This window comes from Chitinophaga agri, from assembly GCF_010093065.1.
GTDB lineage: Bacteria > Bacteroidota > Bacteroidia > Chitinophagales > Chitinophagaceae > Chitinophaga > Chitinophaga agri.
Window position 1 is genome coordinate 173,015 of record NZ_CP048113.1, and the last position, 230,686, is coordinate 403,700.

Consider the following 230,686-nt stretch of genomic DNA (forward strand, 5'->3'; position numbering starts at 1 on the left):
CAGGAGGTGTAAATTTTCTGTTCCTGATGCACGCCGTCAATCTGTTGATCGCCCTGATAAATATGATCCCTGCTTTTCCTATGGATGGGGGGCGTATACTCAGGGGAATACTCGAAATATTTACGGCACCAATGAAAGCTACCAGTATCGCTATATGGGTAGGACGTATTGTCGCTCTGCTGTTCATTGTTTCTGGGATGCTGAATATGAATGTCCTGCTGATAGCGACAGGAATATTTTTGTTGTTGCAGGGAACTTTTGAAAAACGTGATGCCCTTATCCGGGCGGGTTTATCCGGGATCGCATTACGGGATATGCTTGTGCATGACTATCGTGTTATCCCGGCGGGCATGTCGCTGAGAGAGGCGCTTGTGCCGTTAACAGATTACCGTCAGCCGTATTTCGTCATCGTTGATGGAAGCAGACCGGTAGGCGTGATCAGTCGTGTAACAATGCTGAATCATATTGACAGGCGTAATATTGACCGGGCTGTTATTGACCTGCTGGAAGAAAGTCATCCGGCACTCGATATCAGTTTATCTGCGGTGGCTGCCTGGGATGAACTGCCGGCAGAAACAGACCTGATTGTTCCGGTCACCTCAAACGGTGAGCTTACAGGTGTGATAAGCCGCGATGCGGTGCTGGAATATCTGATGCTGCATGAGCAGGGCGCTGCCCTGGAAGAAGTATATGGCTAGTAGTCGTGTTGTATGATAATCGCGTATAATTTTTCGAGCAATAGCACAAGCAATGTTTTCAATAAAGGGAACGCGATCGCTGCGATCAGTGTTGCGATAATATAGGAGAACAGCATGATGCTCATCGGTATGTGTCGCTGTTCAGACAGGCGTAATTTGCCCGGAGTAAGTTCGTAATACATAACATGGCAATTTATTGGTATTGAATGTAAACCGGGCTCGGATACAAGGCAATTACTTCCGCTGGCTCCATGATCCGTTTACCGGTTTGGGGATCGACTTTATAGAATAGTTTGAATCCGGTGAACTGTACAGGTTCTCTTGACACAAATCCTTTATAACTGTCTATTTTTTTAGCAGGAGACCCGAAACCATCCATATTGATCACTACCTGCACTTCGGGTACTACCCTGATATTTTTGTAGTTGGTCAGCATTGCCTGTGTGAACCGGTGAACAACCAGTACTTTTGGCGGCAGGTGATATCTTTTGACAATGCCAGCCAGAAATGATATGGCATAATTGATCTCTGCGGCGTCAAAAGTGCCGATAGTAGTACAGGGCACTGCTTTATTTTTCATGGAGTATTCAGGATCTATGCCCAGGTGTACCCCTGGCATTCTCAGGTAAGGCTCGAGTGGCGGCAGTTCTTCCTGTAAGGTACTGAGGCCCACCTGCACGTCAAAGAATAGAAGCAGGTGGTTGTCCGCCGCCATACTAACCGCTTTGTCGAGCTGTGTTACCGGCATCCGCAGCCGGTATTTTCCTGACGTACCAGGTTGACTTTGCGCCGTTACGGCAATGTAATGCAGCGCAGGTAGAACCGGCAGTACCGTATCTGCGCTTTGCCATCTTGCAGCTTCCGCCTTCAGCCTGGTCAGCATTTCCTGTTCCGGTATGCCAAGCACCCCCATAGCCGGCGTATAAAAGTTGCCGTAGTAAGCCAGTATCCTGTTATAGGGAAGGATCGCCCGTGGCAGCGGTTCCTCCTTGTCTACAGGCCATTTGTCGGAAGGTTTGTTATGTACGAGATGCAGCAGCCTTTGCTGATAGACAGTGCTGTCTGCGGTAATACCAATGGGAGTTACCGTATCCGGGTTAATATAATCAGTATAGGATATACCTGCATCGTTCGCATTGCAGGATTGTAGTAGACTCCATAGACATGCACCTGCGGCTGCTTTGTTTAAAACCTGCATCATACACATTTTTATCTGAAATTAACAGATACCTGACAGCTTTCAGATGATATGACGATACTGGCGGGATGATCATTGTCAGGTAAAGGTGGTAGAAAATTACTGGTCATTGTGATCACCATCATTGATGAAGTCCTGGCTTGGATGTTATTTTGAATATCCACAACCAGCTTACCACATGAAACACATCTGTCTATATTTCCAGTTACATCAGCCATTCAGGCTCAGAAAATACTCTTTTTTCAGCATAGGCGGTGACGATCTGTATTTTGATGATGTGCAGAACAGAGAGATCATTCAGCGCGTGGCACGGAACTGCTACCTGCCATTCAATCAGCTGCTCCTGCAACTGATTATCAGTACCGGGTATCAGTTTCGGGTTAGTTTTTCGCTCAGTGGTACTGTTATCAGTCAGCTACAAGTCTATGCACCGGAGGTGCTGGCAAGTTTCAGGGCCCTGGTGGATACGGGCTGTGTAGAGTTGCTGGGAGAAACGTCCGCGCATTCGCTGGCAGGTATTATCAGCGAGAGGGAGTTCCGCAGACAGGTGACAGCGCACAAGCACCTTGTCCGTCAATTATTTGGACAGATGCCGCAAACTTTCCGCAATACGGAACTTATATATGCAGATCAGCTGGCGCCGGTGGTACATGACCTTGGCTTTGATACGATCCTTGCAGAGGGTACATCCGGTATACTGGAGTGGCGGAGTCCCGATTATATGTATGCTGCTGAGAGCTGTCCGGCTGTAAGGTTGTTACTGAAGAACGGGCGGCTAAGTGACGATATTGCATTCCGTTTTTCCGACAGCTCCTGGAGCGGATGGCCGCTTACAGCAGCTACTTATCTGTCCTGGCTGAATGCTATTTCCGGAGATGCGCCGATCATCAATCTGTTTATGGATTATGAAAGTTTTGGGGAACATATCCCGCAGTCATCCGGCATTTCCGGGTTTATGGAAGCGTTTATATCTGGTGCAATATCAGCCGGTTATACCTTTGTTACACCACAGGAAGCGGGCGCTCTGCTGCCGGTCAGTTCCACACTTTCTTTTCCTGCCTATACGTCCTGGGCCGATACCGAAAAGGACCTGAGTGCGTGGCTTGGAAATGATATGCAACGGGAAGCCTTTCATGCACTCTATCAACTTGAAGATCAGGTAATGAAATACGGGCATCAGCAGGATATACTTACCTGCTGGAACAGGCTTCAGAGCAGTGACCATTTTTACTATATGTCCACCAAAGGCATGTCCGATGGTGACGTACATAATTACTTCAGCCCATATGCCTCTCCTTTTAATGCTTTTATCAATTATATGAACGTGCTGACTGATTTTTCTATTCGTGTCAGAAAAAAAACCGCAGCTGGCCCCTCATATGTCAGGCCTTATGTGTGAGGGCCATTATTTCTTAACCATATGCCTAATGACAGGCGAAAATAGTGTAAGTATGAAAGCATTAATGTTTGGATGGGAATTCCCGCCGCAGATCTCCGGGGGACCGGGTACTGCCTGTGAGGGCATTACCCGCGGACTCACGGAGAATGGAGTGGCAGTCATTTTCGTTGCCCCCAGGTTATCAGGAAATGAGGCGCCCGGGAGCACTGTACTATTGTCGGCTGATCAGATCCCTGCCGCTACTGGTGACATACAGCGGGCTGCCACCGAGGGTCTATTATCTTATCTGCATGTAAACAGTGTGCTGATGCCATACACGGCTGATGCTGACCAGTCTTCGGAAATATCTGCGGATGACCTGCTGCAGCACGTCTTGTCAGGGAAGGATACAGCAGCGGCCTATCCGTTTAAAGGTGGGTATGGACCACAGCTGATAGAGGAGGTGTTCAGGTATATGCTGCCGGCGATGGAGATCGCAGGGAAATACCAGTTTGACATTATTCATGCACATGACTGGATGACTTTCCCGGCAGCAATAGCTGCGGCAAAGATCAGTGGGAAGCCACTGGTGGTACATGTGCATGCGACGGAGTTTGACAGGTCAGGTGCTCATATCAATACTGGTATTTATGATATTGAAAAACTGGGTATGGATGAAGCTGATATTGTCATTACCGTCAGTGAGTTTACCAGGAAAAACCTGATCAGTTTATATAACATACCGGCAGATAAGATCGAGGTCGTTCACAATGCTATGCCTGATGCTTCATTCCGGAGAGATGATAAAAAGGCCAGCCCTTTTAGTGAAAAGATCGTATCATTTATCAGCAGGATCACCTATCAGAAAAATCCTGAGAATTTTTTATATGCGGCAAAGCGCATCCTGGATAAAGATCCTGATTTTCGTTTTGTGGTGGCAGGTAACGGCAATCTGCTGGAACCTATGATAGAAAAGGCGGCACAACTTGGCATTGCCGCGAAAGTACACTTTCCCGGTTTTCTGGAGATGCAGGAGCTTGTCCGTCTTTTTGGTGTCACCGATGTGTATGTAATGCCCTCTGTTTCGGAGCCGTTTGGTATTTCTCCCCTGGAGGCTGTAAAGGCAGGCGTGCCTGTGGTGATATCCAGGCAGTCGGGTGTACAGGAAGTCTTACATCATGCACTGAAGGTTGACTGGTGGGATGTAGAAGAGATGGCAGATGCCATTCACGGGCTTGCCAGGTACAGGGGACTTGCCGGTACTTTGAAGCAAGGTGCATCCAGGGAAGTGCAGGGGCTTAGCTGGCATAAACAGACTGTATTGATCAGAAAGATATATGAAACAATAGCGCCGGTATGACCGGCGCTTTCATTATCTGAACTTCTCATATACATCATCAAAAAAACGCACAACGCCATTCACGCCAGGCCATGCTACCTCATATAATATGATAACCGGAGGCTTGGCAGCGACCGCAATATTGATGGGCGCACCGATAGGGGCAATCTTCAACTTTGACAGGCTATCTATGTGAGCGGCGTTTTCCGGAGCGATCAGTGTCGCCAGCGGAATCGCTTCTTCAAGCCTGATACAGCCGTGACTGAAATAACGGCTGTTGAACATAAAGTAGCTTTTTGCCGGTGTGTCATGAAGATAGGTGCTGTAGGGATTGAAGAAATCCAGTTTGATGATGCCCAGTGAGTTATCACAACCGAATACCTGGCGTAATGTATAGGGGAAATAATGTTTATTCAATGCCTGCCAGTTAATGGTCAGCGGATCTACAATCTTTCCGCTTTTATCCAGTACCTGATAATTTCCTGCCTCCAGGAAGATCTTCGGCGCTCCCTTGATGCCAGGCAGCAATTCCTTCACTGCAATGTTATGAGGTACATTCCAGTATGGAAACATAATGACCTCGTTAATACGGCTTGCAAGTGGTGTAGTGGGAGTACGTGCTTTACCGACAATCACTCTGGAATAGAGCAACGTGCTATCAGCCTTGTAAACAAACAGGCCGGCAGCAGGAATATTTACCACGATGACGGGCTGTGTTTTTCTCAGGCAGTTAAGCCACCGGAAAGTGTTCAGCGCATGGTGTAGTTCCACCAGCCTTTTTTCGAGTGAGATGTTAAATTCATCCAGCACTTTGGGGCGTAGCTCCCCATCTTCCAGGAACTCGAACATATATTGCGCCGCTCTTGTCTTCACCAGTAAAGTGTCTTCATGTACGTTATAGGCACATGTATCCAGGAAACCCAGCTGGAATAGTTTGTCTATGAGTGGGTGGTTATTGCTGTCAACGTTTGCTGAAGTGATCTGTACGTTGTGGTAGTCATTCCGTTGTATGCGGTCTGTGTAAACGGCAATCAATCTTTTAAGCGAAACATATTCTGGTGTGGATGGTTCAAGTTTCGTCAGCAATTGACCGAATGACCCTGCTGAAAGGGATTCATACAGTAGCTGTGGAATATCAAGGCAATCAGGTACATATTTAAGTCCGTCGTAATACACGCGTACGGCTTTCGTCCCATATGCCACGTCGCTAAAGAACGATATGGCTGCCTGAGACAGTAGTTTATCTACCGCCAGGGAGTCACCAGGCACATTGCCGGCATTCAGTTGTTTCACCAGCGTAAAGGCATAGTCGTGCGGGTCTAGTCCTAATAAGGGCGCCTGATTGAAATAATTAAACAGCTGTTCTCTGTTTTGCGTGCAGTTCGCCGGCATCCAGTGCATTTCTTCATGAGCACTGCTGACAGCGACTTGTGTCAGCATAAGGATGATCAGACCGCATATTTTTTTCATAAGCGCTTTTTCTAAAGCTACCTGAATACCGGTTTATCAGCGATGACGCCTGTTATGTGTGCAACTGTTTGTAGTCATGACCTTTTTATCCCGCGCATGGACGCTTGCCATCCATTTCCTGATTGATCCATTCGTACAGGTGAAAAGCATCTTCCTTCCGGAAAAGTGCGGTGCCGGGGTTCATGGTGGCAGCTGTGCCACAGGCTACGCCAAATCTTGCGGCAGCAGACAGCGGATTACCCTGTTCCAGCATCCATACCACTCCCGCGACAACGCTGTCACCTGCGCCTACAGCATTTATCTTTCTGACCGGTGGTGCAGGTATACGTTCCGTATAGTCCCGGGTGACCAGCAATGCGCCTGAAGGGCCCATAGAAATAAGCATTGCATGGCACCGGGTTTTCCTGATGAGAGCCCTGGCTTCCACGCTAATACTGTCAAATTCAAGTGTAGGTTTGCCTGCCAGTGCGCACAACTCCGTCATATTGGGTTTTATCAGATACACACCTGCATTCATGGCGTGCTCAAGCGGGATGCCGGACGTGTCGGCGATCAATCTGGAACCCGTATGTTCACATATTTGAGAAAGGCGTGCGAAGAAGTCTTCCGGCGCACCTGAAGGGAGGCTGCCGCTGGCTACGATGAAAGAAGGAGCAGGATATATCGATTCTATTGCGGCTAATGTTAACGCGAGATCATTCTGATCTATTTCCGGACCGGGCATTACAAAACGGTATTGCCGGTTCAGGGAGAGATCCGTTACTGTCATATTTTCTCTTGTCTCTCCCTTTATAGCGATCGCATTTACCGGTATATCTGCCTGTTTGAGCATCTCCTGTAGTCTTGCTCCGGTTAGTCCACCGGCAGGGAAGAGGGCCAGGGTTTGTCCGCCGAGTTCTTTCACTGCTTTGCTAACGTTAATACCCCCGCCCCCCGGCCCGATGAGGGGAACACTACAACGCAATTTCTTTTCTGCGTAGAATTTCTCTGTAGTGGTGCTGATGTCAATGGCCGGGTTCATTGTTACCGTCAGTATCATAGCGGGACTTTTTATCAAGTTAAAGATGCTGTTATGGCCGGCCTATGATCGCCATTAACGTTCTGCCTGTTTGTGATCACCGGCAGCCTGTTTCAGGTAATAGTGTCCCGAACCTCAAAAAATACCTATCTTCCCCTGAATCGTACTCTTTCCCTGGTCGCGGACGGCAGACCTTTGCTTTATTAGATCACATAAAACATAGTAACCAATCGATCCAACACATGAAAGCGATTATTATAAACGAATTCGGCGGTACTGATAAACTGATCCACACGGAAGTACCAACGCCTGAAACAGGAGAAAATGAAGTGCTTGTAAAAGTACGTGCATTGAGTATTAACCCGGTAGATACGAAGACACGTGCAGGGAAGGGAATGGCCGGCAGATTAAAAGACGAGTTCCCGATCACGCTGGGCTGGGATATCTCGGGAGTTGTTGAAAAAGCAGGCAGTGCAGTGACCCGGTTTAAGGCAGGTGATGAAGTATTCGGCATGGTGAATTTTCCAGGACATGGCAGGGCCTACGCGGAATATGTCGCAGCGCCGGCAGGACATCTTGCCCTTAAGCCGGCCAATATCACACATCAGCAGGCAGCGGCCGCTACACTGGCAGCACTGACTGCCTATCAGGCGTTGTATAAACACACCAAACTACAGAAAGGACAACGTATACTCGTGCATGCGGCAGCGGGCGGTGTCGGGCATTTTGTGGTGCAAATGGCGAAACATATCGGTGCGCATGTTATTGGTACTTCGTCTGTTGCTAACAGGGACTTTCTGAAGGGTATCGGTCTTGACGAGCATATCGATTATAAAAGCCAGGACTTTACCAAAGTGGTGAAGGATGTAGACCTGGTATTTGATACGCTGGGACCGGAAAGTGTAGCGCAGTCTATCGGCGTGGTACGATCTGGTGGGACTATCGTAAGCATTCCGACCACTATACCAGCTGACATAGTGGAGAAGGCGAAAGAAAATGGCGTACATGCATTTTTCTTCCTGGTACAGTCGTCCGGTGAAGATATGCAGGCTATCGCTGATCTGCTGGAAAAAGGAATATTGACTCCCTACGTGAATCATTATGATTTCTCTCAGATGGACATTGCCCATCAGCAACAGGAAACAGCTGGTACACGAGGCAAGATCGTCCTGACTATCGCTTAGGAATATCAAGTATCTTTGAAGCACTGAAACCGATAGATATGCAGGTGGAAAATTCGGCACAACCTTTTTTTATTACGAAAGAAACATTGGAGGAATGGACGCGTCGGCCGCACCAGCATAATTTCTTTGAGCTGGTCTACATAGAGAATGGGAGCGGTGAGCAATGTATCAATCATACCGTCATCCCTTACCAGCAGGATAATATCTTTCTGCTGCCTCCATACGATTGTCATTCCTTTAAGATCACTGAGCCGACTACTTTTGTTTTTATCCGCTTCAATGCACTGTTCTTCAGAAAAGACAGTATGCAGATGATGGATTACACCGAATGGTTCCAGCACCTGCATTATATTCTGAGCAGTTACAACCGGCAGCCGGGAGATGTGATCCATAACGCATCAGACAAGAACATGCTGGTGACGCTTATCAAGGGTATTTATGATGAGTATACTGATAAGCGTGAGCAGTCGGACTCGATCATTCGTGCGCATATGTTCGCCTTACTGAACATCCTGCGTCGTAATTTTGAGCAGACTTTCAGAAGCGAACACCAGTCGGGTGGCGATAAACAGGTGGCGGATATGCTACAGTATATTCAGTTTAATCTGTTTGATAACGAGAAGTTGCGGGTAGAGTCGCTGGCCAGCCAGTTTAATCTGTCAGCTACGTACGTGAGCGAATACTTCCGGAAGAAAACAGGGGAGAGCCTGAAGGAATATATCCTGAAAGCCAGGGTGAACGTGGCGCAAAGCCGGTTACTGAACTCTGACCAGCGTGCGAAGGAGATCGCTTACGAACTGGGTTTTACGGATGCCAGTCATATGGCGAAGGTGATCCGCAAGTATAACCCGCCGCAAGAAGCTTGCTCGACGAAATAAGTGTACGCAGTAATACAATAAAGAACGCCGGACTGAAGTGGAATTAGTCCGGCGTTTGTATGTTAGTTTAAACCATTTGTCAGTTATGCATGCGCTGCCGTTTTCTCTTTATTATTGTACATCGTGGAGACATCGGTCCGCTGTGCGAAGTTTTTCAATGCGGGATCTGTTTTGATCGCGTTGAAGGTCTTCTCTGCGTCCAGTGCTTTACCAGGATGAATGATCTTCGTATGCGGAAAGTCAAACGGATCGACATATGCAGCTAATGCCTTCATCAGTTCATCATACGGGATGAAATCATGTGCCCATTCTTTTTTGAACCAGCTACGTTTTTCTCTGGAGATCAGGTAATAATCAGCTTCCGGCAGCAGGCTGGGAACGGATTGTGTCAGGGAAGTTACGGTCACTACCTCCTGGCTGTTATTGGGTTTGAAGTAAAACAGCCGGGGTACGAAATACGCATCTCCCAGTTTCTCCTGCAATACTTTCCGGTGAACGTTATGATACCAGGACTGATTACTTTTTTCCAGCGGCAAGTAGGTACAATGCTCACCGAAATAAGTGCCGGAGAAATCAAGGTTCACATTCCCCCAGGTGTCGTAGAGCGCTTCCACTGTTGGTTGATGCGGCTGTTCCGTTTCCGCTCCCATCTGCGGATTGACGATATATAGTCCCAGGTCATGCATGAATCTTACGACAATCGGAAATGCCTCGCGTCCGAAAAAGTCAGGCCGCATAAAGTTCAGATTGAAGGAAAAGCCAGTGTCATGAAATCCATCGAACGAGTGCTCATCCGATGGATCCGGCTTATCATATTGAAAACTGAAATATACTTCCGTATCCTCATTATCATATGGCCACTGATGAGGTGCGCCGTCAGCAGGTGTTGCTATTCTTTCAGACAGGTAATGCCGTATATCTTTCTCAGATACCGGAGCATCTGCTTTTGTATGGAAGAAGAGATCAAAACTCATGGAAATCAAAATTGGCAATAAATGTAGGCTTTTTTATTGAACGCCTGCATCCGTTCTGAATGGTGAGGCGGGCAGCCCTGCCGTATTATAGAGATTGACATCTGGTACATTGGCCCAGCCATAACGTACGGCGAAAGGTTGTTCCAGTCCTTCACGTGAGACAATCACTTTATTTCCCTGAATGATGGCAGTAGCCGGTTTGAACTGTTTATCAGCGCCGGCAATAGTGAATCCTTTTAAAGCTTCGTTGTTTTTAGTTGTCAGCCCATCGGCGGTATGTTCGAACGAGAGGATAACTGTGTTATCTTTTATTGCGTAGCCGCTGAATACGGGACCGCTATATTCTCCTTTCTGGTGATATACCATGCCGGCGGCAGCGATGGCAAGTCTTTCGCCTACAGGACGTTTATTGGAGGGGTGTATATCCCTGGCATCTCCGCAATCGGTTGTGACGATCAGGGCGGTGTGCTTTACTTTTTTGGTGACAAGTAGCTGTGCGTCTCTTATCTCAGGTCGCATGTCTTTGTAGGGAGCGATCTGCACGATCAGGAAAGGCATCTCCGGCTGATTAAAGTCCCTGCGCCAGTTTTGTATCATGTTAGAGAGGATTGCAGGATAAAGCGTAGGGTGATCGTTATTGGCTTCTCCCTGGTACCAGGCTACGCCTTTTACGGCATACGGCAGGAGCGGATGGACCATGCCGTTATAGAGTCCGTTCATGATCCTGGCCGGGGGCACCCAGCTGTACTTTATCTTGTAGAAGTTCCTGACAAATTCTGCCATCGCCGGGTCTTCTTTCAGTGAAGCTTCGCTGGTCCAGTCTTCCGCCGGTGTACCACCATACGCTGTGAAGATAAAGCCAACAGGAACGTTCAGCTTTTTATACAGTTCACTGGTAAAGAAATAGCCCACGGCTGAGAAATCGGCCACTGTTTGCGGAGAGCAGACCACCCATTGCTGATGCACGTCGCTGATCTTCTCTTTTGAATATTTCAGTGGTACATAATATTCCCGTATCAGGGGAAAGTTCGCATTGTCTCTTTCCTTTTCCCAATTTGTAATGGGGGGCTGTGGTGGTCGGGGGCCCAGTTGTCTTTCCATGTTGGATTGCCCGCTGCAGATCCACACTTCACCTACCAGTACGTCATTGATGGTGACGGTATTGGTGCCGGTGATGGTCAGTGTGGAAGGTGTAGTGATATAAGGCAGTGCTTTTAATTTCACCATCCATTTACCATTACGGGTAATAGCAGAGGCGGTTTGACCATTGAACGATACCGTGACCTTTTCGCCTTCGGCCGCTTCACCCCATACGGGAACAGGCGTACCTTTCTGTAACACCATATGATCGGTGAACAGGCTATGTGGTTTCACGGTGGCGTGGACAGCCAGCGGTAATGCGAGCAGGGTAAAAATATGCAGGAAACGGTTCATTGTATCATAGCGTTTTAGTAGTCTGTATTAACTGTATCAATGGGATAACTTTTTCAATTTAAAACTTATTTGCCGCATATAGACCAGTAAGGTCAGGGAAATCAGGAATTCTGCTGAATCAGGGTTGACGGATGTACCGGTACAATCCGCCATTCCCGGTCCTGATTAATTAACGCCTACCGACTGTATGATATATCATAAAAATAGTCGCTAATTTCCGAAATGCCGTCACTTTTGATCTGCGGAGAAGGACGGAACTGGCTCAGCGGCAGGAGGTTAAATAAATGGCTTACTGTTTGCGATACGGGGCGCTCTGAAACCGGCACGGACCGGATCATAATAACCATTACAAAACCAGTTATCTTATGAAGAAAACCTTTCTCGCCTCGGGGCTGTTACTTGCCCTGTTATCAGGATGTACAAAGAAGGAAAACAGTGAAAATGCCCTTGACAATTCTTCTGTGAAGGCCGGCGTTGTTGTAGCCGGCTCGCCGGTAGGTGACGTAGTTGGAAAAGTAACTGTCGGATACCAGGGATGGTTTACCGCTCCTGGTGATGGATCGGCAGTAGACAGATGGACGCATCAGAACCTGGAGATGTGGCCTTACATGGGTGAATATACCAAAACGTATCAAACGGCATTTCCTGCACTGAGCAATGGCCAGCCTGCCAAGATGTTCTCTTCCTATGATCAGTCCACTGTAGACGTTCATTTCAGGTGGATGCAGGAGAACGGGATCGATTGTGCTGCTTTACAGCGATTTACCGGTGAACTGTCCGATCCGCCGTTTAAGTCCATGCGTGACGGTATGGCGCAGAAAGTAAGAGCCGCCGCCGAAGCCACTGGCCGGAAGTTTTATATCATGTATGATATTTCCGGTGATGCAGATATGCTGAACCGCCTGAAAACTGACTGGACGAATACCATTACCGGTACGATGAACCTGTTGTCTTCTCCTGCATACGCGCGGCAGAATGGCAAACCGGTTGTCTGCATCTTCGGTATGGGTTATCTCGGAGCGAAGATACCAGGCGCCGGCGATTCCGCACAATGCCTGGATGTTATCAGCTGGTTCAAAGCGCAGGGATGCTATGTGATCGGTAGTGTGCCGATGGACTGGCGAACTCCTAAGGGCGTATTTACCCGTGATAATTTCATGAGTGTATATGAATCATTCGATATGCTGTCTCCATGGGCGGTAGCTGCACAGGTAGGACCGACGTATCAGCCATGGATCCAGGGCGATTATGAATATTGCGAAGCGCATGGCATCGATTATCAGCCGATCGCTTACCCGGGTTTCTCTTTCCATAACTCCAATGCAAATAGTCCGCTGAATGAGATCCCGCGTAACCACGGTGACTTCATGTGGGCACAGGTAGCGGTAATGAAGCAGGTAGGTGCAAAGAGCCTGTACGTAGCAATGTTCGATGAGGTGAACGAAGGTACTGCTATCTTCAAGGTAGCAGAAAATGCTGCTCAGGCACCCGCAGGTACTACCTTCGTCCATCTTGATCAGGATGGAGTGGCTGTGTCTTCCGACTTCTATCTGCGCCTCGTGAATGATGCAGGTAAAATGATCAAGGGACAGATCCCTTATCAGGCAACGCATCCGACGCCACACGTGATCGGAGGCAGTGGTCCGCTGGCAAATGGTACGTATAAGATCATCAACCGTAACAGCAATCTGTCACTGGATGCACAGGGACAAGGCACGGTGAATGAAACAGCTATACAGCAGTGGGGTTATAGCGGTGGTGCTAATCAGCGTTGGACCATTACCAGTGTAGGTGGTGATCATTACAAGATCATTGGCGTACAAAGCGGAAGATCGCTGGATATCAAAGGACAGTCGCTGCTGGATGGCGCTGCTTTACAGCTGTACGATTACAACGCCGGTGCTAATCAGGAGTGGGTGATCTCTCCTTCGGCAGGAGGATATTATACTATCCAGAGCGCACAGAGTGGAAAGGTGCTGGAAGTACCAGCATTCTCTACGACCGCAGGTACCGCCATCGTACAGTACGGTGGTAATGGTGGTGTAAATCAGCAATGGACTATCGCCGCACCGTGATATTTTCAGTCATTAAAGCAAACAGTACAATCATGTTACGCAAACTAAGCGGATTTATCATACTATTGCTTGCCTTTGTCTTCAGCGGATGTGCGAAGAAAGAGGATAGTGAAGCAATATTGACAATGAATGCAGATAAAATAGCGGCGTCCGTGCCGGCAGATGGTTATGGCAGTCTGAAAGATCAGAATATACAGTATTTCGGCCGCTGGGACTTCAGCGACAGTACTAAATACAATTCCTGGTGGGGCGGTGCCTATATCCGCGTCAACTTCACCGGTACTACGGTAAAGATCAAAACAGGGAATATCAGTAACTTCTACGCCAGCATAGATGGTGGTCCGTGGATCTCTTACAAGCATACAGGCGGGGTGATCGATCTGACAGCGACACCACTCAGTAACGGAGCACATACATTGAGTGTGGCTCAGGGAAGTGATTATGACTATCTGTTCTCTTTTGAGGGACTGCTACTCGACGAAGGTGCGGTGACCAGTAAACCTGCTGTATCGTCTTACCTGATAGAATATATCGGCGATTCTATTACGGCGGGTTACCTGGATGATCAGGCGAATGTCTCTGACTATGCCTGGATCTGTTCAGAAGCACTGCATACAGAGCATACGCAGATCGCGTATCCGGGTATTGCGCTGGTGAGTAGTCCGCGTCATGGCACTGCTATGGACAAACAGTATTTTAAACTGAAGACCCCGAATTATGCGACGTCCGTCAACTGGGATTTCAGCCGTTATACACCACAGGCCATCGTATTGAACCTGGGTACCAATGACAGCGACTATGAAGACTCGGATAGTGTGTTCCAGGCGGTATATTTTCAATTGCTCCAGGATATCCGTACCAGGTTCCCACAGGCGGAGATCTTTGTACTGCGGACCTTCCTGGGCATCCGTTCCCAGCCCACGGCGGCAGCGGTAGCCGCGCGTATTGTGGCGGGTGATAAGAAAGTTCATTACGTGAACACAGAAGGATGGATCGCCCAGAACACAACCGATTATCTGGCGGATAATCTTCATCCGAGTGAAGCGGGGCATATAAAAATTGCCGGCTTACTGCAGGCAGTGCTCGCGCCTTATGTAAATAACACGCAGCTAATACCCGATGGTACGTACAGTATCGTGAACAGGAACAGCGGGCTGGTAATGGACGCTGCCGGACAGGGAACTGCCAGTGGTACCGCTATACAGCAATGGACTGACAATAACGGCATCAATCAGCGCTGGGTAGTGAAATACCTGGGTGACAACCGTTACCAGATCACCGGTCAGCAGAGTGGGAAGTCGCTGGATATGAAAGGGCAGTCCCTGCAGGACGGAGCAGAGCTGCAACTGTATGACTACAATGGCGGTGAGAACCAGCAATGGACACTGTCATCTGTAAACGGCGGGTATTATTACATCACCGGCGTACAGAGTGGCAAGGTGCTGGAAATTCCCGCACAGTCAACGGCTGCAGGTGCTGCTGTGAAGCAGTATACCAATAATGGCGGTGCCCACCAGCAATGGGAATTCAGGGTAATCAGGAATTAGGCATTCGTCGCCAGCAGGCGTCAGGGCCAAATGACTAAATGTATATAGTAATGGGCGCTTCAGATGAGGCGCCCATTCAATTTAAGACTTACTAAAATAGGCTGTTATCTTTTGCAGCACTGTTCTAATTGCGTATTCCCGATTCCTGTTTTCTACCGATTCTCCGCTGCAGCAACAATGACTTTCACTACACTTTCGGGATCGTTCATAAAAAAGGTGTGTCCACCGGTAACTTCTGTGACGCTTGCTTTTGCACGGTCATACATTTTATGTTCCAGTACGGGATTGACGGTACCGTCATCCGTAGGTAGTATGGCGTAGGTTGGCTTGGTCTTCCAGGCGGCCACACTTACTTTGTCAGTGAAGGCAGTAACGGTTAGCGGTATCTGTGAATCGTACATGAAATCGGATTTGGCGGCAGATTGACCAGTAGCGAATGTTGCATTGAATTTCTCTTTATCCAGGTATACGAGACCTTTTGCATCCGGCGGGAGGATCCCATTCACATCCAGTATCGGTGCAGATTGTACGAGGTCCAGCGTTGACTCTCCTGCATCCGGAGCAAAAGCAGCCACATATACCAGACTTTTTACCTTTTCATGTGTACCAGCCTGCGTAATCACGGTACCGCCCCAGGAATGCCCTACCAGCACCACAGGGCCTTCCTGCCTGTCAAGCGCTGCATTGGTAGCATTCAGATCTGCCTCAAGGGTAGAGGTGGGATTCTGCACTAACGTGACATTGAATCCTTTCTTTTTTAGCAAATGATAGGCTGGTTCCCATCCGGAAGCGTCAGCGAATGCGCCATGCACAATAACGATGTTTTTAACCGAATCCTGTCCCATGTTTGTAATTTTTTATTGTTTTGAAGTGGGTGAACAGTATTGTTACAGCCAAACGATGTGCCCTGGTGCGTCTGGTTGTTAATCAATGCATTATGTAAGAACTCGCATCAATTTTTTTACGGTATTTCGTAGATTTATTTATCTTAATAATGCGGATAACACAAATCGCCAATTTTACAGGATGTCCTATTTTCTGAGTAAGTTTGCCGGGAACAGGGATAATTAGTAATTAACCATTAGTGAAAGGATGGAAGGCGGCTGCGGGGTGTTGAATAGCCTGACATTGCTGTCATAAGGCTCACCAATGCCTGCTGCGTAATTCCTGATTCCTAATGCTTCCTTGTGTGGACAGTGAACTAAATATGTCGTCTATGGAGATGTTTTCGGCGCAATTAGAAAAGAAAGAAAAAGAACAGTCAATATTACTCGAACTGAGTACACGGATCGCCGCTGCCAGGCACCGTGAGGATTTATGGCATGTAATTACAGACCAGTTGCTGGAATTATTTAACAGCAGGTATTACACTATCTGCCTGTTGAACGAAGATGGTGAATCTCATACCCCCTTCCTGCATAGCCAGGCTTCATCTATCAATTGCCGGACGGGTGAGACACCGATCATTGCCGACCTGCACCCCTATAATGACGGGGTTTTTGACGTGGCGATGGCTGCCGAAGGCCCGGTAGTATTTGAACTGCAGAAGGTGATGAGGGGGAATAAAGTGCCACCTTATGTATACCGGTGGTTCAACGTCGGCGTAGCGGAGATGCTGGCCGTGAAGATCTGTAATGGTAGTCAGCCGAAAGGCCTGCTGTACATTTTTTCAGAGAGCAGGAACGCGTTTGCGCATACAGATGACCGCTTCACCCAGGCGATCGCAGATCTGCTGGGGATAGGCATCAGCAATATACTGGCGAATGAGACGATCGAGCGTCAGTTGGTAGAGATAGACAAATTCAAGACCCGGCTGGAAGACGAGAACCGTTATCTGCAGGAGCAGGAGGGCGTACAGCGTACGTTTGCAGATATCATCGGTACCTCCGATGAGATGAAGAAGCGGGTAGCCATATTGTCAAGGGTTGCGCCATCCGAATCTACCGTATTGTTACTGGGGGAGACAGGTACAGGTAAGGAGGTGTTTGCGAGGGCTGTGCATGCGGCTTCTCCCCGTAAGGATCATCTGATGATCAAGGTGAACTGTGCGGCATTACCACCCAACCTGATCGAGAGTGAGTTATTTGGTCATGAGAAAGGGGCGTTTACAGGCGCTATGCAGCGCAGGATAGGCAAGTTTGAGCTGGCGGACAATAGTACGCTGTTCCTTGACGAGATCGGGGAGTTACCGCTGGAATTTCAGTCTAAGTTACTGCGGGTGTTGCAGGAAAAGGAAATAGAGCGCATCGGCGGCAAGGGAACGATCAAAGTGAACGTGCGCATCGTGGCTGCTACCAATCGTAACCTGGAGGAAGAGGTGCGGGCCGGCCGGTTCAGGAGTGACCTGTATTACCGGTTGCATGTATTTCCAATCGCTATTCCTGCATTGCGTAACAGAAAAGAAGATATACCGGCACTGGCCAATTATTTCCTGCGGCGTTTTGCGGACAAGAGCCGGAAGGAAGTACCGACAATCGCTGCGAAAGCAATGGAAAGTCTGATGCACTACGACTGGCCGGGTAATGTCCGTGAGCTGGAGCACCTGATGGAGCGGACATTGCTGCTGAGCACTACCAGAACAATCACTAAGATAGACCTGCCGGGAGGCGTTGTCACGCCCTCAAAAGAGGGTGATCAGACGATCGTCCTGCCACTGGCGATAATGGAAAAAGAGTATATACTGAAAGTACTGAAGTTGTGTAATGGCAGAATTGCCGGGCCTAACGGAGCCGCGGCAAAACTGAAATTACCTTCTACTACCCTGAACTCCCGGATGAAGAAACTGGGAATCAGGAAAGCGCATTATATCAATGAGGAGACCGCCGGGGATGAGCAGGTTACCCTTTAAAAGTCTGTTTGATACCCAGCTTTTTCATGCGGGAATACAGGGTTTGTGCCGGCATGCCGAGTAGTTCTGCGGCGCCACCGGTACCAGATACTTTTCCGTTGCCGGCTTTCAGGGCATTGATAATATGCTCCCTTTCTACTTCTTCCATCGTTTTTAATTTGCCGGAAGAAGCGGGACTGTTATCCCGCAACATACTGGTGGGTATATCGATCCTTTCAATGCTGCTGCCGGTGGAAAGTAATACATGCCGTTCCACAATATGTTCCAGTTCCCTGATATTGCCCGGCCAGTCATACGCCATCAGTTCCTGCATGGCATTTTCACTGAAGCCTGTAATAGAGACGCCATTCTTTTCGGCATATTTTCTGAGGAAATGGTAGGCCAGTGCATGGATATCTTCTTTCCTGGCCCTGAGTGGAGGAAGTTCCATTGGAAAGATGCTCAGGCGGTAGTACAGGTCTAAACGGAAGCGACCTTCGGCGACTTCTTTTTCCAGCTGACGGTTAGTTGCCGCAATCACACGTACATCCACTTTTACCGGGTTCTCACCACCTACACGTTCAATCTCTTTTTCCTGCAGGACCCTTAACAGCTTCACCTGTGCATCGGGAGGCATTTCACCTATCTCATCGAGGAAGATAGTGCCTTTATCGGCCTGTTCGAACCGGCCGGTACGCTTTTGCGTAGCACCGGTAAAGGCACCTTTCTCATGGCCGAATAACTCGGTTTCGATCAGTGAGAGGGGCAGGGCTGCGCAGTTGACAACCACCATCGGTCGGTTGCTGCGGGTGGACAGCTTATGGATACACTGGGCGACAAGTTCTTTACCGGTACCGCTTTCACCGTTGATCAGTACAGATGTATCAGAAGGAGCGACGATCTTGATCTGTTCAATCAGGTCTTTTGTACGCGGACTGGTGCCAATAATACTATCGAGACAGTTGGCATCTGCTTTTACAGCGGCTTCCCGCTGGAGGCGTACGTTTTCCGTCTGATGTTTGTACCGGGCAATGTCCAGCATGACGAAGAGGTCTTTCTCCCGGAAAGGTTTCACGAGGAATCCATAGGGTTGCGTTTGTTTGGCCGCTTCGAGGGTACGGTGGTTGGTATTGGCTGAAATGTAAAGGAAAGGGATCTTTTTCACCATCAGCTCTTTAGCCAGATCTATACCGGAGTAATCACCTTTCAGGATGATATCCAGTAAGATCCAGTCCGGGTTATGTTTTTCGATCAGTGCGCGTGCCTGTATGACCGACGATGCAATGCCACAGATCTGGTATCCGGCTTTTTGCAGCATCAGACGGAGGTCGTTCGCTACGATAAATTCATCTTCAACAATCAGTATATTTCCTTTACTACTCATCAGATTAATAAGTCTGTTTTTTCATTCGATATAAATTCCTTGCAGCTGAAGGTTACGTTGACCGCCACACCAGGTCGGTTGTCTGTCAGTTCAAAACTACCATCCAGCTGATGGCTGAGCCCTGCCATCAGGCTCATACCCAGGGACGCTGTTTCGAGGATGTCTTTTCCCTCTGGCAGTCCCACACCATTGTCACTCACCGTCAGTATACAACATTCCGGCGATACCGCTTTAAAGCAGATATGGATGCTGCCGCTCTTACCATCCGGGAATGCGTATTTCAGCGCATTGCTGACAGCCTCGTTCAGGATCAGTCCCAGTGGAACGGCTTCGACCACATCCAGCTGTATATCATCACAGTCCAGCTGGAAGTGGATACGCTGATCAGCTTCCAGGCTATCCCTGATATAACTGATCATCTCGGGGATGTACCAGTGCATGTCTATCTTGCCGAGGTTCTCCGTCTGATACAGTCGCTGGTGAATGAGCGACATAGAGTACATGCGCTGCTGGCTGTTACGGATAGCAGCCAGTGCATCTTTATTATGGAGGTACTGTGACTGCGTATTGAGCAGGCTGATGATGATCTGCAGGTTGTTTTTTACCCGGTGATGTATTTCCTTCAGCAGCCATTCTTTTTCATCGAGGAGGCTTCTCAGTGTTTCGTTCCTTGTATTAATCTCCGCCTGCTGATGTTCCAGCCTGACGTTCGTCCGCTTGTTATACTGGTAACGGTTGTAGACCAGTATCAGGAAGACGATCAGTATGACCACGCCACCAATGATCACATACCGGACGATAATTTCTTTTTCCAGGGAGGCGGCCTGTAACTGGCTTTTCTGCGTCAGTAACCGGATGTCTTTATCTTTTTCTTCCGTTTCAAACTGTAGTTGCAGCTGGCCTAGCTGCCTGGCCTGGGCCAGACTGGTCAGCGAGTCGGACAGGTCCTTGTATCGCTGGAAATGACCGATAGCGGAAGGGAGTTTACCGAGGGCGGAGTCGGTTTTGAACAGTAATTTTTCAAGCGTGGCATTTGTTGCCATGAATGAAAGATGCTTCTCCGAAAGGCTGGTCAGGTAGACAGCTGCTTCCCGGAAACGGCCGGTTTCCACCAGGTACAAAGATATGTTAGCAGATAATATGGTCCGCTCAAATTCATTGACCTTGTCCTCTTTATAGATGCGCAGTATTTTTTCGTAATAGGGGGTGGCTTTCTGATAATCGCGCATGGCGATATAGAGTCGCAGATACTGGCTCAGGAGGTAGCTATGGTCATTGATATCGGTGATCGGGCGGGTGCGGGTAGCCGCATTCAGGCTGTCCAGGCTTTCTTTATAATGCTTTGTTTTGGTCAGCAGTTCGGCGATGTTGATCTGGTAGTTCTGGATAGCCAGGGTATCTTTCAGCTGGTAGGCGAGGTTCAGTGCTTTCTGATAGAACTCCATTGCCTGCCGGTGATAGTTAATGCTGTAGTAGGTCATGGCCAGACGATGATACACTCTGGACATCAGCAGGCCGGAATCTTTCAGGGCTTCACCTGTTTTCACGGCCAGCATGTTATAACGGAGTCCTTCTACGAAGTTATTCTGGCCGTTATAGACTGAGCCGATGAGGGCATATACTCCCTGAAGATTTTTCGACCCGGCTGCCTGATATAGGGATAGGGATTGGTGCAGCCGTAACAGGGATGTAGGATAATCTTTTTTAACCTGATAGAGGTCGCCGATCAGTTCGAGGAGCGCTGCTTCTCTGACTTTGTCGCCCAGTTGGTGATAAATGCGGGCTCCGTTCTCATATTGCTTAATCTTTTCGGGCAGGTCGGTTTCGTTGTTGCTGTAGCAGCCACCGAGTTCGATATAGGCATTTGCCAGTTGTTTTGCTGTACCGTACTGGCGGAGGATGGCTACGGCTTCTTTCGCATAGGCCATGGCCTCATTACCACGGCCGCTGTGGCGCATGGCTGCGCTTATGAGTTGTTTGCTGAGCCCTGTTCCCTGTTCAAATTGAATGCGTTTACTGGTGGTGGCTATATCAAGGGCGATGCTGACAGCACTGTCCCAGTCGGCGGAAGTTGTATGGGGCTTGTTCAGGATGTCTTCACCTTGCTGCCATAGAGTAAGTACGGAAGAGATGGCGGCGGACCGCTCATCGTCTCCGGCATACCGGCTGTTGGCATAGTCTGTCCGGGAAAATCCAAGGAACAGGCATAAGATGAAAAATATAAGGCGGACACCGCTCATGCTGTTTAAATCGATTTGGTCAGTGTTTCTGAGAATCAGCGAGGTCATGTAGTTGACAAGATCGGTGCCAATTCATTATTGATTGATAATCAGCTGGATGGTGTAAGTGGAGGAAGTGAGTTTATGACGATATATCGTGCTTTTATGTAGATCGTCAGAAAGAAGGCCTGCTTTTTATGAAGCCTGGCGAAAGTCAGGCAAATGTAGGGATTCTCTCTGTTGATGCAAAGTTCTGGTAACGGAATGACATGGATATACATACACCGGGATGATTGCCGGTTAATGTAAATGCTCCGTCCAGCTGTGCGCTGAGTCCATACATGAGGCTCATACCCAGTGACTCGGTCGCCAGGATATCCTTATCGGCTGGTATACCGACACCGTTATCACAGATGATGAGCTCACAGCAGCCCTCTTCTATTTCGGTGAGACTGATCCCGATCTTTCCCTTTCGGCCGTCCGGGAAGGCGTATTTAATGGCGTTGCTGACCGCTTCGTTGAGAATAAGGCCTACAGGAACTGCCTGTACTACATCCAGTTCTATGGGGTCGCAGGCTACCTTAAAACTGATCCGGTTCTCAGTTTCGAAACTGTCTTTCATATAGCCGATCATTTCCGGGATGTACCAGTGCATATCGATCTTACCCAGGTTGTCAGTCTGGTACAGCCGCTGATGGATGAGCGACATGGAGTACATACGTTGCTGGCTGTTACGGATAGCTGTCAGTGCATCCTTGTTATTGAGGTATTGCGACTGTGTATTGAGCAGGCTGATAATGATCTGCAGGTTATTTTTAACACGGTGGTGTATTTCCCTGAGCAGCCATTCTTTTTCATCCAGTAGTCCTTTCAGTGTATCGTTCTGCGCATTGATCTCGTTCTGCTGTTTTTCCAGCTGTATGTTGGTCAGCTTTTTATTGCGGTAGCGGTTGTAGATCAGTGCCAGGAAGATGATCAGGATGATCACACTGGCGATGATCACGTAGCGGAACACTCTTTCCTTTTGCAGGGAGGCTTGCTGGAGCTGGTTTTTCTGAACCAGCAGCTTGATATCTTTATCTTTTTGTTCTGTTTCGAATTGCAGCTGCATCTGGCCCAGTTGTTTAGATTGTGCCAGGTTACTGGCGGAGTCGGACAACTGCTTATATAGCACCATGTTCTTAATAGCGCTGGACAGGTTCCCAAGGGCGGAGTCAGTTTTATACCTGAGCATCACCATATTGGCATACCTGCGTACGGCGGATGGGTAGGTAGGGTGCATTTTCATGAAGGCATCCAGGTATGGTTTTGCAGCCGTATAATTATTCATTTTTACCAGGTAGGAAGATATGGTCAGGCGTAATTCCTGTTTCATCCGTTCATCAACCTGGTCATATATCTTCAGCAGTTTATTGTAACACTTTTCCGCGTTTGCGTAATCCTTCATGCTTAAATAAAGCGGGATGTACCGCATCATGAAAAAGCCCTGGTCATACACATCTGTTACCGGAGGATTGTTATAGGCTGCATTAAAACTGTCAAGGGCCTGCTGATTATGGTTTGTTTTGGCGAGCAGTTCGGCGATATTGAACTGAAAATTCTGTACACCATAAGCATCATTGTTCACGCGGGAGATATGCATTCCTTTCTGATAATACTCCATCGCCGGTTTGAAGTATTCGATGGTGTAATAGGCCATTGCCAGTCTATTATAGATGGATGCCATCAATAAGCTCGAATCACCCAGTTCTTCTCCGGTTTTTACTGCCAGCAGGTTATAGCGCAGTGCATCGATGTAGTTGCTCATTTCACTATAGACGTTGCCGAGTAATGCATATACCCCCTGCAGTTTTTTATAGCCCAGGGACTTGTATAACGCAAGTGCTTCATGGAGATTGGACAAAGAATTAGTATAGTCCTGTTTTACAAGGTAAATATCACCCAGTACTTCGAGGAGTGTGGCCTCTTTCATCTTGTCTCCCAGCCGGTGATAGATACCGATGCCCTGTTTGTACAGAGCGACTTTTGCCGGAATATCTTTATTGTCGTTGCTGTAACTGCCGCCAAGTTCTATAATGGCGTCTGCCTTTTCCCGTAAAGCTCCCAGGCGGTCAAAGATGTCAACTGCTTCCTGTGCGTAAGAGCGGCCTTTTTCCCGCTGTCCGCCGTGTGCAAGTGCCCGGGACATCATTATTTTGCTTAATCCGAGTCCGAAGTCTGATCTTAGCTGCAGACTGAGGGCTTCCATTCGTCGCGAGATACTGATAGCGCTATCAATATCTTTTTGGGCGGTTCCCGGTTTCTGCAGATAGTCATCGGCTCTGTGCATCAGCTGTCTGATAGCTGTGGTATCGTTTTTCGCTGAGGCGAATGACCGTGCGTGACTGTATGTACTGCCACAAATGAAGCAGAATATACATATGATATGAATAAAGTAGCGACTACCGCCCATGCTGGTTTAGAAATTTTTGTTCACCGTCGTCCATTGCGCTCTAAAGTGGAGGACTGATACGGAAGCGGGCGGAAAGATACCAAAAGAAGGCCGATTTTTTACTATAAATACCTAGTTCTTAGTTTTCCAGGTGCTTTTTTCAGTTGCTGAAATGCGGTGGGAGTCATCTTAAATTGTTTGAGGAATGCCTTGCCGAAACTGCTTTGTGAGTTAAATCCTGTCATCATGGCCACTTCATATATTTTATACCCTGCATTCGTTAACAGTTCGGCTGCTTTTGTCAGCCTGGTGGCCATCACCAGTTCATTAGGCGTGAGTGCCGACTGTGCTTTGATCTTTCTGTAGAGGGTGGGCCGGCTTATATTCATTAACCGTGCCAGCAGGTCGATGTCCATCTCTGTGTTTTCAATGTTGTCCATAATGAGTTTATGCAAGGTGCAGAGCAGCGGGTCTTCTGTACCGGGAGGTGTCATGGCAGGGGAATGAGCAGGCGATTGCTGGGTGTAATAAGCCCTGACCTTATTCCGGTTATTCAGCAAGCTACTGATCTGAACTTTCAGCAGTTCGCAGGAGAAAGGCTTTTCAATACAGGCGTCAGCGCCTGCTTTTAATCCGTCGAGTTGTGATTGCAGGCCTTTCCTGCCGGTCAGCAGAATAACCGGGATATGTGCATACTGTGGATTTGTTTTCAGTTGCAGACAGAGGTCATATCCATTGACGACAGGTGTTTGTATCGCAGCGATAATAATGCGGAAAGGGTGATCAGCGATGATCTCAAGCGCGCGTTGCCCGTTCTCTGCGGTGAAGACCAGGTAGTCAGTGGCCAGTTCTCCGTAGAGCAGCTGTAGCATATCCGGGTCGTCGTCTACGATTAATAGTGAGTCTTTCATACGTGGGGGGGTTTGTTCCTAATTCTCTGTTCCTGATTTAAATTTACGCAACCGATTGCGATTTGAGAAATATTAACTAAGTATTGATAAGAGATGACCAAGAAATCTGGTAATTAAATAGGTACTTCACACCTGAAACTAATGGAGAGGCACAGCACCAGCAAGATTCCCGTATGAAATATTGTGTTCACAACGTGAGCATTAAATACTCACTGCTGTACTTAATGCGTGTTAAAATGACAATTTTTTGACCTGTTGATATATTATCATTTAAAAACTATCAATCCCCGCGTTATGAAGCTGTTTTTACGAGCTTTTTTTCGGACATGCCTTGCTTCCGTCAGGCAAACTACGCTGCCGGCATTGCTCACACTCGCTGCCACATTGTTATTTACCAGTACATATGCCCAGGGCGGACAGCCTGTTCGGGGAAAGGTACTGGATGAGACAGGTAACGCCCTGTCGGGAGTGACCGTTGCCATTAAGCGCACCAACCGTGGTACAGTGACTGGTGCCGACGGAGGGTATACGATCAGTGCTGCGGCCGGAGAGGTGCTGCAGTTCAGCTTTATCGGTTATAATACTGCACAGGTGACCGTTGGCAGTGGTGCTAAATATGAGGTCAGTCTTACACCCAATTCTCAGTCACTGGAACAGATGGTGGTGATCGGGTATGGCGCACAGAAGAAAAGCTCGCTGACCGGATCGGTAGCGTCTGTCAGTAGCAAGACCATTAATGAGCTGCCGGTTGCCAGTGTGCAACAGGCCCTGCAGGGTAGGGTAGCTGGTTTGACTGTTACCAACAACGGTACACCAGGTACAGATCCTGTGATCAGGATCAGGGGGATCAGCTCTATCAGCTATGCGTCCGATCCGCTGTATGTGATCGATGGATTTCCGACGTCCAATCTGGCCAGCTTTGACAGCAGGGATGTACAATCCATAGAGGTGCTGAAAGATGCCAGTGCGGCGGCTATTTACGGTTCCCGTGCCACGAACGGGGTGATCATCATCACCACAAAAAAAGGTAGCCGTGATGGTAAACCCCATGTAACCTTCGACTCGTATGTAGGTGTGCAGTCGGCCTGGAAAACGATAGACCTGCTCAACACGCAGCAGTATCTGCAATATGAAAGGGCACTGAATGGCGCTGCCGGTATTGCCAAACCGCCACGCCTGCAGGACGCGGCATTCAATCAGCCGTTGTATGATGGTACATCACAGACGTTCGCGCAGACCAACACCGACTGGCAGGATGCGTATTTCAGGAAAGCCCTCATTACGCAATCCAGTGTGGCCGTGAATGGTGGCAATGATGTATCCCGCTACTTTATGTCTGCCGGCCATCTGAAACAGGATGGTATTGCGCAGGGCGTGAATTATAATCGTGGTAATTTCCGTATCAACTCCGAACATAATATCAGTAAGGTATTCACCGTAGGTGAAAATCTCCTGTTGTCCTATTCCAAACAGCGTTATGATAATACTTCCGGTAACAGGACGCGCCTGGCTAATATTGTGCGGGCGTTACCTTATCTGCCGGTCTACGATCCCACTACGAATGGTGGTTTCCGTAATGCCGAGAACAGCGTGGATGGGGCAGACCCGACCAATCCGGTTGAAGATGCGATATTACTGGGCAATGCACATCGTGAGGTGTTCAAATTGCTCGGAACCGTTTATGCGCAGGTGAATTTAACACCCTGGCTGAACTTCCGTTCTACCTTTGGTGCGGATTATGTCTCTAACTTCCAGCATGAGTTCCTGCCTATCTACAACGATAAAGGCAGAAATGCGACGGTAGCTACCATCAATGATCAGCGGTCCAACAGGACCACCCTGTTGTATACAGAACAGCTCACATTTGATAAGACATTTGGCAATCACCATATCAATGCCGTGGCAGTGTATGAAAGACAGCAGGCAGATAATTTCGGAGAGACACAGTCCGGCAACCAGAGTACCAATGACAGGGAAACACTGGTGGGTGCGACCAACGTGACAGCATTTTCCGCCCGTACAGCTACGCTGATCCAGTCTTACATCGGTCGTATCAGTTATGACTTTGCGGGTAAGTATCTGTTGAGTGGCGCTATCCGCAGGGATGGTCTTTCTGTGTGGGCGCCGGGTCGTAAATTCCAGAGCTTTCCTTCTGTGTCGGCAGGCTGGAAGATCGACCAGGAGCCTTTCCTGAAACCGGTGACAGCCATCTCAGAACTGAAACTGCGAGGTGGATGGGGCATCACCGGGTTGAATGCTATCGGTATTTTCCCCGCCCTGCAAAATTCTATTCTGTCAAACGAATACCCATGGCAGGCAGTAGTGCAGGCTAACGGCGCCAGTTATCCTTTCGGCAACACCATCACTGTAGGGAATGCCTCTTACTATAATCAGCTGGCAAGCAGCGGCCTGGAATGGGAAAAGACGAAACAGTTGAATATTGGAGTGGACCTGGGACTGTTCAATAACCGGGTGACCTTCACAGCAGAGTGGTACCGTCGTCAGACAGATAACCTGATCCTGACTATTCCAACTCCCTACAGCTTCGGTTTTGGCGGTACGGGTTCTCAGCTGAATGCAGCGTCCATGCGTAACACCGGGGTGGACCTCCAGGTAGGTTATAACAAGACAGGTGGTACCTTCAACTGGAACATCACCGGTAATATCGGATTCATTAAAAACAAGATCCTGCATCTGAATACGCCTGGCGCCACCATCGATGCAGGTGCGGATGCGGATTTCGGGAACGGTAACATGACGCGTACAGTGGGCGGACAGCCGATCCAGTCTTTCTATGGCTACGTGGTGGAAGGCATTTTCCAGAGCCAGGATGAAGTGAATAAAAGTCCGGAACAGATCACAGGAACCGATCCTGCAAAGTCTACCTCCGCAGGCGATATTAAATTCAAGGACCTGAATGGAGATGGTAAGATCACTTCGGATGACCGTACCTTCCTGGGTACCTACATTCCTAAGTTCACCTATGCGCTTAACTACAGCGCCAACTATAAAAACTTCGACCTGTCGCTGTTTTTCCAGGGTGTACAGGGGAACAAGATATTCAACGGTACCAGGGTGCTGCGTGAAGGGATGGCCCGTCTGTTCGGTGCAGGCGTGGAAGTACTGGATGCATGGACGCCAACGAATACCAATACCGATATTCCAAGAGCCATCAGTGGAGACCCTAACCAGAATGCCCGTGTGTCGGACCGCTGGATCGAGAACGGTTCTTACCTGAGACTGAAAAACGTCATCCTGGGATATACATTGCCGGCGTCCACGCTGCGTACGGTGACCCGTGGTGCTGTCAGCAGCTTCAGGGTATATGTATCTTCCCAGAACCTGCTCACCTTCACCGGCTATAAGGGCTGGGACCCCGAGATCGGTACTAAAAACACCACCTTGACCAATGGGGTAGATTATGGACAGTATCCTTCCGCAAGGTCCTTCCAGTTTGGCCTGCAGGTAGGTTTTTAAACAGCGCAGTTAAAAAGATCAGACATGAAAAAACAAACAATCTTTACACATATAGTAACAGTGGCACTGCTGACAGCTGCTGTATTTACCACATCCTGCACCAAGGACCTGGATAAAACCAATCCGAGTTATGCCACGCTGGATAATTACTTTAAGAACAGCGAGGAAATGCAGAAGGGTACGAATGCGATCTATTCGGCTTTTCATGCAGGTAACCTTATTGGCAGGGAGTGGTTTTTTGTACATGACCTCAGAAGTGATGATGTATCGTCCGGCGGCGGGCAGTTAGAAGTGCCACGCGCACAGATACTGAATGGGGCGACGTCTTCAGAAAACCCGGTAATGGGTAGCGTGTGGAGAGGGTTATATACGGTCATTCACCGCGCCAATACCGTGATCGGCAGTGCGCCGAATGTGACAGATAACGATGCTGTACGTGACCAGTGTGTTGCAGAGGCAAAATTTTTCCGGGCATGGGCGTACTTTGAATTACTGACACTCTGGGGACCGGTGCCTGTTTATACGACGGTGGTCAGTGCACCCGATCAGTTTCAGCCGAGGGTACCGGAAGAAGGTGTGTATGCGCAGATCATCAAGGACCTGACTGAAGCCGCGGCTGTACTTAAACCATCCTATGGCGCTGCAGACCAGGGACGTATTACATCCGGCGCGGCGAACGCCATGCTGGGCAGGACGCATTTACAGAAGGGAGATTATGCAGCGGCGAAAGAAGCATTGCTAAAGGTTACAGGTGCCGGGTTATATCGTCTCGTCAACAATTACACAGATAATTTCCTTGAGGAGACAGAGTTCAATGCTGAATCCATCTGGGAAGCTGTATACTTCGACAGAGGCGATAATGGTTTTGACTGGAATGGTACCGGCGATGGTGCAGGTACAGCCCAGTCTACCATCCGTAACCAGGAGTATAGTCCGGTGGCATGGAGGAACCTGATACCTTCCAATAAGTACCTCAATGAATTTGAAAACACGGCTACCGGTGCTGCCAAAACAGATCCCCGTTTCAGTGCATCTGTATACCAGACCGGCGATAAGTTCAACAACGATGCAGACGTGCTGACAGATGCGATGCAGAATGGTAATTCATCCGTTGTAAATGGCGTTACTAAAAAGGTGAGCTGGCGGAAATTCATGCTGATCTATAAGCAGAGTCTTTCTAATGCGTCCTATCATCCCGGTGGCAATAATCAGCGTATCATTCGTTATGCAGAAGTGATACTGATGCTGGCGGAGTGTGAGAATGAGCTGGGTAATCCGGCTGGGGCCGTGACGTACCTGAATCAGATCAGGGACAGGGCTTCTGTAGCGATGCCGCATTATCCGACAGCACAGTTCCCGGTGTCCAATAAAGACCAGGTGACCAAAGCACTGATGCATGAAAAAGTCGTTGAAATGGGCGGAGAGGAAATCCGTAACCGTGATATTATGAGATGGAGGAAGAAAGGCTACTTCACCACCGATCCGCTTTCCTACTTCAGGGCTAACAGGGATGAGCTGTTGCCCATCCCTCAGCAGGAAATTGATAATAATCCACAACTCGGTGCCGGTGGTGTAGCAAAGCAGAATCCCGGTTATTAATACACTTGTGTCATAGATCGATAGTTGTTTCAAAAGGGGAGGCCGGCAGGCCTTCCCTGTTATATAGGTTCGGATTGTGGGGATTGTCAGCCCAGGCATAACGCACACGTCGCGGTGCGTTCATACCTTCAACCCATACGACAACGGTATTGTTTTCTATCCGTGCCTGTGCCCATACAAATTTTCCATCTTCTCCAGCCAGTGCAAACTGAGCAGGTGGTTGTCCATCATTGGTAGTTAATCCGCTACCGGTATTAGTGAACCGGATGGTCACTTTATTACCTTCTGCCGACGCTTTTTCCGGCAAAGGTCCTGAAGCTGTCAGTGATTCTTCTCCATAGAGGGCTTTCCTGGCCAGCAATGCGAGTCGGTCGCCCACTTCTTTTTTCCTGTCGGGATGCACATCATTCCATTCACCCAGATCTATTGCGATCGCCATGCCCGTATGCTGTACGGCCAGTGTTTTACGTTGTGCCTCCCGTAGCACGGCCCAGTTGCTTTCAGACGGCAGGTACTGATACTCCATAAAACCTGGCAGCTGTACGAAGAAGAACGGCAGCGTATTCACTTTCCATTGTCTCCGCCAGTCCTGTATCAGTGCAGGAAGTAGCTGCGCATATTCGCCGGCGTTACCGGCGTTACTTTCTCCCTGGTACCATAACGCACCTTTGATGGTGTAGGAGGTGATCGGTGCTATCATGCCATTATACAACGCGGTAGGAGCATTCTGTTCCCTGAAGGTGACAGTTGGTGGTGGAGTCGCATATACGTTACCGACTTTATAAGACCATGTACCTTTGAGGTCAATGGTGTCATGTCCGGAAGTGAGGTAATAGGGTTTATCCGGTATGAAGCCACCTTTGCCTGACTGATTGGTAACACGTATCACGATCAGGTTCTTTCCCGGCTTCAATGTGCCGGCGGGTAGTTGGTATCGTCGTTGTGGATATTGGTACCCGGTATTACCGATCATTTTTCCATTAACATACACTATGTCAGCGTCTACTATCCGGCCCAGGCGTAGCAGGGCCGGCTTACCTGTCATTGCGGGTGGTATCGAGATCTCCCGGCGATACCATACGGTACCATCCAGGTCGCGGATGCCCTGATCTTCCCAATAGCCGGGAATATTGATCGGTCGCCAGTGTAAAGGCTGGTAGGCCGTGTCATACCAGGTGGGCTGATCGTCGAGTCCGGGGTCGGCGGGTTGCAGGAATGCCGGTACACCAGGTCTGGTCATATTTTCGTTACTGCGAATGGTGGACGTCAGTGCCGGAAAAGCCTGTAGACCTTCTTTACTGGTCCATGCTTCAATGGGAGTACCGCCAACAGATGCGTTTATCAATCCGATAGGTACGTGGTATTGTTCGTAGAGTTGCGTGGCAAAGAAGTAGGCGACGGCGGAGAAATCCGCGACATCAGCCTGCGTGGCAGACTTCCATTCGCCACCGGTGAGGTCCTGCGCGGGATCCCGGAGATCGGAAGTCTGTGGAATCTTGAAATGTCTGATAGCGGGGTAGTTAGCTGTGGCAATATCCGCTGCATAGCGTTCACTGTGGAGGATCATCTGGTGTACCATATTCGACTGACCGGCGCAGAGCCATACATCCCCTACGAGTATATCCCGCAGTGTGATATGATTGCTGGCATCGATCTGCAGGGTAAAAGGCCCGCCAGGTTTCAGGGCGGGCATGATCACAGACCAGGTGCCATCGGTGTTGGTCTTTGTGCGGAACTGCTTTCCCTGGAAGCGGATGCGTACGGGTTCACCGGGAGCCGCCCATCCCCATAGTTTCACGGGGGCTTCCCGCTGTAATACCATGCTATCGCGTACCAGCCGGGGGAGTCTTACCTGTGCAGCAGCAGGGCTATGCAGCAGGGACAACAGTAATGCCCCTGCTACATAATAGTTGTTATTTATCATATGGCAGGATTGATCGTTTGTATGGTGCCGTCTTCATTGTAGTGTAGTTCCGTCACCTTTACATTTCGTAACCAGGTCTTGCCGGATAGCTGTACATCATGATAGAACAGGTACCATTTGCCATCTTTTTCTATGATGGAGTGGTGGCTGGTCCAGCCTTCCACCGGCGACAGGATCACACCACGATAGGTGAAAGGCCCGTAGGGACTGTCACCCGTGGCATAGCATAGGTTATGTGTGTCGCCGGTGGAATACGAGAAATAGTATTTGCCTTTGTATTTGTGCATCCAGGAAGCTTCGAAGAAACGTTTGCTATTGTCTTTTTCATGGAAGGGCTGACCGTTCTCGTCCAGCAGTTTCACTTCCAGTACCGGTCCGGAGAAACGTTTCATATCTGGCGCCAGTAAGGCCATTCTGGGTTGAATAGCCAGGTCTTCCGCCTTACGGTTGCCTCTGGCAGAATCGTAGCGGTTATCATCCCAGCGTTGTAGTTGCCCACCCCAGATACCACCGAAGTACATATAGGCTTTCCCATCATCATCGATGAATACGCAGGGATCGATGCTGTAGCTGTTTGGAATAGGGGATCTTTCAGCGGTAAACGGACCTTCAGGCGTGTGACTGGTCGCCACCCCGATACGGAAGATGCCGTGTTTGTCCTTTACCGGGAAATAGAGGTAGTAGGTACCATTTGCAAACGCCGCATCAGGCGCCCATAACTGGCGGTCAGCCCAGGGAATATCTTTGATGTCGAGGGCTACACCATGATCGGTCACTTTTCCGCCGACGGCATCCATGGATAACACGTGGAAGTCTTTCATATCAAAGTGGCTGCCCAGGTCATCTTCCGGAACGCCGGTAGCGGTGTCGTGGGACGGATAGATGTAGATCCTGCCGTTGAACACGTGTGCAGACGGATCGGCGGTGTAGATGTGTCTGACCAGCGGCTGGGAGAGGTAGTGTTTCCCCGTAGTGTCAGCATTGACAGTTGTTCGAGTGCTATCTGCCGTTTGGGAAGAGCTGTTGGACTGACAACCATAACACAGGCCACTCAGGGCTGCGGATAGGAGAAAAGCAAAGGGAGATGAGTGAATATGCATATTGGTAAGTGTGTTGAATGTATTAGTAATGTTCATGATCGTTGACTGTTGCAGGCGGTGGAAGGTAACTGGCGGGTAGTGTACCGTAACTGGCCGTGATCTGTTGCAGAACGATACCGGCGGAGATCATCCAGTACCGGATGGTATGTTTCCCGGGTTGGCGCAACCGGAAGGATGTCGTTCGTGAGATCACATTATCTGCCACCCATTTGTTCCAGTCTCCGTTTTCGTGTAACCCGACGATGACAGGCGCCTCATTATCCACAGAAATGGCATATTTAAGCCCTTTACCGCCTGTAAAGTCGAGCGTAGGTGAGAAGTAGCAGCTAACGGCTATTTTGCCTGTATCTGCGCTGAAAAAGCCATATTCCAGGCAGGGACTGTTTTTATTCAGTGGCAGGGACCTGGTGACCGGAAATGTAGTGATCCCATCGCCTGTTCTGCCGATATCCGGGATGACCTTCCACCGGATGCCGCCACGGTGGAGCGCATTGGTATATGCCGCTGCGGCGAAGGAGAAGTAGGGTAGGGTATCTTTTGGCGTGTCAGGAGTTATTGCTGCCGGCTGGTGCCTGGTGATATATGAGACAGCAGGCATGCTGTTGGACGCAGGCTGTTGCCAGTAGGTGTACCCGATATGGGTCTGGTCCATCATGTGGTTCCATTTGCCACCTGCCAGCTGGTGATATTGTATGGACAGCAGGGAGTCGCTGATGTACAGTTGTTTCGCTTTATCCGCCCAACTGTTGGCCGTAGTGTCGTGTTGTGCGGCATATTGCCTGTTCATGGCCACTGCATGGTAAAGCTGGTGTACGATAGTAAATGCCTTGACAGGGTGCAGTACTAACTGGAAACAGGCGTCTTTATGATCAGCTGGCACCGCTGCATAGACGGCTTCTGCGTCCGCCAGCAGTGTTTCCCATTCCGATAATACACGTGTGGCTTCTTTATATGCCGTCAGACTGTATGTGCCGGCATCCAGCAGCTCGGGTTTTCTCCTGGCAGCATATTGTCCAAACCGGCGGAGGATATCGCCTATACGGGTTGCATAGGCAGTACCGAACTGTTCTCCTGCCCATAGGGTATAATATTTTCGCAGGTTATCTTCGTTCAGGTCATTTGTATTCCAGGCGTAATCTAGAAAGAAGGAAATGGGAAATTCCATGGGCTTCAGGTCGCCGACATTGACTATCCAGATCCTGTCAGCTCCGTAGGCTTTCGCAAGGTGCATCTGTTCCCATACGCGGGCGACATTGTTCGTATTGATCCATTTGTAGTTCCGGGGATCGCCGACGTAGTCAAAGTGGTAGTAGATACCATAGCCGCCACCTCTTGACGGTGCGCCGGCAGGGGGTAGTTTACGTATATTTCCCCAGTTATCATCGCAGAGCAGCAGCGTTACATCATCCGGTACGCGCATGCCTTTGTCGTAGTAGTCCTGTACTTCCTTATACAAGGCCCATAGCTGAGGCGTAGCGGCGGCCGGTTTTCCCGTGACATCCGAAATGATCTGCCGCTGGTCTTTTACAATGCTTTCCAGTAATGCGGTGGCGGTGCCTTCGGTCATGGGTTCATCTCCATCACCCCGCATACCGATCGTAACGATACTCTCGTGTTGCTGCATACGCATAATACCTTTGCGCCAGAAGTCGCGCAGGGAGGAATCATTCCTGACATAGTTCCAGGGACCCTTACCGTAGCGGCGCCATTCGTCATGAGCCCTTAGCATTGGTTCATGATGGGACGAGCCGACCACGATACCCCATTGATGCGCTATTACAGGGTTCAGCGTGTCATCATCACTGAATGCATTGCCCCACATGGCTGGCCAGAGAAAGTTGCCTTTCAGCCGCAGGAGCAGTTCAAACATCTTCTCGTAGACTTTGTGATTGAATCCTCCGAATTTCTCTTTTGTCCAGTTGGCGAAAGCGGGTGCTTCGTCGTTGATGAAGATGCCACGATATTTTACAGTAGGCGGCGTGGACAGCCGGGCAGTGCTGTTTACATGGAGCGTTTCCTGTTTGCGGGCAGGCACGTCTGCCCACCAGTACCAGGGAGACACACCGATCTGTTTGCATAGTTCGAGTGTTCCGTAGGCGGCGCCTCTTTTGTCACTGCCGGCAATGATAAGGGCTTTTTCAATATGGGCAAAGGGTTTCACGAGGGTTTGTATACGGTAGGTTTCCCATTTGCCATTGAGATCGCCGTAACTGATCTTGTTACTGTTGCGGAGCGATTGCAGCATGCGACTCCTGTCGCAGGTACCAATGATAACAACGTTTGCGGGAGCATCGGCAATATTATGTATCAGCGCAGGTTTCTTACCAGTCACTTTTTCAACGTCAGCCTGCAGCAATGTAGCAACTTTATTGACCAGCCAGTCGTCGGTACTGTCTGTGTAAATGGCAGCTGCCGTGCCATTCACCAGGGGGAAACTATTTTTATCGGTCCGGTTGGTCAGCAGTTGCTGGGCATGCAGGTACTGACCGAGAACCATCAGCAAAAGAAGGTGGCTCAGTTTTTTCATAAATGGAATTATTTAAAATCGGCAGGGTACTGATTACAATGGCAGCCAGTTGTGCGCGCCTTTGTATGCCTTACTTACTGCCTTTTTTAAGGGACGAGGCCCTCACGATCAGTTCTGATCGCAGTATGATGGTATTTGTACTGCTAATGAAGGAGACATCCCTTACATGGTTGATCAGGTGTCTGGCGGCTACCTGTCCCATTTCATAACCTGAGTAATTGATGGTCGTCAGGTTGGGTTCTATGACTTTGGTGACAGGGTCGTTATTGAATCCGGCAAAAGCGATGTCCTGCGGGATGCGGATACCCTGTTCTTTCAGGGCCAGCATGCAACCTACTGCGCAACTATCATTGGCTACAAAAATACCGTCGGGCATGGGCTTCATCTGCAGGATGGTCCTGGCGGCTTCGGCGCCTGCTTCCTGACTCAGATTGGTGATCAGCACATAATCTTCCCGGAACTTTATTTTGTGTTCGCTGAGTGCTTCCCGGTAACCTCTAAGCCTGTCTTTGTAGACGTTTTGCACAACAGGCGCTGTAATATGCAGGATCTTCCTGCAGTCCTGTTCTATAAGATGCCTGGTCGCATTATAGGCAGCCTGCCGGTTGTCTATCAGGATGTTGACAGAGCTTTCATGTTGTTGTACACGGTCAAAGAAGATAACCGGTATATTCTTTTTGAAGAAACTATCGAAATGGGTCAGATCAGTGGTGTCTACGGCCAATGATACCAGCAGCCCGTCCACACGACTGTCGAACATTGTTCTGGCGCTGGCGGCTTCCTTTACAGAAGATTCGGACGATTGTGCTATCAGCAGTGAGAAGCCCTGTTCATTCGCAGCATTTTCTATACCAGCGATGATGGAGGACATAAAATGACTGTTCAGCCGTGGAACGATGATACCGAAGGTATTCGTCTTCTGACTCCGTAAGCTGCGCGCAAAGTGATTACTGCGATATCCCATCTGCTCAGCAAGATCAAGGATCTTTCTTTTTGTCTTTTTGCTGATAGTAGGATGATCCTGCAGGCCGCGGCTGACCGTGGTTGCAGAGATATTCAGTTCTCTGGCGATATCATATATGGTAACCTCTCTTTCGTTTGCCATAACGTGGGATTGAGCATTGGGAACTGCGAATTAGGAATTTCAGCTGGTTAAGGGTACGGAATATTTACATAACAGCTTTCAGAATTATTCTTCAGCATCCAGCATAAAACGCCTGATCACCTGATATTTGTCAGACTAACCAATTCCTGATTCTTAATTCCTAATTAAAGATACACAATCGCTTGTGCAGCTTCCGCATACAGCTAATGTAAACTTTTTTGGAAAATAAATAACACAATCGGTTGCAATTTTGGAAAATGTCTTTACTTTAGTTGTGCAAAACGACTGTTGCAGCGAACCCTGACAGGTTCAGTGATATTCCCGTTAGAAGAACAAATTCCGGATTATACATTTTACTGTCGCTACAGACCACTGATCAAAATACATATTATCATGCAGATGGAACAAACGATGCGTTGGTTTGGTCCCCGAGATGCCGTGCCCCTTGCTTATATCAGACAGGCTGGTTGTTCGGGTGTCGTAACAGCGTTGCATCATATCCCTCCGGGCGAAGTGTGGCCCATTGCAGACATTATGCTGCGCCGTGACCTGGTATCCGCAGCAGGTCTTTCCTGGACAGTGGTGGAGAGTCTACCTGTAAGCGAGGATATTAAAAAGCAGTCGGGCGATTATCTACGGCATATTGCAAATTATAAGGAAAGTTTGCGCAACCTTGCCGCTTGTGGAATTAAGATCATCACGTACAACTTCATGCCGGTGCTTGACTGGGTGCGAACAGATATAGACTATCCGATGGCAGATGGTAGCCGGGCACTTTATTTTGAGCGTGCTGCCTTCGCTGCTTTTGACCTGTTTCAGTTACGACGTCCGGATGCGGAAAAAGATTATGAGCCGGCATTGATCGAAGCGGCCCGTGTACGTTTCACTACTATGGCACCTGAAGCACAACAGGCGTTATATCATAATACATTACTGGGGTTACCGGGTACCGGCGAACAATTTACAGCTGCGGAAGTATTAGCAGCGCTCAGTACCTATGCGGATATTAATGCCGATACCTTACGCCGGCATTTGTTTGATTTCCTGTCTGAGATCGTGCCTGTCGCAGAATCGGTGGGACTGAGAATGGCGATTCACCCCGATGACCCGCCGTATCCGGTGTTGGGATTACCACGCATAGTCAGTACGGAGGAAGACCTGCAGCAACTGCTGGCAGCGGTACCTTCAGTGGCTAACGGACTTTGTTTCTGCACAGGTTCTTTAGGGGCCCGGCCGGACAATGACCTGCAGGGGATGATACGGCGACTGGGTCCTCATATTCATTTCCTTCACCTGCGTAATACAAAGCGGGACGGGAATGGGAACTTTTATGAAGCCCCTCATCTTGCAGGAGATACAGACATGTATACGATCGTCAGTGAGATCGTCTTACTGATGCAGCAAAGAAGGGAGTCGATCCCTATGCGTCCTGATCATGGGCATCAGATGCTGGACGATCTGGATAAAAATACGTATCCCGGGTATAGTGCAATTGGCCGGTTAAAAGGGCTGGCAGAGTTAAGAGGACTGGAGACCGGTGTCGTCCGTCATCTGTTTACCTTGCTATTAATCATTTTAACGTAAATCAGGCCATTAATTCCATATAGACCGATCAATGAATACTACTAATAAACTGGCTATTGTCACCGGTGGCGGCTCTGGAATAGGCCTGGCCATCGCAGAAGCCTTTGTGCGCAATGGCATTTATACCATTATCATCGGCAGGGATGAGGAAAAGCTGCGAAGGGCCTGTCAGCAGCTTGGCGCCTGCAGTGATTGTTACACCTGTGATCTCAGTGATCTTCAGGCAATACCTGTCATGGTACAGGAGATCATCCAACAGCACGGTCACATAGATATACTGGTTAATAATGCCGGTATCAACATGAAGAAATCTTTTGTCGATGTCACTGACGAAGATTTCCAGGCGATCCTGCAAACCAATGTGACGGCGGTATTTGCACTTTCGAGAGAAGTGGTGAAACATCAGTTGGAAAATGGTATTAAGGGTGTGATCATCAATATCAGTTCTATGGCATCACAATATGGGATACCTAAAGTGATCGCCTATACAGCCTCCAAATCGGCCATCGAGGGTATGACAAAGGCAATGGCAACAGAGCTGTCGCCTTATGGCATCCGCATCAATTGTGTTGCGCCAGGGTTCATCGCTACGGATATGAGTGCAAAGGCACTTGATGCCGATCCGGACCGGAAATCAAAAGCGCTTGGCAGAACACCCATGGGACACCTGGGTCAGCCGGCAGATATCGGGGCGGCTGTATTATTCCTGGCGTCTGATGCTGCGAAATACGTGACGGGGGTGGTATTGCAGGTTGACGGCGGCAATGCCGTCGGATTTTAATGGCTAAATGGCTTTTATTCCCACGCATGTACTGCAGTAACAGCGGCGTCCGGAGCGTATAATCTTTTGCGTTTCGAACAAAATGATCTTCCAGACTGTAAAATAGTTGTAAACAGGGTAATTTACTATGAGATCATAGTGTGACGATTACTTACTTTTATAGCTGGACGTATGAAGCCGTCCGCCCTACGCTGTTATATTGTTATGATGAGTTCGGAAAAAATGAAGACCCTGCTTGGACTATTTAATTTTAGTCCTGTGCCGATGTGGATATACGATGCCAGAAATCTCCATATACTGGCTGTCAATGATGCCGCATGCCGGTGCTACGGTTACGCCCGTGACAAATTCCTTGCACAGACTGTCGACGCCCTATGGCCCGGAAGAAACGCCGGCCAGGGAAAGGAGCAGTTGCGTCATATCGCCGGAAGTGAACATCGTCACCAGGATATCGTCACGCATGTAACCGCATGCGGCCAGCTGATCACTGTGGAGTTGGCTTCCGAGATCATGCCTGACTGGGGAGCCCACGCGCGCATCATGTCAGCTCTTGACGTGACAGAGCGGGAACGGGCTATTGAAGTGGAAAAACAGCTCAGGCGGAGCAATGAGCGATTCAATTATGCCAGCAAGGCCAGCCATGAAGCCATATATGACTGGGATATCGTTACAGACAATATACACTGGGCCGACGGATTCTGCCGTGTATTTGGTTATCCCCTGGATGGGAGAAAATACCCGGTGAAAAGCTGGATAGCAATGATCCATCCGGATGACAGAGATGCTATAGAACAGCTGCTGGAGTCATCGCTGGCTGACCAGCATTGTGTGTACTGGAATGCGCATTACCGGTTGCGTCATGCGCTCGACGGATATCTTTTTGTAGAGGAAACAGGCTATATCATCCGGGATAATACCGGGAAACCTCTCCGGATCATTGGCGCCCTAAGGGACATTACCGAACAACAGCAGGTAGCGATGGCCCTGGAGGCCTCCGAAAAGCGATATAGTGATCTGTTTCATCTGAGTCCATTGCCTATGTGGGTCTATGATCTGCAAACATACCGGTTCCTGGATGTCAATAAGGCGGCTATTGCTTTGTATGGTTATAGCAGGGAAGAGTTCCTGTCGATGTCAATCACTGATATCAGAAGACCTGAGGACAGGGAAGAGCTGATGGAAATGATGAGAAAGAATGTACGGCCACAGGAATATCATTCCGCGCTCGTGCGGCATCTTGAAAAATCAGGAGAGGAAATTATCGTTAACGTCAATGGTAATTCTATACCTTATGGCGATGCAGCGGCTCGTATTGTAGTCGCTATAGACGTGACAGACAAGATCAGGTCCAGGGAAGCGCTGGCGAATAGTGAGCGACGTTTCCGCAGACTAATACAGGAGGGTTCAGAGCTCATCACTGTGCTGGATGAGTACCGGCGGATCAAATATATCAGTCCTGCGGGAGAACATTTTCTTGGTATGAAAGCAGAGCATCTGCTGGGTACTTATGCTTTTGCATCCGTTCACCCCGAGGATGTGGATGAATTGATGGACAGTTTTGATAAACTCGATCAGGAAAAACGGGTTGAACCTGAGCCGTTCCGCATCATTGATAAAAAGGGCGAGATACATTGGGTGGAAACTATTATTACTGACATGCGGGATGATGAGACCATTCAGGGCATCATTACCAATTCCCGGGACGTGACGCAACGCATGCTGGCGGATGCTGAACGTATGCGTTATATCAGCGAAATAGAAGCTCATAATGCCCGATTAGAAGAAATTACCTGGACGCAGGCCCACCTCGTCCGTGCGCCGCTCGCCAGGATACTGGGAATTGTACAGTTGCTCAGTGATAAAGATACAGAAACCACAACCAGAGACACTTTGATATCTTATTTGCAGGTCTCCGCAACGGAGCTGGATGATATTATCCGGAAGATCATTGAGAAAAGCAGGGCTTCCCAACAGTACCCCTAGATCTTTAGTATAAAGCAGAGATGCATCTGCAAGCCGGCCAGGCATTGCCAGCTTCAGGCGGGTTGTTCGGCCGCAGGTGTTTTTTTTGCCACTATATGTATCAGCGCCAGGACCAGCATAGTGCTTACACCTATAATGACAATTATACCTGTAAGTTCTTTTGTCGCGGCCAGATAGGCCTGCTGTTGTATAAAGGAGAGGTAATCCTGCGGGTGATGACCGGCCTGCCATCGGTTACGGTCGGTTATGTCAATACCGTTGGCCTGCCTGACAAGATGCTTCACACTCCCCGCGTACAGCATATAGTTCAGCACTCCCTGTGCGATACTGCGCGACACGAAGCTGCGCACGATCAGCATCATCCCGGTTGCTTTTATACTGACCTCTTTACCGAAAACTTCCGTAGTGTAGAGTCCCAGTGAGATAAAGATGAGCACCATTCCAAATCCTCTGATGATACCAGGTAGCCAGAAATCCTGTGTACCATTGCTGCTTGTTACCGTTTGATATAACAGGATGTTGTAAAGAATAAATGCCGACATCCCTGCATAGATCAGCACGTGATGGGTGCGCCTGTATTTGTACCACATATGTGCACTGACGGCGCCTGCAATGAAGCCCGGGATCATATAAAGATTGAGTTCATAACTACGCAGCAACTCAAATTTCAATGCTTTTTGTGAGAAGAGGAGCTGGATGGAAGTAGGTATGTAAAGTCCTGCTATCATCAGTAATAACAACCCCGGAATAAACTGTTTTACCCTGAAAAAAGAAAGATCGAATACGGGTCTTTTAACGGTGGCTTCCCGCAGCAGGAAGGCGAAACCTGTAACCGGTATCAGCGAAGTAGCGATACAGATGCTTGAGCTGTTAAACCAGTCTTCTACCTGTCCGTAGGTGCTGACATAACTGATCAGCATAAAAAATCCGGTCATCAGCAGGATACCGGTCCAGTCCATCTGATAGAGCGGTATTTTCCTGCGCAGGGGCTGGTCTTCTACGAAGATCACTACCAGCAGCAGAGACGCGAGTAATCCCATGATGATGTAGACATAAGCGTAGCTCCAGTTGTACATGTATGCCAGACTGGTCATCCACCAGCTGATGAAAAATGAGCCGGACAGGGCGAATGCGAAGACGAACGGATAGGCCACGACGCGGTCGCCTTTGCCGTGCCATACGAGTACCCAGGCAGCAAAGAACTCTTTTACAGCTGCAGCTTTTCCGAAACCGAGGATCAGGCAACTCAGCATAGTGACTTCCGGGTATGGACTGATACCGCAGATGATATTGGTCAACAGCTGTACAATAAATCCCATGAGCAGCATCTCCTTCACACTGAACCTGGCCCCGAGCCTGCCGTGGATCATGAATCCGATGCCCATACCGATGTATATTGCGTTATATGCTGCGAAATAAGGCTCTATATATACGCCAAGGCCGCTGAAGACTTCGGATGTGTTGCCGATGTACACGCCATTGAATCCGAGAGAGACAAAATACAATACGAAAAGCAGCGGTATCCTTAGCCACTCCGGTACCCATTTGAAGAAGATGTGAGGTGCTGTCATATAACCGGGTTTAGTTTTCCCTTGCTCTCCATACCTGTGCATTCATACCTGCCCTTAGCAGGGATAGTGTGGTGCTGTCTGCCGGTGTGGCATCCAGCAGGATACGCACCGGGATACGTTGTCTTACCTTGATGAAATTGCCTGCTGCATTATCAACCGGAATACCAGCATATTTTGAACCGGTCGCTTCTGATATGGAGGTAACATGTCCTGCAAATGTTTTCCCCCGGATGCCATCGACGCGGATCTCCATTTTGTCGCCCGGTTGCAGCTGTGTGACCTGTGTCTCCAGGTAGTTCGCCACGATCCATTTACTGTCATTTCTTACAAAGTCGAGTAGCAGATTGTCTGCCTGCACGAACTGGCCTTCCTGGATATTGCGCCTGCCCGTTACGCCGTCATACGGTGCAGTAATGACCGTGTAGGAAAGATTTAGTTTTGCCAGCTCGAGTGCCGCATGCGTACGTTTGATATCAGCTTCACTGATATCGACCTTCTGTGCGGTTTCGGCAGTCTGTAGTCTGGTAGTCTGCTTTTGTTGGCGGAGGGCGGTCAACTGTGCCTGTAATGACTCATAATCTGTTTTCACCTGATCGTATTGTTGTTGTGTCGTCGCCTCATCTTTCAGGAGGTTAGCGAACCTTTGCAGGTTTTGTCCGGCGTTCCATACCCGCACTTCCAGCGCCCTGATATTCGCATCGTCTGTACTCAGGTTACTATTCACAGTGTTAACGTTGGAGGATGCTACTTTGCGTCCAGCCAGTGCGGATAACCAGGAGGCTTCAGCCTGTTCGACCTGGACGAGATATTCTCTATTGTCCAGCAGGACAAGCGTATCTCCTTTTTTCACCCGCTGGTGATCCGTGAAGCGCACTTCTTTTATATAGCCTGAGATACGCACGTTGACCGGATTGATATATTGTTCTACTGTTGCATCGTTGGTATACAGGTCGGTGTCCAGACGGAAGTAGAAATAGATGCCCCATGCGATGGCTATCAGCAGACTCGCAACGAACAGTAGTTTGAGTATGTTCACCCTTCTTTTTTTACCAGCATCGGGCAGTGTGCGTATTTTGCCCGGGAGATTGGTTGTCTTGTCTGTCATAGTTTACCTGCGGATTTCAACAGTTGATAATACGTGTAGATGGTATCGATCAGTGCATCAGTTACTTTGATCTCTGTATCGATCTTGGTATTAGAGGCATCGATCACATCGGTGATCAGCGCCAGTTGGTTCTGATATTTTTCCATGACGATGCGGTAGTTTTCGTTGGCAGATTCCACGTCTCTTTTGCTTGTTTCCAGTACATCCCAGCTTTCCTGATAGCGATTGTATGCGTTGCGTACCGATACATCTACTTCTTCTTCACGTAACCTGGCTCTGCTCTGTGCGACTGTTTGTGCCAGTTCACCTGCTCTGATCTTCTGTGGAGTTTTATACAGACTATTAATGTTGTAATGTAAGCGGATACCTGCCTGCCAGATGTTATAATAGATATCCTGTGGCGGTGCAGCATTCAGAAAAGGGCGCTGGAATCCTGATCCTGCATATGCGCTGAGTACGGGCAGTCTTTCTGCTTTAATCTCGTTGATCTGCACATGTGAAACAGCCGTTTCAAGATCGCCGATCCTGAGGGAAGGACTATTACCCTGTGCAAGTGCGAGGTAATAGTCCAGTCCTTCAGTATGTCTGGGTGTATGGAGTAAGGAGGAGTCAGGTATCAGCCGCATGCTGTCAGGCAGGGCAAGTGCTACGTTGAAACTGTTGTTCAGCCGTATAATAGCGTTACCCACCCTGCGGGCTGCCAGGTCATAGTCAGAGATCTGTATCTGTGTACGCAGACTATCATTTTTTGTGACCATGCCTTGTTTCCGGAGCGCCATGATATTATGCATCCGTTCTCTTGCGAGGCGGCTGTTATTCAGGTAGACTTCGCGGTGGTTGAGTTGCCGGTAGATCTCTAGGTATCGCGCCGCGATCAGCAGGAGGATGTCCTGCTGTTTCTCTTCCAGGGCGAGTAAAGCTATTTGTTCCTTCAGGTCCGCTTTTCTAACATTGGCATTTACGCGGCCACCAGCATAGATCACTTCGGATGCTTCAACGGATAGTGCAGTCATCTGATGAGGAATGTGCAATGTGCGGTGATCACCCAATCCCGGAGGCTCCCAGATGTCGGCATTACTGAGGTAGCCTTCTGTCAAGCCCGCGGAGGCATCAGGCAGATGTCCGAGTCTGCTGACAGTTGCTTCCTGTCGTGCGAGGTTGCTTTCATGACGGGCAACAGATATGTCAGTATTATTTCTCATTGCAAGGGCAAATGCAGCGGGTAAAGTGAGCGGATGATTACCCAGACTTTCCTGCGCATAAGACGGATCGGACACTGTGATGAATAAGATTAATATGGAGGTTATGCATTTCATTTTCCTGATGTTGCGTTATCTGTTCCGTCGTTGTATGACAATGGGTTGTAATTGGTTGGAAGGGTACATGCTCATTGGTTGACAGACGGTTTGCGATAGTTCATTTCCGTTGTATGAACTGACAGGCTAAAGGTACAATGAGAGAGGGAAAGCGGGAGTAGAAATGAATTGTAGAAATTATGACATCTAATGTCAAATTGCATGCAGATGGGTAGGGCGGAGGTTCGTCCGAAAATGAAGGGTACAAATTGAGAGCAACAGCGCCTTGCTTATAAGCAGTTATATTGATAGGCGTTTACGTTATAGTATTGTTTGGATCTTGTATATGATGTCTAAAATAAAGTGTAAAAAAAGTTTGTCATATTATTTTTAGAATGTAAGTTTGTCTTGTGATGAATCCGCTGCGTTCCCTATACTTTGTCAGTCGGTCATTCACAGACATTTGTTGGCCATTGGAACATTCTATTCAAATGAACTTGTACAGATATGCCCAGATGTTCGTAATGCATTCTTAATAGTAACTGAATTTAAAGGCCATGTAGTTTACCTATGTATTTATCTTCGTAAGCACCACCGCTGAAAATCAGCGTTTGTTTGCCCTGTGCCGCTTTTCTGAGGCAAAGTCGTGGTTTGTTGTTGCATAACAGCACACATGTCATCTTATTGTTATCAGCTGAACGGAAGACACAGTTCTTTTTTAACATACTTTTTACTACGGTGCTCCGTGGTGCGTTTTCGTGTGCGTAGCTGACTCCTAACTATGCTATGAGACGTACTATAGCAACTCACCGTGTAGTATAACAATAAATATATCCCTAGATGGTACTGGAACTCAGTGCAAAGAACAAGAGAGCAGGTGCATACCTGTTGTTAGCTTTGCTGTATTTTGAGACAATTATCCCTTCCTATGCATTGGCGGCAGCGAGATCTCCTGCTGTTTACCATTACGCAAAGGCGGCAAGGCCGGCTAATACCTTTATAAATAATGCACCTGTTAGTGTAGTTGCGCCTGAGCGTTCAGCAGAGCGCGAAAAAAGCGTCCGCAAAGCAGGAGCGTTTATAGGCGGGCCTACGCAGCCGGAGATGCAGGCATTTGCTTCGGTCAATAATGCCAATATGGTGGACCTATTCACAGGGGATTTTTCATATAGCATACCGCTGCTGGATGTAGGCGGATATCCGATTGCAATCGGCTACAACAGCGGTATTTCCATGGATCAGGAGGCGAGTTGGGTAGGACTGGGCTGGAATATCAACCCGGGAACTATTACGCGTAATATGCGTGGATTACCTGATGATTTTAATGGTACAGAAGATACTATTCAGAAGGTGGCTTCTGTAAAAGAGAATCGTACCGTTGGTGGTAGTGTAGGGCTTGACGTGGAACTTGTAGGTTTTCCGAGGCCTGAGACACTGGGCGATTCAGTCAAAGCTGGTTTTGGTGTGGGAGGTACACTGGGTATATTTTATAATAATTACAGGGGCCTGGGAATGGAAACCGGTGTAAATGCGTCGGTAAAAGCTGGTTCAGCCAGTATGGGGGAGCTTTCCGGTGGATTATCCATTACGAATAATTCCCAGCAGGGCGCATCCCTGCATTCTACTCTGTCTTATAGTATGTCTGGTGCATCAGCGCAGAAATATTCCGGTTTTGCAGGTAATGTATCAATAGGATCGACATATAGCTCCCGGTCGGGGCTAAAAGCACTGTCACTTAGTGCGGGTGTACAACAATATAAAATAGACGATAAAAATTTACAGTACGCTGCCAATGGTGGCCTAAACAGAATGACCCCTACTGCGACGATCAGCTTTGCTTATCCGTCTTATCTGCCTGAGATCACTTTACCCTATTCCAGTGCAGCTACGAGTGTGACATTGAAAACCGGCGGCGAAAAGAAAGTACTTCATCCTAATTTTTCCGTTCAGGGGTATGCGTCCATACAAAGCATAGTGGATGCTGACAAACGTATGTCGATTCCTGCCTACGGCTATCTGAATTATCAGCATGCAGGTGCTAATACATCTGTATTACTGGATTTTAACCGCGAGAGGGATATGCCCTATCGGGAGAAACCGGAAATACCCAATATCGGTATTCCCAGTTATACCTATGACGTATTTTCGATGTCTGGAGAAGGGACTGGTGGTATGTTCAGGGCCTATCGTGGAGACATTGGTTATGTATTTGATCATGCTATGCGAACAAAAGATATGTCTCAAAGTGCCAGCCTGGATCTGGGCGCGGGAGATCTGGTGCATGGAGGTATTGATCTGAACTATTTACGGGCAACGACTACTACAGGCCCCTGGCTGGAGCGGAATCCGCTGAAAGACAATGTAAGTTTTAGTTCGCCGGATAAACTTTACGAAGCAGCTTATTTCCGTAATCCCGGAGAGATGACTATCAATGATGCTGCCTTTTACGAGAATATAGGAGGAGACGATGTTGTAGCAGTGAATCTCGAACAGTCAGGTATCAGTAGCCCGGATATTCATACAACTAATATATTTAACCGCTATCGCAATCAGCGTTATGTGGGAAAACAAACGGCCAGCCCACGTAATTTTCGTCGTGGTCCCCGTGATAAAAGAACGCAGGTAATCTCTTACCTCACGGCACAGGAGGCTGATCATGCCGGATTATCGAGGTTTATAGAAAACTATAAGGAAGGCGTTTTTACTATCAACAACTGCGCAGCTTCATTTCCGGATAGTCTGGGAGATATGGGAAGTGGCTGGATCGGGGAATATTATGCAGGAGATCTGGAGCGTTTTTTATTCAGGCGGTCAGATCCCCAGATCGCTTTTAGTTATAAGGAATTGTTTAACGTAAATATTCCTAAAGACGCTAATCTGGACAGATTTGATCATTCCTTTTCAGCCCGCTGGAGGGGCAGGTTAAAAGCACCTGTTACAGGTAAATATACGTTCATTACTAAATCAGATGACGGTGTCAGGTTTTACATGAATGATAGTTTACTGATAGATCACTGGGGAGGTCATCCGCCTACAGACGATTCTGTTAGCGTAAACCTGATTGCAGAGGAGTTATATAACGTTCGCCTGGAGTACAAGCAGGAAAAGGAACGAGCGGTCATGACCTTATCATGGCGTTACGGTGGATTGCCGGTAGCATTGATTCCGACGCGTAATCTCTTTTACATGCCGGAGAAAGATACCTTCGTATCTGCTAATGGTGGATTGGTCCGCGAAAAGAGGATCAACGATTTCCGTAAAAAGACCCATATCTCTGAAATTGATGTGCTCAATGCAGATGGCAGGAGGTATATCTATGGTATTCCGGTGTATAATCTGGAACAGAAAGAGGTCACCTTCGCGGTAAAGAAAACGGATACAAGCAGTGCTACGGGTTTGGTGTCATATGTACCAGGGCAAGACAATACGGTAGAGAACAAAAATGGGATTGATCATTATTTCAGTAGTGAACGGATACCTGCCTATGCACACTCTTTCCTGCTGACGGGCATTCTCTCACCGGATTATCAGGACCTGACTGGTGATGGCATTTCAGCGGATGATCCCGGAGATGCAATTAAGTTTAACTATACAAAGACAGCAAGTATAAGGAACTCCTATAAATGGCGCATACCGGTTGCTGCTAATCAGGCGAACTATAGTGAAGGGCTGAAGACGGACGACCGCGATGACAAAGGCAGTTACGTTTCGGGCGAGAAGGAACTGTGGTATCTCCATACGATTGAGTCAAAGAATATGATCGCTACCTTCAAGCTGTCCACCAGAAAGGATTTGCCTGCTGTAGACGAAAATGGTGTCAGGCTGGCTGATGACAGAACCCGTAAGCTCGACGAGATCAATCTATATACGAAGGCCGAGTTCTCCCGCAGTAAGCATCCAAGACCGGTGAAAACAGTTCATTTTGAATATTCATATGAACTGTGCCAGGGTGCGAGTGGTAATCCGGCTGATACCACTACCGGCAGACTAACATTAAAGAAGATCTGGTTTACCTATAATGGCAATGATAAAGGGGTACGTAATCCTTATATCTTCAGTTATCATCAGAATAACCCTTCTTATAGATCTAACGGCAGTGACCGTTGGGGTACTTATAAAGATCCTTTGCAGAATCCAGGTTCTACGAAAGAGAATGTGCTGACCAATGCAGACTATCCTTATGCATTACAGGATAGTGCGATGGCCGCAAGAAATGCCGCTGCCTGGACGCTGGATTCACTTGTGCTGCCATCCGGCGGACGTATGAAAATAGTGTATGAGAGCGACGACTATGCCTATGTGCAGAATAAACGTGCCGCACAGTTGTTCAATATAGCAGGATTTTCTGCCAGAGCGCCCTCTTCCCTGAACGATCTGAGTCCGGAGTTATATGGCTTAGTAGACTACCTGTATGTGGCAGTAAATGTGCCCTATGCAGTGTCCAGCAATGAAGAAGTATACAATCGCTATCTGCAGGACATGGATAAGCTTTATTGCCGTTTATCAGTGCAGATGCCGGGCGATAAGTTTGGAAAGGGGAATGAATACGTGAGCTGTTACGCTACAGTTGATCCGGGTAACTTTGGTTTCTTCAATAATGGGAAAACCATCTGGCTGCGGCTGAAAGCGATAGACCCTGCTGCCAGGATGAATACGGCGAGAAGCGTATACAGTCCGCTGGCGCAATCAGCACTACAGTTCCTGCGTCTGAATCTTGGTTCGAAAGCATACCCGGGATCAGATATGGGAGACGATATAGACGTGGTAGATGCTGTGAAGGTACTGGTATCACAGGCAGATAACCTGAATAATATGATACTGACGTTTGATGTGGCCGCCCGCACCAAACATTGGGCACGAAAGGTGGACCTCAGCAGGAGTTTTGTGCGATTGAATAATCCCTATTATAAGAAGTATGGGGGAGGTCTGAGGGTAAAGAAAGTACTGATACATGACCATTGGGATAAGATGACCGGACAGCGGGAATCTTTATATGGTCAGGAATACCAATATACAACGGTGAAGGAGATAAATGGAAAGAAAGAACTGATCAGCAGTGGTGTTGCCGCTTATGAGCCTATTATCGGAGGAGAGGAGAACCCGTGGAAAGTGCCCGTGGAATATAATATGCAGGTATCGTCACTTGTACCGGTGGACAGAGGTTATACTGAGCTGCCTTATGGAGAAGGATTTTTCCCTTCAGCATCAGTAGGATACAGCAGGGTAAGGGTAAGAACGATCCATGGGGACAAGAGACGATCTGCGAACGGATATGAGGAGACCTGTTTTTATACTGGCTATGACTTCCCAACGCTGACGGACATTACGAATCTGGGCGACAGTAAAAAGAAATTTAAACCTTTATTATCTAATCTACTGCGTATCAACGCACGCCACTTCCTGGGATTGAGCCAGGGCTTCAAAGTGGAGCTGAATGATATGACGGGTAAGGTGAAGTCACAGGCTTCTTACGGAGAAGCGGACCCTGAGAAACCTATTACCTATCTGGAGTACTTCTACAAGGTGGATGATACGCGTACCTTAAATAAACACCTGAATAACAATGTAAAGGTCATGGCACCAAACGGGCAGGTCAGCCAGTCGGCCATGATAGGAAAAGACATGGAGCTGATGCTGGACATGCGTGAACAGCATTCGACAACGCTCGGCTATAGTCCTAATATAAATGGAGAACTGTTTAAGTTTGCGTGGCCTCCGGTTTTACTGATACCGATGTTGCTGAACCTTATGCAGCGTGAGGAAACCATCTACCGTTCAGTAGCTGCGACGAAGATTATCACCCGCCATGGTATTATTGATAGTGTACTGGCCATTGATAAAGGCAGTCGGGTAACTACAAAGAACCTTTTGTATGATGCAGAAACCGGTGCCGTGCTGCTTACGAGTACACAGAATGAATTTGATGATCCGGTTTACTCGTTCAGTTATCCCGCAGCCTGGGCATATGATGGTATGGGTGGAGCCTATAGGAATATCGGTCTTGTGATGGACCATCTAACATTAAAGGATGGACGTATTACAGCTGGGCTGAAAGATAGTGTCAATTTTTATTTTGCTCCAGGTGATGAGATCATGGTGTATTCGCACCAGAAGACCGGAGGTTCTGGTACGGCACCTGAAATAGCCACCTTCCCTGCGAATACTTTTATGTATACGGTAGATGCGAATGCAGCAGCGGGTGGTACGCCGGACCTGTACTTTGTAGACAGGGATGGTATACCATTTACCGGTAATGACGTGGCGCTGAAAATTGTTCGTTCCGGTAGGAGAAACATCAGCAGCAGTGTAGGAGGAGTGGTATGTCTGAAGAATCCACTCGGCAGTGATAACAAATTCGTGTTGGACAGCACAAAACAGATCATCTCTGCATCAGCCGTAGCCTATAGGCAGTTCTGGAAAGTAAGAGATAAGAAAGACCAGGCGCAGACAGATGTTTGCGTAACCGTGCCGTACAGTGAATATGTGGGCAGGAATGGCGACTGTGGTATCCGTTACTATGGAAATGTCGCGAAGAGCAGGTCTTTCAGAAAGAATGACTGTGGTACCGGTACCGGATCTTTAGTTACCTATAAAGTGGAACCTAACAGATACTCGTCCACCATCAGCCAGCTTGTAGCTGACTCATTGGCACAGGCGGACGTAGACAGTTTCGGACAGGCATACGCGAATTTGCAGGGTACCTGTTCCTATACTTACAGGAACAGCGCAGATAGTGTTACTGTTTTATTACATGCCTGTCAGGGAGACGCTATTCCTTTACCGTATACCTATACAGTTCCCGCAAGAACGTTCGCTTCTACAGTTAGTCAGCAGGCTGCTGATGCACTGGCCAGGCAACGGTTAATAGATAGTGCCCAGGTGGTGGCCAACCGGGAGGGGCGTTGTTATTATTATAATGATACGACAGGATTACTGGCTTATCCGGTTTGTGAGACGGGCATTGCACCTTCAGGTGTGTGGGTACAGATACCGGCTGGCATAGATACCTCTATGATCAGTAAAGCGGCGGCGAACGCGAAAGCAAAGGCCAGATACTGGGCATACGCACAGGCAAAGGCGAATGAACTGGGAGAATGTCCGCCATGTAATGTGTTTTACGGCAAGAAACCGGATGCAGGGGACCTGGGAGTATTTGCTATTTATATTACAGATACCCGTACCGGTCAGATGGTATTTATGAAAAGCTTCAGTGATCCGACTGATGCCGACCTGTCTAAATGTACAGGCTTACCGTCTGGGACTTACAGCGCGCGGATTGCCATTAATCATGGTACTGACAGTCTGTTTGTGACGGTTAATGGTACAGAAAGAAGAGTGCTGGAAGGAGATGGTGAGACCTGGTTGTTTAATCTGGCAGGAGCAGGGTTGACGATGTCTTTCTTATTCTCTGATCAACCTGTGAAGGTATATAGTAATGCAGCTTATACAGGTTCGTATCTGAAAACGGATTGTCCGGAGGGCTACACAGGTACACGTGTTGACTATACCGTAGCAGCGGGGATATATACTTCCACTAAGTCTCAGCTATATGTTGATTCCCTGGCAAAAGCTTATGCAGATGCACATGGACCGGAGCATGCAAATCTGAATGGTTCATGTAATCCAATGGGTACTAACGTAAGCATAAGACAGCAGGAAAATAGTCCGGCGCCTGCAGCATATAACGTTGTTATTCGCAACGTCAGTGATAATTCAGTAGTGCTGACACTTAATTATCTAACGCTTGATGGTAATCTGCCACTTTTCAGAACGATTCCTTTCGGATCTTATATCGTCGAGATAAACGCCCAGACGCCCGGTATGAATGCAACGGTCGGAGGCGTGCAGAAGATGGTGAGTGCCAACAGCCCGCAAACATGGAGAGTTGAGTTGCCAATAGATATTACTGTGTGGGGCTTGTAAAAGATGCGTTTACCGAAGGAATGATTTATTAAAATGAAGAAACTTATGAAATCATATATGCGGATTGTGTCGCTGGCCATCATATTGATGAGTAGCAACATGGATTCACTCCGGGCACAAAACGTCAGTGCCTGTACCTGTGACTGCCTCAAGCCATTTTTTGACTACCTGATATCCTCCCGCCGGTTATTTATTCAGCCGGAGGACGATATCCTGGTATCCTCTTTACTTGAGGATGCCAGGCGTGCGGGATATATGGTGTCATATACACAGTGTCAGATCCTGGCACGTAATACAAACGGATTGTTTTATGCGAAGATGAAGAGTGCGACCAGTGGCTCGTCCTATAAGGCCGTAATCGGTGATTGTACGGTGTCGCTGACTGCTACCGGCGCTGCGGTTACATTTAATAATCTGGTAAGTAATGTCTGCGATACGACCGGGATCGTGTCATACCGGACGACTACCGCCAGCACGCTGGTCGCTAAACTGAAGGTCGACTCCTGTACGACCTGTAATGACGTTACTTCCGCATATTGTTATAGTGCTATTACGGAACATCCGGTGAATCCTTACCGGTTTGGTCTGGCGGGTAACTGGCGTCCTTTCCGTTCATATGCCTATTACGGGGAACGTAAGGAAACAGATCCGCTGGCGCCAGTGTCATTACGTTCCGCTGGTACGATCAATAGTTTTAAGGGTTTCTGGAAATTCACGAATGGACAGTTGAAAGGTATGCCTGAGAATGATAAAGATACTGCTGTCTGGGTATGGAACAGTGAGTTGACTATGGTCAATCGTAAAGGGCTCGAACTGGAGAACCATGATCCACTGGGCCGTTATAATGCGGGACTTTATGGTTATGATGATGCGCTGCCGGTAGCCGCAGCCCAGAATGCCCGTTACCGGGAGATTGCATATGAAGGCTTCGAGGACTATGATTTCGGCGTTACGCCTTGTGATGGCCCTTGTAAGGTGCCACGGAGCTTCGATTTTTCCTATTATAAAAGTAAACTGGATACGGCCGAACAGCATACGGGTTTGTTCAGTCTGCGGGTGGATGCACATACAGATGTGGCTGTGAGCGCACCGGTAGTGGCTACTGCTGACGATAGTTTTGGGCTGACATTTAGCCGGATTGACAGTACAAGGGGATTATTGGCTGTAAATACAGATTCTGCGGCTATACTACCATCATTTTCACCAATAGCGGGTAAGACGATTGTGATCAGTGCCTGGGTGAAGGAATCGGTACCGTGCAGAGGTAATACCTACACCGGTAATCAGCTTGGGATCGTGGTAAAGCAAGCGGCTGAACCTATCGGCAGTACGATTACAGCACAGCCACAGGGAGCGATCATAGAAGGCTGGCAGCGTTATGAGGAAGTCGTAATGGTACCTGAGGACGCGGTGTCTGTATCCATTGTGATGAGTGCATCGGCCGATCATGCCGTATATTTTGATGATGTCAGGATACATCCCTATAACGCCAATATGAAATCATATGTATATGATCGTAATAGTCTTCGTCTTATGGCAGAGTTGGATGAGAACAACTATGCTACATTCTATGAGTATGATGAAGACGGAACAATGATCCGTCTGAAGAAGGAAACAGAACGGGGCATCAAGACGATTTCCGAGACAAGGAGTGCACTATTAAAAGAAAATCCCCGTCCATGAGTCCATTTTTATTATCCCTATATACTTTGATCATGTCAGTAGTTAGAAAGTCCGGCAGTTACAGGGTTGTCGTGCTAATGTGTCTGTTGCTCGTGATGGCGGTGGCCGGGCGTGCACAGTCTGTGATTATGCTGCACGGAGCACTGGATGGCGCAAAGGGGCAGATCGCCAAAGACTCTTCCATCACCGTGGTAGATAGTGTGTATTTTGATGCAGGGAAGATTGCTGTATTAGATAAACCCTACCATGTCAGGAATATTGTTACACTAAAAATTAATGAATACGCCGCTGTATCTCTGCCACCTGCCTTTAGTGCTACCGCTGTAGTCAGGATTATTTATACGCGTCCGGATGACCAGCAGGATTCTATTGAGCGAACGTTAGCTATCAACTATGCTGATTCCAGCAGGTACACCAGCAGAAGTACCTATGTATTTAACAACGCGCATTTTGTAACAGTTAAAGTGGTGAGCCTGACGACGACGGGTGGTAATGATATTTCCTCTGTTCTCTTACTGGACAACGAAATGCAGGTGTCTCCTGTGTATAAGTTGTCCTGTATGGAGGATGTCGTGCGTGGATTTAAAACTGCAGGGCTGAATACATCCGGGGAACTGCATGTTGTCTGGGACCAGCTGACAGGCGCAGATGTCTATGACCTGGAGTGGACATATATTGATTCGGCGGCCTTGAAAGCAAACAGGTATGGCACGCCGCTGAATACTACTTTGCTATTTCGCAACAATGCCTCCCGTGTTACCATTAACACGAACTGGTACGATATTCCTTTGCTGTATGACGATGACGGGGTATTGTATTTCCGGGTAAGAGGTGTACAGGAGCGGGCCAACAATGTACGTAAAGAAACGGAATGGAGTACTGCGTTCGGCGGATTGGGCAGCTATGCGTATAACGGACATCAGGACTCGCTAAACTGGCAGGCAACTACGACATTTGCGGAAGACGGGAAGCGTAAGTCTGTTGTGCAGTACTATGATGGAAGTCTGCGTGGGCGGCAAACGGTGACCAAGGATAACAGTACGAATACGACCATCGTTGGCGAAACACTTTACGACTACCAGGGACGTCCAGTGATTCAGGTAATGCCAGCACCTACATTAAATTCGATCATTAAATATACACCGGGATTCAATAGGGGGATTAATAGTCCGGAATATAATAAGGGAGAATATGACACGTTGCCTACGCCTGCCGGTTTTCTGACGGCAAGCGCTAATCCGATGTCTGCAGTAAGTGGTGCCAATCGGTATTATTCGCCTGCTAACCCCGACACTTCCGGTTTTAACAGGTTTATTCCGGATGCAGAAGGATATGCTTTTACGGAGACATCCTATACACAGGATAATACCGGCAGGATCAGCCGGCAGAGTGGCGTAGGACCTGTTTTCAGGTTAGGCAGTCATCATGAATCGGAGTATTATTATGGTTCTCCGGGTGAGAATGACCTGGATGCATTGTTCGGTACAGATGTAGGAGATAAGAGTCATTATTTTAAAAACATGGTACGCGATGCGAACGGTCAGTACAGCGTGAGCTATGTGGACATGCATGGTCGTACGATTGCCACGGCACTGGCAGGTCGTCCGGATAGCAGTGTATCATTGTCGGATCTGTCTACCTATAAAGAGGAGCGCGTAACAGATACGTTATCAGGACCCGGCCGTAATATAGTTAAAGAGCTTTCTCTGGAACATGCACAAAGTCAGCTGGTGACACTGGATGGTTATCATGATTTCAGGTATAAACTGAAGGCGCCGGTTATCCGGTTTAACGGATGTAGTGGTCCGCTATGTTTTAACGGCGTATACGATCTGGAAATCACTATTACAGATGATGCCTATAACCAGCGTATAGGAGGTGCTCCATTGCGGTTCGTGCTGCGTAATTATGATCTGAATAATATCAGGGCAAACTGTAACATCGCTCCCCGTGACTTTGATACTACATTCCGGGTATGGTTGCCGAAAGGGAATTATGAGATCACAAAACGACTGACGGTGAACCGTCGGGCGCTGGAGTTGTACCGGGATAGTATTTTCATGAAACAGGATACCTGTGTAACAGTGGAACAGTTTATTCAGGAGCAGCGAAATTTACTGGCGCAGGAGCAGTGTGTACCTGATTGCAAGTCCTGTATGGATAGTATTGGTAGCTGGTCTTCTTTCTGGGCGAAATATCCGGACCGTATCGGACAGCCGGTAGCAGATTCCCTTGCATACAAATCACAGGCACTTGCCGATTACAATCTGGCGATAGAGGCATGTAGTTCGCTTTGCAGGGATACTACTGATGCTATGAATATCCGGGATGGCATGCTGGCAGATGTATCTGCACCGTCAGGACAATACGCAACGCTGAGTGATTCTTCCAGTATCTATTCGATATTCTATCGGAAAGATAATACAATGCTACCTGTATATCAGCGGACGGATATTCATTATCTGGACGAAACGGGTTTACCGGATGTAGTGTATAATGATGCGACACAGACGTATGTCCTTCCGCAGCAATTATCGCCGGAAATGTTTGCGGCCAGGTTTAAAACTTCCTGGGCAGCGGCGTTACTGCCTTATCATCCTGAGTACTATAAATACCAGGCGTATCTGGAACGTAAACCGGCCTATGACTGGGACAGGAAGGTGGAAGCGATAGATGATTATATTACCGCCAGAGACGGTGGTTACCTGAATCCAACAGATGATGCCGCATTCCCTTTCACCAGGGTTAGCGCGAACAGGGACCCATTAGTGGGCAGGGATGTACAGATCGCCAGATCGCTTTACGAGGCCTTATACGCCTATAATAAAGAAGGTGATCCCGCGAAGCGGCTCTCAATGTGGAGTGTAGCGACGATCTCTGTTAAATGTGGAGAGGTGTTGTCTGGTTGTGCTGATAACTATCGTACCTATGCCGCTGCATTTAATGAAGCGACGATGTGTCCGGGAGATCTGGATATGGCATGGCGGACATTCAGACAGCTTTATCTGACAACAAGGAAAAATATACTTGATGCGGAGGTGGCTAATATTGGCGCTCCTGCAGGCGTAATAGCTGTTACCAGTGAGCAACTGGTGAAGAATGGTAAGAACCCGCGTTTCAATACAGCGGGAGCTGCATTATCCCAGAATGGACTGGGCTATCTCAACACGAATAATACACAGAAGGAATTAACGGATATTGTTAACCAGGCGTTGGCAAAAAGCTATGAAGATAACTGTCGGTCCTATGTGAAAGCGTGGATGCAACAGCTGGCGCCATGTAAATATGATACTGCAGTATTAAAGGACCTGAGTGAGAAACTGGTACAGGTGTGTAAAGAAGGAGCGGATACTGAGCATCCCTTAGGTGCAAGTTCAGTCAGACCTGCCAGCAGCTACAGGTATAGGAGCTTCCAGGAGGTACTGGATGAGTATAACCGCGCGCATAATATTGACAGTCCGTGGGTATGTAATGCCTACCTGATCACTGCACCAGCGCCATATGACAAACAGCCAGCCTATAGTGACCGACCTTCCTACACCGGGCCTGATGACTGTGAGTGTAATCAACTGCGTACGTTAAAGCAGGAGTTTGATAGTAATAGGCAGACAGGTGATAGTAGCCTTGCTGTTTATCTGAACAGGACAAGGGGGACTTCTCTTCGTCAGGAAGAATTACAGGTATTGCTGGATGCATGTGGCACAAAGGGTTCCTGCACTTATCTGTCCAAGCCGGTGAATATACCGGTGCTTATACAGTGTAATGTCGCGCCGCCCTGTGTATCCTGTACGGAGGTGAATGCAGCCTACACTGCCTTTAAAGGGCAATTCCCGGGAGTAGTACCAGCTATAACTGAGGATTCTTCTGCGCAGCAGTCGAAGAACCAGTTATTTGCAGCTTATATGAATAATAAACTGGGGCTGGCGAAACAGGCCTGGGAGTATCTTACTTTCCTGGACAGCTGTGGACAAAATTATTTACCGGACGAGAACCATTGTGCTAATAACAATCCGACCTATTATTCATATACTGATCCTGCGGGCAGAAGTGTGATCATTTCAGACCTGGTGCGTACGCCGGATAACGGCTTCCTCGTAGGAGGGTTGTTAAAAGGCCGGGGGTATACAGGAGGGATTCCCACCTTCGCAGCAGGAGATGCTGAAAGAGCATCAGTAAGTCCTGCAACCGGAAGACTGGATTCGACCGCTTTTATCATGAAGGTGAACCGCCTGGGCGATGTAGAATGGTCGAAAGATTATCCCGTGGGTATCAGAAGTGCATTCTCCAGGATAAGGAACACCCGGGATGGCGGTATCATCGCCATTGGTTCTGTATGGGGTATCAGTCATGACAGTGCCGAAATCCTGATTACGAAGACGGGGGCTACCGGAGTGGTGGAATGGAGCCGGAAGATCGGGTTTGATACCCGGAATGGGGAAACAGGCGTGGATATTATGGAGCTGAGTGATGGTAACTATGCTTTTGCTGGTAGGTCCAATATTAACCATGTCGATAGCACTGGCGATTGGATTGTTGGTACGCTGGATGCCGCAGGTATGGGCCGTTGGATCAGGCAAATGGGTAGTTCGAGTATAGACGGTACCTATTCTATGCTTGAGGACCATGATACGCTGGTGGTGATGGGTAACCTGCTGATGGAGCATACCGGTGTGTACCACGACTTTGACCTGATCATTGCCAAGATGAACAAGTATAACGGGTCGACATACAGAGTGTTCAGATATGATTTTGGAAGTGCGCCGATCACACACAATGCTTATCCGGGTATTATCCAGAAGACATCGAACGGCTATGTGTTCAGTGCTACGAATGGATTTGGTAAGACGGCGGTTAACTCTATCGCCTATATTGACAATAGTGGTACGGTTTTAACTTCCCGTCAACTGGCGGTGAAGAAGGACACCATTGTGGCAGAAAAAGTGCCGATGGCGTTCACCGCAGATCAGGGAGCGGTGCTGGCTCAGAATGTATTGGTACGGGACAGTATCCCATTACTGGTGCTCAATAAGATCAATACGGATACAACGCTGGCCTGGTCGGATATGATCAGACTGGATAGCACTTCTTTCCTGAACAGCATCGTTGAGAATACGAATGGAGGAATGGTGGCAGCAGGTACTTATGGAAACAGAGGGCTGTTATTAATGACGCCTCCGTCAGGCAGGATAAAGTGCCGTAGCGCTTCCTGGATGAATAGTTTTATCACGATGCGGGTGAATCCGAACAGGAATAGTCCGTTACCAATCAACATCGTGCGTGGTGCGGATACGGCTGTTATTCCTGTAACCATTACACCGGGAAGTGCGGGGATAAACTATTATCCTATTGGCTGCATGGTTGCTGATAGCTGTTATAAGATCCGTCGAGGGCCGCTTTTATGTGGTAATGTGCATCCGATATACGGGCAGGCGATAGATAGTAGTAGCAACTGCTCTGATAATGAATATTTTGCTGTCAGCAAAGGCACCGATCTGTATAATGCTTACAGGGATTCTGTCCGTAACAGTTTTGGGAACGCATATGCGGATAGTTGTTTGCAGGCGGGTGAACGCGAGATCTATACGCTTAGTTATGATATCAGCGAATATCACTACACGCTGTATTATTATGATCAGGCGGGAAATCTGCTAATGACAGTACCACCGGCAGGTGTAGTCGTAGACCGTTCTCCATCGTGGCTTTACCAGGTGAGAAAGGCGAGAGCCGCTAACAAGTCATTGCCTTTCAGGCATTCAATGGCTACCAGATATCATTATAATACACTGGGTGATGTGGTTGCACAGTTGACACCCGACGCAGGTAACAGTAAGTTCTGGTATGACAGGCTTGGTAGGCTGGTATTATCCCAAAACTCGAAGCAGCAGCCCTTAGGGTATTACAGCTATACGCAGTATGACGCATTGGGCAGGACGGTGGAAGTGGGAGAGATCAGTAGTAGCGGAGCTATGAGAAATAGCCTGAGTCGTAGTGCGGATAGTTTACAGGCGTGGTTTGCCAATAGCTATGATAGTCGTAAACAAATCACACGTACTTCTTATGATGTACGTAATATCTTCCCTACCGAGGTAGTTTCTGCGAAGAACCTGAGGAACCGTGTGTCCTGGACGGCGTTATATGATACATCGCCCGAGCAGCAGACGGGTAATTATGCAACGGCTACTTTTTACAGTTATGATATTCATGGGAATGTAGATACGCTGGTACAGGATTATAAGAAGAGTATTATGCGTGACCTACAGCATCGTTGGAAGAAGATTGTTTACAGGTATGATCTTATCAGCGGTAAGGTGAACCATGTGGCTTATCAGCCGGGCAGCACGGATGCGGTCTATCACCGGTATAGTTATGATGCGGAGAACAGGCTGACCGGCGTGGAAACGAGCACGGATAGTATTTACTGGGAGAACGATGCATTTTATCAGTACTATAAGCATGGTCCGCTGGCAAGAACAGTGTTGGGGCAGCAGTCCGTACAGGGAATTGATTACGCATACACATTGCAGGGTTGGTTAAAGGGAGTGAATAGTACGGCTATAGGTGGTAAATTCGACATGGGCGGTGATGGCAACTCCGCCGCTACAGATGTGTATGGTTTTGCTTTGCATTATTATGGTGACAGGGATTATAAACCTATCAGCGCCCGACGTCCGTTTGCGTCGGCGTTGGGTAGTGGATTTAATCCGCTGTACAATGGTAATATTGCGGCGATCAGTCAGTCGATATCTTCGCTCGGAACGCCTTTGCAGTACAGATACAGTTATGATGTATTGAACCGCTTAAAAGGTATGGTGGCATACAAAGGGCTGGATTCGCTTACGAATAAATGGAATGCGGTAGCGTTGCCTGATTTTAAAGAGAGCGTGACGTATGATGCGAACGGGAATATCCTGACGTACAACCGAAAGGGGGATAGTACATTTGCGAAGAAGCGTCTTGAGATGGATGATCTGGCTTATCATTATTATGCGGGTACGAACAGATTGGAATACATTCATGATAGTGTAGATTCGGCGAATTATGATGTGGATATTGATGATCAGTCTCTGAAGAACTACCGATATGATAATATAGGCAATCTTATCAGGGACAGCGCGGCGAAGATCGCTGATATTCAATGGACTATTTATGGTAAGATCAGTAGTATTACAAAGGATGATGGTACGGTGATCAGGTATACGTATGACGCCAGTGGGAACAGGATCAGTAAGCAGGTGGGGGATGTGTATACGTGGTATGTGCGGGATGCTACCGGTAATGTAATGGCTGTTTATACGCAGGGAGATGGTAATGTAAATGGCGGTAAACTGAGTAAGACGGAGTCTCATTTGTATGGTTCGAGCAGGTTAGGGATTAATTTGCTGAAAATCAATGTTGAGGATAGTGCGGTGGTGAATACGGATGTGATTGTAGGGTTGGGTTCTGGATTTTATAGTAATTTCACGAGAGGAGAGAAGGTGTTTGAGCTGACGAATCATCTGGGAAATGTGCTGGCCACAGTAGGGGATAAAAGATGGTTGAAGGATGGGAAGTTTGTAGCGGATGTGGTGAGTGCGCAGGAGTATTATCCGTTTGGTATGCAGATGCCGGGGAGAGGGGTGAGTAGTAGGGGGTATCGCTATGGGTTTAATGGGAAGGAGAACGATAATGAGGTGAAGGGGGAGGGGAATCAGCAGGATTATGGGATGAGGGTGTATGATCCACGAATCGCGAAGTTCTTATCAGTAGACCCGTTAACACCTGAATATCCAGAGTTAACACCATATCAGTTTGCAAGCAATAGTCCAATTGCCGGAATTGACCGTGATGGAGAGGAAATAAAAATTGTTACTGTGGTTCATGGGCAAAAGGGCAATATATTGTATGAAGTACAAAACGAATATGGTGTCAAAGGTATACTGCCTAAGCAAACAATTGTAGTTCACAAATATCCGATTGTAGATAGCAAAAACAACTTTGACTATAGCCATATAACGCCATTCGCCTATGACAAGGAAGATAAGAACAGGGGAGATGCAAAGACTTCGGATCCCGTAAGTTATAAGGCTGGTCAACCTGGGAAGTTTACTGCCGAAGATGCGAAAACAGGTTTAAAAGCCGTATTTGATCAGTATGGGGAAGAAAGAGCCACAATTGTCGAGAAAATGTACAGATTAGAGACAAGTCATTTTAAGTCTGGAGGATATAAGAATACGGGGACGGGGGGAATGGAAGCAAAGGCCGGGCATGAAAATGACGCACCTTATTATGGTTGGGATAAGTCGATTTTTCAAAGTCATCCTGAATTTACCCCTACGGGTATCTGGCTGGCTTTTGAAGGGCCTGGAATGAGTGGGAAAGGAGGAAATGCCCAAGTAACGGATCATCCTAAATCATTTGTTGTGCTACCTTCTGTAACAGCGGGAATGATGTTGAAGGCAGACTATATAGAACGTTACAATGGGCATTATGAGAGATGGGCTGGGCTTACACAATCTGTACAAGATAACTATAAGACAGCGTTGGCCGGAATTCAACCTAAAATTGTTAGACAATTGGCAATTGAATACAATAAACAACAACAACAACAACAACAGCAATCAACGGTAACAATTAAAAAGGATTAAATGTATCGAATTATGAAAAAATGGTTTTTAATCTCTTGTAGCTTGTCTATAGGGCTATTTTCTTGTAGTGAAGGAAACGTTACTAAGACTAGTTCAGACTCGAGTCATTCTGTAGTGGACATTAAGAAAGACACTGTAGAAAAAACAGGAACGCCTCATGAATTAACTCAGTTTACAACAGATGATTGTAATCAGTTGCTTAATCGTCTTTTTCAGGGTAGTTCTTTCAAATCTGCATTTCCTAAAAATGAACTTATTGTATCCGTTGATGGTGTTAAAGACAGTATTGTTTCAATACAGGTGTCGAATAAGGAGAATAATAGTCTCACAACAGGTTGGATAAATTTAGATTTAAGGAAGAAGGAAATGGCGGATATCACAAACGATCCCGATGCGCCGGTTATTTTGAAGTATCAGAAAGATGTGCTTGATTCTTTGCTTACCGGCTGTACTTTTAGAGATACGGAATAGAAGTTGAACCTTTATGAACATAGTTGTGATCGCAATAGATACGGTTCAGTGCCATAGTAATCGAGTTACTTTTTTAAAACAGCTGGATGTTGACGTCCAGCTGTTTTTCTTTTAATCAAGGTAAGTATTGAATATTGGATAAGAAGTTTTGAGTAAATGATATGCAGCGCTACTGGCCTATAATGCTAAGATTGCGCCGGGCGGTTATCGCTATGGGTTTAATGGGAAGGAGAACGATAATGAGGTGAAGGGGGAGGGGAATCAGCAGGATTATGGATTTAGGATTTATGATCCGAGGATTGGGAAGTTCTTGAGTGTGGATCCGCTGACAAAAGAGTATCCATGGAATAGTACTTATGCTTTTGCGGAAAACGATGTTATTAGGAGTATAGATCTTGACGGAGCTGAAAAGGATGTTAAAACGTTTTCTTATTATTTGTCAGACAATAAACCTAGCGTAAAAGTTACGTCTGATAATTATGTACAAGCTGAAGGTACTTTTAATACTCTTACCTTGGCTAGACGGTTAGGATTAACAAATGCAAAACCAGAGACAACAAAGGAAAGAATAGCTAGAGGTTTAGTAGCCTCATATCACTTGCCCCAGAATGGAACATTATCTTTTTTTGAGTTTGCTCCCGGTATGGGAAAGAGAATTATGCAAGATATTAATATACTGGTGATGGTGGGAAGCAATATACTAGATATTTCAATGCTGCGAATATTGCTTTCATGTATGATTATTATGCATTGGAGGATAAAACCGCGGCGAAAATACATAACGTAGCTGCTGCAAGTGCGAACTTAGTTGGGGCAGGAATGCTTGCGAAAGCGGAGCTTACGGCTGCTGCTAGTGAAGGTGCTGCTCAAATGAGGCAAAAGTTTGATCCAACATTACTACAAGCGGCAGAACCAGCACAAACACAATGGTATTAATATAACAAGGAAGCCGTTGGATTCTCTGAGGGGCATAACGGTGGATGGAAAATAGAGCTTAACATACCGGATAAATATCAAAAGTTGGGAATAGGTAGTGAAATTTTTCAACGAGAAGCTTCAGAGTGGGCACTTTCTAACTTTCATGCGATGTTGGTAGAAAGCAAAGACCTGTACCAAAAAGGGCTTTCAGATAATTTGATACAATACCGTGCCGCAAAAGCATCAGGTCTAACAAGTACAGAAGCCGCATGGAAAACCTGGACAGGCAGACAGGCCCTTAAAGCGGGCTATAACCATGTTAATGTTCAGGAATTGAAGAATGGAGATGTTCACGCTGTTTTTAGTAGTAAATGATAATATGAAAATGGATAATACTTGTTGCTTGTCATTTTATGATGAAAGGCATGTTGAATTTAGCTTTAAAGAGTATCCAATTCTGTATGAAAATTGGTATAATCAACATTTTTTTGGTAACATTTTTCACATTTTAGATATGAAAATGTCTGAACAGTTAGCAGATTGTGCATATCAACAACTTGACCTTTATTTAAAGAATTATGAAGCACCTTTGCCTTCAAATAATTCAAGGTTTGGATACGTGAAGAATATTACTCTTGATACAGACGGAACAAAATTAATGATAGACTTATCTGTGTCGGAGCATTTTAAAATTCACATGTTAAACGATATATATGGTAGCTTGAAGGAATCTTTAGTTAAACTGAAAGAATCTTATATAATTCCCCGAAATAGTTTTTTAAATGAATATCATTTGTCTATAATTTACCGTATTAAATATTTAATAGGGAAAGGAGTTGAAAAACGAACTGATATTGAGAAAAGTTTATTAAATGAATTTTTGGGGAATGTTTCTGTAGGGTTTATTAATAGTGTAATTACTAGTTTGAACGACCTTCCAATAGTGAATAATTACGGTGGTAGGCTTTTAGAAGGGAAGTATTTACGGTTTTTTTATTAAAGCGATACTTTTTTGTGAAAAGTTACTAACGGAGTATATGATTGTAGAAGGAAATAGTTGAACAGATAATAGTATTAATGCTTCTAATAAATAAAAAATCCCCGGTCAATTTGACCGGGGATTTTTTATTTATTAGAAAAAGCTTTTTTAGTTCTGGCGTTTTGAAGCAACCCATCAATGGTATAGAGGATACAGTGTTTATCTTCATCTGGCAGTCCGTTAATCTCATTAAGTCGCTGCAACATAATAGGGTCTTTTAAGACGTTGCTGTCGGTAGCTTTCCCCAATAAATATCCCACAGTAGTATCCATGAGTTTAGCTAGTTTTTTAGCGACTTCGATGGACGGCATCATCTCATCACGTTCGTACTTACCAATGACAGTATAAGAAGTCGACATCATTTTAGCCAGTTCCTGCTGGGAGAGACTTTTGGCGTCTCTACACTCTCTCACTCTTTTACCAAAAGTAGCCATTGTTTAAATCGTATTAGGTACTAAAAAGCCCTATAGTACGGAGAATAAGCAAATTATCACCGTGGGGTACGGCTCGTGATGGCGGGCAGGCTTATCGGCCTTTTGGGAAGTATTGTATTGTGTTCGCATTACGGAATAGTGGCGGTGCTATCAGTGGTATGTACTTCCGTAGTACAATCAATGATGATACGCAGCGTCATTATTATCTAAAAGACAGGCGGGGATTATATCTAGGTTACCCGAACTCAGATATTACAAAGCTGATCCTGACAGAATCAGTGATAGATGCAGCGACTTTATTACAGCATAGTAAAATAAGTGAGTCTTATGGTATCCTGGCTTGTTATGGCACTAATGGTCTGACCGCAGAGCATGAAGCGGCGATTGTGGGCCTGAGCCAGTTGCAGGGGATCATTTTTGCTTTTGACGGTGATAATGCAGTGCGTAAGGCGGTAGAGAAATACAGCACTTTGTTAAAACAGCGGTTGCCTAATGTGCAGCTGAGTAACATCGTGTTGCCAGTGGGAGAAGGTATTAATAGTATGGGCGTTAGTCATACGCCGGGCGTGTTTAGGGAGCTATTACAAGGTAGGACTGCCTTATTTTTTCAACTGAGGGTTCATCTGAAAAAAAAGAACCCTAGACTTCAGTAGATTAAAATCTTTCTATAAATTTTTATAGGAGAAGTTGATAGTTATTATTTGATAGGTAGCTAGTTGACAGATGAGTAAAGCGCTATTGGATAGATGAAAACTTATAAAGGGTATGTCTAAAAGGCCTTATTTAATACAATCTTAGGATCTATTTTTATTCCATCGGGTGCCCGAATAAAAGGGTGGTGTAGCATACTATGGCGCACCAATATACCGACGCTCAGGGACAATTAAATACCCGGGATACCTGTAAACAGAATCATACAATGAAAAAATGTAATAATTTTGCGCCATCCGCACAAGCTGCGGTGTTAAAATTATTCCCTATACAGATGTTCACCAGATCCGCTTTTCGTAATTCAGGCGTGTTGATACTCCTAATAATGTGCTCTCTATATGCGTGGGGGCAACAACCAGCGCAATCCACCTGTCAGGTTCAGATAGACGAGTATATCATTCCATTACTGTGGGACTTCACTGGCATAAAACCTAAAATCCCGTTGGAAGAAGATGTGGAGATAGTTGATCCTAACCAATGGAGATACTTTTATAGCGCTAATATCATTGAGGCACCACAATACACTATAACGCCTGAAGTTGACTTTGAAGGTAGTAAGAAGGATGTCCAGAAGATAACTAAGTATTCTTTTAATTATGTGGTGGAGATAGCCAGGAAAGATATGAAAGACGCACCAAAAATTATAACGGAGGTATTTAAAAAGATAGATGCTCAATTGCCCTTTCTGAAAAATACATCTTTAGTAATTGGTGAGCGTAAACGTATATCGTCTGACTGTGGCATTTGTAGTGTTTCAGTTGCAAGACCAAGGTCGGTCGGTGGTACTGCAAATGAAATAGAGATCAATATAGATCTCACGCCGCAAGCCTCCGCAGCCGCCAGCAAAGCCGCAGACAAGCCGAAAAGCTAGGATAGAAACGTATTACACTATGACGCTGACAGCATTGATCAGTTATTTCAGGAAAGGCGGTTCCTATGAAGAATTTTGCCTTTCCTGTGAGCTGGATGCACGATCCGAAGTGATTGAGATCTATATGGAACAACCTTGGGAGATAAACAATGATATCGCCTTGTTCGAAATAGAAAAAACCGAAGGACTGGCTGAATACACCGCTAACAATAAAAAATATTCGAACCTGTTTGATTTTTACTATTTCCTTGATGTGGTTGATGAGTCGAAGAATATGACAATAACAGATGGTGAACTGGCTGAGAGATTATTATCGTATGTCAGAGATGACGCCTGAAAATTTGCCGTATTTTACACCAGAGATTATCAAATAGACATTTCTCTTTTTATATTGTTTATCAGCTGTTTAGCCTGTTAAATCTTATCTCATTTCATGGATTGGTAACTCCTGTTCCATTATATTTATAGGACTATGAAACATCTCCTTATACTCTTACTATTGTCAGGGCTCTCCCCATTCCAATCCCAGGAAGTCTACATCTGCCGGTCGGGCACCAGCTATGCCTACCACCGTAAATTGTGTCAGGGATTACGTAACTGTACTCACCGGATAGATACTGTTACGGTGAAAGATGCGGTCGCATCCGGCCATACAAAGGCATGCGGATATTGTTACAAAAGATAGTATTACGGACGAACGTGTTCTCCCACGAGGATAAAAGACGACATATCCATTTATTGTAGCCAGGACTTACAGCCGCCTGTATCTTTTCATTCAGGATATCATTGCCCCTATATCTTACCTAGCTCATAAGGAGCTTATATAAAACAGAGAGATACAACCTATTCAGTAAGTCTATAGGTAACAGGTATATACATCAGCGTACGCACGGGCTTACCATTCACGCTTCCTGGTTGCCAGGTGGGCATACTGTTAACCAGTTTTGTGTTCACCTGGTCAAAGAAATTCGCGTCTTTTGTAGCTGTTTTGATATTGCTTGGACGTCCATTCTCTTCTATGACAAAAGAGATCAATATTCTTCCTTCGAAACAGATATCCGTGTTCGCCGGCCAGCGTTTGTTTTTGTCGATAAATGATTGCATCGCCTGTTTTCCACCAGGGAATATCGGCGGTTGATCTACCTGTGTATATAACACTGGAGCGGCAGTGTCGCTATGGACGCCTGTATGTAAACACATGGTGAATTGCAGGCATAAAGTTGTTAAAAGCATAAAGCTATGTCTAAAGCGAATTCCTTAATATCAACCTGAACGGATTCTTTACCCTGTCTCTTTTCTTCTCCAGCACCATCTTTGCGGCACTCGCTCCCATCTGCTCATGATCCGTCGATATTACGGTGATCCCATCCAATAATATCTCCTTGAGCAGGGTCTCATTATAAGACACGATCCCGACGTCCTTCCCAATCGTCAGCTGATTATTCCGGCATATCTTCACCAGGTTCACCAGGTCCGTTTCTTCGATGATAATATAAGCCTGCCCTTTAGTTACAGGTGTATGCATCTCAATGCCCTCAATAACAGAAAAGTTAAAATCCTGCATCCGGCAGAAATATCGGAAACCTTTCTCTATTTCTTTCGGATAAGGGGTAAGGCCGGGATTTACGAACACCAGGCTGCTATACTTCTTCAGAGCCGGTAGCGCCTCGTGCAATGCCTCGTATATATCCTTTTCGAAATTCTGGTACACGGTGCCATAGTCGCCGGTTAACTCCTGTACATCCCTGTCAAGTAGGATCAGCTGTTCTGGCGGGATCTTTTTCAGGATCTCAAGGACTTTTTCCGGCTGCTCATAGAAATGTGGCATGATCACATAGTAATCATAGTCGCTTAAATGATTGCTGATCAGGTTCTCAAACAGTGGTACGCTATGGTGGTGGATATGCAGATCTACGAACACATTCTCTCCTAAAGCTTTCACAAAACTGTTGTATACCTGTTTTTTGTAATTGCTTATCTTGTTGAAAATAAGCAATATGCGGAGCGGAATGACCACATCAGTACGGTTGATGAAGTAGCCTTTCCCCTTTACGGAAATGATCACTTTCTTATCCCGTAATTCTTTGTATGCCTTCTCTACCGTGCCTCTTGACAGGAGATATTCTTCACTCAGTTCGTTGATGGAGGGAATTTGCTGGTCTCGGGTTAATATGCCATCGCGGACGGCTGCCATAATGGAATCCGCAATCTGCATGTAAACGGGAATTTTGCTGTTGGTGTCAATCTGCAAGCCTTTCATGACGGGAAAATAGGAAAGAATTGGGAAATGGGAAAGCGGATAGTACTTTTATCAGGAAATAGTATTTTCCTGATAAAGGCTGCTGATCAGCAATGGACATAGAACAGATCATATACAACATATACCGGCTTCCCGTTGGGTCTCTGACTGCATTCAAGGAACATATCACCGAGGTGGAATATGCCAAAGGCAAGATCCTCGTAAGGGCTAATAAGGTTGAAGAAAGCCTGTTTTTCATTAAAACAGGTATCGCCAGAGCCTTCGCCAGAAAAGGTGACCAGGAAGTCACTTTCTGGTTCGGAAAGGAAGGGGATACCCTGCTTTCCATGCGCAGCTATGTAGAGGATCTCCCCGGTTATGAAGATATCGAGCTACTGGAAAACGCCCAGTTGTATGAACTTAAGTCAGCCGATCTGAAACGTCTCTTTGACACAGACATTCACATCGCCAACTGGGGAAGGAAATTCGCTGAGTTCGAATTAATGAAGGCGGAAAAGAGACTCATCTCCCTTCAGTTCAACACCGCTACGCAGCGTTATGAAGAGTTGCTCAGAGAGAATCCCAATCTCATTCAGCGTGTTCAGTTAGGGCATATTGCCTCTTACCTGGGTATCACACAGGTGAGCCTCAGCCGTATTCGCGCAGAGGTGAAATGATCCAATTTTTTATCATTTGTAAAATACAGGTGCCCGATCAGTGACTAACTTTGCCCTGCGTTTTATAAACAGCAGTATATGAACTGGATATTATTGATCATTGGCGGATTATTTGAAGTTGGTTTTACATTTTGTCTCGGCAAGGCGAAAGACGCCACCGGAGATGCGTCATACTGGTGGTACGCGGGATTTGTGGTGAGCCTCTTTGGGAGTATGTATCTGTTGCTCAAAGCAACGCAAACCCTGCCATTAGGAACCGCTTATGCGGTCTGGACAGGTATTGGTGCCGTAGGTACTGTACTTGTAGGCATATTGGTATTTAAAGAGCCGGCTACGTTTCTAAGGATACTGTTTATCACTACGTTAATTGGTTCTATTATCGGACTGAAAGCCGTTTCATCACATTGATCTGAAAGTTTACAGAACAGCTAGAAAGAAGTCGCAGCATTACCAGGCTGCGACTTCTTTTTTTTAACCCCAATGGCGGTATGCTTCCTCACAGGTGTCTTACTATCGTGCATATCCACGTGTGCATTTACGAGCATCTCATATTGACCACTTAAAATCCACATTATGAAGAAAAGTCTATTAATGGCTGGCTTGTGCCTGCTTACATCAGCGGCCTGCAACAAAAGCCCGCTGACTCCATTGGAACAGCCCAAAGGGGAGATTGGCACAGTTTCCTCGGCCGCCCTTACCAATTACATGACTGTTACCATCAAAAACGTAAAGAGTGACAAGTTCCTCGAGGTAGCAGGCAATCCTGTACAAAATGCCAAATTCAAAGACAATGCGCTACTACAACAATGGCAGACTTCCATCTCCGGATCGGACATTGACAGATGGCAGAAATGGCACCTGATCTATCAGACGACCGTCAACGGTACGAAGTATTACCACATCCGTAATCTCCATAGTGGTAAACTGATGGATGTACCCGCCGGTACCGGCACTTCCGGCGCTGTACTACAACAATATGCGGCGTTTCCTTTACTGGCCGACCAGCAACTATGGCGGCTTACTGATCTCGGGAACGGCCAATTCAGGATCGTCAATAAAGGTAATGGTCTGTCTTTGTCTGTCGCTGGTGGTGCTACCGGCAACGGCGCCCAGGTCATCCAGGAAACCACTGCCAGTAATAGCCGGCAATACTGGACAATCACTGAAATTACACCAGACACCTACCGTGATGATGAAGTCGTACGTTTCTTTAACAGGAACAGCGCCAGCCTGGGATCTGCTGCATTTGACCAGGGAAACACGATCCCGCTGACCTGGAGCAGTAACAACGGGAAGGTACTCTGGGTGACCCAGGACGCCTGGGATGGGTCTCAGGTACAGTCTAACGGATTATTCAACTGTGGCGCTTTTCACAGCTATAGTAACTCCGTCTTTATCCAGCCGGCTAAAACCAACTGGAATCCTAACAGCGCACCCAATATGACCATCAATACCAGTACCTCCGGTAAGCCTAAACAGATATTCAACATACAACCAGGCACTACCTGGACATGGTCAGGCCCGGGCATTGAAATAGGAGATAAGGTATATGTACAGTGCGGAGAGGGAAATGGACTGAATGCCACCGGCCAGTCGCTTTACAGGCTCACCCAAAGCACAGGCACCCAGTGGACCGCAGAGCGTACCCTGCCCAATGCACTGAATAGCCAGACGACCATCAACTATTCTACTGGTATGGTGAAACCAGGCGACGGATACGTATACGCCTATGGTAGTGAAGCCGTTTTCTTCGGCTATGGCAGTTACATACACGTGGCCAGATTCCCTGAATCCAACCCTATGCAATGGGAATATTATAATGGCAGTACCTGGACATCAACACCCACTCCCGGTGAGAGCTCCAAGCTCGCAGACGCAAGAGGAAGCAATAGTGTGGCTTACCTGAATGGCAAATATATTCTGATGACGATGGACCAGGGCTTTAACTGTGACCCTGACAGAAACATCTACATCGCAACGGCCACTTCCCCCACCGGACCGTTCACGCCTCAGGTACTGGTGTACACGATCAAAGAATATTTCAAAGAACAATACACCCGCTACTATACGCCTGTTATTCATCCTGAGTTTGTCAACGGCCGGAATGAATTGCTGCTCACCTACAGCGTAAACTTCTCGGCCTGTGGCCTGGACGGATGTGAGGGTTCTTATCTTGATCCTTACTATTACCGCCTGAAAGGAATCAGAGTTCCCTATTCCAAGATCGGATTGTAAGTATCCGGTGTTTATCAGACAGACCCGGTCCGTCGCAGCTGGCGGTGATCACACTGCCAGCTGTTTATGCCTCTCATCGTTCAGTTTCTTATCTGATAATGTTCAGCTCCTGTTCCCCATAATGTAATCATTCGCAGCATTTCAATTCGTAATTCCCGATGCCTGATTTTTATCTGGTGCCTGCACAAGGGCTTTTCCGGTAGTATCGGTATGGAAGTCCCGTATTGCCTAATTTTTCCGGGTACTAAGAAATTTGTGCTAAAACGATTACATTAGCTGGCAGTTAGAATTAGCGATGCGACAAGATTATTCCACGTATACCGATGAAGAGGTATTCCTTCTTGTTAAAAAGGGGGACAACGACGCATTCGGAGAGATATTCAGGCGCTTCTGGCAGGAACTGCTGGATGCAGCATACAGGCGCGTAAAAGTACAGGAAACAGCCATGGAAATGGTACAGAGCTTACTGGTCAACCTGTATATCAAAAGAGATAAGATAGTACTCAGCTCATCTCTCCGTAATTATCTGCATATATCACTGAAAAATAAAGTACTGAACGCAATACGGGCTGAAGTGGTCCGCAACGGCTACCAGCAGCATGCATTGGCGGAGCGTAATGTTTACCAGCCTGATGCCGCGACTGCCCTGCAACTTAAAGAACTGCAGGAACAAATCGATGCGTCCTGTGCGGAAATGCCGGAGAAATGCCGGGAGGTGTTCTACCTGAGCAGGAAGGAACACCTGTCTTATCAGCATATTGCACAACGCCTTGGGATCTCAGTCAATACCGTGGAGAAACACATGGTAAAAGCCCTGAAAATATTGCGTTCACGCCTGAAAGAATACAACTTCACCCTGTTCTGGTTGTTAGTTATCGTGCTGCTTGGATGGGAAATCTTTTCTAAATTTTGAAACACAATGGCGGTAAGACATTTTTCAGGTGTCTAATGTTATAGAAACTATGGACATAAGCAACACCAGATTAAAGGAATTATTAGATAAATATCTAGAAGGAACTGCCTCTGCGGCGGAAATCCGGGAGATAGACGAATGGTATGGCGCTTTCGAATCACATCCCGGGCTGACAGACCAGTTAAATGCAGGTCAGCGTATGGCGCTGGAGCAACTGCTTTTCTCCCGGATCAGCCGGGAGATCGGTCATGCTCCATCCGGATTGAGAACCGTACATGCCCGTGCCCGGTATTGGTGGGCTGCAGCTGCAATCGCCATTTTACTTGCTGCTGGTGGTGGTTTCTGGATGATAGATCGCACACGTCTTCAGCATAACACGCCGGTCATGGTGGAAGATATCGCAGCAAAAGGCACTACCAGGAAGGTCACGTTACCAGATGGTAGCACCATGTGGCTGAATGCGGATAGTAAGGCCCGCTATGACAAAAACGATACCAGGGAAATCTGGTTGGAAGGAGAGGCCTACTTTGAGATCTCACCGCAATCCGAAAAGGTCTTCATGGTGCATGCTGCCAGTGTGGATGTACAGATCCTGGGCACCAGCTTTAACATCTGCGCATACGAGCCGGATGACTCAATTACGGTTACCGTTTCCAGTGGTAAGGTGGCTGTTCAGACATCGTTCAACGCCTCTGTTCCTGTAGCTGCCAACCGGCAGGCCGTATACAATGCAGTCAGCGGGCAGATAAAAACGTCCGTTACACCGGCAAAAGATGCCATCGCCTGGAGAGAGGGATTACTGATCTTTAAAGACATGCGTTTTGAAAGTATTGCCCGTACCCTGGAACGCCGGTATAATGTGCGTATTCGCTTCGACAAACAAAATACAGCGCATGCGGTATTATCAGCCAAATTTGGCAGAGAAGCTACTTTAAATGATATACTCCGCATGTTATGCGACATATATGGTTTCAACTACCGGCAGGAACCAGGGAGTGACGACTACCTGGTATATGATGATCAGTAACATCAGTAGCCGGCAATAATGGCCCGGAAAAGTGATAATGGTAAGTTATGAAAACAGCATACTGGAATGGCTGCACCTGAAGACTGTGCAAATGGTCTGCATGCTATTCCTATGCCTGTACCTCTGCATGACAGGCAGCCAGGCTTCTGCACAGCAGGAAGTTAACTTACAACGGACACTGGTAAACATCCATGTGGTCAATCAACCTTTTGATAAGGTATTTGAACAGATAGAAGCTACCACTGACTTCCGGTTTGTGTTCAACCCGGCGGAGATCGCCCGTAGTGGGAAGGTCTCAGTCAGTAAGAAAAATATCTCCGTGGGGCAGGTACTCCGCCTGCTGCCTGCGCCTTTACAATATGAGCTGAGGGGCAGAAATATACTGATCATGGAAGATAAGACCCTGCTGACAGCTCCGCCGGTAAAAACGCTGCATACAGGCCGTATTTCAGATGCTGAAGGGCATTTCCTGCCAGGTGTCAGCATCTCGGTAAAAGGAACGGTACGCCGTATGATCTCTGATCAGGAAGGTACATTTTCTATCGAGGCTGGTCCGGCAGATACATTACGTTTCTACCTGCTCGGCTTCCAGGAGCAGGAGCTGCCCGCTTCCCTTATCACGGAACACCAGATCATATTACAGCCAGGTTCCGCTGCGCTCAGGGAAGTGGTCGTGATCGGTTATGGTTCTGCCAGTAAGGAAAACCTGACAACGGCAATCGGTACTGTAAAGGGAGAGCAACTGACTGAAAGGGCTACTACTTTCAATGTCATGCAGGGACTTGCCGGGAAAGTGGCCGGCGTAAGTGTCATGCTGAATTCCGGTAAACCCGGTGGTAATCCGATTGTGAAAATAAGAGGTACCGGCTCTATCAATGCTTATAACGGGCCGCTGTATGTGGTGGACGGTATAGTGGGTGCCGATCCGCTGAATATCGATCCGAATATCGTGGAATCGGTAGATGTGCTGAAAGACGCGGCTGCCTCCGCGATCTATGGTGCCAGGGGCTCCAATGGTGTTATTGCTATTACTACCAGGAAGGGCGGTAAAAATACACCTGCGATCTCTTTCCGGAATACGGTCGCTTTTGCCACGCTCGCCAGGAAGATCGACCTGATGGATGCGACCGAAGCTTTGGAAATGTTCAGACGGCAATATGAGTATCTGCCAGGACGTACAGCGCCTCACCTGGATGCGGCAAGACATTTCTCGCGCAGGGACGACCTGTTCAATGCTGATGGTACTCCTAAATACAATACGGATTGGCAGGAGGAAGCCAGCCGGCTGGCGCTGTCCCATGAACATGCGTTGTCATTTTCATTGGGTAAAGACGATATCTCTGCACTGGCTGGTGTTTCCTACAATGATCAGCAGGGCATTCTGATCAATAGTTATTCCCGCCAGGTGAATGGGTTTATCAACCTGGGCTGGAACGTCAAGAAGTGGTTGCATGTGCAGACCGTGATCAACAGTGGCGCCTTCAAACAGAATAATGTTGACATCAATACCTTCGGCCTGAATGCGGTCAGACAGATCTACGAATTCCTGCCATTTTTCCCGGTCAGATATGCCGATGGCACATACTCCCGGAAAGGAGATTATCCGGGTGCAGAGAACTCGGAAAATCCTGTCAGATTAATGAATGAGGTGCAGTCTGTTGCAGGGCGTACCTATACGATGGGAAATCTGCTGGCGACTTTCTATTTTAGTCCAAAACTGCAGTTTACGGCCGGTGTCAGCGGACAAACAGGCGCTTCCTACAATCTGTACTTTTCCGGCAGGGATATTATCGGCTATTCTGATATACAACAGGGTGTCGCCACCAGGGGACATGGGAACTCGGCTTCCTGGACATCGGAAGACTATTTTACCTGGAAAGATCATTTTGGTAAACATGCGCTGACCGGCGTAGCCGGCGCCAGCTGGTATTACTTTGCCAATATGAATACACAGGCGGGAAGTGAAGGTTTCTTCGATAACTTCTTTTCGTATAATAGTCTGCAAACCGGACTGGTGCCACAGCGCCCGCAATCCGGTGCCAGCAATACTGCTATGAATTCATTTTATACGCGGTTTAACTATGATTACGATAACCGCTATCTGTTCGGTATCTCTGTCCGGGCAGATGGTTCGTCCCGCTTCGGTGCCAATAACAGGTATGGCTATTTTCCCAGCTTTTCGGCAGCATGGCGGGTATCATCTGAGCCTTTTATGCGGAATATCCGGAGCATCAGTAGTCTGAAGCTACGTGTCAGCTATGGTATAGTGGGCAATTCGGATATCGGAGATTATGTAACGCAAAGCAGGATCAATAGCGGCCAGACTCCTTTCGGAGGACAGCCGGAACCTTCCGCCACACTTGGCGGATTAGGCAACCGTAACCTGAGATGGGAGAGGGCGCATCAGCTGAATATAGGAATAGACGCTTCGCTGTTTGACAGGAGACTACAGTTGACAGCGGATGTATACAACCGTGTGACAAAAGACCTGCTCTACTTTAAATTATTGCCTTCCACCTCCGGTTATGAAGGTGTCTTTGATAATATTGGTTCCATCCGCAACAGAGGCGTTGAACTATCCCTGGCTACAGACAATATCCGTGGCCGTCATTTTGCCTGGAACACTTCTTTCATCTGGTCGATGAACCGGTCCCGTGTACTGGAACTGAATGGTGATATTATGTATCCATGGGCCGGCAGGATTATGGAAGGAAGGCCGCTGAATGAGTTCTATGGATATCAGCGTTTGGGTACCTGGCGCACCAGCGAGGCTCCGGAAGCTGCTGTTTATGGTAAGAAACCAGGTGATCTTAAATATGCTGATCTCAATCATAATAAAGTGAAAGATGCCGGTGACAGAACCGTGCTGGGTAATGGAATGCCTGACTTTGAAACAAGTCTCGTCAACACATTCAGCTACGGTAATTTGTCACTCGCGGTAGATCTCCAGGTGATCTATGGTCATAGTCTGGCAAACCTGACCCGCCTGATCATGGAAAACGCCGCACCGGCCACTAATAGCTATGCCAGTCTGCTGAATGCCTGGACGCCGGCGCATCAGGGTGTAATGAACGCTGCGCTGCGACTCCCGGGGGATGGGTATGACAGTGAGATCGATAGTTATAATATAGAAAAGGGGTCTTTTCTGCGGGTGAGGAATATATCACTGGGCTACCGCCTGCCAGCTGCGTGGCTGAAGCTTTGTCGTATGAGATCGGCCGTACTGGGCGTCAGTGCAGAAAATTATTTCCTGTTTACAAAATACAAAGGATATGACCCGGAAGCATCTTCATTTGATGGAGACTTTAACCAGGGTGTAGACCTGTATCAGTATCCGAAAGCCAAAACGATGGCTGTCACATTTAACGTAACATTCTGAATAAAGGAATTGAGATGAAAAGAATGCTATTATGGCTGTCAATGGTTGCGGTCTTTACTTCCTGCGCCAACTTCCTGGATGAAGAGCCGTCAGGTGTCATCGGACTGGAAGATTATTACAGGACGGCTGAACAGATCAAAGCGGCAGTGAACGGTACCTATGAAGGATTGTCCATTCCCTTCGCACAGAATATAGGCGTAGCAGTGAGTCCGGTCTATTCGATCGAGTATATCACCGGTTATAGTAAACGTCCACGTCCTTCAGGATCTGAAGATGATCAGTTCCTGAGACTGGACAGACTGGATGCTGCCAACTCCCGGTTGCAGGGATGGTGGAATGCTACCTACTACCCCGTAGAGAACTGTAACAGTGTGATAGCGCATGTGAGTGTCACGAAGCTGATAGATGAAGCAACAAAGCAGCGGTATCTTGGACAGGCCTGTTTCCTGCGTGCCTGGTATTATTTTCAGGGGGTGCAGCTCTTTGGAGATATTCCGTTGAAGCTTACCACTACTAAGGACCCCAATGATATCAGGATACGTCGCTCTCCGAAAGAAGCCGTGTATGAGCAGATTGTGAAAGACCTGATCAGGGCAGAGAACAGCGGATTGCCCTGGGTCGATCCGAGTGGACATATCAGCCTTGGTGCTGTCAAAGCATTACTGTCAAAAGTATACCTGACAATGGCTGGCTATCCGCTACAAAAAGGGATCACCTACTACGAAAAAGCCTATTCCAAGGCGAAGGAAGTGATCAGCAGCGGACAATACGCGCTGGTTGATACCTATAGTGAGCTTCGGAATATGGCGAAGCAGAATACAGGTGAACACCTGTTCATGCTGCAACGCCACCCGACGATGGCGCAGAGTCAGGTGCATGGGGCATTTATGCCTTATCCCAGTCAACCGGTATCTATACAGCCGTCTTATGGTGGCGCGATGGCGCCTACCGCCGCTTTTTATAACGCTTACGCAGCTGATGACAGACGCAGACAGGAACAGGCGTTTTTCTATACGCAGTATCCGCGTTATGATAATCCTTCAGAGATCGTGATACTGCCAATGCCGTACATTTATAAGTTCTGGGATGCTGAGGCGGAAAAGAGCGGCCGGTCAGGCGCCAACTTTCCACTGATCCGTTATGCCGATCTCCTGCTGGTATGTGCAGAAGCGAAGAGCCAGCTGGATGGCGGTACGACGAACGATGCCGATGCAATAGCAGCTTACTATGCAGTACATCATCGTGCTTTTCCTGCGTATGTACGACCAGCGACCGTAACAACAGATGAAATACAGAAGGAAAGATATTGGGAACTCTGCTATGAATTACAAACCTGGTATGACATGCTGCGCACACGAAAGGCATTTGATGTCGAACATGGTCGTATGGTGCCTTTACAAGGTTACAAAGCACCTAACCATCTGAGAGCATTTGATCAGCAGGACCTTGAATTTCCACTGCCACAGGCAGAAGTTCAGAAAAACCCGGATTTAGCACTTTAACGAGATGATGAGACATACTTTTACAGGCCTTACGGTGTTGCTCACCGTAGTGGCCGGGCACTCCTTTGCCCAGCAACAGTACTTTATAGACGGTTATCACGGGGGTAGATACGGACATTACCCGGCAGGGTATACCGGGTATATCGTTGAACAATTACAGGCTAATCCCGACTGGAAGATCAACCTGGAGATAGAGCCGGAAACCTGGGATGTGGTGCGTGTGGAAGAACCTGCGGCCTATGCTTCATTGAAAAAGATCTTCGCTGACCAGTCAGCGGCCGGACGCATTGAATATGTGAATCCCGGTTACGGACAAAGCTACCTCTACACCGGTTCCGGCGAGAGTATGATCCGGCAGTTCACTTATGGCATGCAGAAGATAAGGGCGCATTTTCCGGAAACAGTGTTGACGACTTATTCGAGTGAAGAACCCTGCTTTACCAGCGCGTTACCACAGGTGCTCCGGTCATTGGGATTTAAATACGCATCACTGAAAAATCCTAACACCTGCTGGGGTGGGTATACCCGCGCCTTCGGTGGGGAACTGGTCCAGTGGCTGGGGCCTGATGGTAGTAGTCTGCGGACTGTTCCCCGATATGGTTCAGAAGCATTGCTGGAAAGATCTACCTGGCAAACTACTGCCTGGAATAATAACACGGACTATATACGATCAGCTGTAGCGGCAGGTATCCAACACCCTGTCGGAATGTGTTTACAGGATGCTGGCTGGCGTGTGGGCCCCTGGCTGAAGCAGCATGCGCGTTATGAAACCTGGCGTAACTATATCGGTCATGTGGCAGATACCACAAAGATCACTCCCTGGAAATTAAGCCAGGAAGATATACAGGTCAGTCTCGTATGGGGATCGCAGGCGCTCCAGCGCATCGCACAGCAGGTGAGAAGGGCGGAAAATAAACTGGCTGCGGCGGAGAAGTACGCAGCTATCAATACTATTCGCCAGCATAGTCCATGGCCACAGATATCATTAGACACTGCCTGGAAAGCGTTGCTGCTCGCGCAGCATCATGACTGCTGGATCGTGCCTTACAACGGGCAAAAAGGTGATACCTGGATCGATAAAGTGAAGAACTGGACGGATGTGACACTCGCTGTAAGTGATAGTATGCTGCTACAACAGCAGGCCACCGGCGATCTGATACGTGTAGTGAATACGACGGCACATGTCCGCGAAGAATGGGTGCATCTTTCCCATTACGGCGGACATGCGCCGGAGGTGAAAGACCCTAACGGCAAACCTGCAAAAGCCTGTCTCCGGCAGGATGGTTCACTTGTATTCAAAGCAACCGTTCCTGCTATGGGATATACCGTGTATCGGATCAGCGAAACAGGTAAGCCTGCTACCTTCCCCGCCCATGGCAAAAGGTTGCCGGATGGCCGCTACAGGATAGAAACAGACAAATACCTGATGGTGATCGATCCTGCTAAAGGCGGTGTGATCAGCAGTCTGATAGACCGTGCTGCCGGCAACCGTGAACTGGTAGATACCAAACATCGCCGTGGCTTCAATGAATTGAGAGGCTATTTCTATAATGAGTCCGCATGGCATTCCAGCATGGATACCATAGCGACTGTACGCCTGAAAGAGGATAATCCTGCGGAAGTTGTCGCTGAGATCAAAGGATACATCAGTGGGCATCCCTTTACGCAACTGATCACTCTCACCAATGGAGCTGCCGGAATTGATATGCAGCTAAAAATTGACTGGCAGGGAGCGCCTGGTATTGGTGCACCACCAGCAGTACACTACCGGGCGGAAGACTACCACAAGGCGTTCTATAATGATAGTTTCAAGTTACAGGTGCTCCTGCCTGTGAACCTTGCGCAACAACGGATCAGCAAAGACGCACCCTATGATGTAACAGAAAGCAGGTTGAGTAACACCTTCTTCAATACCTGGGACAGTATCAAAAACAATGTGCTGCTACACTGGGCCGATGTGACCGATGGTAAGACGGGGCTGGCATTATTTACTGACCATACCACCAGTTATGTGCACGGAGAAAACTATCCGCTGGGTTTTACTGTACAGTTTACCGGTACTGCGTTGTGGGGCCGTAACTACACGGTCAGTGGTCCCACGGAAGTACATTATGCGATCCTTCCTCATAGTGGCGCCTGGGATGCAGCAGGTGTCAGTGCTGCGGCTACCCGTTGGTGTGAACCCCTGCTGACAATGCCCACCATCACACAGGACGTGTTTTCACTGCTGACGGTAACAGATAAAAACTGGGAGGTGCCTGCTTTACTGATGGATGGCAACGATCTGCTCATCAGGATATATAACGCTGCAGGTGATGAAGAGGAGCATACGCTATCTGTCACTGGCACAGCGGAAGCGGCTTTACTGGAGCAGTTAAATGGTCAGCTGATCGCCACCCTGCCATCAACGCAAACAAAAGGTAAGACTGCTATCCGGTTGGCCATTCCGCGTTTTGGAATCCGTACTATCCGTCTTAAAAATTTAAACGTACATCAATAATCCACTCCATATGAAGAAACTACTCTGTTCCGTTTCGCTTTGCCTGACGGCAGCCGTATCTACCCTTGCCCAGGTAAAACCTTTCAGGCAGCACGACCGTGTGATTTTCGTTGGTAACAGCATCACAGAAGCGGGTGCTTACGTGTCATACATCTACCTCTACTACATGACGCATTTCCCTAACAGGAAACTGGTGATCATGAATGGGGGGATTGGTGGCGATAAGGCTGCCGATATCTACAGACGTTTAGATTACGACATCCTGGCAAAAAAGCCGGGCGTGCTGGTGCTCACGTTCGGTATGAATGATACCGGTTATTTTGAATTCAATGGCGATGATGCAGAGAAAACTGCTAAAGAGCGGATAGCGGCCTCCCGCCGTAGTTATGAGCAGATAGAGCAGCGTCTCCTGAAACTACCCGGTGTACAAACCATTCTGATGTCTTCTCCGCCCTATGATGAAACCGCAAAGATCAAAGGTAATTACTTTAAAGGTAAACATAAGGCCATGGAGGAGATCGTAGCTTTCCAGGAGGCAGCCGCCAAACAGCATAACTGGCCTTTTGTAGATCTTTTCCGTCCGATGACAGACCTGAATAACCATCTGCAGCAAAAGGATACTGCATTTACCATGATCGGGCCTGACAGGATACATCCAGGTAATGCGGGTCACCTGGTAATGGCTTCGTTATTTCTCAAAAGCCAGGGGCTGAGCGGGCAACCTGTTGCTGACGTACGTATTGATGCGGGCAGTGGTAAACTACAACGGGCGACCAACTGTAAAATAACGGGTCTCTCCGCCGTTGCTGGTAAGGTCACTTTTAATTATCTGGCAGGTTCATTACCTTTCCCCATAGATACTGTTGCCCGTGTCTGGGGTAATGAGCAGAAGCAGGCGGATGCTCTCAGCTGGATCCCTTTTATGGAAGAGTTTAACCGGGAGATGGTCACTGTTGCCGGCCTGCCTGCTGGTGAATACAATCTGCTGATAGACGGTCACCGTATCGGTAAATGGTCTGCCGCGGCACTGGCTGCAGGCGTCAATCTGGCCACGCAGACGGAGACGCCGCAATACAGACAGGCACTGTCCATCATGCAGCTGAATATGCGTCGTGCAGAAACAGAGTCTCGCCTGCGCCGTTACTATTGGGTACAGGGCAACTTCTTTGACAAGAAGCAACTCCTGCTGAAGGATAATGCAGCTGCCCTGGACAGCGTGCGTAAGTATGCACAGACGGATGGGATGCTGCGTTATCATGAAGAGAATTACGAAACAGCCATGTACAAGGAGTTACGTACCGCATGGCTACAGGAGATCGATACAATTGTAGACCTGGTGTATCGCCTCAATAAACCCGTTTCCCATAAAATTGAAATCGTTAAAATTTAACATTGTGAAGATGAGGATGAAGATACTTACGGCCACGGTTCTGCTGACGCCCTTCGTTAGTCAGGCACAGCAACTGGCTGATTATGTCAACCCATTCATTGGTGCAAGCACCAGTACCGGTGCTGCCGGCATTTATCATGGTCTCGGTAAAACATTCCCCGGTGCTGCCACTCCCTTCGGGATGGTGCAGCTGAGTCCCAATACCATTACTGGTGGAGACAACGGTTCCGGCTATAGTTATGAACATACAACTATCGAGGGCTTTGCTTTTACCCAGATGAGTGGGATCGGCTGGTATGGTGATCTGGGCAACTTCCTGGTAATGCCTGCCACAGGTCCGTTACAAACGGCTGCCGGTTCTGCCGATCATCCGGAAGAAGGATATCGTTCCGGTTATGCAAAAGAATCGGAAAAAGCGTCCGCCGGTTACTACGGTGTAAAGCTGACGGAGCACAATATTAAAGCAGAGATGACAGCCGCCCCGCACAGCGGCATTTTGCGTTTTACTTTTCCAGCCAGTAAACAGTCGCGTATACAGGTGGACCTGGCCCGCAGGGTAGGGGGCACTGCTGTATGGCAGGAGGTGAAGGTGATCAATAACAATACGATCGCTGGTTATATGCGCTGTACGCCTGATGGCGGTGGTTGGGGCAATGGTGATGGTCAGGCTGACTATACGGTATACTTCTATGCACAATTCAGTAAACCGTTGTCAAAATATGGAGTGTGGAGTGCTGATATTCCGGAAGGATGGACGCGTAAAAGAGAGGACATTGAAAGTGACCGTTACCAGCAGCAGATCGCCAAGGCAACTATATTACCCGGCGTAAAAGAGAAAGCGGGGAAACACCTCGGCTTTTACACTGAATTTGCTACCCGCGAACAGGAAGTCGTACTCATGAAAGCGGGTATTTCTTTCGTGAGTATCGATGGGGCAAAGGCGAACCTGGAAGCTGAAATAAAGGGCTGGGATTTTAATGCGGTACAGCAGCGCACCACACAGTTATGGAATCAGGCCCTGGGGAAAATAACGGTCAGCGGTGGTACGGAAGAAGAAAAGAAGGTATTTTATAGTGCCTTATATCACACCATGATTGACCCGCGTCAGTGTGCGGACGTTGACGGTAAATACAAAGGGGCTGACGGCAGGATATATACTGATAAGAACTTCCGCAGACGCACCATCTTCAGTGGCTGGGATGTTTTCCGCAGTCAGATGCCTTTGCAATCTATCATCAATCCGGATGTCGTGAATGATGAGATCAATTCGCTGGTCAAACTCGCTGATGAAAGTGGTCGTCACTATCTGGAACGCTGGGAGCTCCTCAATGCTTACAGCGGTTGTATGATCGGCAACCCGGCTGTTTCCGTGATCACAGATGCCTATGCCAAGGGTATCCGCAATTTTGATGTCGGGAAGGCGTATAGTTTTGCGAAGAATACGGTAGAGAAGTTCGGCAATGGCCCCAGGGGTTATGCTACAGGAGGACTGAGCATATCGCTTACCCTGGAGTATGCCTATACGGACTGGTGCCTGGGCCGCCTGGCGGGTATGCTTAATAAGCAGGCAGATGAGCAGACCTACACGGCACGCGGCGGCAATTACCGCAATGTGTTTGACAGCGCAAAGGCCTGGTTCCGTCCCCGTAATGACGACGGCAGCTGGCAGGACTGGCCGGAAGAAGGTCGTATGCGTCAGGGATATGGTACAATTGAAAGCAGCCCTTACCAGCAGGGTTGGTTTGTGCCACAGGATGTTCCGGGTATGATCGCATTGATGGGTGGCAGGGAAAAAGTGCTGGCAGACCTGACCAGCTTCTTTGATAAAGCACCTCGGAACATGATGTGGAATGATTACTATAACCACGCCAATGAGCCGGTACATCATGTGCCTTTCCTGTTCAATTACCTGGGCGCTCCCTGGTTGACGCAGCAATGGACACGTGACATCTGCGCGCGTGCTTACCATAACTCCGTAGAAGGGTTAGTGGGCAATGAGGACGTGGGACAGATGTCTGCGTGGTACGTGCTGGCAGCAAGTGGCATACACCCTGTTTGTCCGGGCAGCACCCGTTACGAGATCACCAGCCCCGTCTTTGATACTATCACCGTAAAGTTAAACCCGCAATATGCCAAAGGGAGGTCTTTTACTATAGCCACCCGTAATAACAGTCCGGTCAACCGTTATATTCAGCGGGCCTGGCTGAACGGTCAGCCTTATTCCCATGCCTGGATAGACCATAGTGATATTACCCGCGGGGGAACGTTGCTGCTGGAAATGGGAAAAGAACCTAATAAAGAATGGGGGATAGAAGCTGTTGAAAATAATGTAGTTAAGTAATAATATCTGCTCCCTGCACAGGCGCAGGAAGGTCATTTTTGATAAAATAATTGTTGGGATGGCGGTAGCGGTTTTCTGAGGTGTCTATAGATAAATGGGGACTTAGATTTTATCACCAAAAACAGAACGCTACCACGTATTACGTTATGAAACTGACCTTCATGTTCGCAGCTTCCCTGGGCCTGTGCATGGGAGTGCTTTCGCTGGTTTCCTGCAGTGAAAAGAATTTCCTGGATCAGACGGAGACAACCAACCTGGACGAAAAAGCCGTCTTTTCCGATAGTGCCAGGACCGTACAATTCCTGACCAACATCTACATTGACATCGGTTTTACCGAGAATGCCACCCGTTTTGGCAACGGCGGACTGGATGCTGCCTGTGATGAAGCAGAGCCACAGCGATCGGCTGCTATCACCACTTCCGTGCAGTTTGCCACCGGAACCGTCAATCCTTCCATCATCAGTGGTGATGCCTGGGCAACCTGTTACGCCAATATCCGCAGGGTGAACCAGCTGCTCCGGAACTTGCCCCGGGCACCGCTGCCTTCCTATATCCGTAATGTGATGGCGGCAGAAGGGCGTTTTCTGCGGGCATGGTATTATGCCTCCCTGCTCAAACATTATGGCGGTATCCCCCTGATCGGAGATACAGTATACAATGTCACCGATAAAATAGCTGCGGTGCGCAACTCATACAAGGAGTGCGTAGACTATATCGTTTCAGAATGTGAAGCCGCCGCAGGTGCTCTTCCGCTGGAGCGTGTACGGGAAGATTATGGACGCGTCAGCGGCGGTGCAGCCATGGCGCTGAAAGCAAGGGTGTTACTCTATGCAGCGAGCCCGTTGTTCAATGGTGGTAACGTCGATCCGCAGAACCCCGTGACAGGCTATACTGATAACGTACCTGACCGCTGGCGGCTGGCGGCAGATGCGGCCATGATAGTGATGTCTTCCGGCGCCTATGCGTTGTATGAAGATAATAGCACCGCGCCGGGTTATGGCTTCTATAAGCTGTTCACCCTGCGCGTGAACCCGGAATATATATTCGCGAAGATGCAGGGACTGAACCGCGACCTGGAAACTGCCTGGCAGCCACCATCCCGTGGCGGCGGACAAGGCGCTTTCCCCTACCAGGAGTTTGTTGATGCTTTCGGTATGGCCAATGGTAAAGCAATCACCGATCCGGCATCAGGATACGTAGCTGCTGATCCGTATAAAGATCGTGATCCCAGACTGGCCTATTCCGTCATCCGTGACCAGACGCTATTAATTCAGAATAACGGTCTTAAAGAGCCTGTCAATATCTACCTCAATGCCAACGGCGCCGGTGCCAGTCAGGATGCTGTCCTGGCGGGTACGCCTACCGGTTACTACACCAATAAAATGCTGGATGAGAACATCAGCGCCAACTTCATTCATGGCAGTCAGCGATGTTTTCCATTGATCCGCTATGCGGAAGTGCTGCTCAATTTTGCGGAGGCCACCAATGAGATAGACGGTCCTGTACAATCGGTGTACGATGCTGTCGCACAAATACGCAGGCGCGCAGGCCTGCTGCCCTCCGAATTGCCAACAGGACTCACCCGTGAAGAAATGCGGGAGCTGATCCATGCCGAACGAAGAATAGAGCTGGCATTTGAAGGTCACCGTTTCTGGGATGTCAGAAGATGGAAGATCGCGGAGCAGACCCAGAATAAGGTCATGAATGGTATGAAAGTCACCCGTACCGGTGGTCAGGTAACCTATACTGTCTTCCCTGTACGCAAACATAACTTCCGTACAGCCATGTACCTGTGGGCCATCCCGCAAAGTGAGACAGCAAAGTCACCCGAGCTGCAACAAAATCCAAACTGGTAAAAACAGCACCCATGAAATCAAGACTGATCCTCTGCTTACTCATACTGCTCGCAGGTCTCCACGCCTGCAAACGTCATGAAATATCTGTACCTGAACAACTGAAAGACATCTCAGGTCAGTGGCGTATCACGAAGGCCGTGAGGAATGGCGTAGACATTACCACATTGGCCGACTTCACAAAGTTCAGGATACGGTTCACCGAAAAACAGGAGTACCGTATAGAAAATCCGATGCCTTTTGTGGTGAACAAAAACGGTCACTACTCCCTGGATGATCCGGCCTATCCATTGCGGATCTCCTTCCTGCAATCGGGCACAGATGCGCCCGTAAGTACCGGGTTCACTTATCCTGTGGTAAATGGCAAACGCAACCTGGTCTTTTCATTCAGTCCTGGCTGTACGGCTAATACTTACCTGTATACACTCGAAAGAATTGCTCCCTGACCTGATTCAATACTACACGATATGAAAAAATATATATGGATGATCTGCGCTATCCTGTGCTTACTGGCAGGCTGCGTATTCCTGGAGAATGTAGAGCAACCTGCAAACGCCAGGCCTGGTGAAGAGATGACCATTAACATCAATACGCGTATAGACGTCGCTGATGGCGGACGCTCCAACGTCAGACTGATCATCGGTTTTCTGGCTCCTAAAAACTGGCAGGCTGCTGCAAATGCGGCGGTCACATTTACGACCAGTACCTATGGCAATGGCAAGATGGTGCCTGTCCCTGCCACGGTAGATGCTGGTGGCGGTAAGAACTGGCCGGCCATTCTGAAGGAGCGCTTCGGTATGGGCGGTAATTTCATGACGGACGACCTGGAATGGGTGGTCTTCTGGACAGAACAGGCCTATAATGTACCTCAGGGTGTAAAAGAGAATATTAAGGTAACGGTGAAGTTGATCCCCGGTACCGACAATGTACAATTCAAAACAGGCTATTTTGTCGGAACAAGTTCAGAAGGACTGAGTGATGTATTCGGTTCCAATAACGTATACAAATGCCGTTTCATGGATTGTTTCACTATCACCGATGGCGTTAGTGACCTGATTGACTACTGTAATCCGCAGATTGCGGCCGTTACGCCTGGTGTGGCTACTGACAATGATCTGCTAACGATTGCTTTTGATCCGGATGTGGTATCAACGGCTCTCAGTGGTGCAGACAGGATCTTCCTCTGTGCAAAGGCATATACTACCACGGGTAAAGTACTCGATGCCTGTATACAAACAGATCAGTCGAAGTTACAACCTTATACGGGTCGTAAATCGGCTATCACGCTCTGGCCCCGTGCTCACTTTAATATGCAGGACGGAGAGCAGCTGGAGAAAATAGCCTACTTCTTTACGGATGAAAGCGGGACAACGAAAGTGGGATACAGTAACACTGACAGCCCCTTTGTGTATACATTCAAATGCCAGTAGCTACCTATCCGCTGTATCCCATTTCTCAATCCAAATTCCTGATTTCAATGGCACACAATTACATTACACCATATATCTCTTCGCTGACCTGTATGCTGTTGCTACTGTGCGGCAGGGCGCAGGCGCAGCAGTCCTTTACGGTGAATGGTCGTCTGGTAGATACCTACGGCCAGCCACTCGCGAAAGCCGCTATTGCTGTAAAAGGTACAAACGATAGTATCATGACCGATGCTTTCGGTAAGTTCACCATCAGGGCAGCACAGAATAACACCCTTGTTATTCGTCAGTCAGGCTATCATCCATTACAATACACCGTACGGGATTCGGTGGTTGTATTAAGAATGGAAGAAGTATTCATTCCGACCCCGGCATCCATACCGGTCTTGTATGGGGACGCTGATAGCCGTAGTAGTGTTGGTGCTATCGGAACGGTGTACACCAGTCAGATCGCCACAACACCTGCTACATTATATGCCTACGCCCTGCCAGGCCGCCTTGCAGGACTGTATTCCCAACAATATAGTGGCTTTCGTAATCCGGGTACCGGTAACAATTTTGACGTAGACGACTTTGTCGGCAACATCCCGCGTCCCGGCGCATCGGAGCCGAATGACAATGCTGAGATAGGATTATGGCTCCGTGGTCAGGTGCCCGTTACCATCATCGATGGTATACAGCGGGATATGTTCTCTATCGATCCGGAAAATATAGCATCTATCTCCGTACTGAAAGATGGGTTGTCGACTATCCTGCTGGGACAACGAAGTTCCCGTGGTGTATTACTGGTCACAACTAAAAGAGCACGTGTTGGTAAACCCCGTTTGTCATTCACGGCGCAAACGGCTATACAACAGTCGTTAAGTATGCCGAAACCTTTGCCTGCCTGGCAATATGCCTATCTGCTCAACGAAGCATTACAGAATGATGGTAAAGCGCCGCTATATAAAGCATCAGATATACACGCATTTCGTGATCACACCAGTCCATACACCCATCCTGATGTGAACTGGTACGATGCCTTGCTGAGAGATAATGCACCGCTGTCACGATATAATCTGAACATTAATGGTGGCGGAGACGTGGCACGTTACTCCGTATCATTGAATTATACCAGTCAGCAGGGGATCTTCAAAACATCGCCTGACAACAGCTATAATACCAACGCTGGTTTAAAACGCTATCTCATCAATACTGATGTAAACATCGATGTGACCAATCACCTCAACGTAGGTATGCAGCTATTCGGCCGTTTGCAGGAAGGAACGCAGCCTGGAGCTGGTGCGGGCAAAGTGCTGAGTGATCTATTGGGTACATCCAATGCGGCTTATCCGGTGAAGAATATCAACGGAAGCTGGGGCGGTACCGGTAACCTGACCACAAACCTGTTATCGTCCACGCTGAACAGCGGTTATATACAGGATAACAGTAAGGATGTGATGGCCAATGTCGATCTGCGTTATGACCTTGGTGACCTGCTGCCGGGGCTATCTCTGAAAGGAAAAGGTAACCTTTCTATACAATCGGCTAATGCTATCAACCGTAGCAAGCAGGACCTGGTGTATAGAATGGCGGTTACTCAGGGTGATACCACCTATGCAAGATATGGTCAGGCGATCACGCAGCGCAATGATTTTATTCCTGTATTCAATGCACAGTATTTCTTCGGGCAGGTATCACTGAACTACGACCGGCATTACGGTGCACATGATGTCAATGCCATCGTACTTGCCGACAGGCGACAGACCATTTTCAACTATGACCTCCCGGGTAAGTCAACGAATATATCTGCAAAGGCATCCTACAACTATGGTAACAGGTATTTCGCAGAGGCAGCTATTAACAGAAGCGGTTACAACCGCTATATGCCCGGCCGGCAGTGTGGTACCTTCTACGCAGGAGGCCTCGGCTGGGATATGGCCAGGGAAGGTTTTTTAGCAGATCAGGCGCACTGGCTGGATCAACTGAAGCTGCGGGCTACCTTCGCACAGACCGGAAATGGTATTGATAATTCAGGGTACTACATCTGGCGGCAGGACTTCAGCGAGAATAACGGTATTGGCGGTGGCATCTACGAACAGGGTACGGCCCGTTCCCCCGCTTCCGGTTTCCAGGAGAACGGACTGGCGAACGTCAATATCTCATGGGAAACTGCCCGGAAGATAGATGTTGGTATCGATATCTCATTATTCAATAACCGCCTGCAACTGACGGGCGATTATTACCATGACCGCTACGCTAACCTGTTACAGATAAGAGGTAAGAGCATTGCATTATCCGGTGCAGCCTATCCCCCGGAAAATATCGGTATCAACCTGTATAAAGGAGGAGAATTGTCTCTTACCTGGCAGTCTTCCCTGAATAACTTCCATTACTTCATTACAGCTAATGGTAGCCTGGAACAAAGTAAGGTGCTCTTCATGGACGAGCAGCGCCGTGACTACGAATGGAATAAAAGAACAGGACAGCCCGTGGGTATGCGGTTCGGCTACATTGCGGATGGCTTTTTACAATCAGCTGAAGAAGCCGCAACCGCTCCTGTCATGACCGGGTTCAAACCATTGCCCGGTGATATAAGGTACAAAGACCTGAACAATGATGGCGCCATTAACCAGTTTGATGAAGCGCCTATTGCCTCAGCTAAGCCACGTATTTATTACGGTGTCAATGCCGGCTTTTCATGGAATGGTCTGGAAGTAAGTGCCTTGGTACAGGGAGTGACCAACAGGATCAACTACGTGGCCAACTTTGCTACCGAAGCCGGTTTCCAGTTCATGAACTTCACTTACGGGCAGGCATATGAGCAGATCACCGGCCGCTGGACGCCTGAGACGGCCACAACGGCCACCTATCCACGTCTGACCGCTGATGCTAACTATAATTATAATAAGGCTGCTTCTTCTTTCTGGGTGCGTAATGGTAACTACTTCCGCCTCAAGAATGTCAGCGTTGCCTATAACCTTCCTTATGTATGGGTACAACGGTTGAAACTGGGTGGTGTCAGGGTGTTTGCAAACGGACTAAACCTGTTCACACATGCGCCGTACGACTTTATTGATCCGGAAGTAGGTGTAGGCGCCTATCCTATACAACGGGTACTGAATACAGGTGTCAATATTAAGTTCTAGTCAGCCATTTAAATAAAGTATGATGAAGCAATTCCCAACTATATATCTCCTGGCCGGCTTCCTGCTCACACTGGCAGCCTGCCGGAAGGATTACGAAGCGATCCCGCTGGAGAAAGTGACCATAGAATACGTGTTTGATAAAGATGACTCCCTTGGTACCTATGCCAATAAATTTCTGAATAGCGTCTATTCAAAGCTGCCGGGTGGCTACAATCGCGTAGGTGGTGATCTGCTGGATGCGGCATCCGATGATGCCATCTCCGGCTTTACTGGTACGACCAGTGTGTCACAGCTGGCGACTGGCGCGTATACCTCTTTTGCAACTATCCCGGAGGAAACGCCCTGGTCAAATGCCTACGCGGCTATCCGTGCAGCCAGCATTTTTGTATCTAACATCAATATCTCTCCGGTGAAAGATAAACTGGCCAATGGCAGTTCTGTACGGCTGGCGTGGAAGGCGGAAGCCCGCTTTATAAGAGCGCTGTTTTATTTCGAATTACTGAAACGCTATGGTGGTATACCCTTGATGGGAGATGAGGTAAGAGAGCTGGGGGATGATGTGCAGCTACCCAGAAGCTCCTTTGCTGACTGTGTACGATACATCGTTGGTGAATGTGACGCTATCAAAGACAGTCTGCGTCCAAACCCCATCGTGGCGCCTGAGCTGAATAGTCATAGAGCGACACGTGGTGCTGCACTGGCCCTGAAGGCAAGGGTGTTACTGTATGCTGCCAGTCCCTTGTTCAATGGTGGAAACATCGAATCAGGTAATACACTGACCGGCTACACGGACTTTAACCGGGAGCGCTGGAAACTGGCGGCTGATGCTGCGCGTGTGTTGATCGAAGAAGGAAAATTTGCCCTGTTGCCCAATAGCAAAGATATCTTCATTACCCAGAATAATAGTGAGATCATCTTCTTCCGACAGGGTGGTAATAACTCGGATATCGAAAGTACAAACGGTCCTGTAGGATTTGCACAGGTCGCGCGTGGCCGTACGAATCCCTCACAGGAACTGATAGATGCCTTTCCTACGGATGCGGGTGTACCGATTACTGATCCGGCAGCTGGTTACAATCCGGATGATCCCTATGCGCATCGTGATCCACGGCTGGCAATGAGCATCATCTACAACGGTACAAGGTGGCTGAACACAGAGATACAAACGTATGATGGTGGGCAGAACAGACCCGGAGGCGCAGAGCCAGGTACCAAAACAGGCTACTACATGCGTAAGTTCATGGGCAATTTTGAGAATGCCACCCAATACAGTAACACGCCGCATGACTGGATCTTCCTGCGCTATACAGAAGTACTGCTCAATTTTGCGGAAGCAGAGAATGAATATAATGGTGCCACCGCCCAAGTATATCAGGTATTGAAAGACCTGCGTGCCCGTGCCGGTATCCCTGCGGGTGATATCGGGCTGTATGGGCTGAAGGCCGACCTGTCGCAGGACGAGATGCGTCAGGTGATCCGTAATGAACGCCGGATAGAGCTGGCCTTCGAAGAGCATCGCTTCTGGGACATTCGTCGCTGGAAGATAGCGCAACAGGTATATGGAAATGCCCTGCACGGGATGAGTATCATAAGGAACGGTGGAGAGCTGACCTTTAATGTGGTAGAAGTGTTCAAACCAGTCTTTATGGCGCCTAAAATGTACCTGTATCCTATACCATACGATGAGGTGGTGAAGAATGACAACATGCGCCAGAATCCCGGATGGTAAGCCTTTTATTCATGATATGAATTTAACTGACTGAAGATGAAATATATTTTACTGTTATTGCTGTCAGCCATGTGCCTGCCACTAATGGCGCAGCAGAAAACACTCAATGGTACTGTAAAAGACCTCAACGGGGTATTACCCGGAGCTGCGGTGGCGGAGAAAGGTGTGCCTGCCAACGGGGCTATTACAGATCCTGACGGCAGGTTTAAACTGACACTGAAAGGTCATTCCAATACGGTGATCGTGAAACTGATCGGGTTCACCAGCCAGGAAATCAATGTAACGGGCCTATCTACACTGGACGTTATACTACAGCCTTCCACGCAGGGACTGGATGAGGTGGTGGTGGTAGGCTTTACACAAGCCAGGCGTATCACCAATACCGGTGCAGTAAGTGGTATTACCGGCGCTGAGATCAGGAATGTGCCTACGGCCAATGTACAGAATACCCTGATGGGAAAGCTGCCCGGATTTGTATCACAGCAACGTTCCGGTCAGCCGGGAAGGGATGCGTCCGATTTCTTTATCCGTGGCGTGAGCTCGCTGAACAGTGAGGGAAACAAACCACTGATCATTGTAGATGATATTGAATATTCCTATGAGCAGCTGCAGCAGATCAATGTCAATGAAATAGAAAGTATCTCTATCCTGAAAGATGCCTCTACCACAGCTATCTATGGCATCAAAGGTGCCAACGGCGTGCTGGTGGTAGCTACCCGCCGTGGTAAGAGCGGACGGCCACAGGTCAATGTGAGAGCGGAAACCGGTGTGCAGGCGCCTGTAAAGACGCCCAGACTATTAGACTCCTATAACACTGCTACACTGGTCAATGAAGCGTACAGGAACGATGGATTGACACCGCTCTTCACGGATGCTGATCTTGAGCTGTTCAGGAACGGGAAAGACCCTTACGGCCATCCCAATATCAACTGGTATGAAACGGTCTTTAAGAAGTTAGCACAGCAGGCCAACAGTAACATTGATATCTCCGGTGGTACTGAAGCGGTGAAGTACTTTATCTCTGGTGGTTTTCTGACGCAGAATGGTTTGGTAAGAGACTTCTCTGATCCCCGTAATGAGGTAAACACTAACTATTTCTTTCGCCGTTATAACTTTCGCTCCAACCTGGATATGCGGGCAAATAAAACATTAACACTGCGCCTTGACCTGACTGCCCGTTTCGGTGATATTAATGAGCCGCATGCGGCGAATGTTGTGTCGGAGGTCTATAACTTTGAAAAGATCCATCCTTATTCAGCGCCGATCATGAACCCGGACGGGAGTTATGCCTTCGCTGCGGATACGAAGGATAAGCTGCCGACTATTAACGCCAGGCTGGCTAACGGTGGGTATACCCGTAGCAAGCGCACTGATTTCAATGCATTATTCGGCGCTACCCAGCAGCTGGACTTTCTTACGAAAGGACTGTCGCTGACTGCCCGTGTGGCCTATGCCGGTGTTGAACTGTATTCCAGGAACCTGTTCCGCCCTGCTGAACCGCCATCATATCACTATAATCCTGAGGATGGCTCCTATACACTGGACCCAAGGGGGAACTACCGTCTGCAGGCATACCGGGTCACCGGCAACACAGACCTGTATAGCCGTAACATCAATACCCAGGCTTTTTTGAATTACGACCGCTCTTTTGGCGATCATACGTTCAACTCACTGGTATTATACAACAAGCAGAGTTATGCCTTTAAATCGGACGTTCCGGCCAATTTCCGGGGACTTTCCTTCAAGGCTGGCTACAACTATAAGCAAAAGTATCTCCTCGATTTTAATGGCGCCTATAACGGCTCCGATCGTTTCCAGGCGAAGAAGCGGAACGGTTTCTTCCCCGCAGTGGGTGCTGGCTGGAACATCTCCCAGGAGTCTTTCTTTAAAGACCATAAATTACCTTTCAGTCTCCTGAAGCTGCGTGCCTCTTATGGCGTGGTGGGTTCTGACGTTACATCGGGTAACCGTTACCTGTACCGGCAGGAGTACTATTACGGAGGCGGGTATTCCTTTGGTGAGAACAACTCCCAGCAACCATCTGTTTACGAAGGCGAACTGGGTAATATGGATGTATCCTGGGAGAAAGCCAGGAAGGCTGATATTGGTATTGACATGAACCTGTTCAAAGATAAGTTGTCTGTTACGGTCGACTACTTCCATGATATCCGCTATGATCAGCTGGTACGCAAAGGGTCTGTGCCAGGAATGATCGGTATCGGGTTTAGTCCGACGAACGTCGCTAAAACGAGTAACAAAGGTTTTGACGGACAGATCAACTACCGTGGCAGTATCCGCCGTGTGAACTTCAATACCAGCCTGGTATTCCAGCACTTTAAGAATAAAGTGTTGTTCAAGGATGAAGCACAGCCGGCCTATCCCTGGTTACGTGAAACCGGCAAGCCGATCGACCAGCCCTTCGGTTACACCTTCATCGGTTACTACACACCGGAAGATGTTCAGAAGATCGCTGCCAATACACACGATAAACCAGCGACACCGCTCACGGAATATCCTATACAGGCCGGTGACCTGAAATACAAAGATCTGAACAACGATGGGGTGATCGATAACAATGACCGGGGGGCCATTGGCCGTCCGAACCTGGCCAATACAGTCCTGGGGCTGACCCTGGGTGCAAACTACAAGGGATTTAGTATCAGTTTGCTGTTCCAGGGCGCTTTCGGATACAGCTTCAGTGTAGTAGGTACAGGTATTGAGACTTTCCAGAGTCAGTTTCAGCCCATTCACCAGGAGCGCTGGACACCTGCGCATGCAGATAATGCGGCATTCCCCCGCCTGACCAGCAATCCTACTACTGTGAACAGCGCCCGCACCTATATGTCCGATTTCTGGCTGATAGATGCCCGCTACGTACGACTGAAAACCATCGACATCGGTTACCAGTTGCCCAGCCGCTGGCTGCCACAGCGACTTAATAATGCGCGTCTCTACCTGAGCGCCTATAATTTCCTGACATGGACAAACTATAACAAATACCAGCAGGACCCTGAAGTGGTCAGCAATTCTGCCGGCGATGCATACATCAATCAGCGGGTCGTGAACCTGGGTGTGCAGATCGGATTTAAATAATACAGTATTAACAGGAAGTTCAGATAATAATGTTTCTATACAAAAGATGGGCGCTGTCAGCGGTCCTGGGTGTGTTATGCCTGACAGCAAGCGGACAGGAGAGGATCATGACCTTAAACAGCGGTAAAGGCGGTGTGGAGTGGAAGATTAAACCAGTAGCGGATGTCAGTCCGGAGCCCGGCATACATACTTCCGGCTATAACGATCATGACTGGGTGAAAGGAGTGGCGCCGGGTACAGTCTTCGGCGCTTATGTGGCAGCCGGGCTGGAACAGGACCCTAACTATGCCGTTCATATTTACAAAGTAGATAAGGCAAAGTATGATCGTGACTTTTGGTATCTTGCTACTTTCCCTTTTGCGCGCCGTAAAGAAGGAGGTACCGTCTATCTTTGCGGCGTGCAAAATCGAAATAACATTAACTGATGCTTTACTAAAAAGAACAACAAATGGGGCATAACATCACTGCTATCATTCTGAAAGGAAAATTTGATTCCGAACAGGTCAGCCATTTTGATCTGGTACCGGTTCCCCTCACTGCTGAGTTGACACTTTTTCATATTGATACCGCCTATGTTGAGTACTGGCAATCACAGTTAGGCATGGAAGGGGAATTACCTGATATCGTTGATCCGGATTTCATGATTCCCCGGGAGATCGTACTGGCGGAGATCATGAAATTTATAACGGGTACGCTTGCACCACAGTATGCCATTATCAGAACGGATTATTTTGGAGGCACAGGATCACAGTATGCGAACGTATTTATAGGCAGTCAAAATGTGGATCCTGGCATGCGGAAGATCAATCAGGCACTCAGGTACCTTGGCGTGGTTGCGGCGCCTGGCATGGATGAATTTGATACAGTGGGGTTATCTGATATCCGTCGTATGCCTTCCTATCTGGAGAAATACTGGGATATGTAACAGGAATAGCCGTTTTGGTGTTATCGGCGCTTACCCGTCAACATGCATCTCTGTAATCTCGTTGTTCCTGAACCTGAAAGTCAGCGTATGATTGCCGTCGTGAATAGTTGTAAAAGATAATGACCAGACATCATCTATTGTATCAAAGGCGGGAATATCCAGGAAGTCAGGTATAAATTCTGCCTTAAAATCCTGCACCGTAAAATGCTGCTTCCATTTGCGGAACTCACTTTCAATCCTTGTCTGCATGTGCGGAACATACCTGTCATACTGCTGCTGAAGGGTTGTGAAGAATTTTTTTTGCGAAAGGGTAGGCGTGGGTGAAAATGATCCGATGAGGATGCCTATCTCACCATTGGCCGGCCCGAAGAACGTATTTCCTTCAAACATATAATAACCGTCTTTCCCTTCATCGACGACGCGCAGTGCACCGAAAAGATCATCCTGTATAACCGGTGGTTTTTTAAACAAAAAGCTGAATAATCCCATATTGATGTCCTTTGTAATACGGGGTAAATATATAACTTATTTTATGTGGAGGCATGCCGCCTATGGCAGATAAAAATAAGGCTGGTATAATGTGCCTGCCAGCCTGACAACTTCACTATGTAACGTCTTCAGGTACATGACATTCTTTGGCAACGTATCTTTCTCCGCACATAAGATCTGTTCTACTCTCTCTTTAAGCTGTGCCGGTACTTTAGCTGCGCCTGTCAGTTCGGTAATAGCACGTTTGTCGCCTATCGGATACCGTTCATTCAGGGCAAATAATGCAGTAATAATATCTTTCACTGCTCTTGTCAGGCATCCGATCGTATTATATACATCACCTTTGATTGCTGCATGGCTTGCATGCCAGATAGTGAATTCCGCTGACCATAGTGATTGGCGGACGACAGTCGCTTTGAGTGCTGACGGATAGTTGGCTACTTCCTTTTTTAATGAGGGTATGATGTTGCTGACATCCCATAGCGGCACGCAACACTGCGTTTCGGCAAGATAGATCACAGAAGAAAATCCATAGGGAGGTTGTTGTTCGAAATTACTTTCCCATTGGCCGGCCTTCGCTTTTTCGATGGTCTGTCTGATCTGTTCGATATTCTTATACAACAGGTCTACTCTGCCGGCACGTGTCTCGATCCAGGCGCCACCATTTACCCAGGGGCCCCATTCATAGAAGCCAGTAACAGTAGGTGGTGCCGCCGCAAATAACATGGCCACTTCACGTATCCGTTCAATATCAAAAGGGGCGTTGGTATAATAATAAATGCCGATATCCATATCAGAGTTGGCTAATGCTGCACGCTGGGCATAGGACCCGCCCAGTACGATCGCTGCTACTCCTTCAATATTGGCCAGTGCTCCTGTGACTGCTTCCAGCAATTGTAGTTTTTGTAATGGTAGCTGGATGCCTGCTGAATCAAGCTGTTCTCTGATCGTTGCCATAATGGTGGTTGTTATTTTTTTCCTAAAGGCTTATTATTGAGTAGTACATTATCAAATGTCACATCTGTATAGCTAGCAATAAGTTTTTCATGTGGTGTCATTTATCCGGATCGTGAATATAAGGTATCATGTGCCGTTAAGCGCACTTTTTCCATCATATCATAAATATCTTTTTTAATTTACTTTGTTTGTAGATTGAGAACTAGCAGGTTATTTTATTAAAGTGCACATTACTGTTAAGTAGACCTCCAACCGGCATGCGCTGCTTGCATTTTCGCGATCTGAACCGCGCTTTCTCATTTTGACTACAAGATGTCTCAATCCGGCTACGTCGAAGAAATAACCCTGCGTTACCTTTGTAGCAAAACTTTCATTTAAATTTGCAGTATGAAGAAGGATAAGCGGTTGCCGCAGCAGTTTGAGTCATTATCGGATGTGCATAGCGCCTTTGGGTTACCCAAACCGCTGCATCCCCTGATCAGTTTCTTTGATCTCAGGGATGTAAATATCCGCAAGGGATCATTGGCGGATAGTTTTGTACTGGATTACTATAATATTTCCTTTAAGATATTTGCGTGCGGGAAGGCCAGGTACGGGCAGCATTACTATGACTTTGGTGAAGGGGGGATGGTATTCTCTGCACCCAGGCAGGTATTGGAAACCCCTCCGGAAAGTGGCGTGGCAGGTCATATGTTGCTGATCCATCCTGATTTCCTGTTATCCTATTCTCTGGCCAGAAAAATTAAGCAATACGGTTTCTTTTCGTATGATACCAATGAAGCCCTGCATCTTTCTGATAAGGAAAAAGAAACCATTTTTTCTATCTTCCGCATCATTGATGAAGAACTGAAAAGCAGAATAGATGAATTCAGTCATGATGTGATCATCTCTCAGATAGAGCTGTTATTGAATTACTGCAGTCGTTTCTACAAAAGACAGTTCCTCACCCGAAAGACTGTCAGCTCTGACCTTTTGCAAAAACTGGAAGCGTTGCTGGAAGATTATTTCAATAACAGTAAGTCATTGCAGCAGGGACTACCTTCTGTGCAATACCTTGCGGGGGAACTGAACATATCCGCCGCTTATTTAAGCGATATGCTTCGCTCGCTTACCGGGCAGAGTGCACAGCAGCACATTCATAATAAGCTCATTGAAAAGGCAAAAGAACGCCTGTCCACTACTGAAGAATCAGTCAGCGAGATCGCCTATGCACTGGGATTTGAGCATCCCCAGTCATTCAGTAAGCTGTTTAAAACCAAGACGAATCTTTCGCCGCTGGAATTTCGGCAGTCCTTTAACTGATCTATGTTATTTATGGGAGCTCCAACATGAGAATAGGGTAGGGCCGCCCGGTGCTATCCAGCTCCGTCCTGCCTGTCACTACAAATCCCAGGTGCTGGTAGAAGCCAAGCGCAGCTTCATTCTGTTCATTTACATCTACCCGCCGGATATGCTTTTCGTCGATGGCATATTGCATCAGCAGTGTACCTAATCCCTTTCCGCTGGCGGCAGGATGGATGAACAGCGCCTGTACCATGCCATCGCCGATGCCCATGAAACCAGCGATGTTGTCATCATGGTTAATACAATAGACCTCCATAGCAGGCAGATAGGTACCCACCATCTTTTTAAAGTAAAGCAGGTCGGAGGGTGTTAAAAAATGGTGGGTGGCACGCACAGCGGCTTCCCATATAGAGATGAGTTGCGGGTAATGGGCCGGAGACGGCTGGTAGATGTCGGGCATACAATTGTTTTCGAACTTTACAGGTATAGATGTATATAAACGGAGGGCAGCTTATTTATCAAACGCCCTGGTGCTGCTTCCGGTATGAACTGGGGTTCATGCCCCGGTGCTTTTTAAAGATCCTGTTCAGATGGCTTTTGTCCGTGAACCCAAATTCGTCTGCTACCTCATTGATGCGCATGTTACTATGCAAAAGTCTGTTCTCGATCAGTTTTAACTTGTAATGCAGGATGTATTGCTGCATGGATTCCCGGGCATGTTTCCGGAAAAAGTTACTCAGGTAACTTTCAGAAAGGCCGACATGTTTACCTATTTCATCCGCTTTTAGTTTGTCGGGTGAATAGATGTTTGACTGAATATATTCAAGGATATCTATCAGCTTCTGATCGGTTGATTCACTGACAGTTTCGGGAAAGCGTTCATGTATGTTCCTTGCCACCAGGATCAATAATGTATTTACCAGGGATGTAATGAGATCTTTATGAAATTCATCCTTTTTTAAATGTTCAGTTATCAGGATCTGTATCAGCTGCCTGGCAGCGGTTTTATCGTCTTCTGTTTTCAGGATACAGCCGGGTTCATGCCGGGCATTTTCAAGTATGGTCTCCAGCCGTTCAGAGAGCTTGTTCCCCGCTTTGGCGCCACTTATAAAACTGGTGTTGAGCCGGATAAAGAAAAACTGCGTAGGCGTCTCTATTTTGAATATATGGGCATCGTTCGGCGCGACCACGAAAAGGTGACCGGGTTTATAAGACACTTCTACCTCGTTGATACATTGTTTGCCGGTGCCGGAGACAACATACACCAGTTCAAAGAAAGTATGCGAATGGGCACCTCTCGGGCATTCATCAGGTACTTCTTTCAGTACCAGTTCAAATGGTTCCCTTAAATGATCTTTCTGCATGTCGTAAAAGTACACCTTTTCAGTGTGAAATGACAACCGTTGATATACCCTATTGTCGGAGCTTTGTATTCGAAAAACAATAAATCTGTACACAATGAAAGCGTTATTATTAGAGCAGTACAATACTCCGTTTAAACTGACAGAAGTAGCGAAACCTGTACCTGGAAAAGGAGAAGTATTGGTAAAGATAGCGGCCAGCGGTGTCAATCCGCTGGACCTGAAGATAAAGGCTGGTGCTGCGGGCCATGCCCAGACGAAGCTACCGGCCATTCTGGGTATAGACCTGGCAGGCACCGTTGAGGCACTGGGCGAGGGGGTAACCGGTTTCAAACCTGGTGATGCCGTATATGGTATGACGGGCGGTATCGCTGGTATTCCTGGTTCACTGGCGGAGTATGCCGCAGTGGATGCCAGGTTGATCGCGCATAAGCCCTCCAATATTTCTTTTAAAGAGGCGGCGGCGTTACCGCTTATTTTTATCACCGCATGGGAAGGATTGGTGGACAAGGCGCACGTGAAGGAGAATGATACCGTGCTGGTACAGGGAGGCGCTGGTGGCGTAGGGCATATTGCCGTGCAGCTGGCGAAGGCATATGGTGCGCAGGTATTTGCCACCGCATCAGCCGGTGATGCAGATTATATAACGCAGCTTGGCGCGACCCCGATAGATTATAAGGTTTACGACGCAGACCGGTGTGTAAGGGAGTATAGTGATGGGAAGGGTTTTGATATTGTTTACGACACTGTTGGTGGCAGCAGTATCGATGAGTCATTTCTGGCGGCAAAGCGATATACAGGGCATGTATTGACGATACTTGGCTGGGGAACGCATAGCCTGGCTCCCCTATCTTTTCGCAGTGGTACCTATTCAGGCGTATTTACGCTTTATCCGCTGATATCCGGTGAGTACCGGGAACATCATGGAGCTATCCTGAAAGAGGCAACAAAGCTGATCGAAGCGGGTAAAATTAAGCCACTGGTTGATCCGGCAGACTATTCACCTGAAACGATCGCTGAGGCCTATAGCGCCATTGAGAACCGTACTAACAGGGGCAAAGTGGTAGTAACGATCAGTTAGTTCGTTTCCCCGCATACATCTATTCCCGACACTACACTCATACCGGTGAGTTTTTCAGACGAAGCGTTACCGCCCGGCCACCGGTCTGATCTCCATACAAACAGGGTGCTTAATGGTCACTTTAAGGGCACCAAAAGGGCACTTCAATATCCCGGGGATATTGAAGTGCCCTTTTGGTGCCCTTAAAGTGACTATAGCGTAAGCCGATCAGACACAGTTGAAACACTGAACAGATGCTATAGACAATACAGGTATTGTACTACTTAACTTAGTATTTTTTAAATCCCGCCATTACTTGCCGGAAGAAACGGATGGACACAAGTTATTACGTATCAATCCATCAAAGCAGAGCCTGCTAATAAATGGTGACAATGCACCTGCTTGGTTGACTTAATCAACTGAATCTAAATATGCTCTACATTACGTATTTAATAAAGCTAAAAATTCACTAATACAATAAAAAGAATATTTGTACCTTTGAAAGGTTGTGTAGAACGACTACACCTATGCCTAACAAATAACATAATCCCTATGAGTTACGTCTTGTTACAGGGCACTTCTAACGATGTGGAACGTATAGAATTGCAGGATTGCCCTAAATGTAAACACGGTGTGCTGGAAGACAGGTTACCCCGTGGTTTCTTCGCTAAATATTTCCTCGGTTTTTTACCCTTGCGTAAGTACATCTGCTACTCTTGTTTAAAGACCAGCTATGTGTTACACAAGCCTAAAAAAGAGAAAGTGCATGTTGAAACACCGTTACCGGTTGTAAGACCCGAACGTGTGGCTATACCGGCACACTAACTGTGGAATAACGTAAAAACATATATTTTTTTTGTAGTAAAGATTACCCGGTGCTGACCCTGGCACCGGGTATTTTTATTTCAGATAATCTGTGTTGTTCATAATTGAAGAAAAATGAATTTGTAGAAATCTTTATTTGTTAATCCTTTTCCTTTAAATATAACGGCTGAGCTTCGTCTTCTGAAAATTCTGAAACAAAGGCATCTATGTTATTGTTATAAAACGCAGTGTGGTTGAAAACCGGGAAGGTCTGACTTTGGTATAGTGTTTGTTTCAACTGTTTCGCAGCATAACTGTTCACAAGCAAAAACTTTAAAGTCTGCTCACAACACCTTTAGAGTATACCAAACGAGTCAACTGACATGCCATGAAAGACTCATTACTTCGTGTTGTTATTACTATGTTTCTGAAGAGCGCCCACGTTAAATGGCCATCGTCACTACGCTATTATAATGCGTTTGGATACATGCGTGTCTGTGATGTTATGAATTATCATTGCGTATAACTACGTAATATTTGATATTGATTATTTTACTATTCCACGATACTGAAAGAAAGGCACTAACACCGAAAGCACGGATATACGCTGTATGGAAAATTTATGTAAATCGATGAGCTTCTAATATGATGGAATATTAATATTAGAGTTAAAAACATTTGGTCAGACTCATCTATAAACCGGGTAAAATTTAATATTATGTATTTATTTTGCACGCAGGTTAAAACATAATCTACTGAAAAACATATTGTTTGAGAGATTCCAGCGGTTGATGAAAAACTATTGATACAAGTTTTAACCTTATCTAATTAAACTGATGACTAAAAGATCATGGATTACCCCGTCCTGGCTGATTTTGTTGTTAGACCTTGGGTGTTCGATTGTTGCAATGAGCCTGGCTTTCCTGCTTAGGCTTAACTTTAACATCGAAGACTTTGGTCGATACCCCATGCAGGATATCGTGCTTGTTGTAGTGAGCGTGAATTTATTGCTGTCGCTCTTGTTTCGTACCTACATGGGTATCGTACGTTATACGAGCATGGCCGACATAGGACGTATATCATGCGTCAGCCTCATAAGCGCCGTCATATACTACAATGTCAATGTCGCAGCTGTCGCATATACCAGAGAGAATATGTTTCCGCTGTCTGTCATTGCTATCAACTTCTTCATTAATACTTTCTTCCTTTTATCCTACAGACTGTTTGTCAAATGGGTCTTCCGCTATTACAGCCGCTATGGTGTCATTAATAAAACAAAGGCCGTCATCTATAATGCCGGACACTCTGGTCTTATGGTGCGTAAGGCTATCCATGAAGACCAGACGGGGAATATCCGCATCGCGGGATTCCTTGATGATAAACTAACGCGCACAGGCAAACGCCTGGACGGTCTCCCCATCTTCAGTACGCGCCGTGACTCGCTGGAAAAGCTGGTCAGACAGGAGAAGATAAAACTTCTCATCGTGGCAGATGAAACGCCCGATACACAATTGCTGAACAATCTTGTAGACAACTGCTTTGCCCTGAATATTAAGGTACAGAAAGTCTTACCCGTGAACAAATGGATCAATGCCGGCTGGAGCCCCGCCAAACTACAGGATATTAAAATTGAAGATCTGCTGGACAGGTCAGTGATTAACATAAATAATGAACAGGTAAGCAGAGAAACAAGAGGTAAGGCCATCCTGGTGACCGGCGCCGCCGGATCAATTGGCAGTGAACTGGTCAGACAACTCGCCAAACTCAGCCCGTCCGTGATCCTGATGTGCGACAAGGCGGAATCTCCGTTGCATGAACTTGAATTGGAAATGGCAGAACTGCACCCGGGTGTCACCGTCGTTCCCTACATCGCTAACATCTGCGACAGGATCCGTATGCAGCAGCTGTTTGAAGTGTATGAACCTGCAGTAGTATATCACGCCGCTGCCTATAAACATGTGCCAATGATGGAGAAGAACCCCTCTGTCGCTGTACTCAATAATGTACTCGGCACAAAGATGTTATCGGAGCTCTCCGTGGAATTTGGTGTGGAGAAATTTGTAATGGTCTCTACTGACAAGGCGGTCAATCCGACTAATGTTATGGGGGCTTCCAAAAGGATCGCAGAGATCTTTACCCAGTCCTACAACACACACGTTAACCGTCAGTTTAAAAAGACCGGCCCTGTATACAGTACGCCTCCCACCAGGTTTATCACCACCAGGTTTGGCAACGTGCTTGGCTCAAACGGATCTGTTATCCCACGCTTTAAACAACAACTGGAAAAAGGTGGTCCGCTCACGGTTACCCACCCCGATATCACCCGTTACTTTATGACCATTCCCGAGGCTTGTCAGCTGGTACTCGAAGCTGGCGCGATGGGACAGGGCGGAGAGATATTCGTCTTTGATATGGGGCAACCAGTGAAGATCGCTGAACTGGCCAGTAAAATGATCCGTATGAGTGGCAGAGAGCCTGGTGTAGATATACAGATCGTCTATACAGGACTAAGGCCCGGTGAAAAACTATATGAAGAACTGCTGAACACTGCTGAAAATACACTGAGTACTTACCATGAAAAGATCATGATAGCAAGAGTGCGGGAGTACGACTTTGTTGAAGTAAATGAAGAAATTGAAAAACTGATCGCTTCTGCCCAGAAGCATTATATCACGCCGACAGTTGCATTGATGAAGCAGCTGGTGCCGGAATTTATCAGCAAGAACTCTACGTACGAGCAGCTAGATAAAGACAAGATCAAGTTATAATATTCCTCTTAATAAAAAACAGATCCAGCCCGCCAGCTCAATTTTGGTGCGCAGGAAGGAAAAGTATTTAAATATTCGTTTTTCTAATGAGAATTATTAACTACGAGAATTATTGCAGTAAACCCTTCAGATCATTACTCCATTTATCGGGAGCCATTCTTTCTTTGTGTCTGTTCGCTTGTTCAACACCGAAGAATATCACCTACTTCCAGGATATGGCTGATACAGCGAGATTAAGATCCGTATCACAGGCAGAATATTATACTCCCACTATTCAGCCGGATGATATCCTGCAGGTTACTATCCAGACATTGGACCCTACCGCTACCGCATTGTTAAACCAGAACGCGACTGCCTCATGGCCGGTAGCAGGTGGCAATACCAACAGTGCAGTACCCGGCGGCACGCCCGTCGGTAACAATGTAACAGGCTATCTCGTCGATAAGAACGGATATGTCATATTACCGCTTATCGGAAAGGTATTAGTAAAGGATAAGACAACGGATAAGGTCCGTGATGAAATAAATACCAAAGCGGCTGAATACTACAAAGACCCGATCGTCAATGTTCGCTTTGCGAATTTTAAAGTGACTGTCTTAGGTGAAGTGAACCGCCCTTCCACTTATGTAATGCCTAATGAAAAAGTCACCTTACTCGATGCAATCGGTATGGCTGGAGACCTCACGATATATGGCAAAAGAGAGAACGTGCTGCTCGTCAGAGAGAACGGAAAGAACAAAGATTTTATCCGTTTTAATCTCAATGACAGCCATACCTTCTCTTCTCCGTATTTCTACCTCCATCAGGGCGATGTGGTATATGTCGAGCCAAACAAATATAAAGTGGCTTCACAGGACATTTCGCAGGTCAGGAAATGGTCGCTCATTACAGCAGGCCTGACACTATTGATTGTAATTGTTTCGAGAGTTAACTTTTAAATGTTACGACATGCAGAACGGTGCGCATATAAATGGAGGCGGACAACTAAACGGATCACCTGTATCTGAAGGGTTGACTGATGGTGGTATCAACCTCCGTAAGATGGTGGATAAATTATTTACTTACTGGAAGTGGTTTGTACTCTGTATCGGCCTGGGCATCTTCTTGTCCTGGCTGTTCATGCGGTACGCCGCACCGGAATATAAAGTGAATGCCAAAATACTGGTGCAGGACGATAAGAAAGGATCTTCGTCCGGTGGAATGGAAGTACTTCAGCAGCTCGAACTGTTTAATACCAAAAGCAGCGTGGATAATGAAATCGAGATCCTTAAATCCCGCTCACTGATGCAGAAGGTCGTACAGGAACTGCAGCTGAACGTAACACTCTTTGCAGAAGGACGCGTGAAAGAAAGTGAGATCTTCAGAGAATCTCCTTTTGTTGTTAAATGGCTGTCAATGGAAGATTCTGTTAAACCTGTACGCTACACCCTGCAACAGGAAGCCGGTAAAATAAGGTTGACAAAAAAGAACTTCAGCCGTACCATCTCCTCCGGCGATACCATGCATCTCACCGAAGGTGTTGTCAAAATTGATCTGAATCCTGCATTCCCCAGCGGAGAGGATAAGTACCACATGAACATCACTTCCGTCGATAAAGCAGTGGCGGCCTTTCAGAAAATGGTCAGCATCAGCATTCCAAATAAACAGGTCAGTACCATTGACCTCACCCTGAATACCCGGGTGCCATCCAAGGGGGAAATGATCCTGAACAAACTTGTGGACGCGTACCTGAGGGCCAGTATTGAGGATAAGAACCGCATTGCTGACAGTACCATTGCTTTTATAGATAACCGACTGGTGATCGTCAGCCAGGAACTGAGTGGTGTCGAAAAGGATATCGAGCACTTCAAACAGGCCAATGAACTGGCCAATATAGACGAACAGGCTAAACAGCTGGTAACCGGAAGCGGCGATTTTAACAGGCAGCTGACCGAACAGCAGGTGAAGCTGAGCGTTGTGGAATCGCTGGCGCAGTACCTTGGAGACGATAAGAACACCAAACGGGTTGTGCCGTCTTCTCTCATTGTGCAGGACCCTACTTTCGTAGGACTGGTAGAAAAGTATAATACCCTACAGATGGAAAGGGAAAGACTGCTGATGTCCAGTACAGAGTCCAATCCACTGGTGAGGAACCTTGACCAGCAGCTGGCCGGATTGCGGGGAGACCTGCGCACGAACATCGGCTCTGTAAAGACCGGTATCCAGATCAGCATCAATGAACTGGAGAACCGCCAGGGAGCACTTAACCAGAAAATACGTGCCGTACCTGCCAAAGAAAGGGTATTCCTGGATTTCTCCCGCCAGCAGGCTATCAAACAGGACCTGTACCTGTTCCTGCTGAAGAAACGTGAGGAATCAGCTATTTCCAAATCATCCAATATGGCAATAGCCAGGGTCATTGATGCGGCGAAAAGTGATGCAGGACCATTTAAGCCTAAAAAATCACTTATCTACCTCGTAGGGATCATTCTGGGTGTTGCGGTGCCCTCCATCGTCATCTACCTTATGGAATTGCTCAATACGCGTATCCGGAACAGAGATGACATCACCAATAATACCAATGTCCCTATCCTGGGTGAGATCGGACACTCCGATGAAAAGAATATGGTGGTGCTCAATTCCAATACCCTCACACCAGTAGCCGAGCAGTTCCGTGCTATTCGTACCAACCTGCAGTTCATCCTTACCGGGCAAAAAGATAAGGTCATCCTGCTGACGTCCAGCATGAGTGGTGAAGGGAAGTCATTCGTTGCCAGTAACCTGTCCATGATCCTGGCAATGTCTGGGAAAAAGGTCGTGCTGATGGAAATGGACCTTCGTAAGCCGAAAATCTCTGAATACCTGGGGCTGACCAATCACACCGGTTTCAGTACCTACGTGATAGGAAAGTCCAGCCTGGAGAGCATCATAAAACCTTCCGGTATCCATGACAACTGCTGGGTGATCAGTTCCGGCCCTATTCCACCGAATCCGGCAGAACTCCTGTTGCAGGAACAGACAAAACGCCTCTTCGATGAACTACGTTCCAGGTTTGATTTTATCCTCGTGGATACGGCGCCTATTGGTCTCGTTACGGATGCGCAGTTACTGGCTAACTATGCAGATGCAACGCTTTACCTGATCAGACAGGGGCACACCTTCAAGGAGCAGCTGAAGATCTCCAAAGAACTGTATGAGCTGCGGAAGATGCCAAAGATCAACATCATTGTCAATGACGTAAAACGAGCTGCCGGAAGTGGTTATGGCTATGGCTACGGCTATGGCTATGGCTATGGATATAACATGTCACCACGTAGAACACTTGTGTCCAGGATTAAGAAGTCCCTTGTCAACAAATAACAGCAAAACATATCGGAGATGGAATTAAAGAACAAAAGAGTGCTGGTAACAGGGGCGGATGGCTTCATAGGAAGTCACCTGGTAGAGCGGTTATTGGAAGAAGGTGCTATCGTCAAGGCCTTTGTCTATTATAATTCATTTAATAGCTGGGGGTGGCTGGATACATTCCCGCCGGAAAAGCTGGACCGTATTCAGGTATTTGCCGGTGACATCCGTGATCCGAATGGTGTGCGCACGGCTATGAAAGACATTGATGTGGTTTTTCACCTGGCTGCACTGATCGCTATTCCATTTAGTTATCATTCCCCTGATTCGTACATCGACACGAATGTGAAAGGGACGCTGAATATCGTACAGGCGGCCAGAGACCTGAACATTGCCCGCGTACTGGTAACCTCTACTTCTGAGGTATATGGTACAGCGCAATACATTCCGATAGATGAGAAACATGCCCGGCAGCCACAGTCGCCCTATTCTGCTTCCAAGATCGGTGCAGACTGTATAGCGGAATCTTTTTACAGAAGTTTTGATCTGCCACTGACCATCGTAAGGCCCTTTAACACCTATGGCCCGAGACAGTCAGCCAGAGCGGTCATTCCTACCATCATCACGCAACTGCTGAACGGAAAGGAAGCCATCAAACTGGGCGATACCACACCAACCCGCGATCTGCTTTTTGTGAAGGACACGGCAAATGGTTTTGTGGAAATAGCGAAGTCAGATGCACTGATTGGACATGATTGCAATATAGCTACACAATCGGAGATCACGATTGCAGAAGTGGCGAATGAACTTATTCAGCAGATCAATCCGGCAGCAATGATCGTTATGGATGATCAGCGGCTGCGTCCTGAAAAGTCTGAAGTGTTCAGACTGTACGGCGCCAATGAAAAGATCCGGACATATACACGATGGGAGCCACAATATACACTGAGTCAGGGTCTTGCGGCGACAATAGGCTGGTTCAGGAAAAAAGAAAATCTGAAACAGTATAAAGCAGAGATATATAACATATGATACATACAGCCAGATTTGACAGGTCGAAAGAATTACAGCAATACTTGAATGCCAATGGTATACAAACCAGACCTTTCTGGGTGCCTATGCACAGATTGCCGGCTTTTGCCAACGATATCTATTATCATTTCAGTGATGTCAGCGAAGATATTTATGCGAACAGTCTGAGTCTGTCGTGTTCAACAAACATCGCAGATGAGGAAATAGAAAAGGTCATATGCAATATTAAAAACTTTTATGACAGGTAAACCTTCGGTCCTGATGGCGGTGTTTGCCCGGCTCACAGAAAAGAATGCTGCTTCTGCAACTGTTATGTCTGCCCACACGCAGGTATCAGCTTATGCGGAGATTGGAGCCGGAAATATCATCGAACCTGTCAGTATCAGGTAAGACATACGCTGGTCAGCCGTGTAAAATCATCAGTAAATGAAGAAAGTTATTATCATAGCAGAAGCAGGTGTCAATCATAACGGCAGCATGGAAAATGCTTTGCGGTTGATCGATGCCGCCGCGGATGCAGGTGCGGATTATGTCAAGTTCCAGACATTTAAGGCGGCACGACTGGTGAGCCGCGAAGCAAAACAGGCGGAATATCAGCAAAGGAACACTGGGCACACGGGAAGCTCGCAGTTCGAGATGCTGCAGAAACTAGAGATCAGTGAAACACAGCACTATGAACTGCAGGCATATGCTACAGAAAGAGGCATTCGCTTTCTTTCCACAGGATTTGACGAAGAAAGCATTGACTTTCTTGATACGCTTGGCATAGACATTTTCAAAGTGCCTTCCGGCGAGATCACCAATTACCCCTATCTGAAGTATATCGCTTCTAAAGGGAAACCAATCATCTTATCGACTGGTATGACCACGCTCGGCGAGATAGAACAGGCCGTTAATGTACTGATAGAGAACGGTATCGCACGCGAAGAGATCCGTATCCTGCATTGTAATACGGAGTATCCCACACCGATGCAGGATGTAAACCTGATGGCTATGCATACAATAAAGACGGCTTTTGGCACTGGTGTTGGCTATTCTGATCATACAACGGGTATTGAAATACCTATAGCTGCCGTGGCACTTGGTGCCGAGATCATAGAAAAGCATTTCACGCTGGATAAAGAAATGGACGGCCCTGATCATAAGGCTTCGCTTGATCCGGTAGAGCTGCGGCAGATGGTGACTGCCATCAGAAATGTTGAACAGGCGATTGCTGGCAGCGGGTTTAAACAACCCAGTCCCTCGGAGAAGAAGAATATGACGGTGGCCAGAAAAAGTATTCACCTTCGGGTCGACATCTCTCAGGGAACCGTCATCACGGAAGGTGACCTCCTGATGATCCGTCCTGGTGACGGCATATCTCCCTTTGACATGGAGAAAGTGGTGGGTATGAGAGCGGGCAAAGATCTTACTGCATATCATAAACTTACCTGGTCGGACTTTATATGAAGATAGCTATACTGACAAGTTCCGGAGCGGACTACGGCATTTATAAACCCAAAGTCTGCACAGGTGAAAAAGAAAAAAACATTCATTAATGGATCTACTTACCCAAGCATGTATGGCAGACTATAAAAGACATTTGATTGATCAGGATGCTACACTCATGGAAGGGTTGGCACGATTAAATGTGCTTGCCGCAGATACCATCCTTTTTGTAGTAGATGGTGATGAACGACTTGTAGGATCGCTTACCGACGGTGATGTACGCCGTGGTCTGCTTAAAGGACTACAACTGGATAGTCATGTAAGAGACTTTATTGCCAAGCCGCCACGTGTGATACAGAAAGGCAATTATACAGTGGAACAGATCATTGAATACCGGGAGAAAAACCTGCGTATCATTCCGGTGATCGACCATGAGAACCGGATGCATAATATTGTCAACTTCCGCTATCATAAGTCTTACCTGCCAGTAGATGCGATCGTGATGGCAGGAGGAAGGGGAGAACGTTTGAAACCATTGACAGATGAAGTGCCAAAGCCATTATTGAAAGTAGGTGACAAACCTATTATAGAACATAATATAGACAGGTTACTGACTTTTGGTATTGATGACATCTGGATATCTGTGAGGTACCTGGGAGATCAGATCTGCGATTATCTGAAGGATGGGTCCGAAAAGGGTGCCTGTATCGACTATCTCTGGGAAGATGAGCCGCTGGGTACTATCGGGGCGGCGGCCAAAGTGAAGAATGTGACGCATGATTATGTCCTCGTCACCAACTCAGATGTATTGACCAATCTGGATTATGAAGATTTCTTTCTTGACTTTCAGGCCAAGGATGCGATGCTATCAGTCGTAACTATTCCCTACAACGTAGAAGTACCTTACGCTGTACTGGAAACAGAAGATGCACAGGTACGCTCCTTCAAGGAAAAGCCGACCTACACATACTATTCCAACGGAGGCATTTATCTCATGAAAAAAGAGTGTCTGGACCTGATCCCCCGCGATGCTTTTTTTAATGCAACAGACCTCATGGAGAAACTGATCTCTAATGGAGAGAAAGTAGCTTCTTATCCGTTGAGAGGTTACTGGCTCGATATCGGCAAGCATGAGGATTATAAAAAAGCACAGGAAGACATCAAATATATAACATTCTAACCGGATACAGTTCATGTCGATTTTCGTTACAATATGCGCCGGAGGATGCTCCAAAGGAATACCGGGATAGAATATAAAGATGTTGGACGGCAGACTTGATTTCAAATTGTTGTAGTCTTTGAGTGCGACAGTTTTTTTACTAACGGATAACTTTAGAAGGTATGAGTGCTTTTCTTATTCTAATTAACAATGCTCCCCAAATGCCGGTGTATCATACAAAACTGGGAGAGGCGCTTGAGCAGAGAGGACATCAGGTATATTATGCATATAGTGATCATCTGCCTTTCCTGACAGACCATATTTCTCCGGAGGGCAAGAAGGTATTTGTGTTTTCATCTTACTTCAGGGAGCATTATAAGACAGCGGTAGTGCCGGAAAAATATAGAGGGATCAATCTGTGGGAAACGTTTTACGCCGACTATGACCGCTTTTTCGTGAACTACAGGTTTAAGCCCAGGGGACATGGGTATTATGAAGCGCTGATGGCGAATATGGTGTCATTCTTTGATGATATTTTTACTACCTGTAGCATTGATTATTTCATTTATGAGAATATCTCTAACAGCTTCGCGCATGTTTGTTACCAGGTAGGCGCTTTGAATAATGTGGGCTTCCTAGGGTATTGTGTGTCCCGTATGCCCGGGCGGTTTGAGATACAGACGGAACGGTTTAATACCGTGCAGCTGTTCAGTCATGCGTATGACAATGTGGAGATGAGCGAAGTGCCGGAATCAGTGATGAAAGATATTGATACCTACCTGGACAGGTATGAGGAGGACAAGATACCTACCTACCATTCCTTCAGTCATCCGTTGAGTTACAAGACCTCTCTGATCAAAAAATATGTGAGTGGAGAGAAGGTAAGGATGTTTACATCGGGATTTAAATATCTGCGTAAATACGGTGCGGACGTTAAGTACAGCTTTCCTGTACACAATCCGGTAAAGATGTATACTCATTTTTTCTTCCGGCAGCTGAACAGGAAGCTCAAGATCTTTCGTTCCAGGTGGATCTTTGACAAGGTGAAGCCTGAAGGGAACTATTTCGTGTTCCCCATGCAAATGAAACCTGAAAGTTCTACATCCGTATGGGCGAGACATTTTGTTGATGAAATATCACTAATAAAGAATATTGCATTCAATCTGCCTTTCGGCACACTGCTGTATGTGAAAGAGCATTTTGTGAACCTGGGCAATCTGCCATTTGAAGTCTACCAGGAACTGAAGCGCATCCCGAATGTCAGGCTGGTACACCCGCTGGAGCCTAATAAGCCATTGTTACAACATAGTCTGGGCATCATTACCCTGACGAGTACGATGGGGTTTGAGGCATTGATGATGGGTAAAATGGTGGTAGCTTTCGGTGATATTTTCTATAAGAAGCATCCGCTGTGTATTAGCGTAAAAAGCTTTGAGGACCTGTATACTATATTCTCAGCCATAAAGAAGGACAATGGGAAGGTAAGAGATATCAACAGGCGTTTCCTGGCTGCATACTATAACTGTACCTACGAGGGGAATGTCAACTATATCGCTTATGGTTCCTTTGATCCGGAACGATTTACCGTGCCCATGGTGCAGGCGATATCCGCTATCACAGCACGGAAGCAGACCGAGGTGGTACGCGAAGAAGATACATTGGATGTGGTAAATGTGTAATCGGCATGTGGGATAAGATCAAGTTCATATCGCAGAAATACCTGATCATCGGAATCAATTTCCTGTTGCAGTTTGTGCTGTTCCGGCGGTTCGATGTACAGACGGCCGGGATGCTGAACTATGGACGTACGTTGTTTCAGTATTTTGAATATTCCAACATAGGATTACGGAATACGATTGACAGGCGTCAGTTCAGGGATGATAATGCCGTGGCTTCTTTTATAGCATCATCTCGCACGATCAATCTGCTCATCGCCCTGGCCATGGCATTGGTGGTCTTTTGTTTTGAGTTTAGTTACTGGACGTTCCTTTTTCTGCTTTGCGGGGTCTTTTACGCCTATCTCTTTTATGAGAAGGTCTATCTGCGGAATATTCATGAAACAGGCAAATATGTCCGCGTAAGCTTCATTTTTGACCTGGTGCCAGTGATCTTCCTGACCATCGGTGTATGTACCGGTAGTTTACTATATGCCGGATTGTTATTTCTGACCGGATACCTGGTGTTGTTTATATGGTTCCTGTTCAGAGGAAGTTTGCGTAGCCGGTTTGTCGTGGATGTAAGGTATATGAAATCCATCTTCAGGAAGAACCTGAACGAGGGATTTTACCTGTTCCTGTCTACCTTCCTTTACTTCATACTCCTGAGTGGGGATCGGTTCTTTCTAAAGCAGTTCTTTGGTTATGAGGTAGTCGCGCAGGTATCATTTGCCATGTTCTTTTTTAATGCGTTTTCTCCGTTACCTGCCGCGCTGATAGAGATCAGGATGAAGCCATTACTGACGACAGCCAGCAGAAAGGAGTTCATACATTTCTTCCGGTATATATTGCTGATGACACTGGCGTTTATTGGGGTGTTGTTTGTAGCCGGTCCATTCGTCATCCATGTGTTCTTTAGTAAATATGCGCCCATCAGTGGTTTTGTGAATTATTATAGTCTGCTGCTGATCCCGCATGTGTTATTCCAGGTCACCTTTCTGGTATTGTTCAGAAGAGGCCTGCAGCGCGTATTGTTTTACCTGTTAAGTGCAGCGGTGGTATTGTATTTATCATTACTGGCCACATTAGGGGCTTTCATTACAGTGTCTCCGCTGATGCTCATATGGACAGCCAAGATAATAGTGAATATATTTCTGGCAGGCAGTATTATCTACGTGCTGGCCAGGAGGGAGAGCTTTCGGATATTAAGCATAATAAGTAAGTAAATCCTATCGTCTTACATGAAGAACTTTTTCTGGCCCATATTGATCCTTTTGCTGTACATCTTGCAGGCATATGACAAGATGATAGGAGAAGAGTTTGATATTAATTTTTATCTCTTTGGTGTCATTATTTTTTATTCGGCCTACAAGGCTTTTAATGATCCGTACATCTATTCGCTGAATATGTTCTTCTGGATCTTCAACCTGATCTTTCTCGGTTATACGGCTTCCTTTCAGTATCTCACAAATGACTTTCCATGGGGAGGCAGTATGCCGAAAGAGGTGGTGTTTGAAACAAATATTTATATCATTATCGGATTGTCGCTGTACGATTTGGTGTATTCGCTCTATAAGCCACGGATAAAGATCAATAGTCTTTTCGCTATTAATTATCCCAAGTTCAATTTTGCCGTGATTGGAACGATCATTTTTGCAGCCGTATGGTTGTATACCTATTTTACCACGGGAATACAGTTCACGCGGTTTGATCTGGTCGCACAGTCTAAAGCAGCGGATGTAAGTCAGGATCAGGGCTTGCTGGTCGGTATTATCTCACGTTCCCTGCTGGCTTTTTACTGCATATTATGCGTGCATTTTATGCGGCAGCAGAAGATCTCGCCTGTATGGGGGCTGCTGGTTTTAGGATTGACCATACTTATATGTTTTCCAACCACTATCTCCCGCAATTATGCAGGTATCCTTTATCTGGGAATCATTTTAAACTACTTCAGGACATTTAAATGGCAGAAGCTGATACCGCTTTCGTTCATTACGATCTTTATATTATTCTTTCCAATTCTTACGCATGCCCGGTACGACTACTTTACGCTGGATTTCGTACTGAAGAATTATACCACGCTGACTGCCACGGCTTATAAGTCTGGCGACTTCGACGCGTATTCTATGTTCTGTCGCTCGGTGAATTATGTGGAGCAGCATGATCTTACCTATGGCAGACAGCTGATGGGGGCGCTGTTGTTCTTTGTGCCAAGAAGCATGTGGCCTGCCAAACCTTTCGGTAGCGGATATTTTGTTGGCGATAGCCATGGGCTGGGCTTCCTCAACGTATCCTGTCCGTTTATGGCGGAAGGGTTTATCAACTTCGGACTGATCGGTACGTTACTATTCATATTATTGCTGGCATTGCTTTCCCGGTATATGGACCAGTTCTACTGGACCAATATTAGCAGGGGGAACCTTCATAATTTCTGGATTGTGTTGTACCCTTCGCTGATCGGGTCGTTCATATTCGTGCTACGCGGAGATCTGCTATCGTCGATGGCGTACACCACCGGATTACTGGCATCCGCGCTGGTATTTCATTGTATACTGAAATTTATGTTAAAAGGCACATGATTTGACTTCATTAACGCAAAACCTCCAGTATGAATAAAAAGCTTGTTGAACGTTTTACTGCTGTGCTTTTGATGATTAGCGGACTGCTTTGGGCGGGTGACCTGCCGGCCAAAAGTATCAGGATCTATGTATCTGTGAATGGCAGTGATAGTAATAACGGCAGTACCGCAGGAAGTGCTATGCAGACAATTCAGGCTGCCATAGATAAAGCGCAGTCCTTGTCGCTGGACAAGCAGGATGCTGTGACGATCTTGCTGCAACAAGGTGTTTATTATATCAGTAAACCGATTGTCATCTCGAAGTCTCTACCTGGAGGAGCTTCACTGACAATTACCAGTGAAGGTGGAGAGGTGCGTATTTCTGGTTTCAGGCGGATTGAGCGCAATAAAATTAAAACAGGCGGGCAGTATTGGGAGATAGATGTCAGTGGTGAATCTTCTTTTGTGAGTCAGCTGAAAGTCAATGAAAGGATTGCTCCACAGTCAGTATATCCGGATAATGACTGGTTGTACTTTAAAGGAGTTACGCAAAAGCTGCTGAAGCAACGGAAGAATGTAAATCTGTTATCAGATTCTGCTGTGCAGACGCTGAGTGTAGATGATAATGTGACAAAGCCACTGAAAGGGCAATATAGTAACCTTGCTGAGATACAAATACTTAACAAATGGCATTTTATAAGGCGCCCTGTTAACAATGTGTCGAACGCGCAATTGTCTGTAGTGGGGCAGGAGATGGTGCCTTATTCTCCCTGGAAAACAGGTACCCGCTATCAGATCGTGAATAGCACAATGGGGATGAGTGCAGGCAGATGGATGTATGATAAGGTGGCGCACAAGATCTATTATAAGCCAGCGCCTGATGAAACTGCTGGCAGCACCGCTTTTTATATACCCGTCACTGATGAATTGCTATTGGTCAGGGGAAGCGGTGCGAATAGTCTGGTCAGCAATGTATATATCAGCAATGTCACTTTTGAAGGCGCCGGATTTGATGTGTCGGATAAGGGATTGCAGCCCCAGCAAGCCGCTTCGACCTATGGTGCAGCCATAGAAGTAGGGTATGCCCGCAATATACAGTTCCTGAACTGTGCATTTACTGCTATCAGCGAGAATGTGTTGTGGCTGAATGAATGTGTCTATAATTCGCTGATAGATGGTTGCTACTTCAACGAGTTTGGTATGGGGGCTATCCGGATCGGGGAACCCAAGCCCAATGGAAACGGCGTGAAATTACCTGTGACAGCTTTTAATACGGTAAGCGACTGTATTATTCAGAATGGTGGTAAACTGAATGCTGCTGGTGCGGGAATAGCGGTTTTTCAGTCGCATGATAATAAGATCATTAACAATGAAGTGTCTGATCTGTATTATACCGGTGTAACTGTAGGGTGGACATGGGGTAAAGGAAAGAGCTATGCGACAGGCAATCTTATTGCCGGTAACATTATACATCATATTGGTAAAGGAGTGCTCGACGATCTGGGTGGTATTTATATGTTGGGTAATAGTTCCGGTACTGTGATAAGAGATAATATCATCCATCATATCTATAGCTACGACTATGGGGGTTGGGGGATATACCTTGATCAGGGATCAGCAAATATTAAAGTAACAGGTAACCTGGTTGTAAATACGAAAAGCGGTGGATACTTTCAGAGCATTTTATCAGACAATATAGAAGTCGCCAATAACATCTTTGCCAATGCAGATATCAATCAGCTGCAGCTGGCCGTTGTCACGGCGCCTGTGCCGGATACATTTCTATCGTTTCATGATAATATCATCGTGAGGAAAACCGGAAAATGGTTCTATGGTAGCTGGGGAGCGAAGATCATTCTTTTTAATAACAACACATTTTACTCGGATGCCAGGGCACCGGAGGATAATTCCGTATACGTGAAGCGGTATTCGTCGCCGGAGTACAGGTCCAAATTTATTAAAGTTCCTGACCTGTCCATTTTTGATAAGGATAATTACGTAATGGCGGATATCAGTCAGATGATGGGGGTACTGAATATAAAGCGATCATTTGCAGCAGGAACAAAGGATAATAAATGGTCCGGTAAGACGAATTCCCGAAATGGTAGTTACTACAGCAGGTTTAATGAGCGCATGAGAAAAACGACCTTATTCAGGGAAAATCAGGTGGGACTATGACAGTTACTGAACGACACAACTTTTCGCAGGAATGAAGATATTTATTAACGCCCATAACCTCCGGTTTGGTGGAGGAAAGACTGTCGGGTTTAACCTGATCAACTATTACATAGCCAATCCTGCTGTGTCTGAAATTATGATTGTCGCTCCGGCTGGGTATGGTTACGAGCGCTTTCAGGGAGTGGATAGCAGGACGAGTATCTATTTTTTGCCAGCCATCTTCAATACATCTGTATTTAAGATCATATCGAATTATGTTGTACTGCCGTTACGAATTGCGCTTTCACGCACGGACTTTGTCCTAAGCCTGGGCAACGTCGCCGTGCCGACATTGAAACCACAGTTCCTGCTGATACATCAGGCCTATCTGGCCTACCCCGAAAGTATTGTATGGGACAGGCTCAGACAGAGCGACCGGAAGTTTTACAGGTATATCAGGAATATGCTCAGATTGGTAAAAGCGAATCTGAAATATCCTACAGTATATGGTGTACAGACAAACACCATGAGAAAGCGGATCAGTAGTATTTACAAGATCCCGAAGGAGGATATTCATGTCATACCCAATGCTGTATCGTTCACCAGTTTTAAAAAGGGACGGGCAGGTAGTACGGCCGTGAAGGGACACCAACAGATCAGACTATTGTTCCTGAGCAAATACTTCCCTCACAAGAATTTCGAGATACTTTTTAAGGTGGGACTGGAGATCGTGAGCAGAGGGTTGCCCATCCGGATATCCGTTACGATCGACGAAGAGGAGAATGAGGGCAGCAAAAGATTCATTGAAACGATCAAGGCGATGGGGTTACATGAGGTGATCATCAACAAAGGGAATGTCCGGCTGGAAGAGATCGCTGCTGCATATGACGAGCATGATGGACTCTTCCTGCCTACTTTGCTCGAATCATTTTCAGGTTCCTACATAGAAGCGATGTATTTCAGTCGACCCATCTTTACAAGTGATATGGACTTTGCCCGTGAAGTATGCAGGGACGCGGCTTATTATTTTAATCCGCTTGACGAAGAGGACATCATTTATTGTATTACCGCTGCGTATGACAACAGGACCGAAATGGCGCGTAAGGTGGAGGCCGGAAGCCGGATCGTGGCACAATCCTATTCCTGGGAGGATATAGGGAGATTTATCGATACCAATGTATTAAAGCTGAAATAATATTCCCGTTCATTATTGAAATTGAAAATTATGTTCAAAGACAAATGTTTACTAATAACAGGAGGGACCGGCTCATTTGGCAATGCCGTGCTAAAGAGGTTCCTCAATACCGATATCGGAGAGATCCGTATATTCAGCAGAGATGAAAAGAAGCAGGATGATATGCGTAATCTTCTTCGCAGCGATAAGGTGAAATTTTACATGGGTGATGTACGCGATTTCAGAAGTATCGATAATGCGATGGATGGTGTTAACTACGTATTCCATGCAGCTGCCCTGAAGCAGGTGCCATCCTGTGAGTTCTATCCTATGGAGGCAGTCAGGACCAATGTCCTGGGAACTGAGAATGTAGTGGAAGCCGCGATCAAACATAAAATAGAAAAACTGATCTGCCTGGGCACAGATAAAGCGGTGTATCCCATCAATGCAATGGGTATTTCCAAGGCGATGATGGAGAAAGTGGCTATCTCTAAAGCCCGTTTACATACACGTCCGTTGATCACCTGTACAAGATACGGGAATGTGATGGCCAGCAGGGGGTCGGTTATTCCGCTGTTCATTTCACAGATCAAAAGTGGAAAGCCCTTAACGATCACTGACCCGGAAATGACGCGATTTATGATGTCGCTGAGTAATGCGGTGGAGCTGGTATTATTCGCTTTTAACAACGCCAACCCGGGTGATATATTTGTACAGAAAGCCCCCGCTTCTACAATAGGTCAGCTGGCAAGGGTATTACTGGATATATTCAATGCCAGCAATGAAATAAAGGTCATAGGTACCAGACATGGAGAGAAACTGTATGAGACCCTGCTGACCCGCGAAGAGTTTGGTAAAGCGGAAGATATGGGAGATTTCTACCGCATTGCCGCAGATGACAGAGACCTGAATTATGCTAAATATTTTTCTGAAGGTAACCAGGAAATAGCAGCGGCACAGGACTATCATTCACACAATACATACCGGCTAAGTGACGAGGAGCTGAAAGATATGCTGCTGAATCTTGATTATGTACAGGAACAACTAAACGTAGATCATGAGCGATACAGTAACGCTTATTAACGGTAATGTCTTTTCAGATGAGAGAGGAACCCTGCGGTTTGTTAATGACTTTTCCTTTCCTGATGTAAAGCGTTTTTATCAGATCATACATCCTTCTACGGCTACCATACGTGCGTGGCAGGGCCATCGGGTAGAGCACAAATATTTCTACGTTGTCAGCGGCACTTTTGCTGTTGCATGGGTGAAGATAGATGACTGGGACCATCCTTCTCCGGCGCTGGAAGCAGCGTATAAAGTACTTACTGCGAACAGCCCGGCGGTATTGAGCGTGCCACCAGGGTATGCAAACGGACTGAAGGCGCTGGAACCGGATTCGGTACTGATGATCTATTCTAATCTGACACTGGAGGGCTCCGCGAATGACCGCTGGTCGTTCAATCCCGCCTGGTGGCTGGACTGGGAAGCGCTCAGCGTAAAGACAGCGACCATTTAAATACTATCAACGATATGAAAAAAGTAGGTATCAGCGGGCAGCAAGGATTTGTGGGGAGTTACTTATATAACAGGCTGAGTCTGTTGAAAGACGACTATCAGCTTGTACCATTTGAGAGAGCATTTTTCGACCATGAAGACCAGCTTTCGGCATGGGCCGGACAGTGTGATGTCATCGTGCATCTGGCAGGAATGAACCGTCATGACGATCAGCAGGTGATCCATGATACGAATATCAGTCTGACGGAACGACTGATCAGCGCTATTAAAAAGGCCGGAAACAGTCCGCACCTATTGTTCTCTTCCTCTACACAGGAAGAACGCGATAACCTGTACGGACGCTCAAAAAAAGCAGCCAGAAATATACTGAAGGAATGGGCTGATGCACATAACGCGCGGTTCACAGGACTCGTGATACCGAATGTATTCGGGCCGTTTGGGAAGCCTTTTTATAATTCGGTGGTGGCGACTTTCTGCTACCAGTTATGCAATGGTGGTGAGCCGAAGGTTGATCAGGATGGCTTGTTAAAACTGATCTATGTAGATGAATTGTGCGATGAGATCATCAGCTGCATCCGCGGAGAGAATAATGATGCGTTAAAAGAGATCAGCGCAACCAAGGAATGTCATGTTTCAGAAATACTGGCATCACTACGGGAATTTAAGGCTTTGTATCTTGACAGGGGGATATTCCCCAAGTTGTCGGACAGGTTCAGCGTACAGCTGTTCAATACCTTCCGCAGTTTCATCGATCATGGTACTTATTTCCCGGTAGCTTTTAAACAGCATACAGATGAAAGAGGAGCCTTTGTGGAGCTGGTAAAACTTGAGCAGGGGGGACAGGTATCTTTTTCAACAACCGTGCCTGGTATTACCCGCGGTAATCATTTCCACACCAGGAAGATTGAGCGCTTTGCAGTGATCAAAGGCAAGGCCACTATTCAGTTACGGAGGTATAATACAGATGAGGTTATGAACTTCGAGCTGGATGGGGCATCACCTGCCTATGTGGACATGCCTGTATGGTATACACACAACATTAAGAACACAGGAGAAGAAGATCTATATACAATATTCTGGATCAATGAATTTTTTGATCCCCAGGATGCAGACACCTATTTCGAAGTTGTTTAAATAAAAACGTAGGACACGTCAATATGAGCCAGACTTTAAAAAAGCTGAAAGTACTCACTGTAGTTGGTACAAGACCGGAAATAATACGCTTGTCAAGAGTATTGGCAAAGCTGGACGAATCAGTTGCGATAGAACATGTGCTCGTGCATACCGGACAGAATTATGACTACGAATTAAATCAGATCTTCTTTGAAGACCTGGGACTGAGAAAGCCGGATCATTTTCTGGAGGCTGCAGGTAAGACAGCGACAGAAACGATTGGCCAGATCCTAATCAAAATAGACCCGATACTGGAGGCTGAGCAGCCGGATGCCTTCCTGGTACTAGGAGATACCAATAGCTGCCTTTGTGCGATCCCTGCCAAGAAAAGACGCATTCCTATTTTCCACATGGAAGCAGGTAACCGCTGTTTTGACCAGCGGGTGCCTGAAGAGACCAACAGGAGAATAGTGGATCATATCAGTGATATCAATCTCACTTACTCTGATATAGCAAGAGAATATCTGCTCAGAGAGGGACTACCACCTGACCGGGTCATCAAGACAGGCAGCCCGATGTATGAAGTACTCCATCATTATATGCCGAAGGTAAAACAGTCAGATATTTTGCAAAGGCTGACACTGACACCACAGCAGTACTTTGTGGTATCCGCGCATCGGGAGGAGAATATCAACTCGGACCGCCATTTCGAAGCCCTGGTAACAACGCTGAATGAAGTGGCGCGGTTGTTTAAGCATCCGGTCATCGTATCAGCACATCCACGTACACGTAAAATGATCGACGCACAGCAGATCACGTTTGATCCGCTGGTGAAGCTGATGAAACCAATGGGGCTGAGTGATTATATCGCTTTACAGATGAACGCAAAGGCGGTGTTGTCAGATAGTGGAACTATTTCGGAAGAGTCTTCCATTCTGAATTTTCCGGCGCTCAACATCAGGGAGGCACACGAAAGGCCGGAAGCGATGGAAGAGGCATCCGTGATGATGGTGGGACTGAATCCCGAAAGGATCCTGCAGGGGCTCGCACAACTGGATGCGACTCACAAAGCGCAACGTTTGTTCCGGGAAGTGGCTGATTACAGCATGCCGAACGTATCGGATAAGGTAGTCAGACTGATCATTTCATATACAGACTATGTAAAGAGAACTGTCTGGAAAAACCTCGATTGATATGAAGGAAAAGACATTGTGGGTATTAACAGAATTATTTTATCCTGAAGAGACATCGACTGCCTACATCATGACGCAGATCAGCCGGCATGTTGCCAACAGCCGGCATGTACACGTCATCTGCGGACCAGCAGCTTATCAGCAGTCACGCATCACAGGAGAAGGAGCTGACCTGAGTCGTCTTCAGATCACGCGTGTCAATGCCGGGAATTTCAATAAGGATAAGCTGATGCAACGCGTCCTGAAGCTGTTGCTGCTAAGTTGTAAGTTGGCATATGCGCTTTTCCGGCGGGCAAAAAGTGGTGATGACGTACTGCTCGTAACAAATCCGGCGCCACTGCTGGTCATGGCTTCCTACATCTGTAAATGGAAAAAGCTCAGATGTTATACCATTGTGCATGATGTTTTTCCCGAAAATCTTGTAGCGGTTAGTCTGATTAAAAAGAAGAGTATCGCTTATAAGCTGCTGAAACGCATATTCGATAAAGCCTATAGCAAGATGTCTGTTTTACTGGTGATTGGCAGGGATATGAAGGCATTGTTTGAGCAGAAGTTAAATGCCTACAGGCGAAAACCTGAGATCTGTATCGTGGAAAACTGGGCAGATATAGACAGTATAATACCAGAAAGCCGGGATAAGAATACACTTGTCCGGCAGCTAGACATTCATAACCGTATTATCTTCCAGTTTGCAGGCAACCTGGGCAGGGTACAGGGATTAGAGGAGTTATTTGCGGTGATCAGAGAGGTACGTAATCCGGTGCTGCATTTTATGTTTATAGGAGAGGGAGCTATGAAGCAGGAGCTGAAGCAATATGTTCAGCAGCATGGCTTGACAAATGTGTCTATCCTGGATTCGTTTCCCAGAACCAAACAAACAGAATTCCTGAATGCTACGGATGTGGGCATTGTCTCATTGCAGGAAGGTATGATTGGATTGGGGGTACCTTCCAAGTCATATAATATCCTGGCGGCAGGCAAGCCTATACTTTATATTGGAGATGTCGCGGGAGAGATAGGACAGATGGTGTCCGATAACCAGGTAGGGTGGTGTTTTCAGCTACGCGATAAACAGGAACTGATCAGTTTCTTTGATGCGTTTACGCTGGCAGATAAAGATCGATTGCTGGCCGCAGGACAGAGGGCAAGAACGCTCGCGGAGGAAGTTTATTCAAGAGAGAAGATGCTGGAGAAGTACGCACAAATACTTGTCTATAATGAAAGATAACGCGCATGCATTGATCACCGGCGCTTCCGGATTTCTCGGAGGCATGATACTGGACAGGTTATCTGATACCTATCACTTTACGACTATTGGCAGAAAGGCCGTTAATGCGCCAGTCCATCTGCAAATGGATCTGGCCAGGGAGATACGGGCCGACATACCAGTACAACAAGTCGTGATTCATTGTGCCGGTAAGGCACATGCGGTGCCGCGCACAGCAGCGGAAGAGAAGGCGTTTTATGAGGTGAATCTGGATGGAACGATCAACCTTTGCAGGTCACTCGAGGCATCCGGAGCAGTTCCTTCATCGATGGTGTTTATCAGTACCGTAGCAGTATATGGACTGGATGAGGGAGAGTTGGTCAGCGAAGCACATTGTTTGAAAGGAAATACTCCCTATGGTAAGAGTAAAATTGCGGCGGAGCAGTTCCTTACACAATGGGCTACTGAGCAGCATGTGCAGCTGCTGGTACTGCGCCTTCCATTAATTGCAGGCATAAACGCACCGGGAAATCTTGGCGCGATGATCAAAGGCATCGCCAGCTCGAGATACATGAGCATAGGAAATGCGACCGCCAGGAAGAGTATTGTGTGGGCAGGAGATGTTGCCGATCTCATTCCACAGGTGCAGGGGAAGGAAGGGGTCTATAACCTCACAGATGGCCGGCATCCCAGTTTCAGAGAACTCGAAACATGCATTGCTTCGGCATTGAAGAAGAAACAACCCGTCGCTATACCCGTACAGCTGGCCAGGTTGATCGGCTATGCGGGTGATATGCTGGGAAGGTATGCGCCGGTGAATAGTGACAAGCTGCGCAAGATTACATCAACATTGACCTTTGACGATACCAAAGCTCGTGAACAACTCGGTTGGAATCCATCAAGCGTCATAGAAAAACTGTCTACAGCCTTATGATTTATCTGATATTGTTTATCTTATTTACAGGCACACTACTGATCTATTTCAGCATAGCGGACCGGTTTAATATCATAGACAAACCAAATGAAAGAAGTTCACATGCGGCCATCACCATTCGTGGCGGTGGAGTCGTATTTATTATTGCAGCGCTGACGGTATGGGTATTAGACCCAAATTTCTGGCTGGTAGTGACTGGACTGCTGATCATTGGCGGCGTTAGTTTTGCGGATGATATATGGACACTGCCGAACCGTATCAGGATCGTGTTCCATATAACGGCAGTTACATTGATGTTTCTGTATCTGCAGGTGTTTGCTTCGCTCCCTGTTTATCTGATATCCGCTTTGTATATACTCGTGATCGGTATTATCAATGCCTATAATTTTATGGATGGGATCAACGGCATCACAGGACTGTATAGCCTGGTTATTTTAGCCGGATTACAGTATGTGAACCTGCGGCAGGTGGCTTTTACAGCGGAGAACCTGATCTGGATCCCGATGCTGGCTACCGGTGCATTTCTGGTATTTAACTTTCGGAAGAAAGCCGTTTGTTTTGCCGGAGATGTAGGGAGTGTCACGATTTCATTCTGGATAGTGACGTTGTTATTGCAGCTTATTTTTGCGACGGGCAACTGGCTGTATATTCTCTTCCTCGCAGTATATGGTGTAGACGCTGTGCTAACGATCATACACCGGCTTATATTGAGACAAAATATCTTTAAAGCACACAGGTTACACTTTTATCAGTTGCTGGCAAATGAATGCAAGGTGCCTCACCTGGTAGTCTCCGTCCTATATGCCATATTGCAGCTGTTGATCATTTGTGTGATTGTGGGCGCTTACCAGGCGGACAGTAGTTTGCTGATCGCTGTTTGTCTGCTCATGCCACTGGCCATGATATATATTATCCTAAAGCCGCGGATGATGCGCGCTCAAATCAGATAGTTATGCGTTCATGTTGTATTTACGGAATAGGGGGACATGCGAAAGTATTATATGAACTGGTATTACTGAATAATATGCATGTGGCTGGTTTTTTCGATGACAACAGCCCGGCAGGTCATCGCTTCAGGGACTTGCCGGTTGAACGTTATAAACAGACGGTCTTTCCAGGTAATGGTGTTATCATTGGGGTTGGGAATAATCAATCCAGAAAGGATATCGCCTCGGGACTTACTCATCCTGTATATCATCTGACACACCCTTCAGCTGTCTGTTCAGCAGATGCAAACATAAATGAAGGTACAGTTATTTTATCCCGGGCAATTATTCAGGCAGATGTGACCATAGGAATGCATTGTATCCTCAATGCAGGATGCGTTGTTGATCATGATGCGATCATTGAAGACTTCGTACATATAGCCCCACAGGCGTATATTGGCGGTGGTGCCATTGTTGGTGAGGGTGCAGTGATCGGGGCAGGCGCAGTGGTGATGAGACACGCCAGCATTCCGGCCTGGACCGTGATACCGCCGAATGTTGTGATTAATTAGGCGTGGAATTTGTTGGCTTGAAGATGCAAAAATTACTTTTATTATCCACGGATATCATTTATCTGTTTATTCCACAATGTGCATCTGCGAATCGAGTGCTGTGATGCGTCGCCTTATCTTTTGTTTAGTTCAATAATTAGTTAACATCCCAAACATTTCCTTATGAAACGATTACTGCTGTATGCTGTCGTATCCTTACAGGTATTAGTGATTGCCTGCAGGAAGGACTACCATCCTGATGAGGATACTCCAATTACTGAAAAATACCCGATATCACTGGATGTAAGCGGGTTTAGCCATGTCGTTACAGACTATGATGGCAGAATAGTGATTAATAACGAGAATGCGAGAGACTCAATAGAACAGTATATACATTACATCTACTATCTGGTATTTAATGAATACGGTGGATTGGTAAAAACGATCAGACAGGATGCGGATGATCCGGATTTTGGCGCTATCAGGGATTCGCTGCCAGCAGGGATTTACAAAATATCTGTTCTTGGTTCTAAAGATCCCGTTGTGATAGGTCCAGAACCGCTCGATTACATTGAAAAGTTTGCCATTTTCTCATTGCCCGGTACAGATGTATTCTTCAAACAGGTGCAACTCAGTGTAAATGGCCCGGTAAGCCAGCTAATGTCGCTTGACCGGATCATGGCAAAGCTGAAGGTTACGATAAAGGATATGATCCCTATGACGGCAGCATCATTGAATATTCTTCCGGGGATCTACCCCAGATTTCCGGCGGATGCAAACCTGCCATTACCAGGAGCCTTAGATCTTGGTCTGGCCGAGATTACATCCGGCGCAAGATATTCATTATCCTATCGTCCATATAGCCTGCCTATCACAGATTCTCTGAGAGGTAAAAGTAATGTAAGCGTAGAGATGTACATTGTTACATTGGACACCACCAGGACTTCAGTAGATATTGCCTGTCTGAGTGCAGGAGGCGATACGCTGGGTGCGAAAACAATAATGACCGCAGATCTTATTGCCAATAAAAAGACAGTGTTGAGCGGCAACCTGTTTGATAATACAGGTGTCGGCGACACAGTAAAAGTTGTGATCAGTAATCCTGAATGGAAACCAGACAGTATATACGTCGAATTTTAAAGTAGTACACAGTATAGTTTAAGCGTTAAGATTGTCTTATTTGTGCCCGGTCCTTCGCAAGGAGTACCGGGCTGTTTATTTATATAACCATATCGTATAACCATATCTTTAACACGTTCGTATTAGAATATGATTAAATATAATCGTATATTGTGTTTATATTTAGCATGTTACCTATTATAACTTAATTATTCATATTCTATGAGAATGAGATAAACGATATCTTATGAATACCTTACTGAGTGCTGTTAACAGGCGTATGTCCTGTTACAGAAGGTACTATCTATGCCTATGTAAACCAATTTTAGCCTTTATCTTATGTTTATGTTATGACGAGTCCTCCGGACAGGACATCCGGATACAGAATCCTTCATTGGAAGGGATCATTAAAGAGAGTGCTGTACCCGAACATTGGCTACTTGTGTCAAGAACACCTGATATACAGCCGGGCATCTATGGCCAGACGTTGCCTGCATCCGACCAGCAAACGTATGTCGGTATGATCTGTGATTCCCGTACGCAGGAGGGAATTGCGCAGGAACTGGTACAAACACTTGATTCTGGTAAGACATATGAAATCACATTCGATCTGGCGACCAGTGCTTATTATGGAAAGAAGATTGCCTATGGTTCACTGGTAGTGCATGGTAGTAATAGGAAAGGTGAGAGAGAAGATACCCTGTGGACTTCCGGCATCATCACCCACAAGACCTGGCAGAGTTATACAGCTCAGATTACGCCAAAGAAACGTTATCGGTATATTTCGTTCAGTCCGTATAAAATGCCGGAAGACACCAGTGCAACCGCGGTTTCGGTACTTATTGATCATCTGTCGGACCTGAGAGAGAGCATCAAATTGCAGACAGTCTCTAAAAATACCTGCCTGGGACTGGCAAACGGATGGGTGTCGGTTAACGTAAAAGCACCTGATAGCTGTACCTATGAATGGCAGCCGGGGTCCTTTAAGACGCGCTCTGTCTCGGGACTTGCCGCCGGCAGATATAGGGTGTCTGTCCGAACGCACCAGGGTGCCACTTCCTATGCAGATGTCGATGTCCATACGTCTGATATACTGGCAGCAGTGCAGGTAGCCGCGCCCACCTGTAACGGAGAGAAGGATGCAGTGATCAGCATAGACGCCGCCGGTGGACAGGCGCCTTACACATTTTACATCAACGAGGAAAAAGTTGGTCGTCAGTCGGGTGTCATAAAGAATCTGGCGGAAGGGAAGTATACAATTGTCGTAAAAGAGAGTGGTGGGTGCACAGAGAAAAAAGATGTAGAGATCAAGTCACCGGAGACACTCTCAATTGCCAGTGCTAAGACCAGGAACACCAGTTGCAGTGCGGTGACTGATGGTATGCTGACAGTGACGCCGCAGGGTGGTACCTATCCCTACACCTATAGTCTGTCAGGCAGGGCTGATCAGCAGGACAGTGTTTTTAACGGACTGGCTCCCGGAGAATATCAGTATACGATCACAGACCAGCATCATTGCCAGATATCCCGGAGTTTTGTTATTGCAAAAGAATACAGAGATTGCGCCGTATGGATGCCGAATGCCTTTAGTCCGAATGGTGATGGGCAGAATGATATATTCCGTGCGAAAGTTCATGATGCGGTAACCGATTTCCGGATGGCTGTTTATGGCAGATGGGGGCAACTGGTGTTTGAGAGTCGTAATCCAGATAATGGCTGGGACGGAAAAGAGAAAGGATCGGTTGTGCCAGCGGGCAGTTATTTATGGGTGGTGACCTATACCGACAGCAAGCAACAGGCGATACAACAAAAGGGCACCCTGGTGCTGGTAAGATAGCTTAAAAGAACAGGGGTTGCAGCTTTCCCGGCTGCAACCCCTGTTCATATACCTTTGTGTCGAATAAGGTAAGAGGTTAACTTATTTTACGTGCTGATTCATGAGTTTAGCCAGCTCGAACATAGATATCTGATCTTTCCCGCCGAATACTTTCTTCAGTTTTTCGTCAGCGTTGATATTACGCTTGTTCTGAGCGTCCTGCAGATTATGCTCTTTAATGTAATCCCAGATCTTTTTAGTGATCTCAGTTCTTGGCAGCGGCTCACTACCAATTACTGCGGCCAGTTCTGCGCTTGGAGTCAGAGGGGCTTTCAGACCTTTACCTGGTTCCTTTTCAGAAGCTGATTTAGTAGTGGTTTTTGCTGCTGGTTTTGCTGTCGTTTGTTTTGAAGTAGGCATTGTAAACCTTTTTTATGATTGTAATACCCACGCAACACCAAATACTATGCCCTAAATGCCAGATGTAAGCTTTTGATAAAGAAAGTGATAAAATAACTTTTATATCTTCGCAATATTGTCAGTGAACATCCCCTTACCAAAGCTATACCTGCATGTCGTCCTTCCATAAACAGTTAATACTGAATGAAGATACTGCCTTCTACCAGCTGGTGCTCTGCGCCGTGTTTGTAGCAGTAGTGCCTCCACAGCACCTCACAGGCGGTGAACGCCTATGTGAATGGCGTGGTGCGGTCTTTTATAGCAGGTACCTGGCAGGGGCCTTCTGCACCTTTCAGGAAGAAGAGGCACTAGTATAATTAAAAGGGAAGCATTATTTTACGGTAACACATTCCCCGTAATTGTATGTTCCGCCGTTACTGCAGAAAAACGCTTTATTACATTCCATTTGTCGTAATACTCTTTGGTTTACAGGCATTTCAACCTGTTGGGCTGTCTACACCCCGCTTCCGTGTGCTGGCACTGGCAGAGAATGGGGGACATCATATTGCCTATTCAAGGGCAGCGAAGGTCTGGCTGGATCAGCTGGCGGGTGACAGCAATTTCGTCATTGACTACATTGATAATACGGAAAAGATAGACAGTACCTACCTCTCACAATATCGCCTGTTCATTCAGCTGGACTATCCGCCCTACGCCTGGAAAGACAAGGCTGTGAAAGCTTTCGAACAGTATGTGAACGAGGGCAGGGGAGGCTGGATCGGTTTCCATCATGCGACATTGCTGGGAGAATTTGATGGATACGGGATCTGGCCCTGGTTTTACGCCTTTATGGGGCAGATCAGGTTTAAAGACTATATAGCGGGTTTGGCGTCCGGCGATGTACATGTAGAGGATGCTGCCCACCCTGTCCTGGAGGGTGTTCCACCGGTGTTTAAAATAAAGACGGAAGAATGGTATACGTATGATAACAGTCCGCGGGCACATGTACATGTCCTGGCCAACGTAGATGAGCATTCTTACCAGCCTGCATCCTCCAAAACAATGGGTGACCATCCGGTTATATGGACCAATCCGGCCTATAAAGCACGCAATGTGTATATTTTTATGGGGCATTCTCCCGACCTTTTTGAAAATAACAGCTACCTGACACTCTTCAAAAACGCGATTTTCTGGGCTTCCGGACAGAAATAGGGTGCAATTTTCGTCATGAAATTGTCACATATTATCTGTTTGACGACTTTTTTTACGGCAAAGCGATTTTCTGAAAAAGGTGAAAAATCATACGAAGAATGTATTGACGGTTGATGTTACCAATCGGTTTCATTTGCCCGAAACGGGCAAAAAAGGGTGAAAATGTGGTAAAAAATTACCATGCATATTCACGCAGACAATTTACTGTATGTTTATACATACAACAAACGTGTCAGCCCGTAGCAACCTATTCCTTCAACAATAAATCTTCGTTAACCAAGGATTAACAACTTTCTAATTAGCAAAGTCTTAATATTGCATTAACAATCCGCTGTAAGGGTAGCCCCAGTTGCCAAATGCGATTCGACAACTGGGGTTAACAAACAATGGATGAAAGACCGGCTTTCCATTCATGGTTGGCCGTTTCCTTTTTATACAAACTCCTCTGCATAAAAAAAGAGCGTTCTATATGAACGCTCTTTTTGTTTTATGTCTTAGGTTCAGACAGCCACAGATAAGGGCTGCCGTAGTTTGCGCGCTTTGCTGTCCCCATAGTCAGTCTTACCAGACGAGATCTGCCAGGTATCAAAACCCGGATATAACTCCGGACCGTATGCCTTACATGCATACAATATCTCCGGCCTTCCTGCAAGTCCTTCCAGCAGCAAATGCTGCATACCCGTTTTCTGACCCAGCATAACAGCTTCGTGCAGGAGCACCCGTAAGGGCGCATCAAACAGGAAATTTTCATGCGTAGCAGCGATGTGAAGTTTCATCAGGTCATTACAGCATGTCAGTAACGCACCAGCAGCTGTTTGCATACCCTGACCCGCTAAGAGCAGACACGCATCAAATCCTCCCGGACGTAGCATTTGTCTGAACCATGCTTTATCATAATGAGCCGCAGCCTGTTGATTCAATGCTCCCAGGTTCCGGCGGAATATCTCTCCGAAAGCATCCACATCATGGATAGCCAGTGCCTGACGCACAGTATATCCTTTACGTTGAAGCAGGGATAACCGATTGCCGAAATCTTCCCCATAATGTTCCGGCTGCATGCCCGTACCCGGTGTGATCTGGATAAGCATGCTCTCAGGGTTTTTCCGGAGTACCCCCAGGCTGATTGGTTTAAAGTTTTTATGTATTAAAGGATGTAGCTGAACAGATACGCTTATAATTGTATGCTGTTCCATGAAAAGCCTGAACATGCGCTCAAAACGCTCCTGCATGCCACTGTTCAGCAATGCGAAATTGGTGCTGCAAAGTGGCCCTGCATAACTGTGAAGGGAGTACTGGCGAACACCGTTCGTCTCACCTTCCGATTTTCTGATAACGGGCAACGCAATGAATTCGTTCTGTTCTTCATAGACAAGCAGCAACGGCTCTCCGTCTGCAGCCGTGCTGTGATAGTGCCAGGAATGATTAAAGTCAGACATATGGGCGTTTCTTACAAAACGGTCCCAACGCCTGTTATCATAAATGGTCACAACGTTAAAGGACATCATTAAAACTGATTTTTCAATAAAGGATCTAAAAGTGTACCGGCAAAATGTCAAGATAATTTTAGTAATGGCAATCGGGCTTAAAAAATATATATTTCTAAACCTTATAGCATGGTCTTTAATAATATGGTTAACTGGGATTTATTAGGACTGCTAATTTCAAAACGATTATGGTATTGTTTTTGTAAAGCTGCCCTTAGTTAATCATGACAATCTGTTACACTATGAAAAGCACACAATAAAGGAGTAAATTTCCTTTTTCTGTCCCATGGTTAATCTCGAAGACGCAACCCCTATGCCATTGGAGTAATTGGCTGTAAACCAACGATATTGGGCGTTTTTCCTATGGAGTTATGCTCCAACATATTGGAGAACTCTAACCGCATACACGAAATACTGGAGTTGTAACCCGAAAGCAACAATGGTTTCCGGGAAATCTATTTATGCAATAGTTAGGAACTATGAATCTGTTAGCATTGATTGAACTGTTATTACCCGAAGGGACATTGCCGGAAATACAGTTAGAGAATGGAAGAGTGGATTGGAAAGAAGCAATAGGATCACTCAGGAACGAAGAGGACCTTTTTGCACTTGTACATTCTTTGTTGAAGCCTTATCTGCATACTGTATCTGTTTTGATAGGCATTGCTGATGTCAATGGTGTCATCAGCCACTGGTGGCATAAGACAGACGGTTTAAAATTGTTACCGCTGCCCGCCAAAGTCAGTGAGCACTTTATTCAGGATAACATTGCGGGCGTTCTGGAAATGTATGCACCAGACAGAAGATCTGCCCTGCAAACGACGTTATTCAACAGCGGCGTCAGGGAAATGCTGATGGTGCCATTGCGTAACCATACCAGTAACTTCGGTTTTCTGTGTATTCTGGCTAAGCAACATAACACCTTTCCCCAGGTGCTGCAGATTGCCGTGAAAAGGCATGCCGGCCTCCTGTCCGCTGCCACGCTGAAGCTCATGCTACTGGAAGCATTGCCCCAATGGCTCCAGGAAGAAGATATGGGCGACATGCAAGGGCAGGAGCTAATGATGTACAATGACCTGCTGCCTGCCAAACTGGTAAGTGGTATCGCATTGAGACCTGTTATTCAGCAGGTCAGACAGGTAGCCCCCACTGATGCAACTGTCCTGCTGACCGGCGAAACTGGTACAGGCAAAGAACTGTTTGCCGAAGCCATTCACCTGGCATCTGAACGGCAGCACAAGTCCTTCGTCAAAGTGAACTGCGCTGCATTACCTCCACAGTTGATAGAGTCCGAACTGTTCGGCCATGAGAAAGGTGCTTTTACCGGTGCTATCAACCGCCGTATCGGCAAGTTTGAAATGGCGGAAGGGGGTACCCTCTTCCTCGATGAAATAGGGGAATTACCGCTTGATATGCAGGCAAAATTACTCCGGGTCATTCAGGAGAAGGAAATAGAACGTATAGGTGGCAGTGACACTATTCCCGTGAATGTGCGCATCATCGCCGCTACCAACAGAACGCTGGAAGATGAAGTGCAGGCGGGTCGTTTCCGGCCTGACCTGTATTACCGGCTGTACGTGTTCCCCATACACCTGCCCGCCTTACGTGAACGGCGTGAAGATATCCCGCTGTTGTTACAGCACTTTGCACGTAATGCCGCCCTCAAATACGGTAAGCAGGTACGCGCTATCGCACCCGCTTCTGTAATGGCTTTAACCGATTACAGCTGGCCGGGAAACATACGGGAGATGGAACATATGGTGGAACGTGCTGTCATCTTAAATGAAGCGCCACAGATCACCATCGATGTCCCGCAGGGGCATAAGTCCTATCAGAAGGATCACAGCCCGTCCATGCCGCTGCTGACATTGGCAGAAACAGAAAGGCAAACCATTATCCGTGCCCTCCGTTATGCCAACGGAAGGATCAGGGGTCCCCAGGGTGCGGCCGATCTACTGGATATAAAACCTACCACCCTGGAGGCCAGGATGAAAAAGTTAGGTATCGTGAAGGAACATATTGTGCGCTGAGCTACTGTTTGCTCAGCGTAATGCCATGACCAAACGCGAACTTTACCAGGGCATTCGGTCCTGAAAGCTGTAGCTTTTTGGTGATGTTATGCCGGTGATTATCTACCGTCCGTACACTGATACACTTGGTGGAAGCAATATCCCTGCTGCTCATTCCCCTGGCGATCATATCCAGGATCTTGGCTTCGGTCTTGCTCAGCCGCTCATTGATCGGATGTGTACCCTCCACGTACAGCTGATGGATCAGTGCCTCCCGCGGCATACCGTTTTCCCGTATATGCTGATACCTGTTCAGGCGCGACTGGATACTCTTGAGCAGTTCTTCGCCGGTAAACGGAAATACCAGGAAATCGTCCGCACCCAGGTTCATTCCCTTCCTGATGTTGGCTGTCACATTCAGCCGGTTGAACAGGACAAAAGGCAGGTGTTTCAGGGTAGGATCATCCCGCAGAGAGATCAGGAACTGGTAGCCGGAGCTGTCGGCTACTAATACGTCACACAGGATAAGGTCTGGCTGCTGGTGATTGGAAAAGTTAATGGCATCGGCAATCGTATTGGCCGTAATAACATCATACATAGGTAACAACAGCTGCCGGAATTTCCGCAAAATAGCAACATCTCCTGTTACCAGCAGGATGCGTGAATGAGGGGCCTCCTGAAGGCCGGAGGTGGCCGGATAAGGTGTATTCATGGTACATGGTTTATCTCCGATACGATCGGAAATGTTTTATTAGGTTAATACTCGCCTTTTAATGGTTAATGAATGTGGCTGGCTCTTTAAGCCATTCATGACAAGGTTAATAGAATAATAACAAGTAGTGAGGCTTTGGAAGAAAGATATGGGATTTTTTGGTCTCTGTATAAAAGCAGCGTACTGTAGTAAAGGTATGGAAATTATTGCAACTAATTGATTTAGTATGTAAAAAAGGCAATATCAGGATGATATTGCCTTTCTGAATATTAGCCGTAGCAGTTACAGTCGCCCGTCTACAATGTCCCTGTCAATGCAGGCCTTTGTATCAAAAATGACAGTATTACTGCTACTATATTTTTTGAAATCGAATGTAAGGAACTCCCGGTGTGCTACCGCAATGACCATGGCATCAAATATTTCATCTCCCGTCAGCCGGGTAATGATATCAATGCCATATTCTCTTTTCACTTCCTCCTGGTCTGCCCAGGGATCATATACGGTCACTGCCAGCCCGTATTGCAGCAGTTCATGGTAAATATCGATCACCCGCGTATTACGTACGTCCGGACAATTTTCCTTAAATGTGATCCCCATGATCAGTGCGCGGGCTCCCTTGATCTTATGGTCCTTGTCGATCATCAGTTTCACCACCTTGTTCGCTACAAAATAGCCCATCTGGTCATTCACCCTTCTGCCGGAGAGGATCACCTGCGGATGGTACCCCAGTGATTCCGCCTTATGGGCCAGGTAATAGGGGTCCACGCCAATGCAGTGCCCTCCGACCAGTCCCGGTTTGTAACGCAGGAAGTTCCATTTGGTGGCCGCTGCCTCTATCACGTCGTTTGTGTCAATACCAATACGGTCAAAGATCAGTGCCAGTTCATTCACGAACGATATATTCACATCCCGCTGGGCGTTTTCGATCGCTTTGGATGCTTCTGCCACCTTGATGCTGGGTGCTTTATGTGTACCGGCCGTGATAATGGACGCATATAGTGCGTCAATGCGGGTAGCAATATCGGGTGTAGAGCCGCTGGTCACCTTTTTGATCCGGGTGAGTGTATTGACCTTATCACCTGGATTGATCCTTTCGGGTGAATAACCCACAAAGAAGTCCTGGTTGTACCGTAAACCGGAGTGTTGCTCCAGTACAGGCACACAATCGTCTTCCGTACATCCAGGGTAAACCGTGGATTCATAGATCACAATATCACCTGGTTTCAGCACACTTCCCAGCATGGCCGTAGCATTCAGGAGGAAGGTGAGGTCGGGCGATTTAAATTCGTCTATGGGAGTGGGTACGGTAACAATAAAGATGCTGTATGCTTTCAGGTCATTGATATCTGAAGAAAAACGCAGACCGGCACCGGCTCCGGGTTGCTTTCCGGTAGCGAGCAGGGTGTGCAGGGCTTCGATATCAGCTTCGCGGGTTTTATCCTGTCCGTTGCATAATTCACCGACACGTGTCTCATTTATATCAAATCCGAGCACGGGATATTTTCTGGCAAATTCAATGGCAAGGGGCAGGCCCACGTAGCCTAAGCCGATAACTGCTATCATGTCTGTTTATTACTTTATCACCTGTGCGGCGGTCGTCAGCGTCTTATTTTTGAATGGGTAGTTCTCGAGTAGTTTCACCAGCTTTTTGTCTTTCGCAATGGCCCTGATCGCCTGGAGATGTTTCTCATGGTGGAGGTCTGTTCCAATAAAGTCCACCAGCTGCTGTTCTATCAGCCACTCCGCTGCTTTCTGAATATGACGGCCATAATAGCCGGCCAGGGAAAGCAGGTTCACCTGCAGGTAACAGCCTCTTTGTTTGAAAGTGCGGTATTCGTCGGTTTGCTGATGGTAATAGTTGTATCGCTCGGGGTGGGCCAATATCGGCCGGTACCCCTGTGCGGACAGGTCAAACAACCACTGATGGAGCTGCGGGGGCGCACACATGAACGAGATCTCTACCAGCAGCAGCTCACCATTCAATGTAAGCAGCCGGGATGATTTCATCAGTTCTTCAAAGTATTCGTCCATATAATATTCCGCAGCATGATGGTAGCTTACCGTAGAGCCCTTTGCTAACAGTGCTTCCTTCACACTTTGGAAAGGAGCACTGATGGTCTCTGCTGAATTCGGATAACGATCAATAATAATATGAGGGGTGGTGATCACCTTCTGTATGCCTAATTCATGCAATGTTTCGATGAAATGGACAGCGGTCTCTACTTCCTGCACACCGTCGTCTATTGCCGGTACAAGATGAGAATGTATATCGGTCTCTATTCCGGCAAGAAACGGAATGTGCGTATTGTTGGTATCGGACTTTTTGCGAAAAAAGAACATCATTGGTTAATGGGTCTGGTATATGAAGTTACGCTTCGAAATCGAGTGAAGCTACTATCTCTTCGAGGTACTTCTGATCAGTTTCATCGAATTGATTCAGTAGTTCACTATCCACGTCCAATACACCAATAACCACGCCATTGCGGATTACAGGGACTACTATTTCCGATTTTGACAGACTGCTGCAGGCAATATGGCCGGGAAAAGCCTCGACGTCAGGCACGATCAGTGTTTTTGCCTCAGCCCAGCTGGCGCCGCACACGCCTCTTCCTTTTTTGATACGGGTACAGGCTACCGGACCCTGGAAGGGGCCTAACACCAGTTCATCACCTTTTACAAGATAAAATCCCACCCAGAACCAGTTGAACTGCTCTTTGAGTGCAGCCACGGTGTTAGCCAGATTGGCTATCAGGTCCCGTTCACCCGTCACCAGTGCATTGATTTGCGGAATAATGGATTGATATTCTGCTGTCTTGTCTCCTTTAACTATGCTTAGATCTTCTGCCATAAATGCAAATATAATGAAACTTGGAGGGAGCTGTGCAAACCGGCTGCAGTGTAGGATAAAATGAACAAAAGCAAAAGATAAAATGAACAAATAATTACGTAATTTGTCTCTGTAAGTTTTAACCCATCGCTGCCGTCAGCAATATCCCTATTGAAAATCCATCAACCATCATTTGTAAACGTTACATTAAAAGACACCTGTTATGATGACTAATCACTCCCCGCCGGGCGACGAACTGTTGCTGCTATAAGGGTGCTTATGCCAGCCGGAATTCGTTTACATAAAATATGAACCATATATTTGTCATTGTATGAAAGCACAGGTAATATTGGTGAATGAGCGGGATGAGGAAACCGGATTGATGGAAAAAATGGAAGCTCACGAAAAGGGGTTACTACACAGGGCCTTTTCAGTGTTTATTATGAATGATAACGGCGAAATGCTGATCCACCAGCGGGCGCTTGATAAGTATCATTCCGGCGGCTTATGGACAAACGCCTGCTGTAGCCATCCGATGCCGGGTGAATCAGTAGAAGCCGCGGCACACCGCCGTCTCACAGAAGAAATGGGATTCGATTGTCCGCTACGCGAACTATTCCAGTTTACTTACCGCACAGAATTTGACAATGGTCTTATAGAGCATGAATACGACCACGTATGGGTAGGTACTTACAACGGTGTTATCAACCCTGACCCGGGAGAAGTGCATGCGTTTCGTTTTTTATCTGTAGATGAATTAACCCGGCAATTACTGGCAACCCCCGGGCAGTTCACCAGCTGGTTCAGGCTGGCCTTTCCTAAAGTAATTGAGCATTTAAGGGAATGATAACCCTTTCACCCTCTTAACCCACTTTTTACTATGCCAACGATCACTTTGCCTCGGATAATTTATCCGTTCCCCTCTCTTATTAACCAATATGTAACAGCTGCGCATGAGCAAAACCGCCAATGGGTGGCCGATTTCGGATTCATTACCACGCCGGAAGCAATGGCGCGTTTTGACAAATCACGCTTCGCCTGGCTTGCTGCCAGGGCATTTCCGCAGGCCGATTACAACGAGCTGTGTATTATTGCCAACTTCAATACCTGGCTCTTTATGCTCGACGACCAATGCGATGAAGCACAACTGGGCAAGAAAGCCATCTACCTGGAACATGTCACCGACGGATTTATGAACATCCTGCGACAGAACATACCTGTGGACACGGTGCTCGGCAGGAGTTTCATGCACATCTGGGAACGTATGCAGGCTATCGGCAATCCTGCCTGGCAGGCGCGTTTCATCAGAAGTATGGAAGAATACTTCACCTCCTGCCACTGGGAAGCCGGCAACAGAGCCGCCGGTATCACACCCACCGTCGCTGAATATGTCACCATGCGTCCTTACACTGGCGCCCTGTTTGCCGATGTAGAGGCAATTGAGATCATAGAAAAAGTGTACCTACCTGCTCATATCCTCCAGCACTTCATCGTACAACGTCTTGTACTGGCCTGCAATAATATTGTATGCTGGGCTAATGATATCTTCTCCTGTGCCAAGGAAGCCAGACAGGGCGACGTGCATAACCTCGTACTGGTACTGCAACACGAACGTAACATCTCTATGCAGGATGCCGTCAATGAGACCGCCCGTATGCACGATGAAGAAGTTAAACTCTTCACCGCCCTCGAAAAACTGCTGCCTTCCTTTGGTGCAGAACTGGACGTAGAACTGGAAAGATTCCTGTCCGTATTACGCTCGTGGATCACGGCCAATTATGACTGGAGCTTCCACGATACCGGACGTTACCAGGTGAGAGAACTGGAAGTGGTGACGAATTGAAAGTAGGAATTGAAATTGCAGCGAAGCTTGTCGCGATGGAACGATCATAGGCTTGCTCCGTCTGATGGTATCAGAAAAAAGGGCGCTTCAGTTATTGAAGCGCCCTTTGTATCACTATTTATTTTGGCTGACCTGAATATTGCCTGAAGACACTTCCGGCTCAATGCCTGATCCCTGATTCCCAATTCCTACTGCTTCTCCGCCTTCTGCCGCTTCAATCTCCTCTCCAGCATCTTGCCCAGCCACCAGAATGACAGTGCCAGTATAGTGAAGAACACGCCCTTGTGTGTCCTGTCCCACAGATATTCGAAGTAACGCGTGTAAAGGTCCAGCAGCAGGAACAATACCGCCATATCCCGCACCATGGTATCATGTGTTTTGATACCCCAGATCAATACGAGTACACACAACACTGTAAATCCCGCCACCCACCACAGCAGGTGTACCTGCCTGACCTGCTGCCATTCTTCAAACGTGGCTGCATTGCCAAAAATAGAGATCATCCAGCCAGATAACAGTAGTAGCAGCCAGCTGCCGATCCAGGTAATATGTTTTACCTGTTTGTATAAACGATTATTCCGGAATATAAGATGGATGCCCACCATGATAAAAGCCAGCAGTATCATCCGGCAGGGTAGGTTCATGCCCCAGAAGAACGACTGACCATCTGAAATAAAGTAAGTGAGCTTGACGTAAGCTGGTATCAGGCATAACAGTGTAGCCGTCCACATCAGCCGGGATGAAAGCAGTATGCCAACTATACCGTACGTGGCGGTAGCCAGCAGCCAGAACACTCCATAATTGCCATGCAGGTATTGTAAGCTCTTGCCCAGGTATACAACGCTGACGCCGACACTTAATATAGGCAGCAGCCAGAAAAGCTCCCTGTTGAGGGAATAGTCCGGGTCTTTCTGTCGACGGCGGTAGCCATGAAAACAAAGGAAGATGGTCAGTCCCGCAAATAGCGTGGCAATAATGCCATCTGTCAGGGAATATTTCAACCGGAACACCTCGATCCACTTCTCATCCAGTACCAGTGAACCGAATGCCATCAACGCACAGGAGATCGCGGCAATAAAGATATAAAGGGTCACCACCTGCCAGTCGCCTTCCCGTATACGCCACGTTTCCTTCATACGGGTGGCCTGTTCAGGGGTAATAAGGTTCCCGGATTCCCATTGGCGTACCGCCTTCTGCAGAAGGTACGCTTCCTTTTTATCTACTTCTAACATACGGAGTAAATATAACGTAAAAACAAAGTGAAGTATTGAAATAATGTTTTATTAAGTATCTTGACCCGCTTTTTTACTTATCAAACTTAATGCTACGGTCTGAAAACAGCTTGTGAGCGGGCCTTTAAATCCCTGATATGAACCAAATAGCTGATGCACATCACTTACGTAACTTGGATTACCTGGTGTTTTTTATCTATTTTATCATAGTAGCCGGCTTCGGTTACTATGTTTTTCAACGCAAGAAAGCGAAGACTGCCAGTACAAAAGATTTCTTCCTGGCTGAAGGCTCTCTGACCTGGTGGGCCATCGGCGCCTCCCTGATAGCGTCCAATATTTCCGCTGAACACTTTATCGGACAGTCCGGTTCCGGTTTTGCATTGGGACTGGCCATCTCTTCCTATGAGTGGATCGCAGCCGCCACCCTGATCATCGTAGCTATTTTCTTCATTCCTATCTATCTGAAGAATAAGATCTACACGATGCCACAGTTCCTGGCGGAACGTTACAATGGGACGGTGAGCACCATCATGGCTATTTTCTGGCTGGTGGTATATGTGCTGGTGAACCTGACATCGATCGTCTACCTGGGTGCACTGGCTATCACGGCCATTTCCGGCATACCGTTCTTCTGGTGTATTATCGGACTGGCCATTTTTGCGCTCCTGGTGACGCTGGGGGGGATGAAAGTGATCGGTTATACCGACGTGATACAGGTGTTCGTGCTGATCGTCGGCGGTCTCGCGACGGCCTACCTGGCCTTGCAGATGGTCTCTTCCCACTTCGGATATGGCAACAACATCCTGAAAGGATTGGCGATTGTCCATGAAAAGGCGGATACGCATTTCCATATGATCTTCTCTTCCGATCATCCTTACTACAAGGACCTGCCAGGCCTGTCGGTCGTGATCGGTGGTATGTGGATCAACAACCTTAATTACTGGGGCTGTAATCAGTATATTATCCAGCGTGCCCTGGGTGCTGATCTGAAGACTGCCCGCAGTGGTATCCTGTTTGCCGCTTTTCTGAAACTGCTGATACCGTTGATCTCGGTAATTCCGGGTATCACGGCCTATGTGCTGTTCAAGGAAGGGGTGTTCAATGACGAACTGAGAAACGCAGCAGGCGAGGTAAAGCCCGACCTGGCCTATCCAACGCTGATGAACCTGTTGCCAGTCGGGCTGAAAGGCCTGGCCTTCGCCGCCCTGACTGCGGCTATCGTGGCGTCGCTGGCAGGTAAACTGAACAGCATCTCTACCATCTTCTCCCTGGACATCTACCATAAATATTTTAAAAAGGACGCCAGTGAGAAGCACCTGGTTAATGTAGGACGCGTAGCTGTGATCATCTCAATGGTCGTGGCCTGTATTGTAGCGCCGGCCCTGACCACGCTCGACCAGGCTTACCAGTTCATCCAGGACTGTGTGGGGTACATCTCACCGGGCATACTGGCCATCTTCCTGCTGGGATTCTTCTGGAAACGTACCACGTCTCTGGCGGCCTTACTGGCAGCTATCCTGACCATTCCGTTGTCCGCGTTGCTGACTTTCCTGCCCGTATGGACCGACGGATCGTTCCCGGAATATCCTTTCCTGGACCGTATGAGTATTGTGTTTGGCTTCCTGGTGGCGCTAATGATCATTGTGACATTATTGGATAAGCGTAGTAAAGACCAGAAACGTGTCATCGAGATCGATCCGGCCTTATTCCGCACCACCCCGGTGTTCATGGTGGGTAGCGTGGTCATTACAGCACTCCTCATAGTGCTGTATGCCGTATTCTGGTAATAAACAACCGGGCCTTCGGGCTGCGTAATAAAAGCGGGTAACCCTTCATCAGGGCTGCCCGCTTTTTTTGCGCTATACCGTCGCCAGAGGAGGCCTTTACGATGTATACGGCTTCGTAAGAACCGTGACCTGCCCCTGCGCTGATGTTCACTAATGTTTGAATACTAGACCGTCACTTCAAGGTACCCTTATAATAGGAAGACCGGACCGGCAAAATAACCCGGAGAATTAAAATTCACTGTTGCGGAAATCGATTGAAATCCGTAAATTAGAGTAGCAGACTAACTATTATTTTTCTCCATTTCAATTTCCACGAATTATGAGCTCGAACACCTTTTCCAACGAAGAATTGAACCCTTTGCAGAGCATAGAGCAATGGGAGGACGACGTACTACTGCGCTATCCGGAACAGGCGGCCGGAGAGCCGGCAAAAGCCAAAGACGAGTACCGGAACTATGATAATCCCGGCCGTGACACGGTCAGGGAATTCTATAGGCTGAACCATCAGTATCAGACGTATGAGTTCGTACAACAGAAGAAAAAGGAGTTTCTGGCCTTTAACCGTAAGGAGACACCGGTATGGGGCGCCATGGAGTTTCTGAATACCCTCGTAGATGATTCAGATCCGGATATTGAGCTGGACCAGCTGCAACACCTGTTACAGACGGCGGAAGCCATCCGTGCGGACGGTCACCCGGACTGGTTCGTACTGACGGGGTTCATTCATGATATGGGAAAAGTACTCTGTCTGTTCGGAGAGCCACAATGGGCTGTAGTAGGAGATACCTTCCCGGTAGGCTGCCAGTTCTCCGACAAGATCGTTTACCCGGAGTTCTTTGCTAACAACCCGGATGCACAGGATGAAAGATACAATACCAAATACGGCATTTATAGTCCGAACTGCGGACTGAATCAGGTAGATCTCTCCTGGGGACATGATGAATACCTTTATCAGATGATGAAGGACTATCTGCCCGAACCAGCGCTGTATATGATCCGGTACCACTCTTTCTATGCACAGCACCGGGAGGAAGCATATGATCATTTGATGAATGATCATGATAGAGAGATGTTTGAGTGGGTAAGGAAATTCAATCCGTATGATCTTTATTCAAAGAGCCCGAAACCTCCGGTTATCAGTGAGCTGAAGCCGTATTATGAAGGACTTATAAAGAAGTATCTGCCAGATACCATCAATTTATAACCTGTAAGGAAGAAGTAGGAATCAGGAATTGAAATGCGTCGAATGATCTATTGGTGGTCATTTCAGTTATCTATCTGATCATATAAAAAAGAGCGTCCTGCTATATGCGGACGCTCTTTTCTTTTGGTCATCTTTATCTGGTAAACAGAAATATAGTCGAAGGAAGTTCCTGATTCTTTATTCCTGATTCGTGGTTTCCTTCAGTGCCTCATACAATACCTCCACCGGATGCTGCGCTTTCTTACCTGTGCCATCCTTCACCTGATGCCTGCAACTGGTACCGGGAGCGGCAATGATCGTTTCTGCGGCCGCATTGCGTACCGCGGGGAATAAGACCATTTCACCGATCTGCATGGACAGGTCATAGTGTTCTTTTTCATAACCGAAAGAACCCGCCATACCACAACATCCGGAAGGGATGATCTCTACTGCATAGTTAGCAGGCAGGGACAGGATGTTTTTGCTGTGCAATGGTGTAGACAATGCTTTCTGCTGACAATGCCCATGCAGTTTCACCTGTCTCTTTTCCGTTGTGAACAGAGAGGAGGAGATATTGCCGGCGGCGGCTTCCCGGCTCAGGAACTCGTCTATCAGTAATACATTTGGTGCAAGTTGTTTGGCCTGTGCCCTGAACTCTTCTCTTACCAGGTCCGGATATTCATCGCGGAAACTCAGGATGGCAGAAGGTTCTACACCCAGTAATGGTGTATCGTTATTGATGATAGCGCTGAAGATGCGCACATTCTCTTCTGCAAAATTGCGTGCTTTACGCAGCAGTCCTTTGGACATCCAGGCACGCGCACTTTCCGGATGTTCTACCATCTGTACGTCGTAACCCAGCCGGTGTAACAGTTTTACCGCTTTGATACCAATATGGGTATCATTGAAGTTGGTAAATTCATCACAGAAAAGATACACCGGTTGCTTCGCCGCAGGTAACGTCGCTTTTTCTTTTGGCCACTGTTTACTGAACCAGTTTCTGAGGGTAGTGGATTGCAGCTCAGGCAGTGAGCGTTTAATCGCAAAACCGGATGTTTTTTTGATCAGATGACTTGTCAGTGGTGTATTGATCATCCAGTTGTAGATGCCCGGAGCGATGGTCGCCAGGCCATTCAGACGCGTAAAATTACTGATCAGCTTTGCCCTGAAAGGAACACCGTTAGCATCATGATAATGCTGCAGGAACTCCATTTTCAGCTTGGCCATATCCACGTTGGATGGGCATTCTGATTTACAACCTTTACAGGCCAGGCAGAGGTCCAGTACCTCGTAGATCTCTTTATGATCGAAGCGGTTCTCTTTATTGGAATGCGTCAGGAACTCACGTAAAATGTTTGCCCTGGCGCGGGTAGTATCTTTCTCATTACGGGTCGCCATGTAGCTTGGACACATGGTACCGCCGCTCTTTTCGGTCTTACGGCAGTCACCCGAGCCGTTACATTGCTCGGCATGTTGCAATAAGGTCTGGTCCGGAAAGTGGAAGACCGTTTTCAGCTCAGGGGCTTTTTGTCCGGGGGTATAACGCAGCATGCTGTTCATGCTCGGCGTATCCACGATCTTATTCGGATTGAAGATATTCTCCGGGTCCCAGGTATATTTCAGCTCACGCAGTAGTGTATAGTTCTTTTCACCGATCATCTGCCGGATGAATTCTCCACGCAAACGGCCATCTCCGTGTTCCCCGCTCAGGGAACCATTATATTTCTTTACAAGTGTCGCAATCTCTTCCGCGATCTTTCTGAATAGCAGGTTACCTTCTTCCGTTTTCAGGTTGATAATAGGACGAAGGTGGATCTCACCGCTACCGGCGTGGGCATAGTGAACGGAATAGAGTCCGTATCCCTTCAGGATCTCATTGAAATCGCGGATGTAAGCCGGGAGGTCTTCAATATCGATCGCGGTATCCTCGATCACCGGCACTGCTTTTTCGTCACCAGGCAGGTTACTGAGCAGACCAAGACCTGCCTTACGCAGCGTCCAGATCTTCTTGGTATCATCTCCGAAGAGTAGTGGGAAATGGTAACCTAATCCGGCTGCCTGCAGTTCGGTGGTCAGCTCATTGGCTATTTCCGAAATTGCTTCCCTGGTATCGCGGCAGAACTCTACCACGAGGATCGCGCCCGGATCGCCCTGTACGAAGAAGCGGTTCTTACTTTGTTCAATATTATCCTTGGTACATTCCAGGATGAAGTGGTCAATAAGCTCACTGGCGCTCGGCTTATACCGCATAGCGATAATATTGGCGCGCAGGGACTCATCGATGCTATTGAAGTGTACACACAGCAGTCCTGTTTCTTTAGGCGGCAGTGGGGAGACATTTAGTTTGATCTCTGTGAGGAAGGCCAGGGTACCTTCCGATCCCGCTATCAGCTTACAGAAGTTGAAATCTTCTTTACCAGCAGTGAAGGGGGCGGTTTCCAGCAGGAGGTCTACTGCATAACCCGTATTACGACGGGTAATGCTTGGTTTGGGGAATTCCCGGCGGATCTCCTCCTGGTTGGAGTGATTGCCCAGTATAGTACGTACCTGACGGTAGACGGTCGTTTCAAGGCTGTTGTCATTTCTTTCACAGCGGGCATGGAACTCATCGGACGAGATGGCGTTGAATACGACATCAGATCCGTCACTGAGGATGGCTTTTACTTCCAGCAGATGGTCGCGGGTGCTGCCGTATACGACAGAGTTGGAGCCGCAGGAGTTGTTCCCCACCATACCACCGATCATGGCCCTGTTGGCTGTTGACGTTTCAGGACCGAAGTAAAATCCGTAGGGCTTCAGGAACATGTTCAGTTCATCCCTGATCACACCCGGCTGTACACGTACCCAATGCTCTTCTGTATTGATTTCCAGTATCTTGGTAAAGGTCCTTGAGACATCCACTATAATGCCGTTTCCTACTACCTGTCCGGCGAGAGAGGTACCGGCGGTGCGAGGTATGAGTGAGGTTTTATTAGCACGCGCGAAGGCGATCAGTGTTTTAATGTCCTGTTCATTTGCCGGGATGGCTACTGCCAGTGGCATTTCCCTGTAGGCGGATGCGTCGGTGGCGTACAGCGTACGCATGGTATCATCATCGTATAGGGTACCCGTCAAGTCACGGGCGAGTTCCCTTAGCTTATCTCGCATAATTTATAAAACTTCCCTGTTCAGGCAGTAAAAGTAACATTTAGATCACCTAAATACAAGCCGGGGCCGGGAAATTAGAAATTGACGAAAGTTGAGGAAGAAGCTTGCCGGAAAGCAATTAAATCATATGATGCTAACGCTTACCTGAATAGTTCGCCGCTTTGTTCGACAAAAATGGGCTTCTGTAATTCAATATCACATATTTCCTTAAACCTGTCCACCATATAGACAGTCAGTTCAGGCGAATAGGCTTCATCATGCATGTGCATGAAAAAGTACAGTTCCTGTAAGCCGCGTTGCAGCCAGTAGTGAATGCGGGAGATCCAGTCGTCAATACGGACATAGTCAGTAGGATGCAGGCTGTTGCCCACATAGCGGATGAATGCCTTGCGAATGGGCATATGCATATGTGCACAGTCCCGGCGACCGGCTGTATCTGTGATCACAGCGCCTACATTAAGTTTACGTAATGTAGTGAACAGCTCATCCCTGATTTTGTTATCACTATACCACTCGGGATGTCTTACTTCCAGGAAGAACTGGAGGTCCTGCGGCAGGCTCTCCAGGTATTTGTAGAGGTTATCTTTTCTTTTAGGGGAGTATTTATCGCTCACCTGCAGGAAGATGGGACCCAGGTGATCACCGAAAGCAAGTACGCCTTCGAGGAACTCAGTCGTCTTTTGAGTGGCATCTACAAGATTGCTGTAGTGGCTGATGCTTTGCGGCACCTTGGGGCAGAACTTAAAATCCCTGCCTTCGGCACGGGCATCCCATCTGGCGATCTCAGTAGGGCCGTAGATCTTATAATGAGTGGCGTTGAGTTCGATACTGTTATAATGGTGAACGTACTGATCGAGGAAATTGGCTTCTTTGGTACCTTTGGGATAGATCTTACCAATCCATTCCTTACGGCCCCACTTGGCGCAGCCCAGAAAGATCTTTGGCTTCTTAACGGCTTTGCCTTTGAGAACAGCTTTATTAAACGAAGGTTCAGCAGGCAGTTTGAAATCTATTTCATCCAGCATTGCCGGATCCACACGACCGAAATCCATAATATAACGTGTATTAAAGGTTTCTCCGAAGGTAATGTATTATGTCATTATTACACCCCTATTCCGCGTTCCGGGGTTTCTGTGCCCCAGTTAGGGGTGTAAAGGAACAGATAAGCTGAGCTATAACAGTAACGCACGCATTAAAAAAGGAATAGAAATATTTGCTGATATATAAGGGGATTGGTTTAAATTACGCTGCACATTAGGGAGTTAGATGGAATAGCCCGTTATGCGGTTTGAGCCTTAAATAAAGTTTGGACAATCCTTTGTAATATGCTTTTTCCAAGGTAATTTGAAAGAACAGTTTTTAATTCTTTAGCATGGAGATTTTACACATTAGCGCGGAATGTTACCCTATAGCGAAAGTAGGAGGTCTGGCAGATGTGGTAGGGGCATTGCCCAAGTACCAGTTTGAAGCAGGACATATAGCCAAGGTCGTGATGCCCGCTTACAACACCCGTTTTTTTCACAAACACGAATTTGAACTCGTACACCAGGGTGGTTGCTGGTTAGGACACAGCTGGCACCATTTTAACGTATGGAGAGAGGTTACCAATGTACTGGGCTTCGATCTCTATATGGTGGACATCCCTGGACTGCTGGATACGGAGCGGGTATATGGTTATTACAATGACACAGATCGTTTCCTGACCTTCCAGATAGCAGTACTGGACTGGCTCAATGAGTGGCAGCATCATCCGGATGTGGTGCATGTACATGATCATCATACGGCCCTTATCCCGTTTATGATGACTCATTCATACAAGTATGAGCGCCTTCGCAACATCGCCACTGTACTGACTATACACAATGCACAGTACCAGGGGCAGTTTGGATGGGACAGGCTGTATCAGCTGCCAGGGTTCGACCTCTGGAAAGCCGGCCTGCTGGGCTGGGACGGTGCTATCAATCCGTTGGCCGCAGGTATTAAATGTGCCTGGAAATTTACAACGGTATCACCTAGTTATCTTGAAGAGATGTATACCAGTGCCGCCGGACTGGAGGCCCTGATGAACTATGAAAAAGGCAAGGCGATCGGTATATTGAATGGTATAGATGTGAATGTATGGGACCCGGCTACGGACCCGATGTTACCAGTGAACTATGACCTGAAGACATTTGTTACAGCAAAACGTGACATAAAGCAACAACTTTGTGAGCAATATAACCTCGATCCGGAACTACCGTTGATCTCCTTTATTGGGCGGTTAGTGGGAGAGAAGGGGGCGGACCTGTTACCTGAAATCATCGGCAGGTCTATATTTGAACAAAAACAACAAGTGAATTTTCTATTGTTGGGAAGCGGAGACCGACATGTGGAATGGTCATTGCAACAGACACGATTATTGACAGCTGATAATTTTAATGTGCAGTTCGGATACGATGAGGCTTTGTCACACAGGATCTATGCAGGAAGCGATTTTCTGCTGATGCCGAGCAGGGTGGAACCCTGTGGGTTGAATCAGATGTATGCGCTCCGCTATGGTACAATTCCTATCGTACGAAGTGTTGGTGGATTAAAAGATACAGTCACAGACTTCGGAGACCCCGGCGGCTTTGGTATCCGGTTCGTTCATGCGGAAGCATGGGACGCCTGCCAGGCAGTTGACCGCGCTGTGAAACTTTATAGTAATACTGCACAATTGCAGGGTATTATTAAAACCATTATGCAGCTTGATCATTCATGGGACAGTGCAGCTGCTGAATATCTGCAATTATACAGCTCAGTTGTAGTCCGCTGACAATAACCCAAAAACTGAAACAAAGAATCGAAATATATGTCTAACGCAGTTATCTCCCTTATCTTAGGAGGCGGATCTGGTACCCGTCTATACCCCCTGACGCGCAAGCGTTCCAAGCCAGCAGTACCCGTTGCCGGTAAATACCGGTTAGTGGATATACCCATTTCAAATTGCCTGAATGCTGACATGAACCGCATTTTTGTGTTGACGCAGTTTAACTCAGCATCGTTAAACAAGCATATCAAAAATACTTATCATTTCAGCCACTTTAGTAAGGCATTCGTAGACATCCTGGCTGCGGAACAGACGCCTGATAACCCGACATGGTACCAGGGTACAGCCGATGCGGTACGCCAGTGTCTGCACCATATCGATAACTTCGACTTTGAATATGTGCTCATCCTTTCCGGTGACCAGCTGTATCAGATGGATTTTCGCGAAATGCTGCAACACCATATAGAAAATCAGGCCGACGTATCCATCGCCACCATTCCGGTGAACGCTAAGGATGCTTCTGACTTTGGTATTCTGAAAACAGACAATAACGCGCTGATCACTTCATTCACCGAAAAACCCAAACAGGACGTACTCGCTCCCTGGGCTTCCCCGGTAAGTGAGGAAATGCAGGCAGAAGGTAGGGTATACCTCGCCAGTATGGGTATCTATATCTTCAGCAGAAAGACCCTGTATGACCTGCTGAACGGACAGGAAGCTGCCACCGACTTCGGTAAGGAACTGATCCCGTATGCGATCAATGCCGACATGAAAGTGGTGAGCTATCAATACACAGGTTACTGGACTGACATTGGAAATATCAGCTCTTTCTGGGAGGCGAACCTTGAACTGACAGATGAAATTCCTAAGTTCAACCTCTTCGACGAGTCTCATATTATCTACTCACGCGCACGTATGCTGCCGCCGGCCAAGATTGCCGGCTCACTGAAGAATACTGTTATTTCTGATGGTAGCATTATTCTGGACAGTCAGCTGGATCGCTGCGTGGTGGGTATCAGGACACGTATCGGCAGAAACTCAGTTATCACCAACAGCTATATCATGGGGGCCGATTACTACCAGACGCTGGAAGACCTGGAAAAGGCGAAAGCCAAAGGCCATCCGCCAATGGGTATCGGCGACAATTGCCGTATCAATAACGCGATCATCGACAAGAACTGTAGCATCGGGAACAATGTACAGATCAATGTAGGCGATCCGTTACCGGATGGTGATCATGAGAAATATGCGGTGAAAGATGGTATTGTGGTGATCAAAAATGGCATGGTGCTGCCAGATGGATTTGTGATCTAAAGCTATAAGAATAATTGACCTTGAATATTGTCAGAGGCGTCTACCACAGGTGGGCGCCTCTTTATTTTTGTATCATCCCCGCCCTCCCGAACACTGTTTTCTTCATTGATTATAACCATTCGTAATTCGTAATTGATCATTCTCGATTCATTCCCTACCTTCGTGCATCTAAAAGAATCAGAGCGTAAGCGTATGGAGCAACCTGTAAGCAGTATCCCGTATTGTAAAACCGGGTATTTTAATCAATTGGTTATAGATTTTCTGGCCGAGCATCCGAGTCTTCGTCCCTTTTATAAATATTCTCCCGTAAAGCCTGATTTTGAGGCCGCTATACAGGCAAAGAAAGCATTTTCACAACAAAGAGATGTACTGGTAGAAGCACTCACGGAGCAATATGAGGGGCTGGAAATTACCGACAGCGTTCGGAATAATATCAACAGCCTGCTGGACCAGCAGACTTTCACCATCACCACGGCACACCAGCCCAATATCTTCACCGGTTATTTATATTTTGCCTATAAAATACTGCAAACCATAAAGTTAGCTGATCAGCTACGTTCGCAGTATCCGCAATATAGCTTCGTGCCTGTATATTATATGGGCAGCGAAGATGCCGATCTTGATGAACTGGGACATGTGTATATTGACGGCAAGACCATCAACTGGCCTACCCAACAGGCCGGCGCGGTTGGCCGTATGCAACCGGAAGGTTTTGACACACTCATTGACCAGGTAAAACAAGCGGTGGGCTACGGCCCTTATGCGGAAGAGCTGATCGCCCTGTTGCGCAAAGCATATCTGGAACATAAGAATATTCAGGACGCGACCCTGTACCTCGTAAACGAGCTGTTTGGTCGTTACGGACTGGTGGTACTGGTGCCGGATTCTCCGAAGCTGAAGAAACTGTTTGTACCCGTTATGCGGGATGAACTGTTCCATCAGCAATCTTTCGGGATCGTGAATGAGACCATTGCGCAGCTCTCACAACATCATAAGGTGCAGGCGAATCCGCGCGAGATCAACCTGTTCTATCTCACGGAAACATCGCGCGAGCGTATCGTACGGGTGGGAGATGTCTGGAAAGTATTACACCTGCCGGTGGAGTTTACGGCGGCCACACTGGAGAAAGAGCTGGAAGAACATCCGGAGCGTTTCAGCCCGAATGTGATACTGAGAGGAATGTTGCAGGAGACGATCCTGCCTAATATCGCCTTTATTGGCGGTGGTGGTGAGATCGCCTACTGGCTGGAGTTACAGCAGTTGTTTATACACTACCGCGTTCCTTATCCGGCACTGATCCTGCGTAATTCCTTCCTGCTCGCAGATGATAACTCCCTGCAACGTTTACAGAAACTGGGACTTACCATCGCAGAGCTGTTTGAAGATCCGGAAGACCTGATTACGCGCTTTGTACAGCAGCATACCAATGCGGCACTGGTGCTGAAGGATGAATATGCGGCTATTGAGAAGCTGTTTGATGATCTGGTATTAAAAGCAGCCAGTATCGATGTGACACTGGAAGCATCTGTAGGCGCGGAACGTACAAGAGCAGTGAAATCTATCGGTAAACTTGAACATAAGTTCCTGCGTGCGGAAAAGAAGAAATTCAACTGGCAGTCGGAGCAGATCCGTACATTGAAAAAGAAATTATTCCCGGCTAATTCCCTGCAGGAGCGGAAGGAGAACTTCATGCCCTGGTATGTGACAATGGGGCCGGCGTTCTTTGATCTGATACTGGAAAATATGGACCCGCTGTCTGACCAGTTTGGGATCATAGCAATCAGGCATTAGGAATTGAGTAGATCAAGCCTCCCTAAGTAAATAGCGCTCCTGACCACTGGCCAGGAGCGCTATTGCGTTATACCGAGACATTTGTTATAAAAAACGCCTGATCCCCAATGCCTAATTTATTGTTTTGTCGATGGTTTTCTTCATGTCTTTTAACAGGGAAAATATGGCATGCATCTGATCGCGCACCATCTTTGTTTCCAGCATATCTTCCCTTACCGGCGTTTCGCCCTGCCCATTATTGATCTCTTCCTGTCTGCGCTGAATCAGCTTTTCCAACTCCGCGTCTAATGCATCCAGGGCATCCAGTCGCTCGGGTAAAGGAGCGGGTGGTGTATCCGGATTGTCTATCAGTTGTACGATACAGTCGAGATATTGCTGTAACAGTTGATTCAGATGCTGATACTCCGGCTTAGGGAACTGTATGCGGTGTAGCAGACCGTAATTGGCCATGGCAGCTGTATGTGACATCATCGAGTGGTTAAGTACCACGAAATGATAGATCTCCGATCCATGTATCTGTTTGCTTTTTGGCTCAGAGAGCATTCGCTGGAACGCCGACATCAGGTTGGCCGCGCTTACATTAGTGTCTTTCCTGGCCAGCTTGTAGTCATTCATTACAAATTCCCCGTTGGTGTAGAGACGCATCACATGATCCAGGTAGCGTGCATTGTCCTTCACCATTTTCGACATATGGCTGGGGAGGTAGTTATGCTCCCAGCTTGGCCATAGCAGCAAACTGGCCACAAATGCTATACTGACACCTATAAAAGTATCCAGCACACGGAGTTCCGCATTCTGGAGGTGTGCGGGATGCAGGAAGTGCAGGAGGAAGATGACAAAGGGGGTAACAAAGAATACACTCAGTGTATACTGCTGGGTCATGAAGCTATAGGCCCCGAGTATACAAAGCAGCATAAGGATGAAGATGATCGTCGTATTAGTGGTGAGGAACAGTACGCCTGCGGCGAATAATGCACCGAGCACCGTTCCGATGATACGCTGATAGCTGCGCGCCTTGCTGATACCGAAGCCCGGCTTCAGGATCACCACGATCGTTAACAAGATCCAGTATACACGGTCCAGGTGTAAGACCTGGCCCAGCAGGTAGCCGGTAACAGCAGCAATACTGACCCGCAGGGCATGCCGGAAAATATGTGAGTCAAAGGAGAGGTTATTCAGCAGGTCTTCCAGGTCGTAGCTGTTACGCGTGGTAAAGCTGGATAGCTGCAATCTTGGATCGATCACCTCATCTTTCACACGTTCCAGTCTGGTGAGACGGTGCAGGTTATAGATGCGCTGCGTCATGTCCTGCAGGTTATGGAGGATGCCGGTCAGCGTCATCAGTTTAGTACGTTCCTTGAGGGTAGGCAGCGAGTCATGAATAGCAGTGAGTGCATGCTGCACCTTGTCTAGTTCGTGTCGCAGATTTGCTTCAGGCAGGGAACGTTGTCCGGCCGCAACTGCGGTGCCGATCAGTTCCAGTTCGCTGGCAAACAGCAGGATCAGCTTGTGGAACTTCTCCAGTATCTCTGTGCCGCCGAAGTCCTGCTGTAAAGCAAGGTAGTCGGTCTGGGAAGCCATGATCTGCTCCTGCAGGTCGGTGATGTCCAGGAAGATCAGTACCATACTTTTATTGATACTGGTAGAACCTTGCTGGGCGCTGCGGCGTTTAAGGAGTAGTTCGCGTACGGCTTCCTGCTTTTCGCTCACGATGACCTGCTGGGCGAGGACGGATTTATATATTTCGTCGAAATGTTTGTCGGCGCCTTTTTCGTAAAAGCCTGCTCTTTCTTCCAGATAGTGAGCCGTTTCGATGATACATTCGGATAGCATCTGCTGTACGCTCAGATAGGGACGGATCTGCCAGAGCAGCAGGGCAAGGAAACCGTACCAGATGCTTCCTCCGAGTATGACCAGGCAATGCAGGAATGCCTCTGCAGGAGGGACCGGGTTCTCTCCCAGAATGGATACCATGACCAGCATACAGGCAATACCGATATTGCCACCACGGTTACCATATACGAGCAGCATACCGTTGCCAAAACAACAGGCCAGTATCCAGGCAGTCATCAGTAAAGGGTAAGGCGCGATCAGCGAAGTACCGAGGGCGGTCAGGAAGATGAAGGCAATAGCCGTCAGGATACCATTGCGTTTGTGCAGGGCAGTGCCGGGAACATCTGACAGGGCAGTGGCCAGGGCGCCCAGTGATGCCACGATCCCCATCGGCAGATCGCCCATCATGGAAAATACGATGGAAGGCACTACTACACTGATGGTTGTACGTAAACCAGTACTGAAATGATAACTATAAATGAAATTCCTGACTTCCTGAATCCAATGCCGCATCTGGAAAATTTGATATATGCAAAGTTATTTAAATCGCTGTTAAGCAAAAAGAATGCTGATTTTCTGTGTGGTAAAGTGCTCATGACGCTATACCGGTCATATTTGCTTTTGTAACAACCGGAAAGCAGCTGAAATGTACCGTAGACAGTTCGTCCTGCAATTTATACACAACTGTGTATAATTAAATTTTTACCGGAACATGGTTGTCTAAAAAATTACTATTTTCTTTGGAAAATTAAAGGTAACAGTCTCTGATTAAAATGCTGATAATCAGAAAAAGGAGATAATTAATCTGGCAAAAATGCATTATTATAGTATGATCAGGTAAATCCGGGCTATAAATCAGAGAAATCATAGTTATCTTTGACGGCTTTAAAAAAACAAAGCGGAGCAATTGTGCGTTTAAAAACATTAGAAATCAAAGGCTTCAAAAGTTTTGCTGACAAAACCGTATTACACTTCGACGAAGGCGTAACGGGGGTTATAGGCCCCAACGGCTGTGGCAAAAGTAATATTATCGACTCCATTCGCTGGGTGATCGGGGAGCATAAGATCAGCAACCTGCGTTCTGAGAACCAGTCTGGCCTGGTCTTCAATGGCTCCAAAACACGCTCGGCAAGTGGTATGGCCGAAGTGAGCCTGACGTTTGAGAACACCCGCAATGTCCTGCCAACTGAGTTTACCACCGTTACCATTACCCGTAAATTTTACAAGAACGGCGATAGTGAATACCGCCTAAATGATGTGGCCTGCCGCCTCAAGGATATCCATAACCTGTTTATGGATACTGGCGTTAGTACGGATTCCTATGCCATCATCGAACTGGGTATGGTGGACGATATCATTAAAGATAAGGAAAACAGCCGCCGGCGTATGCTGGAACAGGCTGCCGGGATTTCCATCTACAAAACCCGTAAAAAGGAGGCTAAATCCAAACTGGAAGCCACTGAAGGAGACCTGAACCGTATTGAGGACCTGCTCTTTGAGATCAATAATAACCTGAAAACCCTGGAAGCGCAGGCCCGTAAGGCAGAACGCTTCTATGAGGTGAAAAAGGAATACCGCGAAGCCAGTATTGAACTGGCGAAAGCAGCCCTGGAAGGTTTTAACGTCACTTTTAAACAGCTGACAGACGAACAACAGGCGGAAGCAGACCGGAAACTGGCGCTGGAAACGGAGATCACCTCCGCAGAAGCCAGTGTGGAAGAAGATAAATTACATTTCGTTGCCAAGGAAAGAGAGCTGCAGGTATTGCAGAAATCCTTCAATGAACTCGTTTCCACCATCCGTACCAAAGAGAACGATAAGAACCTCGCTACCCAGCAGCTCACCTATCTGAAAGAAAGGGAACGCAACATCAGCCACTTCCTGGGTAATGCGGAAGGACAGTTGCAGGGCCTGACAGATTCTATCGCCTTCACCGAAACACAGGTGGCGGAAGAGCAGGACGCATTCGAAAGCCTGCAGGACCAGCTCGAAGGCCTCCAGGACCTGGTAGACGAAAAGAAAGAAGCCTTTAACCAGAAGAAGCTGTCCCTGGAGAACCTGCGCCGCGATCAGCAGCAATGGCAACGCCAGCAGTTTGAAGCAGAAAAGAAGGTGGCCGTAGCAGATACCTCGGTACAGAACCTCCAGCGTAGCATTCAGCAGCTGCAGGAAGAAAAGACCGGCCGCCTCCACCAGATCACGCAGCTGGAAGAAGAAAAGGTCATCCTCCAGGAAACCCTGCAGGACCAGAAAGCCGATCTGGAAGATATGATCGCTTTCCAGGAAGAAACCAAAGGAAAGATCCTGGCCACCCAGGGAGAGATAGAAGGCTTACGCGATAAACTGGTGAACGAGAACCGTACCCTGGACCAGAAGAAGAATGAATACGACCTCCTCAAATCGCTCGTGGACAGCCTGGAAGGCTATCCGGAGAGTATCAAATTCCTGAAAAAGAACACAGAATGGAACAATGAAGCACCCATTCTCAGTGACATCTTTTTTTGTAGGGAAGAATACCGCACCTGCGTAGAGAACCTGCTTGAACCTTATCTCAACTACTATGTTGTAAATAATGCAGCAGAAGCAATTCAGGCTATCCGGTTGCTGGATGAACATAAAAAGGGAAAGGCTAATTTCTTTATCCTTGATCAGTTCCATGAACAGCATGCTATGCCTGCAAGCCCTCCGGGTACTATTCCTGCCCTGGAAGTAGTAGAACTGGAAGAGCGTTATAAAGGATTGGGACACTATCTGCTCGGGAAAGTATTTATTGCGGATGATGTTAGCAGCATTCTGTTTGAGCAACTGACAGATCAGGACGTACTGGTGATTGAGAAAAGTGGCAGAATGAACCGTGGCCGGTACAGTTTTAGTGGTGGTTCTGTCGGATTGTTTGAAGGTAAGAAACTGGGGCGTGCTAAAAACCTGGAGAAACTGGACGAAGAGATCCGGACACTGGAAGATGTGGTGGCATCCCTCCGTCATCAGATCCAGGAAAAACATAACCAGGTACTGGGATATAACAGTCAGCTGAACGAAAACAAGATCAATAGCGCCCGCGAGAAGATCAACCAGTTGAGCAACCAGGTGTTCGGATTGCAGAACCGTATAGAGAACTTCCGCCATCTGGTTGAATCCGGAGATAAGCGTTTGCAGGAAATGCAGGACTCCCTCCAGGCGAACCAGGATAGTATCAAGGGTGTAAGGGAAGAACTCGAAGAGCTGAATGAAAAAGTATATGCGCTGCACGATAGCATCGCAGCAGCTGAAAGGGCCGCTACAGAAGCCGAGCAGCAATTTAACCAGGCAAGTGTACAGTTCAATAACCAGAACCTGCAGCATACACGCCAGCAGAGTAAAGTCCAGTCACTGAGACAGGAGCTGGATTTCAAACGTAAACAATTGTCTGATCTGCATATGCAGATCACCAGTAATAAAGCCCAGCTGGAAGACGCCGTAGCCAATATCGCTGCAGCAGAGGACAAACTGGGGCTTGCGGAAGATGGACTTATAGACTTGTTCCGCAAAAAGGAAGAAGAAGAGAAAGAGCTGAACGAAAAAGACCAGGAATATTACAACTTCCGTAACCAGTTAACAGAAAAGGAAACTACCTTGCGTGCACGTCAGCGTGCCAAGGAACAGCTGGAGCAATCATTGACCGTGATCAAGGATAAGGTGAATGAACTTAAATTGCAACTGGCTTCCATGAAGGAAAGACTGAGCGTGGAGTTTAAAGTGAACCTGGACGAGATCATTGATGAACAACGTAGCTCCGTACTGCCGGTAGAAGAACTACAGGGTAGCGCGGAAAGACTCAAGAAGCGACTGGAAAATATGGGTGAGATCAACCCTACGGCTATCGAAGCCTACCAGGAGATGAAGAAACGTTACGAGTTTATTCTAGAGCAGAAAACAGACCTTGTGACTGCTAAGGAATCACTGATGGCAACTATCCAGGAAGTGGAAGCGACGGCTAACCAGAAATTTCTGGATACGTTCAACCAGGTGAAAGAAAACTTCGTACGTGTATTCAAGGCATTGTTCACCGAAGAAGACCAGTGTGATATGATATTGAATGATCCTGAGAACCTGGCAGATACAGGTATCGAGATCATCGCCAAACCGAAGGGTAAACGTCCGGCTGCCATTACGCAGCTGAGTGGTGGAGAAAAGACACTGACAGCAACAGCGCTGCTGTTTGCTATTTACCTTATCAAACCGGCACCATTCTGTATCCTCGATGAGGTGGATGCGCCGCTGGATGATGCCAACGTAGGTAAATTCACAAACATGATCCGTAAGTTCTCGGATAACTCCCAGTTCATCATCGTTACGCATAACAAGCAGACGATGGCAGCTGTGGACGTGATCTACGGAGTTACCATGCAGGAACCGGGTGTAAGTAAACTCGTGCCTGTGGATTTCAGAAGTCTTAACTAAGTTAATCAATAAAGCAAACCAAAAAATTACATATCATGGGCACATGGGGTACCAGAAACTTCGAAAATGATGGCTCTCAAGACTGGGTATTTGAAATGATGGACAACAAAGATGGCGGTATGGTTGCCGACACGCTTCAGTTCTCCCTTAACAAAGATGGTATACTGGATGCATCTGAGTGCGAAGACGCACTGGCTGCTGCAGAAGTAGTTGCAGCTCTCGCCGGTAAAGCAAGCGAAGACTTTCCTGAAGATCCACTGGAAAACCTGGACGTTCTCAACCTGTTAGCTACGCCTGCTTTACGTAAGCTGGCTGTTGCTGTTGTTGAGAAGATCAGGGTTTCTTCTGAAATGAAAGACCTTAGAACAGAAGAAGGACAGTATGAAAGCTGGGACGCTGTGATGGCTGATCTCGTAAAGAGACTGACTATCTGAGTCGCCGTTTAGCACTGACATTATAAAAGAGCTCCGCCTTATCCTCTGACCGGTACCCGGCAGAAGATAAGGCGGATTCTGTTAGTATATAACGATGTTTACTTAAATGAGTATGCCGGCAATAGTGGCCGACAGGTAAGATGCCAGTGTGCCACAGAAGAGTGCTTTCAGTCCCAGACTGGCCAGATCAGCACGTCTTTCAGGCGCCAGTACGCCGATGCCCCCGATCTGCATACCTACGCTACTGAAGTTAGCGAAACCACAAACAGCGATACTGACGATCAGCAGGCCCTTCTCCGTGAGGACAGGGATGTTCTTGTCTGTCAGGTTCTTGAAAGCGATAAATTCGTTGATGGTGAGCTTTTGGCCCAGCAGGGTCGCCACACTGTTCACATCGCCGGAAGGGACGCCCATTGCCCACGCCACGGGGTAGAAGAGCTTCCCGAAGATCCAGTTCAGGCTCAGGTCAAAGTCAGGATTGAATATATGTCCGATCTTCAGCAGTCCCCAGTCCAGGAAAGCGATCAGGGCGATAAAACCGATGATCATCGCTATTACGTTCATGGCTATTTTAAAACCATCGCCCGCACCATGGGTGATCGCATCTATCACGTTCACATACTGACTTTTCACTTCCAGCTTCACTTTCCCCATCGTCTGCGATTCTTCCGTTTCCGGAAACACGATCTTGGAGATCACCAGTGCGCCCGGCGCCGCCATCAGACTCGCCGTGATCAGCATAGGAGCGAGGTCCATACCCGCTGCCTTACCCATATTAGAATATACTACGAGAATACCTCCCGCAATACAGGCCAGGCTACCACTCATCGATGCCAGCAGTTCACTGCGGGTCATATACGGAAGGTAAGGTCTGATCATCACCTGCGCCTCGATCTGCCCGACAAAAGCACTCGCGACGTTACTCAGCGCTTCTGCACCACTTACCCGCATAATGACATTCATCGCTTTCGCAATAACTGACACGATACGCTGCATGACGCCAAAATGGTAAAGGATGGCTACAAGGCAACATACCAATATGATAGCTGCAGTAATATTGAAGGCAAATACGAACCCCCCTGTCAGGTAGTTACTGAAGCTGGCCGGTGCCCCGGCAGTAGGTGGCTTTGTCTCTACCGCGATACCTCCATATACGAAGGCCGCACCCTGACGGGCGAAGTCCTCCAGTTTACCCATGGCTTTACCCACGCCCTGGAAGAAACGAAAAACGAAACTTACCTTAAAGATGAGGAGGGCTATCAATACCTGTAAACCTATTCCGCTGATCACCAGCCGGAAGTTGATCTTTTTCTTGTTGTTTGAAGCTAAGTAAGCAAGTCCCAGGATAAGGATTATCCCGATGAGTCCTTGGAAACGTCCCATAAGCGCGATAAAAGTGGTTGTAAGCAGCGAAGATAGCGAAGAATTGGGAATTAGGAATTGGGAATTAGGAATTAGAACGCAGCGAAGCCCGGCTTATATTGCGTAGTTTGAATAGCTGATACAGTATAGGACAGTTTTGCTGGAGATTTTCCTCACATTAGTTAATACCGGCCTTTACATATATGCAGCCGTTTATCATCACAATTCCTGATTCTTAATTCCTAATTCCTAATTTCACGTTTATCTTTTTCAATCGATTATCATAATGCGTTACAGGTTTTATTTTCTTGCACTCCTCCTAACGGCGTGTAACAACGGCCAGAACAAACTATCTGACAGATCCTCCGATTCATCCGCTATCCGGGAAAAATATGCGACCTCCGCAGTCCTGGATGCGACCACTGCCATCTCACACATGCAGGTCGAAAAGGGGCTGGAAGTACAGCTGGTAGCTGCTGAGCCACTCGTCACCGTACCTGTTGCGATGACCTTTGATGAGAAAGGTCGTATGTGGGTAGTGGAGATGACCGGCTATATGCCTGATACTGCCGGTACGGGCGAAGAGATCCCCAATGGGAAAGTTGTTATCCTGGAAGATACGGATCATAATGGCGTTGCTGACAAACGCAGCGTGTTTATGGACAGTCTTGTATTACCCAGAGCGATCTGCCTGGTAGGGAATGGGGTGCTGATAGCTGCACCTCCGAGATTATGGTTTGTGGAGAATGATCATGACAAGCCGGGAAAGAAAACGCTGGTGGACGATAAATATACGGAAGGCGGCAACGTAGAACATCAGCCTAACGGCCTGCTGCGCGCTATGGACAACTGGATCTACAATGCTAAATCAGATAAGCGCTACCGTAAGGTGGGCAATAAATGGCTGAAAGAACAAACACACTTCCGCGGTCAGTGGGGCATTTCCCAGGATAATTTCGGCCGCCTGTTCTATAATAATAACTCTGAAAATGTACTGGGCGACTATTTCCCTGCCGGACTAGGTGCTGGTAACAGTCAGCAGAAAAACGTAGCCGGCTACGATGAAAAGATCGTTCCGGATAACAAGGTATATCCTGTCAGAGCCACCACCGGTGTGAACAGGGGATATATGAAAGGCACACTCAATGACAGCCTGCGTCTCGTGAATATGACGGCTGCCTGTAGCCCACTGGTTTATAGGGGCAAACTGCTCGGGAAGGATTATGATAACAATATCTTCGTGGCAGAACCCTCTGGCAACCTGATCAAAAGGAACCTCATCAGGGACAGCGGGTATATCATAAAAGGGCGTCAGGCTTATCAGCACCAGGAGTTCCTGGCCAGCACCGACGAGCGTTTCAGGCCGGTAAGCCTCTACGACGGACCGGATGGCGCCCTTTACATCCTGGACATGTACAGGGGTATTATTCAGCATAAGACCTACCTGACGCCTTATCTGAAAAACGAGATCAAGAGCCGTAATCTGACCAATCCGCTGAACTGCGGACGTATCTACCGGGTTGTACCTGCTGGTCAGCACCCTGCTGCGACTATTATTGAAAACGATCCGGAACACCTGCTTTCATTGTTAGGAAATGCCAATGGCTGGCTACGCGATAAAGCGCAACAGCTGATCGTAGATCACCATTATACTACGCTCGTTCCGGCACTACGCAGCCGCTTACAGCAACCGCTGTATGCACAGGTGCATGCACTCTGGACCCTCGAAGGCCTGGGCGCATTACAACTGGCAGACGTACAGGTGTTACTGCATCAGGCCAATCCATACGTACAGGCGGAAGCATTGGCCGCTTTACCGGCAGTCATGACGCCTGCAAACGGAAAGGCTGTTCTGAACGAGCTGAAGATGATAGAACAGAATGTCTTCCTGGCGCCTTATGTTGCCTTACTACTGCCTTCGCTGCCGGCCTCGCTGCATGCGGAAACTGATTCACTGCGAGGTCGCCTGGTGGATAGATATGCCAATGACCGTTATGTGGCTGATGCGCTCATCAGCGGTATGGCTGGTAAGGAAATCGCATTACAGCAGCTATTGAAAGCCATCCATCCGGATACCACCCTGGTGCTCGCCAAACGCCTGAAAACAGTACTAAAGGATATTGAAAATCATAAGAAAGCCAGCATGGATGAGAGCCTGGGAAAGACCTACCCGAGAGGCGCCATCCTGTTCAAAACTGTTTGCCAGACCTGCCATGGTGCTGATGGTGATGGTATCCAGTCGCTCGCTCCACCATTGAACCAGTCAGAGATCGTGACAGGCGATAAGCATAAGCTGGCGGCCATCGTGCTGTTCGGCTTGACCGGCCCGGTAACTGTTGCCGGTAAACAATATAAAACGCCTGAGATCAGCGGAGATATGCCTGGTATAGGCAGCAATGATGAGTTCTCTGATAAGGATATTGCGGAGGTACTGAGTTACATCCGTGGTGCCTGGAGCAATCATGCAGCCAGGGTCACAGAGAAAGATATCCAGGAGGTGCGGAAGCATTATAAAGGCCGTCAGAAATCATTTACAATGGCAGAATTGAAGTAACGTATACCTGGTATCACGAACAAAGAGCGCTTACCGGCGCTCTTTGTTTATGGATTGGCACTAGTTATGAGTTTTGGCAAAAGAAATAACGGATTACAATACGATATTGAGTGTATGGAGTTTGTTATATAATGTCTTACGGTCGATGTTCATCATTCTGGCCGCTTCCGATTTATTATAATGCACCTGCTGTAATACATCCATGATCTTTTTGTATTCCGCCTGACGGGATACATTCTTCAGGTCCTCTTCAGTGGTTCCGCCAGTGCCCGTGGCTTCGGCTTCTTTCAACGCGGGCAACATTTCTTCCGGCAGGTGCGCAGTCGTAACAGGACCCTCATTCGTTGACAAAAGGCAGATCCTTCTCATGACGTTTTTCAGTTCGCGGATATTGCCCGGCCAGCCATAATGATAAAACGCCTGGTAGACTTCTGCTGATACCTCACCATATTCCCTGTTTAGTTCTGCTTCGATCATTTGTTTGAAAGCGTTGACGAACAGTGGAAGGTCATCCCGTCTGGCCCTGAGTGGGGGGACATTCACACTGAACTCGTTCAGACGGTAATAGAGGTCATCCCGAAAGCGTCCGTTTAACACAGCCTGTTGCAGGTCCTCATTAGAGGCTACAATGATACGTATATCGACAGGGGTCTCGCGCGTACTACCTACTGGTCTGACCACCCTTTCCTGGATAGCGCGGAGCAGGGCCGTCTGCACCTCATAGGACAGGTTACCTATTTCATCAAGGAACAGTGTACCACCATGTGCTTCCTGGAATGCGCCCGTTTTAGCCTGTATGGCGCCGGTAAAGGCACCTTTTTCGTGGCCAAATAGTTCGCTACAGGCCAGCTCCCTGGACAGGCTGCCACAGTCGATGGCAACAAACGGTTTGTTCTTACGCTTACTCTGACTATGGATCAGTTGCGCCACTGATTCTTTCCCTGTACCTGTCTCTCCCAATATCACCACACTATAATCAGTTGGCGCGATCAGTTTGATATGCACATGCAGTTCCTTCGAGGCATTCCCCACACCATACACAAACTGACTGAGCGTACCCCTGTGCGAGACCAGCGTAGATACAGGTGCTTCCGGTGATGCGGGAGCGACTGGCAAAGGGTCCTTAGATGTTAGTGCTTTATGTAACAGGGCCTTCTGTGTAAGCAGAATAACCTGCGCGGCATTCAGTGGCTTGACCACATAGTCATAAATGCCGTTTTTTATCAGTTGAATAGCAACGCGTACGTCAGGATAGCCGGTCATGACGACAATGCCTGTCGGCGGACTTAGTTCACGGATCTTAAGCGAGAGTACGCTGCCATCTATTTCTTTGTCTTTCAGCCGGTAATCACAGAAGACAACATCATACAGCTTTTCCTTCACCATCTTCAGTGCTGTAGTGCCGGATACGCTATGATCTACTTCGTATCCTTCTTTACTGAGTATCTTAGTTAGCAAGGTGCAAATCTGGATCTCATCATCAACGATCAGGATAGTGCTCACATGTTACGATTAAGAGGTGAATAAAATAAGTTTTCTAAAGAGACACGAACATTATGTACTCGAACTTAGTTGTGACTGCCGGCACGGGAACAATAAGAAAAAAGAGTATGGTCTATTCTGATTGCCAGGGGAGAGAGTCAATTCCCGCAGCGGTTTTTCGGGTCGTGCCTAATGTTATGGTTGGCATAAAGGTATCGAAATATTGTATTCGACCAAAAATAAAGATGTGCATGCCTCAACATAGGGATCGTTCAATTTTTGTCAGTTGGCAATTGTTTATACACCCGTCATTTACAACTTTAATCAGTGAAAGAATTAATTGCTTAGATAGACCAGTTTTTCAAGCTGACTCCTGGGCACTCGTCATTGTTACTTTCTGGTGTGCAACCTGCAAGGTGTATAAAGGAACCTATTTTGCTGCGCCGGTAGATATCGGTAGGCCCCGACAGCAGCGAGATAGTATCTAATGAGTGAAAAAAGGTTGTTTTACTTAATGTAACTTTGTAAATAGACGACACTATAAAATGATAATCAGTATTTTAAGTTTATTTGTTATAATATTGCTTTAGCCTCTCAAATAACTATATAAGCATCTTGCTTGCCGCAATTATGGTAACAAACAAAGTGCCCTTTCTTCCTCATTTGCTATCAACCAGCGACTGGTTCAGCCAGACCTTGATACATGTTTCTGAACATGAATAGAAGTCCGCCAGACTGATCATAATCACCGGGAAATATATCCATCCATTTGTTTTGCCGATTGATCACCTGCCGTTTTAACAAGCGGTAGTCAACCAGTACGATGTCATTATCAATTGATCAGATGCACTCAGTGATTATAACGGGAAGGACAGCCAGGTCATAGTAGGGTATCTATGTCAGCGTTAAGAGGAACATTCCTGTTCTTTTCGGGAGGGGGAGGTAAGTAGTACCGCCTCCGCATTATTCCTGCCTGCTTTTGAACACGCATATAGGAGGAAATGCCAGGTAGCTTACTGGTGGGCGCTGTGAGGGTAGAGGTGAAGCAGGATTGGAGAGAACTGATACTATTTTGATATGGGGTGACATCCTAATATGAATGATGGGGAATAATTAAGTGGTTGTTTTACAATGATTTGTATTTTTTCAACAGCTTCTTCCTCCAATATAGAAGGGACGAACAAGCGACCTGCTAGCGACGAACTAGCGACGGCGAAGCATTGAACAGGCGTCAAAATTGTATCAGCCGACAGCATACAAAACGGGCTGTCCGTTATCAGCGGACAGCCCGTTCATTATATTGAATTACCTTATTTAACTGCTTTATAAGCGATCCTGTCTCCGTAGGCGATATGATACTTATCGCAGAACCCTGCATTCACCTCCAGCACATATTGCGCTTTCTTGAACGAAGGAAGACTTTCTTCCGAGAGGGGTGTCGTATACTTCTGTACCGATACGATCTCTTTTTTCTCGTCCAGGTAGATGATGTCAAGTGAGATGTAGGTGTTCTTCATCCAGAAGGATTGTTCCTCCGCCTTCGGAAAGATGAAGAGCATACCCTGTATGTCAGACATTGACTTACGGTCCATCAGGCCCCTTGCTCTTTCCTCGTCGTTATCAGCAAACTCAATGTCGATCTGCCGGAGCGTATCATTATTGACCTTACTGAGGAAATAGAGAACGCCTTCCTTTTTGAAGGGTGGTCCGCTATCAGGTACGGTAGCTACCACTGCATTACCGGAGGACGAATTACTGTTATTGGCCGGAGATGCATTCCTGCTGGAGCATCCGGCTATATAAAGTATAAATCCAACGTTAAAGAGGAGCCATCGGGAAGCTGACATAAAGCGTTGTTTTTAACGTGCCATCAATTCTTCGTCAGAGAATACCACATCCGTATAATCCTTGATCTCATTGTACACCGTATCTCTCTCTATCGGTCTTCTGCCAGCCTGTTTGATGAGCATGGCCAGCTGTGCGGTGTTCATGGATGGATTCTGCTCTTCTGCACCCGCCATGGAGTAGATCTTGGTGGTATCATCAATAGTACCATCGAGGTCATTTACACCAAAGGACAGGGTCAGTTGCGCGGTATTTCTACCCAGCATCGGCCAGTAGGCTTTCAGATGGGGGAAGTTGTCCATATACAGACGGGCGATCGCATACAGTCTGAGGTCTTCTACGACAGAAGTCTCAGGAACATGTGACATCTCATTGTCGCCATTACGGAATTTCAGCGGAATGAAGGTGTTGAAACCTTTCGTCTGATCCTGCAGCTGACGGAGGCGCTCCATGTGGTCTATACGGTGCCAGAATTGTTCTACGTGACCGTACAGCATGGTCGCATTCGTATGCATTCCCAGCAGGTGCGCTGTCTTATGAATATGTAACCAGCCATCAGCATCTACCTTGTCATGGCAGATCTGGGCACGGATGTCGGGATGGAAGATCTCTGCACCGCCGCCTGGCATAGATTGCAGACCCGCATCATGCAGGATGCGCATACCTTCTTCAACACTCACTTTTGCTTTGCGGAACATGTAATCCAGTTCCACTGCCGTAAAGCCTTTCAGATGAAGATCAGGACGGTGTGCCCTTATCTTCTGCAGGAGTTCAACAAAGAAATCCAGGTTCATCTTCGGATGCACACCACCTACGATGTGAACCTCCGTAACTGGCTGACCATCATACTTTTTCACAATATCCAGCATCTGGTCGATGCTCAGTTCCCAACCCTCTTCCCGATTCTTATACAATTTTGAGTAAGCACAGAATCTGCAGGTAAAGATGCAAACGTTCGTCGGCTCTATGTGAAAGTTACGATTGAAATAGGTTTTATCTCCATGCATACGCACGCGTACAGCATTGGCAAGGGCTCCTACATAGGCCAGTTCTCCTTTCTCAAATAAAAGCAGACCGTCGTCCGGCGTCAGCCTTTCTGCTGACATTACCTTTTCTCCAATGGTTTTCAACCCTTTATCCAATCTTGTATCCTGCAATATGGTAGATATGGCAGGATGATCATTTCTGGTCGTCATCTCGCTTAATTCACTTTAGTTATCTTAATAGTCTTGACGTTATTCCTGTATATTAATTTTACAAAATAAATACCATTTGGCTCATTTACCAAATCAAAGATAAAACGGTTGCTGCTATTGATTGACGAGCCGGCTTGCCTGGCGACCAGCTTTCCTAAAGTGTTGTATATCGCGATATGATCCAGGTCATTGGGTACTTCCAGGAAGGTAATGAATAACTGGTTAGCTGTCGGATTAGGTCCGATCACCAGCCCTTTCTCCTTCAGATAAGGAAGTGTATTCTTTGTAACAATGTTGATGTTATCCAGGTAGATGTTGTTCTCCGCATTGCTGATATTCCTGAACACCACCCTGAAACGGCCTTTCTTAATGATTGGTGTCAGGTTGATGGAATCCCTGCGCCATTCTGAAGCTGTTGGAATAAATTCGGAAGTCACAGGCTGTCTGCGCGTCAGAAGTGATTCACCTCCTTTCTTATAGAGACTGTCATACGTTTCCCCACAGTCAGAAGTGGTCAGCACCTGTAAACTATCCCATACCATATTCGATCCGTTCAGGTTAGAATAGGCAGCGGCAGCCACATCGAAGAACAGGAACACCGAGTCCTTGCCTGTAGGGTCAAACATCGGGGTGAGGATATCATCCACTGCATCATTCGTATTATAGGCCAGGTTGTGCATCACGATAGACCGGCTGCCCGTTTTAGCCGCATCAGCTGTCAGTTCCCAGGTAAAGCTGTTATCATAGTTTTTGATCTCCCAGCCGGCAGGCGGGAATAGGTCACTTTCAAATCCTTCACTATAAGGGAACGTGCCGTCGGCATAATACTGGAAGTTAGACCACGCTGTATCATTCGCAGGATCTCCATCCACCGGACTCCCGTTAGGCAACGCCGTATATACTTTTAACAGGTGCGCCCCTATACCGGGAATGCTGTTATCGAGTTCTATCGTATCATTCCTGAGTGCCGAAAGATTCCCCGTCCAGTCATAGGAGATCAGCTGACCATCATCCACCACATAAAAGATCTTCACAGATGTCAGTGCATTCTTGCCCTGGTTCCTCAGCACGACTTTCGGTACGAGGTTATTCTCGCAGATCTGTCCGAACGGAGAAGCAACGGTCAGTATCGACGCATCGTTCTCCTGCAGGTTCAGTGGCAGACAAGCCTCAGAGAACATAAGGGATGACCTGTCATTTTCAAGCGTCAGCCGCATCCTGTCTACCTGATCTGAAGTGAACAACAGCATGCAGGCATCATCTGAATAGTCCATGAAGTTGTTGAACATGATACCTGGAGAATCTACGGTACATCTGTCAGTCAGCGGGAAGCGCGGACAGTTATAGGTATAGGTTCCCTGTAAAGGAGTATCGTCAATTCCATCGTCAGCCGCACAGGCGGATTCATCTCCCCAGATATGACGGAGGGAGAAGAAGTGGCCGATCTCATGGACAGTGGTACGGCCCATATTGAAAGGCGCAACAGCGCTTCCGGTAGTACCAAAGCCGGTATAGGTGATCACAACCCCCTGCTCGTCGGAAGGATAGCCTTCGGGGAAAGTTGCAATACCCAGATAGTTATCAGATAGGTTACATACCCAGATGTTCAGGTAATTGTCACTGTTCCAGGCATCGGCCCCACCAGTATTGGCATGCTTAACAGCAGACGCGGAATTGGACACACTGAAAGAGGTGCGGGTAGTGGTCACCCTGTCTATTCCATTCGTAAAATTGTCATCGGGGGTACGTTGCGCAAGACAAAACTGGATGTTCGCCTGCCCCAGTCGGTCGGCCCATGCCGCCGGCAGACTTGAGATATCCGCTGCGTTGGCAGCATAGTCACGGTTGAGTGCATCGATCTGCGACTGTACCTGCTCGTCCGTTACCTGGTCAGGGTTTCTTAATACGATATGTACAACAACAGGTATTGTGACAACCGGGTAGGTGGTCCGCATGAACGCTCTGGATTGCTTGACTGTCCGGGTCATCTCCTGCAAACGCATCTCTTTCCTGTCACGGACCTTTTGTAAAGCAGGATTTGAAGCAATCAGTTGTAGCATTGCTTCTTCGGTACCACATTTACGCTGTGCAAGCGCGGGTATGACATAGAGGACGGCGAGGATAATAAGGGTAAAATTGCGCAAGGTTCTGATTTGAATAAGTTAAAATACGGCTTGTCCGGCGATTTTTATCAAAAAGTTATAATTGTTAAAGTTATATAGGTGTTATCAATTTGCTGCATGAATACTTAAAGTGTCAAATTAGATTTTTTTAGATGAGTGCTTATTAGTGACTACACATATAATTTGACAACTGCCATCAGATAAACGCATTTTATAAAAATTTCTTATTAACCGTTAGACCCCAGCTCCCTGACCAGGTTTATTTGATCATTAACGATTTCTCAACTTTTATAGGTAGTCACCTGCACAAGTAAATTATATTCAGCGGCAGCTATGTTTACCGGATCAGGCATCCGTTTAAGACACGATATATGGGTCAGCACACGGCGTTATTACCTGGTAAGGTGAGCAATGTATATAATATAATTCAAACAGGTGTTCTGGTAGGTAGAACAGGCTGTAAATCAGCACACAGGAAAAGGGATTTTGCTGGGACATTCGACCCGGATGTGCTAATTTAGCGCGCACACATCCCCATTCGCTGATATCTATGAAGTCAATTGTTTTATCAACCTGTTTGTCTGTTTTATTATTCGCAGGTATACCTGCATTGGCACAGCAAGCCGGTTTTACTGCACCTGATACGGTTTGTATCAATGAACCTGTTCATCTTTTCAATACTTCCGTAGATGGTACTACTTTTTACTGGAACTTCTGTGCAGGCAATCTGTATCAGCCGCCTACCGGTGTCAACTTCGGTGATTTCGGCGGCACCTTACAAACACCGGTATTCCTTGACATGGCACAGGAGGGAGGAAACTATTATGCATTCGTAACAAATAATAATGCCCCTGCGCTGGTAAGATTGTCCTTTGGAAATAGTTTGCTGAATACACCGACGGCTGAGAACCTGGGTGATTTTGGTGGCCAGATCCCTCCGCAGACGGAAGGTCTCAGGATTGTACAGGATGCTGCAGGGTGGCATATAGTCGTCGTAGGTGGTGGTGTGGTCAGTAGTCCCAGTGTCGCCGTGATTGACTTCGGTAGCAGCCTTACAAATACCCCGACATGCACCAACTGGGGGAACATTGGCAACCTTGCCTATCCTACCGACCTGTTTACTTTTCAGGAAGGAGGGAACTGGTACGGTATGGCACTAAACTCAGATAATAACACGGTGACCCGTTTGTCTTTTGGCACCTCTTTCGGGACTGCACCTACTGGCGTGAACCTGGGGAATATCGGTAACCTGGATTTTCCTACCGGTACATTTATTATTAATGTAAATGGTAACTGGCATATGTTTATTACCAATACCAGGGGAAATACCATTACCCGCCTGGACTTTGGTAATTCGCTCTTAAATACGCCTGTGGCCGTAAATATGGGTAATCCCGGCGGATTATTGAATGAACCCCGTGATATATATGTATTCAGTGATTGTGGGGGCACGTTTGCACTGGTAGCGAATGGTAACGGCGATGACCTGTTAAGACTGGATTTTGCCGGCAATGATATTACAGGAAACGTAACAGCATCTTCTTATGGCAATATTGGAGGTTTCCGCTATCCTCATTCACTTTCTACCGTTTTCCGGGTACAGGATAACCTGTATACATTCGTGGCGAATGCCCTGAATAATACATTGACCAGGGTTAGTTTCGGTAGTTGTACCAATAGTTCCATTCCGTCATCGACGTTATATACAGCGCCGGTATACGCTTATTCCCAACCAGGCACGTATACTGTGACACTGCTAATGGATGAAGGATTACCAACCCAGCAGTCTGTGTGCCGGAACATCGTAGTGATGCCTTTACCTACGGTAGATCTCGGGCCGGATCAGATCACCTGCAATAATACACCTGTGCTGCTGGATGCAGGAACAGGTAACTCCCATTATACCTGGTCAGATCTCAGTACCGGTCATACGTTACAGGTCACTCACAGTGCGACCTACAGTGTAACTGTCAGCAATGGTGGCGGCTGCACAACTACTGATGAAGTGGAAGTGGTGATCAGTCCGGCTATCAATGTTGCGGTTGATGCGACCCCTGTTGATTGTGCGCATCCTACCGGTAGCATTGCGGTGGAAGCGTCGGGTGGTATCCCGCCATTTACCTACAGCCTGAATAACGTGGATATGGGTACGCAGGATCACTATACTGGTCTTACGGCAGATATCTATAATATAGATATCCGGGATGCAGTGGGTTGTACCATCACCAGAACAGTTGATCTGACAGCTGGGGGCAACAACAGTTTTAGTTTTACCGCTACACCATCCTGGACTGGCTGTGCCGGAGGAACAGATGGCGCTATCCGTCTGACGGTAACAAGTGGTCAGCCACCCGTTGAATTTGCATTGGGTGACCTGCCTTATCAGAACGTTACCACTTTTGATCACCTCACACCGGGTAACTATACCATCTACGGGCGTGCGGGCAGCTGTGCGGATACTGTCTCCGTAACAGTGACAGCACCTGTACCCATTGATATGACAGTAACACCGAGAAATGAGACCTGTGGTCGTGCAGATGGTGCACTGATCATCAATGCGACCGGTGGTACGCCGCCATACACTTTCGAGATAAACGGTGTAACCGCTACCAATGCCGATATGATAAACCTGGCGGCAGGTGATTATGATGCGAAGGTCATAGATGCGAATGGCTGTGAGGCGAATACTTTTACGACACTGGAAAACCTGGATATTCCACCAGTAAGCATTACAAACAATGATACAACGATCGTCATAGGAGACAGGGTACAGCTGCATGCGATCAATGCGCCCGATTATCTGTGGATGCCGGGAGCAGGCCTGAATTGTCTGAACTGTCCGTCGCCTGTCGCCCAACCTTATCAAACGACCACCTACATCGTGACCACCAGGACAGGGCAGAACTGCATAACTGCAGATACGGTAACGATCTTTGTTGATCTTAAAAATTCAATGTTCATTCCAACAGCTTTTACGCCTAACAAAGATGGCAGCAATGACCTGTTCAGAGTAAAGGCACAGGGCGTCGCTGCATTCCGTATGGTCATCTACAACCGGTGGGGTGAGTTCATCTTCCGGTCGGATGATGTGGCAAAAGGATGGGATGGTTTATATAAGGATCAGCCACAACCTGCAGGAGGGTATGTGTATGTAATAGACTACATCTTCTTTGAAGATCTCGGGAAAGTGCACCGGCAGAAGGGCACGGTCATGTTGGTGAGGTAAGCATAGGAATTGGGAATTGTGTTATCCACCAAACTTGTGGATCTCCCGATAGTATTAAAGGGCATGACCAACAGGATGCGCTTACTCATAAGCAATTGCTGATCCCTCATTAAAATAAAAAAGCCGGCCTATACCAATAGACCGGCTCTTTCTATAAACTTACCTACTAGAGGTTACCTTGAATTTTCTTTTCCAGAACGGATTTAGGAGCAGCACCTACCTGTTTGTCAACTACCTGACCATTCTTAATGAACAGGATAGCAGGGATGCTGGTGATACCGTAGTTGATAGACAACTCAGGGTTCTGGTCTACGTTTACTTTACCAATATTAACCTTACCAGCGTAATCTTTCGACAGCTCCTCAATAACAGGACCTATCGCGCGACAAGGACCACACCATTCTGCCCAGAAATCTATCACACTTAATTTATCTGAGTTCAACACCTCTGTCTGGAAGTTTGAATCTGTGAATTCTAATGCCATGATATTAAATTTATGAATTATAGTAAATCAAAGTTCTGTAATAAATTTATAAATGCAAATATATTCATTCAATTTTCGAACCGGATGCAAATTACTGCTTTTTTGACAGCCGGTATTTTGTTTGTATAAATATACCCTTTGACCATGCAAATTAGCCCATTTTAGCACTGCTACTTATTGATTGTATCTATATACACATCGACGTCAGGCTGTTTCGACAAGAAGTGCGCCAGTTCATCATTCATCTCTATATGCTTGTTGAAAGTATGCAGTTTTACCTGGGTATTATCATCACGATCCGTCAATTGCAGGAACAGCTCACTGGCACCCGGGTATTTGTTGATATTGTCAACAAGGAAGTCTACCAGCTCACGCGTAATGAACTTAGGGGTAGTGGCCATGATCACCTTCTTTGTATGGGTCTTTTTTACCTCCTGGAGCAACTGAATGCTATTCACCTTAAACTCATACTCTGCATCATTGAAACGCTTGGCCTTAAAGCCGCCGTTGATGAATATACATAAGCCCGTTTTCAGATAAGGCGCAAACCGGATAAAGTCCTCACTCCACAGGGCAAATTCGAACTTACCTGAATAGTCCTCGATAGTCATGATGCCAAACTGGCGGTTATTCCTGGAAATACGTTCCTGTGCACCTGTCACATAGACGGCCAGCCTGAAATTACGCTCGCGTCCTGCCCTCGCATTGCCTGGCGCCTGCAGGTCAGCCTGGTATTCTACCAGCTCCTGCACGGTATTCATATTATAATGCTGGCTTTCGAAACGGTAATCGTCCAGTGGGTGACCGGAAATATAGATACCGGTGACCTCCCGTTCATTATTCAGTTTAAGTATGAGCGGCCATGGATCGCACGGTGGGATCTTCGGCGGTTCCACATCCGGCATTTCTTCCGCCCCAAAGAGGCTACCCATGGAAGTGGCAGCACCGGCAGTTACCTGCTGTCCGAATTTCACGATCTTATCCAGACCGGTGGTATTATCATTCTCTGGTTTATGGAAATACTGGGCGCGATGCAGTTCCGGGAAACAGTCGAAGGCACCTGACATCGCCAGGGCTTCCAGTGATTTCTTATTCACCGCACGCTGGTTCACACGTTTGATCATCTCAAAGATGTTCTTGTATGGCCCTTCCTTCTGTCTTTCTTCCAGGATGTTTTCTACGGCAGCTTCACCCACACCTTTCAGACCGGCAAGACCGAAACGGATCTGTCCCTGTTTGTTCACCGCAAAACCTTTGAAAGACTCGTTCACATCGGGTGGCAATACGTCGATACCCATGCGCTTTGCTTCCTCCATAAAGAAGGTGATCTTTTCAATGTTACTGGCGTTGTTCAGTACAGCCGCCATGTATTCCGCCGGATAGTGCGCTTTCAGGTAAGCGGTCTGATACGCCACGAAGGCGTAACAGGTAGAGTGAGATTTATTGAATGCGTAGGATGCGAATGCCTCCCAGTCAGTCCATACTTTATCACAGATCTTCAGGTCATGTCCGTTAGCGGCACAACCTTCCATGAACTGTTTCTTCATTTTGTCCAGTACTGCCTTCTGCTTCTTACCCATCGCTTTACGGAGTACGTCCGCGTCACCTTTGGAGAAGTTAGCCAGCTTCTGGCTCAAAAGCATTACCTGCTCCTGGTACACTGTAATACCATAGGTATCGTTCAGGTATTCCTCCATTTCCGCGAGGTCATACACCGTTTCTTCCAGTCCATGTTTACGGCGGATGAACAACGGAATATACTCCAGTGGTCCCGGACGGTACAGGGCGTTCATCGCGATCAGGTCATCAAATCTGTCCGGTTTCAGTTCGCGAAGGTATTTCTGCATACCCGCGGACTCGAACTGGAACGTGGCGTTGGTTTCCCCTTTCTGATAAAGCTCGTACGTCTTGACGTCATCCAGCGGAATGTCATCAATGCTGATATCTATGCCGTGATTGATCTTTATCAGTTCAAGCGCACCTTTAATAATGGTCAGGGTCTTCAGACCCAGGAAGTCCATTTTGATTACGCCGGCACTTTCAATGATACTACCTTCAAATTGTGTTACCAGCAGGTCAGAGTCTTTGGCTGTTGATACCGGTATCAGGTCGTACAGGTCTTTCGGCGCAATGATGATACCAGCTGCGTGGATACCCGTGTTACGTACGGACCCTTCGAGTACGCAGGCTTCTCTCAGTACTTCCCCCTGAAGGTCCTGTCCTTTGATCAGCTCGCGCAGGCGTTTAACGTTTTCCAGGTCTTCAGGGCCCAGGCCTTCTTTTTCGGCCAGGCTCTTTTCTCCTTCATCAATGGGCGCGTTGAAGATACGGTCCAGCTGTATGCCGGGTTTATCAGGCACCATCTTCGCCAGCATATTGGATTCTGCCAGTGGCAGGTCCATTACACGGGCCACGTCCTTGATACTCATCTTGGCGGCCATGGTACCATAGGTAATGATCTGTGCTACCTGGCTTTTGCCATATTTATTAACAACGTAGTCAATTACTTTCTGTCGGCCTTCATCATCGAAGTCCGTATCGATATCGGGCATGCTCTTACGTTCCGGATTCAGGAAACGCTCAAACAGCAGGTTATACTTGATCGGGTCAATATTCGTGATGCCGATACAGTATGCTACCGCAGAACCAGCTGCAGAACCACGACCCGGACCGATGAATACTCCCAGGTCACGACCCGCCTTAATGAAGTCGGATACGATCAGGAAGTAACCCGCAAATCCCATGTTCTCAATGACATTGAGCTCGAAGTTGAGGCGTTCTTCCACCTCTGCGGTCACTTCTGCATATTTCTTATGTGCCCCCTCCATAGTCAGATGACGCAGGTACTGGTCCTGGGTCAGGAATGGTGCCGGAATAGGGAAGTTGGGCAGCAGGATGTCCTTTTTCAGGTCCAGCAGCTCTACCTTATCTACGATCTCATTGGTATTGTCAATAGCCTGTGGCAGATCATGGAAGAGGGCACTCATCTCTTCTGTGGTCTTGAAGTAGAACTGATCGTTGTAGAAAGCGAAACGTTTGTTCTTCATCGACACATCATCGTCAGAGAAATCCTTCATGGTAGGCGTGCTCTTCTTCTCGCCGGTATTGATACAAAGCAGGATGTCATGCGCATTCGCATCGGCCTGGTCCACGTAATGGGAGTCATTGGAGGCGATCACCTTCACATTATGTTTGGCGGCGAACTTGAGCAGTGACTCGTTCACTTTCTCCTGTTCAGGGATACCATGTCGCTGTAATTCAACATAATAGTCCTCTCCGAATATGTCCAGCCACCATTTGAACTCTTCTTCACCGGCATCTTCTCCTTTTTTAAGGATTGCTCTTGGTACCGAGGCACCGAGGCAGCAGGTAGTGGCTATCAGGCCTTTATGATACTGAAGGATCAGTTCCTTGTCAATACGGGGATACTTACCGTACAGTCCCTCGATATACCCCAGGGAGCACAGCTTGATCAGGTTGCGGTAACCTTCCTCGTTTTTGGCCAGCAGTACCTGGTGGTTACGGATATCTTTCTCCTCACGGGTAAAAGCACGCTTGAAGCGGTTTTCTACTACATAGAATTCACAGCCAACGATAGGCTTTACCTTCAGCCTTTTATCCTTCGGATCATCGGGATTGAGTTTATTATTATAAGCCTCTGCCACGAACTGGAAGACACCGAACATGTTACCATGGTCCGTGATGGCCAGGGCCGGCTGATTGCTGGCCATGGCTTTCTTATACAATGATTTGATATCTGCTGCGCCATCCAGCAGAGAATATTGTGTATGAACGTGTAAGTGGGAAAAGATCATTCCGCAAAAATCCGACACTTCGCCCAATAATTAAACATGGAACTGTTAAATTTATCCACACAGCCTGCGTTTAGGACACGGAGGCAGTCGCCGGCTAACGCCGGGCTATACGACGCATAAGCGCTAAGGCCTGTGGGTAGCCGCTTTCACTCCCTCGAGTGAAAACACTTTAAAAACAATTATTATTAGTAACTTAGCTAAAATTTATTTAATCTGAGAGGCTTATGAAAGTAAGAAAGGAGGTCCTATGGGTAACTGTTGTTTTGTGTGTGCTGGGGGCAGTATCCTGTAAATCTACTAAGAAATCGGCCAGTAAGACGAGCAATACTACTGTATCCCCGTTCATTGACGGAATGTCCTTTTCAAGGGTGGCTTTGTCAAGCAATGTGGCCAACACCGGATCTGCAAAGATTAAGAATTTCACAGCGGGTAGTTCCAACCTGGAAAATGCCGCACTCTGGCAGTTCAAATACGCCCAGCTGCTCGATGTACGGGTGGAAAGTGTCCTGAATATGCAACTCTTCAGGTTCATTGAAGACTGGTGGGGCACACCGTATGTATATGGTGGCAAAAATAAAAATGGGGTAGACTGCTCCGGCTTCGCTAACAGTTTGCTGGCACAGGTCTTCAGTATCCCGTCAGGCGGCAGCTCCGCACAGTTATACGAAAAATCCAAAAAGCTCAGTAACGCCCAGATCCGTGAAGGAGACCTGGTATTCTTCAAAACCAACGGTACCTCTATCTCTCACGTAGGTGTTTATCTTGTCAATGATAAATTTGTCCATGCCTCCACCAGTTCAGGCGTCATGATCAGTGACCTCAATGAAAGTTACTGGAAAAAGTATTATGTAGGCGGCGGCAGGGTAGAATAAATAAATATATCTTCGCCGGAATTATTTCGCGATCGAAAATCTGGTGATTATCCATGAAGATAGGTATTGTATCCATTATTAAAGAGCCATGGGGCGGGAGTGAGGAACTCTGGGCCGATATGGCTGCAGCAGCGCTGAAGGACGGGCACGAAGTATATATATCTGCCCTTAAATGCGGTCCCCCGCATCCGAAAACAGTGAAGCTGCTGCAAAATGGAGCCAGACTTTTTTACCGACGTGGATTTGTAAAGCCAGGGATCCCTTTCCTGCAACGCATCTTCCGGAAAGGCCTTATCATACTGGCCAATAAACTACAGAACCCGTTCCACCGGTTATTTAAGGAGAAACCTGACGTGATCTTTTACGTGGGCACTTCCTATTCCATTGCAGACGATGTCCTGTTGCTGAAGGCACTCGATAAGACGCCCGCTGCATTATTCATCAACTGTAACCTGAACCATGATGTACGTGGTTTCGGCGGGGTACGCTATGATGTGATCAACGCGGCCTATCAACGGGCCAGGAAAGTGCTCTTTGTATCGGAAGGCAACCTGGAGATCGCCCGGAGGCACCTTTGCTCCAACATAGAGAACGCCATGGTGATCAGAAATCCGGTGAATCTCTCCAATATAGGCATACAACCTTTCCCCACAAACGATACTGTGCATTTCGCCATGGTCGGCATACTGGTAACTGACCACAAAGGGCAGGATCTCGTGCTGAGTGCCCTTCATCAGGAACAATGGCGTACGCGTAAATGGCATCTCAACATCTATGGCGCCGGCCTGGATGAAGGATACTTGCGGCAACTGACAGCCTTTTACGGGCTGACCGACCGCGTGACCTTCCACGGTAAAGTGAGTGATATTGGTGAGGTGTGGAAAAAAAACAGCCTCCTCCTGATGCCTTCCCGGCAGGAAGGCATGCCACTTGCTATAGTGGAGGCCATGGTGTGCGGACGCCCTTCTGTCCTGACGGATGTGGGTGGACACCGTGAGTGGGTGAGAGAAGGGATAGAAGGATTTATCAGTCCCGGTGCTACCGTACGTTCTATGGCAGATGCCATGGAACGGGCATGGGAAAGACGCGCGGACTGGGAGCAAATGGGCCTTGCCGCCAACGCAAATGCCATGAAACTGTATAATCCTGCCCCCGGAAAAACAATACTGAACTTATTATTAAACGCATAAAGAGCGACACTTGAAAAAGATATTCTTCCTCTTTGGTACCAGACCTGAAGCCATTAAAATGATCCCCCTGATCAAAGCATGTGAAGCGCAACCCGATAAATGGTTACCCTACGTATGCGTGACTGGTCAGCATAGGCAAATGCTGGCACAGGTGCTGGACTTTTTTGGTGTCACGCCGCATGAGGACCTGGCTTTGATGAAACCCGGTCAGACATTGTTTGATATTACTGCCGACGGTCTGAAGAAACTGGATGAAGTGCTGGAAAGAGAAAAGCCGGACGTACTGGTAGTACAGGGTGATACCACCTCTGCCTTCACAGGTGCCCTCGCTGCGTACTATAAGAAAATTAAAATTGCACATATCGAAGCAGGACTGCGTAGCGGTAATAAATATTCCCCTTTCCCGGAAGAAATGAACAGGAAAATGGCCGGTGATCTGGCGGATTTCCATTTTGCGCCCACAATCACGGCACAGGAGAATCTGTATGCCGAAAACATACGCGAACACGTATACGTAACCGGTAACACGGTCATAGATGCGCTGCTGATGACGGCAGACCTGATCAGTGACGCCGCTGTCTATAAAGAATATTTCAGCTTCCTCGATCCTGCCAGGAGGACTATACTGGTCACCGGTCACCGCCGTGAGAGCTTCGGACAACCATTCGAAGAGATCTGTATGGCCATCCGTGATCTGGCCACCCGCTATGAAGGTAAAGTGCAGATCGTATACCCGGTGCATCTCAATCCGCAGGTACAGGAACCTGTACAGCGCTTGCTGAAAGGCGTACCCGGCATACATCTCATAGAACCGCTGGATTATCCCTATCTGGTATGGCTCATGAAACAGAGTTACCTGGTACTGACGGACTCCGGTGGTATACAGGAAGAAGCACCTGCTTTAGGTAAACCGGTGCTGGTGATGCGGGATGTAACAGAACGTACCGAAGGTATAGATGCAGGTACGGCAAAGCTCGTGGGTACCAGTCGCCCTGTTATCGTAGAGAACTGTATTGCGCTGATGGAAGATGATGCACTGTACCAGCAGATGGCACAGGCCGTAAACCCTTATGGCGACGGTACCAGCTCAGCACAGATCATTGATATTTTACACAAAGTACTTTAATATGAACGGCCCACTGGTCACGATCGTTTTACCTACTTACAACGGCTCCCGTTATCTGAGACAGTCACTCGACAGCTGTCTCGCGCAGACCTACACCAACTTTGAACTGCTCATCGTGAATGACTGTTCAACAGATAATACCGCGGAAATTGCTGCTGAATATGCGGCAAAGGACGCACGTGTCCGGCTGATCAGCAATGCTGTCAACAAACGCCTGCCTGCGTCGCTGAACACCGGCTTTGATGAAGCTAAGGGTACCTACTACACCTGGACTTCCGATGACAACTATTATGCGCCCGATGCACTGGAACGTATGGTAAAGATCCTCGCCGGGAAACCGGAGATAGACCTGGTGTACTGTGACTACATCCAGATTGATGATGATAATAGGGAGGTAGGGATCATGCGATTCAATGATATTAACCAGAGCATCATCACCTGGGAAGGTTGTGGCGCCTGCTTCCTTTATAAAAAAGAAGTGCACCTGCGCAATAAAGGCTACAATTTATCCGCCTTTATGATCGAAGACTATGATTTCTTCCTGCGTGCCTTTATGCATAGTAAGTTCTACTATCTGCCGGAATATAATGTCTACTATTACCGTGTACATGCAGCGTCACTTACCGGTACCATGTCTACCGCTGTACAGGACCTGCAGAAAATAGTGGTGGAGAAGCAATTGCCCACACTCGTACAGCACATCAGCAAACGTGATGAAATGCTGTATTACAGGAAGTTTGCCGTGTACTACGCTATCTTCAAGGAGAATCAGCCGAAGATGAAATTCTACCTGCAGAAGTTGTATCAGATGTCTCCCAAACAGGCATTCATCGCACTGGCCTTTATTACTTTTAAGAAGATAAAAGGTGCCATCGTCATCCCTTTTTCTTTCGCAGTTGCCTTGCTGAAGCTCATGCTGTCAGGCGGCAAAGGAAAGTAACCTTATTCTACCGGCGGTTTCGCCAGTCCCAATCTCTTTTTCACAGTCTGAAACACACCTGTTGCATCTTCCGAGATCTGCAGCAGGAGTGTGGCTGTAATAAACCCAGCGACAAAGAGGGTAGAGCGGAGAATGATGTTCACCAGCGGAATAGAGAAATTGATCAGTGTAGTGGTGAGGAGTATCAGTATAGTTGGTAAGGCAATACCGTAGAGTGTCTTGATATTGAAAGGCTGCAGCTTGTAGTAGTACCACAGATACGCAAAACGGATCCCATTGAATACCACTACCAGGATCAGGTTGGCCGCACCCGCACCCCAGATATCAAATTGCCTGATCATCAGATAGCTCACCGGTACTGCCGCGATCAGCAATAATATGTTACAATATAACTCGAACTTCCATTTGCGGGAAGAGATGATGATTTGTCCGCTGGCGCCTGTACCCAGTTCCACGATCTTCGCGAAAGCCAGCAGTAGCAGGGCCGGTTTCCCCGTTTTGTAGATCTCCGGTAGTTGCAGGAAGGTCATTACATCGTCGAAGTTGATCCAGACCAGTCCGAACAGGAACGTCGATATCAGCAGTAGCGTGATAGACGTCTTTGTATATACATCTGCCAGTTTCGGCATATTCTTCTCTTTCCATGCTCTGGCGATCACCGGGAAGGCAATACTTACCACGCTTCGCTGGGGCACCCCGATTGACGTTACCATGTAGTTCACCAGGGAGAATACTGCGGCAAATTCGAGACCGTGCATACTGGAAATAGCCAGTCCGTCGAAACTGTCTTTGAACACCAGCACAATATTGCCCGCCAGCATAAATATCACATACGGCAGCATCTTCGTCCACAGGCGTCTTGTTAGTTTACTGATCTTGAAGGTGATATTGAGTTCGCCGATAGATATCATATAAATGAGCAGACCGAAGAACGATACGCCATACAGAAAACTAAAGCATATAAAGAACGTCTTCAGGTTGATCCACTCCAGGATGTAAACGACTAATAACAGCAGATTAGCTACGCGGAACGCGACCTCTTTAAAGAAATTGGATACGACTGTTTTAAAAAGGTTCCATGCCTGTGCTTCCAGCACTGTGAGATAGGTCAGGAAGAAAGTAACGGGTATCACCAGGTAATAATAATCCACCAGCAGGGCCGACTTACCTGAAAATTTGCGGCTGATAAACGGCTCCAGGAAATAGGTACCCGCTGCCAGTAACAGGAACCCGATCGTCGTGATCAGCAGGGCCACCGTCAGCAGGTCGGAACTCTTGCGGTCCATCCGGTCACTATAGTAAGGGTAGAATTTCGTTAGGAGGGTGGGTACGCCAAATGTGGCAATAGCCGAAAATAATACGCCCATTTCGAGGAGTACGCGGGTCAGACCATTATGTTCCGGCAGGAGGTATTTTGCAGATAAGAATACGTTAATAGCACCGAAAATAAAACCAACATAAGTCCAGACGATTGAAACAATACTCTTTTTCCGCAGTTCGCTCATATTTCTTTAAAAATAACAGTTGTTGTAAAGCTAAAGGTATTTATTAATTTGCGATTTCAGATGGTGTTTTGCCATTTTTAATCGGCTGCTCCGGCAGCTATATTGTACAGTATCAAGCATGGACCTTTCGATCATCATTGTAAATTATAAGAGTAGCCGCCTCATTCTGGATTGTATCAGCACCATTGTGGCGCAAACGACAAATATCAGTTACGAGGTGATCGTAGTGGACAATGCTTCCGGGGATGACAGTGAACAACAGATCACGTCCGCCTATCCCTTTGTACAGTTCCTGCAAACCGGCTACAATGCAGGCTTTTCCCGCGCCAATAATGTTGGCCTTCGTGCAGCCAAGGGAGATCATCTGTTATTACTGAACCCTGATACACTTATCCTGGACCATGCACTGGACCGTTGTGTACAGCGTTTTGCACAGAGTGACCTGATCGCCTGCGGCGTACAGCAGCTGAATGCTGACCGTACCCTGCAAATATCGGGCAACTATTTCATGAAGGGCGGTCTGAACCACCTCCTGCCTTTACCTTACTGGGGGAAAGTGATCCGCTGGGTAGGGTATAAAATGAAGACCAAAGTGCCTAACGTGCAGGAAGCCAGCACGGAACATCATGTAGACTGGATCAGTGGTGCTTACCTGATGGTGAAACGTAGTTCCATAGAAAAGGCAGGGTATATGGATGAAGACTTCTTCCTGTATGCAGAAGAGGTGGAATGGTGCAGTCGCCTGCGTAAACACGGTGAGCTGGCCATATACGGCGACATCAATATCATTCATTTACAGGGAGAAACAACCGGCGATGCATTTGATTCTGATGAGAAAGGTTACTACGGACTATACGACCGTAAGGGGCTGCAGCTCATGTTGTCCAATCACGTGAGGGTGCGCAAGCAGTTCGGTGTACTATGGTATTTCATCTTATTACTCAATTATACATTTGCCATACCGGTATTCTTTATCGGTAGCCTGTTTGAAAATATCTTCAAGGGCCGCAATCCTTTCCGGTATATGCCGCAGGTCTGGGGACTGACCAAAAATGTCTGCCATTTGTGGGGGCTGACACCTACTATCGTCCGGAATAAACCCTATTTCTATAATGTACTAAGCAGATAGTCCGGCAGCCTTTAAATTTTACAAGCGCTGTTGCTGCCAAATCCGTAGTGCACAGTCCTGGTACTTTTGAATTGTCCAGTTTCAATTGAAGACCTCATCCGTCTTCAGCAATACGACACACCGATGCCGGTTGAAGAACTTGTCCGTCTTCAGCCTCCAGTTCCTGATCCACAATTCCTATTTCCTAATTTTCCCCTACGTGTACCGGCTCCCAGTATCCTTTCAGTACATCGATCCTGAACTGGATAACAGGCCACGTCTTAGCGGGTTTGCCCTGTAGGAGGTAGTATCCTCCGATCACAACGGAGGCGCCCAGTTTGAAGAGATATTCCAGGCTTTTCTTATGTACGGCAGCTGCGCCTTTTGCATGCATACGCACCTTTTCGCCACGGCCGATACCCGAGGCCACACGGTACATATATTCTGAAGTCAGCTTCTTTACTTCCACGACATGATGTACGATCACTGCCGGGTCATAATAGATAACACCGCCTCTTTCGATCAGTTTATAGAAAAACTCCTTGCCTTCGCCACCGACACGGAGTGTGCCTTTTACACCCGGCAGACTGGTATTAAAACCGCCGACAGCGAAGAAATCGTCCCTGCGTACGATCATATTGGATTCCAGCGGATAGCGGCCGTTCTCGAACGGTTTGGCTTCCGGACTATAGTCAAAATTACCTACCAGTGAAGACACATAATGCGACATCCATTTGGGTTCGGAAGGGATGTAACGGGGAATAATGCGTCCTCCGAGGCCGGTTGCATCAGGATGTTGTTCAAAGAATGTGATGATGTTCTGAAGATAACCAGGCATGGCCACGGCATCATCATCCATACAGCAAATCAGTTGTCCGCTGGACTTCTCAGCGCCGGTATTACGGGCAAAGGAAGCACCCTGGCGGGTTTCCAGGTAATAGGCAATTTGCATGTCGGGGTGAGCATCTATATATTCCCGTACCTTGGCAGCCGTATTATCCTTGCTGTTGTTATCTACCACGATCACTTCATAGCGTTGTTTATCAATATCCTGTTTGTACAGACTATCAATTGCCTCGATAATATAGGCTTCTCTGTTATATGAACAAATGACTACTGATATCGCTATTCCCATGATTGTAACTATCCTTTTTGTTTAAAATTCTGATGAGGTAAAGCAAAATAACTGTAATTTATCCGAAATTTCAATAATGGGGCGGTCACGATTCCTTTTAAAGCTGGCATTTATATGCAACCTCTGCTTCCTGATAGCGGAAGCATCTTATTACATTAAATTCGAAGGACAGGCCCCGGAGTTACTTAAGCTGATCCTGCCAGTGGGAATGATCCTCGCATTTCCGCTGAACCTGCTGGTATTGCTGATCACTACTATTGTATTATGGCGGCGGAAGATCACGTGGGCAGAGCTGCCTCCCTATGTTTTTATTGTGAATGTCATAATTTTACTCGTTCAATTTTATTTCCTGTTCAGATGATCAACAACATTCTAAAAGACAGACCAACTAAACTTTTCATCTTCTTCTGCTCGTTCTTCGTGGCCAATGCGCTGATCGCGGAATGTATCGGGGGCAAGATCTTTTCGCTGGAGAAACTGTTCGGGCTTCCCGTACATACCTTCACGGTGTTTGGTCAAAGCGGATTATCCTTCAACCTGACCTGCGGTGTTATATTATGGCCGCTGGAATTTGTATTGACGGATATTGTAAATGAATATTATGGTCCGAAGGCCGTAAAACGTATTTCCTACATTGCTGTATCATTGATCGCCTATGCGTTTGTGATGTTCTATGTAGCAATGGGCGTGCCACCTGCTGATTTCTGGATCACTTCCGGTGTAGCAGACGGGATTCCTGATATGCCGACCGCATTCAATGGCATCTTTGGTCAGGGCATGTGGATCATTATCGGTAGTATAGCAGCCTTCCTGGTCAGCCAGATCGTAGATGTCACCGTATTTCACCGTATTAAAAGGGCGACCGGCGAGAAGCACATGTGGCTCAGGGCAACTGGTTCTACGCTGGTGTCACAGCTGGTAGACAGTTTCATTGTACTGTTCATTGCGTTTAAAGTAGGTAAGGGCTGGAGCTGGCAGCTGGTACTGGCAGTGTGTGTGGTGAACTATATTTATAAGTTTACCGTAGCGATCTTACTGACGCCAGTGATCTACTATGCAGAAATGCTGATTGAAAAATACCTGGGCGCTGATGCTGCACGTATGAAAGCAGCGGCGATGGGTAAAGAGGAGACGATGATCGTGCATGAATAATTAGTAGCGGACCTTCACCAGGTCAGCCACCACTTTATCAATGGGAAGGGTGACTGCTTCGGCGGAAAACTCTTCCCAGTTGATCCATCTGGCGCCTTCCACCTGGAACGCACCTTGGGGTATTTCGAATCCAAAAGGCTTGTCCAATACCGGGAAACCAGGTGTTGACAAGGGTCTAACCAGATAATATATAGAGATGATCTGTGACTGGTCGTCAAAAGCAGATATCTGGAAGAAATCAGTGGTATAGATATGTTCCACCACTTCCACGTCAAGTCCCAGTTCTTCCTGGAATTCTCTCACTACACATTGAAGGGTACCTTCGCCAAATTCAAGTCCGCCACCGGGAAACTTGGTATAATATCCTCCCCGGATATATTCATCACTGACGAGCACCTGTCGTTGCTCATTCATCATTATACCATATACGCGAACATTGAACACTTTCTTCATCAGAGGATCAGGTTATTGAGTCAGCAGGCAAGATACAGCCTAGAACCATTTCTTTTTCATGAAATACCAGCTCATGATAACGGATATCACGATAGACAGTATGACGGGTATGTAGAATGCGTGGGCTGAGTGGGCGAATGGAATTTCTACGTTCATACCATAGATACTCGCGACCAATACGGGAAAGGTGAGGACGATGGTAATGGACGTGAGGCGTTTCATTACTAGGTTAAGGTTATTGGAAATAATGCTGGCAAAGGCATCCATAGAGCTGCTAAGGATGTTGGTATATACATTCGCCATTTCCAGCGCCTGGGAGGTGTCTACGATAAGGTCGTGCAGAAATTCCTTTTCATCTTCGTTCAGTCCGAGGAAGTTGGTACGCTCCAGTTTCATGAGCAGTAGTTCATTACTGCGCAGCGCGGTGAGGAAATATACCAGGCTTTTCTGGATACGCATGATGTATAGCAGTTCCTCGTTACGGTTACTGTCGTACAGCTTTTGCTCGAGGATATTCCTGCGCTGATTGATCTCTTTCAGGTAATCCAGGAAGTTCATGGTCACCTTCTCGAAGATCTTCAGCACCATCATATTCCTTTTCTCCGGATGACGGTTATGGAAGGTGTTCAGGAAGCGGTTGATCGCTGCATTGTCGAAGGAATTGACGGTGAGGATCTGATTATGCGTGAGGATGATCACGATGGGGATGGTAATGTAATAGGCATCGCTCTCATTGATGGAATTGTTTTCCGTCGGTGTCTTGATAACAATGAGTTTTACATTATCCTCCAGCTCATAGCGCGACTTCTCATCAATATCGAGAGAGTCGGTAAGAAAGTCCAGGGGAATGTCCAGCTCTTCGGAGAGCTGGGCAAATTCAGATTGCTTTAACGGAGGGGTAATATTTACCCAGGCTCCGTTCTCTGGTCCTGAAATTTCTACCGTGCGCGAGTCTATATTTTTGAAATATTGAATCATCCGGCCGCAAAGGTAGAATAATTAAAGTTACGGCAATGTGATATTTCCTTCGAACACCAGTGTTGCCGGTCCGCAAAGCCAGATATTGTTATAGGACATTTCACCGGTACGGGTGAATCTTACTTCTAATTTACCGCCCAGGGTCTGTACAGGGACGATGTACTCCTTTGTTTCAGCACCGGCCGTCATGAGTGCAGCAGCGGTTACGCCGGTACCACAGGAGTAGGTTTCGTCTTCTACGCCACGTTCATAGGTACGTACGAAGATGCCTTTCTCGAGTGATTGTACAAAGTTGACATTGGTGCCTTCTTTGGCGAAGCGGTCGTTATAGCGGATGCGTTTTCCTTCATTATATACATCCACTGCTTTTACGTCTTCCACAAATCTTACATAGTGTGGAGAGCCTGTATTCAGGTAGGAGTGGAGAGAATTGATCTCTACGCCACTTACATCCTGCATTTTCAGGTTTACCCAGTCATCAGCGCTCAATGTCGCTTCATGAGGACCGTCCACTGCCAGGAAGGTGAGTTTCTCGTTGGTGAGTCCCATTTTACGGGCAAAGGCTACCAGGCAGCGTCCACCATTTCCGCACATGCTACTTTCACGGCCGTCAGCATTATAGTATTTCATACCGAAGTCATATCCCTCCTGCTTGTTCAGCAGCATCAGACCGTCGGCGCCGATACCGAAACGTCTGTCACACAGGAAATGCACTTGTTGTTCTGTAAGAAAATTGTATTCGCCGTTCCGGTTATCCATGATCACGAAGTCATTGCCGGTGCCCTGGTATTTGTAGAAATGAATTGCTGACATAAGGAACAAATATAAGGAAATTAGGAATTAAGAATTAGCAATTGAGCAGATCAGTCCCTCCTTAAAACCGGGAACCGCCTGACCGATAGTCAGGGGCAGCTTTTACAATACTGCTAACATGTATTATAGATAATTCCTAATTGCTAGTTCCTAATTCCTAATTCCTAATTCCTAATTCCTAGTTATTCATTATTCATTACCAATTATCTCCAGTGACTTCACGATCATCCTTTCCACTGCTGCCGCGCCATCTTTCGTGAACTGTTGCCCGATTCTGTTAGCAACGATCGTACTGATAGATAAACAATCATGTCCCAGCACCCGGCCCAGTCCATAAATGCCGGCAGTTTCCATTTCGAAGTTGGAAATATAGAAACGACCCAGTTTGAAGGCAGTCAGTTGTTCCAGCAGCTGCGGATGGGAGAGAGGCCCTCTCAGTGCACGCCCCTGCGGGGCATAGAAGCCCGGACAGGTAACGGTGATACCTGAGATATAACCGTCTGTAAACTTAGCCGCCAAACCCGGTGCTGCACTGATCAGGTAGGGGCTGGCACTGCCCGGACGCAGCTGCACCTGCTCATGAAATGCTTCTAACAGCGCTTCTTCGTCAGTGGTATTGTCAAATTCATACCATGGCAGCAGGTTGTCCAGTCCCAGACCATGCGAGGATACCACAAAGCTGTCTACTGGTACATTCCCCTGCAAGGCGCCCGAAGTACCCAGCCGGACGATCTTTAACCGGGTAAGGTCCTGTTTTACGGTGCGTGTCGCGAAATCGATATTGACCAGTGCGTCCAGTTCATTCAATACGATGTCAATGTTGTCAGTACCGATCCCGGTCGACACCACGGTAAGTCTTTTCTGACCGATGTAACCGGTGTGACTTACAAATTCCCTATGCTGACGTTTCACCTCAACTTTATCAAAATGCTTGCTCACTTCCTGCACACGATCAGGGTCCCCAACGGTGACAATCGTTCCGGCAAGCTCTTCTGGTTGCAGGTCCAGGTGATATACGGCTCCTCTGCTGTTCAGTATCAGTTCTGATTCTGCGATACGTTTATCCATCTTTTCTGATATTTTTTTAAAATATATTTGGCAAATATCTAAAATTTCCTACTTTTGCAATCCCATCAAACAATGGGGCACGAAAAAAAATGGTTTCGTGGCCGAGTGGCTAGGCTGAGCTCTGCAAAAGCTCCTACAGCGGTTCGAATCCGCTCGAAACCTCAGGAAGGATTACAGCAATGTAATCCTTTTTTGTTTTATGGCTGTTGTTAAGCCAGATAAATGCATCTTTCGATTATCTGTTTGCTTATCTTCGTCCAGGAGGTGTAAAAGTGGAACAATATTCAGATGTTTTATTTTCCACATAAGAACCTCACCTCTGTGGATAATCGTAGTTGTTTGCTACAGTTAAAATTTGCTACATTTGCGATCTCATCTAATGAATGAGACACGAAAAAACAAGTGGTTTCGTGGCCGAGTGGCTAGGCTGAGCTCTGCAAAAGCTCCTACAGCGGTTCGAATCCGCTCGAAACCTCAGGAAGGATTACAGCAATGTAGTCCTTTTTTTGTTTGCAGGTATTGCTTCTTCCCACGGCATACACTGCATTCACCATGCGTCGGCAACAGCAGTCCTCCGGTCACTGATACAGTCCTTTAATGCTCCCAATACACATCTCCATAGCTATTCTCATGTATCCACAATTGATCCTTCTCCGTATATTCGTCCAAGTTGCCAGCACAATGAATATTCGCCATCACTACAGACCGGATACATCACTTTCTGTCTCCGGGGAATAAAGTGCACTGGGAGCCTGCTATCTGCCCGATCACCTGCCGCAATCATCGCATCCCTTGTCGATATACATCCTCTGCCATACCCGGAACCTTATTTTCCCTAACTTGCTGCTATGGCAACAGTCCCCCTTTCCAGTGCGCCCGGCAAATGGATCATGGTGTCCACAATCATGGCCTCTGCCATGGCTTTCATTGATGGCACGGCGTTGAACGTCGTCCTGCCCTCTATTCAGAAAAGCCTGCAAGCCTCCGGTACAGACCTCTTCTGGATGCTTAACGCCTACCTGCTGATGCTGGCGGCCCTGATGCTGATAGGAGGTTCTCTCGGCGACAAACTGGGCCGTAAGAAGATCTTTATTGCAGGCATCCTGATCTTCATCGGTGGCTCTGCCTTATGTGGCATTGCCGGCGATGTGACCTTGCTGATCCTTTTCAGGATGTTACAGGGGATAGGCGGTGCACTCATGATACCCGGCAGTCTTTCACTGATCTCATCTTCCATAGATGAAAATGAGCGGGGAAAAGCGATTGGTACCTGGTCTGCTTTCACCACAGTCGTAACAATTGGCGGACCTATACTGGGTGGCGCCCTGGCTGATGCGGGGTACTGGCGTTACATCTTTTTCATCAATATACCGATCGGCATCGCCGCCATTGCTATCTTATGGACTAAGGTCAAAGAGAGCATCAGCGAAGAGCCTGATCATACACTCGATTACATAGGTGCCTTTGCTATTGCCGGCGGACTGGCCGCCGTGACCTTCGGCTTTTTACGTATTCCCGATATAGGATTTAATAACTGGCAGGTGTATACGTCACTGGGTATTGGCGTTGTACTGCTCTTCGCATTCATCTGGATAGAACAGCATAGCCGGCATCCAATGATGCCGTTGTCTTTATTTACCAATATGACCTTCTCTGGTGCAAACCTGCTGACGTTCTTTCTATACGCCGGACTGGGGGCGGGGATGTTGTTTATTTCTCTTAATCTGGTGCAGGTACAGGGATATGACCAGTTACAATCCGGCATGACCTTTCTACCTTTTACTTTTCTGATGGTGCTGCTGGCCCGCTTTGCCGGTACACTGGCGGATAAATATGGCCCCAGGCTGTTATTAACGATCGGTCCCGCCATTGCCGGCACCGGATTGCTGTTCTTATCTTTCGTCGGACAAACAAAAGGCCCTGCTGCATACTTTACTACCTTCTTCCCCGGATTGGTTATTTTCGGTCTCGGTATGTCGCTGACAGTCGCACCGTTGACCGCCACGGTGATGGGTGCTGTCAGTGATCACTACTCCGGTACCGCTTCCGGTATCAACAATGCCTTATCCCGTATTGCAGGGGTATTTGCCAATGCGATCTTCGGCGCACTGGCCGTTTTATTCTTTACGGGCGCATTGCAAAAGGAGATCCCCGGACTGCCGTTAAGTACATCCGATAAACAGGCGGTAATGCAGCAGGCCGGCGAACTGGGAAACGCCCGTCCGCCTGCCACCCTGACTACGGCTGATCAGGAAAAAGTAACACGGGTATATCATGACAGCTTTATCACTGCCTACCAGCAGATCATGCGCATCTCCGGTGCTCTTGGCTGGCTGGGCGCGCTGATGTCAGTGTTGTTTATCAGGAACAGTGCAGTGTCTTCAAGGAAAAAATGATCACTTCGCTGTCAGTTCTGCAATGATCATTTTAGCGGTTTCATTACCAGGGTCCAGTTCCAGTGAACGTTTGTAGTTCACTAACGCCCTGGCTTTGTCTCCCTTCTTGTAGTAAGCCTCGCCCAGACTGTCAAACACATTACCCGACTGCGGGAAGAGGGTTGTATTATATTCGAAAACGATGATGGCATCGTCTATCCGTCCTTGTCCCATCAGGTGATAACCCAGACGGTTAAGCGTACCTTCTCCGTCGAAATCATACTGTTCACTATACTGCTGTTTAAGCTGATTATACAGGGTGAGTAGCTGTTCGCCTTTCTGGTCTTTGATATTTGCCAGTAGCAGATTGAAACCCGCCTTTTTCGGCTGTGTATAAGGCTTGCCATCCAGTATGTTTTGTATAGCCGTATTGAAGTCATACAGGTTATTCTGCATGTTGTTGGTCAGCAATATAACAGTACGGCCTTTCACCGGATCACTCACCAGCAGCGCCTGGAAGTTCCTGCCGGTGCCATCGTGTACATGGCGTATCATTTTATTGCCTTCCATGCCACCACCACCAAGACCTGCCTGCCTGTTAGGTGCAAACGGATAAAGAATGGTACGTGTGGACGCTGGATGCAGTATCTTAAAATGGTTGATCGCCTCTGACCATAAATAGAGGTCTTGCAGGGTAACGGCTGTTTGTCCGGAGATAGGGATCGTCAACGGGTCCTGCTTTTTGTCATTACTGAAAGACTTCGACATCAGGGGAGTTGTCTCTGTAGGGTCAACGATCGCCGTTTTCATGCCCGCAGGTAATAACAACCGTTGGGTCACAAAGTCTTTGAACGACCTACCGGAGACCTTTTCAATGATCTGCCGCTGGAGGAAGATGTTGTTGTTATTGTATGCATACGTCTGACCTGGTACAGTATTCAGCCTTGTCAGCTGTTGGAGGTCGGCCATGTTATCCGCATCGGTGTTCACCGTCTTCCATTTGACGTCAGGCAAGCCGCTGGTATACTGCAACAGGTGGATGATCTCAATAGAGTCGGCCCAGGATGGCAGGTTCGGAAGATACTTTGATACATGGTCATGTAGCGATAGCCTGCCTTCCTGCTGTAACAGCATAATACCTGCAGCACTGAACTCTTTGGCAATAGAGCCTATATGAAAACGGTGCTGCTCCGTAAGGGGCTGGCTACCAGTAGCATCAGCCTGTCCTATTGCGGTATGATAAACGGTCCTGTTGTTATCTTTTACAAGCACATTACCGTTAAATACGCCCAGCCGGTATGCTCTTTGTATTACGGAATCAATGGCAGCGGCCTTGCTTTGCTGTCCGAAGGCCGCAGGCAGGATAAAAAGGAAGCTCAGCGCGAGAACAATGTTTCTCCTGTTCATGTTTTGCATAAAGGATTATGTTGGTTTTAAAATGGCTAACAGATCAAATATATATTTTTGCAGGTAGTACAGCTTAAAATAATACAAAACGACTGCATGAGCCTAAATAGAATTTTCACCATTCTGGCTGTTTTTACGATTTCCACGGTACAGGCCCAGCATCCTGCAGGTGACAGCATTACTGTCGCCATTTCCCCTGCCTATGACAGCGTGAGCGGTCTTCATCGGACCTTATTCGGTGAAAGTTACCGTAAACTATGGGCCGCCCCGGTAAAAATGAAGGTCTTCCACCTGGAAAAGGAAAAAGGAGGACTGATCATTGAACAGAGAGGCGGCGGACTACAAACCAAATCGCTACGCCTAAAAGACAACGAAGGGAAGGAATGGGTGCTTCGTACCATCCAGAAATATCCGGAAAGAGGGATGCCGCCAAACCTCCGGGCGACTATCGCCAGAGACATCCTGCAGGATCAGGTGGTAACTGCACATCCCTATTCTTCTCTTACCGTGCCACCATTAGCGGCAGCATTGGGTATCCCACATGCGAATCCGCAGATCGTGTATGTTCCTGATGATCCCGCCCTGGGTGAATACCAGCAAGACTTTGCGAACGCAGTGTTCCTCTTTGAAGAACGTGAGCCGATCGAGGCCACCCGCACAGATAACACCGAGAAAACACAGCGTAAGCTGGAAGAAGATAATGACGTACACGTCAATCAGAAAATAGTGCTAAGGGCCCGTTTGCTGGATATGTTGCTGGGCGACTGGGACCGGCACGAAGATCAGTGGCGCTGGGAGCGGGTAAAGGAAGACAAACGTGTAGACTACACTCCCGTTCCCCGTGACCGTGACCAGGTGTATTACAATACGACTGGCCTGTTCCCCTGGATCGTGTCCCACCAATGGCTCAAGTCAAAGTTCCAGGGGTATCATGAACATCTCCGGGATGTGAAGGGATTTAACTTCAATGCCCGTTATTTCGACCGTTATTTCCTGAATGGACTGAGTGAAGATGACTGGCGTGAACAGGTGCATATTGTACAGGCGACCCTCACCGACAGTCTGATCAGGCAGTCCGTTCGCCTGATGCCGGATACGATCTTTGCATTATCCGGAGAAAAGATCATTAACGCTTTTATTGCCCGCCGGAATGAACTGGAAAAGGAGGCGGTCAGCTATTATAAATTCCTGTCTATCTATACGGATATCCCTGCTTCTGACAAACATGAGCTCTTTGATATCCGTCGTCTGGACAGCGGCCGTGTATCGGTGACCATCAGCAAGATGAAGAAGGAGGGAACACTGGATGGTGTCATATATAAGCGCGAATTTGACCCTACTGTCACTAAAGAAGTACGCCTGTATGCACTGGCGGGACATGACGTCTTTACCGTGTCGGGCGCAGCATCCTCGCCTATTCGTATCCGCATGATCGGAGGCGATGGTGTAGATAGTTTTACGGTGGCAGATGATGTGCCCCGCAAAGGAAGACTGTTTATCTATGACCGCGCTGATGAAGTCAATCATATTCCTCCCAGAGGTGACGCCAGGATCCGCACTTCTACAGATACACTCGTCAATAGCTACAACAAGCGCAGCTTCTTATTTGATCGCTTTGGTCCGTTACCTTCCATTCAATATAACCCCGATCAGGGCTTTATGCTACGGGTGAACACCATGCTGGAAAAGCAGGGCTTCCGTAAAGTACCCTATGCACAGCAACATCAGCTGATCGTTAGTTATGTTACGGGACGGCAGGCTTTTATGCTGCAATACCTGGCGGACTATAAGCAGCTCATCGGCAAGAATGATCTGCGTATTAACGTATTGTCCCGCGGACCGCACAACCTGAGTAACTTCTTCGGATTAGGTAACGAATCAATTTTCGTCAATGATGACGATATGGAAATTACGTTTTACCGTAACCGGTATGATCTGATCAACGGCGATGTAAGATTATACCGCAACATTGCGAAGCATGTCACTGTTAGTGGCGGTATCGCCGGACAATATTACACCAGCAGGGAAGCAAACAATACACATAAGTTCCTTGGCGCCTATAATGCAGCAATTCCTGATGCAAGGGTATTTGATGATCGTTTGTATGCAGGACTGATAGCTGGTATAGAAGCAGATACAAGGGTGGGAGGGATGATGCCACATAGAGGAATTAGCTGGCATACAGAGCTGACCGGTATGCAGCAAACTAACCGCGAACATAAACGGTATGGGAAATTCACCACAGATTTCAGCTTCTTTGTTCCATTGATCGGAGATTCTACGCTAGTGATGGCGAATCGTATTGCGGCCGGTACCACAGTAGGGAATCCGCAGTATTTTCAGATGATGGCAATTGGTGGAACACAGATCCTGAGAGGATTTCATACCAACCGCTTTATCGGAAAGACGGCTGTATATCACAATTTTGAGCTACGCCTGAAGCTCTTTGACTTTACCTCTTATCTGTTACCCGGTACAGTGGGACTGATCGGCTTCAATGATCTTGGAAGAGTATGGCTGCCAGGGGAAACCTCTCACAAATGGCATGATGGTTATGGCGGTGGTATTTATGTTGTTCCCGTGGAACTGTTCCTGATACAGGCGGCGGTGGGCTTTTCGGAAGAAGGAGCGTTGCCGTATATAACGGCGGGGTTTAGGTTCTAGGTAATTACATCAGGCCTTCCATAATAAAAAAGATCGCTCCGGTTTCCAGCCACGAGCGATCTTTTTTTATTGTTGAAAATCAATAATTCCTCATTCTGTTTATTCATTTCTTTCTGCTTTCAGCAGCGAATACATTACCATATCATAATGCTGCTCATTCCAATACATCCACTGTCTCAATACCCCTTCCTGTTTGAAGCCTAATTTATGCATCAGGTGCATGGATGGCTCATTTCCTTCCATTACTTCCGCTTCTATCCGGTTGATATTAAGCGCATGAAATCCATAACTGATGATGGCATGGAGGGCTTCCGTTGCAATGCCACGGTTCCAATAGGCGTATTGCAGGTCGTAGCCGATATTGGCCCGGTGTTTCGGTGTGAAATTATTAAAACCCACCGTACCGATGATCCGGTCGCTTTCATTCAGCCGTATGCCCCATCTGATAGCAGCACCCGCTTCAAAGCGTTTGCGGAAGTGATGGATGAGGGGGAGGGAGTCATCCGGACAGGCCAGCGGAACCAGGTTGTAATACCTGGTGACGTTTTGATCGCCGAATAATTTATACAGGTCTTCCGCATGTGCATCTGTTATCTGTACCAGTTCCAGATGAGGAGTACGTATAGTAGGAAATCTACTAAAAATGCCGGCTTTTTTATTTTCAATAACGCGGGACATGATACAACATGTTTTGGGTGTTATGTAGCTTGTAGTAATGAATATAAAGAAAAAGGAGGATAAAACCCAGTGATATTTATATGGAGGCTGTTATACGTAGCTGTACAATACCAGTCCGGTGAGTGCAGCGGCCAGGGTACTCAGAAAGTTAACCATATCGTTACCGATCATGTGCTTCCTTTCCATAGATGCGCCCATTAATGAATCAGCCAGATTACCTGTGACACCCGCAACAAGGATGACCCAGCTTTCTTTACTGAAACCTCCGTGTAACAGTGCGATGATCGCCGCCCCGGCCACGCCGAGCCAAAACCCTTCCCGGCTGATAACACCGTCCAGACCTTTCTGGTCTTTTTTAAAAGTTAGTATGTTGTAGAAATTACGTCCGTAAACCATACCGAGTTCAGATGACCACGTGTCTGATAATGCGGAAGCGAGGCTCGCGCTAAGCATCAGTTCATAGAGTGAATGTCCTGGTCTGTCCATGATAGCAAACGCACCCATGATAGCTGCCATGCCGCCATTGGCAAATACCTGTCCGACGGTTCTTTCCTGAGGATGTTTCCCGTCGGGAGACAAGTTGGCTTTTAGCTGTTTCTTGTGAGATGTGGCCAGTACTGCCAGTGCAAAGAAAACATAAAGGAGGAACAGTGCGCGTGGACCACCTCCCCATCCGATAAGGCCACCCATTGCAATAGCGGCGATAAAAGCAGGGCCAGTCAGCTTCCTGTACATCAGGTACATAATGACGAGACTGAAACCGAGTAAAATGAGTGTGACGGTGAAGAGTCCAGGGCTGGGTGCTAAAAGTCTGTCCATAGGCGGCAAAACTATCAAAATATTCACAATACTTTCCGCTTTGCCAGGTGAGATACGCGGATTTGCCTACATACGAAGGGCACCCTGGTAAAGGTGCCCTGCCGCTTATTGCTGATAATGTTGTTATGCTTCGATACCCAGTTTATTCAACTGGATCAGTCGGACGAAGTCCTGTCTGAAGGTTGCCTGCTTCCCGTTCTTTAGGGCAGCAATCGCTTCCTGCTGCCTGTTCACTTCTTCTTCGAACAGCGGATGTGTTTCAATATCTTCTTCTTCCGGGAAGAAGTCTTCTCCTTTTTCCGCGCTGAACTGTGTGCTGATCAGTATATCAAGTGTATTACGGATAATGTCGGTCGTGTCAAGCGCAGCGCCTACCGGTTCCACAGCAAGTCCGCAGATGGCCAGCCATACTCCGGTTGCTGCGTTCTGGGCACTGGACGCCAGGGTGGTACGCCATGCGGATTCGAAGATACCCATGAAGTTGTCCAGATCAGGGATCTGGTCTTTCGCCATTGTTTCCAGCTCCTCGACAGTTGTATCTTTCAGCTGACCTGATACCAGCAGCCATGCTTTGTCAAATATCTCTGCGGTTTTATTAACGTCGCCGTTAAATTCATCTTCATATACTTTCCTGAAGGTCAGCCACAATGTCTCTGCGCCTGCCAGACTGAAACGGGAAACGTCGTTTGGTGTGAGTTCGGAAAGCAGTTCTTCCAGGTTCTCTGTCATGTGTTCCTGCTATTATTTTAGCAGCCTTTTATATGTCCCGCTGACTTTGTATGCCACCCGGTCAGTATATAAAAGCTGAATAGCAGCTGCAAGATAGTACATTCAGGGGTTACACCTTCATCTCTACCTCAAATGGTGTTGCCGGATTCAGGATGAACAGCTGCCCGGGATTAATACCATTCAGGATCCGCTGGAAGGTCATTTTAACGACTACCCTGTCGTCCGGAAGATTGATCATGCCGCTTTTGGCAATCATATCCTCACTGGCAAACAGGGGGATGAATTCACCGCTTTCCCTTACGTAAGTTGCCAGCATCAGGTCTTTGCTGTTTTCCATCTTATGGGCCAGTGTGAAGACCGGTGTTGTTTTTAGTGTGTCAATCAGCTCAGTATGATACTGCTGCTGGTCAAACCACTGCTTCATGATCTTCTGTTGTAACACAGCCGATCCATCCTGGTGATAGAAAGCAGGGTTGTGTTGTTTGATATAGTCGAGTAATTCCTGGTTCGTGATATTGGATGTGTAGTGAATGTCGGTATCACTCATGAACAGACATTTGATCATCCAGGTCAGGTCCCTTACCGTATCCTCATCTGTCTGATGATCTATCGCCAATACCAGGATATGTTGCCTGGTGGTATTGTTGTACCCAAACCCGAAATAGGCAGCGGTGATGTCCGGGTTGGAACTGAAATAGCTCACCAGGTCGTCCACGAAGTTCCTGTCTGGTGAAAGGGCATCGGGAGCGGTGGCCTCCGGTGTTGGAACTGTATTGTCTTCAGTTGTGGCAGGTTTCTTCCTGAAACGGTCAAATAAACTCATACGGATAGGGATTTTGAATAGTCAGCCGGCATCGACAGCGTCAATAGTCATAGGATGATATATCACATACAAATATAATATTTATATGCGCATTTTGTCGGGTAAGCAAGGCTTTATTTATTCCGGTAGGCGGATGGATTGATCTGGTGGTGACTCCTGACGAATTTACTGAAATGACTGAGGTCGGTGAACCCCAGTTCCTGGCTGATCTCTTTGAGCGATAAAGAGCTGTATGTCAGCCTGTTTTCAATAATATGCAGTTTATAGCGATTGATGTAATCGCGTAACGGGACGCCGGTATGTTCCCGGAAGAACGCTCCCAGGTGTTTTTGGAATATGCATCTATATTAGGGAACTGGATCTGCCACTTCGCCTCCCGGGTAAACCTGGTGCTTACAACAAACTGGTCGGGATGACAAACGCCGGTCTCCTGGCAAAAGCCACCACCTGGACTGCAACGGCAGGAAATGCCGCAAATCAGGCGTTTAATATCAACAGCGGAGACTTATTCCGCTGGAGCGAGATGTAGCCGGCAATAGCCCGGGGATGGCACCAGGGACCGCAGCGCAGGATGCCACGAATACGTGGAAACGAAGGAGATGTTTTTCACCATCTTCGACGATTTCTGGAAACGTGGTGTCATTCCCTGATCTTTTTGTGATCTTTGGGGGGATGAATGTAATCAATCTGCCACAGGACCTCAATCCGGCACAATACCGCGCAGAAGACCGGATCCTGATCCGGCCATATACATCTCCCTGTAACACGAAAAAGAACCGGGTGATCTTACACAGGAACATGATCAATCTACTGGTGGAAGGGCGTAAGACTGTCATTTACGGCGGACAAACAACTACTGTGAATGATAACGCCATCCTGTTCCTGACAGCGGGTAGCTGTCTGACCACAAGCGTATTGTCGGACAATGGCAACTTCCAGGCTTTTCTTCTCTATTACAGTGATGATGCATTGCTGGACTTCTTCATGAAATATGACCACCTCGTAAAGGCGCAGCAACCGTTACCAGTACCGGCGGCTTCTTTTATCACCTTCGAAAAGGACGTGTTTATCCGCAATTATATAGCATCACTCCGGCATCTGCTGGAGGTAAGCCAACCGATCTCGCAGGAGATCTGTGTACTGAAATTCGAAGAGCTGTTATTGTACCTGCTGCAAACATCACCGGAAGCATTACTGCAACTGAAAGTGAACGCTACCGGCAGCATGCAGGACTTCGAGATCAGGAAGGCGGTGGAAGGGAACATCACAAACCGTGTAACGGTAGAAGAACTCGCGTTCCTCTGCAGCATGTCATTGTCTACTTTCAAACGCCGCTTCACGAAAATATACGGCACTACTCCGCAGCGCTGGATACTGGAACAGAAGATGCAGGTGGCTGCGCGTTTGCTCAAAGATCAGCAAGCCAAACCGGGCGATGTGTATGATCAGGTAGGCTATGAAAGTCACTCGAGTTTTACAAAAGCCTTCCGCCAGTTATTTGGTATGACCCCCTCCGCCTACCAGGAACAAAATATGAACGTCCAGGCATAAAAGCTGAACGCGCAGGACAAACATATCACGGTGACGGCGGTCTAACTTTGCAATATAAAATCAATGGTCATGACAGCCGTAACAGAACAGAACAAAGCCGTGGTAAGACGGTTCAACAAAGAAGTGATTGAAGAAAATAATCTGCACAGTTTTAACGAGATCATGCATGCTGCCTTTATCAACCATACCGCAGCCGCAGGCGCAGATAGCGGGGCCGCAGGTATATTGTATACTTTCAATGAAGTGCTCAGACCTGCATTTCCTGATCTCAGGGTAACCATCCATGAACAGGTAGCAGAAGGAGATAAGGTCACAACATTTAAAACGATCTCAGGCACCCATACAGGCACCTTCATGGGTATACCACCAACACATCAGGTTGTGATGATCCGGGTAATGGACATGGTCACCGTGCGCGACGGGCAGTATGTTGAACACTGGGGCGTGAATACGCTGGGAGCGCTTGTAGCGGAATTAAAGACAATACATGCAGCAAAGAAATAGGAGTTAAAGTATTTCTTCCCGCCCTGTTCTTTTTAAACAAATTTTGTTATATTTGTTACCCCCCCTTTCAAAAAAGGGAGGTGAGCAGTAAGGCTGTATTAGTGATGTTGTGAATGCTGACAATGAGTTAATTTATTAATTATATCGTTTACAGTACTGGTCTCCGGACCCTGAATTAAAAGCCTTCTGATGCTCAGGAGGCTTTTGTGTTTTCTATAAATAAAATAACGAGGTATGTTGGAAGTTGTAGAAGTAAAAAAAGATGATGTCAAGCTACTGGAGCAGGTAAAAGGGCTTTTCCGAGAGTATGCCAACTGGTTAAGTGTTGACCTCAGTTTTCAGCGGTTCGAAGAAGAATTAAGCAGTTTACCTGAGCCTTATTACGAGGCGCCGGCAGGAGCGCTATTCCTGGCACTGGTAGATGGACAGCCCGCAGGTTGCGTGGCAGTAAGGTTGTTTGAAAACTCCACCTGCGAAATGAAAAGGCTCTTTGTGCGCGACAGCTTTAAAGGGCATGGTGTCGGAAGGGCACTGGCCACCAGAGCGATCGAAGCGGGCAGAGACCTGGGTTACAAACGTATGTTGCTGGATACCCTTGCACACATGCGCCCTGCTATTGAGTTGTATACCAGCCTGGGCTTCCAGCCGATCGCTGCGTATTACGACAATCCGATCAGTGATGCCGTATATCTTTCCATGATGCTCGAAAAGGAGAGTGCTGGTACGGCGCTGTAAGCACTGATTTAACATTTATTTCGCAGTGCGGCTGGATGGGACCAGCAATAAATATTGATAAATTGTACTGAAGGATGGCTAATCATCCTCTGTACTATTTATGGTAAGAATACGCGGTTTGTTACTCTATTACCGTTCATTTTTCCTCATCCCCGGTTTGCTGCTGACAACTGCTGCCTGTGGCCTGTATTATAAGAACGCCCGGTACGCTGACAGCATTGTTCCTGCTATACTCACATTAAAGGTCATTACTTTCGGACTGACCGCTTACCTTAACTGGCAGCGGAAGGAGCGCTATTACTTTTTTAACCTGGGACTGAGCCCGGTTCAGCTGATAGTGAGCGCCTGCCTTTTTGAGTGGCTGATCTTCTTTACCCTGTTCTATATCACTTCATTTTTCTGCTGATGGATATAATAGAAACGGACAGCGTCACGCTTTCCTATGGAACAAAGACTGTTATCAGTGGCGGTTATATGAAACTGGTAAGTGGCCGGGTCCATGCCCTGGTAGGCCGTAATGGTTACGGTAAGTCAAGTCTGATGCGGGTCATCTTTGGAACGCAGCCAGCAGAATTTAGCTTTACCAGGTATAATGGGAGGAAATTGCAGCAACCTTTTAAGGTACCTGGACTGATCAGGTATCTGCCGCAGTTCTCTTTTATTCCCCGGAATATAAAAGCCGGCGTTTTTGCACGGTCCTATGAGGTGCCATGGCAGAAGATCGTGGCTTGTTTCCCTGATTTTGCAGCCATTGAAAATGCATATGTCAGTTCGCTTTCCGGCGGACAGATACGTATGCTCGCTACAATTGTGCTGATCTGTTCTCCCGTAAAGTTTGTCATGCTTGATGAGCCATTCACCCATATTATGCCATTGCATGTAGAGATCATCAAAGACCTGATACGACGGGAAGCTGCCAATGGCAAAGGGTTCCTTATCACAGACCATATGTATGATCATGTACTGGATCTTGCAGATGCCTACTATTATATGGAATGGGGCGTTGTCATCACCATGACGCGGGAAGCATTACTTGAAAAAGATTACTTTCTCCGGTTAAGATAACCGGACACATACATCTCAAAGATAAGGTAGTGTATAATAAGGTCACCTATCTGTGTAATGGTGCGGTAACTGGTGCGTGGTGGAAAGGTAACAACCGGGAAACCGCTCCGGGATATGGTATGCTTGAATTATTTGCAGATGGCAGTTCACGGAATAGTATGTGAATTATCAATAGTCAACAGGACTACTATTCCCACGGAAGAGTTCACTTTTTCAGTCATTGTATGCACCTGATGCCGCTCATGATGGCATCAATGTTGAATCATTGCGTAGTGGTAAAGAAATATACGATACTAACAAGAGACACATGGAAACTATCATCAGCGATTTCTTTAATGCAGCACGGACAGGAGATCTGACATTCCTGCGGGAGCATATCGACCAGATCAGTGACCTGAATGTACGTGACAACCGTGGATATACGCCACTGATCATTGCTACCTATAATGGTCAGCTTGAAGCAGCCAGGTTATTACTGGACGCAGGCGCAGATGTCAATGCAGGCGACTATGGTGGCAATACTTCCCTGATGGGTGTAAGCTTCAAGGGATATCCTGAAATCGCTACGTTGCTGATAGGTTATGGTGCAGATCTCAATCTGCAGCATGGTAACGGAGGAACCGCACTGATGTTTGCAGCAATGTTCGGACGGAATAATATGGTGAGGCTGCTACTTGATGCAGGGGCGGACAGACATATATGTGAGAACAGGGGATTGACCGCGGCAGACCTGGCAGCGCAGCAGGGGAATGTGGCGGCGATTGAGATGCTGGAAGCAGCCGACGTGATCAGATAAGGCTATAATGTTGGTTGATAAATGGAAAAGGGCGTCCCGCTACAGGCGGGCGCCCTTTCTTTATTTAGACCTTTGGCAGCTTGTACCCGTTGTGGTACTGGGCAGCCAGGTATTTGTTCGCGTCACTGTCATCAAATTTACCATTCGCGCCATTCCAGTTCAGTTTCCTGCCTGTTTTATAGGCGATGTTCCCCAGCTGCGCGATAGTAGCGACATGCGCACCTGCCTGTATGGGAGTATTCAGGTCTTCCAGTTTACGGGACTTGATCACCTCCAGGAAGTTCACGGCATGTTTATCAAGCCCGTTATCTACTGATTTGGTCAGCGGAACGGCTTCCATCTTACCCTTTTCGGGAATTACCTCCCAACCGCCGCGATCGAGTACCAATGTACCGTTATTACCAATGAAGGCGATGCCATGATTACGTCCGTATGGGCCGCCATCGATACCGGTGGCATGTTCCCACTGGATGTTGAATCCGTCGAACTGATAAACAGTGGTCAGTGTATCAGGCGTCTCTGCCGCATCATCCGGGTAGGCGAATTTACCACCAGCCGCCATGACAGATACAGGATGCTGTGCTTTCATCCCCAGAAGGGCATAATCCAGCAGGTGCACGCCCCAGTCAGTCATCAGTCCGCCGGCATAATCCCAGTACCAGCGGAAGTTAAAATGAAATCGGTTGGGATTGAAGGGTCTCTTCTCCGCAGGGCCGAGCCAGGCGGCGTAATCCACACCAGCTGGCGGATTACCATCCGGCGCTTTGGGAATGGAGTGCATCCATCCCATATAAGCCCAGGCTTTCACCAGTCGAACCTGTCCGAGCTTACCGGAATGCACGAAGGAAATGGCATCTTTAAAGTGCTGCTGGCTGCGTTGCCACTGACCTACCTGTACTACGCGTTTAGTGCGTTCCTGTGCAGCCTGCATGGCATTGATCTCCGCGATGGAGTTGCCGATCGGCTTTTCCACGTACACATCTTTTCCGGCGGATACGGCGTCCGTCATCTGGAGGCAGTGCCAGTGGTCAGGCGTACCGATGATCACCGCATCAATGGATTTATCTTCCAGTAGTTTGCGGTAATCGCTATAGACTTTTGGTCGCTGCCCTTTCTTTTCCAGTTCGCCGGCTCTTTTGTCCAGTACGTTCTTATCAACATCACAGAGGGCAACGCATTGGGCATACGGGTTCTTAAGTATGGCAGTGAGGTCAGACCAGCCCATACCATTGATACCGATGGCGGCTATATTGATCTTATCGCTGGGAGCTATTGCGCGCAAAGAAGCTGGCAACGCACCTACTAATCCGGCTCCGGCGACGAGGGAGGAGGCTGAACGGATGAAGTGTCTTCTAGAGTTATTCATAACTGAATTTGATATTGTTGTTTTCAATAAATACGTAGTAAGAAATGCAAAACGCGGAATACTGAAAGATAACTACTCGCGCTGTAAAATGCAACAGCAATCTGAGTAGTTCTCTTTCAATATTCCGCGTTATAAACGGGTGCGGTATATTTTAGAATTCGTCGCTTTCTTCTTCTGTGCTGGTACCGAAGTTCATCATGGTGCCCAGGAGGTCACTGAACCGGGTCTCATTTTCCACTACCTTCTTGCTGATCAGGGAGTAGGAGGCCAGTCCGTGTAAAACAAATTCCATCAGCAGTAACTGTTCCTTGTTATTGGCCTGCGGAAATTTGCCCTTTATCAGTTCTTTCAGGCCCTCAACTTTTGACAGTGCGGTTTCGTACTGTTTATCGTTGACATCCTGTAATAACTGTACGGCATTGCCTTTGTCAAACCACTGGATAACGGCCCTGTAAGGATTCTCGGCAGCGGCGGCATTCTGCTTGCGTTTCTTAAAGGAATCCGGGTTCGGGAAGTATTGAGAGAACACACTGCGGATCGCTTTATCCAGCAGGTTTACGGCTACCTGCAAAGGTCCTTCCTGTTCGCCTTCGTATACCAGTTCTATTTTACCGGTAATGGCGGGAATGATACCCTGCAGGTCGGCGATGCGTACGTAGGTCGATTTCTCTTTATTGATGATCGCCCTGCGTTCACCGGCACTGACAGCATTTTCGTAGGCAGCGATGGTCAGACGGGCGGATACACCGCTTTTCTTATCAACGTACTCACTGTTACGGGCTTCGAAAGCTACCTGCTCAATGAGTCGTTTGATCATATCGCTGATATGTACGTGTTGCTGGTCGGCGTGCACATTCGCTTCCTGTTCAGTGATGAGCAGGGAGTTCTCAATATTCTTCGGATAGTGCGTAATGATCTGGCTTTCTATACGGTCTTTGAGTGGTGTGACGATAGAACCACGGTTGGTATAGTCTTCCGGATTCGCAGTGAACACGAACAGTATATCGAGCGGCATGCGCACTTTGAAACCACGTATCTGGATATCACCTTCCTGGAGGATATTGAACAGGGATACCTGTATACGGGCCTGCAGATCCGGCAGTTCGTTAATGACGAAGATACCCCTGTTGGAACGGGGGATGATACCGAAGTGGATCACGCGTTCATCCGCATAGTTCAGTTTCAGGTTAGCTGCTTTGATCGGATCAATATCACCTACGAGGTCGGCCACAGATACGTCCGGCGTAGCCAGTTTCTCGCTATAGCGCTGGTCACGGTGTACCCAGGCGATCGGCGTGGCATCTCCCAGCTCATGCACGATGTCGCGTGCGTAGCGGGAGAGCGGGTCAAATGGGCTGTCGTTCACTTCAGAGCCTTCCACAATAGGAATGTATTCGTCCAGCAGGGAAACCATCTGACGGGCCATACGGGTTTTTGCCTGTCCGCGGAGACCGAGGAACAGGATATTATGGCGGGAGAGCAGGGCTCTTTCCGTATCGGGTATAACGGTGTCTTCATAACCGATGATGCCGGGGAATGCGTTTTCTTTATGCTGAAGTTTGAGTATCAGGTTCTGTCTGATCTCTTCTTTAACGGATTTAGGTTTATATCCACTCTTCTTTAATTCACCTAACGTACTTATGTTAATATTCATGTTTGTATTAATGGATTATCTATCAATGATAAGGTGACGGCTGTTATGATCAGACCATCTTTCTTTTACCGTTCTCGAAGTCGAAGAAAAGGAATTGTCCCAGTTTATCCAGACCTGAGAAGAAGGCTTTCCCGTTGTTGGTTTCAGTAAACTCAGTTACGAACTTTTGCAACCACGGGTCGGTAGCTACCATGAATGTAGTGATCGGAATTTTCAGTTTCTTACACTGAGCAGCGAGGTTGAGTGTGCGGTTAAGGATCTTACGGTCCAGGCCGAAACTGTTCTTATAGTACTCTTTCCCGTTCTTGAGGCAGGTGGGCTTACCGTCAGTGATCATGAAGATCTGCTTGTTCGGGTTGCGTCTGCGTCTCAGGATGTCCATGGCCAGTTCGAGACCAGCGACGGTATTGGTATGGAAAGGACCGACCTGCAGATAAGGGAGATCTTTGATCTCGATCTGCCAGGCGTCGTTACCAAATACAATGATGTCAAGGGTGTCTTTCGGGTAGCGGGTGGTGATCAGTTCACTCAGGGCCATGGCTACTTTCTTGGCTGGCGTGATACGGTCTTCACCGTAGAGGATCATGGAGTGGGAGATGTCGATCATCAGGGCGGTGGACGTCTGTGTTTTGAAGTCGGTCTCCTGGATCTCCAGGTCATCCTGATGAATGGAAAAGCTGTCGATACCGTGATTGATCTGGGCGTTGCGGATGGAAGCAGTCATGTCGATCTGTTCCAGTGCATCCCCAAACTGATAAGGGCGGCTGTCGGCGTTCAGTTCGTCTCCCTGGCCTGATTTGCGGGTGTTGTGATTACCGACGTTGGTAGACTTTTTCAGTTTGCCGAAGATCTCTTCCAGTGCCCGTTTCCGGATATTCTGTTCGGTTTTGCCGGTGATCTGAATATTACCGCTTTCTTCGTTCTCACGGATATATCCTTTTTCTTTCAGCTCCTGTATAAAGTCTCCGATGCCATATTCATCATTGGTGAGGTGGTACTCTTTGTCCAGTTCGGTCAGCCATTGTAATGCTTCACTTACGTCTCCGCTGGTGTAAGTCAGCAGTTGGGTGAACACATCCAGTAACTTCTCAAAGGGCGATTTTCCCTGCTGCTCATCGGGTTCAAATTTGGAAAAATGTATGCCTCTCATAATATTTAAAATTAGGCAATTTAGTCGTATGATGTATATACCTACTCCATGGCCGGTAATTTCAAAATAATATAACGAAGAATATCGATATTGGTTAGCGGATTATGTATGAGGAGGAATTTAATATATAAGGTGGCGGGAAGGTATAACAGTGTTCGGGAATTAGGAATTGCGTACGTCATGGCGCCTAACCGATAAAACAGCCATGGCTATTAATGGTGACGGTTGTTGAACAGTGCAAGATTATCCTTAAAATAAATTCCTCATTCCTCGTTCTTAATTCCTCATTCATTTCTTGCTTTCTTCCTGTAAAGCTGTTATTTTTCCAACAGAGCTTAAATTAAAACCATAGCAGATGATTAAAAAACTGAGCAGCGTATTGTTGCTGGCTGGTATATTAGCCGGCACTACGATGACATCCACGTTAAGTTTTGCACAGGGTAAGGCTGACAAGCTGGGATGGAAACTGGGGGCGCAGGCATATACATTCAACCGTTTCACATTGGCGCAGGCACTGGACAAAATGGACAGCGTTGGTGTCCAGTATGTTGAATGCTATAATGGTCAGCCTATCGGTAACGGAATTGACGGCAAGTTTGACTGGAGAATGGATGAGACAAAACAGGCTGAGGTAAAGGCCATGCTGAAGGAGAAGAAGAAGAAGCTGGTTGCTTACGGGGTTGTATCGCCGGATAGCGAACTGGAATGGGAACAGGTATTTAAATTTGCGAAGTCAATGGGCATTCAGGTGATCACTGCGGAACCTAAACGTGTGCATTGGGACGTAGTGTCTACATTGTGTAACCGGTATAAGATCAAGGTAGCTATACATGATCATCCTAAACCTAGTCATTACTGGCATCCGGACAGCGTGCTGGTTGCTATTAAAGGAAGGAGCAAATATATGGGCGCCTGCGCCGATATTGGTCACTGGGTACGTTCAGGTATGGAGCCGGTGGAGTGTATCAGGCAGCTGAAGGGACACGTGCTGCATCTGCATTTTAAAGACCTGAATGAGAAGTCGCGTGATGCACATGATGTCATCTGGGGGAATGGTGTTTGCAATATGCCTGCTGTGCTGGCAGAGTTGAAAGCACAGGCATTTAAAGGCATGTTTTCTGTAGAATATGAGTATAACTGGGACAACAGTGTGCCGGACGTGAAAGAGAGTGTGAAGTTCTGGTGGGACCAGGTAGGAAAATTATAATAGTGTTATAATGTTTGATGAAGGAAACTCCTGCAAAAGCGGGAGTTTTTTTTATGGAAGCTGACGGTGGGATATTGTTTTTATGGAAAAAGGGTATCTAAGACTTACCGGGGGCGGGGTACGTTATGAGGTGGCCAGGGATGGTGTTTATATCACCTATGGCCTTAGTAATCAGAGGTATTGGAGGTAATAAAGATTTTTTATAATGAGATGATTTAGGTATATTTAGTATATCCTATTTATGTACAACTATACCCTATGTTTATTTTTCAGATCCTGTTTCAAACGTCCGCGTTGCCGAAGGAGCACATGGATTCATTCCTGGATGATGCCGACTTCTATATCCGTTCCCTTCGTTCCAATGGTCAGTTAATATCTCAGAATGATGTTTTTCTTTTCCAGGAGAACACGGTCTCTCTGCATGTGCAATGTCTGAGAAGAGATTCGCTTGATAAGCGTTATAATAATGATTACGTGAATCAATGGATCTATACATTAATGGATCGCTACGGTGTCGCTGTTACCAGCAGTTATGTAGGAGAGCATCCGGTACCTGTGCCTACGGCCGATCTGGATACATCCAATTCGCTGATCCTCTTTTCAGGTATTTTACCCCCGGTAAGGTCGGGCGACACGTTTGACCCTATTCCGCTATATGCGCTTCCGTATACACATATTCGTAACAAGAGCTTCGAAGATATCCATTCCTGGGCGAATACCTATGATGAGATCTATAATCTATGGTTCCGGGGGAGTCTGGGAGATCAGGCGTTCCATGATTACCTGTCGGGCATTGAAAGTTCATTGACAACAAAAGGCCGGGAGATCTGTACCCGGTTAGAGGAGCTGACAGGTAAACCCAGCTACTATCATCTATTTAATTACAACAACAATGTGATGGAGAATGCCTGTCCTTCCTGTGGCGGTGAATGGCGGCTGGCGGAGAAGAAAATAAGCTCAGTTGACCTGCAATGCGATCCATGCAGGTTAGTGTCCCTGTTGTCTAAAGACTAAAAGCTAACTATGCGAAGGCATCGGTCCTACCATAAAATTAAAGGGCGTCCGCTAACAGCGAACGCCCTTTAATTTTATGTATTGTCAGCAGTGACGATTACTTAACATCAGCGCCGTCAGTTGTTTGTTCAGGACTATCAATGATAGTGCCTGGTTGGTCCAGCGGTTGCTGGCGACGTTCAGGATGAGTGAAATCTTCCTTCATACGTTGCAGCAGGGTGATGAACTGTTCCGCCAGCTGCATGTCACGGTGTAAGCCATTCATTTTGGATGGTGGCAGGCTACGGTAGTATTGTAACTGTTGTGTACAGTCCCTGATGATCTTCTGAGAGATCTCATCTGCTTTCTTAGGATCGCCGGCCAGGTAGTATGCGTATACAGTCTGCATAGAGCTGTAGTTATGCATCTGTCCCGGAGTGGTCATCGCATAAGGGAAGTTACCTTCCAGCAGGTTTTTATCGCTCTTGTTCAGTACAGCCAGTGCGGAGTCTTTATTACCTTCAACTGCCATTGCAGTACCCAGTTTGGTATAAGCGTTACGCAGGTATTGCAGGAGCTTACGGTTAGGCTCATCGAAATAAGTACCTGGAGTGTTAGCACCACCGAAAGCAAATTTCTCCATCAGGTTTTTGTACATCACAGGGATGTTCACGTTATCATCAGCACCCATCGGATCGTTATTATCAGTCTTCTTCAGCGGTACGAGGCGGTAAGTCAGACCATCCGGACGGAGGTAGTCGTTCAGACCGAGATCGGTAGGGCTGGTGAAGTAGATCGGACGTTTCCATTCGTTGGTAGCGATGATGTCATATACAGCCAGGTCATTCTTCAGCAGATAGGTTTTATTGATCTGGAAAGGCACCTGAGGCAGTACACGGGCGCTGTCATGGATATCAACAGTACCGTTTTTGATCACATCGGCTACATTCACAGGTATGAACAGTTTCTTTGCAGGCAGGTAGTTGATCTGTGAGCCATCAGTAGTAGACAGTTTCACACGAGGATCATCAGAACCCATGAATGCGATCACTTCTTTCAGATTATAGAATTTATCCTGCGGGAAGTTACCACCATCATAATACTGGATGTAGTTGCGGTTTTCGCCCTGGTATTTATCAGGAGACCAGGACATTGGAACGCCTGCGCTCTTGTTTACCATATGACGCTGCTGATCGATATACCAGTCAACACCAAGGAGACTGAGGTTGATCACACGTACATCAGGACGGATACCTTCTACTTCCTGAGCATACCACAGTGGGTAAGTATCGTTATCACCGACAGTGAACAGGATGGCATTTTCAGCACAGGAGTTCAGGTAGTCGGCAGCCACATCACGGGCGATTGTTTTAGTAGAACGGTCGTGGTCATCCCATTCCTGGAAGCCCATCAGTACCGGTACAGCGAGCAGGCAGACGATAGCTGCTGCAGGTGCAGAGATCGCGGATTTGGTCTTACTTTTCAGGAATTCGAATAGGGCGAGTACACCCAAACCGATCCAGATAGCGAATGCATAGAAGGAACCTACGTATGCATAGTCACGTTCACGCGGCTGATTGCCAGCCTGGTTCAGGTAAAGCACGATAGCAAAACCAGTGAAGAAGAACAGGAGCGTAGTGACCAGAGTATCCTTACGGTGGTTATTATATTGATAGAAGAAACCAATTACACCCAGTATAAATGGCAGGAGGAACAGGGTATTATGTCCTTTATTGTTCTTCAGACTGTCCGGCATCATAGACTGGTCGCCATAGAACGCATTGTCAATTAAAGGAATACCGGTGATCCAGTTACCGTCACGTTTGTTACCGTAACCTTGTGTGTCATTTTGTTTTCCAGAGAAGTTCCACATGAAGTAGCGGAAATACATGAAGTAAACCTGGTAGCTTACGAAGAAGCTGACGTTATCCTTAAAGCTAGGGCGCTGATTGTCAGTCAGACCCAGCCAGTCCCGGTAGTAGTCCGCATGACCCTGATCGTTGCTGGCATCCCATACACGGGGGAACAGCATCTTATCTTCGGCAGCATATACTGGTACCTGTTTTTTACCGGCGATCACATAACTGTCTTTACCACGGGCGTAGATATTACCTACTTCTTCATAACCGGTAGGGCGGGCGGTAAATACCTGACCGTATACCAGCGGGAAGTCACCGTACTGTTCACGACCGAGGTAACCTACCAGGGAGATCGGGTTATCTACGTTATACATATCTACGGAAGGATTCGCGGTAGAGCGGATCATAGTAGTGATGTAGGTAGAGTAACCGAGTAACAGGAAGATGATAGAGTAAATCGTTACTTTGGTGAAGTGTGCGAAGTTTTGAGAATCAGTCTTTACATCGAACAGCTTCACTAAATAAGGGACCGCTACGATTGCAGCAGCAACGATCAGCTTAAATATTTTCAAACCAGCGCCTGAAGCATCGTTAAAGGCAGGGATGACAATAACTGAAGCTACCAGGATCAGTGGCGCATAGATACCAAATTTCGGATTCTTCAATCCATACAGCAGGATACCTGCCAGCACGATGAAGTAGAAGGCGAAACCACTGTAGAAAGGCAGACCCAGAGAGTTTACAAAGAATACATCCATCAGACCGGAAGCCTTGACAGTATCCTGAATAACAAACTTCTGTACGAGACCGGTGATGGCACAACCAATGATAAACGCCCAGAAAGTACCCATTGGAGTTACTTTATAACGTTTGAAGTAGTACACCATAACGATAGCCGGGATCGTGAGGAGGTTCAGCAGGTGGACACCGATAGAGAGACCCATCATGAAAGCGATGAAAACGATCCAGCGGTCAGCGTAGGCTTCGTCAGATTCGTGTTCCCATTTCAGGATAGCCCAGAATACGATGGCGGTGAAGAGCGAGGACATTGCATATACCTCACCTTCTACTGCAGAGAACCAGAATGAGTCAGAGAAGGTGTACGCTAATGCGCCAACTACACCTGCACCCATAATAGCGATCATTTTTTCACGGGTCATTTCGCTTCCGTTCCTGGTCATAAGGCGACGTGCGAAATGTGTGATTGTCCAGAAGAGGAACAGGATAGTGAATCCACTGGACAGGGCAGACATCAGGTTAACCCCTAAAGCGGCCTGTGAAGGCGCCAGCGGGATCGTAAACAACCTCCCCAACAGCACAAACAAAGGAGCACCTGGAGGGTGGGGAACCTGTACCTTGTAGGCACTTGAAATAAACTCGCCGCAGTCCCATAGACTACCGGTGGCCTCCATAGTCATAATATAGACAGTGCAGGCAATGATACAGACAACCCAACCGACAAGATTGTTGGTCCTTTTAAAATTCATAAGGATGTTTTAGGTCCGACAAAAATAGAAAAAGTGGCAAATTATGATAATTAGAGATAACAGTTTTAACTTTTTCTTTAATAAGAGAAAATTTTTGAAGATGGGATACTGAAGATGCGCTGTAGTAAAGGGATTGATTCACAAAGGAATAAGGAAGTGGCAGGCAATAGGGAAGGGGCTCCGGCTAAATTTAGCCGAAGATAATGCGGATGGTCTGGTAAAAGGCCAGTTTCTGGTATCCGGAAGTGAGCTGATCACGGGTGAAGCCCTGCAAACCAAAGAGGCCGGCAGCATTACCTTTATTGATGGCTATTTCGAGATAGCCAGCTGCGTTAAACAGGGCCAGTTTATGACCTTCCGGCACGTCTGCATAGGTTTCACAGAGTTGGGTGATCACTTCATCTCTGCGGAAGAAGATGGAAAATGGCCGGTTCTGGCGGTGTTCTTCAAATTGCTCGCGGGTGATATTGACCACTACGTTCTCGAAGTTGTCGATATGGATGATCTGACCATCAATATAATCTTCGCCTGTCAGCGGCTGAAGGTTATTCTTGATGACGAATTCACTGGCCAGTTCGCCGATATCTGTGAGCGACTTACCGTTTTGCAACTCTTTGTAGGCATCAGCAAAGCGTTTCAGGATCGTAAAGGTATCCTGCGGGCGTTCCTTGTTCAACTGTAGTTTAACCACTTTGTCAGGAGATCCGCCTGCAATCATTGTTATCAGTCCGTTATCCGCACAGGCAATATATTGTCCATTATGTTCGGCCAGTAGCACATGATCGGCCTTTCTGTCAAAGAGGTTGATCAGCACAATATGGAAGGTACGTGGCGGATAGTAAGAGAAGGCGCTCTTACATATATATGTAGCCTGTGGCAGATTGAAAGGGGAGATCTGGTGAGTAATGTCCATGACGGGGACACCAGGACAGTGTTGCCACAGCTGCCCTTTGATGGCGCCAACCAGGTAGTCCTGAAGGCCGATGTCGGATGTCAGAGTAATAATGGACATTTTATCAATGATAACCCATTTCCCAAAAAGAATGCCATTGGGCTATCGGAGGCATTTTGTCTGCAAAGAAATATAAAATATATATGTTGCTGTGCTGATTTTATAAATAACTTGTTAAGATGTGAATAACTATAAATAGGCTGTTGTCGGGGCTTTGGGGTACGTGATAACTGAGCAAACGGTGGTAATAACTGAAATAGGTACGATAAGCCGTTCACGCTAAATCCTTTGTAATCAATCATTGGCGTTGAACGGCTTAAAGTTAATTATTTAAGTGGAGACCCTGGTTCTTTCCTGAAATGGTTATACACTAAACCGTCTAGCAGTCCGGGGAAAAGTTTACTTAGTAACACTGTCAGTTTGCCCTGACCCGTGAGTACCAATGTGCGTTTCCGTTTTGTCACTGCCTTCATTATTTCATCTGCCACTGTTTCAGCACTCATCAATTTTCCTTCATCGAGTGGTGTTTCAGCCTGCGCGCGTCCCTGTTCATTCAGTGCAGTATTACGAATATTAGAAGCGGTAAAGCCCGGGCTCACCCACATTACGTTAATGCCTGTATGCAGATTTTCAGTGCGCAACGCTTCGAGGAATCCCTGCATAGCGAATTTAGAAGCGGAATAACCGGTACGTCCGGGCAAGCCTCTGTAACCTGCTATAGAAGATACACCGACAATGGTTCCTTTGTTCGCTAGCAATGAAGGTAACGCATATTTTGTACAATATACGGTTCCCCAGAAGTTGATGTCCATCAGCTGCTTTAACACGGTCAGGTCCGCATCCCGGAACAATGCCCGCATGGAGATACCCGCGTTATTAATGAGTATGTCAATTTTACCTAGCCGGGCAATGACCTGCTCAATGAACTGTTTACAATCTTCTTCCTTGCTCACATCGGCAGTAAATGTATAGAGGTTATCCGACGCAACTTCATTTTCCATTGCCTGGAGGACATCGGACTTTCTGCCGCATACGGCAACTTTCGCCCCGGCCTTCAGGTAAGTTATTGCGAGCGCCTTTCCGATACCGGAGGTACCCCCTGTGATCACTACGACCTTATTTTGCATTAGAATTTTTTTTTAGATGCAAAAATAGGGGTAAATGATATATGTTGTTTCTTTTTGTCTGTAGCGGGTTTTGTAAAAATGTTTGAAAAAAAGTTGGTGGGAAGGAATTTTTTTCTACCTTTGCAATCCCAACAAAAAAGGGATGATTCCGTAGCTCAGTTGGTAGAGCAATACACTTTTAATGTATGGGTCCTGGGTTCGAGTCCCAGCGGGATCACGGATAAGAAAGGCGTTCATGACGAGCGCCTTTTTTGCATTTTACCGCTTGCTGGTGGCGGGTTTATGAAATCGAGTAAACTGCAAACCCAGGCAAAAAATAAACAAACGCTAGAGTACCCAGCCAAATTGGTTGCCAAAGAACTTATGTGAAACTATCATCCGCTATCGCTCCAAAACATTGGGATGAACATAGCCAAACCATTAAGACCAATTGCCCAACTATATCACTGTAAAAAAGAAAATGGACACTTTCATAAAAGATATGGAGGCCGCCTTTATCTTGTGTACCCAAAATACAGACAGGATATTTAAAGCAAATCAGGACGGAGACTTGAAGCCGTCAACGGCAAAAGGGCGTACAATCCGCGCGTCCTTAACTGCATTGCATAGAAGCCTTTTGTTTTCTGCTTTCGCGTGATCGAACCACGACTAGTACACCCAACAACGAAACAAGGCCATAGAGCAACCACCAATACATATCACTTCACTTCCGTTACCCGGCTTGCGGAGTGCAAACCGCTCAAACATATTGTTCGAACTCGTGCCAAAATTTCGGGTAACCATTACCGTGATCGACTCAGACTAGCGGGGAGGATAAACATCTTAACACTTCTTCGGTACCTATTATGTTCCCTCTTCCCTTCGGACGTTTCTCAAAAGTGAGAAAGAAGCCGCCGCACCCTACGAAAAGACATAACGTTTCTCTCACCCATCCTGGGAAACGTTAGTGCTGTGAAGCGAAATGCCGCAGACGGAGAAGGAACGGTCAATCCAGTCGATCTCATCAATGTATTATAAACCAATATCTTGTAATAATTACTAAATATTTTAGTAAGTTTGTAAAAAGGGGAACAAATCAACGCAGCATCACCATACAATCCATTTGAACGCGTTACACCAGCGTTCGTAAGCATATTCATCAAAGCCGGGCGACCCTATGTCGTCGCCCAGCGATTCCAATGGCCCGGCCTGCCAGAAGGTAAAGGATTTATGCTGACCGCATACTCCTATGAGCCGCAGGCAACCAGCCACCTCGGCCAGTTGGAACCAGGGGAAGGGAAGGTATTAAACCTGCAAAACGAAGAAACAGTAAAGCACATTAAACAACTGCTCCAGCTCAATTCAGGCTACCAGTTCTTTTATAGTGCCACCAAAGACAAAGACGCCAGGAAAAAGCTCATTACAGAACATAGAGAAAGGATCAAACAATATTCCATTACAAACTACAGGGGCCATTTCGAGTTTGGCGTCAAAGTCGAAGCCGGCCAGTTATACGGCACCTACAGTTATGAAAAGCAGACTATAGGTGTCTTATTTTACGACATCATAAAATAGAAAATCATGTGCAGAATGGTATCGCAGAATGGAGAAATCGACTTAATCACCGATATTTTTCCTGAACTACAAAACGTAAAGCACCTCGAGTTCAGCACCGAACAACTCACACTCATCAACGCCAACGCCTTCCAACTGGCCAACGTCGTCGTGCGCCATCAGGACCGCCTGCTGCTCGGAGAAATGGAATGGGGAATACACCCCGCCTTCGAAACAGACAAAGCCGCCTTTCATAGACGGAGGTTGAACATGGTCAACGCCCGCCAGGAAAACCTGCTCGATCCAAATTCCTATTGGAATAACAAAGGACTTATTAAGAACGCGGTGCTCATACCCGTAAACAAAATTTACGAACACCGGCACATCGACACCTGGGACACAGCAGTGCCCTACGCCATCAGCACCAATCACCAGCCAGAAGAAGAATACTTCTATATACCTGGCATCTACCAGGTATACGATGAACAACTACCAGACGGCCAGAAACGCAAATATTCCGGCTTTGCCATGATTACCACCGAAGCCAACGAAACCATGCGCCACATCCACAACCATGGAGAGAACAAGCACCGCATGCCCCTCTACGTACCGTTAGAGATGGCCAGGCAATGGGTATCGCCCAAACGCACCTTCGGAGATTTCAAAGAAATCATAAACTACCAACTCCCATCAGAAGACCTGAACTATCACACCGTCCATCCGCTCACCGGCAAAAGGCAACGGCCCGATAACAAAGGTAAAGACGCTGCCTGGACTTGGCCCGGACTGCCACCATTAGGCAACGACACACCCTTGAATATCAATAACATCATTGACCCACGACTGCAAAAAGCGTCCTAGAAGGTTACTTTTTCCGTACATACATCTCACCGCCATCATCTTCAATGCTATATTTTGCAGCTATCGCAGGTTGGGCAAGGAACATTTTAACAATATCGCCTGAAAACAGGTATCGAACATTGTCAACAAACTTATCATCTGTTACATACAGCTTCTGTAGATTCAGGCGATTCTTATGTCTTAAGCTGGTTTCAATGTAATTATCAAGAAGTACAAACACCTGGCGGGTCACGTTAGCCTTCACAGTCGAATCCACACAAATAAACAGATTGGCATCACGTATAAACTCATTTGGATAGCGTTCCAAAATATTATTTAGGTCTTCTCTGGTGTACCCTTTACCCAAAAGTCCAACTTCATAATAAAACAAGAACAAGTTTCGCTCATAACGACTTTTTAATCCTAATGCTTTCTGACGAATGCCTTCTTCTTGTTTCTCGCCATACTTTAGCACTATGCCTCCGATGAAAAAAAGAGCAATACAAAAATAGAACACGAAATGATCACTGCTGTGATGAAATTGTTGGAATAAGCGCTTAAGAATTGAAACAGCTTTTTTAAAACGTCCCCCTTCCGTAGAGGCTGGTGGTGGTTCTTTACTCGTTATACGTAAGTATCCGGTAGACAGCACCTATGTAATGATTTTGGAGAGCGTTACTTTTGCTTCGTGATCCAGATATGAGGTAGGAGCTCTTTGATTCTGTTGATGGGATGGTCGTTAATGACCATTAAAACGTCCTTTAGCCAAAGGCTGGGATTAATGTTATGTAGTTTACAGGTTCCGATCAGGCTGTAGAGCATTGCAATTCGCTTTGCTGATTCATGGCTCCCGGCAAAGAGGTAATTCTTTCGGCCTATAACAGTCGCTCTTATAGATCTCTCAGCCGCGTTATTATCTGGATGTAGCTTTCCATCATACACGAAGGCACAGAGTTTATCCCAGCGTTTTATACTATAGGCAAGGGCTTTTCCTATCGGGCTTTGTGGAAGTACCTGCTTGTATTGGTCTTCCATCCAGCTTCCTAATTTCTTCAGTATAGGTAAGGAGTGCTTCTGTCTTGAAGCTGCTCGTTTTTCATTGTCGTGATTTAACGCCCTGCTATCGCGTTCAATCTGATAGACGAGCTGTAACTGTTCCAATACATATTCTGCTCTTTCTCGGTCGCTGTAAATAGCGTCAGAGAAGTACCTTCTTGCATGAGCAAGACAGTGGATCAATGTTATATTATTGGTGTCAACGATGCTATTATATGCAGAGTAAGCGTCTGTTTGCAGCGTACCATAAAAATCTTTCAGCATTTCTGCGGGTCCTTCTCGGCCACGCCCGGGTTGATAATCAAAGACAAGCAGCTTGTTAATACTATCCTGATAGAGCCAGTAATACCCCCGATGAGTGCTCCCTTTCTTATCCTTGTCGAGCACTGGTACCGATGTCTCATCAGCCTGCAAATAGTCAGCGTTGAGTACTTCTGTTACCAGCGCTCTGTATATAGGAGTAATTAACGCAGCTGTCTTAGCAAAACCATCACTCAGCGTTGAGTATGGTAGCTTTATGCCATCTCTTTCCAGACGTTGTTGCTGGCGATGCACGGGGAGATGATCGCAGATCTTCTCAACAACCAGTTGAGCCAGTAAGCCTGGCCCCATCATCGATTTTGCAACTGGTAATGTTGGCAAAGGTCCAACAATAATTTTTGACGACGTCTCATCCGCAGATGGGAGAAGGTACTTGTTACGGATGTAACGGACTACATAAATTTCAGCGGGTTTGTATTCCAGCACTTCAGTTTCAGTGGTGCCAATATGTTTACTACCAGCTGGTATATGGTCTGGATCTATAATTACATCTTCTCTTCGTAAGTGAGATGGTATGGTATGACGGCTATCTCTGGCTTGAGTCGCATCTTGTTTTACAACTTTCACATAAGTCACCTTCTTTGCATCTAACACGTTGCAAACAGCAGCAGATTGTTCTGTTGGAATATCGAGTGCCAGTTGATTCTTATCTGCGGGAATAAATCGCTCCTGACGAACTCCGAAAATCATCTTCTTGAGCTGATTCAATTCATGCTGCAGCTGCTCAACCTTGTTGATGGCAGACTCATAGAGCTGTTTGTAATCATTATCTTCTGCTGACGTACTCATTGCAATTGCAATGTTATCACATGTAAATCAATTATTTGTTAGCGCGATGTTAATGATCGGCAGATTGTCGAAAATACCGCCTGCGGTACTGGACTTTATCCATCTGAATGCCTTGCAGAATAAGCATCAATTGTGTAGAAGTAAGCGAAGACTGTACCCCACCTGGTTTGGGAATCTCAAATGTTCCCTTCTCAAGCCGCTTGTAATAAATCGCAAATCCATCTTGCTGCCATTGAAGTAGCTTGATATGTGTAGCTCTGCGGTTAAAGAAAATATAGACATCCCCGGTTAAAGGATCCAAATGCATCTGTTGATTGACAATAGCCGCCAGTTTGTAAAAGCTACTACTTATCATGATTGGCTGAGTATACAGAAAATACCTGCATGAGGACGAGAGTGCCAGCATTTATTTACTGTTTAGTAGCTCTTTTAGCATGTCTGTATTGACCGCCGAATGAAAAATTATCCTGTTACCTGATAAAGATATCACCTCCGCGAATGGAAGTGCAATATCTGGTATACTCGCCTTAGAAGGTGTCAGCTGAATGAAATGTTTTCGTCTGGGAACTTTTGCAGGAGTGGCAAACTGCTTCCTCCAGTTCTTGAGCATGGAGACCGTGATTCCATGATTATCACAAAACACTTGCATCTTTACGTTTGACTGGCTCCATTGCATCGCGATATTCTTCTTCTCCGATATTGTAAATGAACGTATCGTGGAATTATTGGATGATTGCATACAGGGCATATTTAAACAACGCAAACATAAACCCTCAGACTTACATGCCGAAGATGCTGTCTACCGGAACCTTACCGTTATACCCAAAAATAGCTTTAAAGTGACCCACACTACAGGAAACAAAAGGGAGATTAAGAGAGGATAAGCAAAGGGACTAACTAAGCGGATCAAATCAAAAATTGACTTAGCCTTTTCTACAGGATAATCCATATTAATTTAGTTGTAGCGCCTAAATTATATAGCTTATACCACCAATCAAATACCAACTAGTTTGTATTTTATGCCCGCGAGAGTGGCATTTTAGAACCATCGCATTTAACGATTTGCAGAAGTTGTCATCACAAAATTGGTATTACTAAATACTGGAGTTGTAGAGCTTACCAGCAATGTTGGTAAAGATGATGAGGTAGAATTTACTGGTGAAGTTCCTGTTAATGCTAATGGAAATCCTATCGGGATACGTGCATCTACTGAAATAGTCACCGATCTCATAAAGCATGATGGAACTGATGTATTTATCACAGAGTCAGATGACGTTGACAAGAATGACCCGGTGAATTTCACTGATGGTTCTACGCCAGGAAAAGGTTCCGGGTCCAGTATCAGATATAATCCATATATTAGAAATGATGTAAGTGACAAAACAACTTCAATTGTGAACGTTGATGTTTCTTTTGGGTTTTCCCCGTTTGTCCTTTTAGGACATGAGCTTTTCCATGCATTAGAACTCAAGTATGGTAAAAAATAGTAACGAGATTACTGGAGAAATAGATCCTGACTTGGGTGAAAAGGGAATGACAGTCAGAGTCTCGAGCAAGGAAAAAAGAGAATGAAATTCGAGCCCAGAATAATATAGTACTAAGAAAACTACCATATTTTCCGTTAAATAAATAAAATTTATATGACTAAATATGCTCTTTTGTTATTGATCGGCAGTAAATGTAATATAAGTCTATTGCCTCAGGTGCAACCAGGTGAGTTGTCTGTCATTAGACTTTTTTTCGAATGGAATAAAGCAACATTGAAATCCTTAGCTTCACAGAAAGTGGCATCTGCTGACAGTACACTAATTGCGTCATTGGATAATAGAAGTTGGGGTATTCCGCTTTATTGGGATATTGCCTCACCTGACAGCGTTAACAAGAAATCTGTAAGGTATCGTTTCCTGGATAAGCTATCTTCCGAAGATCTTCCAAAAGATATATATGTTGTTGAAGCCAATAGTAATGGTGCAAAAAGAGTTATACGAAGTTTTGTGATTTATAAAAATAAGGTTGGACATTATCAGGCAAGGCTTTATATGTATTTTGGAAAACAATGGGAGATGAGAAAGATAACCGAATTGGATACATGTTTCTTAAGCCCTAAACTTAATAACTTTATTGCAAAGCGTGGTTTAGGATTTAATTCGGACGATATTATTATCAGCCACATTACGGGAGGCGTTCGAAAGGTACAAGAATCTGAATACTATTTAGGTGGAACTTTAGCTATGGACAGTGGCATTAAAGAATTGATAGACCATGGCTATTAAGATGGAGTTTCAAGATACAGCGTAACAACTGAAAATTAGTTAACAAACGCGTTAAATCTGCATTCTTGTAACGTCGTCAATTAACTTCTTTCCCTTTAATCTGAGTCCATTCTCCTAAGTCAGTGATGCGAAAGGAATTTACCGCTTTTAGGAAACGGGAGTAATTTTCCTTTTTGATATTCAATAGCAGTATTGCCTGACCGTTCCTGAAAAAGAGTTCGGTAATTCGGTCACTTATCAGCGATACATCGATGTCGTCAAAGAAATCGATGTGGCGTATGAGGTTATCAATGTCATCGGCATTAGGTGTACAGTTACTGTCGATTTGTGGGCCTTTGATATAGTTGTTCATTTTGATTGCTATATTTTCATAGTCCGGAAAGTTGAAGGCATAGTTGTAGAAACCGCTGATAAATGTTTCCTGTAAATGGAGCGGAAGCTGCATGGCAAACCTCGTCGCCCGCTTATAAGAGCCATGAGAGCCGAATGAAATACGTTCATGAGGCACACTAAACACGAGGGAATCACGATGAACGCAAAAGTAGTTAGATAGGTAATCTATGGTATAGCCGCGCATACGCTGGCCACAGGAATAGCAGGTATCTTCTTTAACATAGAGATAGCTGCGTTGGGCAATTAGCCGGAGGCCGGTCAGGCATAACAAGGTTAAGACGGTAAGGAATTGGATAATTTTCATTATACCCAATGTTGCAGTCGTCCGATATTCGTAACATCCGCCAACGATAAAACGGCACCTGGCAGCGCGGTTTTATAATGAGGCTTCTTGATCAAGGCCGCCCATTAAGGAAGCAAACTGACACTAGTACAATTACCTGATGTCATATTCCAGCGACTGGGCATGATGCCTCACACGGAAAAAAGGTCAGCCGAAGCTGATCCCCTTATTGTACTACAATGAAAAAGGCATTATTTTCATGATGTGTATGCATCGTGTCTATTTTTGGTTATACTATATGAAATTAGCGTAGTAGCCTGCGGAGAGCATGCGGTATTAGGATTGGCGAGGAATGATTGGGACATCGGGAATTTCTTACCGTTCCCAGCAGGAGAGGAGCATTCCCCTACTCGCTATTCGGTCCCTTACCGCTACTCACTATTTTGTATACCCTAACCGGAGTATGATCGGGCTGGATAGCGGCATTTGCTGCTTGGCCATGAAGTCGTATAGTAGCTGTATGTTGCCTTTCAGTTTTGCGTTGATTTTATATTTTTTGCTGATTCCAAGGAGGGCACTCGGTTTCCAGTTGTTCCAGGCTTTCAGATCATTGCCATTGCGAATGGTGCTGATGTATTTGGCCTCGGCACCACCATATACATAGAAAGAGCCTTTTAGTTTCCAGTCAAGGAAACTGCGCAGGCCGATGCCCTGATGCGAGAAGCGAATGTGATTCCAGCCGGTGCCTATGCCAAGGGTGTAAGATGCGCCTAGGCCTGCGCTACTTTTGCGGTGCAGTTTATAGGCTGCCTGCAGGGCAATCTCTGTGCTGGACGGAAAATACTGGGAGGTCTTTTGAAACTGGATGTTGGCGCCCAATTCCAGCCGATGAAGGAAGGTTTTGCCTTTCATTGGGTTGGGTTTGAAATCTGGTTCGTCAGACATCGTGCTCATGTTGGGCAGTTTATCCTTGTATTTAGAAAACTCCTGTTGGGCGTTGTCCATCAATTGGGAAACTGGCCGCCGCGATTCTGGATTGTTGCCAACGCGCTGCCTGAGGGCTTCTTCTACCATCGAGCGGGTTTGCAGGCCTTCAGTTTGGGCAACCCCACCTGCAGATGGCATTCCAAGTAAGCCGGCAAACTGTGAGTTCCGCTGCATAAAGTCTTTATAAATCTTGCTTTTGGACAATAGTTCCAGCGCTTTCTTTTCAGCTTTCTTTTTATCGCTCAGCAGGCTTTTGTATTCTTTCACTTGCTGATTGTAGTAGTAGGCGTCTTTGCTGATCGCCTGAAGGTTTTTGGATAGTCTGTTAAATTGGGCTAGCTGGGCCTTAAGCGCTCTTTTCTACACTTTGATGTATTGCTCAATCTGTGCAGCATTATCCAGTGATTGCTGTAAGGATTGAATGCCGCTAACAGCGCCTTGTAGCTTTTCTTTGCTGCCTTGCAAAAGAGCGTGGTTATTGCCAAGAAATTTTAGAGAGGTGCCCATACTATCCAGCGCGGTTATATGCTGTTTGATACCTGGTGGCAATTGCAGTTTTCCGAGTTTCATGGCCGTTTTTAGGCCGCGTAAGCTGTCCAATACCTTGCGGAAAATGCCTTCGGCTTGTTCTGGGCTGATTTTTTTCACCTTTCGGTAGAGTTTTTCCTCCTGTCGCAGGAGCTTGCTGACTGCTTTTTCAGCACTGGACAACAAAAAAGCCTAAAGTGGAAACCCTGACCGATGTTAGTCACAGTATGGTAAGGTGAAGGATATAGAAAAGAACCAGGCGGAGGATTTTACAACTATAAATGATTTTACAACTATAAATATTAACAATGAAAATGATTAAGTGGTTTATAATAACCCTATTAATGCTGATAACAGGAGTAAGTATTTATTTTGCTGCACTGGGAAGTAGTTTTTTCCGTAGAGACATTCTGTGCGTATTGATATTGATTTTATGGATGGTGTTGTGGAATAGTAAGTGGACGTTTATACTAGGTATTATACTTTGTGTATATGGGCTGTATAATTTACTATTCGTCAGTGTCACTAAAGCTGAGCCTACCTTTATGCAATTTACCTCACCATTGGTATATCTATTTTTTGGCACGAAAACAAGTTCTTGGCTACATCATCCCATAGTATTAATTCCTTTGTTTTTTTACTTTTTTTATTTGTTATTTCTGCTAAGTAAAAAAGGTAGGATTTATTATAGACTTAAATTTTAGTTATTGCATTGCAATACCTCATTATTTGTAAATAGAAACTATATCCAAAGTAATTTCAATTTCATATTTTGGCGGGCGTAAGCTCAGCCTTCCCTTTTCCCCCGCTAAGTAAAAACCTCCAAAAAAGTAACCTTCCCCAACCAACTATCTTGTAAAAAAATAACCAGCCACCTCTGCCGGGCTAAACATTTGGATATTCCCCACACAGTCCTTAATTTTAACATGCCAGTACAAACTGGGCACTAGCTAAATAAAAGAGATAAGTCAACTCCGCCTACACCAACAAGGAACGCGATTTGTATTATCCTTCAACCAGAAATTCCCTAAATACCAATATCAGCGGCCCGTATTTGCTTTTAGTAGATATACTTTCTACATTAGTACCAAGTAGCCTGGTCGCCGATCAACCGTTAAGACTAAGACGAAGGGATGAATATATACAGTACGCTAACTGATAAAGAACTAACCGACCGGCTCAATAACCGGGATGTCCACGCTTATGAAGAAATTTATAAGCGCTACTGGCGTATTATGTTTGAATTTGCCCGAAAAATGCTTCAGGACAACGAGCAAGCCAAAGACATCGTCCAGGATACCTTCACCACCCTCTACTGCAATATCGGCACAACAGATTTTTCTAAAATCCGGATAGCCCCATATTTATATACCATAGTCAAAAACAACGTCATCAACCTCAGCCTACGCAATAAACGTAGCGCAAGCTATTTAGCCTCCTTAAAAGAATTTGTGGACGCTGGCGAGTACATCACCGACGCTCAGGTCAGGGAAAACGAAGTCCTGCGACAAATTGAAGCTGAGATTGCCAAGCTGCCGCGAAAGATGCGCCAGGTGTTTGAGATGAGCCGCAAAGCCTATATGTCTCGCAGGGAGATTGCAGAAGCCACCAATCTTTCGGAAGAAACTGTTAAAAGCCAGATATCCAGAGCCATAAAAGTTCTCAAGAGCAAACTAGGAGCCCATTCTCTGCTATTTATCATGGCGCTCATTCTATGGCTAAACAAATAGAAATACAGACATAACATATAGTTAACGCTACGTTAATAAAAAAAAATAAAAAAAACTTGTCCAAAATAGCACCCTAAAGACTGAGTTGCTTGTTATACTATTATAACGTGTATGTCATACTGAAATCGGGAACGTATAATGGATGAAAAAGAAGTACTAGCGCTTCTACAGAAGTATCAAACGAACCAATGTACCGCACAAGAGATTGCCATAGTAGAAAGCCATTTTCTACATTTAATAAACGACGGCAAAACTCCTGAGGGCGAAATAGACTATGACCGCATAGAGCGAGAAATATGGGCCAATATATCTCCTACACCTGTCAGGCGAAGATTACCGGCACTTGCGCGTTATGCAGCGATTATTACCGTAGTAGCCTGTGCTGCGGGAGGCATCTACTATGCAAGCCATCAAAAGCCAAACATCCAGCATCAAGCGGTTTCCGCAAAGCAAATCCAGCCAGCTGGCAATAATGCCACGCTTACACTCAGTAATGGGCAAACCATTGCGCTAAATACACAAAGCGGATTAGTGGGTAACCATTCCCTTACTGGCGTAAGCATAACCAATAATGTAAACAGCGGAACCGTTACGTTTAGTCAAGACAGTAAGACAACACAAACCAGCCATATAAAAGAGGCCGAAGGTCCCAACACCATTTCAACACCGCGCGGCGGCCAGTACAGGCTGGTATTATCCGATGGCACCCATGTTTATCTGAATGCGTCCAGCTCACTTACATTTCCTGCGCGTTTTTCAGAAGAAACCAGGGAAGTGGTTATCACCGGAGAAGCCTATTTCGAAGTGGCCAGGGACCCTCGCAAGCCATTCCTCGTTACCACTAAAGGACAACAACTAAAAGTGTTAGGCACGCATTTCAATGTAAGTGCCTATCCCAATGAACAGCTTAAAACTACGCTTGCAGAAGGCAGCGTTGAACTCACATCTTCATCCCTCCAAAAGCAACTGTTAAAACCCGGTCAGCAAGCCTTGCTCTTATCAGCAGGAGATTTTGAGGTACACAACGTAGATGCAGAAGACGCAATAGCCTGGCACAGCGGTTATTTCCTTTTCAGGGAAACACCATTGCCAGAAGCCATACGTCAAATTTGCCGATGGTATAACGTAGACGCAGATATTCAAAATCTGCCTTTGACACCAGTAAATGCGATGTTACCTAACAATCTTACACTGTCTGATTTCATCAATGGTTTAGAATTCAGCAACGGGATCAAAATTACGCTAACAGAAGAAAGGAGGCTAATCGTCAACAAAAAGTAGTCAGGGAAAATCAATTAAAAAGTGGTGTAAACTAATCCGGATTCTGTATTGCAAACAGAACCAGGAAAGCCGGTTCTATACCTAACACCACCGTAAGTAGTATTATTAAAAAACCAACCAAACGCAAAACTATGAATTTAATTCATTACCAAAGGGGCGTGGCTTCTTTTTCTAAAGAAAATAGCCCTTTGAGGACACGAATGTTCAAACGCTTAGCAGTTATGAAGATCATTATCGC

At 47.1% G+C, this 230,686-nt stretch carries 174 protein-coding genes and 3 tRNA genes (2 of these 177 cut by a window edge); 110 read left to right on the top strand and 67 right to left on the bottom strand.

The window, feature by feature from the left end; all coding sequences use genetic code 11:
- Window positions 1-698, top strand: partial view of a site-2 protease family protein gene (locus tag GWR21_RS00705; protein ID WP_162329870.1) — the 3' portion only. Its footprint begins 403 nt before the window's first position; the window shows 698 of its 1,101 coding nt (coding positions 404-1,101); its start codon lies off the left edge, out of view; the stop codon is at window positions 696-698.
- Here GWR21_RS00705 and GWR21_RS00710 read toward each other — a convergent pair.
- Both GWR21_RS00710 and GWR21_RS00715 read right to left on the bottom strand, forming a co-directional pair.
- Complete coding sequence (locus tag GWR21_RS00710) at window positions 695-880, bottom strand: hypothetical protein (protein WP_162329871.1); 186 nt, start codon at window positions 878-880, stop codon at window positions 695-697. The two genes, GWR21_RS00705 and GWR21_RS00710, sit on opposite strands and share 4 nt — an antisense overlap.
- An 11-nt stretch (window positions 881-891) precedes the next feature.
- Complete coding sequence (locus GWR21_RS00715) at window positions 892-1,899, bottom strand: hypothetical protein (RefSeq protein ID WP_238430107.1); 1,008 nt, start codon at window positions 1,897-1,899, stop codon at window positions 892-894.
- A gap of 175 nt (window positions 1,900-2,074) precedes the next feature.
- On the opposite strand from GWR21_RS00715, the gene GWR21_RS00720 reads away from it, so the two are divergent.
- Together GWR21_RS00720 and GWR21_RS00725 are read left to right on the top strand one after the other, a co-directional pair.
- On the top strand, window positions 2,075-3,295 hold the full coding sequence (locus GWR21_RS00720) for a glycoside hydrolase family 57 protein (RefSeq protein ID WP_162329873.1): 1,221 nt from the start codon (window positions 2,075-2,077) through the stop codon (window positions 3,293-3,295).
- A gap of 52 nt (window positions 3,296-3,347) precedes the next feature.
- On the top strand, window positions 3,348-4,634 hold the full coding sequence (locus GWR21_RS00725; RefSeq protein WP_162329874.1) for a glycosyltransferase family 4 protein: 1,287 nt from the start codon (window positions 3,348-3,350) through the stop codon (window positions 4,632-4,634).
- A 12-nt stretch (window positions 4,635-4,646) separates the two neighbouring features.
- Here the strand turns inward: GWR21_RS00725 and GWR21_RS00730 are convergent, their stop codons facing one another.
- Window positions 4,647-6,083, bottom strand: a complete 1,437-nt coding sequence (locus GWR21_RS00730) for a L,D-transpeptidase scaffold domain-containing protein (protein WP_162329875.1) — start codon at window positions 6,081-6,083, stop codon at window positions 4,647-4,649.
- Between the two features lie 85 nt (window positions 6,084-6,168).
- A complete protein-coding gene (locus GWR21_RS00735; protein ID WP_162329876.1) occupies window positions 6,169-7,122 on the bottom strand; it encodes a 1-phosphofructokinase family hexose kinase in 954 nt (317 codons plus the stop codon).
- A 221-nt stretch (window positions 7,123-7,343) separates the two neighbouring features.
- On the opposite strand from GWR21_RS00735, the gene GWR21_RS00740 reads away from it, so the two are divergent.
- Both GWR21_RS00740 and GWR21_RS00745 read left to right on the top strand, forming a co-directional pair.
- Complete coding sequence (locus tag GWR21_RS00740; protein WP_162329877.1) at window positions 7,344-8,285, top strand: NADP-dependent oxidoreductase; 942 nt, start codon at window positions 7,344-7,346, stop codon at window positions 8,283-8,285.
- 38 nt (window positions 8,286-8,323) lie between these two features.
- Entirely contained in the window at window positions 8,324-9,163 is an 840-nt protein-coding gene (locus tag GWR21_RS00745) for a helix-turn-helix transcriptional regulator (protein ID WP_162329878.1), read from the top strand.
- A gap of 83 nt (window positions 9,164-9,246) precedes the next feature.
- Here the strand turns inward: GWR21_RS00745 and GWR21_RS00750 are convergent, their stop codons facing one another.
- Entirely contained in the window at window positions 9,247-10,137 is an 891-nt protein-coding gene (locus GWR21_RS00750) for a hypothetical protein (protein WP_162329879.1), read from the bottom strand.
- A 33-nt stretch (window positions 10,138-10,170) separates the two neighbouring features.
- Window positions 10,171-11,571, bottom strand: coding sequence for a sialate O-acetylesterase (locus GWR21_RS00755; RefSeq protein WP_162329880.1), 1,401 nt, complete (start codon window positions 11,569-11,571; stop codon window positions 10,171-10,173).
- Between the two features lie 365 nt (window positions 11,572-11,936).
- Between GWR21_RS00755 and GWR21_RS00760 the strand changes: the two genes are divergently transcribed.
- Together GWR21_RS00760 and GWR21_RS00765 are read left to right on the top strand one after the other, a co-directional pair.
- On the top strand, window positions 11,937-13,646 hold the full coding sequence (locus tag GWR21_RS00760; RefSeq protein WP_162329881.1) for an RICIN domain-containing protein: 1,710 nt from the start codon (window positions 11,937-11,939) through the stop codon (window positions 13,644-13,646).
- Between the two features lie 32 nt (window positions 13,647-13,678).
- A complete protein-coding gene (locus tag GWR21_RS00765) occupies window positions 13,679-15,193 on the top strand; it encodes an RICIN domain-containing protein (protein WP_162329882.1) in 1,515 nt (504 codons plus the stop codon).
- Window positions 15,194-15,345: 152 nt separating this feature from the next.
- Here GWR21_RS00765 and GWR21_RS00770 read toward each other — a convergent pair whose 3' ends face one another.
- A complete protein-coding gene (locus GWR21_RS00770; protein ID WP_162329883.1) occupies window positions 15,346-16,038 on the bottom strand; it encodes an alpha/beta hydrolase in 693 nt (230 codons plus the stop codon).
- A gap of 371 nt (window positions 16,039-16,409) precedes the next feature.
- Between GWR21_RS00770 and GWR21_RS00775 the strand changes: the two genes are divergently transcribed.
- A complete protein-coding gene (locus GWR21_RS00775; RefSeq protein ID WP_162329884.1) occupies window positions 16,410-18,041 on the top strand; it encodes a sigma 54-interacting transcriptional regulator in 1,632 nt (543 codons plus the stop codon).
- On the opposite strand, the gene GWR21_RS00780 is transcribed toward GWR21_RS00775, so the two are convergent.
- The 4 genes from GWR21_RS00780 to GWR21_RS00795 all read right to left on the bottom strand — a co-directional run bounded on the left by GWR21_RS00780 (window position 18,031) and on the right by GWR21_RS00795 (window position 24,965).
- Window positions 18,031-19,404: a sigma-54-dependent transcriptional regulator gene (locus tag GWR21_RS00780; RefSeq protein WP_162329885.1), complete on the bottom strand. Its 1,374-nt coding sequence runs from the start codon at window positions 19,402-19,404 to the stop codon at window positions 18,031-18,033. The two genes, GWR21_RS00775 and GWR21_RS00780, sit on opposite strands and share 11 nt — an antisense overlap.
- Window positions 19,404-21,644, bottom strand: a complete 2,241-nt coding sequence (locus tag GWR21_RS00785) for a histidine kinase dimerization/phosphoacceptor domain -containing protein (protein WP_162329886.1) — start codon at window positions 21,642-21,644, stop codon at window positions 19,404-19,406. Before GWR21_RS00785 ends, GWR21_RS00780 begins: the two co-directional genes overlap by 1 nt.
- 193 nt (window positions 21,645-21,837) lie before the next feature.
- Entirely contained in the window at window positions 21,838-23,952 is a 2,115-nt protein-coding gene (locus GWR21_RS00790; protein ID WP_238430109.1) for a tetratricopeptide repeat-containing sensor histidine kinase, read from the bottom strand.
- A 224-nt stretch (window positions 23,953-24,176) separates the two neighbouring features.
- Window positions 24,177-24,965 (bottom strand): response regulator transcription factor, encoded by a 789-nt coding sequence (locus tag GWR21_RS00795; protein ID WP_162329888.1) that lies wholly within the window; start codon window positions 24,963-24,965, stop codon window positions 24,177-24,179.
- A 294-nt stretch (window positions 24,966-25,259) separates the two neighbouring features.
- Between GWR21_RS00795 and GWR21_RS00800 the strand changes: the two genes are divergently transcribed.
- Together GWR21_RS00800 and GWR21_RS00805 are read left to right on the top strand one after the other, a co-directional pair.
- Window positions 25,260-28,442, top strand: coding sequence for a SusC/RagA family TonB-linked outer membrane protein (locus GWR21_RS00800; RefSeq protein WP_162329889.1), 3,183 nt, complete (start codon window positions 25,260-25,262; stop codon window positions 28,440-28,442).
- 24 nt (window positions 28,443-28,466) lie between these two features.
- Window positions 28,467-30,041, top strand: coding sequence for a RagB/SusD family nutrient uptake outer membrane protein (locus tag GWR21_RS00805; protein ID WP_162329890.1), 1,575 nt, complete (start codon window positions 28,467-28,469; stop codon window positions 30,039-30,041).
- A gap of 10 nt (window positions 30,042-30,051) precedes the next feature.
- Here the strand turns inward: GWR21_RS00805 and GWR21_RS00810 are convergent, their stop codons facing one another.
- From GWR21_RS00810 to GWR21_RS00825, 4 genes are all read right to left on the bottom strand, one after another.
- A complete protein-coding gene (locus tag GWR21_RS00810) occupies window positions 30,052-31,965 on the bottom strand; it encodes a sialate O-acetylesterase (RefSeq protein ID WP_162329891.1) in 1,914 nt (637 codons plus the stop codon).
- A complete protein-coding gene (locus GWR21_RS00815) occupies window positions 31,962-33,101 on the bottom strand; it encodes a glycoside hydrolase family 43 protein (RefSeq protein WP_238430111.1) in 1,140 nt (379 codons plus the stop codon). The genes GWR21_RS00810 and GWR21_RS00815 overlap by 4 nt, the downstream gene beginning before the upstream one ends.
- Window positions 33,088-35,592, bottom strand: coding sequence for a glycosyl hydrolase 115 family protein (locus tag GWR21_RS00820; protein ID WP_162329892.1), 2,505 nt, complete (start codon window positions 35,590-35,592; stop codon window positions 33,088-33,090). The genes GWR21_RS00815 and GWR21_RS00820 overlap by 14 nt, the downstream gene beginning before the upstream one ends.
- Window positions 35,593-35,662: 70 nt before the next feature.
- Window positions 35,663-36,697 carry a LacI family DNA-binding transcriptional regulator gene (locus GWR21_RS00825; protein ID WP_162329893.1) on the bottom strand — a complete coding sequence of 345 codons (1,035 nt, stop codon included), beginning with the start codon at window positions 36,695-36,697 and terminating at the stop codon, window positions 35,663-35,665.
- 393 nt (window positions 36,698-37,090) lie between these two features.
- Between GWR21_RS00825 and uxuA the strand changes: the two genes are divergently transcribed.
- The 3 genes from uxuA to GWR21_RS00840 all read left to right on the top strand — a co-directional run bounded on the left by uxuA (window position 37,091) and on the right by GWR21_RS00840 (window position 41,045).
- Window positions 37,091-38,281 (top strand): mannonate dehydratase, encoded by a 1,191-nt coding sequence (uxuA, locus tag GWR21_RS00830; RefSeq protein ID WP_317165769.1) that lies wholly within the window; start codon window positions 37,091-37,093, stop codon window positions 38,279-38,281.
- Window positions 38,282-38,312: 31 nt separating this feature from the next.
- Complete coding sequence (locus GWR21_RS00835; protein WP_162329894.1) at window positions 38,313-39,062, top strand: SDR family NAD(P)-dependent oxidoreductase; 750 nt, start codon at window positions 38,313-38,315, stop codon at window positions 39,060-39,062.
- Window positions 39,063-39,284: 222 nt separating this feature from the next.
- Window positions 39,285-41,045 carry a PAS domain-containing protein gene (locus GWR21_RS00840; protein ID WP_162329895.1) on the top strand — a complete coding sequence of 587 codons (1,761 nt, stop codon included), beginning with the start codon at window positions 39,285-39,287 and terminating at the stop codon, window positions 41,043-41,045.
- A gap of 53 nt (window positions 41,046-41,098) precedes the next feature.
- On the opposite strand, the gene GWR21_RS00845 is transcribed toward GWR21_RS00840, so the two are convergent.
- The 3 genes from GWR21_RS00845 to GWR21_RS00855 are packed head-to-tail and all read right to left on the bottom strand — an operon-like array spanning window position 41,099 to window position 45,037.
- Entirely contained in the window at window positions 41,099-42,616 is a 1,518-nt protein-coding gene (locus GWR21_RS00845; RefSeq protein WP_162329896.1) for an MFS transporter, read from the bottom strand.
- 10 nt (window positions 42,617-42,626) lie between these two features.
- Window positions 42,627-43,721 carry an HlyD family secretion protein gene (locus GWR21_RS00850; RefSeq protein ID WP_238430112.1) on the bottom strand — a complete coding sequence of 365 codons (1,095 nt, stop codon included), beginning with the start codon at window positions 43,719-43,721 and terminating at the stop codon, window positions 42,627-42,629.
- Window positions 43,718-45,037: a TolC family protein gene (locus GWR21_RS00855; protein WP_162329897.1), complete on the bottom strand. Its 1,320-nt coding sequence runs from the start codon at window positions 45,035-45,037 to the stop codon at window positions 43,718-43,720. Before GWR21_RS00855 ends, GWR21_RS00850 begins: the two co-directional genes overlap by 4 nt.
- Before the next feature lie 819 nt (window positions 45,038-45,856).
- Here GWR21_RS00855 and GWR21_RS00860 point away from each other — a divergent pair.
- The 8 genes from GWR21_RS00860 (at window position 45,857) to GWR21_RS00895 (ending at window position 65,635) form a co-directional block, all read left to right on the top strand.
- On the top strand, window positions 45,857-52,939 hold the full coding sequence (locus GWR21_RS00860) for a DUF5977 domain-containing protein (RefSeq protein ID WP_162329898.1): 7,083 nt from the start codon (window positions 45,857-45,859) through the stop codon (window positions 52,937-52,939).
- A 45-nt stretch (window positions 52,940-52,984) separates the two neighbouring features.
- Window positions 52,985-54,622 (top strand): hypothetical protein, encoded by a 1,638-nt coding sequence (locus GWR21_RS00865; protein ID WP_162329899.1) that lies wholly within the window; start codon window positions 52,985-52,987, stop codon window positions 54,620-54,622.
- Between the two features lie 32 nt (window positions 54,623-54,654).
- The gene (locus tag GWR21_RS00870) at window positions 54,655-63,246 is read left to right on the top strand and encodes an RHS repeat-associated core domain-containing protein (protein WP_162329900.1); all 8,592 of its coding nucleotides are present in this window, start codon (window positions 54,655-54,657) and stop codon (window positions 63,244-63,246) included.
- A gap of 12 nt (window positions 63,247-63,258) precedes the next feature.
- Window positions 63,259-63,717: a hypothetical protein gene (locus tag GWR21_RS00875; protein ID WP_162329901.1), complete on the top strand. Its 459-nt coding sequence runs from the start codon at window positions 63,259-63,261 to the stop codon at window positions 63,715-63,717.
- A 190-nt stretch (window positions 63,718-63,907) separates the two neighbouring features.
- Complete coding sequence (locus GWR21_RS31805; protein ID WP_394367283.1) at window positions 63,908-64,504, top strand: RHS repeat domain-containing protein; 597 nt, start codon at window positions 63,908-63,910, stop codon at window positions 64,502-64,504.
- Window positions 64,450-64,653, top strand: a complete 204-nt coding sequence (locus GWR21_RS00885; RefSeq protein WP_162329734.1) for a hypothetical protein — start codon at window positions 64,450-64,452, stop codon at window positions 64,651-64,653. The genes GWR21_RS31805 and GWR21_RS00885 overlap by 55 nt, the downstream gene beginning before the upstream one ends.
- An 84-nt stretch (window positions 64,654-64,737) precedes the next feature.
- Window positions 64,738-65,010 (top strand): hypothetical protein, encoded by a 273-nt coding sequence (locus tag GWR21_RS00890; protein WP_162329903.1) that lies wholly within the window; start codon window positions 64,738-64,740, stop codon window positions 65,008-65,010.
- A 4-nt stretch (window positions 65,011-65,014) separates the two neighbouring features.
- Window positions 65,015-65,635 carry a hypothetical protein gene (locus GWR21_RS00895; RefSeq protein ID WP_162329904.1) on the top strand — a complete coding sequence of 207 codons (621 nt, stop codon included), beginning with the start codon at window positions 65,015-65,017 and terminating at the stop codon, window positions 65,633-65,635.
- A 125-nt stretch (window positions 65,636-65,760) separates the two neighbouring features.
- On the opposite strand, the gene GWR21_RS00900 is transcribed toward GWR21_RS00895, so the two are convergent.
- The gene (locus tag GWR21_RS00900) at window positions 65,761-66,108 is read right to left on the bottom strand and encodes a helix-turn-helix domain-containing protein (protein ID WP_162329905.1); all 348 of its coding nucleotides are present in this window, start codon (window positions 66,106-66,108) and stop codon (window positions 65,761-65,763) included.
- Window positions 66,109-66,227: 119 nt separating this feature from the next.
- Here GWR21_RS00900 and GWR21_RS00905 point away from each other — a divergent pair, with 119 nt between their 5' ends.
- From GWR21_RS00905 to GWR21_RS00915, 3 genes are all read left to right on the top strand, one after another.
- On the top strand, window positions 66,228-66,761 hold the full coding sequence (locus GWR21_RS00905) for a toprim domain-containing protein (protein ID WP_162329906.1): 534 nt from the start codon (window positions 66,228-66,230) through the stop codon (window positions 66,759-66,761).
- A 266-nt stretch (window positions 66,762-67,027) separates the two neighbouring features.
- Complete coding sequence (locus GWR21_RS00910; RefSeq protein WP_162329907.1) at window positions 67,028-67,690, top strand: hypothetical protein; 663 nt, start codon at window positions 67,028-67,030, stop codon at window positions 67,688-67,690.
- Between the two features lie 19 nt (window positions 67,691-67,709).
- On the top strand, window positions 67,710-68,027 hold the full coding sequence (locus tag GWR21_RS00915; protein ID WP_162329908.1) for a hypothetical protein: 318 nt from the start codon (window positions 67,710-67,712) through the stop codon (window positions 68,025-68,027).
- Window positions 68,028-68,533: 506 nt separating this feature from the next.
- Here the strand turns inward: GWR21_RS00915 and GWR21_RS00920 are convergent.
- The gene (locus tag GWR21_RS00920) at window positions 68,534-68,923 is read right to left on the bottom strand and encodes an energy transducer TonB (RefSeq protein WP_162329909.1); all 390 of its coding nucleotides are present in this window, start codon (window positions 68,921-68,923) and stop codon (window positions 68,534-68,536) included.
- A gap of 10 nt (window positions 68,924-68,933) precedes the next feature.
- Window positions 68,934-69,905, bottom strand: coding sequence for a GntR family transcriptional regulator (locus tag GWR21_RS00925; RefSeq protein ID WP_238430114.1), 972 nt, complete (start codon window positions 69,903-69,905; stop codon window positions 68,934-68,936).
- A 137-nt stretch (window positions 69,906-70,042) separates the two neighbouring features.
- On the opposite strand from GWR21_RS00925, the gene GWR21_RS00930 reads away from it, so the two are divergent.
- From GWR21_RS00930 to GWR21_RS01015, 18 genes are all read left to right on the top strand, one after another.
- Complete coding sequence (locus GWR21_RS00930; RefSeq protein WP_162329911.1) at window positions 70,043-70,606, top strand: Crp/Fnr family transcriptional regulator; 564 nt, start codon at window positions 70,043-70,045, stop codon at window positions 70,604-70,606.
- A 78-nt stretch (window positions 70,607-70,684) separates the two neighbouring features.
- The gene (locus tag GWR21_RS00935; protein ID WP_162329912.1) at window positions 70,685-71,014 is read left to right on the top strand and encodes a DMT family transporter; all 330 of its coding nucleotides are present in this window, start codon (window positions 70,685-70,687) and stop codon (window positions 71,012-71,014) included.
- Window positions 71,015-71,179: 165 nt separating this feature from the next.
- Window positions 71,180-72,841 (top strand): RICIN domain-containing protein, encoded by a 1,662-nt coding sequence (locus GWR21_RS00940; protein WP_162329913.1) that lies wholly within the window; start codon window positions 71,180-71,182, stop codon window positions 72,839-72,841.
- A gap of 295 nt (window positions 72,842-73,136) precedes the next feature.
- Window positions 73,137-73,754 carry an RNA polymerase sigma-70 factor gene (locus GWR21_RS00945; RefSeq protein WP_162329914.1) on the top strand — a complete coding sequence of 206 codons (618 nt, stop codon included), beginning with the start codon at window positions 73,137-73,139 and terminating at the stop codon, window positions 73,752-73,754.
- Window positions 73,755-73,803: 49 nt separating this feature from the next.
- Entirely contained in the window at window positions 73,804-74,781 is a 978-nt protein-coding gene (locus tag GWR21_RS00950; RefSeq protein ID WP_162329915.1) for a FecR family protein, read from the top strand.
- Between the two features lie 37 nt (window positions 74,782-74,818).
- Complete coding sequence (locus GWR21_RS00955) at window positions 74,819-78,160, top strand: TonB-dependent receptor (RefSeq protein WP_162329916.1); 3,342 nt, start codon at window positions 74,819-74,821, stop codon at window positions 78,158-78,160.
- A 14-nt stretch (window positions 78,161-78,174) separates the two neighbouring features.
- Entirely contained in the window at window positions 78,175-79,662 is a 1,488-nt protein-coding gene (locus tag GWR21_RS00960) for a RagB/SusD family nutrient uptake outer membrane protein (protein WP_162329917.1), read from the top strand.
- A gap of 4 nt (window positions 79,663-79,666) precedes the next feature.
- Window positions 79,667-82,162: a glycoside hydrolase family 38 N-terminal domain-containing protein gene (locus GWR21_RS00965; RefSeq protein WP_238430116.1), complete on the top strand. Its 2,496-nt coding sequence runs from the start codon at window positions 79,667-79,669 to the stop codon at window positions 82,160-82,162.
- Between the two features lie 10 nt (window positions 82,163-82,172).
- Window positions 82,173-83,552 (top strand): SGNH/GDSL hydrolase family protein, encoded by a 1,380-nt coding sequence (locus GWR21_RS00970; protein WP_162329918.1) that lies wholly within the window; start codon window positions 82,173-82,175, stop codon window positions 83,550-83,552.
- A 16-nt stretch (window positions 83,553-83,568) separates the two neighbouring features.
- On the top strand, window positions 83,569-85,893 hold the full coding sequence (locus tag GWR21_RS00975) for a GH92 family glycosyl hydrolase (protein ID WP_202929025.1): 2,325 nt from the start codon (window positions 83,569-83,571) through the stop codon (window positions 85,891-85,893).
- A 146-nt stretch (window positions 85,894-86,039) separates the two neighbouring features.
- Window positions 86,040-87,749 (top strand): RagB/SusD family nutrient uptake outer membrane protein, encoded by a 1,710-nt coding sequence (locus GWR21_RS00980; protein ID WP_238430118.1) that lies wholly within the window; start codon window positions 86,040-86,042, stop codon window positions 87,747-87,749.
- Between the two features lie 11 nt (window positions 87,750-87,760).
- Entirely contained in the window at window positions 87,761-88,192 is a 432-nt protein-coding gene (locus GWR21_RS00985) for a DUF5004 domain-containing protein (protein ID WP_162329920.1), read from the top strand.
- 21 nt (window positions 88,193-88,213) lie between these two features.
- Window positions 88,214-89,176 carry a DUF4961 domain-containing protein gene (locus GWR21_RS00990; protein ID WP_162329921.1) on the top strand — a complete coding sequence of 321 codons (963 nt, stop codon included), beginning with the start codon at window positions 88,214-88,216 and terminating at the stop codon, window positions 89,174-89,176.
- 47 nt (window positions 89,177-89,223) lie between these two features.
- Window positions 89,224-92,301: a SusC/RagA family TonB-linked outer membrane protein gene (locus tag GWR21_RS00995; RefSeq protein ID WP_162329922.1), complete on the top strand. Its 3,078-nt coding sequence runs from the start codon at window positions 89,224-89,226 to the stop codon at window positions 92,299-92,301.
- Between the two features lie 19 nt (window positions 92,302-92,320).
- Entirely contained in the window at window positions 92,321-94,030 is a 1,710-nt protein-coding gene (locus GWR21_RS01000; RefSeq protein ID WP_238430120.1) for a RagB/SusD family nutrient uptake outer membrane protein, read from the top strand.
- Window positions 94,031-94,066: 36 nt separating this feature from the next.
- Complete coding sequence (locus GWR21_RS01005) at window positions 94,067-97,123, top strand: SusC/RagA family TonB-linked outer membrane protein (RefSeq protein WP_162329923.1); 3,057 nt, start codon at window positions 94,067-94,069, stop codon at window positions 97,121-97,123.
- Window positions 97,124-97,152: 29 nt separating this feature from the next.
- Window positions 97,153-97,548: a hypothetical protein gene (locus tag GWR21_RS01010; protein ID WP_162329924.1), complete on the top strand. Its 396-nt coding sequence runs from the start codon at window positions 97,153-97,155 to the stop codon at window positions 97,546-97,548.
- 23 nt (window positions 97,549-97,571) lie between these two features.
- A complete protein-coding gene (locus tag GWR21_RS01015; RefSeq protein ID WP_162329925.1) occupies window positions 97,572-98,048 on the top strand; it encodes a hypothetical protein in 477 nt (158 codons plus the stop codon).
- Window positions 98,049-98,078: 30 nt separating this feature from the next.
- Here the strand turns inward: GWR21_RS01015 and GWR21_RS01020 are convergent, their stop codons facing one another.
- On the bottom strand, window positions 98,079-98,537 hold the full coding sequence (locus GWR21_RS01020; RefSeq protein ID WP_162329926.1) for a hypothetical protein: 459 nt from the start codon (window positions 98,535-98,537) through the stop codon (window positions 98,079-98,081).
- Window positions 98,538-98,597: 60 nt separating this feature from the next.
- The gene (locus GWR21_RS01025) at window positions 98,598-99,494 is read right to left on the bottom strand and encodes a nucleotidyltransferase domain-containing protein (RefSeq protein ID WP_162329927.1); all 897 of its coding nucleotides are present in this window, start codon (window positions 99,492-99,494) and stop codon (window positions 98,598-98,600) included.
- A 387-nt stretch (window positions 99,495-99,881) separates the two neighbouring features.
- On the opposite strand from GWR21_RS01025, the gene GWR21_RS01030 reads away from it, so the two are divergent.
- A complete protein-coding gene (locus GWR21_RS01030) occupies window positions 99,882-100,796 on the top strand; it encodes a helix-turn-helix domain-containing protein (RefSeq protein ID WP_162329928.1) in 915 nt (304 codons plus the stop codon).
- 10 nt (window positions 100,797-100,806) lie between these two features.
- Here GWR21_RS01030 and GWR21_RS01035 read toward each other — a convergent pair whose 3' ends face one another.
- A complete protein-coding gene (locus tag GWR21_RS01035) occupies window positions 100,807-101,238 on the bottom strand; it encodes a GNAT family N-acetyltransferase (protein WP_162329929.1) in 432 nt (143 codons plus the stop codon).
- Window positions 101,239-101,296: 58 nt separating this feature from the next.
- Window positions 101,297-102,142, bottom strand: coding sequence for an AraC family transcriptional regulator (locus GWR21_RS01040; protein ID WP_162329930.1), 846 nt, complete (start codon window positions 102,140-102,142; stop codon window positions 101,297-101,299).
- 94 nt (window positions 102,143-102,236) lie between these two features.
- Here GWR21_RS01040 and GWR21_RS01045 point away from each other — a divergent pair, with 94 nt between their 5' ends.
- The 25 genes from GWR21_RS01045 (at window position 102,237) to GWR21_RS01165 (ending at window position 131,652) form a co-directional block, all read left to right on the top strand.
- Window positions 102,237-103,220, top strand: a complete 984-nt coding sequence (locus tag GWR21_RS01045; RefSeq protein ID WP_162329931.1) for a zinc-dependent alcohol dehydrogenase family protein — start codon at window positions 102,237-102,239, stop codon at window positions 103,218-103,220.
- 531 nt (window positions 103,221-103,751) lie between these two features.
- Window positions 103,752-104,024, top strand: coding sequence for a hypothetical protein (locus tag GWR21_RS01050; RefSeq protein WP_162329932.1), 273 nt, complete (start codon window positions 103,752-103,754; stop codon window positions 104,022-104,024).
- 887 nt (window positions 104,025-104,911) lie between these two features.
- The gene (locus tag GWR21_RS01055) at window positions 104,912-106,771 is read left to right on the top strand and encodes a polysaccharide biosynthesis protein (protein ID WP_238430122.1); all 1,860 of its coding nucleotides are present in this window, start codon (window positions 104,912-104,914) and stop codon (window positions 106,769-106,771) included.
- 86 nt (window positions 106,772-106,857) lie between these two features.
- A complete protein-coding gene (locus tag GWR21_RS01060) occupies window positions 106,858-107,709 on the top strand; it encodes a polysaccharide biosynthesis/export family protein (protein WP_162329934.1) in 852 nt (283 codons plus the stop codon).
- 10 nt (window positions 107,710-107,719) lie between these two features.
- Window positions 107,720-110,110 carry a GumC family protein gene (locus GWR21_RS01065; protein WP_162329935.1) on the top strand — a complete coding sequence of 797 codons (2,391 nt, stop codon included), beginning with the start codon at window positions 107,720-107,722 and terminating at the stop codon, window positions 110,108-110,110.
- A gap of 18 nt (window positions 110,111-110,128) precedes the next feature.
- Window positions 110,129-111,127 carry an NAD-dependent 4,6-dehydratase LegB gene (locus GWR21_RS01070; protein WP_162329936.1) on the top strand — a complete coding sequence of 333 codons (999 nt, stop codon included), beginning with the start codon at window positions 110,129-110,131 and terminating at the stop codon, window positions 111,125-111,127.
- The gene (locus GWR21_RS01075) at window positions 111,124-111,375 is read left to right on the top strand and encodes a DegT/DnrJ/EryC1/StrS family aminotransferase (RefSeq protein WP_162329937.1); all 252 of its coding nucleotides are present in this window, start codon (window positions 111,124-111,126) and stop codon (window positions 111,373-111,375) included. Before GWR21_RS01070 ends, GWR21_RS01075 begins: the two co-directional genes overlap by 4 nt.
- Window positions 111,365-111,517, top strand: coding sequence for a hypothetical protein (locus GWR21_RS01080; RefSeq protein WP_162329938.1), 153 nt, complete (start codon window positions 111,365-111,367; stop codon window positions 111,515-111,517). Before GWR21_RS01075 ends, GWR21_RS01080 begins: the two co-directional genes overlap by 11 nt.
- A gap of 36 nt (window positions 111,518-111,553) precedes the next feature.
- Window positions 111,554-112,576 carry an N-acetylneuraminate synthase gene (neuB, locus tag GWR21_RS01085; RefSeq protein ID WP_162329939.1) on the top strand — a complete coding sequence of 341 codons (1,023 nt, stop codon included), beginning with the start codon at window positions 111,554-111,556 and terminating at the stop codon, window positions 112,574-112,576.
- A 112-nt stretch (window positions 112,577-112,688) separates the two neighbouring features.
- Window positions 112,689-113,735, top strand: a complete 1,047-nt coding sequence (locus GWR21_RS01090; protein ID WP_162329940.1) for a nucleotidyltransferase family protein — start codon at window positions 112,689-112,691, stop codon at window positions 113,733-113,735.
- Between the two features lie 161 nt (window positions 113,736-113,896).
- Entirely contained in the window at window positions 113,897-115,393 is a 1,497-nt protein-coding gene (locus tag GWR21_RS01095; protein ID WP_162329941.1) for a capsular polysaccharide export protein, LipB/KpsS family, read from the top strand.
- Window positions 115,394-115,398: 5 nt separating this feature from the next.
- Window positions 115,399-116,595: an MATE family efflux transporter gene (locus GWR21_RS01100; RefSeq protein ID WP_162329942.1), complete on the top strand. Its 1,197-nt coding sequence runs from the start codon at window positions 115,399-115,401 to the stop codon at window positions 116,593-116,595.
- Window positions 116,596-116,610: 15 nt separating this feature from the next.
- Window positions 116,611-117,948: a hypothetical protein gene (locus GWR21_RS01105; RefSeq protein WP_162329943.1), complete on the top strand. Its 1,338-nt coding sequence runs from the start codon at window positions 116,611-116,613 to the stop codon at window positions 117,946-117,948.
- A gap of 29 nt (window positions 117,949-117,977) precedes the next feature.
- Window positions 117,978-120,104, top strand: coding sequence for a right-handed parallel beta-helix repeat-containing protein (locus tag GWR21_RS01110; RefSeq protein ID WP_162329944.1), 2,127 nt, complete (start codon window positions 117,978-117,980; stop codon window positions 120,102-120,104).
- Between the two features lie 31 nt (window positions 120,105-120,135).
- Window positions 120,136-121,278: a glycosyltransferase gene (locus GWR21_RS01115; protein ID WP_162329945.1), complete on the top strand. Its 1,143-nt coding sequence runs from the start codon at window positions 120,136-120,138 to the stop codon at window positions 121,276-121,278.
- Window positions 121,279-121,308: 30 nt separating this feature from the next.
- Window positions 121,309-122,340: a polysaccharide biosynthesis protein gene (locus GWR21_RS01120; protein WP_162329946.1), complete on the top strand. Its 1,032-nt coding sequence runs from the start codon at window positions 121,309-121,311 to the stop codon at window positions 122,338-122,340.
- A complete protein-coding gene (locus GWR21_RS01125) occupies window positions 122,315-122,773 on the top strand; it encodes a cupin domain-containing protein (RefSeq protein WP_162329947.1) in 459 nt (152 codons plus the stop codon). Before GWR21_RS01120 ends, GWR21_RS01125 begins: the two co-directional genes overlap by 26 nt.
- 14 nt (window positions 122,774-122,787) lie before the next feature.
- The gene (locus GWR21_RS01130; protein WP_162329948.1) at window positions 122,788-123,906 is read left to right on the top strand and encodes a polysaccharide biosynthesis C-terminal domain-containing protein; all 1,119 of its coding nucleotides are present in this window, start codon (window positions 122,788-122,790) and stop codon (window positions 123,904-123,906) included.
- A 23-nt stretch (window positions 123,907-123,929) separates the two neighbouring features.
- Window positions 123,930-125,078 (top strand): non-hydrolyzing UDP-N-acetylglucosamine 2-epimerase, encoded by a 1,149-nt coding sequence (gene wecB, locus GWR21_RS01135; protein WP_162329949.1) that lies wholly within the window; start codon window positions 123,930-123,932, stop codon window positions 125,076-125,078.
- 1 nt (window position 125,079) lies between these two features.
- Complete coding sequence (locus GWR21_RS01140; RefSeq protein WP_162329950.1) at window positions 125,080-126,306, top strand: glycosyltransferase family 4 protein; 1,227 nt, start codon at window positions 125,080-125,082, stop codon at window positions 126,304-126,306.
- Window positions 126,296-127,219 (top strand): NAD-dependent epimerase/dehydratase family protein, encoded by a 924-nt coding sequence (locus tag GWR21_RS01145; protein WP_162329951.1) that lies wholly within the window; start codon window positions 126,296-126,298, stop codon window positions 127,217-127,219. Before GWR21_RS01140 ends, GWR21_RS01145 begins: the two co-directional genes overlap by 11 nt.
- Complete coding sequence (locus tag GWR21_RS01150) at window positions 127,216-128,169, top strand: MraY family glycosyltransferase (RefSeq protein ID WP_162329952.1); 954 nt, start codon at window positions 127,216-127,218, stop codon at window positions 128,167-128,169. The genes GWR21_RS01145 and GWR21_RS01150 overlap by 4 nt, the downstream gene beginning before the upstream one ends.
- A 2-nt stretch (window positions 128,170-128,171) precedes the next feature.
- A complete protein-coding gene (locus GWR21_RS01155; protein WP_162329953.1) occupies window positions 128,172-128,717 on the top strand; it encodes a PglD-related sugar-binding protein in 546 nt (181 codons plus the stop codon).
- A gap of 162 nt (window positions 128,718-128,879) precedes the next feature.
- Window positions 128,880-129,836 carry a hypothetical protein gene (locus tag GWR21_RS01160; RefSeq protein WP_162329954.1) on the top strand — a complete coding sequence of 319 codons (957 nt, stop codon included), beginning with the start codon at window positions 128,880-128,882 and terminating at the stop codon, window positions 129,834-129,836.
- Window positions 129,837-130,062: 226 nt separating this feature from the next.
- The gene (locus GWR21_RS01165) at window positions 130,063-131,652 is read left to right on the top strand and encodes a T9SS type B sorting domain-containing protein (protein ID WP_162329955.1); all 1,590 of its coding nucleotides are present in this window, start codon (window positions 130,063-130,065) and stop codon (window positions 131,650-131,652) included.
- An 81-nt stretch (window positions 131,653-131,733) separates the two neighbouring features.
- Here the strand turns inward: GWR21_RS01165 and GWR21_RS01170 are convergent, their stop codons facing one another.
- Window positions 131,734-132,051: an SWIB/MDM2 domain-containing protein gene (locus GWR21_RS01170; RefSeq protein ID WP_162329956.1), complete on the bottom strand. Its 318-nt coding sequence runs from the start codon at window positions 132,049-132,051 to the stop codon at window positions 131,734-131,736.
- A 152-nt stretch (window positions 132,052-132,203) separates the two neighbouring features.
- On the opposite strand from GWR21_RS01170, the gene GWR21_RS01175 reads away from it, so the two are divergent.
- Together GWR21_RS01175 and GWR21_RS01180 are read left to right on the top strand one after the other, a co-directional pair.
- Window positions 132,204-132,407, top strand: coding sequence for a hypothetical protein (locus tag GWR21_RS01175; protein WP_162329957.1), 204 nt, complete (start codon window positions 132,204-132,206; stop codon window positions 132,405-132,407).
- A 46-nt stretch (window positions 132,408-132,453) separates the two neighbouring features.
- A complete protein-coding gene (locus GWR21_RS01180; protein WP_162329958.1) occupies window positions 132,454-133,242 on the top strand; it encodes a ThuA domain-containing protein in 789 nt (262 codons plus the stop codon).
- A 500-nt stretch (window positions 133,243-133,742) separates the two neighbouring features.
- Here GWR21_RS01180 and GWR21_RS01185 read toward each other — a convergent pair whose 3' ends face one another.
- Window positions 133,743-134,747 carry a hypothetical protein gene (locus GWR21_RS01185; protein WP_162329959.1) on the bottom strand — a complete coding sequence of 335 codons (1,005 nt, stop codon included), beginning with the start codon at window positions 134,745-134,747 and terminating at the stop codon, window positions 133,743-133,745.
- A gap of 458 nt (window positions 134,748-135,205) precedes the next feature.
- Here GWR21_RS01185 and GWR21_RS01190 point away from each other — a divergent pair, with 458 nt between their 5' ends.
- A complete protein-coding gene (locus tag GWR21_RS01190) occupies window positions 135,206-136,756 on the top strand; it encodes a sigma-54 interaction domain-containing protein (protein WP_162329960.1) in 1,551 nt (516 codons plus the stop codon).
- Window position 136,757: 1 nt separating this feature from the next.
- Here GWR21_RS01190 and GWR21_RS01195 read toward each other — a convergent pair whose 3' ends face one another.
- The 4 genes from GWR21_RS01195 to GWR21_RS01210 all read right to left on the bottom strand — a co-directional run bounded on the left by GWR21_RS01195 (window position 136,758) and on the right by GWR21_RS01210 (window position 140,295).
- Window positions 136,758-137,447 carry a response regulator transcription factor gene (locus GWR21_RS01195; RefSeq protein WP_162329961.1) on the bottom strand — a complete coding sequence of 230 codons (690 nt, stop codon included), beginning with the start codon at window positions 137,445-137,447 and terminating at the stop codon, window positions 136,758-136,760.
- A gap of 282 nt (window positions 137,448-137,729) precedes the next feature.
- Complete coding sequence (locus GWR21_RS01200; protein ID WP_162329962.1) at window positions 137,730-139,010, bottom strand: nucleotide sugar dehydrogenase; 1,281 nt, start codon at window positions 139,008-139,010, stop codon at window positions 137,730-137,732.
- A gap of 9 nt (window positions 139,011-139,019) precedes the next feature.
- Complete coding sequence (locus tag GWR21_RS01205; protein ID WP_162329963.1) at window positions 139,020-139,790, bottom strand: tyrosine-protein phosphatase; 771 nt, start codon at window positions 139,788-139,790, stop codon at window positions 139,020-139,022.
- 25 nt (window positions 139,791-139,815) lie between these two features.
- Window positions 139,816-140,295, bottom strand: coding sequence for a GAF domain-containing protein (locus GWR21_RS01210; protein WP_162329964.1), 480 nt, complete (start codon window positions 140,293-140,295; stop codon window positions 139,816-139,818).
- 310 nt (window positions 140,296-140,605) lie between these two features.
- Between GWR21_RS01210 and idi the strand changes: the two genes are divergently transcribed.
- Window positions 140,606-141,121, top strand: a complete 516-nt coding sequence (idi, locus tag GWR21_RS01215) for an isopentenyl-diphosphate Delta-isomerase (RefSeq protein WP_162329965.1) — start codon at window positions 140,606-140,608, stop codon at window positions 141,119-141,121.
- 33 nt (window positions 141,122-141,154) lie between these two features.
- Window positions 141,155-142,117: a (-)-gamma-cadinene synthase gene (locus GWR21_RS01220; protein ID WP_162329966.1), complete on the top strand. Its 963-nt coding sequence runs from the start codon at window positions 141,155-141,157 to the stop codon at window positions 142,115-142,117.
- Window positions 142,118-142,305: 188 nt separating this feature from the next.
- On the opposite strand, the gene GWR21_RS01225 is transcribed toward GWR21_RS01220, so the two are convergent.
- Window positions 142,306-143,349: a hypothetical protein gene (locus tag GWR21_RS01225; RefSeq protein WP_162329967.1), complete on the bottom strand. Its 1,044-nt coding sequence runs from the start codon at window positions 143,347-143,349 to the stop codon at window positions 142,306-142,308.
- A 137-nt stretch (window positions 143,350-143,486) separates the two neighbouring features.
- Here GWR21_RS01225 and GWR21_RS01230 point away from each other — a divergent pair, with 137 nt between their 5' ends.
- Window positions 143,487-145,136 carry a sodium/sugar symporter gene (locus GWR21_RS01230; RefSeq protein ID WP_162329968.1) on the top strand — a complete coding sequence of 550 codons (1,650 nt, stop codon included), beginning with the start codon at window positions 143,487-143,489 and terminating at the stop codon, window positions 145,134-145,136.
- A 319-nt stretch (window positions 145,137-145,455) separates the two neighbouring features.
- Complete coding sequence (locus tag GWR21_RS01235) at window positions 145,456-146,340, top strand: inositol oxygenase family protein (RefSeq protein WP_162329969.1); 885 nt, start codon at window positions 145,456-145,458, stop codon at window positions 146,338-146,340.
- 177 nt (window positions 146,341-146,517) lie between these two features.
- On the opposite strand, the gene GWR21_RS01240 is transcribed toward GWR21_RS01235, so the two are convergent.
- The gene (locus GWR21_RS01240; RefSeq protein ID WP_162329970.1) at window positions 146,518-149,466 is read right to left on the bottom strand and encodes an FAD-binding and (Fe-S)-binding domain-containing protein; all 2,949 of its coding nucleotides are present in this window, start codon (window positions 149,464-149,466) and stop codon (window positions 146,518-146,520) included.
- Window positions 149,467-149,606: 140 nt separating this feature from the next.
- Complete coding sequence (locus GWR21_RS01245; protein ID WP_162329971.1) at window positions 149,607-150,518, bottom strand: DUF72 domain-containing protein; 912 nt, start codon at window positions 150,516-150,518, stop codon at window positions 149,607-149,609.
- 320 nt (window positions 150,519-150,838) lie between these two features.
- On the opposite strand from GWR21_RS01245, the gene GWR21_RS01250 reads away from it, so the two are divergent.
- From GWR21_RS01250 to bshC, 3 genes are all read left to right on the top strand, one after another.
- Complete coding sequence (locus GWR21_RS01250) at window positions 150,839-152,260, top strand: glycogen synthase (protein WP_162329972.1); 1,422 nt, start codon at window positions 150,839-150,841, stop codon at window positions 152,258-152,260.
- Window positions 152,261-152,296: 36 nt separating this feature from the next.
- Entirely contained in the window at window positions 152,297-153,568 is a 1,272-nt protein-coding gene (locus GWR21_RS01255) for a glucose-1-phosphate adenylyltransferase (RefSeq protein ID WP_162329973.1), read from the top strand.
- 192 nt (window positions 153,569-153,760) lie between these two features.
- Complete coding sequence (gene bshC / locus GWR21_RS01260; RefSeq protein WP_238430125.1) at window positions 153,761-155,359, top strand: bacillithiol biosynthesis cysteine-adding enzyme BshC; 1,599 nt, start codon at window positions 153,761-153,763, stop codon at window positions 155,357-155,359.
- A gap of 111 nt (window positions 155,360-155,470) precedes the next feature.
- Here bshC and GWR21_RS01265 read toward each other — a convergent pair whose 3' ends face one another.
- On the bottom strand, window positions 155,471-157,705 hold the full coding sequence (locus tag GWR21_RS01265) for an FUSC family protein (protein WP_162329975.1): 2,235 nt from the start codon (window positions 157,703-157,705) through the stop codon (window positions 155,471-155,473).
- A gap of 396 nt (window positions 157,706-158,101) precedes the next feature.
- Between GWR21_RS01265 and smc the strand changes: the two genes are divergently transcribed.
- Together smc and GWR21_RS01275 are read left to right on the top strand one after the other, a co-directional pair.
- Complete coding sequence (smc, locus tag GWR21_RS01270; RefSeq protein ID WP_162329976.1) at window positions 158,102-161,632, top strand: chromosome segregation protein SMC; 3,531 nt, start codon at window positions 158,102-158,104, stop codon at window positions 161,630-161,632.
- Between the two features lie 35 nt (window positions 161,633-161,667).
- Window positions 161,668-162,066, top strand: coding sequence for a DUF4259 domain-containing protein (locus GWR21_RS01275; RefSeq protein WP_162329977.1), 399 nt, complete (start codon window positions 161,668-161,670; stop codon window positions 162,064-162,066).
- Window positions 162,067-162,168: 102 nt separating this feature from the next.
- On the opposite strand, the gene GWR21_RS01280 is transcribed toward GWR21_RS01275, so the two are convergent.
- A complete protein-coding gene (locus tag GWR21_RS01280) occupies window positions 162,169-163,449 on the bottom strand; it encodes a NupC/NupG family nucleoside CNT transporter (protein ID WP_162329978.1) in 1,281 nt (426 codons plus the stop codon).
- Between the two features lie 265 nt (window positions 163,450-163,714).
- On the opposite strand from GWR21_RS01280, the gene GWR21_RS01285 reads away from it, so the two are divergent.
- Window positions 163,715-165,982: a DUF7133 domain-containing protein gene (locus tag GWR21_RS01285; RefSeq protein WP_162329979.1), complete on the top strand. Its 2,268-nt coding sequence runs from the start codon at window positions 163,715-163,717 to the stop codon at window positions 165,980-165,982.
- A 93-nt stretch (window positions 165,983-166,075) separates the two neighbouring features.
- Here the strand turns inward: GWR21_RS01285 and GWR21_RS01290 are convergent, their stop codons facing one another.
- The 4 genes from GWR21_RS01290 to GWR21_RS01305 all read right to left on the bottom strand — a co-directional run bounded on the left by GWR21_RS01290 (window position 166,076) and on the right by GWR21_RS01305 (window position 172,649).
- A complete protein-coding gene (locus GWR21_RS01290; protein ID WP_162329980.1) occupies window positions 166,076-167,485 on the bottom strand; it encodes a sigma-54-dependent transcriptional regulator in 1,410 nt (469 codons plus the stop codon).
- A gap of 1,289 nt (window positions 167,486-168,774) precedes the next feature.
- On the bottom strand, window positions 168,775-169,311 hold the full coding sequence (locus GWR21_RS01295; RefSeq protein ID WP_162329981.1) for a DUF192 domain-containing protein: 537 nt from the start codon (window positions 169,309-169,311) through the stop codon (window positions 168,775-168,777).
- A gap of 12 nt (window positions 169,312-169,323) precedes the next feature.
- Complete coding sequence (gene mqnE / locus GWR21_RS01300) at window positions 169,324-170,505, bottom strand: aminofutalosine synthase MqnE (protein ID WP_162329982.1); 1,182 nt, start codon at window positions 170,503-170,505, stop codon at window positions 169,324-169,326.
- Between the two features lie 5 nt (window positions 170,506-170,510).
- The gene (locus GWR21_RS01305; protein WP_162329983.1) at window positions 170,511-172,649 is read right to left on the bottom strand and encodes a M43 family zinc metalloprotease; all 2,139 of its coding nucleotides are present in this window, start codon (window positions 172,647-172,649) and stop codon (window positions 170,511-170,513) included.
- Between the two features lie 556 nt (window positions 172,650-173,205).
- Between GWR21_RS01305 and GWR21_RS01310 the strand changes: the two genes are divergently transcribed.
- On the top strand, window positions 173,206-175,854 hold the full coding sequence (locus GWR21_RS01310) for a T9SS type B sorting domain-containing protein (protein ID WP_162329984.1): 2,649 nt from the start codon (window positions 173,206-173,208) through the stop codon (window positions 175,852-175,854).
- A 166-nt stretch (window positions 175,855-176,020) separates the two neighbouring features.
- On the opposite strand, the gene trxA is transcribed toward GWR21_RS01310, so the two are convergent.
- On the bottom strand, window positions 176,021-176,338 hold the full coding sequence (gene trxA / locus GWR21_RS01315; RefSeq protein ID WP_162329985.1) for a thioredoxin: 318 nt from the start codon (window positions 176,336-176,338) through the stop codon (window positions 176,021-176,023).
- 170 nt (window positions 176,339-176,508) lie between these two features.
- On the bottom strand, window positions 176,509-180,153 hold the full coding sequence (dnaE, locus tag GWR21_RS01320; protein WP_162329986.1) for a DNA polymerase III subunit alpha: 3,645 nt from the start codon (window positions 180,151-180,153) through the stop codon (window positions 176,509-176,511).
- Window positions 180,154-180,377: 224 nt separating this feature from the next.
- Here dnaE and GWR21_RS01325 point away from each other — a divergent pair, with 224 nt between their 5' ends.
- Genes GWR21_RS01325 through GWR21_RS01340 form a run of 4 tightly spaced genes read left to right on the top strand, consistent with a single transcriptional unit; the run spans window position 180,378 to window position 184,281 of the window.
- Window positions 180,378-181,025 carry a C40 family peptidase gene (locus GWR21_RS01325; RefSeq protein ID WP_162329987.1) on the top strand — a complete coding sequence of 216 codons (648 nt, stop codon included), beginning with the start codon at window positions 180,378-180,380 and terminating at the stop codon, window positions 181,023-181,025.
- 53 nt (window positions 181,026-181,078) lie between these two features.
- A complete protein-coding gene (locus tag GWR21_RS01330; protein WP_162329988.1) occupies window positions 181,079-182,215 on the top strand; it encodes a glycosyltransferase family 4 protein in 1,137 nt (378 codons plus the stop codon).
- A gap of 10 nt (window positions 182,216-182,225) precedes the next feature.
- Window positions 182,226-183,341, top strand: coding sequence for a non-hydrolyzing UDP-N-acetylglucosamine 2-epimerase (gene wecB, locus GWR21_RS01335; protein ID WP_162329989.1), 1,116 nt, complete (start codon window positions 182,226-182,228; stop codon window positions 183,339-183,341).
- A gap of 1 nt (window position 183,342) precedes the next feature.
- Window positions 183,343-184,281, top strand: a complete 939-nt coding sequence (locus GWR21_RS01340; protein ID WP_162329990.1) for a glycosyltransferase family 2 protein — start codon at window positions 183,343-183,345, stop codon at window positions 184,279-184,281.
- Between the two features lie 2 nt (window positions 184,282-184,283).
- Here GWR21_RS01340 and GWR21_RS01345 read toward each other — a convergent pair whose 3' ends face one another.
- Window positions 184,284-185,786, bottom strand: coding sequence for a lipopolysaccharide biosynthesis protein (locus tag GWR21_RS01345; RefSeq protein WP_162329991.1), 1,503 nt, complete (start codon window positions 185,784-185,786; stop codon window positions 184,284-184,286).
- Between the two features lie 118 nt (window positions 185,787-185,904).
- On the opposite strand from GWR21_RS01345, the gene GWR21_RS01350 reads away from it, so the two are divergent.
- On the top strand, window positions 185,905-186,915 hold the full coding sequence (locus tag GWR21_RS01350) for a glycosyltransferase family 2 protein (RefSeq protein WP_162329992.1): 1,011 nt from the start codon (window positions 185,905-185,907) through the stop codon (window positions 186,913-186,915).
- A gap of 184 nt (window positions 186,916-187,099) precedes the next feature.
- On the opposite strand, the gene GWR21_RS01355 is transcribed toward GWR21_RS01350, so the two are convergent.
- Entirely contained in the window at window positions 187,100-188,029 is a 930-nt protein-coding gene (locus GWR21_RS01355) for a glycosyltransferase (protein WP_162329993.1), read from the bottom strand.
- Between the two features lie 76 nt (window positions 188,030-188,105).
- Between GWR21_RS01355 and GWR21_RS01360 the strand changes: the two genes are divergently transcribed.
- Together GWR21_RS01360 and GWR21_RS01365 are read left to right on the top strand one after the other, a co-directional pair.
- Window positions 188,106-188,390: a hypothetical protein gene (locus GWR21_RS01360; protein ID WP_162329994.1), complete on the top strand. Its 285-nt coding sequence runs from the start codon at window positions 188,106-188,108 to the stop codon at window positions 188,388-188,390.
- Entirely contained in the window at window positions 188,387-189,181 is a 795-nt protein-coding gene (locus GWR21_RS01365) for a queuosine precursor transporter (RefSeq protein ID WP_162329995.1), read from the top strand. Before GWR21_RS01360 ends, GWR21_RS01365 begins: the two co-directional genes overlap by 4 nt.
- Here the strand turns inward: GWR21_RS01365 and GWR21_RS01370 are convergent, their stop codons facing one another.
- From GWR21_RS01370 to GWR21_RS01385, 4 genes are all read right to left on the bottom strand, one after another.
- Window positions 189,182-189,634: an NUDIX hydrolase gene (locus GWR21_RS01370; protein WP_162329996.1), complete on the bottom strand. Its 453-nt coding sequence runs from the start codon at window positions 189,632-189,634 to the stop codon at window positions 189,182-189,184.
- A gap of 39 nt (window positions 189,635-189,673) precedes the next feature.
- Window positions 189,674-190,612, bottom strand: coding sequence for a magnesium transporter CorA family protein (locus GWR21_RS01375; protein ID WP_162329997.1), 939 nt, complete (start codon window positions 190,610-190,612; stop codon window positions 189,674-189,676).
- A 27-nt stretch (window positions 190,613-190,639) separates the two neighbouring features.
- Window positions 190,640-191,425 carry a diaminopimelate epimerase gene (gene dapF / locus GWR21_RS01380; RefSeq protein WP_162329998.1) on the bottom strand — a complete coding sequence of 262 codons (786 nt, stop codon included), beginning with the start codon at window positions 191,423-191,425 and terminating at the stop codon, window positions 190,640-190,642.
- Window positions 191,426-191,614: 189 nt separating this feature from the next.
- Window positions 191,615-192,493 (bottom strand): nucleoside phosphorylase, encoded by an 879-nt coding sequence (locus GWR21_RS01385; RefSeq protein ID WP_162329999.1) that lies wholly within the window; start codon window positions 192,491-192,493, stop codon window positions 191,615-191,617.
- Between the two features lie 91 nt (window positions 192,494-192,584).
- Here GWR21_RS01385 and GWR21_RS01390 point away from each other — a divergent pair.
- The 3 genes from GWR21_RS01390 (at window position 192,585) to GWR21_RS01400 (ending at window position 194,889) form a co-directional block, all read left to right on the top strand.
- Window positions 192,585-192,655, top strand: a tRNA-Cys gene (locus tag GWR21_RS01390).
- Between the two features lie 242 nt (window positions 192,656-192,897).
- A tRNA-Cys gene (locus GWR21_RS01395) sits at window positions 192,898-192,968 on the top strand.
- 373 nt (window positions 192,969-193,341) lie between these two features.
- Window positions 193,342-194,889 (top strand): MFS transporter, encoded by a 1,548-nt coding sequence (locus GWR21_RS01400; protein WP_162330000.1) that lies wholly within the window; start codon window positions 193,342-193,344, stop codon window positions 194,887-194,889.
- Here the strand turns inward: GWR21_RS01400 and GWR21_RS01405 are convergent, their stop codons facing one another.
- Window positions 194,890-196,275, bottom strand: coding sequence for a serine hydrolase (locus GWR21_RS01405; RefSeq protein ID WP_202929026.1), 1,386 nt, complete (start codon window positions 196,273-196,275; stop codon window positions 194,890-194,892). It abuts the gene before it with no gap.
- A gap of 96 nt (window positions 196,276-196,371) precedes the next feature.
- Here GWR21_RS01405 and GWR21_RS01410 point away from each other — a divergent pair, with 96 nt between their 5' ends.
- Window positions 196,372-198,939 carry a BamA/TamA family outer membrane protein gene (locus tag GWR21_RS01410; RefSeq protein WP_162330002.1) on the top strand — a complete coding sequence of 856 codons (2,568 nt, stop codon included), beginning with the start codon at window positions 196,372-196,374 and terminating at the stop codon, window positions 198,937-198,939.
- Window positions 198,940-199,038: 99 nt separating this feature from the next.
- Here the strand turns inward: GWR21_RS01410 and GWR21_RS01415 are convergent, their stop codons facing one another.
- From GWR21_RS01415 to GWR21_RS01435, 5 genes are all read right to left on the bottom strand, one after another.
- Window positions 199,039-199,617: a GNAT family N-acetyltransferase gene (locus GWR21_RS01415; RefSeq protein ID WP_238430127.1), complete on the bottom strand. Its 579-nt coding sequence runs from the start codon at window positions 199,615-199,617 to the stop codon at window positions 199,039-199,041.
- A 90-nt stretch (window positions 199,618-199,707) separates the two neighbouring features.
- Entirely contained in the window at window positions 199,708-200,436 is a 729-nt protein-coding gene (locus tag GWR21_RS01420; RefSeq protein ID WP_162330003.1) for a DUF92 domain-containing protein, read from the bottom strand.
- A gap of 123 nt (window positions 200,437-200,559) precedes the next feature.
- Window positions 200,560-201,165: a YjaG family protein gene (locus GWR21_RS01425; protein WP_162330004.1), complete on the bottom strand. Its 606-nt coding sequence runs from the start codon at window positions 201,163-201,165 to the stop codon at window positions 200,560-200,562.
- A 109-nt stretch (window positions 201,166-201,274) separates the two neighbouring features.
- Window positions 201,275-201,988 carry an SseB family protein gene (locus GWR21_RS01430; RefSeq protein WP_162330005.1) on the bottom strand — a complete coding sequence of 238 codons (714 nt, stop codon included), beginning with the start codon at window positions 201,986-201,988 and terminating at the stop codon, window positions 201,275-201,277.
- Between the two features lie 113 nt (window positions 201,989-202,101).
- Window positions 202,102-202,326, bottom strand: coding sequence for a helix-turn-helix domain-containing protein (locus tag GWR21_RS01435; RefSeq protein WP_317165878.1), 225 nt, complete (start codon window positions 202,324-202,326; stop codon window positions 202,102-202,104).
- A gap of 334 nt (window positions 202,327-202,660) precedes the next feature.
- Here GWR21_RS01435 and GWR21_RS01440 point away from each other — a divergent pair, with 334 nt between their 5' ends.
- From GWR21_RS01440 to GWR21_RS01470, 7 genes are all read left to right on the top strand, one after another.
- Entirely contained in the window at window positions 202,661-203,539 is an 879-nt protein-coding gene (locus GWR21_RS01440; RefSeq protein ID WP_162330006.1) for a helix-turn-helix transcriptional regulator, read from the top strand.
- Window positions 203,540-203,608: 69 nt separating this feature from the next.
- Window positions 203,609-204,043, top strand: coding sequence for an ester cyclase (locus GWR21_RS01445; RefSeq protein WP_162330007.1), 435 nt, complete (start codon window positions 203,609-203,611; stop codon window positions 204,041-204,043).
- 234 nt (window positions 204,044-204,277) lie between these two features.
- Window positions 204,278-204,778, top strand: a complete 501-nt coding sequence (locus tag GWR21_RS01450; RefSeq protein WP_162330008.1) for a GNAT family N-acetyltransferase — start codon at window positions 204,278-204,280, stop codon at window positions 204,776-204,778.
- Between the two features lie 100 nt (window positions 204,779-204,878).
- Window positions 204,879-205,184, top strand: a complete 306-nt coding sequence (locus GWR21_RS01455) for a hypothetical protein (protein ID WP_162330009.1) — start codon at window positions 204,879-204,881, stop codon at window positions 205,182-205,184.
- Complete coding sequence (locus tag GWR21_RS01460; protein ID WP_162330010.1) at window positions 205,184-205,843, top strand: ATP-binding cassette domain-containing protein; 660 nt, start codon at window positions 205,184-205,186, stop codon at window positions 205,841-205,843. The genes GWR21_RS01455 and GWR21_RS01460 overlap by 1 nt, the downstream gene beginning before the upstream one ends.
- 29 nt (window positions 205,844-205,872) lie before the next feature.
- Window positions 205,873-206,007 carry a hypothetical protein gene (locus GWR21_RS31640; RefSeq protein ID WP_262888479.1) on the top strand — a complete coding sequence of 45 codons (135 nt, stop codon included), beginning with the start codon at window positions 205,873-205,875 and terminating at the stop codon, window positions 206,005-206,007.
- A gap of 143 nt (window positions 206,008-206,150) precedes the next feature.
- Complete coding sequence (locus tag GWR21_RS01470; protein ID WP_162330011.1) at window positions 206,151-206,639, top strand: ankyrin repeat domain-containing protein; 489 nt, start codon at window positions 206,151-206,153, stop codon at window positions 206,637-206,639.
- A 64-nt stretch (window positions 206,640-206,703) separates the two neighbouring features.
- On the opposite strand, the gene GWR21_RS01475 is transcribed toward GWR21_RS01470, so the two are convergent.
- The 3 genes from GWR21_RS01475 to GWR21_RS01485 form a co-directional block, all read right to left on the bottom strand.
- Window positions 206,704-208,005 (bottom strand): Gfo/Idh/MocA family protein, encoded by a 1,302-nt coding sequence (locus GWR21_RS01475; protein ID WP_162330012.1) that lies wholly within the window; start codon window positions 208,003-208,005, stop codon window positions 206,704-206,706.
- Window positions 208,006-208,156: 151 nt separating this feature from the next.
- Window positions 208,157-209,659 (bottom strand): sigma 54-interacting transcriptional regulator, encoded by a 1,503-nt coding sequence (locus tag GWR21_RS01480; protein ID WP_162330013.1) that lies wholly within the window; start codon window positions 209,657-209,659, stop codon window positions 208,157-208,159.
- A 49-nt stretch (window positions 209,660-209,708) separates the two neighbouring features.
- Window positions 209,709-210,809: a vWA domain-containing protein gene (locus GWR21_RS01485; protein WP_162330014.1), complete on the bottom strand. Its 1,101-nt coding sequence runs from the start codon at window positions 210,807-210,809 to the stop codon at window positions 209,709-209,711.
- Window positions 210,810-211,164: 355 nt separating this feature from the next.
- Here GWR21_RS01485 and GWR21_RS01490 point away from each other — a divergent pair, with 355 nt between their 5' ends.
- On the top strand, window positions 211,165-212,016 hold the full coding sequence (locus tag GWR21_RS01490; protein WP_162330015.1) for a sugar phosphate isomerase/epimerase family protein: 852 nt from the start codon (window positions 211,165-211,167) through the stop codon (window positions 212,014-212,016).
- A gap of 258 nt (window positions 212,017-212,274) precedes the next feature.
- Window positions 212,275-213,030, top strand: coding sequence for a DUF2310 family Zn-ribbon-containing protein (locus tag GWR21_RS01495; protein ID WP_162330016.1), 756 nt, complete (start codon window positions 212,275-212,277; stop codon window positions 213,028-213,030).
- Between the two features lie 97 nt (window positions 213,031-213,127).
- Here the strand turns inward: GWR21_RS01495 and GWR21_RS01500 are convergent, their stop codons facing one another.
- The 3 genes from GWR21_RS01500 to GWR21_RS01510 all read right to left on the bottom strand — a co-directional run bounded on the left by GWR21_RS01500 (window position 213,128) and on the right by GWR21_RS01510 (window position 218,434).
- On the bottom strand, window positions 213,128-216,355 hold the full coding sequence (locus tag GWR21_RS01500; RefSeq protein WP_162330017.1) for a glycosyltransferase family 117 protein: 3,228 nt from the start codon (window positions 216,353-216,355) through the stop codon (window positions 213,128-213,130).
- Between the two features lie 190 nt (window positions 216,356-216,545).
- Entirely contained in the window at window positions 216,546-217,367 is an 822-nt protein-coding gene (locus tag GWR21_RS01505; protein WP_162330018.1) for an SAM hydrolase/SAM-dependent halogenase family protein, read from the bottom strand.
- Window positions 217,368-217,633: 266 nt separating this feature from the next.
- A complete protein-coding gene (locus GWR21_RS01510) occupies window positions 217,634-218,434 on the bottom strand; it encodes an SDR family oxidoreductase (RefSeq protein ID WP_162330019.1) in 801 nt (266 codons plus the stop codon).
- 144 nt (window positions 218,435-218,578) lie between these two features.
- Here GWR21_RS01510 and GWR21_RS01515 point away from each other — a divergent pair.
- The 3 genes from GWR21_RS01515 to GWR21_RS01525 all read left to right on the top strand — a co-directional run bounded on the left by GWR21_RS01515 (window position 218,579) and on the right by GWR21_RS01525 (window position 220,828).
- Window positions 218,579-218,651 (top strand) — tRNA-Lys (locus GWR21_RS01515).
- Window positions 218,652-219,643: 992 nt separating this feature from the next.
- Complete coding sequence (locus tag GWR21_RS01520; RefSeq protein ID WP_162330020.1) at window positions 219,644-219,988, top strand: hypothetical protein; 345 nt, start codon at window positions 219,644-219,646, stop codon at window positions 219,986-219,988.
- A gap of 15 nt (window positions 219,989-220,003) precedes the next feature.
- Window positions 220,004-220,828, top strand: coding sequence for an SOS response-associated peptidase family protein (locus GWR21_RS01525; RefSeq protein ID WP_238430129.1), 825 nt, complete (start codon window positions 220,004-220,006; stop codon window positions 220,826-220,828).
- 4 nt (window positions 220,829-220,832) lie between these two features.
- Here the strand turns inward: GWR21_RS01525 and GWR21_RS01530 are convergent, their stop codons facing one another.
- Genes GWR21_RS01530 through tnpA form a run of 4 tightly spaced genes read right to left on the bottom strand, consistent with a single transcriptional unit; the run spans window position 220,833 to window position 223,712 of the window.
- Window positions 220,833-221,459: a hypothetical protein gene (locus GWR21_RS01530; RefSeq protein ID WP_162330022.1), complete on the bottom strand. Its 627-nt coding sequence runs from the start codon at window positions 221,457-221,459 to the stop codon at window positions 220,833-220,835.
- Window positions 221,460-221,482: 23 nt separating this feature from the next.
- Entirely contained in the window at window positions 221,483-222,973 is a 1,491-nt protein-coding gene (tnpC, locus tag GWR21_RS01535) for an IS66 family transposase (RefSeq protein ID WP_162330023.1), read from the bottom strand.
- A 49-nt stretch (window positions 222,974-223,022) separates the two neighbouring features.
- Window positions 223,023-223,379, bottom strand: a complete 357-nt coding sequence (tnpB, locus tag GWR21_RS01540) for an IS66 family insertion sequence element accessory protein TnpB (RefSeq protein WP_262888451.1) — start codon at window positions 223,377-223,379, stop codon at window positions 223,023-223,025.
- Entirely contained in the window at window positions 223,380-223,712 is a 333-nt protein-coding gene (tnpA, locus tag GWR21_RS01545; protein WP_162330025.1) for an IS66 family insertion sequence element accessory protein TnpA, read from the bottom strand.
- A 346-nt stretch (window positions 223,713-224,058) separates the two neighbouring features.
- On the opposite strand from tnpA, the gene GWR21_RS01550 reads away from it, so the two are divergent.
- On the top strand, window positions 224,059-224,460 hold the full coding sequence (locus GWR21_RS01550) for a type III secretion system effector protein (RefSeq protein WP_162330026.1): 402 nt from the start codon (window positions 224,059-224,061) through the stop codon (window positions 224,458-224,460).
- 153 nt (window positions 224,461-224,613) lie between these two features.
- Entirely contained in the window at window positions 224,614-225,246 is a 633-nt protein-coding gene (locus GWR21_RS01555) for a hypothetical protein (protein ID WP_162330027.1), read from the top strand.
- Between the two features lie 76 nt (window positions 225,247-225,322).
- Here the strand turns inward: GWR21_RS01555 and GWR21_RS01560 are convergent, their stop codons facing one another.
- The 3 genes from GWR21_RS01560 to GWR21_RS01570 all read right to left on the bottom strand — a co-directional run bounded on the left by GWR21_RS01560 (window position 225,323) and on the right by GWR21_RS01570 (window position 227,557).
- Window positions 225,323-225,943 (bottom strand): hypothetical protein, encoded by a 621-nt coding sequence (locus tag GWR21_RS01560; RefSeq protein ID WP_162330028.1) that lies wholly within the window; start codon window positions 225,941-225,943, stop codon window positions 225,323-225,325.
- Between the two features lie 417 nt (window positions 225,944-226,360).
- A complete protein-coding gene (locus tag GWR21_RS01565; protein ID WP_162330029.1) occupies window positions 226,361-227,176 on the bottom strand; it encodes a hypothetical protein in 816 nt (271 codons plus the stop codon).
- Window positions 227,177-227,269: 93 nt separating this feature from the next.
- Window positions 227,270-227,557, bottom strand: a complete 288-nt coding sequence (locus tag GWR21_RS01570) for a hypothetical protein (RefSeq protein ID WP_162330030.1) — start codon at window positions 227,555-227,557, stop codon at window positions 227,270-227,272.
- 1,013 nt (window positions 227,558-228,570) lie between these two features.
- On the opposite strand from GWR21_RS01570, the gene GWR21_RS01575 reads away from it, so the two are divergent.
- From GWR21_RS01575 to GWR21_RS01585, 3 genes are all read left to right on the top strand, one after another.
- Window positions 228,571-229,167: an RNA polymerase sigma factor gene (locus tag GWR21_RS01575; protein ID WP_162330031.1), complete on the top strand. Its 597-nt coding sequence runs from the start codon at window positions 228,571-228,573 to the stop codon at window positions 229,165-229,167.
- 138 nt (window positions 229,168-229,305) lie between these two features.
- Window positions 229,306-230,448 (top strand): FecR family protein, encoded by a 1,143-nt coding sequence (locus GWR21_RS01580; RefSeq protein WP_162330032.1) that lies wholly within the window; start codon window positions 229,306-229,308, stop codon window positions 230,446-230,448.
- 131 nt (window positions 230,449-230,579) lie between these two features.
- Window positions 230,580-230,686: the 5' end (the start) of a SusC/RagA family TonB-linked outer membrane protein gene (locus GWR21_RS01585; RefSeq protein ID WP_162330033.1), read on the top strand. Its footprint extends 3,295 nt past the window's final position; only the first 107 of its 3,402 coding nucleotides appear in the window; it begins with the start codon at window positions 230,580-230,582; the stop codon falls past the right edge of the window.

Bases quoted from the DNA above. Each gene is read 5' to 3' on its own strand.
- GWR21_RS01490 (WP_162330015.1), top strand. From the start codon at position 211,165: ATGATTAAAAAACTGAGCAGCGTATTGTTGCTGGCTGGTATATTAGCC.
- GWR21_RS01225 (WP_162329967.1), bottom strand. From the start codon at position 143,349: ATGTTAGAAGTAGATAAAAAGGAAGCGTACCTTCTGCAGAAGGCGGTA.
- GWR21_RS00795 (WP_162329888.1), bottom strand. From the start codon at position 24,965: ATGAAAGACTCACTATTAATCGTAGACGACGACCCGGATATGCTACAG.
- GWR21_RS01245 (WP_162329971.1), bottom strand. From the start codon at position 150,518: ATGGATTTCGGTCGTGTGGATCCGGCAATGCTGGATGAAATAGATTTC.
- GWR21_RS01155 (WP_162329953.1), top strand. From the start codon at position 128,172: ATGCGTTCATGTTGTATTTACGGAATAGGGGGACATGCGAAAGTATTA.
- mqnE (WP_162329982.1), bottom strand. From the start codon at position 170,505: ATGACGACCAGAAATGATCATCCTGCCATATCTACCATATTGCAGGAT.
- GWR21_RS00925 (WP_238430114.1), bottom strand. From the start codon at position 69,905: ATGCAGATTGCGGATTCCATTATGGCAGCCGTCCGCGATGGCATATTA.
- GWR21_RS01375 (WP_162329997.1), bottom strand. From the start codon at position 190,612: ATGATTCAATATTTCAAAAATATAGACTCGCGCACGGTAGAAATTTCA.
- GWR21_RS01250 (WP_162329972.1), top strand. From the start codon at position 150,839: ATGGAGATTTTACACATTAGCGCGGAATGTTACCCTATAGCGAAAGTA.
- GWR21_RS01105 (WP_162329943.1), top strand. From the start codon at position 116,611: ATGAAGAACTTTTTCTGGCCCATATTGATCCTTTTGCTGTACATCTTG.
- GWR21_RS01255 (WP_162329973.1), top strand. From the start codon at position 152,297: ATGTCTAACGCAGTTATCTCCCTTATCTTAGGAGGCGGATCTGGTACC.
- GWR21_RS01420 (WP_162330003.1), bottom strand. From the start codon at position 200,436: ATGGACAGACTTTTAGCACCCAGCCCTGGACTCTTCACCGTCACACTC.
- bshC (WP_238430125.1), top strand. From the start codon at position 153,761: ATGGAGCAACCTGTAAGCAGTATCCCGTATTGTAAAACCGGGTATTTT.
- GWR21_RS01365 (WP_162329995.1), top strand. From the start codon at position 188,387: ATGATCAACAACATTCTAAAAGACAGACCAACTAAACTTTTCATCTTC.
- GWR21_RS00990 (WP_162329921.1), top strand. From the start codon at position 88,214: ATGAAAAAATATATATGGATGATCTGCGCTATCCTGTGCTTACTGGCA.
- GWR21_RS00790 (WP_238430109.1), bottom strand. From the start codon at position 23,952: ATGCACAGAGCCGATGACTATCTGCAGAAACCGGGAACCGCCCAAAAA.
- GWR21_RS01115 (WP_162329945.1), top strand. From the start codon at position 120,136: ATGAAGATATTTATTAACGCCCATAACCTCCGGTTTGGTGGAGGAAAG.
- GWR21_RS01575 (WP_162330031.1), top strand. From the start codon at position 228,571: ATGAATATATACAGTACGCTAACTGATAAAGAACTAACCGACCGGCTC.
- idi (WP_162329965.1), top strand. From the start codon at position 140,606: ATGAAAGCACAGGTAATATTGGTGAATGAGCGGGATGAGGAAACCGGA.
- GWR21_RS01030 (WP_162329928.1), top strand. From the start codon at position 99,882: ATGAAGAAGGATAAGCGGTTGCCGCAGCAGTTTGAGTCATTATCGGAT.
- GWR21_RS00965 (WP_238430116.1), top strand. From the start codon at position 79,667: ATGATGAGACATACTTTTACAGGCCTTACGGTGTTGCTCACCGTAGTG.
- GWR21_RS00850 (WP_238430112.1), bottom strand. From the start codon at position 43,721: ATGACAGACAAGACAACCAATCTCCCGGGCAAAATACGCACACTGCCC.
- GWR21_RS01160 (WP_162329954.1), top strand. From the start codon at position 128,880: ATGAAACGATTACTGCTGTATGCTGTCGTATCCTTACAGGTATTAGTG.
- GWR21_RS01455 (WP_162330009.1), top strand. From the start codon at position 204,879: ATGGTAAGAATACGCGGTTTGTTACTCTATTACCGTTCATTTTTCCTC.
- GWR21_RS01070 (WP_162329936.1), top strand. From the start codon at position 110,129: ATGGAATTAAAGAACAAAAGAGTGCTGGTAACAGGGGCGGATGGCTTC.
- GWR21_RS01095 (WP_162329941.1), top strand. From the start codon at position 113,897: ATGAGTGCTTTTCTTATTCTAATTAACAATGCTCCCCAAATGCCGGTG.
- GWR21_RS01150 (WP_162329952.1), top strand. From the start codon at position 127,216: ATGATTTATCTGATATTGTTTATCTTATTTACAGGCACACTACTGATC.
- GWR21_RS01400 (WP_162330000.1), top strand. From the start codon at position 193,342: ATGGCAACAGTCCCCCTTTCCAGTGCGCCCGGCAAATGGATCATGGTG.
- GWR21_RS01495 (WP_162330016.1), top strand. From the start codon at position 212,275: ATGTTTATTTTTCAGATCCTGTTTCAAACGTCCGCGTTGCCGAAGGAG.
- GWR21_RS01370 (WP_162329996.1), bottom strand. From the start codon at position 189,634: ATGAAGAAAGTGTTCAATGTTCGCGTATATGGTATAATGATGAATGAG.
- GWR21_RS01275 (WP_162329977.1), top strand. From the start codon at position 161,668: ATGGGCACATGGGGTACCAGAAACTTCGAAAATGATGGCTCTCAAGAC.
- GWR21_RS01580 (WP_162330032.1), top strand. From the start codon at position 229,306: ATGGATGAAAAAGAAGTACTAGCGCTTCTACAGAAGTATCAAACGAAC.
- GWR21_RS00765 (WP_162329882.1), top strand. From the start codon at position 13,679: ATGTTACGCAAACTAAGCGGATTTATCATACTATTGCTTGCCTTTGTC.
- GWR21_RS01055 (WP_238430122.1), top strand. From the start codon at position 104,912: ATGAGCCTGGCTTTCCTGCTTAGGCTTAACTTTAACATCGAAGACTTT.
- GWR21_RS00935 (WP_162329912.1), top strand. From the start codon at position 70,685: ATGAACTGGATATTATTGATCATTGGCGGATTATTTGAAGTTGGTTTT.
- GWR21_RS01480 (WP_162330013.1), bottom strand. From the start codon at position 209,659: ATGAATATTAACATAAGTACGTTAGGTGAATTAAAGAAGAGTGGATAT.
- GWR21_RS01165 (WP_162329955.1), top strand. From the start codon at position 130,063: ATGAATACCTTACTGAGTGCTGTTAACAGGCGTATGTCCTGTTACAGA.
- GWR21_RS01080 (WP_162329938.1), top strand. From the start codon at position 111,365: ATGACAGGTAAACCTTCGGTCCTGATGGCGGTGTTTGCCCGGCTCACA.
- GWR21_RS00910 (WP_162329907.1), top strand. From the start codon at position 67,028: ATGAAAAAATGTAATAATTTTGCGCCATCCGCACAAGCTGCGGTGTTA.
- GWR21_RS01190 (WP_162329960.1), top strand. From the start codon at position 135,206: ATGAATCTGTTAGCATTGATTGAACTGTTATTACCCGAAGGGACATTG.
- GWR21_RS00810 (WP_162329891.1), bottom strand. From the start codon at position 31,965: ATGATAAATAACAACTATTATGTAGCAGGGGCATTACTGTTGTCCCTG.
- GWR21_RS01360 (WP_162329994.1), top strand. From the start codon at position 188,106: ATGGGGCGGTCACGATTCCTTTTAAAGCTGGCATTTATATGCAACCTC.
- GWR21_RS01350 (WP_162329992.1), top strand. From the start codon at position 185,905: ATGGACCTTTCGATCATCATTGTAAATTATAAGAGTAGCCGCCTCATT.
- GWR21_RS01110 (WP_162329944.1), top strand. From the start codon at position 117,978: ATGAATAAAAAGCTTGTTGAACGTTTTACTGCTGTGCTTTTGATGATT.
- GWR21_RS01470 (WP_162330011.1), top strand. From the start codon at position 206,151: ATGGAAACTATCATCAGCGATTTCTTTAATGCAGCACGGACAGGAGAT.
- GWR21_RS01120 (WP_162329946.1), top strand. From the start codon at position 121,309: ATGTTCAAAGACAAATGTTTACTAATAACAGGAGGGACCGGCTCATTT.
- GWR21_RS00995 (WP_162329922.1), top strand. From the start codon at position 89,224: ATGGCACACAATTACATTACACCATATATCTCTTCGCTGACCTGTATG.
- GWR21_RS00775 (WP_162329884.1), top strand. From the start codon at position 16,410: ATGGAGATGTTTTCGGCGCAATTAGAAAAGAAAGAAAAAGAACAGTCA.
- GWR21_RS01125 (WP_162329947.1), top strand. From the start codon at position 122,315: ATGAGCGATACAGTAACGCTTATTAACGGTAATGTCTTTTCAGATGAG.
- GWR21_RS01355 (WP_162329993.1), bottom strand. From the start codon at position 188,029: ATGGGAATAGCGATATCAGTAGTCATTTGTTCATATAACAGAGAAGCC.
- neuB (WP_162329939.1), top strand. From the start codon at position 111,554: ATGAAGAAAGTTATTATCATAGCAGAAGCAGGTGTCAATCATAACGGC.
- GWR21_RS01525 (WP_238430129.1), top strand. From the start codon at position 220,004: ATGGTATCGCAGAATGGAGAAATCGACTTAATCACCGATATTTTTCCT.
- GWR21_RS01050 (WP_162329932.1), top strand. From the start codon at position 103,752: ATGAGTTACGTCTTGTTACAGGGCACTTCTAACGATGTGGAACGTATA.
- GWR21_RS01325 (WP_162329987.1), top strand. From the start codon at position 180,378: ATGAAAGTAAGAAAGGAGGTCCTATGGGTAACTGTTGTTTTGTGTGTG.
- GWR21_RS01200 (WP_162329962.1), bottom strand. From the start codon at position 139,010: ATGATAGCAGTTATCGGCTTAGGCTACGTGGGCCTGCCCCTTGCCATT.
- GWR21_RS01280 (WP_162329978.1), bottom strand. From the start codon at position 163,449: ATGGGACGTTTCCAAGGACTCATCGGGATAATCCTTATCCTGGGACTT.
- GWR21_RS00860 (WP_162329898.1), top strand. From the start codon at position 45,857: ATGGTACTGGAACTCAGTGCAAAGAACAAGAGAGCAGGTGCATACCTG.
- GWR21_RS00900 (WP_162329905.1), bottom strand. From the start codon at position 66,108: ATGGCTACTTTTGGTAAAAGAGTGAGAGAGTGTAGAGACGCCAAAAGT.
- GWR21_RS01140 (WP_162329950.1), top strand. From the start codon at position 125,080: ATGAAGGAAAAGACATTGTGGGTATTAACAGAATTATTTTATCCTGAA.
- GWR21_RS00970 (WP_162329918.1), top strand. From the start codon at position 82,173: ATGAAGAAACTACTCTGTTCCGTTTCGCTTTGCCTGACGGCAGCCGTA.
- GWR21_RS01230 (WP_162329968.1), top strand. From the start codon at position 143,487: ATGAACCAAATAGCTGATGCACATCACTTACGTAACTTGGATTACCTG.
- GWR21_RS00740 (WP_162329877.1), top strand. From the start codon at position 7,344: ATGAAAGCGATTATTATAAACGAATTCGGCGGTACTGATAAACTGATC.
- GWR21_RS01205 (WP_162329963.1), bottom strand. From the start codon at position 139,790: ATGATGTTCTTTTTTCGCAAAAAGTCCGATACCAACAATACGCACATT.
- GWR21_RS00770 (WP_162329883.1), bottom strand. From the start codon at position 16,038: ATGGGACAGGATTCGGTTAAAAACATCGTTATTGTGCATGGCGCATTC.
- GWR21_RS01560 (WP_162330028.1), bottom strand. From the start codon at position 225,943: ATGAAAATTATCCAATTCCTTACCGTCTTAACCTTGTTATGCCTGACC.
- GWR21_RS01330 (WP_162329988.1), top strand. From the start codon at position 181,079: ATGAAGATAGGTATTGTATCCATTATTAAAGAGCCATGGGGCGGGAGT.
- GWR21_RS01460 (WP_162330010.1), top strand. From the start codon at position 205,184: ATGGATATAATAGAAACGGACAGCGTCACGCTTTCCTATGGAACAAAG.
- GWR21_RS00915 (WP_162329908.1), top strand. From the start codon at position 67,710: ATGACGCTGACAGCATTGATCAGTTATTTCAGGAAAGGCGGTTCCTAT.
- GWR21_RS01440 (WP_162330006.1), top strand. From the start codon at position 202,661: ATGAATGTAATCAATCTGCCACAGGACCTCAATCCGGCACAATACCGC.
- GWR21_RS01430 (WP_162330005.1), bottom strand. From the start codon at position 201,988: ATGAGTTTATTTGACCGTTTCAGGAAGAAACCTGCCACAACTGAAGAC.
- GWR21_RS00815 (WP_238430111.1), bottom strand. From the start codon at position 33,101: ATGAACATTACTAATACATTCAACACACTTACCAATATGCATATTCAC.
- GWR21_RS01340 (WP_162329990.1), top strand. From the start codon at position 183,343: ATGAACGGCCCACTGGTCACGATCGTTTTACCTACTTACAACGGCTCC.
- GWR21_RS00955 (WP_162329916.1), top strand. From the start codon at position 74,819: ATGGTAAGTTATGAAAACAGCATACTGGAATGGCTGCACCTGAAGACT.
- GWR21_RS00945 (WP_162329914.1), top strand. From the start codon at position 73,137: ATGCGACAAGATTATTCCACGTATACCGATGAAGAGGTATTCCTTCTT.
- GWR21_RS00895 (WP_162329904.1), top strand. From the start codon at position 65,015: ATGAAAATGGATAATACTTGTTGCTTGTCATTTTATGATGAAAGGCAT.
- GWR21_RS00870 (WP_162329900.1), top strand. From the start codon at position 54,655: ATGTCAGTAGTTAGAAAGTCCGGCAGTTACAGGGTTGTCGTGCTAATG.
- tnpB (WP_262888451.1), bottom strand. From the start codon at position 223,379: ATGCTGGCACTCTCGTCCTCATGCAGGTATTTTCTGTATACTCAGCCA.
- GWR21_RS01000 (WP_238430120.1), top strand. From the start codon at position 92,321: ATGATGAAGCAATTCCCAACTATATATCTCCTGGCCGGCTTCCTGCTC.
- GWR21_RS01285 (WP_162329979.1), top strand. From the start codon at position 163,715: ATGCGTTACAGGTTTTATTTTCTTGCACTCCTCCTAACGGCGTGTAAC.
- GWR21_RS00820 (WP_162329892.1), bottom strand. From the start codon at position 35,592: ATGAAAAAACTGAGCCACCTTCTTTTGCTGATGGTTCTCGGTCAGTAC.
- GWR21_RS00805 (WP_162329890.1), top strand. From the start codon at position 28,467: ATGAAAAAACAAACAATCTTTACACATATAGTAACAGTGGCACTGCTG.
- GWR21_RS00950 (WP_162329915.1), top strand. From the start codon at position 73,804: ATGGACATAAGCAACACCAGATTAAAGGAATTATTAGATAAATATCTA.
- GWR21_RS01180 (WP_162329958.1), top strand. From the start codon at position 132,454: ATGTTCCGCCGTTACTGCAGAAAAACGCTTTATTACATTCCATTTGTC.
- GWR21_RS01410 (WP_162330002.1), top strand. From the start codon at position 196,372: ATGAGCCTAAATAGAATTTTCACCATTCTGGCTGTTTTTACGATTTCC.
- GWR21_RS01040 (WP_162329930.1), bottom strand. From the start codon at position 102,142: ATGCAGAAAGATCATTTAAGGGAACCATTTGAACTGGTACTGAAAGAA.
- GWR21_RS01235 (WP_162329969.1), top strand. From the start codon at position 145,456: ATGAGCTCGAACACCTTTTCCAACGAAGAATTGAACCCTTTGCAGAGC.
- GWR21_RS01450 (WP_162330008.1), top strand. From the start codon at position 204,278: ATGTTGGAAGTTGTAGAAGTAAAAAAAGATGATGTCAAGCTACTGGAG.
- uxuA (WP_317165769.1), top strand. From the start codon at position 37,091: ATGCAGATGGAACAAACGATGCGTTGGTTTGGTCCCCGAGATGCCGTG.
- GWR21_RS01170 (WP_162329956.1), bottom strand. From the start codon at position 132,051: ATGCCTACTTCAAAACAAACGACAGCAAAACCAGCAGCAAAAACCACT.
- GWR21_RS01240 (WP_162329970.1), bottom strand. From the start codon at position 149,466: ATGCGAGATAAGCTAAGGGAACTCGCCCGTGACTTGACGGGTACCCTA.
- GWR21_RS00755 (WP_162329880.1), bottom strand. From the start codon at position 11,571: ATGAACCGTTTCCTGCATATTTTTACCCTGCTCGCATTACCGCTGGCT.
- GWR21_RS01185 (WP_162329959.1), bottom strand. From the start codon at position 134,747: ATGATGTCCTTTAACGTTGTGACCATTTATGATAACAGGCGTTGGGAC.
- GWR21_RS00785 (WP_162329886.1), bottom strand. From the start codon at position 21,644: ATGAGCGGTGTCCGCCTTATATTTTTCATCTTATGCCTGTTCCTTGGA.
- GWR21_RS01500 (WP_162330017.1), bottom strand. From the start codon at position 216,355: ATGAATTTTAAAAGGACCAACAATCTTGTCGGTTGGGTTGTCTGTATC.
- GWR21_RS00735 (WP_162329876.1), bottom strand. From the start codon at position 7,122: ATGATACTGACGGTAACAATGAACCCGGCCATTGACATCAGCACCACT.
- GWR21_RS01415 (WP_238430127.1), bottom strand. From the start codon at position 199,617: ATGTCCCGCGTTATTGAAAATAAAAAAGCCGGCATTTTTAGTAGATTT.
- GWR21_RS00760 (WP_162329881.1), top strand. From the start codon at position 11,937: ATGAAGAAAACCTTTCTCGCCTCGGGGCTGTTACTTGCCCTGTTATCA.
- GWR21_RS01195 (WP_162329961.1), bottom strand. From the start codon at position 137,447: ATGAATACACCTTATCCGGCCACCTCCGGCCTTCAGGAGGCCCCTCAT.
- GWR21_RS01555 (WP_162330027.1), top strand. From the start codon at position 224,614: ATGACTAAATATGCTCTTTTGTTATTGATCGGCAGTAAATGTAATATA.
- GWR21_RS01445 (WP_162330007.1), top strand. From the start codon at position 203,609: ATGACAGCCGTAACAGAACAGAACAAAGCCGTGGTAAGACGGTTCAAC.
- GWR21_RS00745 (WP_162329878.1), top strand. From the start codon at position 8,324: ATGCAGGTGGAAAATTCGGCACAACCTTTTTTTATTACGAAAGAAACA.
- GWR21_RS01045 (WP_162329931.1), top strand. From the start codon at position 102,237: ATGAAAGCGTTATTATTAGAGCAGTACAATACTCCGTTTAAACTGACA.
- GWR21_RS00800 (WP_162329889.1), top strand. From the start codon at position 25,260: ATGAAGCTGTTTTTACGAGCTTTTTTTCGGACATGCCTTGCTTCCGTC.
- GWR21_RS00930 (WP_162329911.1), top strand. From the start codon at position 70,043: ATGGACATAGAACAGATCATATACAACATATACCGGCTTCCCGTTGGG.
- GWR21_RS01475 (WP_162330012.1), bottom strand. From the start codon at position 208,005: ATGAATAACTCTAGAAGACACTTCATCCGTTCAGCCTCCTCCCTCGTC.
- GWR21_RS01510 (WP_162330019.1), bottom strand. From the start codon at position 218,434: ATGCAAAATAAGGTCGTAGTGATCACAGGGGGTACCTCCGGTATCGGA.
- GWR21_RS00960 (WP_162329917.1), top strand. From the start codon at position 78,175: ATGAAAAGAATGCTATTATGGCTGTCAATGGTTGCGGTCTTTACTTCC.
- GWR21_RS00720 (WP_162329873.1), top strand. From the start codon at position 2,075: ATGAAACACATCTGTCTATATTTCCAGTTACATCAGCCATTCAGGCTC.
- GWR21_RS00725 (WP_162329874.1), top strand. From the start codon at position 3,348: ATGAAAGCATTAATGTTTGGATGGGAATTCCCGCCGCAGATCTCCGGG.
- GWR21_RS01075 (WP_162329937.1), top strand. From the start codon at position 111,124: ATGATACATACAGCCAGATTTGACAGGTCGAAAGAATTACAGCAATAC.
- GWR21_RS00730 (WP_162329875.1), bottom strand. From the start codon at position 6,083: ATGAAAAAAATATGCGGTCTGATCATCCTTATGCTGACACAAGTCGCT.
- GWR21_RS00920 (WP_162329909.1), bottom strand. From the start codon at position 68,923: ATGCTTTTAACAACTTTATGCCTGCAATTCACCATGTGTTTACATACA.
- GWR21_RS01035 (WP_162329929.1), bottom strand. From the start codon at position 101,238: ATGCCCGACATCTACCAGCCGTCTCCGGCCCATTACCCGCAACTCATC.
- tnpC (WP_162330023.1), bottom strand. From the start codon at position 222,973: ATGAGTACGTCAGCAGAAGATAATGATTACAAACAGCTCTATGAGTCT.
- GWR21_RS00840 (WP_162329895.1), top strand. From the start codon at position 39,285: ATGAAGACCCTGCTTGGACTATTTAATTTTAGTCCTGTGCCGATGTGG.
- GWR21_RS00715 (WP_238430107.1), bottom strand. From the start codon at position 1,899: ATGATGCAGGTTTTAAACAAAGCAGCCGCAGGTGCATGTCTATGGAGT.
- GWR21_RS01015 (WP_162329925.1), top strand. From the start codon at position 97,572: ATGGGGCATAACATCACTGCTATCATTCTGAAAGGAAAATTTGATTCC.
- GWR21_RS01485 (WP_162330014.1), bottom strand. From the start codon at position 210,809: ATGAGAGGCATACATTTTTCCAAATTTGAACCCGATGAGCAGCAGGGA.
- wecB (WP_162329949.1), top strand. From the start codon at position 123,930: ATGAGCCAGACTTTAAAAAAGCTGAAAGTACTCACTGTAGTTGGTACA.
- GWR21_RS01345 (WP_162329991.1), bottom strand. From the start codon at position 185,786: ATGAGCGAACTGCGGAAAAAGAGTATTGTTTCAATCGTCTGGACTTAT.
- GWR21_RS01060 (WP_162329934.1), top strand. From the start codon at position 106,858: ATGAGAATTATTAACTACGAGAATTATTGCAGTAAACCCTTCAGATCA.
- GWR21_RS00940 (WP_162329913.1), top strand. From the start codon at position 71,180: ATGAAGAAAAGTCTATTAATGGCTGGCTTGTGCCTGCTTACATCAGCG.
- GWR21_RS00885 (WP_162329734.1), top strand. From the start codon at position 64,450: ATGTATGATTATTATGCATTGGAGGATAAAACCGCGGCGAAAATACAT.
- GWR21_RS00710 (WP_162329871.1), bottom strand. From the start codon at position 880: ATGTATTACGAACTTACTCCGGGCAAATTACGCCTGTCTGAACAGCGA.
- GWR21_RS01090 (WP_162329940.1), top strand. From the start codon at position 112,689: ATGGCAGACTATAAAAGACATTTGATTGATCAGGATGCTACACTCATG.
- GWR21_RS00865 (WP_162329899.1), top strand. From the start codon at position 52,985: ATGAAATCATATATGCGGATTGTGTCGCTGGCCATCATATTGATGAGT.
- GWR21_RS00980 (WP_238430118.1), top strand. From the start codon at position 86,040: ATGAAACTGACCTTCATGTTCGCAGCTTCCCTGGGCCTGTGCATGGGA.
- tnpA (WP_162330025.1), bottom strand. From the start codon at position 223,712: ATGCAATCATCCAATAATTCCACGATACGTTCATTTACAATATCGGAG.
- GWR21_RS01065 (WP_162329935.1), top strand. From the start codon at position 107,720: ATGCAGAACGGTGCGCATATAAATGGAGGCGGACAACTAAACGGATCA.
- GWR21_RS01425 (WP_162330004.1), bottom strand. From the start codon at position 201,165: ATGACAGAGAACCTGGAAGAACTGCTTTCCGAACTCACACCAAACGAC.
- GWR21_RS01220 (WP_162329966.1), top strand. From the start codon at position 141,155: ATGCCAACGATCACTTTGCCTCGGATAATTTATCCGTTCCCCTCTCTT.
- GWR21_RS01025 (WP_162329927.1), bottom strand. From the start codon at position 99,494: ATGGCAACGATCAGAGAACAGCTTGATTCAGCAGGCATCCAGCTACCA.
- GWR21_RS00845 (WP_162329896.1), bottom strand. From the start codon at position 42,616: ATGACAGCACCTCACATCTTCTTCAAATGGGTACCGGAGTGGCTAAGG.
- GWR21_RS01020 (WP_162329926.1), bottom strand. From the start codon at position 98,537: ATGGGATTATTCAGCTTTTTGTTTAAAAAACCACCGGTTATACAGGAT.
- GWR21_RS00835 (WP_162329894.1), top strand. From the start codon at position 38,313: ATGAATACTACTAATAAACTGGCTATTGTCACCGGTGGCGGCTCTGGA.
- GWR21_RS00975 (WP_202929025.1), top strand. From the start codon at position 83,569: ATGAAGATACTTACGGCCACGGTTCTGCTGACGCCCTTCGTTAGTCAG.
- GWR21_RS01505 (WP_162330018.1), bottom strand. From the start codon at position 217,367: ATGTCCATTATTACTCTGACATCCGACATCGGCCTTCAGGACTACCTG.
- trxA (WP_162329985.1), bottom strand. From the start codon at position 176,338: ATGGCATTAGAATTCACAGATTCAAACTTCCAGACAGAGGTGTTGAAC.
- GWR21_RS01100 (WP_162329942.1), top strand. From the start codon at position 115,399: ATGTGGGATAAGATCAAGTTCATATCGCAGAAATACCTGATCATCGGA.
- GWR21_RS01145 (WP_162329951.1), top strand. From the start codon at position 126,296: ATGAAAGATAACGCGCATGCATTGATCACCGGCGCTTCCGGATTTCTC.
- GWR21_RS01130 (WP_162329948.1), top strand. From the start codon at position 122,788: ATGAAAAAAGTAGGTATCAGCGGGCAGCAAGGATTTGTGGGGAGTTAC.
- dapF (WP_162329998.1), bottom strand. From the start codon at position 191,425: ATGTCAGCAATTCATTTCTACAAATACCAGGGCACCGGCAATGACTTC.
- GWR21_RS01210 (WP_162329964.1), bottom strand. From the start codon at position 140,295: ATGGCAGAAGATCTAAGCATAGTTAAAGGAGACAAGACAGCAGAATAT.
- GWR21_RS01295 (WP_162329981.1), bottom strand. From the start codon at position 169,311: ATGTCAGCTTCCCGATGGCTCCTCTTTAACGTTGGATTTATACTTTAT.
- GWR21_RS00780 (WP_162329885.1), bottom strand. From the start codon at position 19,404: ATGAGTAGTAAAGGAAATATACTGATTGTTGAAGATGAATTTATCGTA.
- GWR21_RS00825 (WP_162329893.1), bottom strand. From the start codon at position 36,697: ATGGCAAACGAAAGAGAGGTTACCATATATGATATCGCCAGAGAACTG.
- GWR21_RS01405 (WP_202929026.1), bottom strand. From the start codon at position 196,275: ATGAACAGGAGAAACATTGTTCTCGCGCTGAGCTTCCTTTTTATCCTG.
- GWR21_RS01175 (WP_162329957.1), top strand. From the start codon at position 132,204: ATGTCGTCCTTCCATAAACAGTTAATACTGAATGAAGATACTGCCTTC.
- GWR21_RS01005 (WP_162329923.1), top strand. From the start codon at position 94,067: ATGAAATATATTTTACTGTTATTGCTGTCAGCCATGTGCCTGCCACTA.
- GWR21_RS01265 (WP_162329975.1), bottom strand. From the start codon at position 157,705: ATGCGGCATTGGATTCAGGAAGTCAGGAATTTCATTTATAGTTATCAT.
- GWR21_RS00875 (WP_162329901.1), top strand. From the start codon at position 63,259: ATGAAAAAATGGTTTTTAATCTCTTGTAGCTTGTCTATAGGGCTATTT.
- GWR21_RS01385 (WP_162329999.1), bottom strand. From the start codon at position 192,493: ATGGATAAACGTATCGCAGAATCAGAACTGATACTGAACAGCAGAGGA.
- dnaE (WP_162329986.1), bottom strand. From the start codon at position 180,153: ATGATCTTTTCCCACTTACACGTTCATACACAATATTCTCTGCTGGAT.
- GWR21_RS01520 (WP_162330020.1), top strand. From the start codon at position 219,644: ATGCTGACCGCATACTCCTATGAGCCGCAGGCAACCAGCCACCTCGGC.
- GWR21_RS00855 (WP_162329897.1), bottom strand. From the start codon at position 45,037: ATGAAATGCATAACCTCCATATTAATCTTATTCATCACAGTGTCCGAT.
- GWR21_RS00750 (WP_162329879.1), bottom strand. From the start codon at position 10,137: ATGAGTTTTGATCTCTTCTTCCATACAAAAGCAGATGCTCCGGTATCT.
- GWR21_RS00985 (WP_162329920.1), top strand. From the start codon at position 87,761: ATGAAATCAAGACTGATCCTCTGCTTACTCATACTGCTCGCAGGTCTC.
- GWR21_RS01010 (WP_162329924.1), top strand. From the start codon at position 97,153: ATGTTTCTATACAAAAGATGGGCGCTGTCAGCGGTCCTGGGTGTGTTA.